A 230,686-nucleotide genomic window follows, 5' to 3' on the forward strand; every position below is an offset into this window, starting at 1 on the left:
CGGGTCATCATCGGCGATAACGGCGGCCTTACCACTGCCAATGCCACCGCCGCAAGCCCGGGGTTCAACCCTCTGACCGGTCTGCTTGCAGATGTCAGCAAGCCCGGCTTCGATATCGAAGGAAATGCCATTCCCCTGCGTGGAACAGGCGGGCAATATGGATACAAAATAGAAGCGGAGAACCGCTATTACGATGGCAATACCGACAGTATCTGGCCTGTTGAACCCGAGCATGCTCCAGGCACGCTGGTGCCTGTACAGGATTTCGTGTGGGATTATCCGTCCTGGAACCAGCCGGCTGCCAATGACGATGGAGGCCCGACCAATCTCCTGAGCGCACCGGGGGATCATCCTGTGGTGATTAAGAACTCGCCGCGTACCCGCAAGGAGCTGTTCGATGTGGATCAGGTCTGGACGATGCGCCAGGCGATGCAATACGGCGTCAAGCAGTTCTACGCTTGTACATGGACGGTGCCTTACTGGATGAGCCAGTCTTCGACAGGCTCCCCTAACAAGATTGTCCGCAGCGATACAGCCACCGTTAATGGTAAAGTGGTGAAAATTTATTATCAGGCCTATGCGGATTATCTCGTGAATTATATCCGCGGAATGTGGGAGCAATATGGAATTCCGATCACCCACATCAATCCCTTCAATGAGGTTGACCTCGCGGGCGGGTCAGCCGCGTACGTTACCGAGCTGATTAACGGTTACATCGGTCCTGCCTTGAAGAAGTCGATGCAGCCGGGCGGTGCCCTCTATGATATCCAGAATCCGGACGGCAAGCTCATTGACTTCATTCCTCAGCTTGCCGCCGTGGACGGCACCAATCTGAACGCTTCCTTAAGCAGAGGCGGCGAAGTGTTCAGTCAGACCGACCCTGACAATGCACTGGACAAAAACCCTTACCTCGATGTATTTACCACCCATCTGTATGGTACGGTCGGGATCGGCACGGATGAGAACAAGCTGTACCATACCGGCGACTTCTCCCAGAATCCGCTGGATTACTCCAAGGATGGAAGCAAGTATCCCGAATACCTGACCAAATATAAGCTCTGGCAGGCCGAATTCATGAATCAGGATACCGGTGACGGATCGGCCGGTGCCTATACTCAGCGGTACGGCAATCAGAACATCAGTGACGCGGTGCGCTGGTCCAATCTGCTGACCAATATGTTCAGCAGCAACCCCGGATTTAACGGCTTTGTCTGGTGGAGTATGTGGGACAGCAACGGCGCGGACGGCTCCGACCTGATCCGCTTCGTTACGACCAACTCCCAGCAGGAGCCGGGACGGATCAGCACGCTGACGGGTGAATACCGGTTGTTCAAGCGTTTTTACGGCTATGGGCATTTCTCCCGGTTTATGAATCCCGGAGATGTCCGGTTTGATGTCACGCGGGTACCTGCGGCCGATATCAACGTGGTCGCCTTCAAGAATCCGAATACAAATGATTACTCGATCACGGCATCGAATGCCAAGAATGATGACAGCGTTCAGCCGCTTGAATTCAATCTGAAGGACTTCCCGGCAGGCACAACAAGTATTACCGTGTTCCGTACTTCAGGCAGCGAGAATCAGAAGAAGCTTGGCACGATTCCTGTAACGAACGGGAAGTTCGTTGTTGACATTCCGTCGGCCAGCATCGTAACGATGGTTCCGTCCCAAGGCAAATTCGCCACATATCAGGGGCTTGATGGAGAACGTGACATTTTCTCAACGCTGGAAGCAGAGGGAAATGACAATAGTATACCTGGCGACAGTGCAGGTAGTGCGGGACGCGCTGAAGAGGCAGTGACACTCGGTGCCGGCAAGTACCTCGCCTACAGAAATTTGAACTTTGCAGATGGCTCCGCGAACGGAGGCGTTGTACGCAGACACTTGCTGTACCTGACCGCTCAGAGTAAATCAGCTCAAGGAGGCAAGCTTGCCGCTTATGTGCTTCCGGTAGGAAGCGCTGTGGGCAGCAACGACGACATTCTGTCCCAAGGCACGCGTGTAGCAGAAATTCCTGTACCAGCCAATGAGGTTTACGGTAAATTCCAGGATATGGTTGATACTGGCGATCTTAGCGCTTACGGCCATAAGGATCTGTATATTGTGGCCGAACCGAACGGAACTGCGGGTACAATCACCGTTGACCGCTTCCTGTTCGGAGCAGGCGATTCCGACTGGGGTGCTGCCGCGAATAACTCTACAGTATCCATTCCGGGGAACCTGCTGCTCAATGGAGACTTTGATACAACTGTTGCCTCCAATACAGACAACTGGTCTACTGGCCGTTACAACAAGGGAACCTTTGAGCCTGTTGCTCCAGGACCCGTGTTAACAGCGGATACCATACAGAGCTATTCGGGTCTGTCACGTTACCTGAAGAACAGCTCCACCTCGAAGGTTGCCGGTTCCGGCAAGCTTGCTGGCCGCATCGACGCTGCGGAACAGTATGACGGAATGTGGCAGGACATTACCGGTAAGCTGAACAAGGGAGAGAGCTATAACTTCAAGGGTTATTTCCTCTCCATGATGAGCCGGCCGGAGAGCTATGATCTCGCTGCGGAGCATCCGGGTGATGTGGAAGTGGCGCTGGTGTACTACGACCAGAACGGGACCCAGCTCGGTATGACTCCGATCAATGGCCGCGATATGCCTGAACCCTATGCAGCCCGGGAGGCGGGTGATCCCGCATACTGGATCGGCGGCAAATTTGTCGGACGTATCCTGGAGGGCGGGCCGCTCAGCTTAAGCTCTTTCCAGCCTGTGGATGTGAAGGTAGCGGACTGGCATGAGACGCCTAATGCCCCGTTTACCTATGATGAGCCGTCAGGTACTGCCAAGGTGGTAATGGCGGTGTATGCGAAGGATGCCAACATCCTCTACGCCGATCAGCTGTCACTGACGCCGGAGGCCGTGGCTTCGCGCAATATTTTCGTGGATGGCGTTCAGCCGACTAACTTCGATGCCTCCAATTACGAATATAAGTATACGGTTTCCGGGAACGCCATACCGAAGGTAACGGCGGTAACGAGTGACCCGGCTGAAATCGTAAGCATCTCACAAGCGGACAGTGCGCAAGGAACGGCAGTGGTCCGGTTTGTCAAAGGAGAACAGATAAAGACTTATAAAATCTTCTTCAGTACGAATGAAGTTATCGACTTTGCGGCTGGCCTTCCGGCGGGCTGGGAGGTTATAAATCCGGCTGATCCGCAGACCGCACTTAGCTATAGTGCTGAGGGTGCGGCCATCCAGACCTTGAAGGGCGGCACGGAATATCCGGGCAGCCATAATATGCTGCAGATGCCGGGTTCGGCCGAAGGCAACTGGACGCTTACAGCGAAGCTGACGGTAGACAAACCGCTTAATGATTCGACTATGGGTGAGAATTCCCAGGTAGGACTTGGCATCAGCCGCACTTCAAGCGGGGAGTTCTACAGAATCAATGCAAGGAAAGTGAACGCTAACATCAAAGTGAATAATTCAGGGTTGATAGGTACTCAGCCCTTCACGAACAATACGAATCAGACTAATTTGAGTGGTACCAACTATTATCTGCGGATTATAAAAGAGGGCAATGTGGTTCAAGGGTATTTCTCCACGAACAGCGGTTCTTCCTGGCTGGCGATGGGGAATCCGTCAACGTATACCCCGGAATTCTTCAAGGATGCCAAGGTACAATTGTACGGAACCAATACCAGCACAGTAACGGATTTCAAAGTAACCTTTTCCAATGTGACTCTAGTCAAGACCCTGGGGGAGACGGGTGAACTGAGCCCTGATCAGCAGGCTGTAGAACAAGCAGCGGCGCTGATCGGCAACCGGATTACCGTTCCGAATGCAGTGGCAGGTGAAGATCACGCTAAGCTGATAGCCAAAGCACAGGCTGTCCTGAATGAGAATGAAGAGCTGAGCCTGCTGGGAGTGACTACAGCCATTACCTTCCAGAATGGCGGATTTACGCTAAGGGTAACTAAGGGAAGCGTCAGCGTATCGGTTAATCCTTTTACCATTGTGGCTGGTATTCAACGGGCAAGAGATTTCGAGGATCAGACGGTTCAGGGCTTCAAGCCGAAGGGCGGTGCAGGTGTAACGGTTGCATCTACCCAGGAGGCCAACCATACCCCGGGCGGAGCTTATGCCCTGAAGGTTACAGGCAGAGCGGCCAATCCGGACGGACCGTCCGTCAATGTGAAGGACCTTGTTACCATTGGCAATGAGTACAAAACAACGGTATGGGTGAAGCTGATCAGCCCGGCCAGCGCGCAGCTGAAGCTGACTGCCCAGGTCAATGATACTACGCCGTATTATGTCAGTCTGTCCACCCAGACGGTCAATACAGGCGGAGACTGGGTAAAGCTGGAGGGGACGTACCGTTATCTGCACGAGGATGTCACTTTGTATGTAGAGAGCCCGAACAGTGCTGTTGCAGCCTACTATATTGACGACTTCAGCTTCGAGGATACAGGGCTGCAGACGATTGCTTCGCTCAAGGATGTCTATAAGAACGACTTCGTGCTTGGAAATGTGCCGGGCAACAATGACATTAACCCGGGCAATGGACAAAATGCGTTCTTCAATTATCATTTCAACAGCGTGACCTTCGGCAATGAGATGAAACCGGATGCACTGCAGAAGACCAAGGGGACCTACACGTTCACGAAGTCTGACGACATGATTACCAAATCTCAGGCTATGGGGATGGAAGTACACGGTCATGTACTGGTATGGCATAGCCAGACTCCGGCGTGGTTTACACAGCAAGTGGACGCTTCGGGCAATGCACTGAAGGATCAGGCGGGTAATCCGCTCTATCTCAGCCGCAGTGAGGCGCTTGCGAATATGCGAACACACATCAAGACCGTTATGGAACACTACCGGAATAAGGTGATCTCATGGGATGTTGTCAATGAGGCCATGCAGGATGGACCTCCGGCAGTATCCGACTGGAAAGATGCACTGCGGAAATCGCCCTGGTATTATTCCGTCGGTCCAGACTTCGTGGAGCAGGCATTTCTGGCCGCACGGGAAGTGGTGGATAGCAACCCGGATTTGAAAGGGATCAAGCTGTATTACAATGATTTCAATGATGAATTCCCGGAGAAACGGGACGCTATCCACGACATGGTTAAAGAGATGAATGACCGGTATGCAGAGGCCCATCCAGGCAAGCTGCTGGTTGACGGCATTGGGCTGCAGTCTCACTACGACATGAGAACCAAGCCCGCCAATGTAGAAGCGGCAATTGTGAAGTATGCTTCCCTGGGCGTTGAAATCTCTATCAGCGAACTGGATGTTCTGGCGGGAATGAATTCCTCCCTCTCCCCGGAATGGGCGGATAAGCAAGCTAGCCTGTATGCCCAATTGTTCCAGATTTATAAGAAGCATGCCGATAAAATCGCGCGTGTCACCCTCTGGGGTTACACGGACAGCTCAAGCTGGAGATCCAGCCAGAATCCGCTGCCATTCCTTAGTTCTCTGGCACCGAAGCCTGCCTATTACGCAATTATCGACCCGGAGAAGTATCTGGCAGAGCATCCGCTCTATATTACGCCTGAAACCAAGAGCTCTACGGCGCTCTACGGTACACCGGATATTGATGGAAGCATGGACGACATCTGGAAGAATGCACCTGAAATTCATATCGACAACCATCTGATGGCAACAGCAGAAACGACCGGCACAGCCCGGACGCTGTGGGACGAGGAGAATCTATACGTGCTGTTCCAGGTGAAGGATAAGCAGCTAAGCAAAAACAATACAGATAAGACGAAGCAGGATTCGGTAGAAGCCTACGTGGATGAAGACCGCGTCAACGCCTGGCCGTACCTTGAGGATGACGGACAATACCGGGTCAACTATGCCGGAGAGCAGTCCTTCAAGTTCCTCAGTAATTCGACTCCGGCGACCTCCCCGGGCTTCGAATCAGCAGCGGTAACGGCCGGAACGGATTATATAGTGGAAATGAAGATTCCGTTCCGCACCATCACACCGGAGAACGGTACACAGATCCGGTTCGATGCACAGGTGAATAACGCAAACGGAGCCAATCTGATCGGCGTAGCGACCTGGAATGATCTGCTCGGCAGAGCGTCGAAATCGACAGAGGTATTCGGCAGCCTGACCCTCAGCGGCAAGGGAGATCAGACTCCGCCAACTTGGGCAGAGGGAAGCAAGCTTGAAGCCACTGATATCACCAGTACCGGAGTTACCTTGTCATGGATTGCGGCATCGGATAATCTTGGAGTCACCAGCTACCGGGTCTACAATGGAGTGGATGCTGAACCGGTGATCATAACCGGCAGTGAACCGGTAGAGACCGTAAGCGGAACGGTATATCGCCACCAGGTGACCGGACTTATGCCGAATACGCAGTATACCTTCAAGGTGGAAGCCGGAGATGCTGCTGGGAACTGGAGCAAGGACGGACCTTCCGTCCCGGTAACTACACTACCGACTTCAGATACTACACCACCGGTATGGGCAGAGGGAAGTTCGCTTGAAGCCTCTGGCATTACAAGCAAGGGATTGACTCTGACATGGTCGGCTACGGCATCGGACGAGAGCGGCATCGCCGGTTACCGGATTACGAATGGAACCGGTGACAAGCCGGTTACGGTTACGGATGCCGTGTATACGGAGACGGTTACCGGGGCTGTATACAGTCATCAGGTAACAGGACTTATGCCGGGTACGCAGTATATGTTCACAGTGGAGGCAGTAGATACCGGCGGCAATTGGAGTGTCGGTGGACCTTCGGTTTCCGCGGCAACACTGGCCGCTTTGGATACAACACCTCCGGCTTGGACAGCGGGAAGCAAGCTTGAAGCCTCACGGATCACGGCAACCGGCCTTACGTTAACCTGGACGGACGCTTCTGACGATACGGGAGTGACGGGCTACACGCTCTATAGAGGATCAGAAAAAATCGCGGAGTTGCCTGGAATAACGCACCGTTATGAGGTAACTGGACTGGCGCCGGGCACAGGATATAACTTCTCGGTGCAGGCCGTGGATGCAGCAGGGAACTGGAGTACAGACGGTCCCGCTATCTCTGTAACTACGCTAAGCAATAACGGCGGTCCATCAGAACCAACACCAGCACCCACACCAGTACCAACATCTGTGCCGGCGCCGACACCAACACCAACACAGACGCCGGGAACAACAGCAACACCGGCTCCGTCACTGGTACCATCGACACCGATACCAGTGCCAACCAGCCCGTTCAAAGATGTAGGTGCCAAATATAGCTGGGCTTCGGAGGGTATTGATACGCTGCACAGGCTGGGCATCATCCAAGGAACCTCCGCGACCACCTTCAGCCCGGAGAAGAACATTACGAGAGCGGACTTTGTGCTGCTGGTAATGAGAGCATTGGGCCTCGAAGCGGAATCCGGTTCCAGCTTTGCAGATGTAAGCCCGGGAGCCTACTATGCTGAAGCCCTCAGCATGGCGAAGAAGCTGGGAATTATCAATGGAACGGATGGCAACCGATTCAATCCGAAGGGCGAAATCTCGCGGCAGGATATGATGGTGATTGCAGCCAGGGCATTGAAGGCAGTGAACAAATTATCTGCCGGCGGCAGTGCCGGAGAACTGAGCGGCTACACAGATAGAATGAAGGTGGCAAAGTATGCCATCGATAGTGTAGCGGCACTGGTCAAAGAGGGAATTGTCCAGGGAGACGGGAAATCCCTCCATCCCACCGGAACCGCAACGCGGGCGGAAGCCGCTGTAATGATCTTCCGGATGCTGGAGAAATAAGCACCCACAAGCGAAGCTATGAAGTAACACCGTAACATTCCTCTTGGCAGTCAACGTCTATAGACATCGGAAGATGGGATAGACGTTGACCGGCCGGAGGTTTTTTTATGATGTGGATAAGGCTGAATGTGAAGCGCAAAGGGATAAATCCAAGGTTAGTATCCTATCAGCTACATTACGGACAGGTCTATTCCCCGATGATCGTAATTTCCGTGTTGATCCATTTGGCTACAGCTATTCCTTTGGCCCTTAGCAGCAGAGTGTTGATGATGTCCTCTCCCCAATTCTGCTCGTTCTGTGAAATCACCCGCGTAATCTGCCCGTTGTCCATCGCCTGCTTCAACGAAGGTGTGAGGCCCAGAGCGATATTATAGCGCGTCAGGCCTTTGGCTTTCCAGACCAGGACAGAGCTTGAGCTGGACACGAAATCCAGACTGACCAAAGCGCTGAAATGGGGATGGGCCGATATCATTTGCTCCAGCTGCAACGCTGCGATGTCCTCACTGCCGTCATTATGACGGATTTCCAGTACATCGATCTCGCTATGCTCCGCCAAATAGTCCTCCAACCCGCGCAGCCGTTCTTGAGTGCCCAGCATGCGGGACATTCCAGACTCCACCAGAATCATCCCTTTTCCGCCAAGCAAGCGTTCCACAGTCTGTCCAATAGTAGCGCCGGTTGCTCTATTATCAGCCCCGATAAAGGCTTCTCTGCTGCTGGCAGGCGAATCCGACTCAAAACAAACAACGGGAATCCCCCGGGATACCGCTTTGTTAATAACGCTGGTAAGCGCCAGGGAATCCGCCGGGGCAATGGCGATTCCGTCTACGCCCCGCTTGATCATCATCTCCATAATCCGGACCTGCTGCTCCAGATTGGCTTCATCAGGCGCTTGAACCAGCAGCTCTACATTATTCTTTTTTGCCACAGCTTCTGCATTCTCGGTTATCATTTCGTAGGTGTCATTCACCATGGGGTAGATAATACCGAAAGTCAGCGGCGGCTCCCCGTTCTGACTTGATGGAGAGTCCAGGGCTTCCTCCGAAGGTGTATTCGTGACTCCGGAGGAACGGGAGCAGCCGCCAAGGATCAAGCCTGCTGCCAGCAGCAGGATAAAGACATGCCGGTTCCGCATTCTGGAAGAAGTCACTAATTCCCCGCCCCTTTACGGATAGGCTGAAGCTGATCCCCGGAATTTCCGTGCTTGCGATATTCCATAGGCGTCATCCCCGTTACTTTCTTGAACAGATTGGAGAAGTAATGCTGATCGTTGTAGCCCACGCTAAACGCAATCTCAAACGTTTTATGTCCCGTTGACTTCAGCAGCTCTTTGGCTTTATCCATGCGTGTGGCCGTCAGGAATTCAGTGATCGTCTGTCCGGTCGCCTGGCTGAAGGTCTTGCTCAGATGGCTGGGACTGACCCTGACCTGACTGGAGATGTCGTTAAGGGAGAGCTGTTCTTTGTCATAATGCTCACTGATATAATGCTTAACTTTGTCAATCAGCTCACGATATTTATCTGCTCCCTCGGATCTCCACTCCCATAGCCGCTCGAATAGCCTGTTCAAATAGTGTAGACCTTCATCTGTATTGGAAATATGCTTCAGCTGCGCCTGGAATTCCTTGATGAGCTCGGCAGGATTTGGGGCCGCACGAAAACATTTTTTAGCCGTCTGTACCAGCTCCAGGGTAATGTCATTCATCAGGTAATAGGCGTACACGGACAGCCAATTCATCTGCTGGAGCTCCGCAGAGAGCTCCAGCAGAAATGCGGGAACCTGCTTGTGGTCTCCCAGCTTCAGAAACTGGATCAGCCGGTTCCGGTCAAGCAGGATGCCGCTAGCGGATGGATCGAAGTAAGCATCAAGCAACGCTGCTGAATTCAGTCTGGACATCTTCTTGAACATCCGGTCATCCTCGGCATCCAGATAGGAGAGATGAATGCCCTGCAGCCGTTCCCGGACATCACCCAGACTGACGGACAGCTCCAGGCCGCAAGCCGCTCTCAGCTTCTGCTTCCAAGTCCCGCAGATCTCTTCCAGGGTACGGCTCATTTGGGCCGGATTACTGCCTTTATAGATCAGTACAGTTTCAGTGCGGCTGCGTTTATAGATGAAGCCTTCTGCCAGCTCCTTCAGCAGGCCTGCGAACAGCGCTTCGGCATCCTGCGGCGCGCATGGGCAGCCCGTTCCTACATCGATATCCGATGGGTTTAACGTAAATATGGCAGTTGCATAGTAAGGGGCCATAAGCAGCAGATCCAGCTGTTCCGCCGATTCGATGGCGGCAGCGGGACTGATCAGTCCTCCGCACAGATCAGCGAACAGATTCTCGGGGGTATAGGCTTGTTTTTGTTTCATCCGAAATTCTTCATCAATCCTGGAGCTGACACTATGGAGCAGCTGCAGAAGATCCGCAGAGCTGAACGGCTTCAGACAATAATCCTCAACCCCAAGCCGTAGCGCCGCCCTGGCATATTGGAAGTCATCATGACCGCTTAGAATAATGATTTTGATCTTCGGGAACTTTTGCCGGACGACAGAGCTCAGCTCCAGCCCGTTCATAAAAGGCATTTTGATGTCGGTAATGAGGATGTCGGGGAGCTGTTCTTCGATGACCGGAAGTGCAAGCTCGCCGTCGGGGGCGTCACCGCAAAAGATAAAGCCTTCCTTCTCCCATTCTACGGATTCCCGTATACTTTCACGGATCAGGATCTCATCATCCACCAGCATAACCTTTTTCATCTTAGGGTCCCCCTGTTCTTGGGTATGCGAACTGTAATTTGTGTACCATAACCTTCTGAACTGTCCAAGCGGATTCCATACTCCTCCCCGAAATACAGCTGTAGCCGCTGATGTACATTCTGCAGACCGAATCCGTTCTGAGTAGTATCCGTATCCTCCGATTGAATGGGATGCTCGATAGATTCTCTGAGCTGCGCCAGCCGTTCTCCGGGAATGCCAATTCCGTTGTCGGCGACTGTGAGAAGGATGGAGTTCGCGTCCGTATGTCCGCCAATGCTGATGAGCCCTTTGCCTCTTTTGTTTTTGATTCCGTGATAGAGGGCATTCTCTATCAAAGGCTGCAGCGTCATATTCAGAATCGGGTATTCCTGCAACTCCTCCGCAACCTCAATCTTGAACTCCAGAATGTCACGGTAACGCATCTGCTGGATGATCAGGTAGCTTTGCGCATGGGCGAGCTCAGAGCGGATCAGTACCCAGTCGCGCCCTTTATTCAGGCTAAGCCGGAAGAACCCGGATAGCGCTTTCACAATCCGGATGACACCATCGTTATTACCCGCTTCAGCCATCCATACAATGGAATCCAGTGTGTTGTATAAAAAATGTGGATTGATCTGTGCCTGCAGCGTCCGCAGCTCCGCCTTTTGCAGCTGCTGCTGCTTGCGGATGCTCTGCTCCAGCAGCGCTTTGATCTGCTCAACCATAATGTTAAAGCTTTGTCCCAGATCGGCAATTTCATCATTGCCGTCCGGTTTGACCTTGGCTTCCAGGTAGCCGCTTGCCGTCAGGCGCATCTTGTGCTGCAGAAGCTGAATGGGCCGGGTCAGCCGCCGCGTAAGCAGATAATTAAGCGTTATGGCGAAAATGATGCTTAAGCCGACGCTGACTATAATCAGCTGCCTGATCCGGTTGGCTTCGGCAACGATCTCCTGCAGCGGGGCCATGCCGATAATCTTCCAGCCTGTCGAAAGGGAGGAGGTATGGACAATGAACCAGGGCGGGCCGGCGATCTGAAGCACAAAGCTTCCGCTCCCGCTTAATTCCCCTGCAGGTAATCCTGTTTCTTGAACCAGGGTCACAGCGGCCTCTTGAACAGGCGGCACATAGATGGGGTTGTTCTGCTGATCCAGCAGGTAGAAGAACCCTGTTGTACCAATCGTCATCTTGTCGCAGAATTCCTTAATGAATGAGTCGTTCAGATCCACAATGATGAATCCGATCACCTCATGCGTAATCCGCTGCTTGACAGCTGTCATGATCGATATGACACCCTGATTCCTATAGGTGAAGCCATCAACCCGGTCATAACCGGAAATCAAGGGTGGAGGAATCCGGAGAATAAGCTCGGGGTTCTGGGACAGTGTCTGGAAATGCGGATTGCGCAGCGGATTAATATTGGATTGAAAGATACCCCTCCGCTCGCTGATCCCCTTGCCGTACAGATTAATCAGGCTGATATTGAGTACATCCTCATATTTGTAGGTGTCCCGGTAGAGTGTAAAGGTCTGCAGAATTTCCTTCGCCTCTTGATAGGTTTCAGATTGTGAGAAAAGAAAATGGATGACCTGGGGGTTATTGCTGAGCTCCAGCAGCCGCTCGGTATCTTTGAACAGATTATCGATATTCGTTCCCAGCATGTCAGCCTGAAGCATACTTGAAGCCTTGCTGTGACTGGAAATGGAAGTATAGGATTTCTGGTAAGAAATGAGACCGACAGCGATCAGCGGTATCGTGGACAGCACAATAAACAAAGCCAGCAGTTTGGCCCTCAGACTGGAGGAGATCCAGTGTGTGATCCGCATCATCGGAATTTCCCTTTCGCAAATAGAGTAGATTTGGCTTCAATATATAGTTTATAACAAATTATGGAATGCCGATACCCAAAGAAGAAAGCGCAATCAAAATTCACACCTTTTAAATATTAAAATACACAAAATCCTCCTGTGGACAAAACAAAGCCAAAAATAGAAAGCAAACGCCAAAGGCTGCCCGTATAACGGACTTTTGTAAGCGATTTATAATGAGCAGAACACCAGAATCTGGTGAATGCCGAGGGGGAGGAATAAATACGTATGAAGAGATTCGGGAAAATGGGAGCAGTGCTTGCACTCACCTTATCTATGGTCATGCTTGGAGCATGCGGCAACAATAATGGGGGGGACAAGGCGGCGAATGCCGGGAATGCAGCAACGGAAGCACCGGCGGCGAATGGCGGAACCAAGACGGAGGCCAAGGACATTACGCTCGGTTTCTCGCAGGTGGGTGCAGAGAGCGGCTGGCGAAGTGCCAATACGAAGTCCATTCAGGATTCAGCCAAGGAAGCGGGCTATACGCTGAAATTCTCGGATGCGCAGCAGAAGCAGGAGAATCAGATTAAGGCCATCCGTTCCTTTATCCAGCAAAAAGTGGATGTGATTGCCTTCTCCCCGGTCGTGGAATCCGGTTGGGATACTGTACTTAAAGAGGCAAAGGCTGCAGGAATTCCGGTGGTTCTGACCGACCGTGCGGTGGATTCCAAAGACACCTCGCTGTATGTTACTTTCCTCGGCTCCGATTTCGTGGAAGAAGGCCGCAAGGCGGGTGAGTGGCTGTCTGATCAGTATAAAGACGCTTCAAAGGACGTTAATATTGTAGAGCTACAGGGAACCACAGGCTCTGCTCCAGCCAATGACCGTATGGCAGGGTTTGCCGAAGTCATCAAGAGCAATCCGCATCTCAAGGTCATTGCCTCTCAGACCGGCGATTTCACCCGGGCCAAAGGTAAGGAAGTTATGCAGGCGTTCCTGAAGGCCAATAAGGATATTGATGTGCTGTACGCCCATAACGATGATATGGCACTCGGGGCAATTCAGGCGATTGAGGCGGCAGGGCTGAAGCCGGGCGAGGACATTAAGATTATCTCTGTCGATGCGGTGAAGGACGGAATGCAGGCAGCCAGCGAAGGTAAAATCAGCTTTATCGTCGAGTGCAATCCGCTGCTTGGACCGCAGCTGATGCAGGTGGTGCAGAATGTAGTTGACGGCCAAGCGGTTGAGGCCCGGATTGTGACCGAGGAATCGACCTTCACTTCCGAGCAGGCCAAGGAAGCGCTGCCTAGCCGTGAATATTAATCAGCAAGCCTAATAGATCGCGTCTAAGGCGGCCGACAACCGCCTTGGCGTTTCTATGGAGAATGAGGAGTGGATACAACCATGAGCACGCAGCTGCCCATACTGCAAATGACCGGGATTCATAAAAGGTTTCCGGGTGTAATAGCGTTAACTAATGTGAACCTCCGCCTGTTCCCTGGTGAGGTTCATGCCTTGATGGGGGAGAATGGTGCAGGCAAGTCAACGCTGATCAAAGTGTTGACCGGTGTCTATTCCATCGATGAGGGCAGGGTAGAAATGGAGGGTGCGCGCATTTCCCTGCACAGCCCGCTGGAGTCGCAGGCTGCGGGAATCAGCACGGTTTATCAGGAGGTCAATCTGTGCCCCAATCTGACAGTAGCCGAGAACATCTTCATTGGCAGAGAGCCGCGAAGATTCGGATGCATTCTATGGAAGGAAATGAATCTGCGCGCTGCGGAGCTGCTTCGGGAACGGATGAATCTGCAGATTGACGTTACCCTTCCCTTGCATATGTATTCTGTAGCGGTTCAGCAGCTCATCGCAATCGCCAGAGCGCTGAATATTTCAGCCAAGGTACTGATTCTGGACGAACCGACCTCAAGTCTGGATCAGAATGAAGTGGAGCAGCTGTTCCGTATTATGAGGAAGCTGCAAAAGGATGGTTTGTCGATATTGTTTGTCACGCATTTTTTGGATCAGATGTACGAAATCTGCGACCGGGTAACCATCCTGCGGGGTGGTGAGCTTGTCGGTGAATATAGGGTTAAGGAGCTATCCCGGCTGGATCTGGTCTTAAAAATGATCGGTAAGGATCTTAATTTGCTGGAAGAGCTGCCGGGTCTGGCAGCAGAATACAAGGATGCCTTGGGGGATGAGCTGATCAAAGCTGAAGGGCTGGGCCGCAAAGGCGGAATTGAGCCGTTCGATCTGTCGATCCGCAAGGGTGAGGTAGTAGGGCTGGCAGGACTTCTCGGATCTGGGCGGACAGAGGCAGCCCGGCTGTTCTTCGGTGCCGACAAAGCGGATTCCGGGCAATTGACGCTAGCGGAATCAGGAGGTGGGGTACATTCGCCACGGGAAGCCATTGGACGGCGGATCGCCTTCTGTTCGGAGAACCGCAAGACAGAGGGGATTATCGGCGATCTGTCGGTAAGAGAGAATATTATCCTTGCACTGCAGGCCAAGTACGGCATGTTCAAGACCATTTCACGCAGGCGGCAGGAGGAGATGGCTGAAGAATATATCCGCATGCTGAATATCAATCCTCCAAATCCCGACCTGCTGATCAAGAATTTAAGCGGCGGAAATCAGCAGAAGGTTCTGCTGGCACGGTGGCTGCTGACGGAGCCTGAGTTGTTTATTCTCGATGAGCCGACACGGGGCATTGACATTGGAGCCAAGGCAGAAATTCAAAAGCTGGTGCTGACGCTCTCACGGCAGGGTATGTCATTCCTGTTCATCTCCTCCGAGCTGGAGGAAGTGCTGCGGGTCAGCGACCGGATCGCCATCTTGCGCGACCGCCGCAAAGTGAAGGAAATTTCGGATAAGGACATGAGCCAGCAGCAAATTATGCAGGCGATTGCGGGAGGCTGACACGATCATGAGCCAACTGGTAAAACATCATTTATTCTGGCCGCTGTGTGTTCTGGCTGTACTGCTGCTGTTCAACCTGTGCTATTCGCCGGACTTCTTCTCAATTACCGTCCATGACGGACATTTATACGGAAGCCTGATTGATATTCTTAACTTCGGAGCACCGCTTATCCTGGTGGCCATCGGGATGACACTGGTAGTGGCAACCAAAGGCATCGACCTGTCTGTCGGCTCCATTGTCGCTATATCCGGCGCCATTGCCTGCCTGAGCATCAGCAAAGCTTCAGACCAGAATGCCCTGGGTCTGATCCTGACCTCGGTGCTGCTGGCAGCAGGTTTGTCGCTCATGCTTGGCGTATGGAACGGTCTGCTCGTCTCCGGGGCCGGAATTCAGCCGATTATAGCCACGCTGATTCTGATGGTAGCGGGGCGGGGGATCGCCCAGCTGGTTACAGGCGGACAGATAATTACGGTAACCAGCTCGAAGTATGCCTATATCGGGTCCGGCTCATTTGCTGCGCTGCCATTTTCAATATTTGTAGTAGCCCTAATCCTGGTCATTGCCGTGCTGCTTACCCGTAAGACCGCTCTGGGCCTGTTTATAGAATCGGTGGGCTGCAATCCGGCCGCCAGCTCCATGTCCGGTATCCGCGCCCGTTGGGTTATTCTGTCGGTGTACGTATTCTGCGGTTTATGCGCCGGCATTGCCGGACTATTGCTCAGCTCGAATGTTTCCAGCGCCGACGGCAATAACGCCGGACTCTGGTATGAGCTCGACGCTATTCTGGCGGTAGTCATCGGGGGGACGTCATTGAACGGCGGACGTTTTTATCTTACGGGTACCGTAATCGGTGCGCTGATTATCCAGACGCTGACCACAACCATCTATATGATCGGCGTCCCGCCGGAAATCACACTGGTCGTCAAAGCTTGTGTCGTGCTGGCGGTCTGCCTGATTCAATCGGATACCTTCCGGGCCGCTATGGCCGCCCGCTGGAAGTCGCGGCATTATCCCGCAGAGAAGGAAGTGACCCGTCATGTCTCTTAACCGCAAGTTTATTCCGATTGTGGTCACCATTGTGCTGTTCCTCGTCATGTTCGCCGCCGGTTCCTTCCGGTATACCGGATTCTTCTCCCTGCAGGTGCTGATGAATCTGCTCATCGACAATGCCTTTCTGCTGATCACGGCCGTTGGCATGTCCTTTGTCATCCTGTCAGGCGGCATAGATCTCTCGGTCGGCTCTATCATTGCCTTATCGACCATGGTATCCGCAAGCCTGGTGCAGCAGCAGGGGTGGCCGCCGGCAGTTGTTATTCCGCTGGTGCTTCTGATGGGTGCGTTGTTTGGCACCATTATGGGAGCGATCATTCATTATTTCACAATCCAGCCGTTCATTGTAACGCTGGCAGGAATGTTCCTGGCCCGGGGCTTATGTTATGTAATCAGCATTGATACCATTACCATTGATAATTCCTTCTACACAGCCATTGCCCAGACGAGAATCCCGCTGCCGGGCGGCAGCTTTCTCTCGATCAGTGCCGTTATTGCTCTTGTTGCCGTTGCTGTGGCGATCTTCACCGCCCATTACACCCGGTTTGGCCGCAACGTGTATGCGCTTGGGGGCAATGAGCAATCGGCTCTGCTGATGGGGCTTCCGGTTGCGAGAACCAAGGTGCTTGTCTATACGCTTAGCGGATTATGCTCGGCGCTTGCAGGGGTGGTCTTCACCTTTTATATGCTGTCGGGTTATGGGCTTCATGCTGTTGGCTTTGAGCTGGATACCATCGCGGCTGTTGTCATTGGCGGAACACTGCTGACTGGCGGTGTAGGCTATGTGCTGGGGACCTTCTTCGGTGTACTCATCCAAGGTGTGATTCAGACCATTATCAGCTTCGAGGGCACACTCAGCTCTTGGTGGACCAAAATTGTCATTGGCCTGCTGCTGTTCATTTTTATCCTCCTGCAACGGGTGTTAAGCTCAAGGCGGTTGACTCTAAAAGAATAAGAAGACTGGTTGGGGAGACAAATAATTCTTGTCTCCCCATGTTTTTGCTATATAATTGTAATCGCTATCATATGAAGGAGGGGTCCTGTTGAGAACGGCTAAGGGGTGCCTGGTTCTCCTACTGTTACTGCTGCTGGGCGGCTGCTCAGGCGGCGGAGGCAACAATACGCAGGTATTGATGATGCCTCATCATTCTCCTGCAGTGAATACCGGCTTGCTGCCGCCGGCAGATAGAGCCATGGTCAAGCCGATTGTGCTGGGCTTCTCCCAGCTTGGATCGGAGAGTACCTGGCGGGAGGCGAATACCGCTTCGATCCGTGAAGCCGCCGGGGAGGCGGGGATCACCCTTGTCCTGAAGAACGCAGAACAAGATCAGCAGCAACAGTTCGATGCCATTCGTGCCTTTATCCGGAGCGATGTTGATGTCATAGCGATTGCTCCTGTGGTTCAGACCGGCTGGGAACCGATTCTTCTGGAAATCAGGCAGGCAGGGATTCCGGTTATTATTGTGGACCGTTCAGTCAACGTGAAGAACAGCTCGCTCTATGTCACTTTTATCGGTTCTGACTTTTATGAAGAAGGGGTAAAGGCAGCCAAATATGTGATAGATAAGATGCGCCATCATAGTGAAGCCATCCATATCGCAGAATTGCAGGGTACCGTAGGTTCAACGCCGTCGATTGACCGTGGGCGCGGGTTCCGGAAGATGCTCGGGGACAAGCAGAACCTCCGGATTACAATGACTGCACCGGCAGATTTCACACAAAGCGGCGGACGTGAGGTAATGAGGACTTTTTTGCAGCAACCGAAGGAGAAGTGGCCCCAGGTGCTCTTTGCCCATAATGATGATATGGCTATTGGTGCTGTGGAGGCTATGAAAGAGGCCGGTATTGTACCGGGCACCGATATAATAATAGTTTCAGTGGACGGCACACGGCGGGCATTTGAACAGATGGCGGCGGGAAGCATTAATGCTGTTGTCGAATGCAATCCGATGCTGGGCCCCCTGCTGATGCAGGCAGTTAATGAGATTATGGCTGGCCGGACGCTGCCCAAGCGAATGATAACGCCGGAGGACATTTACACGCAAGAACTGGCGGGTAGGGAGATAGACAACCGCAAATATTGAAGAATCAGCCAGGCGCTTTTGCTCCGGCTTTTTTTTATGCAGATAAAACGCCAAAAAAATTCAACTTTTCAAACAAAAAACTACATTGTTCCAAACTGGAAATTAGTTTAAGATGATCTCGAATAACAAATATTAGTAGAATCATCTAAAGAATCCTAGAGGGGAGGAGCTGCCGGCGACCGTTATTTGTGCGGCAGCCGATTGAAAGGGATTACAAATTAATCTTAATGGAGGTATGCCGATGTTTAAAAAACTCTTGGTCATTGCAATAACCCTTGTCTTATTCCTAAACGGTCTGCCCATGATGTCTGTGTCTGCTGCAAATAATGCCACGGCCAAGCAGCCGGGGAATTCCAATCCTCTGATGGATCACAAGCTGGGTGCCGATCCTTTCGCCCTGACGTATAACGGAAGAGTCTATGTCTATATGTCCAGCGATGCCTACGTTTATAACAGCAACGGAACCGTGAAGGACAATGATTTCAGCGCCTTGAATAAAATCAATGTCATCTCCTCGGCGGATATGGTGAACTGGACAGATCACGGCGCCATTCCGGTGGCCGGAGCCAATAATGTCAACGGCAGCGCCGGCATTGCCAAATGGGCCTCTCTCTCCTGGGCGCCTTCGGCGGCGGTGAAAAAAATTAACGGACAGGATAAATTTTTCCTGTATTTTGCAAACGGTGCATCAGGCATCGGCGTGTTAACAGCCAATTCTCCGATTGGCCCCTGGTCGGATCCGCTGGGCAAAGCGCTGGTGACAGGGTCTACTCCCGGCATGTCCGGCGTGACCTGGCTGTTTGATCCGGCTGTCCTGGTGGACGATGACGGCAGCGGATATCTGTATGCCGGCGGGGGAATCCCCAACACTTCGGACCCGGCATCTGTAGCCAATCCCCGCACAGCTCGTGTGCTGAGACTGGGTGCGGATATGACGAGCATTGTTGGAAGCGCATCCACAATTGACGCTCCCTATATGTTCGAGGATTCGGGAATTCACAAATACGGCGGCAAATATTATTACTCGTATTGCTTCAATTTCTCCGGCACACACCCGGCTGCCTATCCGGCAGGTGAAATCGGGTACATGGTGAGCAGCAGTCCGATGGGACCATTTACGTATACCGGACATTTTCTGAAGAATCCTTATACCTTCTTCGGTGTAGGCGGCAACAACCACCATGCGGTATTTAACTTCAATAACCAGTGGTATGTAGTGTATCATGCCCAGACCGTGGCGAAGGCTGTACTCGGGGACGGCAAAGGCTACCGCTCTCCGCATATCAACAAGCTTGTCCATAATGCAAACGGGACCATTCAGGAGGTTCAGGGAGATCTGGCGGGTATTGCCCAGATTGCCAATCTGAATCCGTTCACCAGAGTCGAAGCCGAGACCATCGGTTGGAATGCAGGCATTGCTACTGAAGCTACTCAGGCTGCGGGCGGCCCTGTAAGCAATATGAATGTGACCAGCATTCACAATGGAGACTGGGTTGCCGTCGGCAATGCCGATTTCGGTTCCGGTGCTACCAGCTTCAAGGCTAACGTGGCTTCTACCACAGGCGGCAAAATCGAACTCCGGCTGGACAGCGCAACCGGACCGCTAGTGGGCACGCTTAATGTCCCTTCTACAGGAGGAGCGCAAGCCTGGCAGGAGGTAGAAACCTCTGTCACCAATGCGACAGGAGTTCACAGACTCTACCTGGTATTCACCGGATCAGGCTCCGGCAACCTGTTCAATCTGGATTACTGGCAGTTCTCTGAGGGGGGCACCACGACTCCTTCCAGAAGTAAGGTTGAAGCAGAAGACATGAGCTTAAGCGGCACGTATGCAGGTAAGATCACTACCCCGTTCAGCGGAGTGGCGTTATACGGGAATGATGACGCGGCTGCGTTCAATCAGTATTTTGCTTTTGGTACTCATAATGTCTCAGTCCGGGGTGCTTCCAGCAACTCTGCTACGGCCAAAGTTGATCTGCAGATCGGCGGGGTGACTGTCGGCTCCTTCAGCTTCAGCGGGACTACACCTTCCGTACAGACCCTGTCCAATGTGGCACACGGCACCGGCAATCAGGAGGTCAAGCTGGTCGTAACCACGGACGATGGAACCTGGGATGTGCTTGTGGACTATATTGAATGGAGCCAATGATCGTACAAGCAGGCAGGAGGTCAGGCACTATGGTCAAAAAAACGGGGCTGTTTTTGCTGGCAATTTCGCTCTTGCTAGGCATACTGTTCAATCCTTCGACGGTTGCCGCTGCAACATTTACCAATCCGTTCATCTATGCCGATGCCCCGGACAATGATGTAATTAGGGTAGGCGGCGTATATTATATGACCAGCACCACCATGCACATGAACCCCGGCGTTCCCATCATGAAGTCCTATGATCTGGTGAACTGGGAGATCGTGAACTACGTCTACGATACCTATGCTAACGGCGATGCACAGAATCTGAACAACGGACAGAATGAGTACGGCAAGGGTTCCTGGGCAAGCAGCCTCAGATACAATAACGGTATCTACTATGTGAGCTTTGGGTCCAATTCTACCGGCAAAACCTATATCTATCAGACGGCGGATATTGAAAATGGTCCATGGATCTCATCTGTGCTGGGCAGCTATTATCATGACGCGTCGCTGCTGTTCGATAACGGCCGGGTGTTCCTGGTATACGGTGTCGATAATATCAGCCTGATTGAGCTGACGGCGGACGCCAAAGCTATCAAGTCAGGAGGAATCAACCAGGTTATTATCCCCGGCTCCAGCAATATTGCCGGTTCAAGCTTCATTGTGAAGGCGGAAGGTGCGCATATCCAGAAGATCAACGGCTATTATTATGTCTTTCTGATCTGCTGGCCTTCGGGAAGCGGACGCACACAATTGACTTACCGCTCCACCAGCTTAACCGGTGGCTATACGGGTCAGGTATCACTTAACGACTCCGGCATTGCCCAGGGCGGAATCGTGGACACGCCATCCGGCTCCTGGTATGCCATGCTCTTCAGGGACAGCGGAGCGGTTGGACGGATGCCGTATCTGGTTCCGGTATCCTGGTCCGGCAACTGGCCGGTCTTCGGAAGCGGGGGCAAAGCGCCGCGCACGCTGAATATGCCTGCTGAAGGCTATCCTGTGAAGAAGGTGTACGCGTCCGATGAGTTCTCAGCGGCTTCCGCCTCTGCGGAGCTAATTGTGAATGGCGGCTTTGAAGCGGCAGACATCAGCCCTTGGATGAATAACAATACGGCAGCGGTGGCCGTTACTGCTGCGGAACGTTATAGCGGTTCGAGCAGCGTACTGGTCAGCGGGAGACAACAGACGGGTGCAGGACTGAAGCAGGATCTCACCGGGAAGGTGACCGCTGGCACAGTCTATATGTTCTCGGCAAAGGTTAAATACACGACAGGCCCGGCTACCAAGTCCTTTAACCTGGATATCCAGAATGGGCCAAGCTATACCGGTATTACGATTCTGGGCTCTGCCACATTGACCCGGGGAGAGTGGGGCACCATCCAGGGAACCTATACACTTCCCGCCGGTGCCGATCTGTCCCAGACCTTTATTTTTGTTGAAACCCCTTACAATTCTGCTCCGGATGCCGCCAATGACCTGATGAACTTTTATGTGGACGATGTGTCGTTGGCAGGTACAGCTTCGTCAGAAGCGGAGCTTGCCAAGGTATGGCAGTGGAATCATAATCCCGACAACACCAAGTGGTCCCTGACACAGCGTCCCGGCTTCATGCGGTTAACCACCGGCAAGGTAAGCACAAATATTCTGGATGCCCGAAACACGCTGACCCAGCGGACGTTCGGACCGAAAAGCACGGGCGTCACCGCCCTGGAGACCAGCGGTATGAAGGACGGGGATTACGCAGGTCTGGCTGCATTCCAGGCTAAATACGGCTTCGTGGGTGTGAAAAGGTCCGGCAATTCCAAGTCCATTGTAATGGTTAATGCCGGCTCCGGATCGATGACTGAAGTGGCAAACGTGCCGCTCAGCCAGAACAGAGTCTATCTGAAGGTGGTCTGTGATTACACCAACCAGACAGACAAGGCCTATTTCTACTACAGCCTTGACGGCAGCAACTGGACGTCGGCAGGCAATACGCTGCAGATGTCCTATACAATGCCCCACTTCATGGGCTACCGGTTTGCACTGTTCAATTATGCAACGAAGGCTGCGGGCGGTTATGCGGATTTTGATTATTTACGTCTGGAATAGCTGCATTTGAATCTAAATAAGAAGCACTAAAGAAATAAACAAAAAGCAAAAGAAGCGGAGGGGAAATTTGGAACTGTAGGAGCGGTAGCGACCGCCTTTGTCACCGGATTTCACCTACGAACAGCGGTTTAAATCAAGAAATCTGGAGACAACAGCGGCCGGAAGTCCAAATGTTCACCGTAGTGACGATGAAGCTTCAAGTTCAAAACTTAAGTGCGTCTTATATAATCATCCAAAGGAGATGTATTCAATTGAAGAACAGCATCAAAAAGCTAGTAGGCGGGCTGGCTTTAGCCAGTGTCCTGCTCACCTCTGTCATGGCAGGCAACGCCAGCGCAGCACTTACCAATGGACCTAAGTTCCTGGGAAATATCATTGCAGGCAGTGCTCCCGGGAACTTCACCACCTACTGGAATCAGGTCACCCCTGAGAATGGCACCAAATGGGGAGCGGTCGAAGGCAACCGCAATAATATGAACTGGGGCAATGCGGATATGATCTATAACTATGCGATTAGCAAGAACATCCCGTTCAAGTTCCATACCCTAGTGTGGGGAAGCCAGGAGCCTAACTGGGTTGCAGGCTTATCGGCAGCGGAGCAAAAGGCGGAGATCAGCTCATTCATTACTCAGGCAGGCCAGCGTTATTCCGCAAAGTCAGCCTTTGTGGATGTCGTCAATGAACCGCTGCATGCCAAGCCTTCGTACCGCAATGCCATCGGCGGTGACGGAAGCACCGGCTGGGATTGGGTCATCTGGTCCTTCCAGCAAGCACGAGCGGCGTTCCCGAATTCCAAGCTGCTCATCAATGAATATGGCATTATCGGTGACCCCAGCTTGACGGATAAGTATGTGACCATTATCAATCACCTGAAGTCCAGAGGACTGATCGACGGAATCGGCATTCAGTGCCATCATTTCAATATGGATACAGTTAGCGTCTCTACGATGAATACCGTGCTGGGCAAATTGGCCGCGACAGGCCTGCCTATCTACGTCTCTGAGCTGGATATCACCGGCGACGACAACACACAGCTTAACAGATACAAAGAGAAGTTCCCGGTGCTCTGGAATCATCCTTCGGTAAAAGGCGTAACCCTCTGGGGCTACATCCAGAATCAGACCTGGGCAGCCAACACCCATCTGGTGAATTCCAACGGCACAGAGCGCCCTGCATTGAAATGGCTGAAGCAATACCTGGGCGGTTCATCGGCTCTTATGGAATCGACAGACGCTCAGGAAATTACGGAGAGTACGGACAGTGTGGACAGTACGGACAGTGTGGTCGAGCCAGAGCTTCAACTGGATCTCCAACCAGTGCTGGAACCCGTTCCGGCTGAGTAAGCTGAAGCAGGCCTTCAGCATAAGGGCTGTTGTCAAAGTGTGAACAAGGCTGTTTCTGATGCGTGAATATGGCTGCTCCCCATGCGCGGTAAGACGCGCCGGGAGCAGCCTTTTTTTTGTGAGATGGGGAGTGCGGAGGCGTTCGAGCGGAATGTAAGCGAAAAACCGAACACATTGGGGAGTGCGGAGGCGTGCGAGCGGAATGTAAGCGAAAAACCGGCACATTGGGGAGTGCGGAGTCGTTCGAGCGGAATGTAAGCGAAAAACCGAACACATTGGGGAGTGCGGAGTCGTTCGAGCGGAATGTAATCGAAAAACCGAACACATTGGGGAGTGCAGAGGCGTGTGGGCGGAATGTAATCGAAAAACCGAACACATTGGGGAGTGCAGCGGCGTGCGAGCGGAATGTAATCGGAAAGCCGAACACATTGGGCAGTGCAGAGGCGTGTGGGCGGAATGTAAGCGAAAAACCGAACACATTGGGGAGTGCGGAGTCGTTCGAGCGGAATGTAAGCGGAAAACCGAACACATTGGGCAGTGCGGAGGCGTACGAGCGGAATGTAATCGAAAAACCGAACACATTGGGGAGTGCGGAGTCGTTCGAGCGGAATGTAAGCGGAAAACCGAACACATTGTACTTGTGTAGCTGGACCATAAGGTCTTTTGTGATCTTCATCTTGCGTTCGCTGACCAAAAGTGGCACACTAGTAAAAGATACAGTAAACGTGGCAAAGAATGCCCCGCTCCCTTCTCTTTAAGAAGGCGGCGGGGTTTTGTGCGTTTAGAGATTAATTTTATTGCAAAGCGGGGGAATTGGAGTGGGATTTACAGAAGAACATGACCATTGGTTAAGCAATCATTTGAAACGAAGAAAGGGGGAGCGGCTTGATGCGCTAAAGCGGGGGCATAGCTACGGTAACCGCTTATTCGTGGAATATGTGTGGTGGCCGCTTGTTGGATATTTTCAGGGACTCCATCCGGAATATGAAGTTAAGGACTGGCGTGGGAGATCGTATTTTATTGATTTACTGTGGAAGGTCGGTTCCTCGCGTATTGCATTTGAGATTATGGATTATGGATCGCATGGCACGGACCGGAGCAAATACCGGATGGACTTGAATCGCGGTCTCTTCCTGCAATCACAGGACTACATGGTTCTCTATATCTCGCTGGATGAGATGAAAGACAATCCGCCTTTTGTTCTCTCCACAATGCGGAACGTTCTGGCTCCTTATTTGTCGGCCGGAACTGCTAATAAAAGAAAAGACAAATCCTATTCTCGAATTGAACGAGATCTGATGCGGTTAGCCATCCGTAACCACCGTGTCCTCCGTCCGGGTGATGCCGCGAGAGAACTTGAGCTACATAATACGACAGTTATTAAATACAGCCGTATGCTGGTGGATAAGGGGAAATTTCGCCCTGTAGCGAGAGGGGTATCTCCACGAGTTACATACTACGAGTATATAGGTACCATTCAAAGCCCGGATTTGGTCTGAAGAATAGTACAACCCGGAATGTAAGCGAAAAACCGAACACATTGGACGCTGCGTGGGCGCGTAGGCCAAATGTAAGCGAAAAACCGAACACATTGGACGCTAGCGTGGGCGCGTGGGCCAAATATAAGCGAAAAACCGAACACATTGGACGCTGCGTGGGCGCGTGGGCCAAATGTAAGCGAAAAACCGAACACATTGGACGCTGCGTGGGCGCGTGGGCCAAATGCAAGCGAAAAACCGAACACATTGGGCGGTGCTGAGGTGGATGGGCCAAATGTAAGCGAAAAACCGAACACATTGGACGCTGCGTGGGCGTGTGGGCCAAATGTATGCGAAAAACTTAGCACCAGCACCAACATCGCTCACCCGCATAGGTAAGTTTCCCCGCGCCCACCAAGGCATCCGCCAATCTCACCCCCCACCCCCATCCGCCGGAGGAAGGGGTACAATCCCCTCCCTATACACCTTCCTGTACTGTGACGGCGTGTAAGAAGTAACCTTCTTGAAGATCTTAGAGAAATACAGCGGGTCGTGGTAGCCGACCGAATAAGCCAGTGATTTAACAGATAACCGGGACTCGCCCAGCAGCTCGCAGGCCCGCTGAATCCGGAAGGCGGTCAGATAACCTGAGATGGAGGTGCCCGTCTCCTTCTTGAACAGCCGGAACAAGTAGCTGCGCTCGATTGTGACATAATCCACGACATCCAGAACCGACAAGGAAGACTTCCAAAAGTTCCTCTCCATATATGCCTTGGCTGAACCTACATAGTCTTTCTTGAGGGAGGCCTGTTCGCTTGGATAATACTCCATGTAATAGGTTAGCAACAGACGAAGTCCGGCATCCGACCGCTCCCGTTCATACGGCTCCAGTGCATTCGCCTCGACTCTGTCGAACAGGGGCTTGAGGTCCTGCGGAGCAGCCGCTGCAACGGGGTGATCCGGTGACATATGAATCATCTCCAATAACCGCAAGGCCTCCGCACCACCACATTCAATCCAGCAATACGCCCACGGGTCCTGCGGATCAGGATAATAATACACCTCCATCTGCGGGAAAATAATGAAGCTGTCTCCGGCCTCCAGAGGATAAACCGCCTGGCTTGTCTTCAAATACCCCCTGCCGCTTACGATATAATGCAGGGCATAGACATCACGGACACCTGGTCCCCATCTGTGCAGATTTGGAGGCTTATACCCGTTCCCCTTCACCATCGGTCCCTCGCTGAGTCCATATTCCTTAGCATTCATAGTCAGCACCCGTATCCTTTAACAGTATGATACTACTAGGGTATAGCAATCTGACGAATAAAGATAGATCGCTTGAATCGGGACCGCACTTCAAATCGACAACCGCACCTTTCCGTAACCGCATGTAAAAATGACAACGCTTTCTTAAGAATGTTGGCTTACGCCGTCCCTGGGCTTGAAGGTAAACTGAAGGTACAAGGGAGGAGCGAATATGGAATTGCAAACACAGGTTAGGAGTCCCGGGACTGGAGGAAGCCGGCGGTTGTTTTTATGGAAGCGTTTCAAAAAACAGAAGATCCTGCATTTGTTCGTCGGGCTTGGCATGATCTATCTGCTGATCTTCGCGTATACGCCAATGTTTGGTATTCTGATGGCCTTCAAGGATTACAGCATCTCCGGCGGGATCAAAGGGATCTTCACGAGCGACTGGGTCGGCCTGAAGTATTTCGATGAATTCGTACATGACTATCAATTCGGCAAGCTGGTCCGCAACACGCTGGTCCTCAGTCTGCTGAAGGTCATCTTCGCCTTCCCGGCACCGATTCTGCTGGCGATTATGCTGAATGAAGTGAAGCACATGGCCTTCAAGCGGTTGGTGCAGACGATCAGCTATCTGCCGCATTTTATCTCCTGGGTCGTCGTGGTTGGCGTATCCTATGCCTTCCTGTCCGCCGATGTCGGTGTGGTCAATAAGGCGCTGATGGCGATGGGCTTCACGGATGAGCCGCTGGCCTTCCTGACCAGTCCGAATTACTTTTGGGGGCTGGCGGTAGGGAGTGCGGTGTGGAAGGAGATGGGCTGGTGGACGATTATTTTTCTGGCGGCGATATCGGGGATCAGTCCTTCCCTCTATGAAGCTGCGGAGATTGACGGTGCCGGAAGGCTGGCTCGTATCCGTTATATCACCCTGCCGGGGATGAAGGGGACCATCGTTGTTGTACTGGTGCTGACCATCGGAAGTATTCTCGGTGGCGGACTGGTGGGTTCCAACTTCGAGCAGGCCTACCTGTTCGGCAACAGTATCAATAATCCAACCTCTGAGATTGTCCAGACCTACGCATTCAGGGTGGGGTTAAGCGACGGGCGGTTCTCCTACGCAGCGGCGATAGATTTAATCCAATCCGTGATTTCGGTAGCGCTGATATTCTCCAGTAACTATATTGCCAAACGGGTGTCAGGCTCAAGTCTTTTTTAGAGAGAGGAGGAAAGGCTGTGCTGAAGAGTCAGCGGCAGAAGGATTTTGTTTTTGACAGCGTGATCTATGTGGTATTGTTCGTTATTATGCTCACGATGCTGTATCCGTTCTATTATGTGTTAATTGCTTCCTTCAATAAAGGCTCGGACTCGCTGCTGGGCGGTGTGTATCTGTGGCCCCGGAACTTTACCCTGGAGAATTACCGGGTGTTCATGGATGATCCCAAGTGGGTGAAGGCGTTCCTGGTCTCCGTACTGCGGACGGTTTCCGGTACTTTGCTTGGACTGCTGCTCACCAGCATTGTCGCTTACGGCCTGTCCCATCGTGATCTGTTATTCAGCAAGGTCTATTTCACAGTGATCGTATTCGCCATGTACTTCTCCGGCGGACTGATCCCTTATTATGTAGTCCTGCGTTCACTAGGCTTGCTGAATTCCTTTGCGGTATACATTGTCCCGTCCATGCTCAGCACGTTCTTCCTGCTCATTGCGATCTCATTCTTCCGCGAGATTCCTGCTGAGCTAAAAGAGTCTGCGCATATAGACGGTGCCGGTGAGCTTACGATATTCTTCCGCATCATCCTGCCGGTCTCAACGCCGGTGCTGGCGACCATGGCCTTGTTCATGGGGGTTGGGCAATGGAATTCCTGGCTGGATTCAGCTTATTTCGTCCAGTCCGAGGAGCTGCGTACGCTGGCCTTCCGCATGATGGAGGTCATCAACAAGAGCAATTCTCCTATGGATTCGCTGGCGGTAGCCAACAGTGTCTCGGCGGGTGTCACCAGCTTCTCCTTACAGGTCACTTCAATGGTGGTGTCCATTGTTCCCATTATCTGTGTGTACCCGTTCCTGCAGAAGTATTTCGTACATGGCATCATGCTGGGTTCGGTAAAAGGTTAGACAATTCATAATTTCAATCATGGAGGGATTAGCTTGAACAAAAGCAGAAGCTTCAAAATGGTTGTAGCCGCGCTGGCAATTGCCGTATTATCCGCCTGCGGCAGCGGAGGAAATGCCGCTCAGATCGCCCCGTCCGGCAGTCCGGACGCAGCAGCAGGCGGGAATTCTCCGGCCAAACCTGCGGAAGTGAAGGAATTGAGCCTGTTCATTGATGCGTCGTGGTACCCGGTTACGGAATGGAAGGGCCCGGTCGCCGATATGATTACCGAGAAGACGGGAGTGAAGCTCAAGGTTACAGTCGCTACCGATGATAAGCAGCTTCCGCTGATGATTGCCTCCGGTGACCTGCCGGACCTGGTGTTCACCTCTTCCAATATAGACCGGTTATCAGACTCGAAGCTGTCCTATTCCTGGAATGAGCTGATTGAGAAATATGCGCCGGATTTCAAGATTGACAAGACCCGGATTGCCATCCATACCATGGATGACGGCAAGTTCTATACCGTGCGGAATTCCTTTGCGACCCAGGAGGAGATGAAGAATAGTAAATATTCGTTAGGCAGCGACGGCAACCCGGGCATCGCGGTACGGGAGGATATTCTGAAGGAGCTGGGGAATCCGCCGATCAAGACCCTGGATGATTTCGTCAAGGTGCTGGGCATGGTCAAGGAGAAATATCCCGAGATGGTCCCGCTGATCATGGATAAGGACTGGATTGAACAGTATTTCCTGGCCCAGTTCGGTACGGAGACCCTGCTCGACGGCTGGTATGAACAGGACGGCAAGGTGGAATATGCGATCAGGCAGCCCAAGATGCTGGAATTTTTCAAGTTCATGAATAGCCTGTACCGCAATGGCTATATCCTGGCTGAGAATTTCGCACTGGCTAATGACCAGATTGATGATCAATATGCTACGGGCGGCAAAGCCTTCGCCCATAGCCATACCGTATCCACCGCAGATACCGATAACATCAAGATCAAGAGCAATCAGGGGGACTTCTCCTTCAAGATGCTGCCAAGCGTATTGTCGAAGGATGCCAAGGTAGTCAGCTCAGGACTCGGCTTCTCCGGAACCTTCATCACCAAGAAGAATAGGGACCCGGAGGCCTCCATCAAATTCATCCAGTATCTGGCCAGCGACGAGGGTAAGAAGCTGACGATGTTCGGAGTCGAAGGGGTACACTGGACCTGGAATGAAGAGGGCCACCCCGACTTCAAATATAATCCATCCGATGCCGATTTTGTGAACAGCAACGGGATTAAGTGGTGGTATCTCTATAACGATGGGGTTACCGAGGGCATGCTGTCTTATGTTCCTGAGCTGCAGAAGACGCAGGCGCTGATGGATCTGAAGTCCGTCAGAGTCTATAAGCCGGAGATCGGGCTGATTCAGACCCAGCCGGATTCACAGGAGAAGACCATCAAGACGAAGATTGACGAGATGGTCAAGAATGAGAAGGTCAAGATCTATCTGGCAGAATCGGAGGCGGCGGCAGTGGCAGCCTATGAGAATATGCTGAAGAATGCAGAGAACATAGGGCTGCAGAAGCTCACCGACTGGGCGAATACAACCTATCAGAAGAAGAAGGATTTATTTAAGTAAGCGGCTTCCTACCGGTAGAGACTTGTCTCTACCGGGTTTTACATGTTCATGGTAGGATAAGAAAAAAGAAGTCGGGCACCGGGGGGGCAGGCTGCCGTGAGCATTGTGCGCAAAATGATATTAGGATATATCCTGCTGATTTTTATACCGGTCGTTACCTTCGGCTATTATTATTACAGCAAGCTCTATGACAGTGTAAGCAGACAGTTTGTGGAGAGCCGTCAGAAGATACTGGAGCAGGCCTATTCCAATATGAAGGCGGATCTGGCCCGGATCGATTCCACCCAGCGGATGCTCCAGTACAACCCGTATGTCACTGACTATCTGGACGGCAGCTATGAGACGGACTCAGAGAGCATATATGCCTATAACCGTTATATCAATCCGGTGATTCTGCAATCGCTTAATATCAGTCCGGAGATCGACACGTTCAGAATCTATATAACCAAGCAGGGCGTGCTGCCCATTACTGACCGGCTGCTCGAACTATCGGCGCTGGATGAACAGGGTGCCGGGGCTACCCGTATGCTGCGGCCGGGACAGGGCAAATGGATACTCCCCGACTCCAAGGTCGAAGCACCCCCGCTGGTGTTCTATCAGAACATATATAATCATGACTTTACCGAGATTGTCGGACTGCTGGAGCTGCGGGTCGGCAGTGAGCTGATCCGCAAATTCTACCGGGCGACAGGCGGAGGAGATTGGACCGCTATGCTTCTGCCGCCGGAGGGGGAGCTGCCGGAGAGGGAAGGCATCCCCTCGGCGGTTGATCCTGCAACCTGGGCAAGAATGGCATCGGGAGAGTCGCAGACGTATTTCATCAACCGTGAGGTCATCGTCAACCAGCTGTTTATTCAGGAGCTGGGTGTCCGGGTTGCCGTGATCGGCAAGGTATCCGAGGTGTTCCGTTCGATCAGGAGCCAGGAGATCGTGATGATTACAACGCTCGCCGTTCTTCTGACGTTATTGTCTTTTGCTTATTACACCCTGGCTTCGACGATTACCAAGCGCGTCCTCCGGCTCGCCCGGCATATGCGCAACTTAAATGATGATAACCTGAAGCAGTCGATCAGCAAGGAAGATAAGCCGGGCCGCAAGGATGAGATCAGTTTCCTGACGGAGACTTATAATTCCATGCTCCTGCGTATGGATGAGCTGATCAACAATGTCCACCGGGCGGAGCTGCGCAATAAGGAAGCCGCTTACAAAGTCCTTCAGGCCCAGATCAAACCGCATTTCCTCTATAACACGCTGGAGACCATCCGGATGCTGGCGGAATCCAACAATGACCAGGAAGTGGCTGAAATCTCGTACTGGTTCGGCAAACTTATGCGGTACAGCCTGTCCGCCCAAGAGGATCATACGGTCCTCTCCAAAGAGATCGAGACCGTGGTCTTCTACCTCAATATTCATAAAATGCGGCTGCAGAAGAGACTGACCTATGAGGTCGATATCGCTGTGACTGACGAGCAAATGAGCTGTCCAAGGTTCATCCTCCAGCCGCTGGTCGAGAATAGCATCATCCATGGAGCCTCCGTGACGCTCCGGCCTGTCCATATCCGGATTCAGGCCGCCGAGACGGAGGACGTGATCAGGATAAGTGTGTCGGACAGCGGCATAGGTATTCCTGAAGACCGGTTGCTGCAGCTCCATAGCCGGTTATCCAATGGAGAGGATGTGGAGCCCCGGGAGGAGGCGGAAGGAGGCGTGGGGCTGTATAACGTCAGCGAGCGGATTAAATCGTTCTATGGCGGAGCTTCACGGCTGGTTCTGGAGAGTGAGGAGGGCAAGGGTACCTGCTTGACTATTATCATAGCGAAAGGGGCGGCGAGCGAGCATGCGAATCTTAATAGTAGACGATGAGCCGATCATCCTTGGAGGACTGGTCAAGGTGATTGGCGCAGCCGCGCCGGTCGGAACCGAAATCCGGGAGGCCGGCGACGCCTTCGAGGCTCTTGGGATCATGAAGGAATACATGCCGGATGTTACGGTAACCGATCTGCATATGCCGGAGAAAAACGGGTTTGAAATGATGGAGGAGGCCAAGGAAAACGGTTTATGTGAGCGCTTTATTATTCTCACGGGATATGATGATTTTGAATACGCTCGCAGGGCACTCCGATACGGAGTGATTGACTACCTGCTGAAGCCGGTGGACAAGGGGGAGATGGCAAATCTGCTGAAGCAATTAAACAGGGATCTCCCATCCCTAGACAACACGGACTGTCCCCCTCATGCCAAACAGATTCTTGCGTATACCCAATTGAATTATATGAACGACCTCTCTCTTGATCATCTGGCTGACCTGATGAAGCTTCATCCCAATTACATCAGCAACCTCTTCAAAAAGGTGACCGGCGATACATTTGTGAATTATCTGAATGCCACCCGGATCAAAGAAGCGCAAAAGCTGCTTAGTGCCCACCGCAATCTGCCAGTGGGCGAGATCGGCCGCCGGGTCGGGTATGAGAATAAGCATTACTTCAATAAAGTATTCAAGAAATATACCGGCAGCACACCGGGTGCCTACCGGGAGGCACATTGAAGCCTTAGCCCGGAGGGGCGGCGAGCGGAATGCGGGATTGATACTATCATCTCATCCCCCGCTTAGCCTTCATGCACTTCAGATTATAGGTGCGGCCGTAGGCTTTGGCGTATCTGATCATTTGGTCAAGCATACGGGCGTCCTTCAGTTTGGTGAACGGGCAGGGATCGGGGGCGGTATTCACTTCCAGAATCCATGGGCTAAGCCGCCGGTCTAAGGCGAAATCTACGCCGATTTCATTCAGCGCCGGATAGGCAGAACTTAACTGAATGGCAGACTTCACGCCAAGTTCGTTCATTTGCGTGATCAGAGCGCTGTGCTTCTTCAGGCTAGTGTGAACGCCAAGCAGTTCCTCGACCGGATATATGGTCCCGCCCTGACTTCCATTCGTAACCACCTTCTGCGGATGCGCGACGCGTCCTGCCGCTCCTGTAGCTTCCCACTTTCCCTTAGGATTGCGCTGCACCATTACGCGGATATCAAACGGCCGCCCGCCGTATGTCAGAAGATGGATGCCCTTCTGTACTAAATAGGGTTTCCCTCCGGTCTCCTCCATGATTGCTTGATATGCCTTGTCATAATCAGCGAATGTGCTCAGCCGTGTACCTGCCTGATAGCGGTAGGTGCATTTTTGCGTCACGACAGAAGCTCTCCCGCCAGAGCGGCCCCGGCTTGTAGGTGTCCTCTGTTCAACCCGGATAACCCCCTCGCCAAGGGAGCCGCAGCAGGGCTTAATATATACCATCTGGTATTTCTGCAGCATTGCATGCAGAACACTCCGGCTCATTCTTCTTGTGTCCGGGATATACCTCTTTAATTCCGGCTTCTCCGCCAGTACTCTTGTCTTCGTCAGTTTATTGGAAATACGGTTGATCTGCTGCTTCTTCATCGTAGCCCTCCGTCCGGTAGCTTCTTATAGGCCATAGTACGGCAGAGAGCAGGCTTTTGATTGGGCAGACGTGATGGGCAGAACACAACTGGAGATTGCTACATATGTTATTGAAGGTGTGAATCCAAGAGGCTGCGGCATGCAGCCGGAGCAGGAGGCATCCATGATGCTGATGGACAATTGGCGGGATAAAGTACTTGAAGTCATCGGGCAGTTCCCCTGGTACAAGGGAATCATTAGCAGTGAGACTACGAACTACAGTCTGCAGAATCTTCCCCTGATGACCGCGGACATTCTTGAAACCCATTATTATAGCAGCACACCAGATGTTTCGCTCGCCGTATACCGGACATCGGGTACAAGTACAGGCCGGCGCAAGGCTATAGTCTACTCAGAAGAAGATGACGCCCATTATATCAATATCAAAACAAAGCTGTTCGGTGAGTTGATTGCAGGAAGCGGATGTACAAGGGCGCTGGCCGATATGGGAACCGGACATGCTGCGAATACGGCGCTGTCCATTTTCGAACGGCTGGGACTTGTCAACAGCTCAATCCCCTTCGAGCTGCCGATAGAGCAGCATATAGAGCGGATTCAGGCATTTAAGCCCGACCTGCTGTATACGATGCCCTCTATTCTGGACCATATCGTATATGCTGCTGATGATCCGCGTTCGCTCGGAATCCGCAAGATCATTCTAGTTGGTGAGATCGCAACAGTGGAGTGGCAGCGGAATATGGCCCGGCTGTTCGGCCTTGAGCCGCAGGACATTACCGATACGTACGGGTCTATTGAAATCGGCACAATCGCGTACTATTCGCATGATCTGGGCCGGTATATCTTTGCTGACGGAATTGTTGCGGAAGTCATCGGAACTGAGGCATTAGGGGAAGGGCTGGACCCTCTGGGAGTTGGAGAAGGCATCCTGGTGCTTACCTCAACTGTCCGCAGGCTGCTGCCCGCTATCCGTATTGTTACCTATGATGTCGTCAGGGATTTCAGGACAGTGAAGATAGACGGGACGGAGAAGCAGAGCTTCGGGTCCATCGTCAAACGGGTGGGCCGCGAGCTGAAGCACGGGGAGAAGATCAGCATCTACGATATTGAACAGGTGGTCTACCGTCATCTCCAGGATGCAATGATCCGGGTCCAGGTCAGCAATAATGCATTAACTGTGTATATCCAGAGCAGATCTGCGGTTCCATCCGCAGTTCCGGCGATCAGGGAAGAAATCAGGGAATGCATTCCGGAAATCGGACTGATGATCCGCAATCATCTGCTTGACGATATTGAGGTCATTCTGGCAGCAAACGGCGGGAAGCTCCAGACCGGACAGGTGAAGAACAAGAAGCTGTATTATCAGAAGGATGGAGTCAATGACAGGGCAGAGCTGAACCTGGATACCGGTATCTTGTCGGCCATCGGCAAGACGCCTTTGATCAGGCTGGACCATATGTTTCCGCGAGGCGGGTTCAGCGTATACGCGAAGATGGAGCTGATGAACCCGGGAGGAAGCGCGAAAGACCGTCCGGCACTGTGGATGATCCGGGAGGCTTGGAAGGAAGGGCTCATCGGGCCGGGTACAGTCATCATTGAATCAAGTTCGGGAAATATGGCGATCAGCCTGGCTATGATCTGCAAATATCTGGGGATGAGCTTCATCAGTGTTGTGGATTCCAGGACGACAGAGATGAATCTTCAGATTCTGAGGGCTCTGGACGCAACCATCGATTATGTTGCCTGTCCCGATCCCGAAACAGGGGAATTTCTGCCGGCCAGACTGAAGCGAGTGCAGCAGCTGCTCGCGGAGGTACCGGGCAGCTACTGGCCGAACCAGTATGCGAACCCCAATAATTATCTGTCCCATTATCATACAACCATGAAAGAGATCGTGGCTGAGCTTGGACAGGTGGATTATCTGTTCTGCGCTGTCAGTACATGCGGGACGATCCGCGGGCTTGCAGAATACGTGAAGGACAACGGGCTGCAGACCCGGATTGTGGCTGTTGATGCGGCGGGCAGCGCAATTTTTGGCGGCAATCAGGAGAAACGGCGGTTCCCCGGACTTGGTGCTGGCATTGTGCCGCCTTTTTGCAGAACAGATCTGATTGACCATATTGTGCATGTTACCGATTCCGATATGGTTCAGAGCTGCCGGGCGCTTGCGCGGAAGGAATCGGTTCTGGCCGGAGCGTCCTCCGGGGCAGTTCTTGCGGCCATTCGGCAGATGAAGCAGGAGCTCCCTCCCGGAGCTGTCTGCGCCGCTATTCTGCATGATAAGGGTGAACGTTATCTCGATACGGTATTCTCGGATTCCTGGGTTCAGAGCCAGTTTGGACAACAGCTCCCGCCAGCAGATGAAGAGTTCCTAACATGACCGCATAAGGAGGAGACAGGTTGCTGTACTTAAATGACCAGGATCTGCAGGCAGTAGGCCTGAATTGGGCTGCTCTTGCAGAATCAGCAGAAGCTGCGGTGCACCTCATCCATTCCGGTGATTATGTGCAGCCGGTAAAGCCCTACCTGAGGTATAAGGATCACCGTAACCGGATCATTGCCATGCCGGCTTATGCCGGGGGGAATGTCAATACAGCCGGGATCAAATGGATTTCCAGCTTCCCTGACAATATCAGGTCGGGTCTCCCGCGTGCGCATAGTATCATCGTATTAAATGACCAGGGTACGGGCCAGCCCTCAGCTATTCTGAACTCGCCGCTTCCCAGCATCGTCAGAACGGCTTCTGTCAGCGGGCTGATGATCCGTCATGTGCTGCAGAGCCGTTCAATGGAGCGGATTCAGCTTGGCATTATCGGCTGGGGGCCTATCGGGCAATATCATTGTCAGATGGCTATGGCTCTGTTCGGAGACCGGATTGAACGGGTTCGTATCTACGATATACGGGGAGCAGACTTGTCAGGAATTCCATCTCCCTACATGGAGCGGATGGAAGTGGCAGAGACGTGGGCGGATGTCTACTTGCATTCTAATATTCTTATCACCTGTACAGTGTCCGATCACCGGTATATTGATCTTCTCCCCGCCAAAGGCATGCTGCTGCTGAATGTTTCACTGCGTGATTACAAGCCGGAGGCGCTGGCTTCACTGAAAGCGATCATCGTCGACGACTGGGAGGAAGTATGCCGGGAGAATACGGATATCGAGCAGCTTCACCTGGAACAGGGGCTGACCCGTTCCGGAACACAGACGCTTGCCGATGTCGTCTGCCGCCGCAGTCTCAGTACATTCGCCGCCGATGATCCAATCCTCTTCTGTCCGATGGGCATGGCTGTTTTTGATATCGCTGTGGCAGTGCATTATGTTAAAAAGGCGAGAGAAATGGGGATTGGGACTGAGCTGGCTTAAACGGTGAATGTCCTGGATCTATGCATAATTTCGTCCCCTCCAGCAAATACCAACAGGAGGGGGATGGATGCCGCATGGAACAACAACAAACAGCCAAAGAGCATAATGAGCCAGAGAGATTGTATCCGGATCTTGCGTTCAACGTAGAACGGATGGAGCTGGAGTTTCTGGGCTGCTCAGATATTATGTACCGGAATTGCAGCATTGACGGGACCAACCGGGCAACACTGATCTATGTGGACGGGATGTGCGATACGCATGCCGTGGATGAATTTGTGCTGCAGCCGCTGCTGGAGCATTTCCGCAGAAGCACTAAGGTCAATGAAGGCAGAGAGGCAGAGCTGAAAGAGGTCTTTATTCCGACGCTGCAAATCCGCATAGTCTATGATACGAAGGAAGTCATCCAGGCTGTTCTGCGCGGGGAGACGGTTATTTTCACAGAGGGCAATGCTTTTGCGATGGTGGCCAGCCTGATCAAGATGGAGAAACGTTCGATTGAGGAGGCTACCTCGGAGAAGGTCGTCCGCGGGCCGCGGGATGCATTCATGGAAACGCTGCGGACCAATACCTCCCTCCTCCGGCGGCGTATCCGCTCCTCCAAGCTGAAGCTGGAAAGTATGACACTCGGCAGTATCACGGAAACGGATGTTGTAATCGGCTATATGGAAGGGATCGTCAAGGAGAGCCTGATCAAGGAAGTGAGAGCCCGTCTGCAAAAAATCCAAATTGACGGGATCATTCATTCCAGCAATATCGAAGAATACATTGAGGATAACGTGTTCTCGCCTTTTCCCCAGATTCAGAATACCGAGCGGCCCGATGTGGCGGTCTCCAGCCTGCTGGAAGGCAAGGTTATTATTATTACGGACAACACGCCGTTTGTGCTCATCGTTCCAATGACCTATTGGTCCGGGCTTCAGGCTGTAGATGATTATACCGACAGATTTATGTATGCCACCTTTGTGCGCTGGATCAGATATACCTTCGTCCATACTTCACTTTTATTGCCTTCCCTTTACGTGGCATTGACCACTTACCATCTGCAGGTCGTGCCTACACCGCTCGTGGTCAGTATTGCCTTTGCCAGAGAAGGCGTTCCACTTCCGGCAGTGTTTGAGGCTCTGATTATGGAGTTTATCTTCGAGGGTCTGCGTGAAGCGGGAATCAGGCTGCCCCAGCAGGTAGGGCCTGCGGTGAGTATTGCCGGAGCCCTTGTCATTGGACAAGCGGTAGTAGCTGCGGGAATCATATCTACACCCATGGTAATCATTGTGTCTCTGACGGGGATCGCTTCTTTTGCTTTTCCGCTGTATAACCTGGGAGCTGCCTACCGGATGCTCCGGTTTCCTCTGCTCATCGCAGCCGGAATTCTCGGCTTCTATGGAATTGTATTGTTTCTGATTATGCTTTCGGTGCATATGGTGACGCTGAAGCCGTTTGGGATACCTTATATGGCGCCTTATGCGCCGCTGTCTATGGAGAATCTGAATGATGTGCTTGTACGTGCACCCAAATATAAGATGCGCAGGCTGATGCCATGGCTGACCAATGGCAAGACTGAGCGGTTCCCCAAACGCACCAAATAACCGGCAGGGAAGGGACGGGGGCATATGTTCAGGAAAATAAGCTCTGTATTCCTCGCCTTATCCCTGATTCTGACCGGCTGCTGGGACCGTCAGGAATTGAACGACCAGGCGATTGTCCTGGGCTGGGGCATGGACTTGATGGAGAACGGAGAATATCTGGCTACGGCCAATCTTGTGCTGCCGCTGGTATCCAAATCAGGCGGTCAGGAAAGCGGAGGACAGAGCAGCACATCCGGGTTCATGACCGAAAGTGCCTTCGGCAAGAACAACAGGGATGCCGAACAGAATATGCAGAGAAAGCTTTCGCGGGTACTGTTTCCGGGACACCGGCGGAATATCTTCATCGGGGAGAAGCTGGCGGAGAAGGGGGTCTTCTCCATCATGGACGAATATGGCCGAAGCCCTATGGTCCGCCCGCGGTCGAATATTTTTGTTGTCAAGGGCGGGACTGCTCAGGAGGCGATGAGCATTGCTTATCAGCTTGAAGCCAATCCGGCAATTGCCGTGCAGAAGATTCAGGAGAAAAGCGGGGCACCCATCAGCCGCTCACTGCTGGACTTCTTCATCATGGCCAATGGCACCGGTTGCGGCGTCATGCCTGCACTCTCGATTGAAACTCCGGAAGTAAATACGGACAAGAAGACACCGGAGGACAGCCCGCCGCAGACGACCTTGAGCTTATACGGGGCGGCTGTTTTTAATGAGAAGCTGAAGCTGGCGGGATATCTGAATTATGATGAATTCTGGGTCAGACTCTGGATTACGAACCAGCTGGCCTTCCGGAATTTCACTACAATTATCAACTCTATTGATGCAGACAAGCCGGGGGGAGCGGCAGCGGATGCCCTCTCTGGAGCAACCAGGGGCAAGACCGTGAGCATTAATGTGGACACCTTCAAGAGTCAAATTACACCGGTTATGACCGGAGCTCTGCCCAAATTCCGGATTCTGCTTGAGGGAAAGGGGTTCATAGAAGAGAATAATTCACCGCTGAACCTCTCCAAGCCGGACAATGTGCAAAAGGTCGAAGTCCGGATGAATCAATACCTTGAAGCGAGGATTAAGAAAGTCTTAACCAAAGTGCAGAAGGATTTCAAATGCGATATCTTCGGATTCGGAGATACGATTCATCACCGCCATCCCTATCAGTGGAAGAAGCTTGCTGCGGATTGGGATACGATCTTTCCGGATATTGATATGGACATTACGGTTAAGCTGGACCTCACCGGGACAGGCCTGACAGGACAATCGCTGCTGCCAACGAGAGACGGCGGTGAAGGGAAATGAAGATCAACAACCGGCAGCTGTTCTGGATGATCATGATGATGGAAATCGGGATCAACCTGCTGATTTCGATGACAGCAACAATTCTTTATGCCAAGCAGGACGCCTGGATCTCCTATATTCTGGCTGGAGGCGCGGGTCTGGTCATTACCTATGTTGCGTCCAAGCTCAGCTCCCGGTATCCCCGGCAGACCTTGATAGAGTACAGTGTGACTATTCTGGGAAAATGGGGCGGCAAGCTGATTGTCATTCCGTTCATTCTCCAATGGTTCTGGGTGATCGGTCTCATTCTGCGCGATGAATTCTTGTTCATACGCTTGAGTGTTCTCTATAAAACACCGGCCTGGGTAGTCATCGGAACGATGCTGGCCGTAGTTATATACACGGTCTACCATGGAGGCATTGAAGCCATCGGCAGGGTCAGTGAGCTGTGGGGGCCGATTCTGATGATTATTCTTGCGCTCACCTTTGCGCTCACTGTCAATAATCTCAATGCGCCGATGCTGCTGCCTGTATATGCAGATACCGGACCGGGACCAATCCTGCAAGGAGCCCTGGCACCGGTCTCGCTGCTGGGCGAATCCGTTCTGCTCATGATGCTGTTTCCCTTTGTGGAGCATCCCGGCAAAGGAACCCGCAAGGCGGTGCTGCTGGGAGTAGCCTTATCCTCGGTAGTGCTGCTGTTTGGCGTATTGTGGGTCATTATGACCTTTGGTCCGGCTGTAAGCGGTCGGCTGCAATTTCCTTTTTTTGAGATGGTCAAGCTGGTCTATCTGATGGAGTTTATTCAGAATATGGATATATTTGTGATGGCGGTGTGGCTGGTCTGCATATTCGTCAAGCTGTCCATCTATATGTTCATTACCAGCTATGGCGTGGCCCAGTGGACCGGCAAGACCGGCAGCTGGAAAAAAATATCCCTGATCGTAGCCGCAGTCTCGTTCATCCTCACCATGCTGGTGATCATTCTGAATCCTCCGGCCGGGCTGCTGCTGAAGGGAGTATGGATCCGTTATGTGCTGCCTGTGAATATGATCGGAATTCCGCTATTCCTGTGGCTGGTTTCGGCTGTGAAAGCAAACTTTCATACCGATATCCGGCGCTAATCTTACTGCGAATGAGAAAAACGCAGAAAAATCCAACAAGCTTGAACAAAGTCGCGAAATTTGCGACTTTTTTGTTTTATTTACGTATATGTATCTCTATATAGACTTAAATACGTAAAAAGGAGCGATGCATCTTGAATTTCATGAATGGGGATGGGAAAAATCCGGTCCCGGGACGCAAGCTTCCCGAGCTGAAACCGGGAATGTATAAGAAGATTGGATTAGGGGTAGCCGCTGCCGCTGTGTTGATTTATATTGGCGCATCTTCATTCTATACCGTGCAGGAGCAGGAACGTGCAGCTATCCTGACCTTCGGCAAATACACGAACGAGTCCTCGGCAGGACTTCATTTCAAATGGCCTTATCCAATACAGGAAGTGATAACGGTGCCTGCGGAACTGACCCAGCGGATACACATCGGGTACCGTCAGGAGGCTGACGGAGCTGTAGCCGTTGAAGATGAGGCGATGATGATTACAGGCGATGAGAACATCGTTTCTGCCGATGCTGTAGTACAGTGGAAGATCAGCAATGTCCGCAATTATCTGTATAACATTGATGACCCGGACAAATTTCTGCGTAACTCGGCCAGCTCCTCCATCCGTGCGGTAATTGGTTCCGAGAAGCTGGATTATGCCATTACAGACGGAAAGACGGTTATTCAGGATAAGGTCCGGGTGCTGCTCGTTGATCTGCAGAAGAAGTACAACACCGGTATTCAGATCATTGATATCAAATTCCAGGATATTGAACCGCCGAGCGGCCAGGTAGAAGAAGCCTTCCGCGAGGTTACCAATGCCCGTGAAGAGAAGAACACGAAGATTAACAACGCCAAGAAATATGAGAACGATATCATCCCTAAGGCACGCGGTGAAGCGCAGGCGCTGATCGAGAGAGCCGAAGGCGAGAAGAAATCACGTATCCTGAATGCGCAAGGGGATGTAGCCCAGTTTAACGCCATATTTGCCGAATACAGCAACAATAAGAGCGTAACCGAAAGCCGGTTGATTCTGGAGACACTGGAGACTATTTTACCTAGCGCCAAGATCTTCATAACCAACTCGGATAGCGATACTGTGAATTATCTGCCGCTGAATGAGCTGATGCGAAGCACTCCGGTCAGCCCGGCTGCTTCGGCCACGCCGCAAGGAGGAGATGCAGAGTGAAAAGAAACCAGATCATCGGACTGATATCAACTATTGTTCTAGCTATTCTGATTGCCGGCTCTTTGTATGTAGTAAAGGAGGGCGAATACAAGGTGGTCCTGCGCTTCGGTGAAGCGATGCGTACCGTTGAGGAGCCTGGACTGAGGCTGAAAATCCCTTTTATCGAGAATGTCTCAGCTCTCCCCAAGTATCAGATGACATACGAAAGCTCACCTACCAGCATTCTGACGAAGGACCAGAAGCCGATTGTGGTTGATAACTATACCGTGTGGAGAATCACCAATGCCTCACAATTCCTGAGAACAGTACAATCGGTAGGCGGCGGGATTCAGCGTATTGATGAAGCGGTATATAACTCCGTGCGGCGCAAGCTGTCGGAAGTCAATTATGAGAATATTATCAGTGAGGACACCGGACGGGGTAACATTAACGATGAGATCACCAATGATGTCATTGCCGCCTTAACCCGTGATAATTACGGGATTGAAGTGATTGACGTACGGATCAAACGTACGGATCTGCCGGAGGAGAACAAACAAAGTGTATACAACCGGATGATATCGGACCGCCAGTCCATCGCCGCGCGTTATCTGTCCGAGGGTGACGAGGAATCCAAGAAAATCACCTCCAAGGCCGACCGTTCCTCAAGAGAGCTGATGGCCCAGGCTGAAGCCGATTCTAAAAAAATCATCGCTGAAGGAGAAGGGGAAGCCGCCAGGATCTATAACCAGGCCTATGGAAAGTCCCCCGAGTTCTATAGCTTCTATCGTACCCTGGAGAGTTATGTGACCACGCTGAAGAATGAGCCGGTTATCATGATACCGATTGATTCGCCATATGCCAAAATATTGATGGGGCAATAACCTCATCTGATTGGTGGGACGTAAATATGAAAGGCCCATGCGATTTTTGCATGGGCCTCTTTGAAATGTCCATGCTATACTGATGGGGAATCTTCAACTATCCCTCATTATAGAATCAAAGGGGATATCACTTATTTTGTAAGGGGTATGTTATGCTTGTTAATTTGCTCATCAATTTTTCATTGCTTACTACGTTTATCTTTTTCGGGGACATGATATTGACCCTCTTAAAAGGAAAGCGGGCGTTCTCCATGCTTCAATTCCATGCTTTATACGGAATCGGGTTTGGACTGTTTGGCATTGTTCAGCTGTATTTTGCTTTTCCTTTAGGCGATGGCACCATTATAGATTTCCGGCAAGTCTCGATTCTGGCAGCCACATATCTTGGCGGGCCTGTTACCGGGATGATTTCGACAAGTTTAATTGCTTTGTTCCGGCTTTTTTTCCTTGGTGAAATTAATGAAGCGACCCTATTAGGCGTTGTAAATATCGCGATTACTTTTCTGGTGGGCGTTTTTGCTTTTTCGCTTAAAATCCCGGATTTTTACCGGTGGCTGGTTGCAGCTTGCGGTATGGTCATACTCTCCACCTGTATACTACTTCCGCTGGTAGGCTGGACTAACATAGGCACGATTCTTTTATTTGACATGATTTGTTTTATGGCATGCCTGTTTAATTATCTGCTCATTAACCACCTGAAGAGATCCCATGACGCTTTAGAAATGTTTAAAGAGGCTGCAGAGCGGGATTTCCTTACGGGACTCCATAATCCCCGGTCCTTTAATCTGATTTTCAAAAAAACGGCGGAAATAAGCGCGCTCCAGAATGAAGCGTTCTCTCTGCTGTTAATAGATATCGATCATTTCAAGGTTGTTAATGATACATACGGTCATGCGGCCGGAGATGTGGTTCTGTCTAAACTCGCGGATATTCTCCAGTCCGGTATCCGTATACGCGATTATTGTGCACGTAAAGGTGGGGAAGAGTTCGCGGTTCTGCTTCTGCGGTGTACGGCAGATAAAGGCATGATGGTCGCCGAGAAGCTGCGTACCTCGGTTCAAGACAGCATCTTTGTACTTCCTGACCAGTCCCAGCTAAGGATTACGATTTCTGTAGGGGTTTCTTCTTTTCCGGAATCTGCCCCGGCAGAAATGCTGGAGAAAGCCGACGAAGCTTTATATGAGGCTAAAGGAAAAGGCAGAAACCAGGTTTGCTATGCTGAACCCCAGCTTACATAAACTCGGTGGTCAGTCAGGTGGTTAACGGACGGGCGTATAGCGGAGTACAACGACGCCGGAGCCGAAGGTTGTGGTTTCGCTCAGCTTCAGATCCAGCCGGTCACGGACTCCCCCTAACAATTGGGGACCATGACCGGCAACGATTGGCTGTACCAGGATGTGATATTCATCCACCAAGCCTAGCCCTGCCAGAGTAGAGCCGAGGCCGGGACCGCCGTTAACGACCAGGCTCTTTCCTTCTGCAGTAAGCTGCTGCACTTCCTCTGATACTGTCCCCGTTAGCAAAAAAGAGTTCTGCCACGACAACTGATCCAGCGTCCGCGAGAAGACATACTTGGGTTTCCGGTCGAGCTTATGTGCAAAGTCGACCAAAAATTGTGGTCCTGCACCGCTAATAGCAATGGCTGGCCAAGCGCTTTCCATCAACTGGTAGATTTTACGTCCCATAAGCAGGCCATTGGCCTGGTCCATCAAATCCACCGTATACTGGTGGAGCTCCTCATTCGCTATCACCTGCGTGTGGTCACAGCAACCGTCCAGCGTCACATTCATCTGCAGGATTACACGCCCCATATGCAGCCTCCTTATGTTCCTTTTTAGCCTGCCGGATACAACTTTAGTTTAACGGAGGTGGGTGGACCAAACAAACCCGCCCTTTAGCTTAATTATCAGAATAACAGCTATTGACATTCCACTACTACGTGATACTATGTAGTAGTAGTTAGTGATACTGAATACCAGTCATACAGAGTAGTGAGGAGGAATTGTGCTGGATAATCTGACGGAAATGCTGAAGGGCGTGCTTGAAGGATGTGTCCTTGAAATTATAAGCCGCAAAGAAACCTACGGTTACGAAATTACTAGGCAACTGAATACCCTCGGCTTCAGTGATGTGGTAGAGGGAACGGTGTACACCATTCTGATCCGGCTTGAGAAGAGCAAGCTGGTAGATACTTCTAAGAAACCTTCCGATATGGGCCCGCCGCGCAAGTTCTTCGCGCTTAATAATGCGGGGCGTGAAGAGCTGCAGAAATTCTGGGGCAAGTGGGAGTTCGTATCCTCCAAAATGAACGAGTTAAAGGAGAGAAAACAATGAATTTTTGGGAAAAAATCACCGGCAGCGACATGACCAAAGAATTCAAAAATTTCGAGCTGCGGGTCACAAAGCTCCCGGCTGATTATCAGGCGGCCTGGAAACAAATTAAAGACGGGCTTTGGCCGCACTCCGATCTCACCGGCCGCAATCTTATGCCCATTCTTGACGGTGTGCTTGGCCTTCTGGAAGAAACGGCGGCAGACGGACAGAATGCAAGGGAAGTGTTAGGTGATGATATCAAAGGCTTTTGTTCCGCACTGGCCGGCGAAGAAGGGGCAAAGTCTTACCGCGACAAGTGGCGCCAGGAGCTGAACAATACTATTGCCAGAAAATTAGGGAAATAGGAGGAGGAGGAGACAATGAGAATACGGGATATAATTGAGGGCAAAAAAGAGTGGCGGGCGCATGTTGCGCGTGTTAAAGCACTCCCGCAGGATTACCAGATTGTTTACAAAGAGCTGCAAAAGTATCTTTTCAAGGTCGGTCCGGTGGAGCTCACAGAGGGGACGGATCTGCTCTCGGGAATTGTGGATCTGTTTGAAGAGGGCGCCGCCCTGGGAAAAGGAGTGCTTGAGGTCACGGGCAGGGACGTAGCAGCTTTCTGCGACGATCTCATTAAAGATTCCAAAACCTACGCTGATATCTATCAGGAACCTGTAGACAAAGAAGTGGCCAAGGCGATGAAAAAGGCTATGGATAAAACCAAGTGAAAGGGGGAAACAGAGATGGGTAATGCAATAGAAGTAAAAGGTCTGCGAAAGTCCTTCAATAATATAGAAGTTCTGAAAGGTGTCAATTTCGAGGTGCGGCGCGGCGAAATTTACGCGCTGCTCGGTTCCAATGGTGCGGGTAAGACAACGATTGTCAGAACCCTCACTACACTGCTGAAACAGGACGGGGGAAGTGCCACCGTCAACGGCTTTGATGTCGCCTCGAAGCCTGATCATGTACGCGAGTCGATCAGCCTGACCGGACAGTTTGCCGCCGTTGACGAGATATTGACCGGCCGTGAGAACCTGATCATGATCGCCAGGCTCCGTCACCTGAATCATCCGCATCAGATAGCGGACGATCTATTGAAGCGGTTCGGCCTGACCGAAGCCGGGAGCCGCAGGGTGTCTACTTATTCGGGCGGTATGCGCCGGAGACTGGACATCGCCATGAGCCTTGTAGGAGAGCCGCAGCTTATTTTTCTCGACGAGCCGACCACCGGACTTGACCCCGAAGGACGGGGCGAAGTCTGGAAGACAGTCAAAGAGCTTGCCGCTAAGGGCACGACCGTATTTCTGACCACGCAGTATTTGGAGGAAGCCGAACAGCTGGCCGATCAAATTGCCATCCTGCATGAGGGCAGGATCATTGCGAACGGCACACTCGCCGAGCTGAAGAAGCTGTTTCCGCCTGACAAGGTGGAGTATGTGGAGAAACAACCCACATTAGAAGAGATATTCCTCGCCATCACCGCTAAAAAGGAGGGAAAGTAAATGGAAATGACAGTGAGACACTTCTTCAGTGATATGAGCGTAATGCTTGGACGTTCCATGCGCCATATTATCCGCAGCATGGATACCATCATCACAGTCACCATCACTCCGATCGCTATGCTGCTCCTGTTCGTTTATGTGCTCGGCGGGGCCATTCAGACCGGCACGGACAACTATGTGAATTACCTGCTGCCCGGCATCCTGCTGATTGCAATTGCTAGCGGCATCTCCTATACAGCTTACCGGCTGTTCATGGATATGCAGAGCGGCATTTTCGAACGGTTCCACTCGATGCCGATTGCACGTTCCGCAGCGCTCTGGGGGCATGTGCTGACCTCACTTGTGTCCAATGCGATTTCGGTTGCCGTCATCATCCTTGTAGGGCTCCTTATGGGCTTCCGCTCTCCGGCTGGAGTATTGTCATGGCTTGCCGTGGCCGGTATACTGGCGCTGTTCACGCTGGCCCTGACTTGGATCGCGGTGATTGCCGGACTGTCCGCCAAATCGGTAGACGGCGCAGGTGCCTTTTCTTACCCGCTAATCTTCCTTCCCTTTATCAGTTCCGCATTTGTGCCTACTGAAACGATGCCGCGCGCTGTCCGTATTTTTGCTGAGAACCAGCCGGTAACTTCAATAGTGGAAGCGGTCCGCGCCCTGCTGGCAGGGCAGCCTGCCGGACATGACATCTGGACTGCACTTGCCTGGTGCCTGGGGATAATGATTGCCGCATATCTGTTTGCGATGCGCGTATATAAACGAAAGGCGGCGTGAACGGCTGCCCGGTTTCTGATATCAAAAGCATGGCGCCTTCCCGAACCTTCCGGGACAGGCGCCATTTCTGCTTGCAGACGGTTAAGTATTGTCTCAGTGTTCCTCTCATATCACCCCAAATCCGGAATTGTTGTATAAATGCAGGATTTTACCTTTTTCAAGCGGCTTAGCCGAATTATTCTTGTATTTTATACAACAATCCTCCCGGATACCTAACTATCCATGATCCAAAGTTGTAAAACTTACAACATTTATGTCTTCTACAGTGTTTACTGAAAAGTCTCCATTCTGCGGCAGCACCCTCTGCCCATATATATTCTGTGAATCTAGTGAGCTTAATCTATATTTTTCACCCTTTCCTTTGGTAATTCAGGTTATAATGACCATGTATATTGCAGGATATTGGGAAGGCTATAGCCACTAAGCCAGAGATTCTGTGATTTTACATCCCATTAACATGCTTCATATGTTCGCGTGATATAACTGAAACAATCGGTTATTGGAGGAGAAGATTAGATGAAGCTGAGTAAAGAGGAGAAATCATGGATTCTGTATGACTGCGGTAATTCTGCCTACTCGATGGCGGTGACTACGGCGCTTTTGCCCATTATCTTCGGCATGTTCACAACTGTGGGCAGCAGTATGGATTTGGGCTATTTCAATTCCATTGCCAGTATTCTGGTGGCGGTGCTCAGTCCGATCCTGGGGACGATTGCCGATTACAAGGACCGGAAGAAGCGCTTCTTCATTTTCTTCGCTGCGGTAGGCGTGCTTGCTACGGCTTCTCTGGCCTTCGTGTCACCGGATAGCGGACAATGGCAGCTGCTGATTGCTTTTTACATTCTGTCAGCGGTCGGGTTTGCCGGGGCCAATATCTTCTATGATTCCTTCCTGGTCGATATTACAGATGATGAGCGGATGGATAAGGTATCGACGAGAGGGTTTGCCTTCGGTTATATCTTCAGCTGTATTCCGTTCGGAATCAGCCTGCTGCTGATCTTCATGATGGGGATGGACAAGGCCATCGGTTATCAGATCGGATTCATCATTACTGCACTATGGTGGGGGCTGCTCACTGTGCCTATGATCAGAGATGTGAAGCAGCGCTACTATATTGAGCCTGAACCCAATCCGGTTGCAAACAGCTTCAAAAGAATGGCGAACACCTTCATGAATATCCGCCAGCACAAAATTGTATTTGTATTCCTGATCGCGTATTTCTTCTATATCGACGGGGTAGATACCATTATTAAAATGGTGGTGCCGTATGCGACTTCGGTGCTGGGCGGGGATTCCCTGGACACTTTCACCCTGCTGGGCATTCTGCTCATCATCCAGATCATTGCCTTTCCGTGTGCGATTCTCTACGGTAATCTGGCCAAAACCCACTCTGCCCGCAAGCTGATTATCTTCGGGATTTTCACTTATATCATTTCCTGTATTGCGGCTTTCTTCATCACCTCAGTGTGGCATATCTTTATTCTCGGCGCGCTGATCGGTTCGGCCCAGGGTGGCATCCAGGCGCTCAGCCGGTCGTATTTCGCGAAAATCATCCCGAAGGAGAATTCCAATGAATTCTTCGGCTTCTATAATATCTTCGGCAAGTTCGCGGCAATTCTCGGCCCGGCGCTGATGTCACTGACTACGACGTTAACGGGCGAGGCCCGCTTTAGCATTTTATCCATAATTCCGCTGTTTCTGATCGGATTCTTCATCTTCATCACACTACCTAAGGGGAACTAACATGGAACTGACAACGCCTCGCGCGCCATTAGCTAAACATCTGATCGTCATTTCCTACGATGCCTTCTCGGAGGACAACTGGGAGCTGGCCAGCCGGCTGCCCAATTTATCCAAACTGATTAAGCAAGGTGCCCACAGCAACCGCTTGCGGAGTGTATATCCCACACTCACCTATGTAGTTCATACCACCATTGCTACCGGCGTTCATCCGGACAAGCACGGTATTCACCACAACAATCCGCTGCAGCCGTTCGTGAAGGAGGAGGACCAGCGCTGGTTCTGGTTCCGTGAGGCGGTCAAGGTACCGACAATTTATGATGCTGCACGTAAGGCAGGGCTCAGTACCGCCGGACTCCTCTGGCCGGTTTCGGGCAAGTCCTCGATCCGTTATAATATTCCGGAAATCAGGGCGCTGAAAGGTGAGAATCAGGCACTTAAGGTGCTGAGAAGTGGCAGTCCCGCCTACTGCATCCGGATGGAGCTGAAATACGGCCGGATCAGGCAAGGGATTACCCAGCCTTACCTGGATGACTTTACAACGAAGTGTGCGATAGACACGATTAAGCGCAACAAGCCTAATCTGCTCATGATGCATCTGATTGACCTGGATGATGCCAAACATCTGTATGGGACAGACAGTGATGAGGTGAAAGAAGTCATCCTGCGCATGGATAACCGGCTGGGTGAGCTCCTGCAGGCTGTGGATGATGCCGGGATCAGGCAAGATACGGTGATTATGGTCCTCGGAGACCATGGTCAGTTCAATGTGAGGTATAAGGTGCATCTGAACAATCTCTTGCTGGCAAAGGGTCTGATCTATGAAGAGGGCGGCATAATGAAATGGCGGGCGTATTTCCAGTGCGGCGGAGGTTCAGCGTACCTGCATGTCCAGCCGGGAGACGAGGAAGCGCAGCAGCAGGCACTCACGGCTGTTGAAGAATACATGAAGGACGGGGCGTCAGGAATTGAATGTGTGTATAACCGGGAGAACCTGGATGATCTTCATGCGAGTCCCTATACAATGTTTATGCTTGAAGCGCGGCGCGGCTATTGTTTCGATGAGAGTCTAGAGGAGCAGCTGGTTACCGATTTGCAGGCACATGGAGTTCGTTATGCTACGCATGGTTATTCTCCTGACAAAAGCGGCTACCGGTGCAATTTTGTCGTTTCCGGCGGCATGATTAAACAGGACTACTCTATCGGCGATATCGAAATGGTCGATATTGCGCCGACGCTGGGAAGAATTCTGGGGATCAATTTCGGTCACGGGGACGGGAGAGCATTGGAAGAGATTGTTGCAGATTAAGATAGGGAGCAGAGGATAACACGCACTTCTCGGAAGCAGGGGCCATTGAGATTGCCAGACTGGTTCATATATAATGTGCAATATAGTTCATTCAATGTTGTCCAAACCCCAATACGTCTGGAGTGCTGAACAGTGATTAGAAAAGCGAGTGTTATGCATGTTTATCCCGATGCTTATGAGGAGTACAAACGCCGTCATGATGAGCTGTGGCCGGAGATGGCTGAAGAGCTGAAGAACCATGGCGCACATCATTATTCTATTTTTCTGGATGAAGAAACGGGCAGCCTGTTTGCTTACGTAGAGATTGAAGACGAAGAGCGGTGGGATCAGATGTCGCAGACGGAGATTTGCCGGAAGTGGTGGGTGTATATGGAGCCGTTAATGGAGACTAACGCTGATCACAGCCCGGTATCCAAGAGCCTGAAAGAAGTATTCTATTTAAAATAGCCAGTTAGTAGTCTGGAGTGCCCTATGACGAAAGTGTGGGGCTCTTTTTTATTTTCCTGAGGTTGCTCAATGGGCGGCAGAAATATGGCACGAATATTATGTTTCGATTATTACAATCGAGCAGATTAATTACATGATTGATAAGTTCCAATCGCTTCCGGCGATTACGAATCAGATCTATCATCAGGGCTACGAATATTACTTGATCCATAATGACGGCTCCACAGTCGGATATATCTCGGCCAGACAAGAAGAGGGGAAGCTCTTCTTGAGCAAGTTTTATATTGGCAAGGCGTACAGAGACCCGCAAGCAAGGATAGAGCTCTATATCCTGCTCTGCGGTGATTGTCATGCCGTGACAATGCCAAGCACAAATCCGTCGTACCCTTTGCTGCCTGCCGCCCTGCAGTGCAGTAGCCTCGATTCGCGGCTCGGCAGAGATATTAACAATAATAATATATTATATATCAATATAAATATATTGATAAACAATAAATATTGTGATAAATTAAACTCACGAATACGAAGTGAGGTGTTTTTTTGATGAAACGTAAACCAGGATCGACCACTTTTTTGAAGGCAGTAATTATTCTGTTTGGAATGGCTGCACTTGCTCTATGTGTATTTGTAGTGCCGGAGATTGCTGAATTTGCAGCAGAGCTGTATCCGGAGCATGCGTACATACAGGCACTCGTAATGATCGATTTGTATGGGGCGGCGCTACCTTTTTACATTGCCCTCTATCAAGCCTTTAAGCTGTTAGGCTATATCGATCAGAACAAGGCATTCTCGGATGCCTCAGTACAGGTGCTGAAGAATATCAAACGGTGTGCAGTCGCCATCAGCAGTATGTTTGTCTTAGGGATGCCGCTGTTCTATCTCATGGCAGAGAGGGATGACGCTCCGGGGATTATCGTTATTGGAATGATCATTATTTTGGCTTCCATGGTGATCGCTGTATTCGCAGCGGTGCTCCAGAAGCTACTGAATGAAGCTATCGAACTAAAATCTGAAAATGATTTGACAGTCTGAGGTGACGACCATGGCGATTATTATCAATATTGACGTGATGCTGGCGAAACGGAAAATGAGCGTAACAGAGCTTACAGAGAAGGTAGGTATAACGATGGCTAACTTGTCTATCTTGAAGAACGGCAAGGCGAAGGCCATCCGGTTTTCAACACTTGCGGCGATATGCAAGGCATTGGATTGTCAGCCCGGAGATATATTAGTATACACCCCGGAATCTATTGAATGAAGGGGAAGCCCGGCCGGCGAGGAGAGGAACTTTTTGAAATCAATCACACGACTGCTGCATTTTGGTTATCACCAGGCGATGAGCTGCATCTTTCCCGTTGCGATCTTTGGAACCCTCCTGCTTACAAGCAGAATAGAAGTGCCATTTATCCACCGTTATGATGTTATTCTGCTGATACTGCTTACCGTGCAGTACCTTATGTACCGCACTGGACTGGAGACCCTTGATGAGATCAAGGTCATCTGCGTATTTCATGTGATTGGTCTGCTGCTGGAGATCTATAAGATACGAATGGGATCTTGGGCGTATCCTGATCCGGGATTCACGAAGCTGCTCGGTGTACCGCTGTATAGCGGGTTTATGTATGCAAGTGTGGCAAGCTACATGTGTCAGATCTGGCGCAGACTGAAGATGGCTATGACCGGCTGGCCGGGGCTGGCTGCTGCGGGAATGCTTGGCGGAGCGATCTATCTGAACTTTTTCACCCACCACTTTATTCCGGATTTCCGCTGGTGGCTGACGGCGATGGTGCTGGTAGTCTTTTGGAGAACATGGATCATTTACCGGGTGCAGGACAGAACGTACAGGATGCCGCTGACATTGGCTTTCATCATTGTAGGTTTCTTTATCTGGCTGGCGGAGAATATCGCTACCTTCTTTAATGCCTGGAAATATCCGGACCAGCATGAAAGCTGGCATCTGGTGGGCTTTGGCAAGATCAGCTCTTGGTTTCTGCTTGTGATCATCAGCGTCATTATTGTGGCTCAGCTTAAGCATGTTAAGGCGGGACGTTTATAATTCAGGACGTTCATAATTCATAATCAGCACTCTTCACTAATCGGTTAAATGTGTCGATAATAATTCTAAACATTCACATTTAGGAGATGCTTATGGATAACTTAACAGCACTGATCGCAGCAGCACCCTTGTTCAAGCAGATTCACGCACAGGATATTATGATCGGTATTACGGATAGAGAAATTTTCCATTATTATGAGCCAAGCAAAGTGCTGGATTTCGGCTTAACCAAAGGAAGTCCCGTTTCACCGGATGATCCGTCTCTCGGAAATGCCCTGGCTGGACGCGCCACGACAAACCGGTTGTCACCTGAGCTGTACGGAGCAACTGTAGTTTCTTCGGCAGTCCCGATTTATGGGGATGAAGGTGAAGTCATCGGGGCCTTCGCAATTGCCTATACGCTGGAAAATGAAGATAAAATGGAACAGCTGACCGAGAGCATCAATCAGATCAGCGGCCAGCTGGCAGACATGGTGCAGAATGTAGCAGCCCAGTCTGAGGAGCTGTCGGCAACGACGGCGCAGATTCTGGAAAATTCCCGCAAGACGGTGGAAGAGTCCAAGCAGGTGAACAAGGTGGCCGGATTCATCCGGGAGATCTCCGAGCAGACGAATCTGCTGGGCCTGAATGCGGCGATTGAGGCTGCGCGGGTCGGAGAGCAGGGCGCAGGCTTCGGAGTAGTTGCGACAGAGGTGCGCAAGCTGTCTGTGCACACGAAGGAAGCCACGAAGTCGATCGAAGATTCACTAAGTACAGTGCAGCGTTCGATCCGGGAGATGGAGCAGGAGATTGAGGCAATTGCCTTGTCTTCTTCGGCGCAGGCTGAGCTCGTAACCCAGTTCAGCGATGTCATTGAGAAGCTGAATGAGACCAGTGGGGAGATGGCCAGATTCATTTCATCCGTAATCCAATAAAATATCATAAACAAGGCGGCCGTTATGTTAACGGCCGCCTTGTTGTATTCAGGAAGGCGTCAGGAATTAGAACTGCCCGGAGGATAGGCGTGCAGGTAAGTTCAAAAGAGAATCTGTTGTACCGGTCACCGGTTCCAGAAAGTAGCGCCTTCCAGAGAATAAGTCATACCTTGACTGGTTCCGGCTTCCCCGGTGTATGCCAGAGACAGATGGTTCCCTGCCGTCTGCAGTGTGAATAACTGCTCAATATGATAGACACCTGGCGGAGGTGCGGATTCATAGAGGTTAAGGGTTACACCAGCCGCAGTTATTGCAGTAATGTCTGCTTCATGTACACCTGTTATTCCATATTCAATTTGCATGGGCTTGCCGTTCTTCAGCCCATAGGCATCCACTTTAACCGCGAAGCGTGCCGAGCCGAACCGGAATTTGCCGAAAGCCCGGACAGCGAAGTTACGGCAGGTTCTGTTCCGCAGCAGCAGTGCGGGCAGACCTAGTCTGCGCAGTACAGCAACAGCGGAGGTGGAGATGCGGGAATCGAAGCAGAGCCGGGTGGACACCGATGGAACGCCTAAAGTTACAGGCAGCGTCTGCTGATCCGAAAAAGGAAAACGGTAGGCTGTCCGGGTCCGCAGACCCAAGCCGAAATCAGTGGACTTCCTTTCCGTGAAGCTTGAAGCCGTACGCGTTTTGCCATGCTCAGTAATCTCAAAGACTGCCCCCAGGTTGTCCACGGTCCACTCCAGAGCGGCTTGTCCATGACTGTCTCCAAGCCCAAGCAGAATGGAGATGTCAATGGACTCCGTCTGCTCCAGCTCCTGCATGGCCCTTGCCGCGAGCAGATTGGTCAGGCCAGGAGCCAGGCCGACACTCAGCAGTGCTGCAGCCTGGAGGCCATTCTTCACCAGGTCCAGCTTCTGCAGCTTGCTGAGGAATTCGCCGTTCGCCGAGACATCTATATAATGCGTACCGCTCTGCAGGCAGGCTTCTGCCAGCCGCGTATCCTGCTGATCCAGACACATTACAACCAGCTTCACCCGTTCGAGCAGCTTCTGGTCCAGCGGCTCCTCTGCCGCCAGACGCAGCGGCTTCACATACCCGCCGGTACTGCGGGAGAACTCTTCAGCACGTTTCAGATTTCTTCCCGCCGCATAGACCTTCCCGGGATGCTTCTCGCCAAGAAGCCGGCAAATCTGTGACCCGACATGACCATAACCGCCGATGACTATAATATCTGTTTTCATTGTATCTTCTCCGTCCTTGAATATTGAATGTAAGCTTGCCTGCGATATAATAGGAATTATGTTTCATTATCCGGATTTCAAGGACGGGAGACCATCCCACATATGTGGGATTTAGAGAGGACACCAAGATGAACGAGGCGATGAAAAGCATTCTGAAGCTGGACCCGGCCCGGGGCGGGGGAGCTATGAATTCACAGCAATACAGGGAAGCGGTTATCGCTAAACTCCGTTCCGTTATTCCGTTTGCTGCGGCCTGCTGCACGACAGTAGATCCGCATACGCTTCTTACCACCGGAGCGGTAACAGAGCAGGGGCTTTCAGCAGTGCACTCTGTATTGTTCGAATATGAATATCTGCATGAGGATTATATGAAGTATGAGCACTTGGCCAAGGGGGAGCTTCCGGTAGCCTGCTTAAGCGGAGTTACGGGCGGAAGCCTTGAGAAGAGTGAACGTTACCGCAAAGTACTGCAGCCCGCCGGATTCGGAGATGAGCTGCGCGCAGCGCTCATGGCAGGCGGGGTCTGCTGGGGCTTCCTGACTCTGTTCCGTCCGCTGGATAGCCATCCGTTTCAAGCGCAGGAATGTGCCCGGATCGCTTCCGTTGCTCCGCTGGTTGCTGCCGGACTGCGCAGTTACGCCACATCGCAGCCCGGCAAGGATTCGGACAGCGGAGCACCGGAAGATAACGGAATTATGATGCTGAATGAGCGGCTGGTTACGCTGAGTGCGAATACAGCGGCGAATTATTGGCTGGAGCAGATGCGGCAGTTCGAACGTCTGGATGCGGGAGTATTGCCGGGGCCGGTCCGGGCCGTGTGCTTACGGGTTGTAGCGGAGGAGAAAGCTTCCAGTGCTGTCCCTTCAAGCGCTAAAATATGCCTCCAAACCGGGGATGGGGCTTATCTGACCGTTACGGCCAGCAGGCTGGACGGTCCGGAAGGTATGCTGGCCGTTTCTTTTGTAAATGCCAGATCCTCCGATGTATTCCGCCTGCTGGCCTATGCCTTTACCTTAACCGCACGCGAGAAACAGCTTGCAGAGATGCTGCTGCTGGGGTTATCCACCAAGGAACTGGCGGAGTCGCTACATATCTCTGCTTATACCGTTCAGGATCACCTGAAATCAATCTTTGCCAAAGCAGGTGTGTCCAGCCGCCGGGAGCTGATCAGCAGGCTGCTGTCACGATAAGAAGGAGCGGGTGTCCCTGATGAATGATCTTAAAGATAGGATTAGACTTGTGGGTATGAAGGGGGTTTCGGATGAACCATAATTTCGGTCCGAATCCGATAATGTTGTACAAAAAACAGCAATTCTCCTCCAGTATGCGGTTTAGCGGGACAATTGTTGTATTTCATACAACCATCGGCCTGAACACCCGGGTATATACCAATACAAGTTGGAAATCGTGCAACATTTACGTCTAAAATGCTCCGTTCTGCCGGCAACGAATTGAGAGTGAGGATTGGACGTATCCGCCATTCCCACAGTGCTTGGAGCAACAGTCTGTTCGCGCAGCATTCTCACATAGTTTCGCTATCTATCTATCTATACATCTCAATGTAAAAAGGGGTCTCAATAGCCATTTCTGGCGGTTGAGACCCCTTTTTTCCTATATTAATGACGTTGATGCGTTGCCATTACCTTTTATTTACTGACGCAAAGTCTTCAAGGCGCCGCTCCAGGCCAGAACCTGATCGAGCATGGCGTTAACGTTGGCGATATGCAAATCGGCTGGTTTGAAGACGGAGCCGTTCTCGAAGTCAGTGAACAATGAGAGCAGAGGGTGTACGCGAACATCCGCTACGGACAGCTCGCCGAGAATTCCGCGTAAATGCTCAGCGGCGCGGACGCCTCCGGCTGAACCATAGCTTACGATACCGGCTGCCTTGTTGTTCCATTCTTCACGGGCGGAGTCCAGGGCATTCTTGAGTGCTCCGGTAAGACTGTGGTTATATTCCTGTACGATAAACACGAAGCCGTCCAGTGTTGCCAGCTTGGCTGCCCACGCTTGGGCTTCCGCATAGCTGTCGGTTTCACCGAGAAGCGGTAGTTTGAAGTCGGCTATATCCACGATTTCGTAATTGGCATCTCCGCGTGCATCTGCAATACCTTTCACCCATTCGCCTACCTGCGGGCTAACGCGGCCTTGGCGGGTACTTCCCAGAATAATTCCGATGTTTAATGTTGTCATTGTAATTCCTCCTCGAATGTGGTTGTAAGTTTTTTGAAGTAGCTCTTATGTTTTTATTATAGCTTATAACTTAAATAAAGCAAGTTATTTTTAGAAACTATTATTAGGCGAATCTTACTAGACATATATACTTGAAAGCACCCGGTGACCAGTGTGCAAAGCGGTACCATTCACAATGTTGTATGTATTGCAGCTTACGGTAGCGCAACAGTTAACTTTTGCGGAGGATGGCCTGAATATACATCTATTAAGGTTTTGCCCTCGTTATGTCATTATGCATAACATTGACGGGTGTAATTTAGGCGAAATTACAAAAAGAATGGATTTGTAATTGATTTTAGCAGCGAAATCAGTTTAAAATATACACAACAAGTTAGTTATTCTAACATAAAATTAAATCATCTTATGCATTCATAGCGAATTGAGAGGTGGAGCGGTCATGATAGAGGAAAAGAAACGGCAGGAACAACTGGAGCTCCCGCGTGATTGCACCTTCTCGCCAGAAGACTGGCGTATACTGGCCCAGTATTGGTACCCGGTGGCGGCCGCAGATGAGGTTCAGGATACACCTGTTCCGGTGAAGCTGCTGGATATGAAGCTGGTATTGTACCGCAGCGAAGGCAAGGTGGTCATTGCCCGGGACCTCTGCTTCCACCGTGGAGCGCCCTTAAGCAAGGGCTGGGTTGAGAACGGTGAGATTGTCTGCCCTTATCACGGCTTCCGGTATAATTGTGAAGGAAAGTGTACGGCGGTGCCGGCGCATCCAAGCAGCAAGATCTCACCCAAATTGAAATTGATTGTCTATCCCGCCGTTGAACGTTATGGCCTGATCTGGACCTGCCTTGCCGGCGCACCGGAGCAAATCCCGTCTTTTCCGGCCTGGGAGGATCCCGACTACATTAATATTCTAATTCCGAGCTTTGATATTGCCGGTTCCTCCGGGCGGCAGATGGAAGGCTTCCTGGATGTATCGCATTTCGCTTACGTGCATACGGCAACCTTCGGTGACCGCAACAACACAGAGGTCCCCCAGTATAAAGTATGGCGTGAAGGAGATACGGAGCTGGTAGCGGAGTATTGGAGCACGGTCAGCAACTACGGCAAAGGTCAGGAGAACCCTGCACCCGAAGGGTTCATGTGGCTGCGCGAGTTCCGCGTCTTTGCACCGTTTGCCGCTTCGCTGACTGTCTATTTCCCGGATGAGGGCAGGCTGAAGATTCTGAACTGTGCCTCCCCGGTATCCGCCCGCTATACCCGGCTGTTCTGCCCGATCTCCCGTAACTTTGACAAGAGCGCCCCTGTAGAGGATACGATTAAGTTCAATCTGCAGGTGTTCCAGGAGGACGCGGAGATGGTGGAGTCGCAGACTCCGGAGGATCTGCCGCTCGATCTGCAGGCGGAAGCCCATATCCCGGCAGACCGGACATCGATTGCCTACAGACAACTGCTGACCAGCCTGGGACTGGGTAAGAGTTATACGTCTTAACCGCAGGCGTAATTCCTTCGAACGGTTGTTTATAAGAATAGAAAGCAGCTCGATGGTCAGCGAATGACCGGGGCTGTTTTTTGTGTTTGGTTATTTATTATTCAGTCGGATACGTCTGAATATACAAGATCTTTTCTTCTTTGTGCGGATCAGTAAAATGGCATTCTAATCATTGCTAAGGGCGAAGTGAACTCAATCAGTGGCGGATGGTTGTATGGAAACAAAAAGAAATAAATGGCAGTAAAGTTTGAATATATAAAAACTATCCCTGGAGCTTAAGTGGCTTCTTTGGTAAAATATGGTGGTTGGGATTCCGGCACAGGAAATCGCCGCGCAAATTAGATTTGGAGGAGATATTATAAACTATATTGAGGTTGCCCAGAAAAGTACTGCACACTTACTTCCCCTGGTATCCGAATTGTACGGGTTAAACGGCTACGAGTTCGAGCAGATTGAAGCGCATGAGGGAGGGCGTAATATTGTATACACCTGTGAAAAAGCAGGCGCCAGCCCCAAAATACTCAGGTTCGCTTTCCTGCCTGACCGGAGCCGCGACGATTTCCTGGGTGAACTGGAGTATGTCCGCTACCTGTATGAGCATGGAGGCAGCGTCGCGAATGTGATCAGCTCCCGGAACGGGAATCTGCTGGAAGAGATTACTCACGATAATCACAGGTATTTTGTCAGCCTGTTCACTAAGGCTGCAGGAACAATGCTGGTGGAGCATCATTACCGGTACAGGGAAGGAGTGCCCATTACCGAATATTATTATAACTGCGGTAAAGTGCTGGGGAAACTGCATCAGTTATCCAAAGAGTACACGCCGGTCCATCGCCGGTATAGCTTTTTTGACAAATACAATCCCGCATATCTGGATGAGCTGATTCCTGAATCCCTGACCTTGCTTAAGGGGAAGCTGATTGAGCTGCTTAACACCCTGCGAGAAGTGGAAGTGAACGGGGAGACTTACGGAATGCTACATTTCGATTTCAATGACGGGAATTATTCAATAGATTATGATACCGGACAAATTACTGTATACGATTTCGACAATTGCTGTTTCGGCTGGTATATGTTTGAGCTGGCAGCTCTCTGGACACATGGAGTAGGCTGGATACAATTTGAACCCGATCCGGGTAAACGCAAGGAATTCATGGATGCTTACTTTGCAACCGTTCTCGCTGGGTACCGGTCAGAGACCCGGATTAAACCGGCTGTGCTGGATCAGCTGCCTTTATTCATCCAAGCAACCCTGATGGAAAGTGTTGTGGATGCCTTCGAGGTCATGCGGAATAACGGCGGGGAACCGGAATGTGACGGGCGGCTGTCTTTTCTCATTAAATGCCTGGAAGACGATATTCTGTATAACGGATTTTTCGATGAGATTTACTCGTGCGACGATCCCTTCGAGTATGAAGGATGAAACAGATGCCGTCCCCGGAGGACGGCATTGCCGTTTTTATCTGAGTAATTAAAATAGGTTGATAACCTACGTAATTTGTGCTTTAATTCAGTAGTACAATTTACGCCTACAACAAATGTGAGGAAGTGACCCATCGCTAGTCCTTCTATGGCAACAGCTGGAGCAAAGACCGCATGCTGTGCATATTATTGAAACGTGATGTAATTCTTTCTGAAATAGAAGGAGATAGAGACTACTTATGAAAAAATCATTTGATATCCGCAACAAGCCTATATTGCTGTTCACTTTTCTCTTGCTGCTCAAGAGTGGGGTGGCGTGGTATGTTGTTTTTAATGACGGGCCTAACTGGGGCACAATGTTTACGGAAATTCCATTTTTCCTCATTGTGTTCAGTCTCATCGAGTGGCTGGCACGCAAGCGGAAGATTCTCTATTACATGGTGGCCAATCTTTTTATAACGGTCATTTATTTCGCTGTGTTGATGTACTACAAGTATTATGGCGTCATTGCGACGTATCATGCGCTGCAGCAGGCCGACAAAGTTACGAAGGTAGGGGAGAGCACCTATTCCCTCATCACCCCTTATTATCTGTTTATCTTCGTAGACGTCGTGTTCTTCCTGTTCCTGATGTTCCGTCCAAAATATATTTCACGCTGGAAAGAAAGAGGTACCGTGCGGATGAACCGGCCGGTGCTGACAGTGATCACTGCTGTCTCCATCGGACTGTGTATCTTCAATATTTGGCCGAACCATGCGAGTATGAATGAGATCAAGAAAGCCGAGAGTATGGGCATTCTCAACTACGAGGTATATACCCTGTTCGCCGACACTACAGAGAAGGAAGAAATCATCGACAACAAAGAGATTACGCAGACGGCTGTGAATGAATTGAAAGGTATTACCGTGCCTGAGTCCCCGCAGTATTTCGCTGCCGACAAAGGCAAGAATCTGATCGTGGTACAGATGGAATCCCTCCAGAACTTCCTGATCGGCCTGACCATTGACGGGCAGGAAGTTACGCCGAACATTAATAAGCTGGTGAAAGACAATACCTACTTTAATAACTTTTACACGGACGCGGGCCAGGGCACAACCTCGGACGCGGAGTTCGTGGTGAATACTTCTTTTTATGTACCCAAGAATGAGCCGGCGACTTCTTCCAATTATATGAACAAAACGCTGCCGAGCCTGCCGGGTCTGCTGAAATCAGACGGCTATCAGACGTATACCTTCCATACCAACAGTGTGGAATTCTGGAACCGTAAAGAACTCTACAAAGCCATCGGATTCGACAAGTATTATGATCAGAGCTTCTATGGCGACGATGACCCTATTGCTTTTGGATCTTCAGATGAAGTGCTGTTCGCCAAAACCGTTCCCGAGCTGGCCGCTCTGGATGCGAAGGAAGAACCGTTCTATGCCATGGTCATCTCCATGAGTGCTCATCATCCTTTCCGTCTGCCGGAGGATAAGCTTAAGATGACTCTGCCTGAGCAGTATCAGGGGACCTTGCTTGGCGACTATATCCAATCCCAGAATTATGCGGATTATGCGATGGGGCAGTTCCTGGATGAACTTAAGGCCAGCGGAGTGTGGGACGACAGCCTGATTGTATTCTACGGGGATCACCAGGGCGTACCGCTCTATGCGCTTGGCGATAAGGAGAAGGACTGGCTGAAAGAGCTGATCGGGTATGAGTACGGTTATACCGACATGTTCAATATCCCGTTCATTGTACACTCACCGTCCGGAATACTGCCTGCCGAGGTCGGTCATACCGGAGGACAGATTGATATTCTGCCGACTGTAGCCAATCTGCTGGGCGTCTCCGTTCAGAATCAGCTTCACTTCGGGGAGGATCTGCTGAATCAGGAGACTAATTTGTTACCGGTCCGGCATTTCCTGCCGACGGGCTCTTTTATCAATAATTCAAGTATTTATGTAACCGGAGAAGCCTACGCGGACGGAACCAACTTCAGCCAGAAGGATAATTCGGTGATTGCTGGCGGATCGACTGAGGCACAGTTCAATAACGTGCAGCGGCTGCTGAATATGTCTAACAGTTACCTTGAACAGCTGCCGGACCGTCCGGATGTTCAGTTAGAAGAATAGATTTAGGTTTGAAAAAAAGGCAGACTCAAAAGCCGTAATGGCTGGCGGGTCTGCCTTTTTTGTAAGCTACACAGTATAATTCTCAAGGGAAACGATCCATTTGCCGTCCTGATTCTCAATGGTGTGCAATCCGGTATAGGAAGCCGGGAATTTACTGCCGCGGTTGTTCCAGTCTAATTCTTTTATAATATGATAGATGATGTTAATGACTCCGCCGTGAGTAACAATCATGAGGTTACCTTCCGGATGTCGGTTGGCCTGTTCTTCGCATAAGCGGCCGAACGCTTCCTTGATGCGTGTGAAGAACTCCAACGGGCTTTCGCCGCCGGGATAGCGCTCGTCCATCCGTAAACCGGAGAAATACAAACCCGGAAACCGTTCATTTACGATTTCGTTCGGCATGCCGGCGATCACGCCATTATTCATTTCCCTCCAGTCCATACTGCGCTCTATCGGCAATCTGAGTTCTCTTGCCAGCTCACCAGCCGTATCCAGAGCCCGCTGCAGATCACTGCTGACAATGCGCTTTATATTAAATGAAGATTGGTTATCTTGAAGATAGCGGCCGAGCTTCTCAGATTGTCGGTAACCTTGCGTGATTAGTCCCCGCTGGCTCCATCCGCCACGGAATCCTTCATCATCTTTGCCGTGTCTTACTAAATAAATCGCCAATTATTCTTCGGCCTCCTGTTTTGTAGAGAGTAAGCATGCTTCCTTATGCGGGATGCCCTGCTAAGTTTATCACTCACTTTCCAGATTTATCAAGAGGAGAAGTTACAACCGGGATAACAAAGCTTGACAAAAGCCGGACAAGGGCCTGCTTAGATAATCCAGGTCAGGGGATTACTTAATTCTCCGGCGTGAATACTACCCGCTGCTGACTGCCTGTCGGCGTATTCCACACTTCTTCAATCTTGGACAGCGGACAAGCAATTGGGTTCGCAATAAGCTTGCCTCCAGCAATCGCATCGATGAGCGCCGGGAATTCGGCTAAGTATCCGGCCGGAGTCAAAGACCCTTGGCCGCTGCCGATGATCTGGAAGTTGGCCGAGCGGAGTGCGGCAGAAGGGATAGCGGCATCCGCTCCGGCAACAGAACCAATCTGGATCCAGGTCAAGAGCCGGCTGCGGTCAGCCCGGCGTGTCAGCAGCGGAATCATAGCCAGCCCGGCAGGTTCGCCCCAAAGATAGTCAAGAACGATATCCACTTCGGAAGCAGCCTCGCCGAGGCGCAGGGCGGATGCTTGTGGATCACCCGCAAGCGACACTGTTACATCAGCGCCGAGCGGCGTAAGCGAACGGAGACGCTCCGGGTCCCGCCCGGCAGCAATAATCTGACTGGCGCCCATAAGCTTGGCGATCTGGACAGCCATCTGTCCGGAATTGCCGGTAGCGCCCAGAATCAGAACCTTGAACCCGGACTTCGCCTGAACCCGGCGGCGCAGGGTCACCCAGGCTGACATGGCCGGATTCATAGCGGCAGCGATGAGCACAGGATCGGCATGAGCCGGAATTGGCACACTGCGCCGCAGGTCAATTACGGTTTTGTCGGCAAAAGATCCTAGAGCAGTATCTGTTATAACGAAATAGACTAACTGACCGTCCGGCAGCCTTCCTACCCCGTCAACACCAGGGATCAGCGGCAATTCATCCGTACTGGTATAGTGAGAGCCATTAGCCTGTGCCCGTACCCGGAGATGCAATCCGGCTGCAAGCACATCAACCAGAGCTTCATGTTCTCCCAAGGGTACCGGAGTATCGTGGATTTCATATTTCGGACCTGAATCGAAGGATCGTACAACAGCAGCATACATAATATTGGCCTCCATTTGCCCCATGGGCGTTTTTTTGTTTGTGAAACAAACTAATAAGTTTGTAATACAAACAAATATAGTTTGTTTCACGTACAAAGTCAACGGCGATTATGATACAATGTGGACAGCAGGTTAGATAAATGATGAATCCCGGAGGAGCGTATATGAGCAGTTACGATGATTCTTTTGATAAACTGGATGATCTGTCGATTGTGGACAGTCTGGTGCAGCTATCCTTCCTGATCCAGAACATTCTCGCCAGAACAGGGGCGGAGCATGATCTCTCGATCATTCAGATCCGTCTGTTGGGTATCCTGCGGGACCGGGAACCGGGTATGCTGCAGCTGGCCAAGCATCTGGGACTCGATAAATCCAGCATTACCGGACTGGTGGACCGGGCCCAGCGCCGCGGACTGGTTGAGCGAATCGTGTCACCCGCCGACAAACGGGGATTCAATGTGAGGGCAACTGCTGCGGGGTGGCAGATTATTCATGAAGTAGGCGAGCAGATTGAGCGTCAGATTACGGAGGTAACCGCAGGGCTTACTGAAGCGGAACGTACACAGACCATTGCTCTTGCCAGTAAGATTCTGATTACTGCGCCTGGGGCAAGTCGCTGAACTGAAAGAAGGCCATCCGCAAAGGATGGCCTAGAAATTTCAAAGGATGGCTCAGATTATTTATAGACTCCCCGATAGCCTTCGGGTAATAATTCTGCTATTTTTTTCATTATGTAGGTGAGGGTGAACTCTTCATATTCTTTTTTATCCTGATCCTTCGCCCGCTGGAGTAATTCAAATTGTTGTCCGATCTGGATATGCACATCTGCCTTATTGAACGTTTCCGCCTTCATATCGCCATCTTGATGAATGGGTAAAAGCTTCTCTGTCCCATATAACCCGACAGGTACAATGGGAGCTCCGGTTAATCTTGCTATAAGAAGGATACCTTTCTTCGCTTCAATCAAACTGCTGGCTCTGCTTCGGGTTCCTTCCGGAAAGATCAGTAAGCTTTCCCCTTGTTTAACAAGCTTTATTATCTTTTCGAGACCCTCTTTGTCAGCGGTATTGGGCTTAATAGTAGTAGTCTTCAGTACATGGACACCGATGCTGGTCACTGCATTATTTGACAGCTTTTCCCCAGCTACAAAAGTCGGATCAATCGCTTTTAGAGCCTTGTCCAGCACTAATCCATCCGAATTGCTTAGATGATTACTTACAAAAATAGTGGGTGTTTGTATTTCTTTTAAGTTTTCACTGCCGGTTATATGTATATTTGCATATTTGTTCAGGTAATTATTTATTATATTTTTCGATATGGATATGACCCATTTATCCGGCAAAAAATTTATGATTCTTGCCGCTGTAGCGGTAATCATATACGTATCCCCCTAATATTCACCTGTAATCTAGGATACCATATCCTGGCATGAAGATTGATGTCTATTGGAAAAATGAATAAGAACTGTCCTAAAAGCCATGAAATGGCTGCTTGGGACAACTCCTTTTTTATACGTAAGAGATACGTAAGCTTTTTGGGCGGACGCTCCGCGAACGGACCGTTGTTCCAATTGCTGTTGTCCCCAGATTTTATTGATTCTCCTTAGCGGTGAAAATCAGGGGACAAAGGCGACCGCTGCCGCTTTTCCACAATCGTTCCGTCCTCTCCGCTGTTTAAGCGGGGAATGAATCTACAATCCTTAAAAAACGCAAAAAAGTAAAACCATACTTTAGTAAAATGAAGATACCCCACAACCATTTCTTGAAGTTCGGTTTGCCGAAACCGGGATACAATGTACAATTCGGGCCGAAAAGCAATTTGTTTTAGCCTACAGTTCACACTAAAGACAGACCGACACCCGCTGTTTAGAGCCGCATATAGACAAGCGCAGCAGAACTTCGGAAAATGGCCAAAGGCAGTCATTGCGGACAGTCTGGAACAGCTGCGATACCAGAATCAAGCGCGGGAACGGTTGCGGAGTGAAGAATACTGCGCCTTAGCTGAAGGTGGCCTGTCTCCGCTCGTAGAAATTCTACTTTTGAGACAGCCTCTATGTATCCTACTCCATCTCCATATTGCCTTTAACCCTTGCTAAATATTCCGCATAATAGAACAGCAGTATACCCAGGAGAAAAAAGCCGCATCCAAGCAAACCCTCTACGGCCATCTGGGTAAGGAGGGTTGTAAATCCATTATCCCCGGTACGAATGAGCAGTTTCGTCGCTTCTACACCTCTTGTTAGCGGGAAAAATTCAGATAATCTGTACATCCAGTCCGGCATATGAGAACGCGGGAAGCTGGCTCCGCTGAACAGAAGTAACACGCTTGCAAGCAGATTGGACCAGATATGCATCGACGGTGACCAGAGCGCAAAGCTTGAGATCACAAACCCGAGTCCGCAGGCAGCGGAAATGGATACGGTCCACACGAGGCCAAGCCATGCAAGCTGCTCACCCGAGAAGGTAAGCCCAAAGATCAGCATTCCGAAAGCGAGTCCAAGAGCTGCCGTGAATAGGCCGCTGACAATATGAAATATAGCCCGGGCAAAAAAGACGGCAATTTTGCTGGCAGGGCTTGCCACTACCAATTGCAGTGTACCCATCTGTCGGTCAGTATTGATAACGGTCATCATTCCGAAGACCGCGTTCATCACGCACAACAGAAGCGCATTCGAAACCACATAACCGGCAAGATTGCTTCCCTGAAAAGCGTATTTGGCCAGCATTGCGAAGAAGAGCAATTGGCTTAACGGGTTAATGACCATAACCATCAGATAGACACCGGGATTAAGCCAGCCGAACAGTGCTTTGAACGATAGGTGCGCATGACGGTAAAACCGGGCAACAGATTTCATTTTAGAACACCCCTAAATTTCCATTTATTCTGGCTCGTCTCTCTACAAGCCGGTAGTAGGCAAGAGAAATAACGAGATAAAAGACGGTTAACATCAGCAGTGCTCCCCAAGCAACAATAAGCTCATCCTGTTTCATATCCTTCCTGCTAATGATTCTTAGTAATTCTATGGCCCAAGTAGGGGGCAGCACCCAGGATAAAGGCTTGACCCAGTCCGGAAGTACGGAGACGGGAAACATGAACCCGCATATGAGATACACCGGATATTCCAACATGTTCATCAGGGCATAAGCCTGACGGGACAGCGTAAAAGACATAGCAAGAAAGAAGGAGAAGACCGACAGCGCGCATAGGACAAATAGGTAAGCAAGTATGAATTGCAACGGATGCCCAATAATCACTGGAACGCGGTAAATGACGATTAAATAACAATAAGAAATAAGCATGGATAATGTTCCCCATAGGGTGTTGGCTATAATTTTGCCGGCCAGCGTAAGCCCGAATGGGATAGGGGCTGTGAACAACAGTTCTAAAGTTCCATAGTACTTCTCACGGTTAACATCACTGGCTGAAGAGAATACGATGGAGGACCAAAGGGTAATGAACCCGGAGCCCAGCACAACATACTGAAAAATTTGCTCCGCAGAGGAATTTCCGTATACCAATATCGCTATGGTCGAGAACAGGAATGGCATCAGGAAGATAATAAACTGGAACATTGGACGGGCGAGCGAGAGCTTCATATGTACTTTAATCGTATGGAGTAAGGATCTCAGATCCGGGGTAAGGGTGTAACTCATGAGGCATCCCCGCCTAATATTTGAATATAGACATCCTCTAAAGTAGGCGTTGTAATCGACAAATTCGCCATTCTTACCGGGCCTGCAATATGATACAGCTCCATGATGAGCTCTTGGGGAAAGCGGGTTTGAATTCGCAATCGCTGCAGCTGCTCCGGCTGATCAATTTGCAGATGGAGGGTTGCCGGATGCGCCGTGATTATCGCCTGTTCCTCCTCCGTAAATTCAGAGATGCTGCAGGTTACAACGGAAATTTGATCGATTCGCTTCTTAAGCTCCTCTGGAGTGTCCAGTACAGAAATCAGCCCTTTATCAATAAAAGCGATCCGGTCGCAGAGCTCATCTGCTTCAGGCATGTAATGTGTAGTAAGCAGAATCGTCGTGCCCTGGCGCTTTAAATTATGCAGAATATCACGCAGCTGCCTTGCGCTCACCGGGTCAAGCCCGATCGTCGGTTCATCCAGGAACAGAATTCTCGGCTCGTTCACCAAACCGCGGGCAATCTGCAGCTTTTGCTTCATGCCTTTGGAGAAGGTTTCGACTCTGCGGTGGGCAACTTCGCTCAAACCTACCAGCTCCAGCAATTGTGGAATCCGGCTCTTCTGCACCTGGCGGGGGACTTTATATAAATCTGCAAAATAAGCGAGATTATCATAGGCTGATAACCGCCAATACAGATTGCGCTCTCCGCCGAGAATAAAGTTGATCTGTGAGCGCAGCCTCTTGAATTCCTTCACGGGGTCAAGCCCGAGAATACGAACCTCGCCGGATGTCGGCGTTAGCAGTGTGGTCAATATTTTAATCGTTGTTGTTTTACCAGCGCCGTTTGGACCTAATAACCCGAGAATCTCCCCTTCACGCACAGAAAAGCTGATACCCTGAAGAGCCTCGACGACCTTTCGCTTTCTTCTGAAAATCCCTTCCTCGGTTTGATAGGTCCGCTTCAAATTATGCACCTGAATGATTTCTGTGCTCATGTAAGATGATCACCTTTCTTATATAAGATAAACGTCTTATATTAAAATAGCATCTGATTTCTGTTTTAGGCAAGTACATTTTTGTGATGAAATGAAAAACGACCACCCGGTTAACGGATGATCGTCTAATTCACAGCTATTCCATTTGCACAAAAGAACTCAGCTCTTGCAGCAGCTTCCCGAACCTGGAATGATCAAGCTCGAAATATTTAATGTTGCCAACCTTCTCCTCAACGATCAAGCCGGCTTGCTTCAATATTTCCAAATGATGCGAGATCGTCGCAGTCGTTAAATCGAGTGTGTTCGCAAGCCTTGCCCCGTACTCCTTGTGCTGATGGAGAATCCGCAGAATCATAATGCGGTTCCGATCAGATAATGCCTTCAGCTGCTTCTCCAGTTCCAGGCTTCGCTCCAGGGTATTCATTGGAGCGTTATAACAGCCATAAATAACGATGCAGTTATGTTTATCGAATATCCGGATATGATGGGGAGTCAGGAAATAAGAAGGGATGAAGTAAAACGTCTGGTAGTTACTGACTCTGCGAAACGTTTTTTCCATCAGCTTTTGCGCTAAGTGAAGCGGCTCCAGTCCGAAGGCTTGAGCTTCTTGAATGGCAGCCTCATATAAGCCTTGTTTGGCCTGCAGATGCCCGCGAAAGACAGCGGAGTCTGTTATCTCCTGCAGCAGGAGCTGGATCGATGCGCGGATCGGCTTGATTTCAGTGAACATGACCTTCATGAAATCCGGCTTATCGCCAAACATGGAGGCTGCATTGACCCCCAGATCAGCAGTTGTATCCGGATGGAGCAAAGCTTCAGCGATCTGCTGCTGTGGCACTTCCCCGCCAAAAATATAGAATAGATAAGACTCGTCAGACAGCCCGGAAATTTCATCCAGGAATAACGCCATATCATTGAAATGGGGAAACGGAATAAAAAACTCATACAGGTACATAAAATCCCAACGGCTTCTTATTCTCCAGCTAGTAATAAAGGCATTGGCCTCAGCAGATAACGCTTGATGCAACAGCTCATGCTCATGCTGTGCATAGGAATGCTGGTCAGCCTCGGTATAACTTGATAATAATGCAATAGCTTCCGCTACAGAAGAGATTGTATGTATAACTGTCTTAGTAACGTTGTTCTCACTCTGTTCGAGCGCCAATGGACATCCCCCTTTACTCTCATTTCAACATAAGAGATGAAACTTCTTTTGTCAAATTGCCGGTGCGCGCTTATATCTTGACAGCAACAATTCAAACATGATAACTTTACGGTAGATTAATAAAGGCAATGTAACCTTAGGGTTCAACCTCGCTGAGAAGTGGGGTTGGACCCTTTTTGCATTCCCGAACCAGAGGAGGATTCAGATGTTGAGAACAGAGTTGCTGCTGCAGCGGCTGGACGAAATCGGTAAGTCACTGGAGCGTACGGGCGATGCTCTATTATTATTAGGTGTTGGTTCCGTTGGGGTCGAGACGGCACGGATGGATGAGTATTCAGATTTGGATTTCTTCGTTATTGTGAAGCCGGGAGTGACCCGGAGATATATCGACCAGTTGGATTGGCTCGAAGCCATACAGCCTCTTGCCTATGCCTTCAAGAATTCGGACCTTGGATATAAGGTGTTGTTCGAGGATGGTATTTTCGCGGAATATGCTGTATTCGAGGAATCGGAGCTGGCGGATGCCGCTTACACGGAGGGCCGGGTGATATGGAAGAATCCGGACTTTGCCAATTCGGCAATCGCCAGACCTTTAAGACCGCTCCCTTCCCCGAAGGAGGATTCCCTGGACTTTCCTTTGAACGAAGCCTTAACCAATCTATACGTAGGCCTCGGACGTTATGCAAGAGGTGAGCGTCTATCCGCTACGCGGTTTATTCAGGGACATGCGATAGACAGGATTCTGTCTGTACTCCATCTGCTGGAGGACGAGATTGATTATTATCCCGACCCGTTTGGAAATGAAAGACGGCTCGAGAAGAGATACCCCCGTTTTGCAGAGATTATCGGCGGGATGATTCAGGGATACGATCATGTGCCCGAATCGGCACTATGCATTCTGGATTTCTTGGAAGAGGTGTATCCGGTCAATCCAAGGTTAAGCGATGAGATCCGGCGGTTAGCCAAGCTAATGTAAAGTAACGGCCTTGCTTCCTGTTATGGGAAAGAAAGGTTCTTGAATTTCTTTCCCGAAATGCAGGCGGGGTGGAATTTGTGGTATCTTATTTCCGTTCAAAGAAATAAACGATTTAACGAAAAGGGGTGATTTCCGTAGACCAGGAACTTGTAGCTGCTCTTGCCATCGAATTTAGGAACTCGCTCAAGGTGCTGAACGCGGTCGGAGATGAGACCAGCAGGCCATCCTGTTGGCCTTGCTTCAAGGGCCGCAGAATCCCGGCATGCGTGTAGGTGAGATAAGGGTGGAAACCCACTTATCCCGTTCGGCCGTTTCGCATCATCTGAAAATATTGAAAGGTGCACAGATTATAAGCGTCCGGAAAGAAGGAACACGTAACTATTATCGTCTGGACACCGGAAGCAAGCTGATGTTGTTGAAAAGCTTAGTAAGCGAATTGGAAAAGGCCCTTGTACAATGTGACAGTTAAGCATCGGGGCCGTAATCCGGAAGAAAAAGGGAGGAGACCGTCAATGAATCAGACAGTTCAAGCCGTGAACGGGGTAAACATTCCTCAACTCGGGTTCGGCCTCTATAAGATCAAGAATGGGGAAGCCTTTGAGCGGACGGTAGAGAATGCTATCCGGAGCGGGTACCGCCATTTCGATACAGCGAAAATTTACGGCAATGAAGCGGCACTGGGCCGGGTCATCCTGCACAGTGGCATTGACCGTGAGGAGTTCTTCATTACCTCCAAAGCCTGGACGACGGATCTTGGGTATCATGCGACGAGAAAGGCGTTCGAGCAGACTTGCCGGAAGCTGAACGTAACGTATCTCGATATGTATCTGATCCATTTCGCCGGTCCTCATTATGCAGCAGCCTGGAAGGCGATGGAGGAGCTGTACGATGAAGGAAGAATCAAAGTCATAGGTGTTGCCAATTTCGGGATACGGCATCTGGAGCAGCTCAAGAAGAACGCCCGGATCATGCCGATGGTGAATCAGATCGAAACTCATCCTGAATTCCAACAGAACGAATTGTATGACTATATGGTTCAGAACCGGATTCTTCATGAGGCGTGGGGGCCGCTAGGGCAGGGAAGCAAGGTGCTGCTGGAGCATCCTGAGCTGACAGCCATCGCCCGCTCTCACCGCAAGTCGGTTGCGCAGGTCATTTTGCGCTGGCATCTGGAGCGCGGGAGTATTGTGATCCCTAAGTCGTCAAATCCGCAGAGGATCCAAGAGAATAGCGAAATTTACGACTTTGCACTGAACCGGGAGGAAAGGGATCGGATCCGGCGGTTGGACAAGGGGAAGAGATATTCCGTAAACCCGGCAGGTCTTATGGTTAATCCTGTGTATGTGACATTCATGAAGCTATTCATTCCGAGGTGACTCCGCATATAGACAATGAACATAGAGAAGAGGCCAGCCCGCGAGGGGATGGCCCTGGAGGTACCGGGAATTGCCCGTAATGATGTATTGCGGCAGACGTATCTTAAGTAGTCAGGGTGTTTTCGTTCTCTCCGCCAGTGTAGTAATTGACTTAATATCCTCATCGGTTAACTGGTCCAGAAAATGCTTGCGTATTGCCTTCGAGACTATGGGAAGGGCTGCCTCCAGGGCGGATCGGCCGGCAGAAGTAATGATGATTTGTACACCCCGGTCTGTGTCCAGCGGTTTTCTTAGCACGAGACCCCGTTTCTCCATCCGCGTCAGATGATGGGATAACCGGCTTTTATCCCAGTCCATAGAGTCAGCCAGCTCCTGTTGGCGAAGCTTGCCTTCCCCGAATTGTACCAGCCGGTCCAATACTCCGAAATCGCCCTCGGATAGCCCTGTATGCTCAGACATCTCTTTCACAACGCGGCCAAAGATCCGTTTGAACGAGCCCTTCCACATATTCCATATTCGCATTTCATCTTCGTGTAATTCGCTCATATTGTCCATAGGAGGATCATAGCATGGTTGACGTATCAACCACAAGATGCTATTGTATGTTTGTTGGTTGACACGTCAACCTGAGGATTCATAAACATATAGGAGTGTGACTATTCAATGGAATATGTGAAGCTTGGACGAAGCGGCTTGGACGTATCGAAGTTAAGTCTTGGAACCATGAGCTTCGGGGTACCTGAACGCGGCAATACCCCGTGGTCGTTGAATGAAGAGAACAGCAGACCGATTATTAAAAGAGCAATCGAATTAGGCATTAACTTTTTCAGTACTGCTAATATGTATTCCGATGGTACCAGTGAAGAGATTCTCGGAAGGGCCATAAAGGATTTTGCCCACCGGGACGAAGCTGTGATTGCCACGAAGGTCTTCGTTCCAATGCGTAAGGGTCCGAATGCTATGGGGCTTTCCCGTAAAACCATAATGACCGAAATTGATAACAGTCTACGACGGCTTGGAACAGACTACATTGACCTGTATCAGATTCACCGCTATGATCCGAATACGCCGATTGAGGAGACGATGGAGGCTCTCCATGACTTAGTGAAGGCTGGCAAGGTTAGGTACCTTGGAGCATCCTCCATGCTGGCATGGCAGTTTGCGAAGGCGCAGTCCACCGCAGAGCGAAACGGCTGGACACGATTTATGGCTATGGAGAATAGACTTAACTTGCTCTACCGGGAAGAGGAAAGGGAAATGCTCCCGCTTTGTAAAGATCAGGGCGTAGGCATCACTCCTTACCTGCCTCTGGCCGCGGGCCGGTTAACCCGGGATTGGGATCAACGCACCGAACGATCAGATAATGACCAGGTAGCCAAGGCGATGTTTATCAGAACGGAAGAAGCAGACCGCAAGGTTGCACAGAGAGTTGCCGAGGTTGCGGCGAACCGTGGACTTCCGCGCGCACAGATTGCCCTTGCCTGGCTGCTGCACAAGGAGGAGGTTACTGCTCCGGTCATCGGGTCGACCCGCATCAGCCAGCTTGAAGATTCGGTTTCGGCATTGTCTGTTCAATTGACACCTGAAGAAATCACAAGCCTGGAAGAACTTTATATCCCTCATCCAATGATCTAAATAGACTGAAGTTGTAATAAGAATGTGATTCTCCTATATAAAAAAGAAGAAGGGCGCCGGAGCTGCGCCCTTTTTTCCTGAAATATAAGAATTTATATGTTTCACATGATAACTTATCCTTTTATTTCTCGCTGAAACGGTACCGTCCTTACAAAAGGACGGCAAAGCCGTTTCTACTTGTTTGTAACATTTTTAACGCGACAGCTCTGCAAAAGCATGTTATTGTATAATCAATTACCGACAGACAGTCGGTCGTTACAACTTAAGGAGAACTAAACCATGAGAATTGTAAAAGAAGCCGAAATACGCAGAAATGAAATCCTTGACGCAGCAGAGGCTCTTTTCGGACAGAAGGGCTTTGACGGCACCAGCACGGGCGATATTCTGAGCAAGGTCGGCATTGCACGGGGGACGCTATATTATCACTTCAAGTCGAAGGAGGATATTATGGATGCGCTGATTGATCGGACGAATGTCAATATACTGGGGGCTGCGCAGCACATTGCCGCTGACAAGAGCATACCTGTCATTGACCGGATTCTCCGCGTGGTTATGGCACTGAACATTAGCGGCGGAAGCGGAAGCAGCACGGAAATCATGGAGCATATCCACAAGCCGCAGAACGCGCTTATGCATCAGAAAATACAAAAGGCCATCATCAGCGGTGTTCCGCCGATTCTGACGCCGATTATCTGCGAGGGCATTGAGAAGGGAATGTTCAACACGCAGTACCCGTATGAATGTATGGAAATGGTTGTGATCTATGCGAATACGATTTTTGATGATGACATGGTTGAAATGACGGATGAGGTACGCATGTCACGGGTACTTGCGTTTATTTCGAATGTAGAAAGGCTGCTCGGGGCCGAAAGCGGAAGTCTGATGAGCGTAATGCATTTGTTCGGTAACGGAGAGGAAGCCAGAGATGAAAACGGCGAATAGATCAGGCAAAGGGTTCAGTAAATTTCTGCTGCTCTGGTCAGGGCAGCTGATTTCAGCAATAGGAAGCGGGCTTACCTCGTTCGGGCTGGGCATTTATATTTTTCAGCAGACCGGTCAGGCATCCGCGATGGCACTGGTAACTTTGCTGGCGTTTCTGCCTTCCCTGTTATTAAGTCCACTAGCGGGGGTGCTTGCGGACCGCTATGACCGTAGGCTGCTGATGGTACTGGGCGACAGTCTTTCCGCAACCGGACTTATTTTCATACTGATCTGTTTACTGAACGGAGAAGCGCAGCTGTGGCAGATTTGTGCGGGAGTGACTATTAGCTCGGTGTTCTCCTCACTGCTTGATCCGGCTTATAAGGCTACGGTTACGGATCTGCTCAGCGAGGAGCAATACACGAAGGCTAGCGGTTTTGTTCAAGTGGCGGGTTCGGCCAAATATCTCATTTCGCCTGTCATCGCCGGATTTCTGCTCGCGGTTACAGATGTGAAGCTGCTGCTGGTGATCGACATCTGCACATTTTTCGTAACCGTTGCTGTAACGCTAGCTGTACGCAGCGGTCTTTCCCCGAAGAGCTCCGGGCAGGCACAACCCTTTATCCGTGAATTCAAAGACGGCTGGAGAGCTGTTTCCGGTAACCGGGGCGTGCTGGTGCTTGTGGTTATGACCTCTGTAATGACATTTTTTATTGGTTTCATTGAGACCCTGTCCATGCCGATGATCCTGACTTTTAAGGACAGTGCGGTATTAGGTACGCTTGAGACTATTATTGCTTCGGGGATGCTTGTGTCGAGTGTGATTATAGGAATGCTGCCGCTCAAGAAGGGTTTTGTCAAAATCCTGTCAGTGTCACTCTTTTGCTCGGGAATAAGTATGGCGGCTTTCGGACTCCGTGAGAATATTGTGCTGATTGGCATTTCAGGGTTTCTCTTTTTTGCCATGCTGCCATTCACGAACACAGCCCTGGATTATCTGGTCCGCACCAACATCGATAATTCCGTTCAGGGAAGAGCCTGGTCACTGATCGGACTGGTTTCACAACTGGGGTTTGTCGCCGCATATACGCTGGCGGGTGTGCTGGCAGATTATGTGTTCACTCCATTGCTGGTGACAGGCGGAGTGCTTGCAGGCAGCGTGGGGAGGGTCATCGGCACAGGCAGCGGGCGGGGCATGGGACTGCTCATTATTATCGCAGGGCTGCTGTTAAGCGTAGCCTCGCTCATCATTTATCATTTGAAATCGATTCGAAGCCTTGAGAACAGGGGTGACATATGTACTACCGAATAATCCGCAATGATATTCTCAAAAGCAAAGGGACCACTCTGACCACGATGATATTTGTGGCGGCCGCTGCGATGCTTGTTTCTCTGTCAGCAATCCTGATCGTCAATCTGTCCGGAGCCATTGATACGCTCATGAAGCAGGCCGGAACACCACATTTCATGCAGATGCATTCCGGTGAACTGGATAAGTCGCGGTTTACCGCTTTTGCCGAGCAGAACAGCAAGGTTGATAAATTTCAAGTGCTTGATTTCCTCAATGTTGAAGGTGCGAGGATTGTAATCGACGGCCAATCGCTTGCGGACAGCGTTCAGGATAACGGCTTCAGCACGCAAAGCGGGAAATTTGATTATCTGCTGGACCTGGACGGGAACGTGATTACGGCAGCTGACGGTGAGGTCTATGTTCCGGTAAGCTATATGAAGGATGGCTCAGCAAAAGTGGGGAGTACGGCCAACGTCGCCGGCAAGAATTTCACTGTAGCAGGATTTCTGCGTGATTCACAGATGAACTCGCCGCTCGCCTCGTCGAAGAGATTCCTTATAAGCCAGCATGATTATGCGGAAATTCAGGGTTTCGGAAGCACAGAATATCTGATTGAGTTCAGACTCAGAGATCTGTCCATGCTTGGCGCATTTGAAACAGACTACACCACTGCAGGTCTAGAAGCCAACGGACCAACCCTAACCTATCCCCTGTTCAAAATGGTGAATGCTATTTCCGACGGACTTATGATCGCGGTCATCCTCCTGGCAAGTGTGCTAGTTGTTGTTATCGCATTTATGTGTATACGTTTTACACTCCTTGCAACTATAGAGAGCGATTACCGTGAGATCGGTGTGATGAAAGCCATCGGATTACGTGTTTCTGACCTGAAGAAGATCTATCTTGCGAAATACGCAGGTGTGGCGGCGCTGGGCAGTGTTCTCGGATTTGCGCTTTCGTTCCTATTCAGAGGTCTGCTGCTTGAGAATATCAGGTTATACATGGGGGAGAGTGAGAACTCTGCGCTTGCCTTAGGCTGCGGAGTCATTGGCGTACTGCTTGTATTCCTTGCGGTTACCGCTTATGTGAACAGGGTGCTGACACGCTTCCGGAAGATTTCCCCTGCAGAAGCCATCCGCTTCGGTACTTCACAGGAACAACTGGCGGGCTCGAAGCGTTTCAATCTGAGCGGGAACCGGCTGCTGAATACGAATGTTTTTCTAGGTATCAAGGATGTCCTGTCGAGGAAAAGGCTATATGGCACAATGCTCGCTGTACTCATAATTTCTGCATTTATAATGATTGTTCCCCAGAACCTCTACAATACGATTGCCTCCAAAAGCTTCATCACCTACATGGGAATCGGAGACAGTGATCTGCGCCTGGATATTCAGCAGACCGGCAATATTACTGAGAAGGCTGCTGATATTGCTCAGGTCATGGAGAACGACACAGCCATCTCCCGATACGCTGTACTTACAACACAGGCTCTCAAGGTGAAGCTGGAGAATGGATCAGTGGAACGGTTAAAGGTTGAGATCGGTGACCATTCAATTTTCCCTGTAGCCTATTCTGAAGGACGTGGGGCGGCTGCAGAGGACGAAGTTGCCCTCTCGGCTGTGAATGCTGATGAGCTGGGCAAAAAGGCTGGGGATCCCATTACACTGTTGGTTGACGGGGAACCCAGGGAGCTTACAGTATGCGGAATTTATTCGGATGTTACCAATGGCGGAAAAACGGCCAAAGCCGTATTCACCACGAATTCAGCGGAAGCCATGTGGTCCGTTATTTATGCGGAGCTTGCAGATCCATCGCTAACCGGCAGTAAGGTAACCGAATATGCGGACCGCTTCAATTATGCGAAGGTGTCGGGGATTGATGAATATGTTACACAGACCTTCGGCTCTACCATCAGCTCAGTCGGTAAGGCCTCCCGGTTAGCCATTATCGTGATGCTGTTCATCAATGTACTGATTACGCTGTTGTTTATGCGGATGCTTGTGGCCAAGGACCGGCATGCCATTGCCGTCATGAAGTCACTCGGGTTTACGAATTCGGATCTGACTGTACAATATTTCTCACGTTCGGTATTCGTGCTGCTTATCGGGATGGTTCTCGGCACATTGCTGGCAAACACGCTCGGGCAGGTACTTGCGGGTGTACTGATTTCCTCGTTTGGAGCTTCATCGTTCAAGTTCGTGATCAATCCGCTATCGGCGTATGTATTATGTCCGCTGATGATGGCAGGCTCAGTGCTGATCGCCACGATTATCGGTACAGCAGGAACAGGACGAATTCAAATATCCGGGAATATTAAGGAGTAGGTCATGGAGATGAAGAAGATGATTACCGGTATAAATATAACCAAACATTACGGCACCGGTGATGACAAGCGTAATGTTCTGGACGGAGTGTCTATCGAAATTAAAGAAGGGGAGTTCGTGTCAGTTATGGGACCTTCGGGCTCTGGTAAGTCGACGCTGATGTTTGCGCTGAGCGGAATGGAGCGGATGGACGGCGGACGGGTTACTTTTGACGGCAGGGATCTGGGGACACTTGCGGAGAATGAGCTTGCTGACCTGCGCAGAACGGGAATGGGCTTTGTGTTTCAGCAGCCGACACTAATGAAGAACTTGAACATCCTGGATAATATTATCCTTCCATCCATGCGTGACAACAGACGAAACGCCGCAGGGATTACAGAGCAAGCAAGGCAGCTTATGCAGAAGGTGGGAATCGCGGAGCTGGCGAAGCGGGATATTACGCAGGCCTCGGGAGGGCAGCTTCAGCGTGCAGGGATATGCCGCGCATTGATGAGCAGCCCGAGAATTATATTTGGTGACGAGCCGACCGGTGCGCTTAACCTGAAAGCTGCCCAGGAGATCATGGACCTGCTGTCCGAGATCAATGCGGAGGGTACGGCGGTCATGCTGGTCACTCATGATGCAACGATTGCAGCGAAGACGGAGCGGATTATGTTCATGTGTGACGGCAGAATTGTGAGCGAAATGCGGCTGCCAAAATACAGCGGCAAGGATATTGAGGAGCGGGTGAACAAGCTCACGGCGAAAATGCGGGAGATTGGTATTTAGTGAAAATGAACGATTAGCGCAGGCTATACGTATTATAGTTATTTGCTAACACCAATGAAGAGGTGAGAGGAAATGCTGACGATCAAACATTTTACGAAGAGTTATAAGGGCGGAAAAAAGGCAGTGGATGACCTCAGTTTAGTGGTCGAGCGGGGCGATATCTATGGCTTCATCGGTCACAACGGGGCGGGCAAAACAACGACTATCCGCGCTGTAGTGGGCGTGCTTGATTTTGAAGAAGGGGAAATTGAAATTGATGGAATCTCCATTAAAAAAGATCCGTTAGCCTGCAAGGCGAAACTTGCCTATATTCCGGATAATCCCGATCTGTACGATCATCTTACCGGCATTCAGTACTTGAATTTCATCGGCGATCTCTTTGGCGTATCCAAGGCAAACCGTGAGCGGCTCATCCAGAAATACAGTGATGCTTTTCAGCTTACGGCCAATTTGGGCGATATGATCTCCTCGTATTCTCACGGGATGAAGCAGAAGCTCGCCATCATCTCCGCGCTCATTCATGAGCCTAAGCTCTTAGTGCTCGATGAACCTTTTGTAGGCCTTGATCCCAAAGCTGCGCATACGCTGAAGACCATCATGGCTGAGCTGTGCAGCAGCGGCGGGGCGATCTTCTTCTCGACACATGTGCTGGATACGGCCGAGAAGATTTGCAATAAGATCGCGATCATTAAGGGAGGCCAGCTGATTGCCCATGGTAGCACTGAAGAGGTGAAGGGCAAGAATAGCCTTGAGGAAGTATTCATGGAGCTGATCGACAATGATTAATATCTGGAGGTTAACGAAGCTGCAGCTGATGTCCTCCTTCGGCCTTAATAAAGCACTGCATACCAAAGATCCTGCAGAGAGACGCAAGGCGCTGCTGCTCAGCCTAACAATTATCGCTGGTGTACTTATGATAGGAGCGATGTCTTTCAGCTACAGCTTCATGATGGCTAAGGCTTTTGAAGAGCTCGGACGGATGGATTTGCTGCTGGCCATTATGATGGCTGTCACTTCGATGGTCGGGTTCTTCACAACGGTCTATAAGGCCAGTGGTGTATTATTCAGCTATAAGGACTATGATATGGTGATGTCGCTGCCGGTGAAGACGAGTCATGTTGTTGCGAGCCGTGTGCTTCAGCTATATGTGATGAATCTGTTTTTCACCCTGCTGGTTATGCTGCCGGCCGGTACGGTATATGCGATGCAAGTGAATCCGGGTGTGATTTTTTATCTGTTTTTTCTAATGACGCTTCTATTCATCACCTTACTGCCGATTATAGCGGCAACGATTATTGGCTCATTGATCAGCTGGATATCTTCAAGGTTTAGAGCAAGCAAGCTGATTAGTATACTCTTCACTTTTGCCTTCATTATTGTACTCATGCTGGGTTCATTTAATCTTAACGGAGACGAGCAGGAGCTTGCGGATTTAGGGGCTGGGCTGGGTGATGCGATCTTTAAGCTGTATCCTCTGGCTTCCGTGTATGTGGATGCTGTCTGCTCGTACCAGGTACCTTCATTGATCTTCTTTATTGCTCTGTCTGTACTTGCATTTGTACTCTTCTCCACAGTGCTGGCAACACGGTACAAAGCTATCCATACGGGACTAATGACAAGCCACGCAGGCAGCAAATATACTATGAAGCCGTTGCAGGCAAATTCTGCATTCAAGGCGTTGTATCTCAAGGAGCTGCGCCGCTACTTCAGTTCTACTAATTATGTGCTGAACACAGGCATTGGTATGGTTCTGTTACTGGTAATGTCGGTTTCCTTATTGTTCCTCAGTTCAGAGAAGCTCGGAGCCTTGCTTGAAATTCCGCAATTATCACAGTATTTGAGCACGCTGAGTCCGCTTGTGGTTTCCTTATTTGTGATTATTAGCTGCACCACGGCAAGTTCGATTTCGCTTGAAGGGAATCATCTGTGGATTTTACAAAGCTCGCCCGTCTCTAAACCTACCATTATCCTCAGTAAAGTTGCCGTGAATCTCACCCTTACGTTGCCAGTCATTGCCGTAAGCTGGGTACTGCTTATCTATACACTGGGGACTGGATGGGCCGAAAGTATATTAATGCTTGTGATCCCAGTGATCTACGCTTGTTACTCTGCCATGCTGGGCGTTATTGTGAACCTGAAGCTGCCTAAGCTGGAATGGACAAATGAGGTTGCGGTAATCAAGCAGAGTGCAGCAGTGCTGGTGTCGATGATTCTCGGATTCATCAGTCTGGCTGCTCCAGCGGCTCTATTCATGCTTCTTAGTAATGTGAATGGAAATCTCCTTATGCTGATATACGCAGTTATAATGGCAGGGGGCTGCGCCGGAATGTACAGGTATATACGGGTTAGCGGGGAGCGGTTGTTTCAGAGGCTGTAGCACACAAAAGAAACCACTCTTAAAATAGGATTAAACCTTTCTAAGAAGTGGTTTCTTTGTGTTGTCTATGAACAAAGCTCATCATAGCCCCTCATGTTAATCTATTAAGGTTTAGTAACGCAGGCCATAAAAACCAGTATCATCGCATGCGCATCCGGGGAACGGGCTGGAGGATGGCATCCATATCCGTTACTGACATTCTGGAAATTATACGTTGAGTTACGTACGTTCACCGATATTCCTCCCACCAGTCTATTTTATATCATGTATGGACTTGATAATTTTACCATATCACCCGCTTAGGCTAAACTCCGCTCCATGGATCTATTTATATCGTCCGATCCTGGATTTGACCTGGGCAAGCAGAGGTGCAGCTAGGGCTCTTGCCTTCCGGGCACCTTCACTCAGGATCGCGTCGATCTGCTCTGGCGCTGCCATTAACTCATTGTATTTGTTCCGGGGTTCCTCCAGTGCAGCATTAACCACCTGAAACAGCTCCTGCTTAGCCTCACCCCAACTGATGCCGCTTAGATATTGGTTCCTGAAATCCTGTACTTGAGCGGGAGCCGCAAACTCTTTGTACAGCAAGAAAATATTAGACGTATCCGGGTCTTTCGGTTCCTCGGGAGGTGTAGAGTCTGTTTTGATTTTGCTGATCAGCTTCTTCAGGTTCTCTGGTGTTTCGAACAGCGGAATCGTATTATTATAGCTTTTGCTCATCTTCCGCCCGTCCAGCCCTGGAATCACGGATGTGTTCTCATCGACCCTATAATCAGGCAGCTTGAAGGTATCCCCATAAATCCGGTTGAAGCCTTCGGCAATATCCCTGGCGATCTCCACATGCTGAATCTGGTCTTTACCGACAGGGACCTTGTCTGATTGAAACAGCAGAATGTCCGCTGCCATCAGAACCGGATAAGTGAACAGGCCCATATTGACTCCGGTATCCGCATCCACGCCTGATTGAATATTTTGTTCATGAATGGCTTTGTACGCATGGGCACGGTTCATTAGACCTTTGGACGTCAGGCAAGATAGAATCCAGTGAAGCTCGAAGATCTCCGGCACATCAGATTGTCGATAAAAGATTACCCGCTCCGGGTCCAGTCCCAGTGCCAGCCATGTAGCTGCGATACCATAAGACAGATTACGAAACTCGTCTCTGTCCTGTATGAAAGTTAATCCATGATAGTCAGCGATAAAATAAAGCGCAGTACAATCACTGGCCCCGGCGAGTTGCAGTGCAGGCTTGATCGCTCCGATGTAATTCCCCAGATGGACTTTGCCCGTAGGCTTAATTCCGGTTAATACAATTTCCTTACTCATGTTATCCCTCCGTTTATGTATCAAAAAGGGGTCCTCTCATCCTGAAAAGGACGAGAGAACCCCGTGGTACCACCTTAATTAGCCCGGATTGTGATCCGGACCCGCTTAAACGTATCGTGACATCGCTATATGCCCTGAATACGCGTCTCTTGTAACGATGAGACCTTCGCCAAAGCCTACTTCCTGAAGGTTCGGTTTGGATGCTCAGAAGCCCACTTCGGCATAATCCCTACACTGATTCGCACCGGCCATCAGCTCTCTGGAGTATTCGTTATGCGTACTCTCTTCGTCATTGCAAAGTTGTATAATATTGTATTACTGTATTTTTACAACATCTAAGGGTGAATGTCAATTGATAGTTAAAACAGATTAGGGAGTGAGTCCGTGCGGACATTACGTGAAAAGCTTGAGGATTATACGAATGAGTACCTGAAGCTGTATGATTTTTACGGGGTTATTCAAGTTACCCGGAAGGGCGAAGTACTCTTTGAGAAGGCCTGCGGCTATGCGAGTATTGAGTTTGGAATTAAAAATGATATGCATTCATGCTTCTCACTTGCTTCCATGTCTAAACAGTTTACGGCTTTTGCAGTTATGCTTCTATGTGACAGGCAGGTGCTGGATATCGATCAATCCGCACAGCTATATCTACCTGCAGATCTGAAAATTGATGAGTCTATTACCGTACATCATTTATTGTCACACACATCCGGTTTATATAATTTTTTTAATTTTGAGAATGATTTTTTCGGCGGATATAACAGAATGAATTACTCACAGACGGAGTACTTCCAGCAGTATATCAACAAGAAGCCCACAAAGCCGGCGGGTACAGAATATGATTATAATAACTCCAATTTCTGGAAGACAAAATCCAGATAGAAATCATAAACGGAAAATTATATTTCACGAGATTCTCCGGCAATTTTCATATTGAGCTCTATCCAGTAGGTGAGGGAGTATTTGTCCAAAGATATTATGACCAGACCCATCCCTACAGGATCGCAGAGAATGAGATGGGTGAGATGACTTTTTTCGGGCACACCAGGATTACTTCTTGATATTGACGCAGCGTCAAGTGATACGATAGCTATGAGATCTCAGAGAGGAGAGCGAAATGAACAGATCTGTTGCTATACAAGAAATGTCGGAGCAGCTGGGGCTGACGAGCCGTACGCTGCGCCACTGGGAAGCGGAAGGGTTATTCCAAAGCGATAGAGATGTTTCCTCCGGTTGGCGTGTGTACGACGAACATGCACTGGCATGTATTCGGATAACAGCGATGCTGCGGAAGATGGACATTCCGATCAAAGAAATAAAGACTGTCCTTATAGCGAAATCAATAGCCGGACTTAGTAAAGTCATAGAGAAGAAAGTGAACTCTCTTAAGAAGCAAAGAGAACAGGTAGGGCTTGTTGAGAAGCAGTTGACCCGGGTCCTGGAATACCTGGAGAGGCAGAATGAAGGAAATCTGGTCCTGGATGATATCCTTATGGAGACGGAGGCTGTATTTATGAGCAGTTTAACGGAACAGCATGTATTCAAAATCATTGACTTAGCACCCATGAGAGTCGCTTTTCATATTGTCGTGGACGTATCCCCCGAGGACAAAGTGATGGGGCCGCTGATGGATTGGCTGAGGTCAGCGAATCTGCTCGGCACGGCGCGTTTCTTCGGCGGGAACATGAAGCCTATGCCCGGCAGTGCCGGCAAACCTTATGGCTATGGAATGTGTGCGACCATTCCTGAGGGCGTTGTTGTGCCGGAGCCCTTTAAGGAAATGACGCTGCCCGGAGGATTATTTGCTATGCTGGAAAGCAGCGACGACATTGGCGGATCATGGAAGACACTGATGAATCAGTTATCACAAAGTAAGAAATACCGCTCTGACCGCGGACGGCTCTGCCTGGAAGAGCATATCCGTAATGATCATCCGGAAGGCAGCGGTAATCTGTATTATTTGAACCTGCTGGAGCCGGTGTTATTGAAATAAGTGTAAACGGCGGACTTCCTTAGTGAAGTTCCGCCTGTTTGCATTCAAGAATCTACATGCAATATATCATGGTGGAATGATGTATTTCATTGTAATGTTTGGAAGTGTATTTGAAGAGGAAATGGGGAGGGACATGGGAATAGAATTTAGGAAAATAAGTGAGTTCGGGCGGGGAACACTCTTTGAATTATTGAAAGATGCCTATGCCTTTAATTGCCGGTATGAGCAAAGCTGCCTTGCTGAATGGCGGGAATTTGACAACTTTTTCTTTGATAATCTGCAAATTGCCGAAAAATACGGATTCATCACAACGCTAAACGGTGAAGCCATCGGATTTGTTACCTGGGACCCGAGGAACCTGCCAGAGGTTGCGGAAATAGGCCACAACTGCATTGCTTCAGCACACAAAGGTAAAGGTTACAGTAAGATGCAGCTTCAAGAAGCAGTGAATAGAATCCTCCAAAAAGAAGTCCGTAAAATTATTGTAACAACGAATGATGATCTAATCCCTGCCCGGCGGATGTATGAGCGTATCGGATTCACCCTGGCGCGTAGAAGACCGAATAATCATATTGCCGGATTGGATGGCGAACACTTGGATTATGTATATTTTGTATAAAATCTGGAGGTACATAGGATGGAAGTGACATTAAGTAAAGCGGTAGTGGAAGATGCGGCGGCGATTCATGAAATGCAAACCCGGGCGTTCCTGCCCCTGCTCGAGAAATATCAGGATCATGATACGAACCCGGCCAATGAAACCTTAGAAAGAGTAATGGAGCGGTTCAATCAAGCATGTGTAGATTATTACATCATCCGGAATGCCGGTGTTGCGGCTGGTAGTATTAGAGTCGTGAAGAAAGGGGATAATCATTACTGGATCGGCACAACATTCATCTTGCCGGAATATCAGGGTCAAGGACTTGCCCAGCAAGTTTTCACCCAGATTGAGCGCATCTATGCTGACGCTAAGTCTTGGGGGCTGGCTACCATCGTGCAAGATGAAAGAAACTGCTACTTGTATGAGAAGCTGGGTTACAGAAGAACAGGTGAGACCAAAGAGATCAATGACAAGCTGACGTTGTGCTTTTATGAAAAAAAGCTTGTTTAAGGTTCACGTTAACGTTAAGAGATGAAGCTATAAAATGTTGTATTTATTGCAACTTTGATTCATAAGTAACTAAGTTTTCAAGGGATTGTTGTATGAAAATTTTCGATTAGGGACGTTTTAAGGAGGAGAATGTTGCATTTTGTGCAGGATTGTAAATCGTAAGAGACATAGACAAACGCTTGACAAGCGGATTAATAAAAAGTAAAGTGAGAATATAAATTATCTTAACTTAAAGATAATATTCAATCTAATATCTTAAAGTAAAGATATTATAAGCTGTACTAGTTGCTACTTAAAATTTATCAAAACAGGAGTGAATTCAAATGAACAAACAAACTATGGGCATTCATCATATCACCGCAATTGTCGGCCATCCGCAGGAAAATATGGATTTTTATGCAGGCGTATTGGGACTCCGGCTGGTTAAGCAAACCGTCAATTTCGACGATCCCGGAACGTATCACTTTTACTTCGGCAACAATGGTGGCAAGCCGGGGACCATTATCACCTTCTTCCCTTGGGCAGATGCGTATCAGGGTAAAATCGGCGGGGGTCAGGTCGGCGTTACTTCATATGTGATTCCGGTAGGGGCGATGGCTTTCTGGAGAGAAAGACTGACGAAGTTTAAGGTTGCTTTTACCGAAATGGAGCGGTTTGGCGAGCAGTACCTGGAATTCGATGATCCGCATGGTCTTCATCTCGAACTGGTGGAACGGGAGGCAGGAGAACGTAACGAATGGACCTTCGGCGGGGTAACACCAGAGGTTGCGATCAAGGGTTTCGGCGGTGCTACACTACTGTCCACGCATCCGGAACAAACGGCGGAGCTGCTGGAGAAGGTGATGGGACTTACATTCGTAGGACAAGAAGGCGATGTCGCCCGTTACCATTCTACTGCGGACATCGGAAATGTAGTTGAACTCAAGGTAACTGCGGTGCAGCGCGGCGAAATGGGTGTCGGCACCGTGCATCATATTGCCTGGAGAGCGAAGGATGATCAGGATCAGCTTGAATGGCAGGATTATGTGCATGATAATGGATATGGAGTAACGCCAGTTCAGGACCGGAATTACTTCAATGCCATCTATTTCAGAGAGCATGGGGAGATCCTGTTTGAGATTGCTACTGATCCTCCAGGCTTCGCCCATGATGAATCGCCGGAAACAATGGGTAGCCACCTGATGCTGCCGGAACAATATGAGCCGCATAGAGAACAGCTCGAACAGGTATTGCTGCCGTTCACAGTAAGAACACTTGACTAATTCAGCTTCAAATGAAGAGGAGGCACAATCATGATTTCAATTGATCCACTGCAGAATAGCGAGCGGGATAATTATAAGCTTCTCACCGGGAGCATTATCCCGCGGCCGATTGCTTTTGTCACGACGATGTCGGGGGAGGGGATCTTGAATGGTGCGCCGTTCAGCTACTTCAATATTGTTTCCTCCAACCCGCCGATGATCTCCATCTCGATTCAGCATGCTGCGGGCCAGTCCAAGGATACGGCACGGAATATTAAGCAGACGAAGGAGTTTGTCGTTCATATTGTGGATCAGCAGAATGTCGGGCAGGTAAATATCACCGCAGCGCCACTGCCTCCGGACCAGAGTGAAGTAGCTTTAGCGGGACTGACGCCTGTAGATAGCCTGCAGATTGCTGTTCCGGGGGTTAAAGAAGCGAAGGTGCGGATGGAATGTACACTTGAGCATTGCCTGGAGCTGCCTAATAATGACCTGATTATCGGCAGGATTGTACAGTTTCATATTGACGAGCAGATCTACGATATGGGGAGAATTGATGCGGTGAAATTAGGAGCGGTAAGCCGTCTGGCGGGGAATAATTATGCAGGGATTGGTGAGATTTACACCATAGAGCGTCCTGTTTAATAGCTGGGCTGGTAAGCAGGCGTCATAGGGTGTCTGTTATACTCAGTTTCTTATATCTGAACAACAAAAACCCTGGCGCAAGCGCCAGGGTTAATGATGTATCGGGAAGTATTGCATACAAAGAAGTAATATGTTAATGTTAAAGAACTGTTGATTTTTTTAATGAAAATAACGTAGGTTATGCATCTTACTTATATTTTAATTATAGCAAATGGACATCCGGTTTGTCAACCCGCCAGTTTGGGATTATTGCAGCGGGGAAGATAAGGAATATCATTCAAGAAAAGGGAGTGGTCGGGTGATGGAGAAGATAAGCAGCTGGGAGCAGGAACAGGAGTGGCTGGAGCAGGTAAAAGAAAAGCTGAAATTGGGGATTGCTAACCTGGAGCCGGAGGTTGGCCGGTTAAAGGAGCAGGCAACAGATATCCGCAAAAGATTCTGGGAAGAGGTAACGGTGAATACCAGCACCCAGGAAGACTTCGAGGAGAGCTTCTTTACCATAACTCAGCAGGATGCCGTCTTATCCGAGCGGGAACGCAGCCACGCGCGGAAGCTGCAGCAGTGGAAGAATATGAAGCGGCTGCTGCCGTCCCCCTATTTCGGGCGGATTGATTTTCATGAGGATGGCCAGAGTGCTGAAGAACAAGTCTATGTCGGTGTCTCCTCCTTCGTAGATACAGACGGGCTGAGCTTTGTGGTCTATGACTGGCGCACTCCGATTGCGAGCCTGTACTATGACTATCCGCCTGGAAAAGCAGCCTTCGACACACCGGGAGGACGGATCAGCGGAACCATGAGTCTGAAGCGGCAGTACCAGATCCGTAACGGCCAGCTTCAGCATCTGTTCGATGCGAATGTAACGATCGGCGACGAATTGCTGCAGCAGGTGCTCGGCAAGGGTGCGGATGCCCAAATGAAAAGTATCGTGGCAACCATCCAGGCGGAACAGAACGCGATCATTCGCAACGATAACAGCCAGATGCTCATTGTGCAGGGAGCGGCCGGCAGCGGCAAAACATCAGCAGCGCTGCAGCGTGTAGCTTACCTGCTGTATAAACACCGAGAGCGGCTCTCGGCGGATCAGATCGTGCTGTTCTCCCCTAACCCGATGTTCAACAGCTATGTGTCTACTGTTCTCCCCGAACTGGGTGAAGAGAATATGCAGCAGACGACCTTTCAGGAATATCTGGAAACTTGGCTAAGTCCGGAATTCCGGCTTGAAGATCCGTTTGATCAGATTGAATATGTATTGACCGGGGAACAGGACAGGGGTTATGGCTCCCGTCTTCAGGCCATTGAGTATAAGGCATCGGAAGCCTTCCTACGGGCACTTCAGGGCTATTCGCTGTGGCTGAAGCAAGAGGGCATGCGGTTTAACGACATCTGTTTCGGGGACCGCGTGCTGATCTCAGGAGAGCAGATCAAGACCAGGCTGTATAGCTATGATCCTTCGATTCGTCTGCCGAACCGCGTCACCCTGGTGCAGAAATGGCTGCTGGAAGAGCTGTCCAGACTGCAAAAGGAGGAGCAGGGAGCGTCCTGGGTACAGGAGGAGATGAATTACCTCGATAATGAGCAATACGCTAAGGTATACGGCATGCTGCACAGAGAGAAGGGGGTGTTTGGCTTTGCTGAGAAATACCTCCGGCTTCAGGAAATGCTGGTGCACAAACGTGAGCTGGATGAGAGTGATTTTGATTATGCCGAACGGGAGGAAGAGCTGCTGGGCCAGATGATCGTGAAGGAGCAGTTCAGACCTCTGAGACGGGGAATCAAGCGGTTCACATTTATCGACATGAGCGGATTATACTGCCAGCTCTTCACTGATGAACAGGCCTACAGGGAAATGACAGGTGAAGCGGAGATGCCGGAGCTTTGGCCGGAGATCTGTGCGCAGACTAAGGATAAGCTGAGCGGGCAGGAACTCTTTTATGAAGATGCGACACCCTATTTGTATTTAAAAGAGCTGATCGAAGGCGTCCGGACGAATACGCAGGTGCGGCATATTTTCGTTGATGAGGGCCAGGACTATTCCATGTTCCAGTATGAGTTTCTCAAAAAGCTGTTTCCCCGCGCCCGTATGACGGTCCTTGGTGATTTCGGCCAGGCGATCTTCACACAGGCGACGAATCTGTCAGGTGAGAGTTCACCGCTGGTTCAGCTATATGGAGCGGCGGAGACTACGCAGTACCAGCTGGTGCGCAGCTACCGCTCGACGTTTGAGATCGTGGAGTTCACGAAGCCGCTGTTGCCCGGCGGTGAGTCGATTGTCCCTTTTGAGCGGAGAGGCAGACAGCCTGTTCTAACTAAGCTGGAGAGCCATGAGACGAAGGCCGAACACATAGTGAAAGATCTTGCCACGCTTCACGCGGAAGGGTACACTTCAATTGCCGTGATTACGAAGACTGCGGCTGAGAGTATAGAAGCTTATAATTTGTTGACCGCCGGAGGTGCCGCTGAGCTGCGGCTGATCACGAAGAACACGCCTACTTTTGAGAAAGGGGTACAGGTGATTCCTGCTTATCTGGCCAAAGGCGTAGAGTTCGACGCTGTGCTGATCTACGATGCTTCCCCGCAGACGTATCAGAGGGAGAGCGAGCGGAAGCTTTTCTATACCGCATGTACAAGGGCGATGCATGTGCTTCAGCTGTACACGACAGGGGAATGGACGCCTTTCATCCGGGAAGTAGACCCGGCATTGTATGAACTGGCGGAGCACTAAGCACAGGTTATACCCTGAGATTTCTTGAAAGGAGTGGATGCATGCTTATTTCCAGTCATTTGAACAAGTATAGACAGACGATTCTTGAGCTCCCGGAAGATAAAAAGCTGTCTAAAGCGGAACTGCTGGCCAGTGATCTGCTCATGAAGCGCAGCGGCCTGCTTGAAATGTATTACGCTCCACACAACGAGTATGTCAATCCTGCTGCCAAAGTAGTGATTATCGGAATTACGCCCGGATGGACACAATTGAGGATAGCGCTGCAGGCAGCCAAAGCCGGTCTTAAAGCTGGACTCTCCGATGAGGCAGTGTGCAGGCTGGCGAAAGAAGCGGCCGGCTTCGCCGGCACCATGAGAACCCATTTAACTGACATGCTGGACGCGCTTGAACTGCATCGATATCTGGGTGCCGAATCTTGCGGGGATTTGTTTCAGGATCAGCATGAGCTGCTGCATACCACTTCTCTGCTGCGGTTTCCGGTTTTTGTAGCGGGGAATAATTATAACGGAACCCATCCCCATCTGTTGACCAACCCTTTTCTGAACCAGACTGCTTTGCGCTCATTGCAAGATGAACTCAGTCTCATGAATCAGCCGATAATCATACCTCTGGGCAAAAATGTAGAGCAGGTGCTTCAGCAGCTTGCGGCGGACGGGGTGCTGGATGCACGAGATTGTCTGTGGGGATTCCCTCATCCTTCCGGCGCCAATGGACATCGACATAAGCAGTTTGCCAGCCATCAGGAGTCCATGCGAAATAAGATACGTGCGCTTAGCGGTAAATGAATAACGCTCTGAATACCATATGATAAAGAAAATATGAACAGTAACCGACCGGCTGCGCTGCAGCTGGTTTTTTGGTATTTAGTAAATTATGATTTTCGTTTGTTGTGGATGAATCCTGCTGAATCTCCTGGATTTCCCCAGACGGGCCAAAGGAGGAAATGAGGAGCATTAGCAAGTAGCCGAAGTACTGCAAAGCGAAGATCCGCAAATGAATTTGCGGACGGTCAGGTACTACACACAGATTGGTATGCTTCCACCGCTCGAGCTGGTTGGCAACAAGCGGGCGTATACGGATAAGCATCTGCATTATTTACGCGCCATTCTGGTATTGTCCAAGGGCGGCGACACACTCTCCTCGGCTCAAGAGAAATTAGCGGATCTGGCGATGGATGAAGTGATTAAGATTGGTGAGAACCTGCGTTTGTATCAGTCAGACCAGATGATCCGAAACGAAATGTTTGTTGTCAATGAAGATGTGATTCTCTCGGTGAGTCCGCGTATCCCGCCAGCATTGAAAGATAAGATGATCGAAACCGTCACCCGGTTACTTAAGGAGGAGGGACACTCATGATACAAGTCCGCTACGCTAAATCTGCAATTGAAAATGAAGAAGGCATGAATCATCTCTGGCTTCAGATTACTCCGCTGGGTTCAGTCCAGAATGCCCGGGTGCAGATTACTCTGCCGGCAGGACTTCACCGGATGCGTAATCTAAATGGTGCCGACGAGGACAACGCAGGGGTGATATCGGTTCTTGATCCGCTGGCTGTAGCGGATCTGTTCCTCGAAATTTTTACACTGGAGCCAATCCCCTGCGGGATGCACTATATTACTGTTGAACTGTCATACAAAGACTGTGTAGGATCGGTCACCAGTATCAGGCAGGAGATTCCGCTTATTGTCGTACCCGAAGAAGAGTCCGGGGATATTGATACCGATGAGGAAGTGGTGCGAAGAATTAAAGAACTGCAGCTTCTGCCTGGCAGTGGTGGGATGAAGGAGGATAACGAATACCTCCCGGTTAAGCTGATCAGGATGGACTCCAGTACTGTATCCGAATGGGAGAAGAAGTACCGCGTTGAAGGGGCAATTGAATAGTATATTAGTTTTTTAGAGAATCCTGCTCATCATGGGTTAGAAAAGAAGAGCCAGCGGACAAATGACCGCTGGCTAGAAAACCAATTCACCCGTTAGGGTGATTAGAACGAACTGGATAAGCTCAGAGGGGAGGGGAAGCGGAATTAGTTGGATTTCCTCCACTTGCTGATGAACGAATGGTAGCATCTATACCAACAGTTGGAAAAACAACACTTAAATTTGCCCAATTCATCGACAGTAGCAAAAACGAACTAGATTAGATGCTGTTTTTCCACTTGCTTCCGTATATCCCGCGGAACTGGGCTAATTAAGATACCTTTATCCACTTGTTTGCCGCTAAAGAGGTAATTCGGGGGTAAAAGTGCACCTGATTCTGGTGGAAGTGGGCTGTTGCAGCCGTTGGGAGCTCTTCAGCTTCCTACCGCCCGTTGGCTGTATCTCCTCATTGACCCACCTTGGTGTTAGGAGATGAGAGGTTATGTTTCGGCTGTTAAACCAGCTTGCTGCTATTAAGCAGCAACTCAAGGATTCATGCTGTTCCACAGCGCCTGGAAAGCACCGGATTCGACTTCGAAGAATACCGGAGCATTGCCGTAGCGTACCAGTCCCTGGCCGAATAGGGTCAGCTCCACCCGGGCCTTGTCATCCAGCTGCAGGTAGATGATCTTGCGGTCTTCACTGTCATAGATGCCTTGCTCCGTCAGCGGCTCTGCTGCCAGTGGTTTGGCGGCATTAAGCGCGCTCAGGAAGCCATCCAGCGCGGCACCCTCCGGCAGCGGCAGGTACTGCTGCTGGCCGTTGTTCCAGCTGCTGAAGCTCTCCCACTGGGCGGAGGCAATGCGGCCTTCCAGATTCAGCTTGCCGAACAGATCAGCGCCGCTGCTTATTGTAATGCCATTCGTGTGTTCATACAGCTCCGCATATACCTGGCCATCAATCTCCGTATAGGACATCACCAGGAACCCGGAATCGTAACCCTTCACAGTGTAGATATCCGCTTCGCCAATATTGGAGGCCAGCTCGATATAGTCATCCTTGCCGCTCCATTCATCGATGCCGCCTGTCGTCCGGCCCAGCTTCTCGCCGAGCAGTGCGGGGGCATCGGCCGCATCGATACGGGTCGCCGCTTGCGTATAGATATTGCCCTTATATACGACAAGGGCGATCATATCTGCTGAAACACCGGAGCTTTTATCCGGCAGCTCTATCTTGGGAATGACGATACCTGCCGAGGTACCCGCAGCGGGCGTGCCCGGATCTACCTGAGCCACTTGACCCGGGGAGGCTGTTCCATTCAGCTGCTGCATAATGCTTGGTCCGGCCAAGCCGATTCCGGCGGCGAGCAGCACACTTGCTGCCACATAGACTATTTTACGCGGACGGCGTTTCTGCTCCATTTTATCGACTAATCCTTGTTTCATTGTTTGACTGGATTTCATTGAATTCACCGCTTTCTTATAGTTTGTACGAAATTCTTCTTCCTTCACTCCGGTTCCGCTCCTTCCAGCTCCAGTTTTAACAGCTGACGTCCCCGCTGAAGTCTCATCTTCACGGCAGACTCGCTGATTTGCAGAATCCTGCTGATTTCCTGGATGGGGTAATCCTCGTAATAATACAGGTGAATCACCGTTTTATACTTTACCGGCATCGCCAGCACAAGCTGCAGGATCGCCATATCCTCGGGAGTGTTGGCCGCGACCGGCTCAGTGCCCTCCAGCTTGACTTCGCGCTTGCGCCAGCCCCTGCCCAGCAGATTTTTACAATGATTGGTGATTACCCGGATCAGCCATGCCTTCTGATGTTCGTCATCCTTAAATGCGGGAGCTTTCTCCATCAGCTTAATGAAGGTATCCTGAGTGGCTTCTTCGGCATCCTGGCGGCTGCCCAGATGGATCAGGGCAATCCGGAACAGCATATCTGAGTAGACCTCGTAACTTTGTATCACATGATTGCCCGGCCGGGTCATGGGTTGCTGCATGAGGTTATGCCCTCCTTTACCTATAACACCCTTAAGGACGGTATTTGGTCACATTTTGTTTCCGGTTATTTTATTTGTGCTGCATTCCTGTTGCCTGGCATACGAAAAAACAGGGGAGGAGGAAGTCCTGAGACTTCCTCCTCCCCTGTGACAGAGGTCATATGAAGCGACTACATATTTCGGTCACTTATCTGCTCCAACCATGCTACGGTTATTCGGGGGTTCCTTGGGTCACCCCGTGCACATAAGTCTGCCATGGGGAATCCAGTGCCCCCTGACCCGGGTTGTACGTGAAGAAGTATTCCACGGTATCACCCTGCTGAAGGTTATTTACCGCGTAGGTGTAGTTGCCGTTGCCCGCGGAGGTCATTGCGACGTTCTGCTGTCCGCCGTTGTTAATTTTGTAATGCAGGTCGGCGAAGGTTGCGCCGTTCACATAGAACAGCAGGTTATTGCCTGTTTTTTTCAGGCCGCGCACCTGATCGCCGATCACAATGACCGCCGGAGGAGGGGACACAACCGTAATCGTGCTGGAGGCGGTTTTGTTGCCGTCTGCCGTTGTTGCCGTAACAGTTGCGGTACCCGGTGCAAGACCGGTTACGAGACCATTCTGGTTCACGGAGGCGGTACTGCTGTTGGATACGGTCCAGGCAACCTGTTGGTTAGTTGCACCAGACGGTGCCACATTGGCGGTCAGCTGGACGCTCTGTCCGGCCTGCACCTGGGCGGTGGAAGGGGTTACGGTGACACCACTAACCGGAACGTTGCCGGGATTGCCCGGATTCCCGCCGCCGCTGCCTTCCTTGTAGACCCGTACATAATCTACCTGCATCGTTGCCGGGATATCAGACGGAGCGGGGGAGAGCCCGCCGTCAAAATGTCCGCCGACCGCCAGATTCATAATCAGATAGAAGGGCTGGTCGAAGGGGGCATTTGGATTGTTCGGTGCCGCTACGGAATACCATTGCTCTCTGTTGACCTTGAAGAAGAATTTACCGTCCACATACCATTTCACATTGTCTTCTTCCCAGACGATGGAATAGACGTGATAATCGTTCGCGAAGGTCTGCCCCTCAGAGAAGTGATATTCACCGGAAATATACCGGTTCACAGGCCATTGTCCACCGAAATGTACGGCGCCGCTGGTCGTGCCGGGAAGCCGTCCCTTGGCTTCCATAATATCGATTTCACCGGATGCGGCCCATGCCCCGTAAGCAGCATCTTCCGGAAGCATCCACAGTGCAGGCCAGATCCCATTGCCTGTAGGCAGCTTAGCCCGAATGTCCACCCGGCCGTACTGGAAGGACAGATGATCCTTGGTGTTGATTTTGCCGGAGGAATACTGCGCATACCGGCTCGGGTCCTGCGGGAAGGACTTTGGCTCATTAATGGCCTTGATATTCAGCTGTCCGTTCTGGAGAAATACATTCTGGGTACTGTTCGTATAATGCTGCAGCTCGGCATTGCCCCAGCCCCAGCTATTGGGATCACTCGTGATATAGTACCCCTGCTCATAATTCCATTTGCCGGTGTCGAGCGCTGTCCCGCTGAACTCATCCTGCCAGAGGAGGTTCATACCTGCTACGGCAGGGTCCGAAGGTGTTCCGAGCGTAATATCTTCCTGGTCGCTTTCATCGGGACGCGGGGCATTGGGATTACCGGTGAAGGTGTAATAGACATAATTGCTGCCGACATTTCCGCCTTGCTGCCCGTTCAGCGGATACCCGATGCGGATTTCCATATTCACCTGGATCGGCTGGAACCACAGGCCATAGATGTAATCGGCCCAGTAGCCCCACTGGTTGGCAGCGGACATATTATTATAGCCGTTGCCGGCATAGACGAATCCGCTCTGTCCGGAATTGCTCAGATCCACCCACTGGCCGCCCGCTTTGATCTGATAGACGAATTTGCCAAGCTCGCTGCCAACCGGTGCGCCTCCGTCTATTTTAGGAAGGGGGAAGCCGATGGAGCCGTTGTTATCCGCTGTGTAAGCTGTGCCGTCGTAAGCAGTCAGTACGTACGAATTTCTAACAGGTGTATTAAAGGTGATGGTATAGATGAGATTCGCGGAAGAGGTCTTGGAGGCCAGTTTGACATTCATGGATTCAGTAACGGTAAACCAATAGCCTCCGCCACCATCGGTGAACTGGCCGAAGTTGCTGTCATAAATCCAGCCGCTGGCTGCGTTATTATCAATATCAATCCAGGTGCTACTGTTAACAGGTTTCACGTACACCTTCAGATCATCCGCCACGGCTTCATAAGTTAAGGCCGGATCATTGTTGAAGGTAGGGTAGGTAAAGCCTGCGCTGCCTGTAAAGCCTGCTGTAATCTGCGGCCCTTGTGTAGGCGCCATAGCCGAGATGGTTGTTGTGTTCAGGTTCTGAAAGGCCAGTGTGTAATTAAGTGTGACCGCGCTATTAGCCTTGGAGTAGAGCTGGATCTCGGTTGTTGCGGAGAGCGTGAACCAGTAGCCGTTCATCCCGCCGTCACTCCAGTGCCCCCAGTTCTGGTTGTAGACATAGCCGCCTGCGCTGTCGATGTCTATCCAGTTGCCGCTTACTTTCACTTTGACGCCCACATCGTCCGATACATCACTCCAGGTGGCGGAGCCGCCGTTGAACACTGGCATTACGAAACCGTAGCTCGCTTGTCCAACCCCTGATTTGGAGATAACTGGACCGTCTGCCGCTGAAAAATAGGTCATGGAGCTAACAGTGACACCTGCTGCTGCTGCAGTCTGAATTCTCGAAGCAGGCCACAGGCCGATGCCGGCCAGCATCACTAAGCTCAGGAACAAACATAATACCTTCTGTTTAAATCCGATATCCGTTAGGTGAAGTCGCTTCATACTTGCCCTCCTTTAATTAAATGGTAGTGAAGGTAACCGCTTACATGTGAGAGAACATCTTTATTCTATCGAAACTAATATCGCGCTAAAAGGGACAATACTTTTTGTTATGACCCAATTTTTTGGCTTTTGCTCACAAGGACTTCATCTGGCAGCGTTTCCCTTGGTCTATAGCACGTTATCCTGGTAATCGCCCTCTCTGCCATGCCTGCGGCGGATCAGCTGCCGGTATTCCGTGGGTTGCATATGCATCACATCCCGGAAGGCCCGTGTGAAGCTTTTGTAGCTTTCATATCCGACCATGGAGGCAATCTCGACGATCTTATGGTCCGTTTCTGCAAGCAGACGCCGGGCTTTATCCAGACGCACATCACGCAGGTATTCGGCGAAGCCTTTGCCGATATTCTTCTTGAACTGGTTGGAGAAATAAGCGTAATTCAGCGACACATGGTTGGACACCATCGCGAGATCCAGCGGCTTGTGGTAATTCTCGTGGATGAAACGGATAGCTTCGTTCAAGTCCTGAGAGTTGCGGTAGCTGCATTTGTATTCATAATAAAATTGGTTCAGCCGGAGCAGCTGCTGCTGCAGCGCCTGAATATAATCGCGGATGCCCGGATAGTCGAACAGGTTGCGCAGAGAGTCTAAGTCCAGCGCTTCTTCTCCCATGTACGGGCGGATTACACGCTCATATTCCTCCATCATCTGGACTACGGCCCGGCATAGCTGCTGTGTATATCGAATGTGATACCGCTGCAGTACATCCTTATGGAATAGGCCGGAGATTCCTTGCGTAATTCTGCCACCATTCTTAGTGCCGGTTAACTGGAACAGGGCATACAGCTCCTCATAGGGGAGCTCCCACTGCTGCTCCAGCCGCTCAATATGCGCGGGCAGGAGGCAACGTTTATCTGGAAACAGGAAGCTATGGCGGTACAGCTCCAATGCCAGCGTATAGCTGCCCGGAAGCTCCCTTAATCCCTGTTGCGGGCGGGTCATTGCGGTAATGGCCTCAATCTGCTCGGTTTGGAGCGCAGCAGGGAAGACCCCCGGATCTATGGCTGCATCAACCGCCAGGATCAGGTGGGGGCGGTGCTGAAGACAGATACAACCCTGTCTGCCATATACGCGGTAAGCAATAGATTCTATGCTATGGCTGCTGCTGGCACCCGGCTGGTTAATCCACAGCTCCTCGCGCAGAATGCAGAGCCGGTAGCTGCGCCATAGCTCTGCATTCTGCTGCTCAGTCGTGTTAATCCACGTTTCATCACCCGCCGCGCCTAGCATATACATGCGCAGCTCCTTACGGTCAGACTCCATGGCGCGGCGGGACAACTGCTCGAGATTACGCGAGAGCGACATTCGTGTCTGAATTTCCTGCCAGACATGCTCCACCGAGGACTGCAAATCCTCCCGCTTCACAGGCTTGAGCAGATAACCCTTAGCCCCAAGCTCAATGGCCTTCTGGGCATAGGCGAAATCGCTGTAGCCGCTAATAATCAGATAATCAACCTTAATACATTCCTCTTTGGTCTGAGCCATGAGCTCCAGGCCATCCATATCAGGCATCCGGATATCGGTAATCACGAGCTGGATGCTGTGCTGACGCAATAGCTCCAGTGCCTCAATTCCGCTCACAGCGCTGTATATATGGTCAAGCTGCAGAGGGAATTGGCGCAGCATAGCCTGCAGGCCGTCACGGATCTGCTTTTGATCATCCACAACCAGAATATTGATCATGCCTACCATCCTCCAAGATTCACATTTTCCCAAGGGAGCCGTATGGTTACGCAGGTATAGGCGCTCTGCACGCTGTCAATCCAAAGTCCGCAGCCCTTGCCGTAATGCAGCTGCAGGCGCTTATGCACGTTCTCCAGACCCAGCCCGTTCTTGCTGGTAATAATCGGCGTATCCGAGTCACCCCGCAGCACAGACTGCAGCCTCTCCAGCATCTGCGGATCAATACCTGCGCCGTCATCGCGGACCTCTATCAGCAGCAGGCTATCATTCTCTACCCTTACAGTAATTTGGATATGTACACTGCCGCCTGCAGGGGCTGCGTGATGCACGGCATTCTCTACGATAGGCTGCATGCACATTTTGGGAATCGTATAGCGCTGCACCTCCGGGGGAAGAGCGGCTGATAATTCAATGCTTCCGCCTTCCATGAAGTTGATGAACCGGATATAGCTGTGGATGTTGGCAAGCTCTTCACTGAGGGCAACCGTATCGCTGCGCCACTGCATGCTATAACGCAGCAGAGAGCCTAAAGAGACCAGTGCACCCGCAATAGCCGGCTGCTGCTGGACTTCCGCATGCATCCGGATCGACTCCAGGGCGTTGTACAGGAAATGGGAATTGATCTGTGAGTGCAGGGAGTGGAGCTGCGCGTTCTTGGCGATAAGCTGTTTATCCACCACCTGTGTCATCAGGTGCTGGATTTCGTCCAGCATATTATTGTAGCTGACGGCCACGTAGTCGATTTCGTCACCGGTTTCGTTATGCCGGAGTCCTGTATCAATCTTCGCATCCAATTGCCCCCTGCGTACCTTGCGCATAGAGACGAGCACCTTCTCCAGCCGCCGGAATATACGCCGGGTCATCTGTGAAACGAGCAGCAGCATAAGCAGCAGCACACAGGAGGTGACGGTGATCACAATCAGGTACCAGTTCCGCGGGCCCTGCATCAGCGCCTGATGGGAGGCGATATCGACCACATAGGCGTTCAGAGGAGCGATGTAGCGATACAGCGCGTAGTAGGTTTGATCCCCGGAGTGAATCTTAATCGGGTTATTCTGCTGCAGCACATCCAGCTGTTCGTGAATCCGGCTAAGAATTCCGTCCAGCTTCTCCCCGGCATTCTGCGGGAACTCATGCCCCGGATTGTATACATTCCGGAAAGCACTCGTTCCGTCCATTACTACGGTGAAGAAATCTCCGTGGGTGTCTTCAAGCAGATCGCTGAAAAAAACACTGTGCCTGGCGCGGATTTCCATAATCGTAGGGAGCTTCTGCTGTTGGCCCTGAAGCCTCACCAGCCTGTAGTAGGATAACGTATCCTCGCCATCCTTAAAGGCGGATAAGCGGAAGGCGGCCCCACCTTCATCCCGGAGCGTCATCCAGTAATCCTGCGGCCAAAACTTGCTGTAATGGTAGATTTCAGGCCAGATTTCGTATACATCCGGGTTATCGACATAGAAGCTTAGCTCACTTATCAGCTCATGGCTTTGAATGATATTATGCATCTGCTCATACTGGTCTTGCTTGAATTTCACGAGCCGCAGGCCGTCCCCGCGCATATTGGTGTGGATGAAATCCACAAATCCCTTCTGGGTCAGAGCGGTGGAGGAAGCGTTCTCAAGAATATCCATCCGGCTGCGCAGCCGCTCATTCAGGCGCGCTACATGATTGCTGCCCTCCGCCATAGCTTCCTTGTAGAGCTGGCTTTCCTGCGTGCGGATGAATAAAAAGGAGACCACAAACGCAGGTATGGCAATCATGAGGCTGAAGGCCAAAAACAGCTTGGTTGAGATGTGGGAATTCCGGTAAAGCTTCCTCATCGTAGTCAGCAAATACTTCATCTGGTTACCCTCCCATCCCTGTAATATACCATATATTACAAACCGGCTGGTAGGTAATAAGGCGTTGCGGCGTAAGGGGAGAAACCCCTCTAAGCAGGGAAGACCGGCCGCCATTCCGGCCGCCGGCATAGTTTAAGACATTATTCCGCCATTTTGGCTTTGCGTGCATCCAGCTCCGTCTGGCGGTACTCCTGAACCTGCTCGAAGCCATAGCTGTCGCGGCGGGACAGGAAGCTGTCGAAGATTTTGTCAAAAGCAGCTTCGTCCTTGGCCGTAATCAGCTCAGGGAGTACTTCTTCCCAGTTCTGGGAGATACGCGCCCAAGCCACCGCTACATCCGAATCGCCAAGCGGGTCCAGCCCTTTGTAGATACCGCTGTCGATATCGGCCTGTGCGTTCGCGAAGTCTTCCATCTGCTTGATCACAGGCGCTTTCTCCGGTCTCCACTGGTTGACGATAACAGGATTGCGCATCATCCAGTAGGTATCCAGTATGCCGTATTCCTTCTCCAGCTTCTCGATATTGCTGCCCAGCATGTCTGTGAATTCAGCCTTCAGCTGCGGTTTGCCGTCCACCGTATCCCAGGTTTCGCCTTCCTTGCCGAGAAACAGGTCACGCTGGCCCTCTTCACTGGCGAGGTAGGTCAGGAAGCGGATCGCACGCTCCGGATGCTCGGTGGATTTGCTGATCATGGTTACCATCCAGCCGTCCATGTTGCCGGGGAACAGCTTGGCACTGTCACCTTTGCTGTTCTGCGGCCCGTTAACTGCGATGTAGTTGGAGTCCGGATTAGCACCCGCAGCCAGCATCGGATTGACAGCCGTCATGCCGGTCCATTCGCGGATCATCATGAAGTAGCGGGCGTTGTTCGTTTTCTCTTCCACCTGGGTATCGGAATCCACCAGGAAATCTACGTTAAGCAGTCCGCGCTCGTAAGCGGTACGGAAGGTTTTGAGCCAGGCGATATAATCCGGGTCGGTCACCCGGTCATATACGCTGCCGTCTTTCTCATGCGGAACGGCCAGCAGATTCTGCAGATATTCCGTCATCCCGTAAGGGACATTTCCCTGGGCGAAAAAGGGGCTCATAGGCTGACCCTTATACTCGGAATACTTATCCTTCAGCAGCTGCAGCGCACCCAGGAAGCCCTCCGGGGTACTGAGGTCCGGACTGCCCATTTCCTCGTACAGATCTTTGCGGACCAGGAAGGTCTGATTGGCGGCCGTCATGCCGGTCTCATGCATCAGGTTGGGGCTGTAGGAGTCATTCGGAACCCCATAAGTGTTGCCGTTCTCCTGGCGGTACCACTTCAGCGTACCGTCACCTGCGACCTTGTAGAAGTAAGGGTCGTACTGATCGGCCAATTCATTGAGGGCATAGACATGATCGCCTTCCCACAGCTTTTTGACAGCGGTTTCCCAGGAACCCATAGAAATAAGGTCCGGAAGCTTGCCCGATGTCATCATTAGAGTAATTTGCTCGTTAGCTTCACCGGAAGGGACCTCCAGCTTGACATTGACACCTGTTTTCTCCGTTACATATTTGGAAGCCAGGCTCTCGCCCCAGGTGTGTGCATACCAGTTCGCTCCAACAAACCAGGTTAAATCGATAGGGCTGGTATCAAGCTTCCAGGCGGGTTCATCAGGATTCTGAGTGGCTTCTGCCTGAGGCGCCGGTGTAGTATCAGCCTGCGGCGCTGTTGTGGGTGCGCTTTCCTTATTGGCGGAATTGCTGCTGCAAGCGACCATAGTTAACGTCAGGATTACAGCCAGAATAATGGCTAAGAATGGTTTGACAGATTTGCTTTTCAAGGCATAATCATCCTTTCTGTATGTGTGTAGAATGCTTCATTACGGCTAGCCTTTAATAGCACCTATCATTACACCTTTGACCAGATAGCGCTGGATGAAAGGGTAGAAGATGAGGATAGGCAGCGTAGCCACCATCATGGAGGCGAATTTGATCGAGTTGCCGGGAAGCCTTGCGCCGAATTGCGCCATCGCCTGCTGCTGCATGAAGGACATGGAGTTCTCGGCAATGATTTTGTACAGCATGGTCTGCAGCGGCAGCAGCTCCTGGGAATGGATATAGATGACTCCCTGATAATAGTCGTTCCAGTGATAGACTGCAGAGAAGAGGGAGATGGTGGCAATGACAGCCATGCTGTTGGGCAGGACAATCCGGAACAGAACGCCATAATCCGAAGCCCCGTCCACCTTGGCAGACTCCTCCAGGCTGTCTGGAATGGTGCGGAAGAAGCTCATAAATATAACCATATTAAAAAAAGTATACATGGAAGGGATGATGAATACCCAGAAACTATCATACAGGCCCAGCTTCGTCATGAGAATAAAGGAGGGGATCAGCCCGCCTGAGAACAGCATCGTAATCAAAGAGATTTTGAGATACAGCTTGCGGCCCATCAGATTGGACTTGCTCATTCCGTAGGCTACGATAGCGGTGAACAGCACATGCACCACAGTCCCGATTACCGTACGCATAGTTGTGATGTAGAAGCCGTTCATCAGCGTTCTATCATTAAAGGCTACACTGTAGCTGGCCAGCGAGAGCTCTTTGGGAAACCAGTTGACGGTACCCAGCGAGGCCTGCGCCGGTGAATTCAGCGAGTTGACGAGTACAAACCACATCGGGTACAGCGTCAGAAAGCAGACCGCCAGCATCAGCAGGGTATTGCCGACCTCAAAAGCGCCAATCCGCCGGAATCTTCCGCGTCTTGCCATGAATCTGTTGTCTCCTTTCCAGGTGGAGTCGGCTTCGCCGCTCATCATTCGTTTCTTCTAAAAAATACTGTCGCCGGTCAGCTTCTTGGAGGTCTGATTGGCCAACAGCAGCAGCCCCAGCGCTACGATTGAGCGGGCAAACAGGACGGCGGTGGAGAAGGAGTGACGCCCGGAGACCAGCCCCATGTTGTAAATGTAGAGGTCGAGACTCTCCGCCATCTTCATATTCATGTTGTTCTTAAGCATGAAGATCTGCTCGAAATTACTGCCGAGGATCCCGCTGACCGCAAGGATGAACAGAATCGCGATCGTGGGGCGGATGCTCTGCACGGTAATATGCCACATCCGCTGCCAGCGGTTCGCGCCGTCCAGCTCGGCTGCTTCATACAGCCCCGGATCAATACCGGCTATGGCTGCTATGTAGATAATGGCGCTCCAGCCGGTTTCCTTGAGCGTATCGGTGAAAAAGGTAATCCACCAGAAGTACTTAGGGTCGCTGTTGAACAGGATTTCCCGGTCCTGGAACCCGATCGCCATCATCAGCTGGTTAATGACACCGCCCTCCCCCAGCCAGTTGAGTGCGATTCCGCCAAAGATCGTCCAGGCGATGAAATGGGGCAGGTACGAGATTGTCTGCACCGTGCGCTTAAACCGCAGACCCCGGATTTCATTAAGCAGCAGGGCGAATAGAATGGGGATTGGAAAACCAAGTACGAGCTTAATCGTACTCATCCCGAGGGTATTGCGGATCGAGCGCCAAAACCGGTCATCCGTCATAAAATCCTGAAAATGCTTCAGCCCGACAAATGGCGACTCCAGCATAGGCTTAGCAATGCTGAAGTCCATAAAGGCGATGATCAGCCAAAACATAGGGATATAACAAAAGATGAACATCCAGAGAATGCCCGGTATTACCATGCTTTGCAGCTGCCACTGTCTGACAAGCGCTTTCATTTGTTCCGTTCTGTATTGGAACATGTGCTGTGCCCCCTTCCTCTTTCATCGTATGAGAAAAGGGCAGAGGAAAAAAGGCCATGATTATTGACCCTATCCCAATTTTTTGGATTCCACCCACCGGGTCTGGAAATTAAGTATGCTGTGATTAACTGAAGGGAGTGTGCGAAGGATGAACAAGCTTGTATGGGAGCAGGATTTCGTAAGCGGAAATGCGGATTTGCAGAGCTGGAATATCCGCCTGGGCAATGACTTATTAGACAATGACGGGAAGCCGGTGTATCCGGGCTGGGGCAACGGGGAGCAGCAGTTTTATACGGGGAATCCGGGGAATCTGTCTATTGGAGAAGAAGGCCTGCAGCTGTGTGCGCGCCGCGAAACTGTGGAGCAGGATGGACGCAGCTTCGCGTATACCTCGGCTCGCCTGGATACACGGGACCAGTTCTCTTTCTGCTACGGCAGACTGGTCGTGCGGGCCAAGCTGCCGGTAGGGCAGGGAATATGGCCCGCCATCTGGCTGCTTCCGCAGGATCAGGCTTACGGGCCCTGGCCCGCCTCCGGGGAGATCGATATGCTGGAGGCGAAGGGACGCCTGCCCCGGCAGATTGCGGGAACGCTGCATTATGGACCGGATCTTGCGCAGAAAGTCGTCGAAGAGTTCACCTATGAGCTGGAGAACGGAACGATTAACGAGTTCCGGGAGTATGCGCTGGAATGGGAAGCCGGTTCCATGCGCTGGCTGGTCGACGGGCATTGCTTCGCGGAGCGGGGTCTGGAGCCGGGGGTGATGCCCTTTGATCAGCCTTTTTATCTGCTGCTTAATCTTGCCGTGGGCGGCTGGTATGACAATGTGGCGGTGGACGAAGCTGCGCTGCCGGCGGTGATGACGGTGTCAAGCATCCGGCTGTATCAGCATTGAGGCAGCTTAAATTCCGGTGAAAATATCCTCCAGGCGGTCCCAGTTGGCGGCGACCCAATTATTTTCGTGGCGGAACCGGATGAGCGGTGTGAATTCATCCTTTTGGGGAACCGCAATCCATTCGGCTTCCCTCCACCACGTTAATTTAATGGAACGGATCAATTTGTTAACGGGTAATGGGATATGCTCGCGGTAGCCGGTCACAAAGGCTTGGACCCGGTCCAGCCGGAGCTGGTTGCCTGACAAGGCGCAGGACAGGATGGGGCGTGATATATCGAACTCCGGGTACACGAAATGCAGTCTGTCGAAGTCAAGGATAGCGGCTACTTCATCGGCGCTGAACAGAATATTATCGACGAACAAATCCCAGTGCCCCCAGCCCCGTTCGCAGTCTGCAAAGATACCGGTGTCCATTCCATCAATAATTCTCCGCTGAATCTCAAGCGCTGCAACCGTTTCGCCATTATGAAGGGTGGTGGCCTGAAGGTATCTTTTGTCCCAGTGCTTCACCATAGCTTCCTGGGTCCGTATATTCCAGTGCAGGGGCAATGGAGTCAGGTCCGTGTTCAGCAGCTTATGCATCCGGCCGACTACGCTCCCCAGTGCATACATTTGGGGCTCACTTGCTGAGCCCGGCTCAATACTGCTTCCGTCACACAGGTTCATCAGCACATACCGTTCCTGCGAAGGCGTTCGTAAGACATATTTCCCCTGATGTGAAAATAACTTCGGAACCGGGATGCCCTGCAGCTGCAGCTGATCCTGATGAGTCAATGAAATTTCAAGTCCGTGGGTGAGGTGTTCCGGATAACGTATCTTGCTGTATTGCTTCACGAATAAACGTCCGTGATCACTTTCAAGCTTCCATTTCAGATTCAGGAAACCCTGATCAATCTGCGTAGCTTCAGTAACGTGCACCCCGAAAATCTCTGAAATGGAGTCTAAGATTTCATCCCGGATGGTTGCGGCTGTGTCGGACATATAATATCTCCTCACCTGGAAATATAAATGATGAATGTATTCAGGGTTAACACTAGTTTAATCTCTGTAATGCTCCTATATGACTTTATTTTCACCGGAGTGAGGGGATTATTCAAGATAAATATTTGCTGAGAAACCGAAGGGCGATGCAGCCATTTACTGCCCGGTTAGTTTAAGTTCATAGACCAGTGAATGCTGAATACAGGTGCTTGAATTTACACTGTAAACCTTAAATGATGTACGTATTGCAACTTGGTTTCGCAGAAACAAGGGTGTGGGGATAGATTGTTGTATGAAATACAAGAATTGTCCCTCCAAGCCGCTTGGAGAAGGGGAAATGTTGCATTATGGTCATGAATTGTTTGCACGCTAGTGTGCACTAGGAGAATGGGTTCTTAACCGTGCGGTGAGGTTGGCATGAGCAGGAAAAAAGCTGGTAATGAACAAGCGAAAAGAGGTGTCCCAAGCCGCAGTACCGGCTGCCGGGACACCTCTTTATTGAAAATATAACATGCTTCACACGATAACTTATCCTTCTATGTCTCGCTGAAACGGTACCGTCCATATAAAAGGACGGTACCGTTTCTACTTGGGAGGCAACTTACACGAGTGAAAGCGTGAAGCGGAACGAATACGGACGGTTAGCAGGCAGGGTGAACTGCTCATGGGTCGGTGCACCCCAGCTGTCGTCACCGCCGACACCCATCTGCTTATAGTTCACGCGCAGCACCGTTTTGTTGGATACAGGAAGCTTGTAGCCATGATCGCTGGCTTCAAGCTCAGCGGCACTCCAAGGAAGAGCGTTGATCTCAATTGGCAATGCACCTTCTACATGCAAGCCGTGTCCATCACTGCCTGCAGTGACAGAAGCATATCTTACATCCGTCTTGTTGCCGCATTCCTGCGGACGGAGATATGGTGTGTATTGCCCGCTGACAGTGCCGCTGTAACGTCCCAGCGGAGCTCCGGACTGCCGGTCCCAGTAGTTCTCATGCGGGCCGCGGCCGTACCAGGAGATAGTGTCTAGGCTGCTGTCCAGCTCGAAGGCCATGCCGAATTCCGGAATCTCCGGCAGCTTGCTGCTGCCCGGCTGAAGCTCCTGAACAATCTCTACCGAGCCGTCCGTGCGGATCTCGTATTGAACACGCAGCAAGGACTTCGGCTGGGTATCCAGCAGATACTCAGTGGTCACGAAACCGAGACTGCCCTCAACCCGGCAGCTGAACCGGGTGAGCTGACGGCTGTAAGAGACTTCCTTCCAGACTGCGCAGCGCTCGGGATGCTTGTTGCCGAGGTCATTGTCAGTTACCGCTCTCCAGAAGTTAGGTCTTGCCGGTGCAAGCAGATGCTCTTTGCCGGAAGACTGGTAAGAAACCAGGGCGCCGGTTGCCGTGTCGAACGATATTCCGAAGCTGCTGCCTGCAAAAGTCACCAGCCCGTCTTGCTCATTGACCTGCAGCGTGCTTCCTGGAGTAACAGGTGCGCTGGCCGGAAGGTATGGTATTAGAACGAACTGTTCCCAGGCGATTTCGTGGTCTGCACCTGCCCAGGCCGTTTCGGACTGCTGGACGAATGAGACTGTGAGTACTGCTTCTTTACCGGTTTCAAGCAGGTCCTGATCGTATGAAATAGCAATTTCAGCGGTTTCACCAGGTGCTGCGGACAGCGGCAGCAGTCCTTCCTGCGCGGTTTCTCCGTCCAGAGCAAGCTTCCATTGCAGCTGATAGTCTGCCAGATCCGTAAACAGGAAGTTATTGCGAACCTGTAGACGTCCGTTCGGCAGATCCAGTGCGGTGATGACAATGCTCTGATAGCATTTTTTGACCTCCAGCAGCTTGGGAGTAACCGTACGGTCAGCAAACAGCAGGCCGTTGCCGCTGAAGTTGCCGTCATGCGGATTTTCCCCGAAATCGCCGCCGTAGGCCAGATAGCTTGTGCCGTCAACGGTAGTCGTGCGGATGGCCTGATCCACCCAGTCCCAGATAAAAGCGCCCTGAATGATGTCATACTTGTCAAACAGCTCGGTGTAGAGATGCAGACCGCCGCAGGAGTTGCCCATGGCATGGCTGTATTCGCAGAGAATATATGGCTTCTTGGGATGGTTCAGCGCATATCTCTCGACATCATCCGGTTTGATGTACATGGTAGATTCGATATCACTTGCGGCTTCTGACGCTCTGTAATGGAAAATCCCTTCGTAATGCACCGGACGGGTCGGATCGGCTTCCCACAGATAGTCATGCATCGCCAGGAAGTTATCGCCGCCGAAGGACTCGTTACCGAGCGACCAGATGATAACCGACGGATGATTCTTGTCTCTTTGCATCATGGAGTTACAGCGGTCAATGACATTGGCGCGCCATTCCGGCCGGCTGGCAGGGACATTGTGCTCATGCAGCTCCTGCTGCTCGTATTGCCAGGAGCCATGGGTCTCCAGATTCGTCTCGTCGATGACATAGAGCCCGTATTCGTCACACAGCTCATACCATACGGACTGATTCGGATAATGGGAAGTCCGCACAGCGTTGATATTATGCGATTTCATGAGCTTGATGTCGGTGATCATATCTTCTCTGGAGAGTGCACGGCCGGTGTCGCAGGAGAATTCATGACGGTTGGTACCCTTGAGCACAATCCGTTTGCCGTTGATCTTCATGAGACCCTCATGGATCTCGAAGGTACGGAAGCCTACTTTGCAGCTGACTGCTTCCAGCACTTGTCCCTGATCATCTGATACAGCAATAACCAGTGTGTACAGATAAGGCTTCTCGGCGCTCCACTTCTTCGGGTTCGTCACTGCTGCGGAGAGCTGTAGCTGCTGAATTCCATCCTGGCCGAAAGCGACAGAGGCGGAGACAGGTTCAGCCCATAAGGGCTGTTCTTTACCGTCATAGAGCTGCACCTGTACCGAATGGGACTCAATTACCTTGTCAAAATAATTCTCTATCGTCAGATTTACATTCAGCTGCGCATCGGTAAACTTCTCATCCAGATCGGTGCGGACGAAGAAATCAGCAACCCTTACAGTCGGTGCAGTATACAGATAAACATCGCGGAATATTCCGCTCAGCCGCCAGAAATCCTGATCCTCCAGCCAGCTGGCATCGCACCAGCGGTAGACTTCTACAGCCAGCTTGTTGACACCGGGTACCAGATAAGCAGTAATATCGAATTCGGATGGCGTGAAGGTATCCTCACAGTACCCTGCCAGCTCACCGTTCACCCAGACATAGAAAGCGGATTCCACCCCCTGGAAGCTGAGGTACACTGGCTGCCCATTCCAAGTCTCGGGTACGGTGAAGGTGCGGATATAAGAGCCCACCGGATTGTACACGGTCGGTGCAAAAGGCGGCTTCAGCTCAGGCTCCGATAACGCCCATGGATAACGGACATTGGTATATTGCGGGTAATCATATCCCTGGAACTGCCAGTGGGAGGGAACGGTAATATCCGCCCAGTCTCCGGAGTCATAACCGGCGGTATAGAAATCCTTAATCCGTGCTTCCGCAGTTTCGGCGAATGCGAATTTCCAGGTTCCGTTCAAGGATTGATAACGGGATGAGGCTTCTTTAGTTCCTTGCAGGGCTTCAGCCACTGCCGGGAAAGACATCATGGAGGCATGCGCGTCTATCCGGTTCAATTGAAATAGCTCAGGATTATTATTCCACTCCGGATATCCGTTTGCAGGCTGCTGGTATGAGAGCTTCTGGCGCAAGTTAACATCTCCTTATATTGTTATATTCATATTATAGAATGGAGAATGACTGGGGTATATATAATGATATTCATCGAATATAACAAAATATGAAACAAGAATAGACTGGAATTTGAAACTGCGTGCCGTTATGATGAGGAGGTGGAACAGGAATACCGGCGGTTAGAACCCGCTGGGCTTTTAAAGGGGGGACGCCTGTGAGAAGTACAATGATCTTTTGCGAAATGGAAGAAACGCTTCCGCTTCCGCTCTATGCTACGACCATCGGGTACTGGGAGCATCAGGAAGAGACGGAACGTCCGGCGGGGTTTCCGGATTACCAGCTGCACCAGGTGCTTGGAGGCAAGGGAGAGCTGCATATCCGGGATAAATCCTATATTGCCGGTCCCGGGGATATCTTCTTTCTCTATCCGGATGTTCCCCATTCGTATGCACCGCTGAGCCGGGAATGGGAGCTGGCCTGGATTTCCTTTAACGGGCGGGAAGCGGCCCAGATGCTGCTCTATGCCGGAATACGCGAGTCAGGAATGGGGAGCTTAAGAGCGGAGCCCATCCTGAAACCGCTGGAGGAGATGCTTACCCTTTCATACGGCAATGAGCTTCAGGATAATCTGGAACGTTCGAAGTTATTGTACTCGCTGCTTCTGGATCTGAAACGCAGCCTGCTCCCCGCCTCGAATGAGGATAATGAGCTGGAGCGGATGAAGCCGGTGCTGCAATATATAGAGCTCCACCTGCACCGTCCGCTGCTGCTGAAGGAGCTGGCCGAGGTGGCTGAAGTGTCGCCGCAGTATCTGTGCCGGCTGTTTCAGCGCACCGTCCGCGAGCGGCCGGTCGCCTACATTAACAAACAGCGGGTGAACCGGAGCAAGCAGCTTATGTTCAGCAGCAGAGGGCAGAGAGTCTATGAAATCGCCCAGCGGGCAGGGTTCGAGAATGTCAGCTACTTCTGTGCTGTGTTCAAACGGATTACCGGTATGCAGCCCGAAGAGTGGAGGCGCCTGCATGGTCTGGATTAGGGACCGCCTGACTACGGATTCGTATCCGTATCCGTATCACAGACTCTCCCTCAGCCGGGCGTACATCCAGTAGCCATGCACTTTCCTCAAAGCATCGACGATCCGCTTCCGTTTATGAAGAGTAGTAGGCCAAGATCAGGCAAGTTCAAGCTTGAACACAACCGGCAGGGCGCTGGCCACCGCTGTGGTGCGGATCGTTAATGCTTCTGCATCCCGCTCCCAGGCAGGCTGCTCATCGAAACCGAGCACGGACATCTTTTGGATAATACCTTCGAAATAGGGGGATTTCTCCCTGAGCGATGTAATGCGCACAACGCCATCCGCAGGGAACACCAGGACAGTTGCATACAGGCAGCTTCCCTTCACGGTGAAGCGGATGTCCTCAGGGGTGAACACCTTGGCGCTGCCGTCGGTGAACTGTCCCTCTTCAATGCGTGTCGGCCCTTCACCGAACGTGCGCCAGAAGGAGCTATCATAAATGGCCTCACCATTTGTACCCAGCCAGCCGCCGATAGCAGCCAGAATCGCTTTATCTTCATCGGCAAAGCTGCCGTCTGCCCGCGGACCCACATTCAGCAGAAGATTGCCGTTTTTACTGACGATATCCACCAGATCGCGGATGATTTCTCCGGCCGATTTGAAGTCATTATTCTCCGTATAGCACCAGGAGTTTCGTGCTGCTGCAGTATCCGTCTGCCAGAAGAATGGCTTCAGCTCAGCGAATTGCCCCCGCTCTACATCGGGAATAGCTGTGCCGAACATGAAGGCATCATGTTTATAATTAATGGCAGCCGTAGTTCCCCATTCTGCAGCTCTGTTATAATAATAGGCAGCGAATTTTTTCAGATATGGCTTGAATACAGCATTCTCAATCCACCAGTCGAAATAGAAGATCTTGGGCTGATACTGGTCGACCAGCTCGCAGCAGCGGATCAGCCAGTCCTCCAGATATTCTGCGGACGGGGGGGAGCCGTAGAGATCGTGATGATCGGGTTCCGGCATGGACGGCCAGTAGAAATCGCCGCGTTCCAGCGGCTCGTGGATATCGGAGTCGAACTCTTTGCCGTGGGACATGAAGAACCAATGCTCTGCGCGGTGGGAGGAGACGCCCAGCTCCAGATCCTGCTTCCCGAAGGCGGCCTTCAGCTCGCCGAGAATATCCCGCATGGGCCCCATCTCGTACGTGTTATAATGGGAGACAGCGCTTTTATACATCTGGAAGCCGTCATGATGCTCTGCAACGGGAATGACATACTTGGCGCCGGAGGCTTTGAATAAGGCAGCCCACTCGCCGGGGTTGAACTGCTGCGCCGTGAACAGGGGAATGAAATCCTTATAACCGAAATCCTTGTGGTTCCCGTAGACAGCCAGATGATGCTCATATTCCTTCGTACCTTGGATGTACATATTGCGCGAATACCACTCATTACTGAAGGCCGGAACAGAATACAGCCCCCAGTGAATGAAAATGCCGAATTTGGCCTGGCGGTACCACTGCGGCACCTCATACATCCTTAGTGAATCCCAATCATCCTTGTAGGGGCCGTTCTTAATGGTCTCGTCGATAAGGTGCAAATAATCTGTCATGCTCATAGTCAATCTCTCATCCTCCCGCGATTAATATAACGCCTTCATTGTACCCGGCCGCAGGGGGATTTAAGAATGTACGCGATTAACTTTCTGATGTACAAAATTAACCTTTAAGGCGGTCTGAACGATGGATCATCAAGCATTGCTTACCAGCTACTTATCCAATCTGAAGGTCGACCTGCTCATGGCGGACTATAACCAGTGCACCACACAGTGGAGGGATCTGGACTATACTCCGGACTACAGCAAGTTCTATTACATCTGCGGCGGTGAAGGTTGGCTGAAGATCGGGGATAAGGAATATTATCCGCAGCCGGGGGAGCTGATCCTGATGCCTGAGGGTGTGAAGCAATCCTACTCATGCATCAGCGAACGCCCTTTTCTCAAGTACTGGTGTCATTTCAGCGCCAAGGTCGGAGAGATCAACCTGTTCCGTATCCTGGAGATGAGCCATGTATGTATTCCGGAGAATCCTGCTGCTGTGGAGGCGGCGTTCAAAGGGGTTACAGGGAGTGCCCAATCGGACGCTGTGTACGCCCCGCTGCTGGCCAAGAGCAAGCTTCTGGAGCTGATCTCCTATTACATCATGAACCTCAGGCTGGATGAAATCTCTTATAAGAACCTGGGCTCCGCCCGGAAGCTGACAGCCGTTCTGGATTACATCGCTGCGAATATCGAACACAATATTACCATTCATGACCTAGCCGAAATTGCGCTTATGCACCCTAACTACTTGATACGCCTGTTCAAACAGCAGATTGGCGTCCCCCCCATCCAGTACATCACCCGGCAAAAGATTGAAAAAGCCAAAGACCTCCTGGCAACCACCTCCGGTTCAGTCAGCGACATTGCCGACCAGCTCGGCTTCGGCGATTTGTTCTATTTCTCGAGGCAATTCAAGAAACATGCCGGGCTTGCGCCCACAGAATTCCGAAAACAGGAAACAGGAGGAGTTAAACTATGAGCAGCGAAGCATATAGCGGGTATCAGATCCGGTTAATGGATGAGCTGTCAGCCAGAGCGATTCTTAACTGGAAATACGAACCGCCGTATTCTCTGTACAATATGATGGATGATTCTGCTGAAACGGAGGATATCGAAGAGCTAATGGACGGATCCTACTTCAGCGTACGTACTGCGGAGGGGGAACTGGCCGGATTCTTCTGTTACGGAAGGAATGCCCAGGTGGGAGGAGGGGTAGAGCTGGGATATTATCTGGATGGTGCAGCGCTTGATATCGGACTGGGATTAAGGCCGGACCTGACCGGCGCTGGAAAAGGGCTTGCTTTTCTGCAGGCGGGTATGAAGTTTGCACAGCGGACCTATGACGCGAAGCGGTTCCGGTTGTCGGTTGCGGCCTTTAATCTCCGGGCTATTGCCGTGTATAAGAAGGCGGGTTTCCTGCCCGGGCAACGCTTCATCAACCGGTATGGAGACAACGAAACGGAGTTCCTGCTGATGGAGACGGCGGGCCTGTTCTGACCATCAATAGCCAGAGTGGAGAATACAGGGCGAAGTCTGTTAAAATAGAATTATGCATCATACATATCAAAGGAGAACTGAATGTGAACGATAACTTGAAGCAAGCGTACATGCGGCTAGGATTAACTGAAACCGTAACCAGAGAAGAATTGAACAAACGGTTCGATTTGCTCCTGAAGCGCAGACGGACCCTTACTACGGATGAAGAAATAGCAGACTATGAAGCGGATTTCCAGGCGTACAAGCTTATTCTGGATACTTGGGACGAGCAGGAGATTCAGGAAGCTGAAGACCAGCGGCTCGCCAAATACGGGCGGTTCTCCGGGACTGCAAGCCAATGGGAACGCTTTATGCGGCTCTACAAAACGCATGTTATCCTATCCATCGTCGCAGTGCTTGTGTTGATTTTTGGCGGGAAGGCACTGTACGATAACTATCAGCATAAACAGTATCTTGCTTCGCTGCCGCCGGTGGATGCGACCATTATGTTCGTGGGTAATTTCGGGGCCAAGGACAGCAGCGGGGATACAGCGGCATTGGAGCAAGCGGTCATTGACGCTTATCCGCAGTGGAAGCGGGTAGAGGCGACCATTGTGTATCTGCCCAAGACCGGGGAAGGCGCTGATACGCTGGATATGAACCATATGCAGAAAGCTGTGGTCGAGCTGGCGGCCAACCGGCCGGATATCGTCATTATGGATGATGCAACCATCGAGTGGATCGGCGGACAGGCTGGATTCCAGAATCTCGAACCCATTACGGCAGACGGCAAGCTGGCTGCTGACGATACACGTATGAGATGGGGAACGAATGAAGATACCGGCAAGCGCGAGCTGTATGGCGTGGATATTATGGACTCTCCGTTCATCTCTGCACTGCCCATTGACTATAATGTGAAATCGATCATTATCGGTGTGCTTGGCGAAGACAATAAGGATAAGACGATTGAGTTTGTGAAGCATATTGCGGAGGAACAAGCTACGAAGTAAGCAGGGTGCAAGATCAGCATCTCTGAAAATAACAAAAAACCTCTCTTCGAAGGGTTGTTCACACCCATTTCCGAAGAGAGGTTTTTTGCTGCGCCGTTATCCGGCAGACTGGCTGTTCCTAGTTCTCCAGACGGTATCCGCCGTGGAACACAGGGCCGACATACTGGTTGAAGGCATAACCGTTGCGGATCGCTGCGGACACGAAGTCCTTCGCTTTCACCACGGCTTCCTTCACCGACAAACCGTTAGCCAGGCCGCCGGTAATAGCAGCGGCGAAGGTGCAGCCGGCTCCGTGATTGTGGGCTGGTTCGATCTTGGCCGTCTCCAGCACCAGATATTCGCTGCCGTCGAAGAAGATATCGATCGCCATGTCGCCGCCCAGTGCCTTGCCGCCTTTGACGACAACATTCTTGGTGCCGAGCTGATGGATCAGGCGGGCCGCTTCTTTCATCTCTTCAAGAGTAGTCAGTTTCCCCATTCCGGAGAGGACACCGGCTTCGAACAGGTTCGGTGTCGCTACAGTAGCCAGAGGCAGCAGCAGTTCGCGGATCGCATTGGCGCTCTCCGGATTCAGCACCTCATCTTCGCCTTTGCAGACCATCACCGGGTCAATAACTACATTGGTCTGCAGATTGTTCTTGATCGCCTGCTCGGCAACCTGCACAATCTCAACACTGCCTAGCATACCGGTCTTCATGGCATCTACGGGACCGCCGGCGAAGATGGTTTTGAGCTGCTCGGCGACGATTGCGGCATCGATCGGATATACATTATGATGCCAGCCCCGGTCGGGGTCCATGGTAACGATTGTAGTCAGTGCGCTGAAGCCATAGGTGCCGTATTCCTCAAAGGTTTTGAGGTCAGCCTGAATGCCTGCGCCTCCGCTGGAGTCACTGCCGGCAATGGTTAAGGTTTTGATGATTTTTGACAAAGGTAACGTCCCCTTTTTGTATATGGATGGTATGGAGCCTGGTTTAGGTGCAACTTTTTAACTCTACGACATTATAACAAAAAACACTCTGGCTGTCCGCATGACAGTGCTATTTTCAAAGATAAGAATTGAGGATAACCTAGGTGTGCAGCCGGGATAAGTGGTGCGGGAGCACAGGCTGGCAATAGGTTGGCAGTATAGTGAAGCGGACTGAGAGGACCTTATTTCCCGCAATAATCACATTTTGAGACTGAAGCGGATTCTCAGTCCGTTTCAGAGGCGGAGCCGCCTTCGAGGCTGTGCAGCGCCAGCTTGATGGTCTTGTCATAAACGTAGGGCTCAGCACTGTCCCCGCCCATCCAGTACACCACAAGGAATTTCCCTTCCCTGAAGACATGAGGGTATATCCGCATTCCTCCGTCGTTTGTCGTACGGTTAATCTCCAGCTTCAACGCAGCCAGACCTTCGGCACATTCCTGGCTGTCAGCGTAGGTATAGACGGACAACCGGTCCGGCCGGGCCGGTGTATCGGTCTTATCAATCAGCAGCTCTTCAGGCCAGACACCGGCCAGCTGCTTGTTGAACATGAGCTCAGTGGTATCCGGGACGAGGCTGAGCTGCATGCCCCGCTGTTCCAGAGCCAGGTAGAGAGACTGAGTAGTATATTCTGCACTGCCTGCGGCAGATTCCGGATTCTGCGCTGCAGGAAGGAGGAGCGGACCATGATGGGCTGCGAAAAATCCCTGGATGCTGTCAATCACATCCTGCCCGTCAAAGGCTGAAGAGGTGGTTATCTCAAGCTTGCGGAACAGATATCCCCATTCGCCTTCATCGTAGTAGGCCGTTCCGGCTGTTTCATACCCGCTGGCTTCCGCAGGCAGAGAATACCGCACAGTGCGTGCATCGGCTCCTCCGGTTCCCGCCATATACTGTTCGGTGAACGCAGGAGGAATAATGGTCAATCCGTATTCATCCGCCCATTCTGCCTTGCCGGGGAAATAGGTCCCGATGCTGCCGACTGCACAGCCCTGACAGCCCCAGGCATTATCGGAATATTGCAATGTTTGCCCCGGATTATCCGGGTCCTCAAAAGTCGCCCCTAAGGAGCCGTTGGCTCCAGTAATAGCCGAAGCTTTCCAGCCGGCAGGGGCCAGCAGGATATAAGCACTGCCGGTATCGCCCTGGAAGACGAGGGCCGCCTGCAGCTTATCTTCCATGCCGGCCGGCAGCGGGAAGGTCATCTTGGGCAACGGGGGCGGAGTGACATGTGCAGGACTGTTTCCGTCGTCCAGAACGGGAACGGAAAGGACGGCAGCCAGCGGGATCGATACTTCAGCACTTTTGTCTTCAACAGAAGGGAAAGGGACTTCAGCATTATAAATGCTGCGGATGCCGACGGCATAATCATTGCTTGGAACGCTTTGGTTATTGCTGGTGGGGGCGGGGGAGAAATCCGCAGCTCCGGTTTCCAGAGGCTGGGGAGCTTCCGATACCAGGGGAGTTAGACGTCCAGCAAGCTTGCCGGGTTCCAGGCCGCTGTAACCGAACCATAGCATCATGGCCATGACCGGCAGCAGTACCGCTGCGTAAGCAAGAACCTTATAGCGCTTGGGCTTGGGCTGATACCCTCCCAGACGCTGCTCTACCTTCTTCTGCATTTGCGGAGTGAAATTCATGCCCTCAAAAGGCTTCTCCTTCAACTGTTGTTCCCATTCCTCCGGTAATTTGCTCATGAATTGTTCAGCTCCTTTTCCTTTTCCCAATATTCATTGGCTTGCTGCCTTGCGCGGCAGCTGCAGAACTACCTTCCACACCTCACTGCTTAAGGATTGCTGCAAAAAGGTCTCTTCAGCGGAGGGGCTTGAGCCGGGTCTGCCAGCGTGATCTTGTAAGGTTACCCGCCGGATGAAGCTGCAGCTGCGGTAGGACAGCCAGCGGTTGCGGGTAATCTGAAGCAGCCAGGTTCTGACGGAAGCTTCGCCACGAAAAGTACCCCTGTATTTATAAGCCCGGATGAAGGTCTCCTGGGAGATATCATCAGCAGCACTTCTGCAGCGGGCCAGGTAGTAGGCATAGTTCCATACATCCTCGCCATAGTCTTCCATAAGTGTCTTTAACGCGGCGGCGTTCATAGTATTGGAATCCTTCGTTGCACCGTACATACGGTCCCTCCCTTTTCTCTCTACTGTATTGACCTCTGTATCCTCCGGAAAGTTTCTTTTGTCCTGAATAAAATTATATAGCGGTGATTGTGGCACTAAGTGCAGCAGATTGGCTAGGAACGGGAGTTCCAATTGGAGGGGGCTGCATATTTATATAGGAGGATACCGATTAGGAGGCTGCCATGATAGAAATTAGCTTATGCATGATTGTCCGCAATGAAGAGAAGAGCCTGCCCCGCTGCCTTACTTCTGCTCGCGCGATTGCGGATGAGATCATCATTGTGGATACAGGCTCGGCGGACAGAACGAAGGAGATTGCGGAAACCTTCGGAGCGGTGATATATGATTTTACCTGGATCGAAGATTTCTCTGCTGCCCGCAATTTCGCCTTCAGCAAGGCGACCAAGGAATACATCTTCTGGCTGGATGCAGATGACTATCTGATGGAAAGTGATCAAGTGCTGTTCAGAGAGCTGAAGCAGTCGCTCCCGGAGAATGTGGACAGTGTGAACATGCAGTATAATCTCGCTTTTGACGCGGAGGGGAAGGTGGTCACGTCCTTGCGGCGCAACCGGCTGGTCCGCCGGTCCTGCGGATTCAAATGGATCGGCCCGGTGCATGAATACCTGGAGGTATACGGCCCTTCTTACAGCAGTGATGTCTGCATTACCCATGAGAAAGACAAAGAGTACACGGACCGCAACTTGCGGATCTACCGCAAGCGGGTGGCTGAGGGGGAAGTCTTCTCTCCGCGGGATCAATATTATTATGCCAATGAGCTGCGCGATCATGGAATCCATGGGGAAGCCTGCCAATATTACGAGCTGTTCCTGAACGGCGGTCAAGGCTGGGTTGAAGATAACATTCAGGCCTGCCTGCGGCTTGCCGAATGCCGGGAGCGGCTGGGTGACAAGGAAGCGGCGTTCACTGCGATCACCCGGACGCTGCAGTACGATTCCCCGCGTGCCGAGTTCTGCTGCCGGCTCGGTGCCTGGCATGTGGAGAAAGGCCAGCTTCATCCGGCGATCTACTGGTATGAGCTTGCTGTTATGCTGCCCCGGCAGACAGCTTCCCTGGGTGTGAAGAATGAGGCCTTCGCCACCTGGATTCCGAATCTGCAGCTCGCGCTCTGTTATGACCGGCTGGGCCAGCATGAACGGGCTAATCATTTCAATGAGACGGCCCTGCTGCAGCTTCCCAGCCATCCTAGTATGCTGTATAACCGGACCTACTTTCAGAAGCTCCTGGGTGATAAGTATGTTTCGCTGCAGCCGCAGGAGACCGCCGGGGAGAAGAAGAAATAGCAGGGTTGCGTAACAGCGGTACCGAAGCGGCGGATAAATGCAGACCGGCCATATGAATAAAGGCGCTCCTCAAGCCGTAGCTTGGGAGCGCCTTTGTGTGTTTTTATTGGAACAGCAGGGTTTGAATCGCATGGGCCGGAATTGAACCCTCCGCCAGCTGATCCCGGAAGTGCAGGGTGTATGGAAGCCTGCTGTCCGTGCGGTTGAGCACGACCACGGCATAGGTGCCGTCTGTATTACGGAACGCCGTAGTTTCGAATTTGTCAGTATATCTGGAGCTGCCCACACGGACGGCGCCTGGACGGATATACTTGCTGAAATGCCCGATGTAATAGAACGAGCTCTCATAGATTACTTCATCCTTCAGGGTGTCACCGATAATCGGCGCATCGCAGAAGTTACCCACATGGTTCGGGCCGCCCTGCTCATCAAGGACGATATTCCAGTCCGTCCAGGTGGACATCCAGTTGTTCAGGTTGCCGATAATATCATGGCCGTAACGTTCGCCGGTGTTCCAGGAACCGAGGTGTACGCCGCCCTCCTGGCAGCCTTCGCTGAAGAACAGCTTTTTGTCAGGAAAACGCTCATGTACAGCGCTCAAGGCTTCGAAATGATCACCGGAATACCAGTGGAAGCAGATGCCCCAGATATACTTTGCTGCTTCCTGATCTGTAAAAGCGGTCTTCGCCCGGTCATAGACCCGTTCTTTATTATGATCCCAGATCATGATTTTGACATGGCCTAAGCCGGCTGCTTCCAGGGCAGGACCGAGATAATCGCGTACGAAGTCCTTCTCTTCTTCAGCAGTATAAATGCAGGAATCCCAGATCTGCTTGGCTTTGGCTTCATTCTGCACACTGACCGCCCAGATATCGATGCCGGCTTCAGCGTAAGCCTGAATGTATTTCACGAACAGATTAGCCCAGGCTTCCCGGTATTCCGGCTTCAGCTTGCCGCCGTTATTCATCTCGCCGTTCGTCTTCATGAAGGCAGGAGGGCTCCATGGGGAGGAGAACAGCCGGAAGCTCCCGCCCACAGCGTCAGCCGCGCGTTTGATTAACGGAAGTATCGACTCCTGATCTCTGGAGATATTGAAAGTAGCCAGCTCCGGGTCAACGCCATCTACATAAGCATAGTTGCCTGTTGAGAAGTCACAGCTCTGGATATGTGATCTGCACAGGGTGTAGCCGATTCCGTGCTCCGGATGGAAGTAGGCATCGATTATTTCCTGCTGCTTCTCCGGACTAAGCTTGGCCAGCGTGACTGCAGAGGCTTCCGTCAGCGCACCGCCGAAGCCTTCAATTTCCTGATATTCCAAATCCTCATAAATGTTAATCAATTCCATTTCCTTCTCTTCGGAATCGGGCCGGAAGGACAGAGGCTGTAATTCTGTTAACCGGTCACCGGTTTCTTTGGCTGTCTGGATTACGCGGACTGTAGGGCTGCTCATAGGACTTATGTTACCTCCTGAAAGTTTGTAGGAATAGTCTCATTATAGAAGGTATTCCGCTGCACTTTGAAGAAACAATATGGTTAAGAACCTCAACGATCTGGTCATGAGGCAAGAGCAAGGAAGGGTGATCCAGGATGGGTACAACCGGGGTAGACATTCATCTCAGCTCATTTTCCCGGCATATCCAGCCGTTCTGGCATTTGTTCCGGGAAGGGCTGGATACCTATATCATCAGGCTCCAGGCAGAAGGGGAATGTGAAGCGCTGATTGACGGGGTGATGGTCACGGTGATGCCGGGTGATCTGCTGCTGTTCCGTCCCGGCGAGCTCTACGATCTGCGGATTGGCGAGAAAGAAAGTCCGCTGGGCTTCAGCGCAGACTATTATGTCATGTGTACAGGTGAATGGGTGGATGAGTGGTGGAACAAGCAGGTGAGGGCTAAGAAGTCCAGGATTGCCGAAGACAGCAAGCTGCATAGCATCTGGCAGCAATTAATTCTGGAAAAGCGGCGGATCGACGGAGGCAGCCCGGAAATTCTTGAGGCGCTGTTTAAGGCCCTGTGCCTGCTGCTGGACCGGGCTATCGCCGAAGCGCCGGCCTCATCCTCCTCTTCACTCCTGCAGGGACTGAAGATCAAGAATTATGTGGAAGAGCATGCGACATCCTCCATCCGGCTGGAGGATGTGGCCCGCCATGCGGGAATCAGCGTCACCCGGGCGGTTCATCTGTTCAAGGAACAATTCGGGTATTCGGTGATGCAATATGCGGTGCAGGTCCGTCTGGCGATGGCGCTGCGGCTGATGGACAACAGCAACTATACACTGGAGCGTATTGCTGAGGAGACCGGCTTCGGCAGCTATACCTACTTCCACCGGGTATTCCGGGAGCGGTACGGCGTTGCACCGGGAGTGTACCGGAAGCGTTCATAGCCTGTGAAGATGAAAAGGGGGTGTCCCAATCCGCCATTACGTGGCTATGGCGGATTGGGACACCCCTATGTATGGAGCCCGCAGGGGCTGCCCTGAAATTTCAGTTGTTTGCTTAACCTATATTCCGCTTGTCCGGTAATCAGTGTCCCGGTAACGCCGAATTGTCCAGCAGAAGATGGGGTTCGCTTGTACGGATGAAATCCATGACTTTGTCATAGATAATCCGGTGGCCCTCCCGGTTAGGGTGAATCCCGTCCCGGCAGATAAACTTGGTGTAATCCGGTTGCTGCAGGAATGCGCCCCGGACATCAATGATCTTGGTCTTGGTGCTCTCGGCGACCTTGATAATTGCGGAGTTGTACCGCTCCTGCCACCAGTAAATCTTGGTGACGCTGCCGAGGAATTTCAGAATGTTCAGCTCGGTGTCCGGATTATTGCCGCTGACCCATTTGAAATAGTAGTCCGCATTCAGCGGGGGCAGACTCATCAGAATCGGCGTAATCCCCTGATTCTTCAGGTAATCAATCATATCCAGCAGCATCCGCTCGAACGCCGGAAAATCAGTTTTGGGATTATGCTCTGCTTCGGGATTGCTTGCAATTTCTTCCCAGTGATAGTCGCAGTCATTGCCTCCGTATTCAATCAGTACCACATCCGGCTTGTCTTTCAGCACATCGCGTTTCAGATTGCCGAAGCCCTTCATCAGCGTATTGCCGAATCTGGCGGTATTACGCATAGCTCCCTTAAGCTTGCCCTGCAGCAGGGACACGTAGTTATCCTCCAGAATGACATACTTGCTTCTTGCTTCATCATAGACAACACCCTTGGAGATCGAATCTCCGCTGACCATGTATTTAAACTCAAGCCCCGTGGCTTCCTTCTGCTCTTCGTACGAATTCATTGTCCCACCTCCGATAACCCTAGTGTATATAGCTTTAGTGTAAACCATACATAGAGCAGTGACTATGCATATATGTCATGGTTTCATGCGGGGCGATCCCGATATGACAAGCTGCAAGCCGAAGTGGTCCGACTCTGAATACTCGAAGTTGGACCTGGAGCTTCCTTGAATCTTGTTCCGGAAGAACATTTATTGACCGCTTAATTCCTGCGCATTCTGAAGCCGCCGAGTCTTTGCAGGAGAGCTGATCTGGGCGGAGTGTTTACTGAATTTCCAGTCAGGAAGCCAAGCGTGGTCTGCTCCATGATCCTGACACTGTTCTCCCAGGTCCAGGCCCGGGAATCGGCTTCCCCCTTGGAGGCAAGGCGGACGCGGAGAGCCGGGTCCTGAATCAGCCGGACGACATCCTCGGCAATCCGGTTCTCGTACCGGTAGGACAGCAGGCAGTTCTCTTCGTGGCGGGCATATTCCAGATTCCCTCCCGAGTATACGGACACAAGCGCAGCACCACAGCGCATGGCCTCCAGTCCCGGCAAAGATCCGGTGTCGAATATACTGGAGCTGACAAAAATATCAGCCCCGTTATAGTGATAGCAGAGTTCGTCGTCATTCAGGGGAGTGAAAAAGCGGTATTTGCCGCTGGCCTTCATTTTTTGCAGCGAATCCGAACTGTAGAACTCATCCGGAGGACTGATGAAATTGATATTTACCTCCGGGACATTATGCTTCACGATATCTAGCTGCTTCACCAGAAAATCCTGTTCACGGTGCCAGGAGAAGCCGTTCTCCACTTTGCGCAGGATAGCGGTAATGTTCAGCGGCTCCTGAAGGCTGTGGCGGATATGCATATTGCTAAAAGTGGAACTGATTCCTACAGGCACAATGCTTCCGCTAATTCCGTGACCAAGCTCAATTAATTCCTGCTGCCACTGGGACAGAACAATCAGCTTATCGGTGGTATGATAGGAAGGAAAGGATACCTCATTCCGCGGCAGAAACAGCGGTTCGTAACACAGAGAGAGGCGGATATGGATGCCCTTGCCATTCTGGCTTGCAGCCTGTGATACCGAAACCGTTGTATAAAAATTCGAAACGATGATATCGCTGGCCGGGAAATCGGATTCACGGAGCAGCGTATAATCGGTAATCAGCAGAGTGGAATGGACCTCATAAGAAACATCGCCTCCAAGCGGCATGAGGATCACCACCTGATGCCCTCTGGCAGTAAGACCATCCGTGAGCTCCACGAGCATGCGTTGTGCCCCGCCATGGCATAAGGTAAGAATGGGGAAAGTGAATCTCATGTATGATCCCTTCCTTTCTGGCTTAAGAATCGCTTGCAAACATGCGATATGTATACTATTTTATTCATTGAATGGCCAAAAGTACCGGTTATACGGTGTTTTTGTAGCAATTGGGGGTTTGGGAGGAGCTGATCAGGAATGGAGGGCTACAGCTGAAGTATTCATAAAATACTGGCCGGTACAGCAGAGGAATCACCCCTGACATACCGGCCGGGTTGTAGCGCATCTCCTGAACTGGCAGCTTATGATTAGAGGCGCCGATTGCGCAGCAGGGTAACAGTGTCCCTGATATCCATGACTGTTACTTCTTCCAGCGAAACGTCGATCATCGGTTTGTGTGACTCCAGCTTGTTCAGGAACTCTGTGGTGTGGAACAGCCCTTGCCCTGAAGCGCCATGGCGTATCCGGGTTCCGTCCTTATAGAGATCCTTGAGATGGGCCAGAATGATCCGGTCGCCGAACAGGCTGAATGCACTGTCTACGATCTCATCCTGCAGATGAACCTCTTCGCCAATCAGGTTGCAAGGGTCCAGTACCACACCGATGGAGCTGGAAGGAACCTCGTCGAGGATACGGCGCATTTTGGCCGGAGAGGACAGCGTATGGGTGCAGACTCCTTCAAGTGCCAGGAACACCCCCCATTTCTCCGCTTCCTCAGCAAGCTCCTCGACCGTTGCCTTGAGGGTATCCCAGCCGATTTCTTCATACCGGTAAGGATCGGATTCCTGAAAGGTCGTCAATAAGCCGGTCTCGGTAGCGACCATAGGTGCACCGAACTGGCGGGCATAGCGCAAATGTTCCTTGAAACGGTCAATTTCTGCCCGCCGGATGGCAGGATCGGGATGAATGGGGTTGATATAGCAGCCAAGTACGCCAATGCGGATGCCGGCTTTGTCGAACTGCTCACCGATATAGGAGGCCAGGCCGGGGCTGAGCTTGCCGGGAGACAGATCGATATCCTGAATGGCTTTGGCCAGGGCGAGCTGTACGAAGTCAATATTGTAAGTCTGCAGCGTAGCGGTCAATTCTCTAAGCGGCAGGCAGCCCGCTGTATGTGCCAAGGTTCCGTAACGAATAAATAACATCTCCTTTGGAATTCTATGGATTTATATTTATAATATTAAATGCGCTTACAGTGACTTGCAATGATAAAGAAGTTTATGAGAAACAGGAGGAACCGATGAAATGAATGCTATTGAACAACGCAAACAGGAGCTTGAGAATTGCCGTCCAGAGCCTACGCTGGACCCGGAAACGATTGACGAATTCTGGAATGATCTGCTCGCCGAGGATGAGGAGCAGCCGCTGGATGTTACAATAATCCCTGAAGAAACTCCATATCCGGGCATGGAGGTGAGCAAAGTAAGCTATACAGGTTATGGGGAAACGACCATCCATGCCTGGTACATCCGGCCTGCTGCTGACACAAGTGTACATAGAGAGCTGCCGTGTATTGTAACGTTTCCCGGTTACACCGGCGACCGGGGGTATCCGGAACGGTATGCTCACTTTCTAATGCTTGGCTATGCAGTACTTGCCGTGGATGTGCGTGGACAACTGGGAGAGACCGGCAATCTGCTGCCGCAGGAAGAAGGTATAGTCAGAGGCTGGATCACCCAGGGGCTGCTGGAGAAGGAACGGTCCTATTATGTGGCTGTAGCGATAGATACGGTTCGTGCCATAGAGACTGCAGCGCAGCTGCCGGGTGTTGATCCCGAGCGTATTGCCATTACCGGGGGAAGCCAGGGAGGCGGAATATCGCTGTTGGCCGGGGCACTGAGCCGGCGGGTTGCTGCAGTGGCTGCAGACATACCGAATCTCTGCCGCCTCGACTTCGGGGTGCTGAATTCAACCAGCTCGCTCACAGAGATTGCCGATTTCCTGAAGCGCTATCCGGAGCATCTGGAGCGGGTGCTGCAGAATCTGGCATATTTCGACATTGTTAATCTGGCGCACCGGTTCACCGTACCTGTTCTGATGTCCGCAGGCTGGAAGGATACTGTTTGTATGCCGGAGACCATCTATGCGGCCTATAACCGTATCCAGTCACCGAAGCAGATGATGGATTATCCGTTCTCCGGGCATGAGGTCAGCGAATATCAGCGGAGGCAAACGGCTCTCTTTTTCCGGGAGTATCTGGGCTAAAAAGATTAATTACCGGAAGGCTGATTAGCGGCGGGTGTTTGGTGTAAAGGTTATAATGAAGGTGCTAAGCTGTCAGAATGCGAAGCAGCCTAAGGAATGGGAGGGAATGGCAGATGAATAAGGATGGAGACAAGCTTCCCGCGGAACTGGTCGTGGAGAATTTCGAATACAGCCAAATGAATGAGCAGCTGGTGAAGAAGAGCTTCTGGAGCAAAACGAGGAAAGCGGCAGGCAAAATCCCGTTCACCAAAGATGCGGTTGCCATGTATTACTGCGCCATTGATGCCAAAACCCCGTTATGGGCCAAAGGCATAGCCTTCGGCGCGCTGGCTTATTTCATTTCACCCATTGACGCGATTCCTGATGGCCTGATCGGACTCGGTTTCACGGATGATGCAGCGGTCATTGCCGCAGGCATCCGGGCGATTGCCGGTCAGGTGAAGGAGGAGCATAAGCAGAAGGCCGAGAATTTTTTTGAACAATCGTGAGGTACCGGTAACCCCAAAAGTGCAGCGGGTTGCTGCACCGGATTCATTATGCTTCTTCCTCTAAATGTCCATTTCCAGGAGGGCAGCGGTCTGCGGATTGCTGCTTCGCCTGGTATTCTGTGCCCCAATCCCTCATCAGTTTAATAATCGGAATCAGCGTCCGGCCAAATTCGGTCAGCGAGTATTCAACCTTCGGCGGCACCTGATGATACACCTCGCGGTGAACCACGCCATCCTCCTCCAGCTCACGAAGCTGAAGTGTCAGCATACGCTGGGTGATGCCGGGACAGATCCGGCGGAACTCGTTGAAGCGTTTTGTTGAATCCATCAAATGGTATAAAAGCACACCCTTCCACTTGCCGCCAATAACATCGAGGGTAAATTCAACAGGACAAGCTGCACCCTGGCCGTCCGGACAAGCACCGAAACCGCCTTTACGGTTACGCATAACCGAACACGCTCCTTAAGTATCATTTTGTATACTACCTATCAAAAATGTGCGTACTTCACGAATGGTTATCTATCCACTACTATAAGCATGTGAGCAGGATAACGTCAATTCCAGACCTGAAGGATACACAGAAAGGGAGTATGTGAAATGGATCATACAGTAAAAGAAACCGCAACAACCAAGCAGGAAATTCTGGCCGCCTATGCATACAGACACGCTACCAAGGTATTTGACAGCAGCAGAAAGATCAGCGAAGAGGATTTCGGGTTCATCCTGGAAACAGGCCGCCTGTCACCGAGCTCCTTCGGCTTCGAGCCCTGGAAATTCGTTATTGTTCAGAGTATGGACATCCGTGAGAAGCTGCTTCCTTATGCCTGGGGGGCACAGAAGCAGCTGCCGACAGCAAGCCATTTCATGCTGATTCTCGCAAGACTGCCGCGTGATATGGCTGCGGGCTCGGAGTATATTCAGGGTATAATGCAGGATGTGCAGAGCCTGCCGCCGGAGGTTGCCGAGGGTAAGCGGAAGGTCTATGATATGTTCCTGAAATCCGATTTCGGACTGGAAGGGAATGAGCGGGCGATATTTGAATGGGGTGCACGGCAGACCTATCTGGCTCTGGGTAATATGATGACTGCTGCCGCGCAGATTGGCATCGACTCCTGTCCGATTGAAGGCTTCGACAAGGCTAAGATCGAGCAGGTGCTGACAGAGGAAGGGATAATGGACCCGTCACATTTCGGAATTGCCTGCATGGCGGCTTTTGGTTACCGGGTTAATGAGCCGCGCGGCAAAACCCGTCAAACGGCCGGGCAGGTGGTCCAGTGGGTCTAACCGCAGCCGCTTCAGCAATTTAGGCGAAGTGTGAGCCATTTAAAAATAGATGCCATCCTTATTAAGGGCGGCATCTGTTTTTTTGCGAGTTATGAAAATACATAGAAGCTTCGAAAAAAGTTTGAAAACTTGCTGAAAATTCTGCTACTCTTAATAAGTCAGCTTGTTACTTGTAACAGGCTGCCAGTGATCGTCAATTCAAGATTGAAGGGATTCCTGCAATATGAAAATCATCCGCGTTATCGCTGAAGTCTGCTTGCTGTATGTGTTCTTCCTGGCCGGAGATTACTTGCAAAAACTGCTGCATCTGCCGGTTCCGGGCAGTATCGTAGGGCTGTTGCTGCTATTCGTCCTGCTGCTGCTTAAGATTGTTCCGGTGAAGCTGATCGAGAACGGCTCATCCTTTATTCTGGCGTATCTTCCCATGTTCTTCATCCCGGCAACCGCTGGTATTATGAACCATCTGGATATCTTCAGCGGAAGAGGGCTTCTCCTGATTGGCGTTCTGGTGATTAGCAGTGTACTGACCATGGTCGTCACGGCACATTCCAGCCAGTGGATTGCCAGCCGCAGCGCCAAAAGGCTGACAAGACGGACGTATCCTGCGCGCAGCCTGCAAGGGAAGGGGAAGGAAGCATGAGAATTCTGCTGGCCGTTGGTTTTGTACTGATGAATGTTCTGATCTATCTCTTCATGTCCATGTTATACAAACGCTACCGTCTTCCTGTCCTGCTGCCGGCATTGACCGCAACGTTCACTGTAGTCGTGCTGCTCCTGGGCTTCCATATCTCTTATGAGACTTATATGATCGGCGGCGACTGGATTAACCGCCTGCTTGGACCGGCGGTTGTATCCCTGGCCTATCCGCTGTACAAACAGCGGCACGTGCTGTGGAAGAATCTCCCGGCCGTACTTGGCGGAACGGTGACCGGACTGCTCGTAGGAATGTTCAGCGGGCTGCTGATGGCAGCCGGACTCGGCTTCTCCAAGCTGTATGTCCTCTCCATCCTGCCCAAGTCGATTACAACTGCAGTAGCGATCCAGATCTCCAGCAATCTGGGCGGAGATTCCTCGCTTACCTCCGTATTCGTGATGATCGCCGGATTCACGGGGGCCATCGGCGGGCCGTATATCATTAAGCTGTTCAGAATCCGCGGCGAGTCCGGCATCGGCATCGGCTTGGGAACGGCGTCCCACGCCCTTGGCACAGCCAAAGCCCTGGAGTACGGTGAGCAGTCGGTGTCCATGAGCTCTGTGGCCATGACGGTATGCGCCATTGTCGGTTCCATTGCCGGACCGTTCGTAGCCTGGATCATGTATCATTAATGCAGCTTCTTACCCGTTAACACGCAACCGGATGACATTCCACGAAGCTGCCGGAAGCATGGCGCTTATACATCCGCCGTCTGCCGCCGCCGTTCCGCGGTTATGCGGGAGCACATTCGCCGGGTTCGAGCGGGTGTTCGCCGCTTGGAGATCCTCATGCTCAAGGATGGTATGCTGAATTACCTCTACTGCACCGAAGCTGCGCAAATCGACGGTCAGCTCCATGCCTTCGCCCAGATGACGGTTGACAGCAAATACGGTAACCTCGTTCATTTCTTCGTTATACACACTGACCGCTTCCAGATAAGGAACGTCGGTGAAATCCTGTGAATCATATTTCGGACTAGTAATCAACGGGTGCAGCACCGTTCCCCGGCCATAGATTGAAGCATGCATGTAAGGATAATAAGTGGTCTGCAGCCAAAGGGGTCCCCCGTTCTCAGTCATAATAGGGGCAATGACATTGATCAGCTGGGCAATGCAGGCCATCTTCACCCGGTCCGCATGCTTCAGCAGGCTGATCAGGCAGCAGCCGACCACAAGTGCATCCTCCAGATTATAGACATCCTCGAACTCCGGCGGGGCAATCTCCCAATGCTGCTGTGCGCGGCTGGTTCCTTGAGTCTTCCACACATTCCATTCGTCCAGAGACAGATAAATCTTTTTCTTGCTTTTCTTCTTAGCCTTGATATAATCACATACTGCTGCTACGCTGTCGATGAACTGGTCCATATCGAGTGAGCTGGCCAGGAAATTCGCTGTATCGCCATTATTATTATTGTAGTAGGTATGCAGGGAGAGGAAATCTACGTTATCGTAAGTGAGATCCAGCACGGTTGCTTCCCATTCGGCAAAAGTATTCATGGAGCTGCCCGAGCTGCCGCAGGCCACAAGCTCAAGGGAAGGGTCTACCCAGCGCATGGCTTTGGCGGTTTCATTCGCGAGCCTGCCGTATTCGACGGCCGTTTTTGCTCCAATCTGCCACGGGCCGTCCATCTCATTGCCCAGGCACCAGGTGCGGAAATTGTGGGGAGCCTGATACCCGTGGGAGATGCGCAGATCGCTCCAGTAGGAACCGGAAGGGTGGTTGCAATATTCCACGAGATTCCTGGCGGCGTCAATTCCGCGGGTACCCAGATTGACCGCCATCATGACCTCAGAACCGGCCTGCTTGGCCCAATCCGCAAATTCATTGGTACCCATCTGATTCGTCTCTGTAGTCCACCAGGCTAATTCAAGAGAGCGCTTACGGCTCTCCTTGGGTCCTACGCCGTCTTCCCAGTTATAGCCGGAGACAAAGTTACCTCCGGGATAGCGGATGATCGGCACGCGGAGAGCCCGGATGGCCTGCAAGGCATCACCCCGAAAACCGTTAGCGTCTGCGGTAGGGTGTCCCGGCTCATAAATTCCGCCATAAACGGCCCGGCCCAGATGCTCGATGAACGATCCGTACAGCCTCGGGTCTACTTCGGCCAGCTTGAAGTCCTTGTCGACAATCATCTTGGATTGAATGCTCATTGTGTTAAGCTCCTTTTGTTTTGAATTCATATTACAATTAATGAAATTATTAATCTAATATCCTGATTTATGATTACATCATACGGATTACAGCGTATACTAAGCAATAAAAATATTTAGGATTAATAAAAATGCTAATTCAAAGAGTGCGGAGGTTAGAGGATGTATTTAACAACGGATTCCGAATCACTGAAGGTATATGAAGCATTAGCCAGTGAAGTGCGGCTGCGGATCATTGATCTGCTCAGCGTGGGGGAGATGCATATCAAGGAAATCGCAGCCCGGCTGTATCTAAGCAGCGCCATAGTCAGCTCCCATGTGGCCAAGCTCCAAAAGGCAGGCATCGTCAGCTCCCAAATGAAGCGGATTGACGGCGGCACGTATAAATACTGCTCGCTCTCCGCTAATTTTCTGCAGATTAAATTGTCAGGAGCCAAAGGCATTGCCCGGAAGGTGGTTGAGGTCTCCGTGCCGGTGGGACATTATACCGATCTTCAGGCTTCACCAACCTGTGGCATTGCCACCACCGAGAAGCTGATCGGATATTATGATGATCCGCGTTATTTCCTGGACCCGGAGCGGGTCGATGCCGGAATTCTCTGGTTCGCCAAAGGCTATGCCGAATATAAGGTGCCGAACTATCTGTTCATGGACCAGAGGGTGCAGGAGATTGAAATTTCGATGGAGGTCGGCTCGGAAGCGCCGCATGTCAATGAGAAGTGGCCTTCAGACATTGCGTTTACGATGAATGGAATTCCGCTTGGCAAATGGACCAGTCCCGGTGATTTCGGTGTGCAGCGGGGAAGGCTGACTCCGGCCTGGTGGAATTCCGATGTGAACCAGTATGGCTTGCTGAAGGTGCTGAGGATTAACGCAGGGGGAACTTACATAGACGGCCAGCAGATTTCTGCAGTCACCATTGATGAAATAGGCTGGCAGAAGGACCAGTGGAGCTTCAGGTTAACTGCAGAAGACACCACCCGAAGGCGGGGCGGTTTAACCTTGTTCGGACGCGGGTTCGGGAATTACGAGCAGGATATTGTTTTCCGCGTGTATTACGAATAGTGAAACTGTACAGATGAAGAGTAGGGGATGTGTGACGGGTTGAGACAATGGCTCTACGGCTGTATTGCCGTACTTGTTCTGACGGGAATTATTGCTTACGGTTTCCTGAGTGCACCCAAGGTAATCCGGCTGGAGCAGGAAATGCAGGTTACCGCCTATAAGCTGCAGGAGGCAGGTTATGCGAAGACAGTGACTGTAACACTGAAAGGTGCGTATGCCGAAAAAACCCATTCTTACACCGGTAAGCTCGCTGTTAACGGGGTTCAGTATAAATACTGTGATTTGAATCCGGAGCGGGGGTTCATGATCTGTGCTCGGGAGGACGCGGGAGGTGAATATAAACTTTTGGGTCAGGTATTTGCAGATTCCGGATTTCAGACATGGAGTCTTGCTCTGCAGAAGGGGGAGAAGTCTCCCGGTTATGAAAGTAACAGCTTCTATTATGCAATTTACGGGGAAGATGATCCTGGTGATGACAGCATCATTCTCAGCTATCCGTCAGCAGACAGGGACACAGCGATTCAGCAGTATGAGTCCCTGCAATCAGTCTGGCAGGATCAGTGGGAGCGCCGGGTGAAATAACCTCCAGCCAAAATGTTTGCAAAATAGGTCAACGGGTAACTATAACTAAGTAATCCAAAACCTGCACAGCTTGCATAAGGAGGAGTTCAGATGCCAGATCATATCGAGAATGAAGCAGACATCCGCAACAAAGAGAATAAAGACGGTGATTCACTCGCGGAACGCAAAAAGATGGAAAATGGTGTAGACATTGAACCGGAAGCCGATGACTGGGTCGCCAAACCGGCTGAATCTGCTCATCCCGACCCCCTTCCGAAGAATTAGAGCGGCAACTGCATTTCGTATGTATGAGACTGTTCCTTGGGGACAGAGTTTTTTTCACAGAGGCCGGATGCTTTCCTTGCGAGGGGCATCCGGTTTTTGTTTGGTTTGCGCCTTGCGCGAAAGGGCTTATTGAGCTTGGTTTAGTAAATAATGTATACTATAGGAAAGTACAGCCTCATCACGTCTTGATTCTCCAGATCATCGCAGGTTCACAGGTCTCAGGCAATTCAAATTGCGGGGAGGAAACCTAGTATGCGTAGTCGGAACGAGAACGGCCGGTATCGGCAAAAGCGCGGTGATGCCCTGACAGGCAACCTCGAGAAAAAGTACGGATCGAGCTTCGGTGTGCGAAGCGACATGAAGCTGGAAACGCTGAGAAGCCAGCGTGAGGAAGGTCCGCCCTTAATGCAGATGCAGAGAGAACAGCAGCATAAAGAATGAATTCTGAAGGCTAGTGTGGTCGTTATTCGGCTCTAAATCATTAACTCCTATAAAAATGGCTGCAGTTCCTAACCGGAACCCTGCAGCTTTTTCTTTGTATACGAAATAGGGATAAATCCCTCTGAATCCGCCAAAAGTGGGCAGCAAGCGGGAACGAGGAGCAAAAGTGCCCCTGAATCCGCCAAAAGTGGGCAGCAGGCGGGAACGAGGAGCAAAAGTGCCCCTGAATCCGCCAAAAGTGGGCAGCAGGCGGGAATGAGGAGCAAAAGTGCCCCTGAATCCGCCAAAAGTGGGCGGCAGGAGGGAATGAGGAGCAAAAGTGCCCCTGAATCCGCCAAAAGTGGGCAGCAGGCGGGAACGAGGGGCAAAAGTGCTCCTGAATCCGCCAAAACTGGGCAGCAGGAGGGAATGAGGAGCAAAAGTGCCCCTGATTTTACCGGAGGCTGCCCCAAACAAAGCATTCAGAATAGAGCAATGTGAGATGGCTTAAAATCTACATCAGCTGCTCAGGCTGCATAGCTCGGGCTGATTCACCCGTTAGGGTGATTTTGTTCGTGTGAGGACCGCCAGAAATTACCGTCATAACCTCCCTTTCTCGGAGGCATACTAGCTCCCATTAGTGAAATACTGGGGCTGGAGGCGGGACCGACTACAATGACAATGATACTTTTGCAAGATAGTTATAGCGCACTGGCAGCTGTAAGCCCGTATTTATTCTATTTTACTGTATACTCTTTTCTGGGCTGGGTGCTTGAAGGCAGCTATAACCTCTATAGTGCAGGTGCTTTTCGCAAAGAAGGATTCTTGAAGGGGCCGTTTAAACCCATGTACGGCTGTGCGCCGCTGCTGCTGCTGACGGGACAGAGTATTGGGCTTCCGCTTCCTGTATTCCTGATGCTTACCCTGATTATTCCGTCGGCTGTTGAGTTTGTCAGCGGCTGGCTGCTCAAGGGTATTTTTCGTAAGCAGTGGTGGGATTATTCGGGAATGCCCTATCAGCTGCAGGGACATATCTGCCTGAAATTCTCGTTGTATTGGTGGGGGTTGTCTATTGCCTGTATCTATGGTTTGCAGCCGCTGGTGCATTTCCTGTATCTGCATGTTGAGCAGGTATGGACACCGTTGATTCCGCTGGCCCTGCTGCTATTCTCGGCAGATCTGCTTTGGACTTTCCGTACCCGTCGGCGCGGGCTGAGGGAGCTGGATCCTACGGAGCAGCTGGAGCTTGGTGAGGGATGATTAGACTAGGAGACATTTCCGGATGATTCTCCGGATGATTCTCCGGATGATTCTCCGGGGATGTATGTGTTAATAGGTCAGCCAGAGTAATTTGGTTGGCCTATTTCTGTTGAGGATGAAAAAGAACTCACTCTTATCTGTTCTTAAGTCCCTTTAAGGTTTGATCATATTCATTCATAACCTGAAACAGATAATCCATGAATTCTATACTAATGCCGGAGGGTAATGAGGACTTCGTGTTTGTTTTGATTACAATCTTACGTTTCATTTCAGTCACCTTTTTCCTCGTCAGATTGATTTGATTTTTTAGCTGCAATCATACGATAACCTTAAGACTTAAGAAATATTTTTATCCGTAAATATAAGAAGTGGACTGCGTTATGGAGCTGTTCGGATGACGCTCAGACAAGGAATATCTTACAACCGTGTCAAATATAGAGGTATACGGGTTGCCTAATATACCCCGGAGCGGGAGGGAATATGAAGAGATTCAAGAAATACTATCCGGCTGTGATCATTCTGGAAGCGCTGATTATAGTTTTACTCGCAGGGTTATGGATACGCGAAATCAATAAGCCGGTCCCTCTGGCCAGAGATCAGCTTAACTTGATTACGCATTTTGATCAGCTGGATTTGGACAGAATTAGAGAAATGATACATAGATTTAAGGAAGGCAAGGGAGATAATCTTACCATGCTCCGGTGGGGCGTCGATAGCGGACCGTTTATTCATGATGTATATGATGACGGTAAGGTGCTGCACTGGACGGTGGATAGCAGCCGGGACGGAGCCGGGTACAATGGGGAAATAGAATATGTCTGCCAGGAGATCCAGCTTACGGAGGTCGAAGAATTCTACAGGGTAGAATTGTCTGATTGTGAGAATCAGCCGGAAGACTTCAAGGTTAATCCGGTTTCTTTTCGCAAGGATGAGCTTTAGGCCGGAATGAAGGGTTATAATAAAATGCTAAATCAATCTTAGGAGGAATCTTCATGCCAATGTCTGAATATTACCGGGAGCTGCGCGGCAAGACCGGCAACGGGTTATTAATGAAGCCTTCAGTAGCGGCGGTAGTGCGGGATGAACAAGGCAGAATTCTGCTGATCCGCAAGAAAGATGAAACGCTGTGGGGGCTGCCCGCAGGGGCGGTCGAGCCTGGAGAAACACCATCCAGAGCGCTCCGCAGAGAGGTGTTCGAAGAGACGGGTCTGATGGTTACACCTGAACAGATCCTCGGCGTATTTGGCGGCGGGAAATACAGATATGAATATATAAATGGTGATCAGGTGGAGTACACGGTGATTGTGTTTGAATGCGTCATCGTCAAAGGACATCTGAGAAGTATGGACGGGGAGGCGGAAGAGCTGGAGTTCTTCAAGGAAGATGAACTGCCTGAGTTAGCCATCCCGTATCCCCCGAAGCTGTTTGTGAGCGATGCCTCTGATACACGGAAAGTTATTTTTGAGTAAAGCACTGCCATTTAAGCAAAATGAAGATATTGTTCCCATAGGATTCAGCAGTTTCAATACAAAGGAGTAATTTCATTGCATAATCCGGTAATAAGATCCAAACTGATCTACTGCGGCGCAGTACTGCTCGCTGTTATGCTGGGCCTTGGGACCAGGGTATATGGTGACCAGCTGCCGCGCTTTGTCAGCGGACACTTTGGGGATGCGATCTGGGCAGGGATGATCTACCTTGCCTTCCGCGTGTTGTTGACCCGGTATCCGCTAAGATTGTCGCTTATGCTCAGCCTGTGCTTCAGCTTCGGGGTTGAGTTCAGCCAGCTCTATCAGGCGGAATGGATTATACATGTACGCTCGACAACAGCAGGCGGACTGATTCTGGGCCAGGGTTTCCTCTGGATTGATCTGGTCCGGTATACGGCTGGAATTCTGTTCTGCTATGTAATTGACCAAATCTTACAAAATTGATTCTGGAATATACAGGAGGAAGAATATATATTAAGTGAGGCGATGCAGGTATGTAATAATTTGGAATGAGAATGCCTGTAATCAGCCGAACGCTGCCTGATTTGGAGATGAGTAACTGCAAATGACGAACAGTTTAATCGTGGTATGCCTGCTGACCCTGATCATTCACACAGCAGAGACGTTATCGTATTCGGTGCGTTTTGCCGGAGTGAAGCTGAACAAGATCGCCATCGCCTTATCCCTGACCGGTATTATCGTGCTGGTCTCCAGAACGGCTAATATGGTACAGGCTCCCTTAACGGCCAAATTCGTAGACTATGGCAAAATAGACGGTAGCTTTCCGCTGCTCAATTATCTGCGGATTATTATGCTGGCTTCTTCACTGGGCACCTTGATAGCCATTGCCTTGTTTCCTACCTTCGTAGGGCTGTTCGGAAGAATCATCTCCAAGCTTGAGATTGAAGGCTCTATTCCGAAGCTCCTGACCAGTGTAACCGTCGGCCAGCTCAAGAATACGCGGAAATATATCCGCAGGCCGAAGGTGAGGCTGCGCAGCTTCCGCTACCTGGGTATTCCGAAACGATTCATCGTAATGAATATATTCGTAACGGCGTTCTACACCGTTGGGGTGTTATCCTCCATGTATGCAGCCAAGCTAATGCCTGATTTAAGCACAACTGCCTCCCAGGCTTCGGGTCTGATTAACGGGTTAGCGACGATCCTGCTGACGGTGTTCATCGACCCGCAGCTCGGGATCATTACCCATAAGGCGACGGAGAATGTGGAATACCGTGATCAGCTGGGCAAAATCTATGTTCTGCTGATGGGCTCACGCTTTCTGGGATCACTGCTCGGTCAAGCACTGCTTGTTCCGGGAGCCCACATCATTTGCTGGCTGGTGAAGCTGATCTGATTCTGAGGGACAAATTACTTAGGCAGCTTCAATTCTGCGGAATGGATGGCTGTGCTGATCTGCTGTTCCCAGCTGTACATACGTCCGGCCATTGTACGTATCTCACCCATTTTGCTGTAAGAGAGCTTCATCACAGCCGCGGCCTTGGTGGCATCTCCCGCCTTGACGGCGGCTTTGTAGCGTTTGTCGGCTTCGCTTCTCTCGGCTTGCATTGCCGAGAACAATTTGTTCTGGGCGGTGATCTGTTTCTTGAGGTTTGCAACGGGTGCAAGGGCATCCTTAGCCGGCTTATTTCTTGCAACAGTAAGCGCCTTGGCTTCTGCTAGTGCAGAGGTTGTGACCTTCACCTCAGCCCGTGCTGCAACTGCGGCCGCCTTAAGCTTATTGCGCTTGATCTCAAGGAGCGTGGCATTCTTCAGGTTATTGGCCTTGCGCGCAGCTGCCGCCTGTTTACCCAGTGAAGTGTATTGCTCCAGCACGGGTGCATGCTTCTTCTGCATGGCTTCGGCTGCAACACGCAGCTTGGCAAGCTGGGCGGCATCTGTGGATTTCAGCTTGGCATTAACCGCCGTGAGCGCCGTATTATTCTGCTTGCGCAGCTCCTGGTTCCGCTGAATTTCCGACTTTAACACTACCTGCAGTTCCGTATAATCCGTATAAAGATTGTGAATCTCATCCAGCGCTGAATCCCAGTCTGAGGCAGCAGAAACCTGGGGGGCAACACCAGGCCAAAGTGTCAGCAGGATCAGCATAACCGTGATTCTCTTTACAAACTCTCTGGTAAAACTTGTGAATTTAAACATATCATTCCGCTCCTGTCATCATTAATTTGATAATACAACACCATAGGACACAAAGAAGCACCCCCAAGAAAGGCATGAACTGCCGATCCTGCGAGGTGCTTCTCCCGCTTAGCGTGTGTTATTGTTCATTTAGTATAACTCTGAAGGAATGGATAGTCAAGGAAAATAAAGAACGTTAGTTCTTATTCGTGGAATGCTTCTTTTTATATGACTTGGCCAGGAAATCTAGTAGAATATATCTATAGTTTACAATAATATATAAAGTTCGACATCTAGGTACTCATAGGAATAGGGGATGCAGGATGCAACTTAGACATGTGAAAATAAAAGGTACAGGGAAATATCTGCCGGAACGCGAGATTAGTGATGCGGAGCTTGATGTTGTACTTGGCACGCCTCCGGGCTGGGTCAATAAAATAACCGGAGTTGGCATCCGCCATTATGCCGGTGAAGGTGAAATTGCTTCTATGATGGGTGCAAAAGCTGCGGAAGCGGCATTGGCCGATGCAGGCTTAAGCTTTGAGGATATCGATTGTCTGGTCTGTACCAGCGGGACCAAGGAGCAGCCGCTTCCGAGTACGGCAGTATTCATTCAGCAGGCGATGGGACAGGCAGATTCCGGCGTTCCGGCTTTTGATATCGATGCGACCTGCCTCAGTTTTCTGGTAGGTCTTGATGTTATGTCATATATGGTTGAAGCGGGAAGATACAAGAATGTACTGCTGGTTGCTACAGAAATCGCATCGGCAGGGCTCAATTGGGAGGATAAGGAGAGCTCGGCACTGTTTGGTGACGGGGCGGCGGCAGTTGTTATTGGTCCGGCGGAGGCCGGTGATGTCTCGGGAATTCTTCATGCTTCACTCAAAACCTACAGCAGCGGCGCGCGTTATTCGGAAATCGCCGGGGGCGGCACAAGGCTGCATGCCCAGAAATTCACTGCCGAGAATGCAGTGCCGTATTTATTCCATATGGACGGGCAGGCCATCTTCCGCAAGGCTTCGAAGCTGCTTCCGGACTTCATCAGTGAAATGCTGACAGCTACGGGTAATCAGATGAATGACTTCCGTCTGGTCATTCCTCATCAGGGCAGTGCCATGGCTATGCGGCTGCTGCGCAAGAAGCTGGGAATTGCCGAGGAACGGTTCCTCGACAATACAGCAGGGCATGGCAATACCATTGCGGCTTCTATACCTATGGGACTGCATGAAGCGATTAAGCAGGGCCGGATTACCCGCGGAGACCGGATTATGCTGATTGGTACAGCGGCAGGGTTGTCTTTGGGAGGCATGATTATTGACTATTGATCAGAATATTCTGATTACCGGCGGACGCGCCCCGGTAGCCCTGGAGCTGGCAAGGCTGTTAAAGGCAGCAGGCCACCGGGTCTTCGTTGCGGAAAGCGCTGAATATCATCTGTGCCGGGTGTCCTCCGCTGTCGAGGCCAGCTTCCTTGTGCCTTCTCCGAGGCATCAGCCACAGGCTTATATCCAGCGGCTCGCCGGATTAACGGAGGAATTAAATATTAGCTGTCTAATTCCCACCTGCGAAGAGATATTCTATATCGCTGCTGGACTTGAGCATATAACCGGCTGCCGTGTGCTTGCTCCCTGCCGTGAGATCCTGGCGCAGCTGCATCACAAGGGGGAGTTCATTGCCTGGGTCCGCTCTCTTGGATTTGCCGTCCCGGAGACTACCCTAATCAGCAGCGCTGCCGAGTGGCACCGGACCCAAGAGATTGCTGCGGCGGACGGTAAACAGCAGGTCTATAAACCGGCCTTTTCCCGGTTTGCCTCTAAAGTGATCCTGCCTGATAGCGGAGATGCCGCAGGGTGCCGGAGCCAGAAGCAGCGACAAATCTCTCCTCCGACTGGTATTTCCGCTGCTGCACCCTGGGTAGCTCAGCAGTATATCAAGGGCAAGGCAGTCTGCACTTACAGCATCGTGCATGAAGGCTCGGTAGTCGCGCATGCAGCGTATGACAGCAGGTACCGGACGGGCCGGAGCGGTGCGAGTGTATATTTCGAGCACCTTGAACATCCTGCGGCACAGGAGTGGGTGCAGCGGTTTGCCGGAGCTATCAGCTTCAGCGGCCAGATCGGGTTTGATTTCATAGAGGCGGAGGATGGAATTCTGTATCCGATTGAATGCAATCCGCGTGCGACCAGCGGGATTCATCTGTTCACTCCGGAGGATGGGCTAACGGAGGCTCTGCTGAACCCCGGTATGCTTGTGCAGACTGGCGAAGTATTGATTCCGCGCTCAGACCGAAGAGCTATGCTGACTCTGCCCATGCTCGGCTGCGGACTGAAGCCGGGGCGCGGAGGCTGGAGCAATTGGCGGCGGGCATTGCGCGGGGCAGAGGATGTAATCTGCCGGAAGGGTGATCAGCGTCCTTTCCGCGAGCAGTTCCGTGTGGTCTATGCCGCGCAGAAGACGGCTTGGCGGCACCGGATTTCAATTACAGAGGCGCTGACAGAAGACATAGAATGGAATGGTGAAGGATGACAAAAGCACTGGTGACAGGGGCGACCGGCTTTCTCGGGCAGCATACAGTAAGCAGACTGGTTAAGCTGGGCTGGGAGGTCTACGGGCAGGGACGGAATCCGGAGCTTGGGAGGCGGCTTGAGAAGAAAGGAGCGGTATTCCTCCCCGGGGACCTGCGCGATGCTGACACAGCAGACCGCGCCTGTCAGGGGATGGATTTCGTATTCCACTGTGCTGCGTTGTCTTCGCCTTGGGGGAAATACCGGGAGTTCTATACATGCAACGTGGAAGCGACTAGCCATATTGCCGAGGGATGCAAGCGGCAGGGTGTAGGGCGGCTGATTCATATCTCTACACCAAGCGTGTATTCCAGCCAGCTTCACCGCGTTGGAATCCGGGAGAGTGACCCGCTGCCCGGGAAGCCGGCCAATGCTTATGCCGCGACGAAGCTTATGGCTGAGCAGGTAGTGGAGCAGGTAGCGAAAAGCGGGCTTACGGCATTTATGCTCCGGCCAAGAGCCATCTTCGGCCCGATGGACAATGCCCTCTTCCCGCGGCTGCTGGCAGCGAATAAGACCAAGGGAGTTCCGCTGATGAATGACGGAACAGCAAGGATCGATCTCACCTGTGTGGAGAACGTAATTGATGCCATGCTGCTCTGCTGCGAAGCCCCGCTCTCTGCGTCCGGGCGGGCCTATAACATAACCAATGGTGAGCCGGTCATGTTCAGGGATCTGGTGACCAGATTGTTCTCCCTGCTTGATATTCCTCTGCACACCAGGCGGCTGCCGTATGCCGCCGCTTATGCCGCTGCGGGGATGATGGAAGGCATACACAGGCTGCTGCCGTTCCTGGGAGAACCGCTGCTCACCCGCTATTCGGCAGCCGCGCTGGGAATCTCCCAGACGCTGGATATTTCGGAGGCCAAGGAGCAGCTTGGCTATCACCCGCGCGTGACATTAGATGAAGGTCTTCGTGCCTTCGCGGAATGGTGGAGGGAACAGCAATGATTACTGAGATACCAGTTAAATTATCCATATTGTCTGCAGGATATTGCCTGCATCCCGAGCTGCTGACGCTGCGGGGGGGTTCCCTTAAGCCCGCTCTTTTCCCGGCAGGCTATACCTTGATCTGGCATCCGCAGCATGGGCCCATCCTGTTCGATACGGGGTATAGTGCCCGGTTCTTTCAGGAAACGGCGCGTCTGCCGGCCTCACTCTACCGCCGGATTACGCCAGTAGTGTATACAGATGAAGAGAGCGCTGCGCGGCGGCTCCAGGAAGGCGGGATTGCTCCGGAGGATGTGCGTTATGTTGTGCTGTCGCATTTCCATGCGGATCATATCGGCGGGGTGCAGGATTTCCCGCAGGCGAAGTTTATCTATTTGCGTAAATCATACGATGCCGTAAGCAGACTGGGTCCGGTCCGGGCAACAAAGGCAGGATTTCTGCCGGGACTGCTGCCAGAGGACTTCAACGTCCGTTCGTTGCCCGTAGATGAGTATTCGGCTACGCGCCAGCTGCCGGCCGGACTTCCGTTCACGGAGGCGTATGATCTGCTTGGAGACGGAAGTCTGCTGGCGGTGGAGATGTCAGGCCATGCCGCCGGTATGATTGGCATGTTCGTCTCCACCGGGGAACATGATTATCTGCTCTGCGCGGATACGGTCTGGTCCAGCCGGGCGTTCCGCGAGAACCGCAAGCCGCATCCGGCAGCCGGCCTGATTATGTCCAGCCGCGCGGAATACAAGCAGAATTTCCACCGGCTGCGCCAGATCCATGAGCGGTTTCCGGACATCCGGATCGTACCGAGCCATTGCCGCGAGGCGCTTGCGCTCTGGGGAACGGGAAGTGTGAAATGAAGCGGATGAGGCTAGTCATAACACATTATATTCTCACCAAATGGGGCCGGCGCTGGAAGAACCGCGCAGAGCTGGAGCAGTGGCAGGAGCTGCGCATCCGGCGCCATGTGGACAAGGTAAGGGAGAACTCCCGGTTCTATAAGGAGCTGTGGGGAGGCATTCCGGCGGCTGAATGGCGGAAGTTTCCTGTGATAGAGAAGTCACTGATGATGGAAAAATTCGATGATCTGAATACGGTGGGCATTACGAAGGAACAGGCTTTTGCCGAAGCCTATGATGCGGAGAACAGCAGGGATTTCAAGCCTACCCTTCAAGGCGTCACGGTTGGTTTGTCCTCGGGAACCTCGGGCAGCCGGGGGATCTTTCTGGTCGGAGAAGAGGAACAGGCAGCCTGGACAGGCACCGTGTTGGCCAAGCTTTTGCCTGGAGGACTGTGGAGACGTGCGCGGATTGCCTTTTTCCTGCGGGCGAACAGCAATCTGTACGAATCTGTGAAGCAGGGCCGTCTGCAGTTCCAGTACTTCGACCTGCTGGAGCCGCTTCCGCAGCTCCTGGCCCGGATGGAGCAGTATCAGCCGGATATCTGGATCGCGCCGCCTTCCATGCTGAGACTGCTGGCTGAAGCGCAGCATTCAGGCGTTCTGAATCTGCAGCCGCGTAGAATTATCGCTGTAGCTGAAGTGCTGGACCCGCTGGACCAGCAGCATATTGAACGTACTTTCGGGCAGAGGGTGCATCAGGCATATCAATGCACTGAGGGCTTTCTTGGCTCCACCTGCAGTCATGGGACACTGCATCTCAATGAGGACATCGTACATATTGAAAAAGAAATCCTTGATAAGGAATCCCGTCGGTTCGTACCGGTTGTGACCGATTTCTCCAGATCCGTGCAGCCGATTATCCGCTACCGGCTGAATGATATTCTGACCGAAGCGGCTGAGCCTTGTCCCTGCGGTTCGCTGTTTACAGCGATCGAGCGGATTGAAGGCCGCTGTGACGATATCCTGTATCTGCCGCATGCTTCAGACGGCCAAATGGTCACGGTATTTCCGGATTTCATCACCCGGGCAGTGCTGGCAGCCTCTGCTGAAATTGAGCATTACCGGGTTATCCAGCATAGCCTGCTTGAGCTGGAGATCTCGTACCGCACACGGCCGGGCAGCGCGGAAGATATGGAGCCGCTGATTGCCGGCGAGCTGTCACGTCTGTTCACGCGGCTGTCCTGCATTCCTCCGCAGCTGGAATTCACAGCGTACAGCTTCACCCCCGGCAGGCAGAAGCTGCGCCGGGTGGAGAGGGGCTGGAAGCTGTGAACAGCAGAGTCATTCAATATGACCGCCATTCGGTGGATCAGCTGGAGTGGCCGGATACAGAATATGGGCGGTATGCCCGCGATTATATTATTCCGCTGCTGGAACGGGAAACGGAATATTATATCTCCAACGTCCATACCATCGTTAAGGTGCTGACTGTGGACGGGATCCCGGTTCCGGTTACAGTCAATGATGGCAATTATGATAATTCATATGTGTGTTCCCCTTATACGCATTACGTCAGTTATGCGCGTGAGGAGCTTGCTCTGCTGAACAACCGGATGCTTGAAGGCGCATTGTCAATCATGCTAAGGGGAATGGGCTGGCTGCTGAGGCAAGGCAGGTTCAACCGGGTGATTCAAGTTAATAACTGGCTGCTGTCCACCAATCTCTATCCTGCGCTCAGCGCCGGGCAGCTGACGGAATTACTGGAGTATCTCCGTCAAGCCTATCCCGGCTATACGATTATCTACCGCTCGCTCAGTATGGAGACTTCAGGAGACCTCATCGGCAGTCTGCGCGGGTACGGCTGCAAGCTGGTGCCAAGCCGGCAGATTTATCTGCTGCAGCAGAACAGCGCCGGCTCCAAAGCCAGATGGCTCGTTAAACGCGACCGGAGTCTGCTGGCCAAACACGGGTACACCGAAGTATCCCCGGCTGAAATTACACCGGAGGATATTCCCCGGATTGTGGAGCTGTACAGGCTGCTGTACATTGACAAGTATTCGGCGTATAACCCGCAGTTTACAGAAGCTTTCATTGCCTTGGCACTGGAGCGGGGGACGCTGCAGGTCTATGGGCTGCGGCAAGGACAGGAAGGAAGGCTGGATGCGGTACTTGGCTTCTATGAGCGGGATGGCGCAATGACAGCGCCGCTCTTCGGCTATGACACGGCTCTGCCCCAGTCTGTGGGACTCTACCGTATGCTGTCTGCTGTTCTGATCGGGCTTGCCGGAAGCCGCAGTCTACTGCTGCATGAGAGCTCCGGTGTAGGCCAGTTCAAGCGCAACCGGGGAGCGGTGGCCGCTATAGAATTTTCTGCTGTATATGACCGGGGTACTACCTGGCTGAACCGCTGCGGCTGGTCATTTCTGGAGCTGCTGCTCCGGCGGATCGGCATGCCGCTGATTCAGAAGCTGAAGCTGTAGTCTGGATCAATGAATCGTCAGGAGGCAAAAAATGAATCTCGCTAACCGTATCACCTTATTCCGGATACTACTGATTCCTTTGTTCATTGCACTCTTTCCTATCTATCCGCAAGCGTTAATCAGCAAATCGGTGATCCTGCAGCATCTTGAAATACATGGTGTTTTTTATGCGGCCTTGGTCTTTATAGTGGCTTCCTTAACGGACAAGCTGGACGGGTATATCGCAAGAAAATATAATCAGATCACAAATCTCGGAAAATTGCTTGATCCTCTGGCAGATAAGCTGCTCATTGCTGCTGCGTTGATCCTGATGGTAAGCCTGCATTTGATCGCCTCTTGGATTGCTTTTGTAATCCTGGCGAGGGAAATAATAATGATGGGCATCCGGATCGCCGCTTCAGCGCAACGGATAGCTCTCTCAGCTGACAGATACGGCAAGTGGAAAATGGTGCTGCAGGTTGCGGCCATCTCGGCAATCCTGTTGAATAATGCTCCGTTCAGCCTGTTCACTTCTTTTCCGGTCGGCCAGACACTGCTGTATGGAGCTTTGGCCATGACGGTATACTCCGGTTATAACTATATTAAGAACAACTATCTATTACTGCAGCTTGGACATTGAACATCACTTATCTATAAAAGGAGCTGCAATATGAGCATTATTCCAAACTTGCCCCACGGTCATGATCCAATTGCACTGATCACCGGTACTTCCAGCGGTTTCGGGCTGCTGACTGCAATTACGCTGGCGCGCAGAGGCTATAAGGTAATCGCCACCATGCGGGATCTGAACCGCAAAGACGAGCTTGTAGAGCAGGCTGAACAGGCCGGTGTTCTGGAGCACATTCATCAGATGACGCTGGATGTGACGGATGAATCTTCAGTTGCTTCAGCGATCCACGCGGTTACTGAGCTGTTCGGAAGAATTGATGTGCTGGTGAACAATGCCGGATTTGCTGTAGGCGGGTATGTGGAAGAAGTAAGCATGGAAGCGTGGCGGCGGCAGATGGAGACGAACTTCTTCGGCCTGATAGCAGTAACCAAGGGGGTACTTCCCATCATGCGCATGCAGCGTGCGGGTCTGATTATCAACGTAAGCAGTGTCAGCGGGCTGACCGGTTTTCCCGGATATGCGCCGTATGCCGCCTCCAAGTTTGCTGTGGAGGGCTTCAGCGAGAGCCTGCGGCAGGAGATGCTTTCTTTTGGCGTCCGCGTTGTATTGGTTGAACCCGGCTCATTCCGCACGCCTATCTGGGGAAAAGGTATTGCCGGCATCCATAGCAGCGAAGGCTCTCCTTACCAGGCCAGGCTGGAGGAGGTGCTGCGCTACTCCCGGCGGACCGCTGAGACAGCGCCGGATCCGCAGGAGGTTGCTGAGCTGATCGGGCGGATTACAGAGAAGCGCGCACCCAAACTGCGCTATCCGGTCGGCAAAGGCTCGCGGGTCCTCATGCTAGGGAAAATGCTGCTTCCCTGGAAGGTGCTGGAAGGCATAATTGCAAGGTCACTGCGCGCGATGAAATGAATGACAGCCTGAAATGGCAGGGAGATGCAAACCAAGGAGGAGGATTGCGTTCTGCCGGAATTTCCCTTACAGTTTAGCTATGGCGCTTATGCCGGAATTGTCCGGAAGATCAGAGGTTGAACTTGAACGGAGGAGAATGGTCATGCATGAGCTGAATGGAGCTAATCAATGGCATATCAGCATTGGCGGAGATTACGGGTTGAACTTCGCATCGTATGTAGGCTGTTCAGTCGGGGCATTGCGCGGACCTGGAGGGCAGCATGTGTGGCCTGCTTCCGGCTTTGACCCGGGTCTTCCGGACTCCGATTCGCTGAAGTTGGCTTATGAACAGTGGTGGCTGGAGCTGGTACGTTATAAAACGGATTGCATCCTGGCGGGGAAACATCCGCTTCTGCATCAGCCTCCGGGGTTTGAGACTGTGGCCGATTTGGCACTGCGGCAGACTTGTGCCGGACTTTGGCCTGCTTTTATAGAATGGTGGGAGATGGAGGTGGGGGGCCAGACCGCTATGCGCTTCTGGGAGGCTGCGCCGGACATCTATAATTATATTAACGAGTTTGAGGTGCAGACAGGCAGAAGCATTAGCACCTTCACACTCCGGATTGATCTGGTCTATGGTATTAAGGAACCCGTGAAGCCGGTCCATGGTTATCTTCTGCTGCCGCCCGGTTATAAGTATCTGGTGAACAAGCAATGGTGGATAACGCTTTTAGAGGAGTATTGTTAACTGTAATTCTTATCTTTGCAGAAGCAGAACTGGGGTGTATGCATTGCCTGGAACAGTAGGATTACATATTTGCTTTGATGAGCGTGGCCGTGAGATTGAGGTTCTGGATGTGACTCCGGTTGCCAGGGACAAATACCGGATTGAAGAAACGCCTATTTTTAACCCGGGGATTGCTCTTGGTGACATCATCCGGGTGAGAGAACAAGAGGGCATTGCCTATTATGTAGAAACGGTGCAGAAATCCGGGTTCGTCAGGTATGCCTGGCTGCTTAGCAAAGAAGCGGCTGCTTCGCAGGAGATCCGCAGTTTCACAGAACGGGTTACGGAGCACGAGGGGAGATGGGAGCAGATTTTCGGCGGTTTGCTTGTAATTCATCTGCCTAAACATTCTGCTGTGGATGCAGAGCTGGAAATGTCACGGATTATCGGACGTTTTGAAGCCTAATTATACTAATTCGAGGTGGCAATATTATGAAGAAATTCTTGAGACAATGGGTGCCCAGTATTGCAATTGGCATTATTCTATCCCTATTTATCCGGACTTACGTGGCTGAAGCGATGAGAGTACCCACCGGCTCCATGATTCCGACCATTGAGATTAACGACCGCCTGGTTGTGGACAAAATGCTCTGGAACTCTTCGCTGAAGCATGGGGACATTGTTGTGTTCTATCCCCCGGTAGCCGGAGATGAGCATAAAAGATATGTGAAACGGCTGATTGGGCTGCCGGGAGATGAGATTGAGATTAAGGACGGTACCCTGTACCGTAATAATGAGGCGGTTGACGAGCCGTATCTCCAGGAAGCGATGACCTACACCTTCGGACCGGTCACCGTTCCCGCAGACCACTATTTCTTCCTTGGCGATAACCGGAATGTCAGCTATGACGCTCATTTATGGAGTACTCCGTTTGTAGACAAAGACAAACTGATTGGTAAAGTGCTGTTTGATGTGAATAACCTTTTCTGAGAAAGGCTACGGGCGAACCGGGTAATCTACCACGACGACATTCTCCAGAATCCCCTCCAGCCTTGCAACAAACGCACGGTGCGCCGGATGCGGCCCGTATTGACGCAGGGCTTCCTGATCTGTAAAGGTTACGCGAAGCCCCAGCGTATAGCCGTGGATATTCTCCGTTTCCTCTGTCATGTTAACTCCTGCCGTAATCTCCACAATTCCCGGAATTTGATCCTTCAGCCCCAGCAGTACTGCGATCAGGCCTTCTTCACTGCCCGGCTTGAAATGCTCATTGAATTGGAACGCTACCAGATGCTCGTACATCATTGATCCTCCTAAAAGTTTTGTAAGCATAAGCTCCCTGAGATCACTTCGTCAAAACTGACTTCGGAAGCATAAGCATCGTTTTGTAAGCATAACGAGATTATACTATAAATTTTTTCAATAGAAAGGGGAAAACAATGCCTGAATACTCCACCGACAGCAAAATCAAGGCCCCAATGTCCCTTCGGACATTGATAGGCATCCTTCTCCCGGGGCTGCTCGTGGCTCTAACTCCCATTACCAACGTAGAGAGGCATCCGTATATCTACTATTTCCGGGTGTTCTGGTTGAGTGCCAGCCTCCTGGCCTTTCTGTTCATTCTATTCAACGCTTTGCGGAAGGCCGGCAGGCTGAAGTGGGGGACAGATGCACTTACAGTTCGCAACCGAAGTTATTCCGGCAAGGAGATTAAGGCAATATACATAGATGGTCCGTTAGTAGGAATATTGCCCGAAGGCAAAAGGATTGTCCCGGCTAATCTGTGCTTCAGGTTCATCGAAGACCGGGAACAGGACATGAAAAGACTGATGAACTGGACGGAAGCCAACGGAATCAAGCTGAAATATAAGAGATTTGTGAAGTGGATGTGAATATTTAATGGAAAGGCGGCTAAAGACAGGGATTCATTTGAACTAGATTAAGGGCAGATTGTGACTTTCACCGGATTGTTACTTTGGGATCTATTGACTATGATCAAGTGGAGCATAACGGAATATTCCTATAAACTAAAGGGGTGCTGAAACTTGAAAGTACATGTCACGGATCTCAAACACGGCGATTGTCTTATGACAGACACTTTCAACGGTGTAGGTCTGCATGTTCTCCCCAAGGGGACGCATGTTGAACGGGAGGAGATCAGTATCCTCATCCGGCACAAAATTCATTATGTGGATATTGAGCCGCGCAGTATACTGCATACGGGCAGTGAAGAAGAGCAAAGTCATGGTTTGCATGATGATTTCGATCACGCCATTCTGAATTATGAAACGATTTTTCTGGAAGCATTGAGGGACGGGAAGTTCTCGCACTCCATGGTCGATAATACACTGAAGCCGCTTCTGGAAACACTGTCCGGACAAAAGGATGTAGTCTCCCTGTTGCTCCTGCTGGACCGCGATGACATCGATACATATCACCATTCTTTGCAGGTTGGACTGCTGTCCTATTACATTGCTTCCTGGATGGGCTACTCCAAGGAGGAGCGTTACCAGATCAGCCGTGCAGGTTATTTACATGATATCGGCAAGAGCCAGGTGCCGTTGTCTATTCTGAACAAACACGGATTGCTGACGGATTCCGAACGGGATGAACTCGCGCGTCATACTTCCTATGGCTATGATCTGATCCGCGGCTCCAATATGGACGAGGTAACAGCGCTTGTGGCACTGCAGCATCATGAATATGAGGATGGTTCAGGATATCCGAAGAGGCTGCGCAAGAATGAGATTCACCCGTTCACTCAAATCGTATCTGTGGCTAACATCTATATGTCTCTGACCACTTCCACTATGAACCGTCCCAAGCAGGGGCTGGTTACCGTGCTGCGCAAGGTGCATGAAATGGGCTTTGGTAAGTTGAACGAGACGGTTGTGCAGGCACTTACCGGACATTTGCTGCCAAGCTTTGTAGGCAAGAATGTCCAGCTCAGCAACGGTGAAATGGGCATGATCGTAATGAATAATCCGCTGGATCTCTTCAAGCCGCTGGTTAAAGTAGATGAGGGCTTCAGAGATTTGTCGCGTGAGCGCAGCCTGTCTGTGGATGAAGTTTTTAACTGATATGCCGGATAAGCGGCTCTCTCTGGAGAGCACACGGTTCTTATGAACGGATATACCGTCCCCCGGGATAGTATATCCGTTTTTTGCGCAACTAGAAGAAGGTATAAGCTTGCCGGTTTGTATTCCGGGAATAGATTGGCTATGATTAATGAGAGATTACTATAGCTATTCTGTGCAGCAGCATAAAGGAGAAATTACAATGAATGCCGACAATCAGTTAGAGAAATTCAAGCAGATTAAATATGAGCTTACCCGGTTTATGATGATATACAAATTCGCCCTCGCTGAAATGGAGACCAAGATTGAGATTCTCAAAGAGGAATTTCAGCTGCTTCACGACTACAGTCCGATCGAGCACACCAAGTCGCGGATTAAATCCCCAGAGAGTATTATGAATAAAATGCTGCGCAAGAACAGCGAGCTGTCACTCCAGCAAATTAGAGCCAGCATTAAGGATATTGCCGGGCTGCGCATCACCTGCTCGTTCATTTCAGATATCTATCATGTCAGTGCCATGCTGCAGAAGCAGGACGATCTCAAGGTGCTGGCGGTCAAGGATTATATCAAGAACCCGAAGCCGAACGGTTACCAGAGTCTGCATCTGCTCATAGAGGTTCCGGTATTTATGTCTGACTGTCAGGAGCATGTCTGTGTAGAGGTACAGATCCGTACGATTGCGATGGACTTCTGGGCCAGTCTGGAACATAAAATTTTCTATAAATACAGTCAGGCGGTCCCTGAGCATCTGACCCTTGAACTCAAGAATGCGGCAGACAAAGCGAATGCACTCGATCTGCAGATGGAGCGGCTGCACCGTGAGATTCAGGAGATCAAGGATGCCCAGGAGGACGAGGATTCCTTCTCTGGACTGCGGGAGATTATCCTCAATAATCAGCAGTTTAACCTGCCTGCCAACTTCATTAAGCTATTAGGGGAATAGCCGGACGACAAGCGGAAGATGGAGGGTGATAGACTCATGCACAGAAAGGCCTATGTTACGGATCTGGATGGAACCCTGCTGAACTCGGAACAAAAACTCTCTGCTTACACAGTGCGGGTACTAACGGAAGCGATGGAACAGGGGATGATAATCAGCTTCGCTACTGCGAGAGGGTTCATCAGTGCAGACAGCGTAGTAGCGGATATTTCCTGGAAATATCCGCTTATTCTTTATAATGGGGCACTTATCTATGACAGCATGACGCACAAAGTGATTACCGGTTACTGGCTGGATTCCATTATTTCCGGGGAAATCATTGACATTGGACGGGAATTTGAACTTACACCGTTTCATTTCCTGCTGGATGCAGCGGACGGCGAGCGGGTGCTGTATGAAGCGCCTATCCGGACCGGAGATGTGGAATTCTACAAGTCCCGTATGAATGATGTACGTTTCCGTGAGGTGAAGCGGCTTGAATGTCCGGCAGATCACCGGACGTTGGTGATAACTTACATTGGACGGTTGGAGGAGTTGGCCCCGCTGCATCAGAAAGTGCTTGACCGCTTCGGTTCAGAGGTACATATTCATTTCATGAAGGATATATACATAAAAGATCATTATTTCCTGGAATTCAGCCATCCGGATGCGAATAAAAGCCAGGGGCTGAAGCTATGGGCACAGCATATGGGGCTGGCTACAGAGGATATCGTTGTCTTCGGTGACCATTTGAATGATCTGGGCCTGTTTGCCGCAGCGGGAACAAGTGTCGCGGTAGAGAATGCCCATGAGGAACTCAAAGCTGTCGCACATCGGATTACTGCATCCAATAATGAGAATGGTGTTGCAGTGTTTCTGGCAGAAACTATGAACAAGGGAGAGATGACGGGTGAGTGAACAGTGTCTTCGTACCATTACAGTGAACCAGGCAGGTTATTCGAGTGCAGGAGAGAAGCTTGCCCTATTTACCGGAGAGGGGTCCCGTTTCCGGGTAATTGATCTTCAGACTGGAAGCGTTGTATTTACCGGACAGACAGGGGAAGGATTGGAGGATAGGCCAAGCGGGAGTCGTGTGCATACCGGTGAGTTCTCCGCAGTAACGGCACCGGGCCAGTACCGGATTGAAGGTGAGGATGGACAGGCTTCGGCTGCGTTTGTGATTGCAGACAAGCCTTACGGGGATCTACAGCAGGGATTAATGAAAGCCTTCTATTATTACCGCTGCGGAGTGGAGCTGAGCGGAGAATATGCCGGCCCCTGGGGACATGAAGCCTGTCATCTGGCAGCAGGGACCGTAATCGGCCAGCCGGAGCTGAAGCTGGATAGCTGCGGAGGCTGGCATGATGCGGGGGATTACGGGAAATATTCAGGGCCCGGAGCCAAGGCGGTTGCCGATCTGCTGCTGGCCTGGGAGCTGTATCCTGCGGCATTTGCCGGTGCACGTACGCTGCCGGAGAGTGACGGCGTGATGCCGGATGTACTGCTGGAATGTAAAGTGGAGCTGGACTGGTTGTTCAAAATGCAGGAGAGCGGCAGCGGTGCTGTGTATCACAAGCTGACCACACAGAACTTTCCGGGGCTTGATGTGATGCCGGAAGCGGATACGGCGGAGCTGTACTTCTCCCCGGTGTCCGCTGCGGCTACAGGTGACTTCGCCGGTGTGATGGCGATGGCGGCACGGATCTATAAGCCATTCGATGAAGCGTATGCCGCCCGGTGTCTGGAAGCTGCAGCGGCGGCCTGGAACTGGCTGGAGGCACATCCGGCGGAGCCGGGCTTCACTAATCCGCCGGGCATTACGACCGGGGAATACGGTGATGAGGAAGATCGCGACGAGCGCTTCTGGGCAGCGGCGGAGCTGTTCCGGACTACAGGCGGTGAGCAATACCATAGCGCAGCGAGAGAATTGGTGAAGCTTCCATTCCCGAAATACGGCCTCGGCTGGGCGGATATGGGCGGCTATGGCACACTGGCTTACCTGTTGAACGGGGAAGAGCAAGCTGTGGCCACTCTGTATGCGGAGCTGAAGGAAGGGCTGGTGGCTGAAGCCGCTCGCCTCCTCCGGCAGAGCCGGGAGGATGGTTACAGAATCTCGCTGCGGGAAGAGGATTATATCTGGGGCAGCAACATGCTGGTCCTGAATAATGCCATGCTGCTGCTGGTGGCGGAGCATTTCAGCGGGGAGACTGAATATGCGGCTTGTGCACTGGATCATTTGCATTATCTGCTCGGACGCAATGTCCTGGGCATCAGCTACGTGACCGGTTTCGGTGAACACGCGGTCATGCATCCGCATCACCGCCCATCTGTGGGAGACAACATAGCAGAACCCGTTCCGGGTCTGGTCTCAGGGGGACCTGACCGCGGACTGCATGATGAATATGTGCAGGAGCACTTACAAGGCAAACCGGCAGCCCAATGTTTCGTTGATCATGAAGACAGCTACTCAACGAATGAGGTCACCATTTACTGGAATTCACCGGCGGTGTTCGTGACGGCAAGGTTCAATTCCTGATTAGAAGAGGAGACGGTCCATGCAGACATTTAAGGTTATTAGTCTGGATATGTTCCAGACTCTGGTGAATATTCAGGGGAGGCGGGCAGAAGTCTGGAAGCCGATCCTTAAGCAGAATTTCAGCGAAGACAAGTCCCGGGAGCTGGGCAGCCAGCTGCTTAGCCACTATTTCGCCGCAGCAACCAAAGCCCGGGAGGCGGGCAGCTTCATCAGCAGCAAAGAAATATACAGCAGAGGGTTTCAGCAAGTGTTCCTGCAGCATGGCATGGACTATGACTGTTTGCAGGCTGTAGATAACCTGTTTGCCCAGCACCGGCTGTCCGAAATGTATGCGGACACCGAAGCCTTTTTACAGCGGATTTGCGGGGAATATCAGGTCTGCATTGTCAGTGATACCGATGAGCTTATGCTTCCTGACTTCTACCGGAGTTATCCTATCTCTTTATTCACTTCCGAAAGGTATCAGTCTTATAAGAATGACAGTCATAACCGGATGTTCACTGAGGTTATAGCCCATTATGGTGTGGAGCCGGAGCAGATTCTCCATATCGGAGACTCGGCATCAGATGTGCTGGGAGCAGCCCGGGCAGGAATCAGGTCCTGCTGGATCAACCGGGAGCAACTCACCTGGAAGCATGGGGTGAAGCCGGATTATACAGTGGGTACCCTGGAGGAAGTCTATGAATTTATATCAAAAGAGAGTAGTCCGATATCCATTGATTAATAGTGAAGGGGCCGTGAGGGAAATGAACCACAAACTGACAGAGCAGGACCTGGAGTTACTGAAGTATCCGATCGGGAAATTCACAGCTGTGGAGAACCGCACGGAAGAAGCACGGCAAGAATCCATACGGATCATGAAGCAGCTGGCGGCTGAACTTAGGGAGGCTGTAGGGCCGCTAACGGCGGAGCAGCTAGACACGCCTTACCGTCCGGGCGGCTGGACAGTGAGTCAGGTCGTGCATCATCTGGCGGATACTGGCATGTATGCCTATCTGCGGTTCAAGCGGGGTCTGACAGAAGAAGCCCCGCAGGTTCCGAGCTACAGACAGGATCTGTGGGCGGAGCAGAGCGATTATACGGATGAACCGGCGGAGTCCTCTCTTCAGCTGGTGGAGCTGCTTAACCGGAGATTCGCAACTCTGCTTACCTCACTGAAACCGGGTGATTATGATCGAAGCTTCGTAAGTGCCGGACTGGGCACGTTGACGCTGGATGCCGCAATTCAAAGATATATCTGGCATAGCCGCCATCACCTGGCCCAGATTACTTCATTAATCCAGCGTAACAGCTGGTAAATCATATTCTTTCAATCAAGAGCAGACGAAATTGGGACATACCCTTCCGTCTGCTCTTTTTCAGTTGTTCATTATCTCTGCATCATACGGTATTCTAATGAAATCTACTCTCTGCTGACCTGGACGTTTTTTCAGCAATGGAATCAGGTACCTTTTGGACAAAAAATGGAATGTAAAATGGGCGTGTGCTCCATTTCTTAATCGTATATAATTAAACAATACGGGCTCAGGCAGACATGGAGGTTAGGAAATGCCTATATCAAAGGGAGCGGAACATAAACCAAAGAGGAAAATCAGTCTTACTCTGCTCTTAATGGCCCTGGTGACTATGGTGTTTCTGCTCACTACAACGATCCTGCTTGCCGGGTCTTACCAATCTAAGAAGAAATCCCTGATGGCAACCACACTTAATTTGAATTATTCCAATGCGGACAGAATGAGTAAGACATTGGATTCACTCTTTCGATCGATGCGCAGCAGCCTGATTTACGATGCGTACACAATCTCCGGCATGGAGGCTGCGCAGCCTGAAGTTATAGATGAATATCTTGAGTTGATGCGTAACAGCAGCAATTATTTCAATTCAATTATCCGGGTGGATGCTGAGGGCAAGGTGTTGAATAACTCACCAGCCTCGTTGGGAATGGCAGGGAGCCAGCTCATTTCTCCACCAGCCCAGGAAGCGCTTGCCCTGCAGACCCCCTACCTGTCTGCACCGTATAAAGGATCTACGACCGGCAGGATGCTTATATTTATGAGCGAGCCGCTCTATAACAAACACAAGCAGTATCTTGGACTGCTCGGAGGCACGATCTATCTTCATGATGTCAATATCTTGAACATGATATTCGGGAGCAATGTTATCGATCAGACCGGATCGTATTATTATATTGTCAGCTCGGAGGGTCATGTACTGTTTCATCCCGATAAGGAGCGGATAAATCTGGATATCAGCGAGAATGTGGTTGTGCAGCAGCTGATGGAAGGGAAGAGCGGCGAAGTTCAAGCGCTCAATATGAGAGGAGTGCCGATGCTTGCCGGCTATTCGGCGGTTCCAGCCAATGGCTGGGGGGTTGTTGTCGTGTCCCCGGTGAGTGCAATTCAGAAAGAGCTTTTGGTACATCTGCGAAAAACACTTTCGTATACGATTATTCCATTTATATTATTGCTGCTGTGCGTATTTGTGCTGGCGCACCGGCTGGCGAAGCCGTTTGTGGTGCTTGCTGATCTGGTAAACCGTATCGGCAAAGAGAATGTTGAGCTTCCTGATCTGAAGCCTCACTGGAACCGGGAGGTGGATCTGCTGACCAAAGCGGTGGTCATCGCCTGGACGGATATCCAGAAGCAGACCAACCAGTTAACCCAGGAGGCCATGACGGATCTGCTGACAGGTCTTACTAACCGGAGAGCCCTGGATCTTAGCATAAGCCAATGGATTGCCGCCCGGGTGCCTTTTTCCGTGATCGTACTGGATGTGGATAAATTTAAGTTTGTTAACGATACCTACGGGCATCTGGCCGGGGATGAGGTGCTGAGGCAGGTCGCCGATGTTCTAACCGCAAATATCCGCCCGGGTGATGTGTGTGCCCGTTATGGGGGAGAGGAATTTGTGCTGCTGCTCCCGCGGACCAGACCCGAGGATGCCTACAATGTGGCCGAACGAATCCGCCAGACGCTTGAGAAAAGCAAGGTCCCCTTGCCGATGCAAGTGACCTCTTCCCAAGGGATTGCCCATTATCCTACGAATGGCCGCACGCGCGAAGAGCTACTGGGGAAAGCGGATGAAGCTTTATATACTGCAAAGCATACCGGCCGGAACCGGACTGTGATTGCCCGTGAATAGGGAAAAGGAGCATCTCCATCAGGGGATGCTTTTTAGGTTCCTCTCTGCAGCTGAAATTAATCGTCACCTGGGCCTGGGCGGATACATATCCTACCTCAGAACGATAAAAAACGGCCCCGATGAAAGGAAGGATTCGCGTGACCTCTTATATGGACTACACGTCACCTAATACACAGTTTACCTTTGATATGAATGGCAACACGTTGTTTAAAAAGGATGATTGCAATTATATCAACGTGCTCGGTATCAAAAACTTGAACACCCTGGAGAACACCTCGCTGCTGGATATATTTCTCAGCAAATCCAATGTGGTAGAACCGCATTATCATCAAAATGCTGCAGAGCTGGTGTATTGTATATCCGGCTGTGCAGTGGTATCTCTGATCAACCCGTTCACAAATGAGCTGCTGCATTTCCCCATATCACCGGGCCAGGTAGCCAATGTGCCGCAAGGCTGGTGGCATTATGAAGTGGCAACGACGGATTGTACCCATCTGTTGGCTATCTTCAATGCACCGACGCCGGAAGTCGTTCTGGGTTCGGATATTCTGAGCAAGACACCGGCCAATGTCCTGGCGCATACGTACTGTTTAAATGAAGCACTGGTTAAGGAAGCGCTGGCTCCCGTTAAGCCCCAGACCTTCATTGGCCCGCCAGCAGATTGCTGCGATCCCTCGCAAGCGGCTGCCGGGAATATGAAAGGAACCCATATGGCTCATGCCAATATGGCTCCGATGATGGCAATTGCAAATATGGCGCCTTATAGTTATCAGCTGGCTCCGCAAGCTTTTGGATACCAGCCTATGCCGGTCCATGGCTACTATACCCAGCCGTATGCCCAGCCTTACCGCCAGCATCCGTATGTCCAGTTCGATCCGAATGCGGGAAATGCCGTAAATGAAGCGGGAATCGAATAATAGAACAGGGAATGAAATAAGACGGCAGTGAATTCTGAGAAATCAGAATTCACTGCCGTCTTGGTATATTTATTGAACTGAAAAATTAACCAGGGGCATCGCCGGGGAATTTTGGGGTTTTGGGACTTAGGACAGGCGGACAAGCACGCGGCCCCGTGTATTCGATTTCAAAATATCTTCGAGTGCAGCAGGCAGCTCCTTCAGGCTAATCTCGCGGTCCACCAGCTCCTCCAGCACGGCAGGCTTCATGTCAAGGCCCATACGCTGCCACAGCTTCGCCCGTTTCTCGGAAGGGCAGGAGACGGAATCGATGCCCAGCAGGCTGACTCCGCGCAGGATGAACGGCAATACCGTTGTGGGAACGGCGGTGCCTGCTGTTAATCCGCTTGCGGCAACTGCGCCGCCGTATGTGATTTTGCTTAGTACAGCCGCTAGAGGGGTGCCTCCGACGGAATCTACAGCAGCCTGCCAGAGCTGCTTATCGAGCGGCTTAACTGCACTGCCGGCCACATCCTCACGGGAGATCACTTCGGCTGCGCCCAAGGCCTGCAGATATCCGGCTTCATCAATTCTGCCGGTACTGGCCGTTACCTGGTAGCCTTGCTTAGCCAGAATGGCCACAGCAGCACCTCCGACACCTCCGGTTGCACCGGTGACGAGCACTTTTCCATTATCCGGAGTTAGTCCGTGAGCTTCCAGTGCTTCAATAGACATTGCAGCTGTGAATCCGGCCGTTCCGTAGATCATCGCTTCCCGCAAATTTAAGCTCTCCGGCAAGGGAATAACCCAATCCGCCGGAATACGTGCATATTCACTGAAGCCGCCGAAGTGCGATACGCCGATGCCATAGCTGGTGGCAATAACGGACTGGCCTTCCTGGAAACGGCTGTCTGTAGAAGAGACCACAGTCCCAGACAGATCAATCCCGGGGACAAACGGATAATTTCGCACAATGTTGCCATTCGGGATGCCCGCTAATCCATCTTTATAGTTTACACTGGAGTAGGCTACCTTAATTAGGACTTCACCGGACGGCAGGTCTTCGAGTGACAGCGGCTTGACCTCTACAGAGAAAGTGTCAGTCTTATCTACCACCAAAGCTTGAAAAAGGTTAGTCATATCTTATATTCTCCTTAACCGAACTCTATTTGTACATCTGTTATATAATATTTATTCTGACCGGTCAACTTTTTATTGACTGTGATATAATACACATTACTCTTTATTCGCGGAGGTCTTATGGTACGTTACAAGAAATCTGAAGAGAAGCGCAAGCAGATCCTGCACGCTGCATTTCGGGCATTGTCCGAGCAGGGCTACGATGCTGTAACCCTGCAGATGATCGCTGATCATGCGGAGGTCAGCAAGGGTGTCGTCCATTATTATTTCGAGAGCAAGGAAGCGGTGCTGGTTGAACTGCTGGAATGGCTGACCGGCAGAATATCTGCCAAGGAGCAGTCCGCTGTGGGGGAACAGCATACCGCAACGGGGAAGCTGACGGCATACATCGGGACTGCGTTTCCCGGTCCGGCGCAGAACCGTGCCTTTTACCGAGTCTATCTGGATTTCCTGGCGCGGGCCAGCCGTATTCCGGTGTACCGGGAGATTAATCAGCGTTTCTATGACAGCTGTGCGGGAATCAGTACGGAGGTGCTGACGCTGGGCCAGCAGGAAGGGATTTTCTCCAAAGAGCTGTCGCCAGAGAAGACTGCCCCGGTGATCCGGGCGATTATTGACGGCTGCCTGATCCAGTGGCTGATGGCCGATAAGGACGAGCTGCATGAGGTGTTCAAGGATTCCTGTTACACGGCAATTCTGAAGGTGCTCAGTGTGTAGAGGGGAGTATACAGAAACCGGAAAGGGGGATAGCATTTGGGGAGAAAATGGCGGAAAATCGTACTTATAGCTGTGGTCTGTCTTGTTCTTGGCGGGGGAGTGTTGTATTGGCTATACGGCACCGGATTCTCTCATGGTCACAGCAGACTGCGGATTAGCGAAGGGACACCCGTACAATATCTGCAGGGTGACGGGGTAGTGATTGTGGATGAAATGGAGCTTAGTTTAGGCAAGCAGAGCCAACCAGACGGCTACATCAGTATCTATAATCATTCGGAGATCTTGTGGAAGAAACCGGTCACGATTCCGGTGGGAGAAGGGCAGCTGATCAAATTCACACAGGGAGGGAGTGCTGTATTTCCTGCTCCTGAGGTTATTTATTATTGGCTGTGTATTCAGCGTCCCGGCAAGCATGCAGAGGATGATCTTGTAACTTACTATATTGAAGCCAAAGTACTGGGAGAAGATGAAGATGCTGCGGCAGACAAGCTGCTAAAGCTTGCGGAGAACTGGGAAGTTCCGGATTGAGCAGGAATTATTATGTACAATTTGTGAACTGTAGTATATTGGACTTAGATTCGTCTGATGAGGGAGGCATATTCTATGTCAATTGCTACAACGATGATTATCCGGCTGGAAATCCGCAAGACTGAAGCGTCTTTCGGGGATGTGGCAGCAAGGCTTGCGTCTGCGGGCGGCGATATCGTGGCGATAGACGTCATCCGTGGCGGCAAGGACGTAACAACCCGGGATCTTACAGTAAATGTGCAGGATGCGGCCAATGAAGAGATTATAAGTGTGCTTAGGAATATGCCGGGTATAAAAGTAATAAACGTTTCAGACCGGACCTTCCTGGCCCATCTCGGCGGCAAAATTGAGATTACTCCGAAGATGCCGATCAAGAACCGGGAGGATCTGTCCCTGGTCTACACACCTGGTGTGGCCCGTGTCTGTATGGCGATTGCCGAAGATCCCGCAAAGGCCTATTCGCTGACGATGAAAAGAAATACGGTAGCTGTCGTCACCGACGGCACCGCAGTGCTCGGTCTTGGCGATATCGGACCGGAGGCCGCGATGCCAGTGATGGAAGGGAAGGCCATGCTGTTCAAGCAGCTGGCGGATATTGATGCTTTTCCGCTGTGTCTGGACACGAAGGACCCGGATGAAATCATCCGGATTGTGAAAGCGGTTGCTCCGGGCTTCGGCGGAATTAATCTGGAGGATATCAGCTCTCCGCGCTGCTTCGAGATTGAGCGGCGGCTGTCAGCCGAGCTGGATATTCCGGTCTTCCATGATGATCAGCACGGAACAGCGGTGGTTGCGCTGGCGGGTCTGCTGAATGCGCTCCACGTGGTGGACAAGGTTATAGCCGATTGCAGAATTGTTGTCGTCGGCATCGGTGCGGCAGGCGTGTCAATCTGCCGTCTGCTGCTGGCGGCAGGGGCGAAGCAGATCTATGCTGTGGACCGGGCAGGGATTCTGAACCGGGACGAAACCTACACCAATTCCGAATGGAGCTGGCTGGCCAAGGCAACGAATCCGGAGAATGTGAGCGGAGGTCTTGACGAAGCGATGCGCGGGGCGGATGTATTCATTGGCGTCTCCGGCGGAGGGATTCTTCAAGTGAAGCATCTGCAGACCATGGCCCCGGACAGCATTGTGTTTGCTATGGCTAACCCTATTCCGGAGATTGAACCGGAGCTGGCTGAGCCTTTTGTCCGCGTGCTGGCCACCGGAAGAAGCGATTATCCGAACCAGATTAATAACGTGCTCTGTTTCCCGGGGATTTTCCGCGGAGCGCTGGACTGCCGGGCGAAGACCGTGAACCTGGAGATGAAGCTGGCCGCAGCACAGGCTATCGCTGCAGTTGTCCATCCGGATGAGCGGAATGAGCAGTACATTATTCCGAGTATTTTTAACGAAAAGGTAGTGGAGCAGGTACGTCTTGCTGTTATCCAGGCTGCGATTGCTACCGGGATAGCGCGGCGTATTCCGCCGGACATCAGCTGAACGGATAGTGCTAACCCGGACAGCGACTTGAATACTAGCAAGGCATATGAAGCTGCGGCCACTATGGCTTGCGGCTTTTTGCAATTTGGGTAATTATGCATTATTAATAAAATGTATCACTCCGCTGAGAGACTAAGATAACGGAATAGAATTGCCAAGGGTTTGGCGGAGGAGGCGAGAGGCAGGGAATAGTTATGATGAACGAAAGGCAGCCCCTGTTCGCACACCTTAGGTTAAAATGGGAGTAAGGACAACCATTTCAGAGCTAAATGCGAAAGGAGCTGTTACTATGAAGAATACCATAAAATACGTAGGTTTGGACGTGTCAAAAGAAAAAATTGCAGTGGCGATTGCAGACGAGGGACGGGACCCCGCACGGTATCACTGAGCGATTGCCCATACGCCAGATGCTGTAGGACGACTCATTCGGAAACTGAAAAGCCCGGAGGTTACTCTTGAAGTCTGCTATGAGGCGGGACCCACCGGGTATGATTTGTATCGCTGGCTGACCAAGATGGGAATTTCCTGCACGGTCATCGCCCCCTCACGTATTCCTCAGCGTTCAGGCGATGCCATTAAAACCGACCGACGGGATGCAGAGCGGCTCGCTCAGCTCCACCGTGCGGGAGAATTGACGGGCATTCATGTACCCACTCCGGAACTCGAGGCTCTTCGGGATCTCATCCGAGCCCGGGAGAATGCTCGGGAAGAACTGCACCGGGCCCGGCAGCACCTCGTTCATTTTCTGTTACGGCACCAGATCCATACCCCGGAAGGGATGAAAAAACGCTGGACGAAACGATACCGGCTGTGGCTCTCTACCTTGACGTTTGAGCATACCGCGCAAGAACGGGTATTCACCAAGATGCAACAACAGTTGCGGGAGGTGGAGGAGCGCATTAAACGGCTAGAGGAGGCCATGCGGAAAGAAGCCGAAATCTGCCCGTACGCCTCTGTGATTCAAGCGCTCCAGGGTCTTCGGGGGATTGCCCTGCTCACGGCCATGACGCTCGTCGTTGAAATCGGGAATTTTGAGCGGTTCCGTTCGCCTGCGCAGCTGATGAGTTACCTGGGACTGGTTCCGCGGGAATCTTCTACAGGACCCAAGACAAGACGGGGCCGCCTGACTAAAACAGGAAATGCCTCCGTAAGGCGTGCTTTGGTGGAATCGGCCTGGAGTTACCGTTACCTTCCGGCGGTCAAAGGCGATTTAGAAAAGCGGTTAGAAGGGCAAAGTGCTCATGTCCAGGAAACGTCATGGAAGGCGCAGGAGAGATTGCACAAAAAATATGTGCAGATGGTCAAACGGGGAAAACACCGAAACTTGGTGATTGCAGCGGTGGGACGGGAATTGGTCGGATTCATTTGGTGTGTTGCGGTAAAGGCAGAAGCAGGAATCGCATAATATAGAACAAGAAAAAGCCTGTCCCCAAAGGATGAATCCTTGGGGCATGGAGACAACGAGAAAGGTTCGAGGAGAATCCACGAAATCCAACTGCACAAAACCCGGATGGGTTTGACGTGCGACAATAGTTTAGGGAAGCTCCTTCGACGTAGGCCTAACATGTGGAACCAACCCACGGATAGCAGTGTGCCAGCCGACGACTCGCATGTTGTCTCCATGCCCAAGGGATTGAAAAAACCTTTGTTAAAAAGGGAAGAAACAGGGGGATTGACAAATTCGTTCATAGCAGTTGGATTTTCTCCACTTGCTCATGAACGGAGAAGCCCTTGCCAAGCAACAGTTGGATAATCAGCACTTACTAGGCTGCAAATAGATCAAAGTGGAGGAAAGAGGTGGAATTAAATAACGTATATCCAACTAATTCGTTAAGTTGCAATGAAAGTTCCAAATTAAGATACAATTATCCAACTATATAGATTGAACTTGAAAATATACTAAAAAGGGAAAAGTGGCGGAGGAAAATTTTGGAACTGTAGGAGCGCCAGCGTCCGCCTTTGTCTGCGGATTTCCACCGCGAACAGCGGGTTAAATTCAAGAAATCTGCAGACGGGCAGCGGCCGGAGGGCCAAACATTCTCTGGAGTCACGGCAATCCCATAATAGAAATAATACAAGTTCAATCTATATAGTATGCAAGTGCCAGTTGTAATTACGATCTGATTTTAGAAAGGAATCAGGTGTTATCAGACTATCCACATCCAATTAAAGCATGGTAGAATATACAATTGAAAACATCTATTCAATTATTCGGGAGGCGCTATGAACCGCAAAATTCATATTATGGGAGCTTCCGGATCGGGGACTACCACACTTGGCAAGGCGCTCGCGGCAAGGCTTCCGCATGTTCATCTGGACAGTGACGATTATTTTTGGGAGCAGAAATATAGTAAGCAAACTCCGGTTGCAGCGCGTCTAAGCAGATTGCGGGCCGATTTGGAGCAACAGGAGCCGTGGATTCTGTCGGGTGCAGTCTGCGGATGGGGAGACGGGCTGCGCGATACGTTTGATCTGGTGATTTTCCTGTGGATACCTGAACAGCTCCGGCTGGAACGCTTACGGGCGAGGGAATATCAGCGCTATGGCGATGCGGGTCTGCCTGGGGGAAGCAAATATGAGGATGTCGAGACCTTCATGGAGTGGGCGGCGCTCTATGATACGGCTGGACCGGAGGTCCGGAGCCGGGCGCTGCATGAGGAATGGATGGCCGGGCTGAATTGTGATGTTATGCGTTTGGAAGGAGATATGTCCGTGGAAGAACGGGTGGCGGCTGTACTGCACCATATGTCCCGGTAATTCCCGGCATGACCGGATCAGGCTTTTTTTCACAATATAAGCTATGGAAAAGAGGGCTAAACATGAAGAAGATCATGCGTGCGCTGCTGCTTCCCGGAGTCATGCTTATGCTGCTTACGTCCTGCAATACGGAAACTACTCATTTCAATTATACTTTTAAAGGCGAGGGTGAAACCTGGTCGGCTGTATATGAGCAGACAGCAAGCCAGAAGCTGATCATCAAAAATGACCGCGTGAAGGATTCCGTATCCAGCAAACGGTATACATTCGATCTTCATTACAAAGGTGAACAGTCAGACCTCGGAGAGATCAAACAGTTCAAATACAGCTATAAAGGGATAAGCGGCGGTGGCAGTCGGACTCAGGAAGGACCCGTTAGGCTCGACATGTTGCACTCAGGAGGGAATGGAACCGGTGCATTTGAGTGGGAGGATTCCGTCATTAAAGTAAATGTGGAATGGGACGGTCACAGTGAGGAATTTGAACTCATAAATGCTAAGTAGGGCAATGTTGTCACTGATTAGGAGAGGCTGCCCAAGATGATTAAAGAGAGGGTTACGGAGGAATGAGCTTAGGGCTGGTTAGGCATTTCAGAGTGCAGCACAAGCCGGAGCGGACCTGGCTGACCGGGGAACAGTTCAATCAATGGATTAAGGAATATGAGACTGCGCCTATTCAGCAGCCTGTACCTATGAGCAGCTTACAAAAATGGGATATTTGTCTGTGCAGTGATCAGGCGAGAGCGTTACATACGGCAAGTTATTTTGATGCTCAAGAGTTCGTATATACAGAGCAGCTAAGAGAAATTGATATAGCAGCCCTGCAGTTAGGTAAATTCAAGCTAAGCGGATTGCGCCTGCCTGTATCCTGCTGGCTTGCGCTTGGACGTTTGTCCTGGACTGCCGGTCATCCCTCTCAACCGGAGAGCAAAGCGGCTGTTCTGCAGCGTGCCCAGATGGTAATAGATTCTCTAGCGGCAGAAGCTGAAGCAGCTGCACCGGAAGGACGTGTGTTGATCGTCAGCCATGGAGCGTTCATGAAGGTGCTTGACCGGGAACTCCGGCGTAGGGGCTATAAGGCAGAACGGATGTTTTTTCCGCGCAATGGGCAATTATATCTGTATGAGAAGAACTAAAGGATTCACAAATATATGAAAGCGGGTCATACATACTATGGTAACGATCGAAGAAATCGGCATTGAATCGCTGGAAGCACTAAACACGCTGTACGAAGAACTGATTGGCGGACCGACAGATCCGGTGAAGCTGGAGACGGCATTCCGGTCCATCCGGGAGGATAGCCGGTATGTATTATTGGGTGCTTTTGTAGACGGGGAATTGCTGGGCTCTATGATGGGGATCGTCTGCCAGGACCTCGTTGGGGATTGCCGCCCGTTCATGGTGATTGAGAATGTAGTGGTCTCTTCGCGAGCTCGCCGGCAGGGCATTGGCAAAAAACTGATGACTGCCCTCGAAGACATCGCCCACGAGCGGGACTGCTACTATATTATCTTCGTGTCGGGAGAGAAGCGGAAGGAAGCGCATGTCTTCTATGAGAAGATGGGCTACAAAGAAGAGCCGGTGGAGGGCTACCGTAAGCATTTGAGCTCGCATTAGGCTAATCAGCCAACCGCCCAAAAGCTCTTAGCTGCAAAAGCTTTTCAATGGTTTTACATGATTTCCACCAGTTCTCGCTGATGGCAAATGCTTCAGGGTACCTGCTGTTGTTGTACCATTCCCAAGGAATAGACCAAACGCCGCTTTCGGGTTTTTGGTCTATTAATGTATCAAGTGCCGCATGGACCTCTTGCTTGTTCGCTTCATAAAATCTGCTTGCCCGCGACTGAACAAACTCAAGAGGGTTCGCCATAAAATTACCGGTTTCGTTACGTATTTTCTCACCAACCAAGCAGGGGATTTGCTTACACAGGAATTCATAGTCAAATTGCTCTGTTAATCCTGCACCTTCAATATCCTCAAGCAAATCACAATAACCACTAACCCCCATATCTCCGTACTCCGTTGTTGATTTCAGTTTTTCAATAAGAATTCCGCTGTAGGATAAAGCCATTGTATACAAGTGTGACTTGCTGTCTCCATAACGAAGAATGAAGCCGGATAGGCTTGCAGTAGTTCCAATACTCTGATAAGTATTTGTCCCAGCATTATAATCCCACCAGACACCATGAGGATAGTCATTATTCGATGGAATTGTAAACATCCAGCCCTCTTCCGTAATATGCTCTGTGTTCTCAAGATACCGGAATATACCCTTGTATATGGGGTGAGATACATCCGTGAAATCTATCTGTCTCAGCATTTTGATCACAATCTGGGCATTATACGGGGTGGAATGAGGGTTCCAGTTATCAGGATCAATGCCATTTCCATAACCGCCGTCGTTATTCTGATAATGCGATAGGGCCGCAAGAACAGGTTCTTTAGTTCCATTTTCAAAATGATACTGAAACAGAGTCAGATCAAGTGCTCTTGCATTACGATAAATCCAGGCCTTAATGTCATTGAAATCATGTATCCATAGTTTTTTCACAACAATCACCTCGTAAATATCTTATAGTCTAACATAGTATTTGTATTGCAAAAATCCGACTTCCCTTCATAAATAACTCCTTCTTCGCCTCCCCCTTCCAAATATTCCGTTTGACCATCCCGATGACAGCGCTTTATAATCCCTTCATGAGTGGCGGACCAGTGGTCATGACTACAGAAGGCGGGGGACAACTGTGAATCAAATATGCAAAGTGCTGATTGTGGACGATGAAATTCTGGTCCGGCAGGGGATTAAATATGTGCTGGACTGGGAACACGAAGGATTTCAGATTGTAGGTGAAGCGGCCAACGGGCAGGAAGCGCTGAATTCGCTGCAGACCCTGCAGCCGCATATCATCATTACCGATATTGTGATGCCGGTGATGGACGGCGAGGAATTAACACGCCTAGTGAAGCGGGATTATCCGGCTACAGAGGTAATCGTGCTGAGCAGCTTCAGTGAATTTCATTATGTGCGCTCCACGTTCCAGAATGGGGTGGCCGATTATATTCTGAAGCCGAAGCTGGAAGCCGGTTCGCTGCTGCAGGTGCTGCAGAAGACCCGGGAACGTATCCCGGGGCTGGGTGCCACCGCGGTTGGAGTTCAGCCGGAAGCGGCACCCCAGCGGCTGGATGCCCTGCTTAGCCGGTTGATCTCAGGCTACCGGCTGCAGCCTGAGGGGGAGGAGTTCGTGAAGCAGCAGCTTCCGCAGGACTGCTTCAGCTTCTTCGGCTGGGAGACCGGGCGAACCGGACCAGCCGGTGTTACCGGTGCCGATAACGCAGACAATGACGCAGACGCATTGACAGCCATCACCGCAGCTGTAACCGGGGAACTGGAACGGAATGTTCCAGGACTGATGCAGTGCATCATCCCTGTTGGCGAGCCGAATGCGGCACTGCTGCTGGTCAACCTGCAAGAAGAGCAGTGGCCGGCGCTCTTGCAGGCTGTGAATAAGCTGGCCCACGCCTTGGCCGGACAAGAGCCTGAGCTGCGCCTGACCCTGAGCCGGGCCTTCGGTTCGCTCAGCGAGGTGGCAGCGGTCTATCAGCAGAGTGTTCTGAAGCTGCGGCAGTACCGCTTCTTTTTGCCGGATCAGGTACTGCTGGTACACGATGAGCTGCCGCAGCGGGAAGCCCAGCTGCCGAAATTCAACCTGACCCAGTTCACGGAGCAGCTGAAGCGCCAGCAGCTGGAGGAGGCGTTCGGCGATCTGCATCAGCATGTCGATGCGCTAAGCCGGCAATATGACGGGGATGTGTTTCAGTTCAAGTCCTTCCTCGGCAATATGATCTTCAATGTGACGAATCAGTTCAGCCATCTGGGAGAGCTGGAGGAAGGGAAATACGGGCTGTTCCGGGCCATAGATGAAGCGGGCTCAGCGGATGGGGCCGTGCGGATTCTCGAACATTTTCTTGCCCGGGTCATGGAGCTGACCTCATCGGCAGCGCTGACACCAGGGAGCAATGCCAATATGGCCAAGCTGCTCCAGTATATGGAGGAGCACTACACCGAGCCGCTGAGTCTTACGGAGCTGGCCCGTCATTTTCATTTCAACCCTTCTTACCTGTCCAGTCTGTTCACGACCTATAACCAGGAGGGATTCAAGGAGCATCTCAATACGATCCGTACAGGCAAGGCGGCGGAATTGCTGCGGGCAGGCGAGGCACCGATTTCCGAGATTAGCAGCATGGTCGGATATGGGGATCACAGCTATTTTTGCAAAGTGTTCAAGAAATATACCGGCTTGTCCCCGAGCGCTTACAGACGTCAGCATTACGGACAGGAGTAGAGCCTATGCGCAGATATTGGGATCGTTTCAAATTCCACAGCCTGTTCATCAAAATATTCATCGTGATGCTAATCAGCATTATTGCTGTAGCCATCGCTTCTTCATGGACCACGGTCCGCATGTCGGAGAAGCTGTTCATGAACACCTTCAGCATTACGAATACCAAGGTGATCAGCCAGATTAAGGCGAGCTTCGAATCGTTTCATTATTCCATCGTTACAGCCACCAACAACACACAGCTGAGCGGCACCATTAAGAGCTTCCTGACGGAAGAGGACTCGAATTCCCTGCGGGTGCTGCGGACTTATTACAATATGACGACCCAGATGAAGAAAATCCAGTCTACTCTGGACTCCTACCAGGTCGGGATCAAAATCATGGGCAAAAACGGACGCAGCTATTCCACCAATACGAACAATCTGCTGATGAGTGACCAGGAGCTGCAGCAGCATGAGCTGACCAGGAATACACTGGCTGAGCCGAAACGGCTGATGTACCAGTTCTATGAGGAGAGCAGTAAGGATTCCCCGCAGAAAGAGGCTGTGATCGTAGCCAGCAAAGCACTCATGGAACGCACAACGGGCGATATTTACGGAACCTTGTATTTTACCATTCATGAGAAGGATTTCCGCCCCTTCTATGCAAGCTTTGTCAGCACCGGGAATGATGTCGCGATTCTGAACAGGGATGGCGTCATTGTCTCGAGCAACCGCAGTGATCTGATGGGCCAGCAGGCGGAGGATTTACTGCAGGTTGCCAAGGAGATTGAAGAGAAGCAGCTGGATTACAAAAATGTTGATTTCCGCGGCACAGATTCCATTCTGATTGCGGATTATCTGTCTTCCTATGATTTCTATATTGTGAATCTGATTGATAAAAAGACAGCTCTCGGCCAGATGGTCAACGGTAAGATGGTGGTGCTGATCTGCTCAGCCATCGTCATCGTGGCCCTGATCGTGGTGTTCCTGATCTTCAGAAGGCTAACCCGGTCGCTAACCTTGCTAACCCGGCAGATGTCCAAGATTACCCAGCGGAACTTCCATAATTACATCACGGTAACCGGCAGCTTTGAATTTCAGGAGCTGGGACATGCCTATAACTATATGCTTGATGAGCTGAATGATTATGTAGAGAAGCTGGTCGAGACACAGAAAGAACAGAGGAATGCCGAACTGGCCGCCCTGCAGCATCAGATTAACCCGCATTTTCTGTATAATACGCTGGCCTCGGTCAACTTCCTGGTGCAGCAGGGCAGCCAAGAGAAGGCGGTTCACACGATTCATGCCCTGATCTCGATGCTGCAGAATGCGCTGAGTAACGTCAGTGAGAGCATCACGGTAGCGCAGGAGCTGGAGAATCTGAAGTCCTATGTGTTTATCAACCATGTGCGCTACGGGGAACGGATCAGAGTGAATTTCTTCATCACACCGGACTGTATGGACTTCCATCTGCCGAAGCTGATCATTCAGCCGTTTATTGAGAATGCTTTTTTTCATGCGTTTACGAAGAAAAGCGGGGGATATATTCATATCCTCATCTCCCAGGATGCCGGTTCCCTGGTCTGTGAGGTTGTCGACAATGGAGACGGTATGGATACCGGAGAGGCCGATCTCTCCATGTCCGGGCCTGCGAGTAAGCGCCAGCTGTTCACCGGGATTGGGATCAAGAATGTGCATGACCGGCTGGTGCTGATGTACGGCGAAGAGTACGGAATTACTATTAAAAGCGTCCCTGGTGAGGGGACAGCTATTAAAATACGCTTGCCGCTCCTGAGGGGACAAAAATAATACAAATATCTAAAAAAAGAACAAATTGCAGATAGGTAGCGCTTACAATAAGGCGATAAAATGACAAATCCCTATAAAGTAAGTTCTAACGGCTCCTCTTACGCGGATGATAAGATTACTTATGTAATAAATAAGCGCTTACATTAAAGCGGACTCATAAAAGCGCATTAAAGGGGAGGATTACAAATGAAAAAAGGCATTGCGTTATTGCTGATTTGCCTGCTTTTGCTTACTGCCTGCAGCTCCAATTCGAACTCGGGCTCCGGCTCCAAGAACACAGGGAATGCAGCTGCGGACAACGGAACATCTGGAAACACAGCAACCACAGAACCTGCCCATGCAAAAGAAATTACAATTTGGGCCTGGGACCCTGCATTCAATATTGCCGCACTGGAAGTGGCCAAAGCGGAATATGCCAAAACCAACCCTGATGTAAAAATCAACATTGTAGAATATGCACAGGCTGATATTATCCAAAAGCTGAACACAGGGCTGAACTCTGGAACAACCAAAGGCCTGCCGAATATCGTGCTGATTGAGGACTACCGTTCCCAGAGCTTCCTGCAATCGTATAAGGATTCCTTCTACGACCTGAGCGGCTCGATCAAAGGCTCTGACTTCGCGGATTACAAAAGCGGTCCGACCAGCCTGGACGGCAAGCAGTACGGAATTCCTTTTGACTCCGGCGTAACCGGACTCTATGCCAGAACCGATTATCTGGAGCAGGCAGGCTATAAGCTGTCTGATCTGCAGGATATTGACTGGAACAAATATATTGAAATCGGCAAAGCCGTGAAAGAGAAGACCGGCAAGGCGCTGATTACTCTGGACCCGAACGACCTTGGACTGATCCGTGTGATGATTCAATCCGCCGGTGAATGGTATCTGAAGGAAGACGGTAAGACGCCGAATATTGCCGGCAATGCGCCGCTGAAGGAAGCATTTGAAATCTATAAACAAATTATGGAATCCAATGTGGCTAAGGTGCATGCAGACTGGAGCCAGTTCGTAGCTGCGCTGAACAGCGGGGACGTCGCTTCGGTACCGACAGGCAACTGGATCACTCCATCGATCACAGCTGAAGCCACACAATCCGGCAAATGGGGGATCGCACCGCTTCCCAAGCTGACTGCGAATGAATCGGTTCATGCCTCGAATCTTGGCGGAAGCTCATGGTATGTGATGAATGTGGACGGCAAGGAAACAGCAGCTGACTTCATGGCCAAGACCTTCGGCTCTAATGTGGAAATGTATCAGAAGCTGCTCACGGACATCGGTGTAATCGGTACCTTCAAAGCGGCTGCAGGCGGAGAAGCTTACACCCAGGCCAATGAATTCTTCAGCGGCCAGAAGATTGTATCGGATTTCGCCGCCTGGACAGAGCAGATTCCAAGTGTCAATTACGGCATCAACACCTACGCCATTGAAGACATCCTCATTGTAGAGATGCAGAATTATCTGAACGGCAAGGACATTGACAGTGTGCTGAGCGATGCCCAGGCCCAGGCTGAATCACAGATTAAATAGCTGAGTCTTGCACACAGGTAAACCTTGGGCGTGGCCTGCGGCTTCCGGGCTTTCAGGAGGGCGGGGCAGCGTCCGGGGTTTATTATTTCTTACCATGAAGGGGCTGGGCCGATGTGAAAAAAACAAATTCTAACGTTAGTATCCGCACCAAAAGCGTATTGACCGGATGGTCCTTCGTCCTGCTTGCGGTCATTTTGATCTTCGTCTTCTATTTCTACCCGATGCTACAGGCGCTGATTCTGTCGTTCCAGACAGGAACCGGCAGCAATCTTACCTTCACCGGATTCGACAACTATACACGGCTGCTGTCTGACAAGACTTTTATCGTTTCTGTAAAAAACACCTTCATTTATCTGCTGGTTCAAGTGCCGCTGATGATTGTGCTGGCACTGTTTATTTCAGTGCTGCTGAACGACAGCAAGCTGAAGTTCAAAGGGTTTTTCCGGACGGCGATCTTCCTGCCCTGTGTAACCTCGCTGGTTGCCTATTCTGTAGTGTTCAAGTATTTGTTCGCTGGTAACGGTCTGGTGAATACCATGCTGCTGAAGCTCCATCTGGTCAGTGCCCCGATTGAATGGATCACCGATCCGTTCTGGGCCAAAATTACGATTATTATCGCGATCACCTGGCGCTGGACGGGGTACAATATGATCTTTTACCTGTCCGCTCTGCAAAATATTGATCATTCCATTTACGAGGCCGCCAGAATTGATGGGGCTTCTGCATCGCGGCAATTCTTCGGAATTACTGTCCCGCTGCTGAAGCCGATCATCCTGTTTACCTCGATCACATCCACCATCGGTACCCTGCAGCTGTTCGATGAGGTCATGAATATTACGAAGGGCGGTCCGGGGAATGCAACACAGACGATCTCCCAGTACATTTATAATTTGTCGTTCAAATATTCAGCGGACTTCGGCTATGCAGCCACCGTATCGTATTCCATCGTGATTATGATTGCGCTGCTGTCGGTCATCCAGTTCAAAGTGGCAGGTGATAAAAATGGCTAAGAGTAAACGTTTCTTCTTGTATCTGTTCCTCAGCATCGCGGCCATTGTCTCGATCTTCCCGTTCTTATGGATGGTGGTCAGCTCCACGAACCAGTCGGTCGACGTCACCCGCGGGCGGCTGCTGCCCGGAACACATCTGCTGGATAATTTCCAGAAGCTGCTGGATACCACAGACCTGCAGTTATCCTTGATCAATTCCGCTAAAATCTCGATAACCACAACGCTGCTGGCGCTGCTGATTGCCTCGCTGGCCGGTTATGGCTTCGAAGTCTTCCGCAGCCGCTCGAAGGATGTTGTGTTCAACATCCTGCTGTTGTCGATGATGATTCCGTTCGCCGCGCTGATGATTCCGCTGTACCGGATGTTCGGCAAGATTTCGAATGTGTTCCCGTGGATGGGCATTGATACGATGACTTCGGTCATTCTGCCTACGGTGACCACGGCCTTCCTGATCTTCTTCTTCCGGCAGAGCACGAAGATGTTTCCGAAGGAGCTGCTGGAGGCCGGCCGGATGGATGGGCTCAGCGAGCTGGGCATCTTCCTGCGCATCTATCTGCCGACCATGAAAACGACCTACGCCGCGGGGGCAATCATCACGTTCATGTCAAGCTGGAACAATTATCTCTGGCCGCTGATCGTGCTGCAGACCCCGCAGACGAAGACGATGCCGCTCCTGATCTCGACACTCGGTTCGGGCTACGCCCCGGACTACGGCATGATTATGATCGCGATTGTAATCGGCACGATCCCGACTGCGCTGGTATTCTTTTTGATGCAGAAGCAGTTTGTGGCTGGGATGATCGGGTCGGTGAAATGAACAGAAGAGTTCACTTGGGGCGGGGCGTAGCTAGGGTGGATATTTTGGACTTCCGGCCGCTGTTGTCTCCAGATTTCTTGATTCTAGCCGCTTATAGCGGATGAAATCCGGAGACAAAGGCGGACGCTACCGCTCCTACAGTTCCAAAAATCCCCCTCCGTACGCAAGCCCTGTTGTAAAATTCTTAAGTTCATTTATGTGGGGTGTGGCAGGGGAGAATCGCGAAAGAGGCAAGCAGCAGAAAGGATGCTGCTTGCCTCTTTTTCTTGCTTATTTTACTAAACGAGGGTTAAATTAGGGGGGGAGAGGGATAAGATGAGATGCTTAACTGCGGACATTCATCCATAATGTGGCGGCTGGAGCGGTGTTCGTTCAACAATGCAGCAATTGATGTATTCATCCCCAAGCGGAATTCAGCAATAGTTGTATTCTGTACACTTAAAAACAGCGAAAAGGTAGACTCGCCTCTTTTAAGTGTAGTTTGTACAACTAAATTTGCTTGAATGGGTGAGAACCCATCTACATGGGCTTTTTAATTGTACGAAATACAACTAAACGGAGAATCGTTTGTAAATCAGACGTTTTAGTTGTACAAAGTGCAGTTAAGCGTAACAGAGGATGGACCGTAATCGGGTGATGTCAAACCTAAGCAGGCGATTTACCAAGGTTTTGTCATTAGGTTTAACCTGATACGGGTACTATTTTAATCGTTGCATGCGTTAACTTAACAAGAGCCGCAGTAGCGGGAGCGCTGCATTATTCCAAACGGAGCAGAATGAGAGGATGATTGTTACTATGAAGCAGAGAAAGAAGTTACTCGTGTTGCTGCTGACAACGGGAATGAGCTTGGCGTTATTAATAGGGGGTAGTACGGGGAAGGTGCAGGCAGCGCCTAAGGAATATCCGGTACTGCTCAAGATCAACGAGTATTATGTGCTCTATACGGCACCGAAGGCGCCTTATGTGGATTCACAGGGACGAATGATGATTCCATTGCGCTCGATCAGCGAGCTGCTCGGGGCGAAGGTCAGCTTCGATGCCAACAGTAAAACGGCTACAATCGGGATGGATGATGTAACGGTTAAGTTCACGATAAGGTCGAAGTCTGTTTCGGTTAACGGGGTTGCCGGCTCCATGGATACGATTCCGGTATTGGAGCAAAATTCGATGTTCATCCCGGTCAGTGTTCTGGCGGGCAGTTTGGGCATCGTGAGTAAATGGGATCAGAATAATCATCTCTATACATTGACAGGGGACACTCTGATGCAGACGGATATTATTAAATTAGCGATAGAGGATTTGGAGAGAAGCGCCTTTGGAGCACCGCCGGGGGCGATTATCAGCAACAATGCTTTCCGTCCTGTCTCGTATACGTATGACGCGGCAAAGGGCAGCTTTACTGTTAAATCGCAGAATATAACCGGAAATGATATTCCGGCAGGAGCAGCGGATGTAGCCGCATATGTGGTGTTTAAAGATTCGGTTCAGTTCCCGGTGCCGAGACGGGAAAGACCGGCTGTCAGGAAGGACGGGTTCACCTTGGTTACCGCTCAGAAGCAATCGCCCTATCCCCCGCTTTATTTGCTTGTCAAAGGGAGGCTGCTGGACCGCTCCCCCATATAAATACCTGAACAAAGGTGGAATCAGATGATGATAGATATGCAGGAAATCGTAAACGCTGTTAGCGGCTTGAAGCACCGCTTGATGAACGTATCGCGGCACCGGTTGCCAGCCTGCTGGGATACTACGCAAGTCTGATGGATTCTCCCAAAAAGCGGGCATTCTGGGACTCCTCACCGGATTGTACGCATGTGCATATCGTATGCGGTGATTCCTTCCCTGAAGGCATGAAGCAAGCGTTGACAGGGCTGGGCTGGACAGACTCGCACAAGCTTGTTACACTCCGGGAGAATTATGCCATAGGTCCGCTGGGCCAGCTGGACTCGCCGGAGGGAAGGAAGGCCCGGAGTGAGTGGTTCCTCCAGAATATCCTGGGATACTCTACCGCCACTGATGAGTGCGAAGAAATGTATACGGAGCTTATGGACAAGCTTGTGCAGGTAGGTTTCCGACAGCAATGAGATTCTACAGTGTCAGACGCAAAGCAAACTGAGCAGGGAAACAGAACGTTGAATGCCGGAAGTTGAAAATTACATTACAATTCAGGAGGCAGCCTATGCAAACATTATTCCGTTATAACTGGATGGTCCGCGAGGAATGGTACAAATGGTGTGAGGAGCTGCCGGAAGAGGAGCTGCTGAAGGAACGAACAGGCGGAATGGGCGGAATTCTGAAGACACTTGTGCATATTATCGATGTGGAATTGAGCTGGATCCGGGATATGGAGGGTAAGCCTGATGTTCGGGCAGATTTCCCGGAATATAACACTCTGCAGAAGATCAGGGAGCTGGATGCAAGGTTCCGGCCGGAGGTGGAGCAGTTCGTGCTGGCCTGGCATGAGGGGCTGGAGCAGAACATACTGAAGGATGAGCGGGCGGATGGACGGGTAATTGAGGATACCTGGGGTGAGATTATGCGCCATATTATCGCTCATGAGATTCATCATTCCGGCCAGCTCTCTGTATGGTCCAGGGAGCTGGGCAGGAAGCCGGTATCCGCCAATCTGGTAGGCAGAGGGCTTGCGGGCATTTTGCCGGGCAGAGAATAAAGGGTGCGTTTAGTCACCTTTCAGACTTGATTTTACACTGCCAGCAGGCATGAACAAGATACAAATCTGAGTGTTGAAAAGGCTGCCGCCAAGGCGGGCGAAGCTTAGATTAGCTTTACAGCTCCGGCGGAAACCAAAGGTGACGCAGATCCACCCAGCCCTGGCTGTTGAACGTAACGCCGCGCACGGAGGGCAGATAAGCAGTTTCGGCAGGCTTTTCATACAGGATATGTAGCTGATGATCCTGGGTCAAGGTGTCCTCTATGATCTTGAAGCCCTCTGTCCGGGCAGCCGTATCAGGCTCGCGGGTGATCATCTGCAGTCTGCCTTCGATGTCGGCGCGGGTTCGCGGCTCGATATGCTGCGAGAGGGTCAGATACAGATCGTACAGCCGCAGCTGTTCATCCTGATCGCGGAGTAGCGAGAAGACAATCAAATCCGATTGCAGGCGGATCGGTCCTTTGAATTCCTCCGGGGATACGGAGACCACCTTACAGGAATATCCGTGCTGCTTCAGCCTTGAGGCAATGTATTCAGCGTCCCCGGCATACTGCGGAATGGTGGCAATTTGCAGTGCCGCCGCCGGAAGACCGGCTGAATGCCTGAAAGGTTCACGGGGAGCTTCATGCAGACAGGACAGAATATCGGCACGGAGAAGGGGATCGCTTAGCGGTCCCTTTTTTTTGGTGTTGCAGGTGACGAATTTGCGTACCGAGGATTCGGAATGAATCTTGCTCAGGGAGCCGGTACCCGCTGCCTGCGGATTCGGAATGACATGGAAGCCCGAACCCGTCTCGGAGGGTCCCGGCGCAAGCCCCCAGGGTACATAGATGATTTCCACACGATCCAGATGGGCCCGCCCCTGAAAATAATAAGGAAACACCTCCAGCACGCAAGTATCCTCGCTCATCTCTACTACCTTGAAAGGTCCCGTTCCCGCAGGTCTTCGTCCAAATACATTCTCACCGATGGACTGTAGGTCACGGGGGACGATCGCCGCCCGGCTGGTGCAGAGGAACGGGAGGAAGAGCTCGTTCGGCTTCTTCAGCAGAATGCGGACGGTGGAGGCATTCAGGGCTCTAACTTCCTGAATTTCCTTGAAAATATAGCTGTACAGCGTCCGCTGTGAGGTAGACATCATCCGTTCAAACGAGTAGACCACATCCTCGGCGGTCAGTACCTTGCCGTGATGGAACAGGACTTCTTTGCGCAGATGGAAGGTCCACGCGGTACGGGCTTCGTCGGTCTCCCAGGCATGGGCCAGACCGGGAATCACTTTGCCGCGTTCGCCGCTACGGCCGACAAGACCGTCAAAGACATGGCTGGAAACAAAAGACTCTGCCAGCAGATTCATATACAGCGGATCGAAGGTGTGCAACTGCTGCGTGACCGGCAGCCGCAGCGTATCAATCCGTTTGTCACTCTGCATCTCGGCATGATGCCCGAAGTAAGCCAGCAGCCAGCCCTGTAGTGTATCCTGCAGGGCGGAGGTGCGGGCATGTCCGCGGATTCCCTCCAGAGCGCTGCTGATATCCTTGCTGCTGATGGCCTGCATCATGGATTCCAGGGCAATATCCTCGGAGGCTGCGAGGAACACCAGCTTGGAGCGCCGCCCCCGTCCACGGCTGGGCGTCCAGGTGATCCAGTTCATTTCTACCATTTTGCGGATCACATGCAGCGCGTTGCGGTGGGTACAGCCGAGGGTCAAGGCCAGCTCATCCAGGGTAACAAGGACCTCTGCCGGGCCTCCATGATGCGAATGCAGCTTCAGAAATTGGCTGTGCAGCTTCATCTATAAGCTCTCCTTTTACAAAATAGGAAATTAATAATAATATATTTCTCTTTTTCTTCTTATTTTATCAGCTAGAATCAGGGTAGGAAAGTAAAAAGATGGAGGAATTTACCATGGACAATCAAACCGTATCCAAACCGGGGTTTGCGCGCGTTGTTATGTTGGCCGCGTTTCTGCTTGCGCTTGTGCATCAGTACCTGTTCTACGGCAAGATGCCCGGAATCTCTTACCCGATTTTTGTAGTGCTGTTCTACGCGTTTATGTTCTATTTCGGCAAGGAGAAGCTGCGTAAGCACAACTGGTTCAGCTATATGTGGATGGGTTCAGTCTTCCTTTTGTCGCTGACGTACGCACTGTTTGGCAACTGGTTTTTCTTCGGACTTAATTTTCTTGTCATTCCGGCGGTGATTCTATTACATATGACTTATATGCTCAGTTACCGCCTGCCCTCCTGGGGCGGCTTCGGGCTGATCGGAGCGGCTTTGGAGCATTTCTTCCCCCAGAGCCTGCGCCACTGGAACACAGCGGTGAAGCTGTTACGCCGTAGCCAGGGCGGGGTGTCTAATGCACGCAAGCAGGTTCTTATCCGTATTGTGATCGGGCTGCTGATTTCCGTTCCGCTGCTGCTGATCGTCACCTCGCTTCTCTCCACGGCGGATGGGGTATTCAACCGGCTGCTGTCAGAGCTCCCGGGTTACTTTGACAATATCTCCTTTGGCGAATGGATCAGCAGGGCGTTGTGGATTATCCTGCTTGGCCTCGGGATGTTCGGCTTTGTGTGGGGGTTCATTGACAGTAAGTCCTATATCCGGACCTATCCGCCTAGCGGGCTGGATACTCTAACAGAGCAGGATGTGAACGAACCGGAAGAGGAAAGCATCGGCGTTGATGATCCGATCATCATTACTACGGTTCTGGCGGTGATCAATGCCGTATACATGCTGTTTGTGAGCGTGCAATTCTCGTATTTGTTCGGAGCCTGGGAAGGCATTCTGCCGGATGGCAAGACGTATGCGGATTATGCGCGGAGCGGATTCTTTGAGCTGATTCTGGTGACAGCGATCAATTTCGCTATTCTGCTGCTCTCCTTGCTGGCGGTGCGCAAAGCAGGCGGCGGGCTAAAGCGGGTAATTCAGATTCTGCTCTATATTCTGGTTCTGTGCTCCATGGTCATGCTCTACTCTGCATACGCCCGCCTGACATTGTATGAAGAGGCGTATGGCTATACCTATATCCGCTTCCTGGTGCATGCTTTCATGATCTTCCTCGGACTGCTGCTTGTTCTGGCTGCGGTGCGGATCAGCCGGGCAGAATTCCCGTTGCTTAAGTGTTACATCGTGCTTGGTTTGCTTTCTTATGTGCTGATGAACTATATCGGGATGGATCATATTATCGCCAGGCAGAATATTCAGCGGTACGCCGCAAGCGGCACCCTGGATGCCAATTATCTGGCCGGACTGTCCGCGGATGTGGTTCCGGAGCTAATTGAGTTCAGCAAGCAGGAGAAAGGTATTCTTGACGAAGCGCTGCGCAGCCGTTTGTCTGACCGGTCAGAGCCGCTGAAGAGCTGGCCATCCTTCAATCTAGCCAAATTCCAGGAGCGTAGGGAACTGGAACAATATTTTGAGAAGGGCGTTGCACACTAATATGGGGATAAAACGGATAGTATTTATTCTGATTGCGGTGATCATTGCGGGTTTCGGTGTCTATCAATTCTCGGCATATTCCGAAAAGCTGACGCCTTCCACAGACCTTGCCCGCGAAGCGATCGGCGGTGTGAACCTGCATGACCATATTAATGACAGTCACCTGCTTAAGCAGTTAGGCAGCCCGTTAAGTCAAGAGGATAATGAGCTGTATGATTACTATCATTGGAAGGACGGTCTTGTCACAGCCTCGGTTCATTCCGGCCCGGATGAAGGAATGATCAAGCGGATCAAGATCACAGCCATAGATAATAACCGCTCAGATGACCCGCTCCATACGGCCTTGGGCATCGGACTCGGAGACAGCAAGCAAAGTGTTATTGATCTGTATGGGAGCAAATATTACAAAAGCAATGAGCAGACGGCAGATATAATCGGATATATTGATCATAAGCAAGGTGTTACGTTAGAATTCTGGTGTACTCCAGATGCTACAGTAGGTGAAATCCGCCTGGACGACGCCGATATGAAGTAAGGCCGGTTAGCCCTTTGCCCTGGAGCTGTGGTACAGTTTGAACATAAGGTTGACTTTACACGGCGGGAGAGGAAGAACTGCATGTATTCAATAGTAAATCCGGAGGCGGTACGCAGTCTTGCGGAGCAGAATAATCTTACGGCAATGTTCAGCAGCGGCGCAATTGCCCAAATGGAGCTTCGGCGCTACAACGACGGGGACGCAGTGTGTTCGGTGGGCGACCGGCTGGAGAGCATGTTCATTCTGGTGCAGGGCAAGCTGAAGATTCATACCCTGCTGCCTAACGGCAAATCAATGCTGGTCCGGTTCGCCAGGCCGATGTCGGTGATCGGGGATGTGGAACTGCTGCGCCAGTATCCGGTCAAGAACGAAGTGGTGTCGGTGGGGGACAGCCTGCTGCTGGTGGCCGGAAGAAAGCTGCTGCTAAAAGAGCTCGAAGACAATACGGCGCTGCTGCGCTTCCTCGTCGGGGAGCTGAGCCACAAGCTGTATACGCTGGGCCAGACCTCGGCCATGAATGTGCTGTACCCGGTGGAGAACCGCTTCGCCAGCTACCTGATGTCACTCTTCTCGGACAACACCGGCGCTCAGCGGATAGAAGAGATCCGGACCTCCAGCCTGACAGAGACTGCTGATCTGCTGGGGACAAGCTACCGGCATCTGAACCGGGTGGTGCGCCGTCTGATCGAGGAAGGGATCATTGAACGCAGACGAGGCCGGCTAATTGTGCTGGATGAAGAGAGGCTGGCCATGCTTGCGAACGGGAATTTGTATGAATGAACCTGAGTGAACTCTAGTGAGACTGAGCAAACCTGGGTGAATGACAGCAGCCTACTTACATAGCTATAGAAGTTAAACGGATAGAGTACTCTTCCAGAACCGTCATCTCCTGCCTTTGGCCGGGGTGGCGGTTTTTTGTGTTTTTTATGTAAATATGGAGATTATGTTCTTGCATACAGGAATCCCGCTGAATCCCCCGGAAGCCGGGCCAAAGGAGAGTCAAATGTATGCGAAAAACCGAACACGATGTGCGGCCATGAAGGTACCCGGGTCAAATGTATGCGGAAAACCGAATACAATGGGCTGCTATGGAGGTAACCGGGGCAAATGTATGCGGAAAACCGAATACAATGGGCTGCTATGGAGGTAACCGGGGCAAATGTAAGCGAAAAACCGAACACAATGGGCTGCCATGGAGGTAACTGGGCCAAATGTAAGCGAAAAACCGAATACAATCGGAGCGGTGCTGCCATGGAGGTATGTTTCTGTAATTCATCATTCTTACAGCCTTGCCTGCATGTTTCAGCGAATGCTCAGCTTCATTTCAGATTGGTTTAAGGATTGGAACGTAAGATACAGACAAGAGGAAAAGATTAGTAACACGCTTAAGGAGGGACGGGCCAGCAGCAGACGTATGGAGCGCACATGCAGGTGGATACACGTAGGATACATAGTCTACAAGCCCCTAGGGGCAGGGGTTATGCAATATAGCTTACATATGGAGTGGAGGAAATTACTATGTTCAGCAGAATTAGAGGAATACGCGCCAAAATCATGTCCGGCTTCGCCGCTGTGATTATCGTGTTCATTATCGCAATTGCGGGCAGCACCTTATTTCAGGGTAAGGTGACCATGCTTACAGAACAGATCAACCGTAACTATAGCAAGCTGTCGCTGGTGCAGGGATTAACCGATGATATCCGTACGGCAGATGGGCTGGCGGCGAGGTATGTCATGAGCTATACGGATGAGGAAAGAACGGCCAATCTGACTGCTTATGAAGCGATGATCCCGCAGATTACGGCGGCGGCTGAACAACTGAAGGATGCGGGCCTGAACGAAGCTGAGCTTGCGGGAATTACGAATCTGGAGAGTGAATGGGGCAATTATCTGGCCGTGCTGGAGGAAGCTTTTGCCTTAGCCAAAGACGGCAATTTCCCGGAAGCACAAAAGTCGTTTACAACGCTCTCTCTGGATACCATTATCGATTCACAGCTTGTATTTGAGAATATGCTGCATGAAGAAATTGCGAAGGAGCAGAGTCAGGCGGCTACCCACCGCAGCTCGTCTATGGTTACGAGTATGGGAGTCACGGGACTATCTGTCCTGCTGGCTGCACTGATCGCGTTCGTGATGTCGGCACGGATTCTGAAGCCACTTAGTGATGTGAACAAGCAGCTCAAAGAGATTGCAGACGGCGATGCCGATCTGACCCGCAAGCTTAGTGTGCGGACGAAGGATGAGATCGGTGATCTGGCCCTGAATTTCAATAAAATGACCGATAATCTGGCGGCGATGATCGGCCAGGTGAATGCTTCTGCCAGCGGCCTCGCCGCTTCTTCGGTCAAGCTGACCGCTGATAGCGGAATGACTGCTGAAGCGACTGAGAAGATTGCCGGGATTATGGGCGAAGTTGCCACCGGCACGAGCCGGCAGATGAATGATCTGCAGACCAACATGAATACGATTATTGAAATGTCAGCCGGGATTCAGCAGATTGCTGCCAGTGTGCAGGATATTTCGGAAGCCTCGCTGCGCTCTGCCGAATATGCGGTTGCCGGAGATCAATCGCTGCAATCCGCCGGCCGTCAGATGGATTCCATCAACGAATCCATTCAGTCCCTCTCTCAGCAGGTCATAGGCTTCGTGAAGCGGTCACAGGAAATTGGCAGCATTGTCGGAGTGATCAAGGGGATTGCTTCGGAGACGAATATGCTGGCGCTGAATGCGACAATCGAAGCGGCGCGGGCTGGAGAGCAGGGCAGAGGGTTTGCGGTAGTGGCCGAACAGGTGCGCAGACTGGCCGAACAGTCAGCTGAATCCGCCAATCGGATTGCCGAGATGGCGGCCGGAATCCAGTCAGATGCCGACCATGCAGTGAAGATGATGAAGAACAGCATGAACGAAGTGCAAAGCGGAACTAATATCATTGAAGAGGCCGGACATTCCTTCCATGAAATCCGCAGCTCGGTTGATTCGCTGGCCGGACAGGTTCAGGAGGTATCCGGAGCCGTGGAAGAAATCACGGCGGCAACGGAGGAAATCGTAGACTCCATCCGCATGGTTACGCAGATCTCGGAGACCACTGCGGCGAATACGCAGCAGGTATCCGCTGCATCGCAGGAGCAGATGGCTTCGGTGGAGCAAATTGCCTCCTCAGCCAGCGCACTGAACAGGCTGGCGCAAGGTCTGCAGGGCCTGGTGGCACGGTTCAACGTGTAGATTAACTGGCCGTCAGCTTATTTTCAGCTTGATTATGCATAATAATTAAGAATTCTCTCCCAGAGAATAGATCTTAACCCCCTGCCAGAGACGGCGGGGGGCTTTGCACTCAGCGGGTAGAAGCGATCATAATCATACCTGCCCGATGGACGAATATACTATTTTGCCATCTTTCTCCGGTAGGCTTCCTCAAGAATTTGATGTAACCCTTCACTCCGTCTATGAATGAATGTTTCCCAGAACAGCCTGCCTTTCTCACTTAATTCTTGATCGGTGTAGCTGCCTTCTTCAAATTTCCCCCAGCAGCCATCTGCGGTAAGCTTGTCCCATCCCATATAGTCTGCGTACAACCGGTTATCAGCAGGGATGTTGGAGCCCATAGATTTCGTCTGGACAAGTTCAGGGCAGAGCCACATGGCGGTGCACACCGACAATAACCCGGCATGCATTTCATCTACCTCGTCCAAACCAGCTTGCGTCGCTGCTTCTGTCCAGGCATTAGGAGTGTTGTGATTCGGGGCGATCAAGAGAAGCTCAGGGTATTTGTAATTGATATGCTTAACAAAGGCGGCTTCCCAGTACGCTCCACCATGTCCATTGCAAACTACAAACTTGGTAAATCCCTGTCTTGCTAAATTAGTAATCATATCTTCTATCATTGCGGTCAAAATATTCGGGCTGACCGTTACCGTTCCCTTACAGTTGGCATGTTCTTCTGAAGTGTTAAATGGAAGGGTAGGCAGAACGTAGGCATTTAATGCCTTTCCATAGGATTCAGCATACAATTCTGCAATTAATGTATCCAAATGCATGGGAAGGAACGGACCGAATTGTTCGGTTGCACCAACGGATATAATAACAGTATCAATTCCGCTGGCTGCAACTTCGGTCGTTGTATTTTTATAACTAAGCATAATAACCTCCTGATCATTTGGCCATTTAATTATCCCGTAGAAATTACTTATACCTTCATATATTGTCTATACAGCTCCTCAAAAGTATCATAGCGTTCGACTGACCGGCCTGTCAGGTTATATTCTTCCAGATATTCATCCATCGCCTGCAGAAATTGCTCCTTAAATCCATCAAGCTGATCGGCATCGAAGTGTTGCATTAAATCAAACCTCCGGGTTCCCCGCGACTCCGTCATTTCATCCAGGAACTGCTGTGCTCCCATTGCGGTATAGAAGGCATAGGATTGGTCCTTCATTTCGGCGCTTGCAATAACCTTATGGCGGTAATTACACCATAGCTCCTCATAGGTGCCCGCCAGATTATCGTAGGCCGGTACAGGCGGGACTACATATTTTTGATATAGAGTTTTGTACAGATTGTGGATGCTTCTTAGAAGGGTATAGGTTGTGCTTCGTATGTCATCCATCGTCTTGGCATGAATCACATCCATATATATCCTTTCAAAATCCTCAGGAATATACCGGTAGGCGGCAATTTCCTCCAGATATCGCTTAAGCCCTCTTTTAAAATACGTATTATTCAAATTAGTCAGTGCACAGACCAGATTGTAGACCACCTCGCATGAAGCCAGCCTGACGGTCCCGAGATCCTCAGCAAGCATGGCATTCGCGTACTCCTGCTTGGCACTGTCGATCCACTTCTTCGCTCTGCCGATGCATTCGCTCCCGATAGGCTTAGCTAAAGTGTCCAGCGCCCGCTGTCTGTACGCATTGAATTTCTCCATATATTCCGGTTTGGCACAATAGAGCACCTGTAAATCTATCAGACTGGAGGTCATCGGACTCTCAAGCGCAGCCTGCTCTTCAATCCGGGTCTCCCATGGAGTGCAATAGATATCGTATCCGACATCCCCCAGTATGAAGCAGGAAGAGATGCCCCAGCCCTGATGGTTGTTATTGATAATAATTAGATCCAGATCGCTTTTGTCATGGAAATCTCCGGTACGAAAAGAGCCCGTAAGCCCGATCAATGCAATCTCCTCCGGATAATCCCGCTTGGCCCGCTCAATAACCATGTTAATGAGCTTCTCGTTTTTGTGGAATAGTTCCTGCTGGTCAGCTTTATTCATGTGTAGTTCCCCCTTGGCCCGCGCCTTGTCTATTCATTGTATAGGCATCTTGCCTGCAGGGGTATGCCGACTTTAATTAAGATTAATCTCTCCCGGTGTTGGTCAGAGGAAGGGCTCAAGTCAACTTCACTTAATTCGCTGCATAAAAATATGAAATCCGTATTTATGCACATACTAATCATAGAATACGCCATCGACCTAAATCTAGTGATATCTTATATTATTACCATAATTAGTTAGTTCATAGCCGTTCTCTGGGTTCGGTCCGTTTCACTTGCGCTTGCGGAGAGGGCTGATCTGGCTGATTGCAACCTAATCTTCACAGCAGGGAAGGCGGGGGGAATCAAGGAGGCGAGAAGTATAAGGAGAGGGGATATTTTTGAAAGCGCATACTTTAAGGCCGCATCATAAAATTATAGGAGGTGGTTGGCAGATGATTACCAGACACAAGGCTTCTGTGAAAAGGACATTCCTGCTGTACAGTCTGATTCTTGCGCTATGTGTGGGCCAGCTGGCGTTATTCCCGGCAGTGGGGGCAGCGGCAGGCAATCTGGCTCAAGGCAAGACGATTACCGCTAGCTCGGTCGGTGATGTGTATGTGGCAGCGAACGCCAATGACAGCAACCAGGGGACGTATTGGGAGAGTGCCAGCAATGCTTTTCCGCAATGGATCAAGGTCGATCTAGGCTCCAGCAGCAGCGTCAATCAGGTTGTACTCAAGCTGCCGTCAGCCTGGGAAGCAAGAATACAGACATTGTCCGTTCAAGGCAGTACGGAGGATGCTTCTTACAGCAACCTGGCTGCATCAGCGGCCTACAGCTTCAATCCTTCCAGCGGCTCTAACACAGTCACAGTTAATTTCACTGCTGCAACAGCCCGTTATATTAAAATAACCTTCACGGCCAACACCGGCTGGCCTGCTGCGCAGCTATCCGAACTCGAGGTGTACGGAACTGCGGTTTCTACACCGGGAACTTATGAAGCGGAAGCTGCCGCCTTGTCTGGCGGGGCCAAAACCAACACAGATCACACCGGCTATACCGGGTCGGCATTTGTTGATGGTTATCTTGCCCAAGGAGCAGCGACAACGTTCACCGTTTCGGCTGCATCTGCTGGCAACTACAGCGCAGCGCTGCGGTATGCCAATGCCTCCGGCAGCACCAGGACGCTGAGTGTCTATGTGAACGGTATCAAGATCAAGCAGACCTCGCTTGCTAATCTGGCCAACTGGGATACCTGGTCTACACAGGCAGAAATCCTGGCGTTAAATGCCGGAATTAACACGATTGCCTACAAATACGATGCGTCCGACTCCGGCAACGTGAATCTGGATCAGCTGGTCCTGACCGTCTCAGCGGCACCGACCGCTACAGCTACACCCGTTCCGACGGTGGCACCAACGATAGCCCCGACAGCCACACCGGTGCCAACGGCAACAGTAGCACCAACGGCTTCTCCTACAGTAGCACCAACGGCCACGCCGGCTCCAACCCCAACTGTCACACCAACGCCTTCGCCAACTGCCTCGCCGACGGCCTCCCCAAGCGTGGGTCCTGGCTCGAACCTGGCAATCGGCAAAGCGGTTAATGCCTCATCTTCAGTCTTTACATTTGTACCCGCTAACGCCAATGACGGAGATGTGACTACGTACTGGGAAGGAGCGGGCGGAAGCTATCCGAATACACTGACTGTGAACCTTGGCGCGAACGCCAATGTAACCTCGGTAATTGTGAAGCTCAATCCGGCTGCGGCCTGGGCTACCCGTACCCAAACCATTCAGGTACTGGGTCATAACCAGTCTACAGGAACCTTCACGAGTCTGGTGCCGGCCACGGTGTATACCTTTAACCCGGCCAGCGGCAACTCCGTGACCATTCCAGTAACAGCAACGGCCAGCGAGCTGCAGCTGAAATTCACCGCGAACTCCGGTTCAAGCGCCGGACAAGTAGCTGAATTTCAGATCATCGGCACACCGGCTGCGAATCCGGATCTGATGGTAACGGCAATGTCCTGGAGCCCTTCCGCTCCGGTAGAGACCGATGTCATCACGCTGAATGCTACCGTCAAGAATACCGGGTCTGCTTCAGCGGCAACAACAAACGTCAGCTTCTATCTAGGTACCACGCTTGCCGGGACAGCACCAGTCGGTGCACTGGCTGCAGGTGCTTCGGCCACAGTATCGCTGAACATCGGTGCCAAAGATGCCGCAACCTATGCATTAACTGCAAAGGTAGACGAGAACAACACCGTCATTGAGCTGAATGAAGGGAATAACAGCTACTCGAATCCCGCATCGCTTACCGTAAATCCCGTATCCAGCTCGGATCTGATCGCTTCTCCGGTCAGCTGGTCGCCGGGGAATCCGGCTGGCGGGAATACGGTGAGCTTCTCCGTTGCTATTAAGAATCAGGGAACGGCAGCCTCGGCCAGTGGTGCACATAACATCACATTGACTTTGACTGATGCGACCACCGGTGCGGTAATCAAAACGCTGACCGGTGCTTATAACGGTGTCATTGCCAGCGGAAGCACTACAGCCCCGGTTACTCTTGGAACCTGGACCGCAGCGAACGGGAAGTATAATGTAAAAACTGAAATTGCCGCAGACGCGAATGAACTGGCAGTGAAACGGGCCAACAATATCCAGAATCATTCGCTGTACATCGGACGCGGGGCCAATATGCCTTATGACATGTATGAAGCGGAGGACGGGGTTGTCGGGGGCGGAGCGGTCAAGCTGAATCCGAACCGCAATATCGGCGATCTTGCCGGTGAAGCCTCGGGCAGAAGAGCAGTCACATTGAACACAACGGGCAGCTATGTTGAATTCACCACCAAAGCCAGCACCAACACGCTTGTTACCCGTTTCTCGATTCCGGACTCGGCAAGCGGTGACGGAACAACCGCTACACTTAATATCTATGTGAACGGCGTATTCAACAAAGCCATCACGCTGAACTCCAAATACGCCTGGCTGTATGGCTCAGAGATCAGCCCGGGCAATTCGCCAAGCGCCGGCTCTCCGCGCCACATTTATGATGAAGCGAATATTATGTTCGACAGCACTATTCCGGCGGGCAGCACAATCAGACTTCAGAAGGACGCAGCCAACACTTCACAGTATGCAATTGACTTCGTCAGCCTGGAGCAGGTAGCGCCGATCGCCAATCCGGACCCGGCCAAATATACGGTTCCGCTTGGTTTCACGCACCAGGACGTGCAGAATGCGATTGATAAGGTCCGTATGGATACGACTGGTAACCTCACAGGTGTATATCTTCCGGCCGGATCGTATGAAACCTCGAACAAGTTCCAGGTCTACGGCAAAGCGATTAAAATTGTCGGAGCCGGACCCTGGTATACGCGGTTCTATGCGCCGGTCAACCAGTCCAATACGGATGTTGGCTTCAGGGCTGCCGATTCAGCGAATGGATCAACCTTCTCAGGTTTTGCCTATTTCGGCAACTATACCTCACGCATTGACGGTCCCGGCAAAGTGTTCGACTTCTCCAATGTAGCGAACATTACGATCGACAACATCTGGACCGAACATCAGGTATGTATGTACTGGGGGGCGAATACCGACTACATGGTGATCCGAAACTCCCGTATCCGTAACACCTTCGCCGATGGCATTAATATGACCAACGGCAGCACGAACAACCTCGTGTCCAACAACGAAGCCCGGGCTACCGGAGATGACAGCTTCGCGCTGTTCTCGGCAATCGATTCTGGCGGCTCGGACATGAAGGACAATGTATACGAGAATCTGACCTCAATCCTGACCTGGCGTGCAGCCGGTGTAGCCGTCTATGGAGGTTACGCCAACACCTTCCGCAACATCTATATTGCGGATACACTCTGCTATTCGGGGATTACGATCAGCTCACTGGACTTCGGGTATGCCATGAACGGCTTCGGCGCATCGCCGACTACGAATTTCCAGAACATCTCAGTCGTCCGGGCGGGCGGACATTTCTGGGGCTCACAGACCTTCCCGGCTATCTGGGTATTCTCCGCCTCTAAGGTGTTCCAGGGCATCCGCGTCAGTGATGTGGATATCATTGATCCGACCTATCACGGGATTATGTTCCAGACCAACTATGTCGGCAATTCGCCGCAATTCCCTGTAGCGGACACGATTTTTACGAATGTCACGATATCCGGCGCGCAAAAGAGCGGCGATGCCTTCGACTCCAAGTCCGGAGTCGGTATCTGGGCCAACGAATCGGCTGAACCCGGCCAAGGCCCGGCGGTAGGTAACGTTGTCTTCAACAACTTGAAGATCCTGAACACTGTAACGCCTATTAAAAATACCACGTCAACGTTTACGATTACGGTGAATCCGTAGGCTGAATAGTATAGCTGATTATTGTATGGCTGATTATTGTATGGCTGAATACTACCCAGCTGCAATATGCTAAGCTGCATAATATTCAGCATGCTGCAAGAACCGCCTCCCGTGTGTCCGGGGGGCGGTTATTTGATGTAAGGAGAGTATGGGTCTACTGTTGCATCATCTTGATAGTATGATTCAGTTATGAGCCCATTTACTTTGGATGCGAAATTATTCCAGTGAGTATCATATCCAACATTATAGTTCCAGCCGCTTGACCGGAGCTTCTCAGCTAAATAAATATAATCAGCTCGTTGCTTATCGGTTAGGCTAACTGCCAAGGTTTCGTCACCAACCTTGAACTGTTTCAAGTAATCATGCAGCTTCCAAAGAACAGCATCCTTATCGTCACCCTCCATTCCTATGTGTAAGATAACTGAATCTATTGCATCATCTAATTTCTGCGTAACTAAGGGTTCGTTAATCCAGTCTTCTCTTCTCATACATTCCCTCCTCTGATTTTCACCATAATACCACATATTGGAATTCGCCTGGTTGCCGGAAATCCTGCATAATCTACAACAATTGTCATGTTCATGTCCCCGCCAAGTCTTGGCATCAGCTTTTACCGGAAGTCTGCTGGGTAATATGGATAGAATGTCAGTCCAGCAGCAGCGGCACCATCCGCCAAATCGACAGATAGCCTACTGTAGCGATACAATGGATGTTACATCGTGCATGAAGATTAAGACAGGAATAGGGGAGGTATATATATGACGAAGCTGGTAGTCAATAATATTACAGAGCTGATCGGCGGAACGCCGGTGGTACGCTTGAACCGAATTACCGGACCGGAGGATGCGGAGCTGTATGTGAAGCTGGAGATGTTCAATCCCAGCGGCAGTGTTAAGGACCGGGCCGCGTACAATCTAATCCTGCAGGCGGAGCTGGACGGGCGGCTGCAGCCCGGCGGGACGATCATCGAGCCGACGAGCGGCAATACCGGCATCGGTCTGGCGATGAACGCGGCGGCGAAAGGATATAAGGCAATCCTGATCATGCCTGATAATATGACGAAGGAACGGATCAATATCCTGAAGGCCTACGGCGCGGAGGTGGTGCTGACGCCGGCGGCGGAGCGGATGCCGGGCGCAATTGCCAAGGCAGTAGAGCTGGGCAAGGAAATTGCCGGGAGCTTCATCCCTCAGCAGTTCGAGAACAAGGCGAATCCGGACATCCACCGCATCACCACCGCTCCGGAAATTTTGGAGCAGATGGAAGGCCGGCTGGACGTATTCGTTGCTACATCTGGAACAGGCGGCACGATTACCGGCACAGGAGAGGCGCTGCGTGAGCAGCTGCCGGAGCTCCGCGTGGTTGTCGTGGAGCCTCAAGGCTCACCAGTGCTCTCCGGCGGCAAGCCCGGACCGCATAAGCTGGTGGGCACCAGCCCCGGATTCGTGCCGGCGATTCTGAATACCGGCATCTATAATGAGATTGTGCAGGTATCCGATGAAGATGCACTGGATATGGTAAGGAGGTTGGCCAGTACCGAAGGGATCCTGATTGGTCCTTCCGGCGGAGCAGCAGTATGGACAGCCTTGCAGGAAGCCCGGCGCCACGGCCGCGGCAAGCGGGTGTTGTGCATTGCTCCCGATACTGGTGAACGATATCTTAGTATGGGGATATTCGAATAACCCACTGGAGGGGACCCTATGAATCGCGTGAAGAGAAGTTCCCGGCACCGGCTGAAAGCTGCCGGATTGATGATTCTTACGGCGGCGCTAATCTCAAGCTTGTCCGGCTGTTCGCGGCCGGGCGGTACCGACAATTCAGGCGGTGCAGAATCTTCGGCCATGCCATCACCTCCGGTGGCGCAGAGTCCGTCGCCTGTCCAGCAGCAGACCGCCGTCCCGCAAACGGCGGACCCTACTGCAGCCGCCGCGGGTACCGAGTCGCCTGCCCTGGCGGCATTCCTCGATCCCGCCAAGCTGCAGCCTGTATTCGGCTTCGCCGACGAGACCGGGAGTCATATTCTTGTGACCACGCAGGAAGAGGGAAGCGGGGAGCAGATGGAATCCCTGAATACCGCTATCGGCAACGGAGGCCAGGTGCTGGCTGTGAAGTTCGAGAAGCGGCAAGCGGGGAGTGAGAACAGCAATGGCCGGGAGCTGGCGAATAATTTCGCTAATCTGGCCGGATTTGTCTACACGATAGAGAGCGGCGCTGCGAAGCCGGATGAAACCTATTATCTGGCTGATTCCGCCCTCTTCCCTCCGGCTGCCTTGCTGGAGCTTCAACCGGCTGACCCGGCTGCTCCGCAGCTTGCCGCCGGAGATCCCGTGCGCAAGAGCATAGCTGCCGTTAAGCACCGGGAGATTCAGTCCGCCTGGAAGCTGGCTGATCTGGCCCAGATTAGGGAGCTGTATCTGATTCAATTCACAAGGCAGGATAAGGATATGCTGTTCAGTCTTGTCCTGAATGAAGACGGTAAGCTCAGCTTCATGGATTATCCTGCGCTTATTGAGAACGATGAATATTCGGTCTGGCGTGTCGATGACGGCGGGGAGATGCGGCGGGAGATGTTCTCGTTATTGTTTGCTGCACAGTCGGCAGACGGATTGCTGCTTGGCCTGAACTGGTGGGGAGCGGAGGGTGTGAACTCCTTTTTCCTGCTGCAGCAAGGCAATGCCTTCAAAGAACTGGAGATCCAGTACGGCCGGTACACCTCTCCTATATAAGGCGGGATATAGATTCTTAACGATGACAAAGGCTCCCGGTCACCTTTTGGTGACAGAGGAGCCTTTGCCGGTTATAACAGGAGGATTAGACTTCGTATCATAGATGATCCTTCTATTGTCCGCTGGTGCGGGGTCGTCCTTATTGGCAGCACTGCCTTTTCCGCTTGGCTTAAATGCCTTCATCACAGGCCGGAACAGGATATACCCCAGCAGCCCGCCGAAGGTATTCAGAATGAGATCGTCCACATCAAAGGTTCCGATGTAGAATACCGCCTGCGCACATTCAAGCACCGCACTTAATGCCAAAGAGCGCAGCAGGACACCGGTGAAGGAGCCGCCGCCTTTTCCATTCGGGGACAGTAGCACAAGGAATATGCCATAAGGGATAAACAAGGCAATATTTCCCGCGAAATTAAGCATGGTAGTAGGTGTGAGATGATGATACGTATTGGACAGGGTAGCGAGCGGAACAAAGTTTCCTGTGCGCAGACTGCCGGCAATGTTATCCGGGCTGCGCTGCAGCTGCTGCCAGAGAAAGCTGAAGTTAATCGAACCAAACTTGAATAAGATGATTTTGAATAGTACATAGATGTATACGGCGAAAAGTGCCTGCAACCCGTATATTCTCAGTTTGTGTGCCGGATTCATTCCGCATCACCGCCTTCTCTAGGTTATATTGTTATATGGCCTGGCTGTTATGGATATACCGTCATAATAACGCCATCGATATTATTGCCTGAGAACTCCACATGCCGGCCTTCAGGGGTAGGAACCGGAGTATTTCCAGAGACCGCTATATAGGAAATCTGATATTCTGTATCGTTAACGGTAGCGGTAATCGTCTCCTGCTGCTTCAGATAATCCAGGTATTCTTCCAGGGTGAAATGCTTATCCCGCATAATGATGCTGTGCGGCAGGCCGACATAACGGAAATGCCAAGGCTCATACTGGATGCCGGTAATATCCGTCTTATCTTCAGGATAGCGCAGGATAAATCCGTAATCCCAGGCGTTGTCACGAAGCCATTGCCCTTCCGGAGCCTGGCTCATCGCCATCTGCGAGGAGCCGATATCAAGTGACAAGCCCAGGTTATGCTCGCTATGGCCCGGTGGAAGGGCATATTCGGCTCCCTTCTCCTCATAGAGCTGCTTCTGCTCCGAGTTGTTCCGGTATCCGCTGCTGATCAGGAAATTCTGGACGCCCTGCCCGGCTGCAGCTCCTATCATAATCGAGAACTGCTCCGCTACCTGCTCGGAGAGCATCGTCTTGTTGTCCAGCAGACCATAGCCTTCGGTCAGCTCCTGATGCTCAGACAGATTCACAATATCTTTACTGACTCCCGGTTTATGTACAGGGTATTCTTTGTTGACGAGCAGCAGATTGCCCTGATGAACCCTGCTTTTAGGGATAACCGTCAGATTCTTGGAGCCGTGGTCCGTAACGACTTGAACGATTGGGGTGTCCTGTCCGGGGACAACAGCTTCTCTGCCTTGGTGCACCCACTCCAATCCAAGCAAACCGGCAAGAACAACCCAAAAAAACCACTTCTTCATTTCATCTTCCTCCTTGGACTCTATGTCTATAAGAATAGGGAAGTGAATTTAAAAAGAAGTGGGGTAAAGATAAAGTTTTTCTTAAAATATTAAAATGCAAAGGCATTTCCGCGTAAAATAATTGAATTTAAATCTCTACTTGAGCAGACCCGGCAGCCGCACCTCAAAGAGAGTGCGGATCGTGTCACTCTGGACAGAGATCGTGCCGTGGTGCTGCTCGACGATATTTTTGGCAATGAACAGGCCCAGTCCGGTACTGCCCTCCTGATGGGTCCGCGCCCGGTCGCCGGTGTAGAACATATCGAAGAGAAAGGGAAGCTCCTCCTCGGGGATGCTATCCCCATAGTTGATCACCTGGACGAGCGCATTCTCTCCCTCCGGGTTGCAGCGGATATCGACATACTGGCCGTCTTTGCCATAACGTACGGCATTGGTCAACAGGTTCTCGAACACCCGGGCCAGCAGCTCGCCGTCCCCGGATATTCTCATCTGCGGAGCCAGCGCAAGGCGGGCAGTCAGCCCGTTGTTCTCCAGCACAGGATACAGCTCATCGTTCAGCTGGACGAGCAGCTCGCTTAGATCAAGCGGAAGCTTCTGGACGGTCAGCATGCCGTAATTCATCCGGGTAATCTCAAACAGCTCATCAATCAGCTTCTCAAGCCGCTGCGATTTGGTGTAGGCAATCGTTGTGTAATGCTTAACCTGATCGGCGCTTAACTGCCCGTCCTTCAGCACCAGATCCAGATAACCCAGCACGGAGGTCAGCGGTGTCCGCAGATCATGAGCCAGATTGAGCACGAGCTTGTCCTTGCTGTTCTCGGCGAAATCCCCGCGTTCTACAGCCTGCTGCAGCTTATCTTTGGCCAGATTCAAATCGGCGGCAATATCCTCGAACTCATCGCTGGATGTTATGCTGATGCGGCTCTTGAAATCGCCGTTCGCCAGAAGGCGGATATGCTGGGAGATCTCTTTGAAATAACGGGCATAAGGCTTGGTGAACAGGAAGAAGAACAGCAGCGCCAGCGGGATGAAGAAGATCAGGAAGAAATTGAGGTCGCCAAATTCAGCGATCATCCAGCGGTAACGGGCCAGCGTGTCCTCATACTTAACCTGTGAGGTATAGTACATTTGCAGGCTTTTATATAGCACAAAAGTAACAGCGCCCGAGCAGGCCATACTCAGCATCAACAGAAAGATCATTTTGAAGCGGAAGCTGCGGAACAGATTAGCCATTGAATGTGTACCCTACCCCCCAGATCGTTTTGATCCACATATTTTTGGTCTGTTCTTCGCCAAGTTTCTTCCGCAGGGTGCGGATATGAACCATGACCGTGTTCCCACCCTCATAATAGGCTTCACCCCAGACCTGCCGGAAGAGATGCTCTGCACTAAACACCTTCTTGGGATAGCTGGCCAGCAGATAGAGGATATCGAATTCCTTCGGCGTCAGCTCAACCGATTGTCCGTACAGCGTCACCGACCGGCGGTCCGGATCAATGATCAGACCTCCTGTTTCCAGCACTGCCTTTTGCTCCGTAACCGGCTGATTCAGCTGAGTGGACCGGCGAAGCTGCGCATTCACTCTGGCGACCAGCTCCATAGGGTTGAACGGCTTGGTCATATAATCGTCGGCGCCGATGACAAGTCCGGTGATTTTATCCAGGTCCGAAGTCTTGGCGCTCAAAAAAATAATCGGCAGCCCGTGCTTCTCCCGGATTTGCCGGGTCACCTCATACCCGTCCATGCCGGGCATCATAATATCCAATACCGCCAGATCAATATGCTGGGATTGGACCGCCTGCACAGCCGCTGATCCGCTTGTAACCTTGATGGGGTGATAGCCCTCTTTTTCCAGATGCAGTCCGATCAGCTCAGCAATTTCCGCATCGTCATCGGCGATAAGAATCGTAATACGTTTCATTTCGTTGTCTCTCCTGTATAGTCAGCATGAAATCATACTTGATTGTGCTTTGATCCTAGTGTACCCTATCGGATATGGTTTCGCGACCTGCTATGATAAGAAGATTGAGTTCCATCTTTGATGATTTTATATTTTAAATACTTAATTTTGTAACATTTACTTGCGGGCATAGCCCGAAAGAGTCATGCCGGGGAAGTCCCGGTAATGATAAAGTTATCTTCAGTATTAGGGAGGCGACTGCGACGTATACCCGAATTAAAGTGCTCATTCTGCTGATTCCAACACTTATGGTCGGCATCTGGGAGTTTGTGCGGCATCAGTTCCTGATGCAGTACATCTCCATGGACATGGGAAACTACTTAACTCCGGTGCTTGTCTTTCTGTTCAGTATCGTTCTGCTCCTGCCGCTCTTCCGGATGCTTGAACGGAGCCAGCGGGAGCTGGAACGGGAGCGGGCGGCAACTACGGCGATGGAAGCGCGTGAGCTGCTGGCCAAGGAGCTGCATGACGGGATGGCACAGTCGCTGTTTCTGCTCTCCGTGCGGATTGACCGCCTGGAACAGAACCGCAAAGACGGAGAGATCAGCGCAGAGAGCGTGAATCAGATCAAGAAAACAGTGCACGAAGTCAACCGCTATGTGCGCCAGGCCATTGCCAATCTGAAGGTGCCGGTCAGCGGCAAAGAGAGCTTCTCCCTGGAGCGGTCCATTCAAGAGCAGCTTGCCGGAATAGCCGGGGAAGTGATGATTGAGGTATCACTGGACTGGCATCTGGACGAGCAGGCGCTAACGGCAGCGGAACAGGCTGAGCTGTTGTCCTGCATCCGCGAGGCCATTATTAACGTGCGCAAGCATACGCGTGCAGGTAAAGTATCTGTCTCCGGCCAAGGCGATAGGCTGAATTGGAACGTGGATGTTGCCGATAACGGCGCCGGATTCGTGCATGCCGATCCTTTTGCGGTGAGTGGAAGTTATGGTCTTCAGATTATGAGAGAACGGGCACGCAGCATGGGCTGGAAGCTTAACTTACAATCCGGTTCTGCCGGAACAGTGGTAGAGATTTCGAAAGGGGGGACGACGGATGGAACGCTGCCGGGTGCTGATCGTAGATGACCATGCGCATGCTCGTGAAGCGATGAGTGAGATTGTGGCGCTGGATGAACGTTTCGATGTGATCGGCGCTGTTGCGAGCGGGGCGGAGGCGATTGTCTGGACGGGGCAATGGATGCCGGACCTGATTCTGATTGACATCGAGATGCCGGGAATGGACGGTCTGGAGACTACGCGGCGCATTAAGCTGGAATATCCGTATGTGAAGATCGTCATCGTCACGGTATCGGATGAGATCTCCTATCTGTTCGAAGCGCTCAAACAGGGAGCGCAGGGGTATCTCCTGAAGAACCTGGCTCCGTCGACCTGGATAGAGTATTTGCTGGCAATTGTAAGTGAGGAGGTTCCGCTGAGCCGGGAGCTGGCTTTTCAGATTCTGAAAGAGTTCGCCGTGACCTCCGTCAAGGAGGAGCGGGAGGCATTAACGGCGCGGGAGAAGGAAATACTGGGCTGTGTATCTTCCGGGTCAACGAATAAGGAGATTGCGGCCACCCTCGGGATCTCTGAGCACACCGTCAAGAATCACCTCAAGAACATTCTCCAGAAGCTCCAGCTCCAGAACCGCACGCAGCTAACCCGGTATGCCATGGAGCAGGGACTGGCTTCGCGGGAGCGGGATTTTCCGGGGAAAAGATAGAGCTTTGCAGAAGGATGATTAGACTACATAAGAGAGAAGGGGAGATCCCATTGAACAGACTTTTCCGTAAAATAGCAGCCCTGGCCGTACCTGTGGCCGCAGCACTAATGGTATTCGCAGCCGTGGCAAGTGCGCATGTAACGGTCAGCCCGGCATCGTCAAGCACTGGTGCCTGGGAGACTTATACGCTCAAAGTACCGTCCGAGAAAGACATTGCTACTGTGCAGGTTGATCTGCGCATCCCGGCCGGAGCTGCGTTCAAGCAATACGAGGCTTCTCCCGGCTGGGACGTAACAGTGGATGGCGACAAGGTCAGCTGGATCGCGAACGGGGACGGCATTCAGGCCGGACAGTTCCAGCGCTTCTACTTCACCGTCCAGAACCCGGCCGCCGCAGGCGATATCGCCTGGAATGCCTATCAGCATTATGCCGACGGCAGCGTGGTCCAGTGGTCCGGCGAAGAAGGCTCGGAATCCCCGCATTCCATCACAGCGATTGCCGAAGCTTCCGGCGGAGGCACCCACTCCCACGGCTCCATGGACATGGCGGATAACGGCACCATGACCATGGACGAGCATGAGGCGATTATGGAGGAAGAGGGGAACAGCTCCAGCGTGTCACCGATGCTGTACATTGCGCTCGGCATCTCGCTGCTGTCCTTCCTGCTGGCGGCAATTGCTTTGCTGCGGGGGAAGAAGGAGTAGGGCTGGAACCGGAGATTACCTGGAGCCCAGGTAAGAGGATTGAAGCAGGTAATTTGTACGAGTGATGTAGTAAGCATATCTGTTAGACTGGCCCAACTGGCTGTTCTGGCAAACAGGAACCCCCGCGCTTGAGGTGTGTATCATCCTCAGGCGCGGGGTTCTTTGTGGTTTGAGGAATGCTGGGATGTGGGGGATGTGGGATGTGGGGATGTGAGAATGGGAGAATGCTAGGATGCTGGAATGCTGGAATGCTGGAATGCTGGAATGCTGGAATGCTGGAATGCTGGAATGCTGGAATGCTGGAATGCTGGAATGCTGGAATGCTAGGGATGAGGGTGCAGGATGTGCTGATGTGCTTATGCGATGATCGGTTGCATTCCCGCTGACTGGTGCCCAGCGATTTTGTAAACAAACTTTATCTATGGATGCTCACGCACGCCGGTTGGGAACAACAGTTGGAAAAACAACACTTAATTCCGGGAAATTCCCTAACATACCGGGCGTAGTTGGAAAAACAACACTTAATTTTGCGGGATCAGGCAATTACCCGGTGTAGGGGCAGAATTAAGTGACATAAATCCAACTGTTCTTGCTGAAGCTCCAGAGCCGGGAGCAATAAGTGTTATAAATCCATCTGTTATCCGGGTGCGGCGGTTCTACGAGCGAAGCGGCTGCTAAATGACAGGTCACATGAGAACAATCTTTACGGATGAGTTACTGACACCTATTCCGGGTGTGTTCCACGAATTTCCACATGTAGCCTTACAACTTATCCACTAACGTATTCCAGGTCAGCTCAATAATCGCGGTCATTTTATTCGGTTCGTTGGATACATAGGTAACCACTGCGTTCTTATCCGGAAGCATAATTACATACTGGCCATACATTCCGTCGAGCCGGTAGGAGTTAGGATAGGAGTTCATCCACAGCTGATATCCGTAACCCTGGTGATAATCTGGGGTTGCAAAGTCAGGAGTGAAATCATCAGTCTTTATCTGGACGGAAGTTGCTTGCTCCACATAACCGGATGGAATGAGCTGTTGCCCGTTCCACGCGCCTTTATTCAGGAGCAGCTGTCCGAATCTGGATAAATACTCTGCGGTTAAGTGTAACCCCGAGAACCCTTGCGGGAATCCCAGCGGACATCTGTCCCACTCCGGCTTGGGAATATCAAGCGGGTGGAATATTTTCTCATACAGATAGTCGTCCAGGTTTGCTCCAGTAGTGCTGCTAATGATTCTGGAGAGCATATAGGTGGCTGAATTATCATAGGTGAAATGAGTCCCAGGCTCAAAGACAACCGGCTCCTCAAAAAACAGCTCAGCAATATCCCATTTCTGCCCGCTTCTCCAATCCGCCTTATTCACCGGACATTCCGCATGCCCGGACCCCATACACAGCAAATGATGGATCGTGATCCTTTTCAGAAATTCCGTGTTATTACTGCAGGTATGGAAATAATCAGGAAAGAAATCTACTACAAGATCATCAAGTTTGAAATTTCCCTCATGAACGGCAATCCCCACAGCCATGGAAGTAAAGGTTTTGCTTGCAGAGTATAGTAGGTGCGGCTGTTCCTCCTCAAAATCATGCCTGGCCATCAGCTCACCGTTCTGTCTGACCACCACATTCAAAACGCGCAGATTCTGCTTGTTCACCAATGCTACCAATTCGTCTAATAGTACAGTGTTCATTGTTTCGCCTCCGTAAGCAACAAAGTTAAGACTATTTGGAATTTGCCTAGTCTTACTATAGCTGGATATGTATTATACTGTAAGTGATATTGGTATGAGTGTTATAACTAACAAGACCCGATGTATTGTGGACGCTTGCGGAGGTGGATATATGGCTGCGAACTTCAATGTAATTACTTTTACCAAAAGGATAATTGATTTAAGCTGGCTACTCAAAGTCCTTCAAGGAAGAGGTTACGATGCTAATATTAATCAGATTGAATCTATCGGAAATTGGGAGTTCAACGATTTAATAAACCACCCGCAGGATGTTGAGATTGCAGAAGTCCTAGAGCTTCTTGAGAAAGGCCGAATTTTACTGATATTTGGTGAAATCCAGTCTTTTAAATTTGTAGTGATGTTAAGTAAAACTGATACCATCTATGAAACAAGAGTGTCTTTGGATACAAAATACATAGAATACTTAGATAGCGATACGCTTAATGATGTTACCCGGCCTATTTATGATGAAATTTCGAATGTACTGTTATCTTCCGAAATGGTGAATAAGTTACTTGTTTCTGCATTAGGTGTCGAGGTAGTTGTGGACTACGATGAGGATTTTAATAAGATGAATTTTGATAGCCATAATGTGGTGAGATGGGTTTTTGGAACGCAGGAGGGTGCAGGTAAACGTGATCTTATGGGTTACACGCGGGTAGCTGCTGGTGTTTGGGATAGAAATATTCAAGTATGACGACATAATGATGTAGAAGTTATATGGCGGGGAGATATCAAATGTCAGTATACTTTATGGACAATATTTTTCAGGAAAATGATATTGAACCTATGAAATGATCTTAAAGAGATTAGAGAAAATTATCGGATTTTAAAAGGAGTTCCTTATTTTGAAGATGAACGGTAGTTGTTCTTTCACAATACGTAATGAAGCTTTAGATTTTGATTACATTACTAAAAGATTAGCATTTAAACCAAATTCAATCCTGAAAAAGGGGCAGGCCATCAGAAAAGAAGCAGTGACTCAGGCTCCCTTTGATATTTGGCGATATGAAGTAATAATATCTGAAGAAGTTGAACCGGAAGAAGCACTACAGCTTTTACCGAATGATCTAACTCCCAACTTTAAAGAAATTAATGAGTTAACAAGTCTTTATAAAGATGTTGGAATTGATTGTTACTTGAGATCGGGTTATGGCCAAATGGGCTTGTAGCTTACGACTGAAATGATGAAGAAAATATCGATTTTAGGATTAGGGCTTAATATACATATTCTTTCCTTTGGTGGGGTTGAAGAGGATGACTAGTACGAAACGGGAAAGGATAGGGGATTCATGTCAATCTCAGCCTCTATAAATATAAGTTTAAGCAATCATAGTCGTGAAAGCTTATCGTTACCGGATTTGTTTCAAAACTTTGAAAATGAAGGTTGGACATACGTAAAAAGTAATGGTGAGATTACTATACTGCCTTTGGGTGATGATGATTATAATTGGACATCTAGTGTACTTAATAGAGACAGCTTCTTCGATATCTTGAAAAAAAAGCAGGATCAAAAAGAGATTATTGGAATTGAGTTAATGCGGGTAGATTCTGAAGTTGGATGTGAGTTACTAATCTTTAATACAAATCAAATGATGTTTAGTTTATCAATAGCAAGAAAGAAAATTAATGCAAAAGATGATATAGATATTACTGATTTTAGTTGGTATTTGGAACGTGTTTTGCCTGTTTTAAAGAATTTACAAGTGGAACAAATAAGCTGTGAACAATTTTAGTAAGGAGTTTTTATTCTGGTTCTGATTGAGAGTGCTTAGAGAGGCGATAATTATACGATTCCATATAAATTAACTCAATATGAAGGGCTGATATAATATCTTTAAGATGGAGTTAACATTTGAGAAGCCGTTGGAAAGTATACCTGAAACAGAATACTTAATACCTGATTTAGAACTTGATGATGAAGTGGCTATTCTAATGTGTATATGCACAGCATTTGAAATTTCACAATCTGTATCTTTCGTTGTTGGTGGTTTTGGGCAAGATAATTGGCCTGTTGATTGTAGAACGGATCTATGTACTGTAATTGAACAAGTCCCTGATATATTAGGGAAAACAAGAGCGGGTATATACTCCTTTGAATTAGATTTCTACGAACAGGGAATTGAGAGACGGCTCCTATTCAAGGAGGATACAAATCTTGTTAAGGTCACTTGCATTAGTCGTACTAAATGGGAACCTCATCCAAGTTCAGTGTTTATGGAAAAGACCGTAGTTTCCAAAATATTTGAAGAGATTTATAGCGATTTTTGGGATTTAAGCGCTGTGTTGTGTAAGGGCATTACATGAAAACTTCATCCTAATTGAAAAATACCAAGCAATAGAAGATTCAATGTAGCTTATGATTTTTAATATATGATAAGGTGCTTATTTGAGAAACAGAACAGATCGACCGGCGGGTTCAGAGAGATTGCAAGCTTGAAGCTGCAGGCGGAGGGAGTACATGAACGACTTGAAAACATTTATTATCATCGGAATTATAGTCGTTGTATTGATCATACTGGCACTTGGCCTGGAGCGGCTCAAATCGGAGCGGGCCGCAGGGGGAAGAGCTGAATTCTCAGGTTCACTCTACGATCTGGTCAGTACGTTTAAGGGGGATGCGGCCACCAGCCGCGCCTTTACCTGGTACACCGGGGACCCCGGAGCAGACGGCTGGCTTGAGGTAATAAAGGGCAAGACGTCTGATTTTACCGGAGATGGGGTCATTAAGGTTCAGGCAGCCAATACCACGGTCAAGACGGATCAGGGTACAGCAGGCGTGCACAAAGCCGAGATTACCGGACTGGAGCCGGGAACACGCTACACTTACCGGGTAGGCAGCGGAGAGGAAGAGGAGTGGAGCCCCGCATACGGGTTCAGCACTGCGGAAGCGGACAGCGGTCAGGTGACCTTTATCAACGTTACGGATTCCCAGGGAGTAACAGATGCGGATTTCGCAATCTGGGGCAACACTTTGGAACAGGCATTCAAGACCTTCCCGGCAGCAGAGTTTATTGTGCATAATGGTGATTTTACTGAAGATTCGGAGGATAGTGCGGCGTGGAATAGCTTCTTTGGCTATGTTCAGAACAGGGTGGCCAGTGTGCCCCTCATGCCGGTGACCGGTAACCATGACGAGATTGATGAAGAGGCGGAGCTGTTTACCTCACATTTCAATCTGCCGGATAACTGGGCCAAGGGTTCGATCGCCGGCACTTCCTATTCCTTCGATTACGGCCCGGTCCATGTGACTGTGCTGAACACAGAGAGTAATCTGAAGAAGCAGGCTGACTGGCTGAAGAAGGATCTGGCAGGTACGGATAAGCCGTGGACAATCGTAGCGATGCACCGTCCGGCGTATGGAGGGAACATGTACAGTAAGGTCGAGGACTGGACGGCGATTTTTGACAAATACAAGGTGGATCTTGTGCTGCAGGGACATAATCATGAGTATTCCCGTTCTTATCCGCTGCGCGCCGGTCAAATTGTACCCGAGAGTGATGGTGGCAATGTTACAACAGGCGGAACGGTCTATGTGGTGACCAACGCCTCCGGGGCCAAATTCAACGGGAAGAAGGAAGACTTGTTCTACCATAAGGTTCATTTCCAGAATAACAAACCGATGTTCGCGGGAATCACGGTTAGCGGGGATACCCTGACTTATCAGGCGTATGATACAGACGGCAACAAGCTGGATGAGTTTGTTTTGAAGCATTAGTAAGCGAGGTTCTTTTGGATGACATTCCAACAGAACCTTTTATTGTTAAAATAGTAATAAAAAGTGTGAAAATGGTACGATGATTGCTGACAGTTTTCATATGAATTCGACCGTTTTCCCTCACGGTGCAGGTTGTCAACGCTCTATAATGAAAGCGTTATTAAAGAAAGAACCTGGGAGGTTAGAACCGTGATTCGAAAACGTATCCGAAGAATGGGAATGGTTGTCCTGCTGGCGGCAATGCCCGGCTCCTTGTTTACCGTTTCTCCCGCAGTAACTCATGCCGCAGCAAGTGAAGCCTACAACTGGAACAGCGTGGTTACCGGTGCAGGCGGAGGGTTTGTTCCGGGCATTATTTTTAACCAGACTGAGCCGAACCTGATCTATGCACGGACGGATATCGGCGGTGCCTACCGCTGGAATCAGGCATCCGGCAGCTGGACATCGATCAGTGATTCTGTCGGCTGGGTGGACTGGAACAAGAATGGCGTAGACGCGCTGGCTACCGATCCGGTGAATCCGGACAAGGTGTATATGGCTACCGGTACTTATACGAACTCATGGGACGGAAATGGACAAATCATGCGCTCCAGCGACCGGGGGAATACGTGGCAGACAACGCCGCTGCCGTTCAAGGTTGGCGGTAATATGCCTGGACGTTCGGCCGGGGAACGGCTTGTGATTGACCCCAATAAGAACAGCATCCTGTTCTTCGGGGCGCGGAGCGGGAACGGCCTGTGGAAGAGCGCCGACTCCGGGGTCACCTGGTCCAAGGTCAGCGCCTTCCCTAATGTGGGGACGTATATTCAGAATCCGACGCTTGATTACGGCAATGACCTGGTGGGGTTATCCTGGATTACTTTTGATAAAAGCACAGGCACCTCCGGGAATGCCACCCAGACGATTTATGTGGGAGTAGCGGATACGGCAAGCAGTGTCTACCGCAGCACGGACGGGGGAGCAACCTGGTCTGCTCTGCCTGGTCAGCCGGTAGGTTATCTGCCGCATCATGGTGTGCTGTCATCTACTGGCGATCTGTACATTACGTACAGTAACGGTGTGGGGCCGTATGACGGAAGCAAAGGTGAGGTCTGGAAATGGAACACAACAAGCGGGGTCTGGACCAATATCAGCCCCTCCACAGGAACGGATAACTGGTACGGGTTCGGCGGTCTCGCTGTGGATGCTCAAGACCCTGACACGGTTATGGTCTCCAGTCTGAATGCGTGGTGGCCGGATGAAGTGATCTTCCGCAGCAAGGACGGCGGTGCATCCTGGAGCCGGATTTGGGATTGGGGATTTTACCCGGAGCGGAGCTATAAATTTGCCATGGATATTACCGCTGCGCCATGGCTGAATCATGGCATTACCGACTCTACCTCACTCGACCCCTCGCCGAAGCTGGGCTGGATGATGGGGGATCTGGAGATTGATCCGTTCAACTCCAACCGGATGATGTACGGTACGGGTGCGACCATCTATGGTTCAAATAATGTAGGCGCTTGGGATACCGGCGGGAAAGTCAATATTTCCGTGATGGCGAAGGGAGTAGAAGAGACTGCAGTGCTGGGGCTGATCAGCCCTCCAGCAGGAGCGCACCTGATCACCGCACTCGGGGATGTGTCCGGCTTCCGGTATGATGATGTCACTGCAGCACCGGTGAAGTTCCAGACAAGTCCCTCCTGGGCAACCACAACCGGCATCGATTATGCTGAGTTAAGTCCAGCCTATGTAGTACGTGTTGGCGGTGCGGATAAGGAGAAGACACCAAGCATGAAGTCGATTGGAATCTCCAATGATGGGGGTATCAATTGGTATATGCCAAATGGCGAGCCTTCGAACGGAACCAAGACTACCGCAGGACAGGGACAGGTGGCAGTATCGGCGAGCGGAAACTCCATCCTTTGGAGCACCTCGGATATTGGAGTATATTATTCGAAGACTACCGGCAACACTTGGACCGCAAGCGCAGGGGTTCCGGCGGGAGCCAAAATCGCTTCGGACAGAGTGAATGCGAATAAATTCTATGCCTTCTATGCGGGAACCTTCTATGTAAGTACAGATGGCGGAGCATCCTTCACGGCTACGGGGGCAACAGGCTTCCCTACCAATAATGTCGGCGATCTGCAGCCTAATCAGGCCCAGATCAGTCTGAAAGCCATGCCGGGCATTGAAGGCGATATCTGGTTCGCCGGCGGCAATACGGTTGAGAACAAATATGGCATATGGCACTCTGTCAATTCAGGTGCAAGCTTCACCAAGCTGGCCAATGTTGATGAGGCTGACCTCATCGGGTTCGGCAAGGCAGCGCCGGGCCAGAGCTACATGGCACTCTATACAGTAGCTCAGATCGACGGTGTGAGAGGGGTCTTCCGCTCCGATAATGCCGGGGCGAGCTGGGTACGGATCAATGACAATGCCCATCAGTATGCCAAAATCAACATGGCCATCACCGGAGATCCGCGCATCTACGGACGCGTATATCTGGGCACCAATGGCCGGGGCACCTTATACGCCGATCCGGTGAATCCTCCGGCGGCAGGCTCAACGATCACGCCGGTCAGCGCCAGCTTCGACAAGAAGACGGCGAATCAGGCGGATATCGCCGTGACGATGACGCTAAACGGGAACACGTTAAGCAGCATTAAGAACGGTGCGTCAACGTTGACCGCCGGAACGGATTACACTGTGAGCGGCTCGGCAGTCACGATCAGCAAGGCATATCTGGCAGCGCAGGCGGTGGGTACGACAACGCTTAGCTTCAATTTCAGCGCCGGAGCGGCGCAGACCTTGGCTGTTGCAGTTGTGGACACAACGGCACCGGCCAGTAATTCTGCGATCACGCCGGTCAGCGCCAGCTTCGACAAGAAGACGGCGAATCAGGCGGATATCGCCGTGACGATGACGCTGAACGGGAACACGTTAAGCAGCATTAAGAACGGTGCGTCAATGTTGACCGCCGGAACGGATTACACTGTGAGCGGCTCGGCAGTTACGATCAGCAAGGCGTATCTGGCAGCGCAGGCGGTGGGTACGACAACGCTGAGCTTCAATTTCAGCGCCGGAGCGGCGCAGAACTTGGCTGTTGCAGTTGTGGATACAACAACGCCGGCCAGCAATTCTGCGATCACGCCGGTCAGCGCCAGCTTCGACAAGAAGACGGCGAATCAGGCGGATATCGCCGTGACGATGACGCTGAACGGGAACACGTTAAGCAGCATTAAGAACGGTGCGTCAATGTTGACCGCCGGAACGGATTACACTGTGAGCGGCTCGGCAGTTACGATCAGCAAGGCGTATCTGGCAGCGCAGGCGGTGGGTACGACAACGCTGAGCTTCAATTTCAGCGCCGGAGCGGCGCAGACCTTGGCTGTTGCAGTAGTGGACACAACAGCACCGGCCGCTGGCGGCCTTAAAGTTCAGATGTACAACAGCGGCACAGCGGCTGCGGCCAATACGCTGAGCCCGAAGATTAAGCTGATGAATACCGGCACGGCTGCAGTTTCACTGGCCGATGTAAAGCTCAGATACTTCTACACTATTGACGGTGAGCAGACCCAGAGCTTCTTCTGCGACTGGTCGCAGGTGGGAAGCGCAAATGTGACCGGGACGTTTGTGAAGCTTCCGGTTGCCAAGACCGGGGCCGATTATTACCTGGAGCTTGGATTTACAAGTGCTGCAGGCTCACTTGCGGCCGGGGAGAGCATAGACATTCAACTGCGGGCGTCCAAGTCGGATTGGAGCAATTACACCCAGACCGGAGATTATTCCTTTAATGCAGCGGGCACAGCTTATACCGATTGGGCCAATATTCCAGCCTATATCTCCGGCAGCCTGGTATGGGGAAATGAACCTTCTTGATTAGGAGTTCAAGTGAGTAGAGTAGCAGAGTCTTGAACAGTTTCGAACAGACAGCCCCTCTCCATATTATTGCGGAGGAGGGGCTGCTTGGTGTTTGTAGAATGAATCTGCCAGCGCTGTAGAGGCTATAAAGTCTGTCCGCTGTCGACTGTTATGATCTGCCCGGTCATGGCTTCCTGAGCGAGCGCGGAGCAGATGAAACGTGCGATATCTTCCGGCGCGGCAATGCTCTGCAGCAGCAGGTTCGGTGCGAGCTTATGCATCTGCGCTTCCCGGCCTGCCCACCACCGCGTCGCTACGGCTCCTGGGGCAACGCAGTTGACCCTTATGTCAGGGGCGAGAGCCTTGGCCAGTGACCGGGTCAGTCCGTGAACAGCCGCTTTGGACACGGCATAAGGAAGTGATGAACCGGCACCCGTATTTCCGGCAATACTTCCGAGGTTGACGATGGCCCCATGCCCGCTGCTTTTCATATACGGGGCGGCTGCCCGGGCACAGAAGAACATACCTTTGACATTCACGCCGTATAATTCATCCCACACTTCGGAGGTGACTGCCTCCAGATCATCCATAGGAATATGCTGAGTGATGCTGGCATTATTCACCAGCAGATTTACAGTGTCGTAGGTCTGTACTACTTGTTCTACCATTGCCCGTACCTCGGCATCTGCGGACACATCAGCTTGTACAGCAATGGCCTGCCCACCCTGCGCTATGATCATGTCAACCGTTTCCCGGGCTTCCGCTTCCGAACGGGAATAATTTACGGCAACCTTTACGCCTTGCCCGGCAAGCTCAAGGCAGGTAGCCCGACCGATACCTGTTCCTCCGCCTGTCACTATTGCGGTTTTACCCCTCAGATCCATCCTTATCCGCTCCCGACTACTTATTGTTATTGGATATCCTGAGTACAATTGTAATCAGTTTGCCTGGTTTTGTATAATTGAATGAAATGAATGCTTGGTTCAATAATATTGAACTAATCGAGCGAACTAGAGGGACTTCAACAGCAGATGGTCAATGGACTCTGAAATGAAACACCCTCAAGCTCAGGGCAGGCTGAATGACATTCGCCATTCCCTATTGCACTCTGTACAGTAGAATTCTGTTAATTCAGTGACTTTGAGCAGAAATCAGAAAATCAATTGTATGGAGTGCAACAGAACTGATTTTAGCGCATGAAAACGCAAATTCTATTGTAGAAAATGCAATGAAGAACGATAGGACGGCGGAAAACGGGAGTCTTACTGGAAAGAGGTTAGCGCAAATGGATTTCAAAACTTTAAAAACCTTTCAGGCCATTGTAAGAACAGGAAGCTTTAACCGTGCAGCCGAAGAGCTTAGCTACGCCCAGTCTACGGTAACAATGCAGATCCAGAAGCTTGAGGCTCAGCTGGGCGTTCAGCTGCTGGAGCGCGGCAAACAGCAGGTGATCCTGACGGAGGCCGGGAGGCTGTTCCATGAGCAGAGCCTGCAGATTGTGAAAGACATGGAGCGGCTGCAGAGCAGTCTGGCTGATCTGCAGTCGGGCGGAGCTGGGAGCGTCCGGATCGGTGCAACCGATCCGACTGCGAGTTACCGGCTGCCGCAGCTTTTGCGCATATTCATGGAACAGTTTCCCCGGATCGTACTTTCAGTAGAGATTGCTGGAACAGCGGCTCTCAGCGGGCGGCTGCTTCGGGGAGAACTCGACATGATCCTGTGTTCAGCCCCGCAGCTTGGGACGGAGCTGTATTTCGAGCCGCTTTTCACCGAGGAGTTCGTGCTGCTGCTGCCTGAAGGTCATCCTCTGGAGACGGAGAAGGAGATTACTGCGGACCTGCTTCGCGGACACCGTCTGCTCATTACGGCTGCGGATTGTCCTTACCGTAAGAAGCTGGAGAGTATTTTGCAGGAAGCAGCCGGTCCCCCGCTGAACACCATGGAAATCGGCAGTATGTCCTCCTTGAAATTCTATGTGGAGAACGGTATTGGGATGGCTTTTGTGCCTGAGATTACAATACAGACTCTTCCGTCTGGTACAGTGGTCAGGAGACTGTCAGGGCCGGCAGTTGATATGAGCTGCGGAATCGCCTGCAGAATAGCTGATTACCCGCTGAGAGGGGCGAGCTTACAAGTCTATCAGTTTTTGAAGCGGGAACTGTGGATACCTGTGCATATGTAGAATAGAGCTGATAAGAACCGTTTTTGACAACTATACATTACTTCCACATCCGGCAATTCATGACGAAACTCATGGGCGGCCGGTTTTTTTTGTGTAAGGATTGAATTTATTGTACTCAAAGGGAACCTTTGTCCCGCAGTGGACCAATATAGAGTGAAAACCAATACAGAAAGGAGAGAGACAGATGACTGAGGGAGAGCTGCATGGCTGTCTGCAAAGGCTGAAAGAAGGAGACAAGGATGCTTTCACTGCGCTGCATGACAGCATCAGGCACCAGGTGTACGGGACAGTCTGTCTGCTTGTTGACCGGCAGGGCGATGTGGCAGATGTAGTGAATGAAATCTACATTGAATTGTTCCGTAGTCTGCCGCAGTATGACAGGAATCGGCCCTTTGGGGCATGGCTGAACGGAATGATTGTACGGCAATGCAGCAACTGGAGCCGGAGAAGCTGGCGCAGGCTGCGCATCCAGATCCGCAGCAGGGAGAATGCATCAGAGTTGTTGCTGCCGGGGGCGGATACACCGCTCCTTGAGCAGGAACAGCGGGGAGAGCTGCTTCAGCTGGTGGCAGGGCTTCCCCCTAAACTGCGCAGTGTTGTTGTCCTTCGCTACTATGGGGAATGCAGTTTTGACGAGATTGCCTCTGCCCTGGAGATACCGTTGGGTACCGCTAAATCCAGGCATCACAAGGCAATGCGCAAGCTGCGGCAGCAAGCCGTATTCACAGAGGAAGATGAGATGAAGGGGGACTATACATGCCTGTCGAAAGTCAATTGAAACGGGAGTTTGCCAGCTTTAAGCAGAATACAGTAATGCCGGAACAGCTGGAGACACAGATTTCCGCAAGCTTTGATCAGTACTTTAAATCCCAAAACGAATGGAAAACCAAAAAACACATTCGCGGCACTGCAAGGATAGCGGTTGTTCTCTGCGGAATAATGCTGTTCGGAGGCGTGGTTTATGGTGCGGATAGGTTATGGGCCGTTACATATGGTTCTACTGGAATAGAGGCGATTGTTCATTCGGACTATACTGAATCCGTTGAACACGGTGAGCACGTGAAGCTGCTTGTTGAAGACATTCAGACTAAACTGGCTGTGAATGAATCCGCCTTCCTGTATGTGTCACTGCCCGAAGGGGGATATGACCTGCTTAAGGTAAACCGTCCGCAGCTGTTCTCCGATCTAGAGAGCTGGAAGGAGGTCATCGAGCCAATTACAGGAAAGCTGGCTGTACCTAGCAGTCTGCCGGAAGGATATTATTTTGCCGAAGCGAGGTCTGACAGTCAGCTTGGGATTATAGACGAATCCTGGGTAAAGAAATACACCAATGTCCTCTCGAAAAGGGTCAAGCCCGGTGAGGATTATGCCTGGATCAAGAGCTTCAATACTCCTAATAGAATAGCTAAGACTGTAAGCCCGCAGCTCATATATGAGGGTCCAAGAGGAAAAAGTGATGCAATTGTAGTTAAGTATACGCCTAGCGGACTGGAAGCGCAGCTCACAGCAAATTTTGCGGGGGCTACTACGGTTGAGGAGATAAAGGTTGGATCTTTAGATGCTTTATATATTGTGAATAAAGAAGCTTATGGGAACCAAAACAACTATTATGCTTATATCCAGTGGATCGAGCTAGGGGAGAATAGCGAATGGAACATTCTGCATGAAGTAAGCACAGAATCACCGGACGTATCCAAAGAGACTTTGCTTAAAGTTGCCGAAGGGCTGCGCTAAAGCAGCCTATGCCAAGGTCAGCTTTATGCTTGTCCGGCTATAACTAAAAAAATCCCCTATAACACATATAAACCTCTATTATTGATAGCTTCATCAACAATAGAGGTTTATATTATAACCACTATACCCATGTTCTTCTCAGACTCCTTATCCTATCCTTTGTACTCAGCCGGGTAGAAATCGTCCGAGGCGGCAGTCAATTTGCCTATCCTGCCCGTTAAATCTTCTCTAATTCATCCGCTGACCACGATAGGATTGATTGTGGGCTTTTGAGCTTAAAGAAGCTCATACCATTTCGTGTAGGGATGGATTGAAGGCTATAACGCCAGGATCAAAGATATAGTCTCAAGCTCAGGGAGTACAGCTGCTTAAGAGGACTGCCGGAGATTCTGCCCCCGCATGCGTTCTTACCGCAGTGTATGGTTCCTTGAGTTGATACCTGTATTATACCGGGATTCACCGCAGCCGTAAAAAGGCGAATACTTTAAATTTGCGGTTATTTTTCGCCGTAAGATCATGTAAGCGCTATTATGCTTCCTTATCCTTAGTTTTTAGGAGGATTCAGAACAATAGTTATTCACTCTAAACTTGATCCAACGTAACCCAGTCGCTGTAAGGAGGGATAAATACTCTGGACCGCAATCGGCGGTGTCAATCCGCGGACTGATTGCCGGTATATCGAAGCGGATTTCTTGCTGAAGTGGACTGAGAGGCCGTTATTTCGCCAAAAAGCCTCATGATCCGGAGGATTCGGACTGAGAATCCTTTATCCTGTTCTTTTAAGCGCTAAAACAAGGCGTTTCAGGATATTAACGGAATCTCAGTCCGAATGTCCTGCGAATTCGCCATTTCTTCGCAAATAACGGAATCTCAGTCCTCCTCACAAGCTGATGAGTTCATGAGCCCGTGATGCTCCAGCCAATCTCCAGACAAGCTCAGGTGAGGAAAAGTGCAATTGCTAAGCTTCTTAGCACCAGCATGATTTGTCCGCAGGTAAGCTTCACAATCTCTAGCTTGATTCACCTGCAGGGCAAAATTGGTGCCCTGGAACAGTGCCGTCTTATAAAATGGACGGCAAAAGCCTTGCCGTTTGCTGTATAATTTACTGATTGTTATGTTGCGGTTCAGCTATCCGGGTACTTGAAGGAGGAAGAAAAGGATGCGTTTGTTTGGAGTGAGGCTTGACGGAACCCGCAGCGGGTTAATCAAGTCTTTTCTGGAGGATAATTATGTATGTGCGGGAGATCCCTTTGCTGGAGATCTGGAGACTAGCGGAAGAGAGGATATCCGCAGCAGACTTGCTGCATCCGGAGCTTATCAGGGGCAAGAGCTGGAAGAGGCACTTGGCAGTTTAGACATCTTCATCAACGTGATGCAGGATGGGGATTATGTGCTGATTGCGGATGAGGAATGGGTATACCTTGGCGATCTGGGGGATTATTTCTATGATGCCCGGCAGGAGAGTGTGGAGGGCGGAACTGCGCACCGGCGCGGAGTAACCTGGCTGAAGAGTCTGCCCCGTACAGCTGTGAATTCTGCAGTACAAGCACTGCTTGCTTCGGATCAGGAAGTTACCCGTTATTCAGGAGTGCTGCCTGCAGCAAGAATGGATTTGTGGCTTGCAGACTCTTCGGCTGGCGATGTAGAAGCTGCTCATTCCCCGGCCCGTGTGGATGAAGCCACAATAGCTGAGGCGCTGGCTGTTCTGAAGGCTGCCCTGCACAGTCCCGATGCGGAGCGGCGGGAACGCGCGGCAGCGGCTATACTGCATTATGCCAAATGAACATCAGACTGAAGCTTTATCTTATAAAATCACAGCAAAAAGGTCTTCCGGTTAAGCTGCCGGAAGACCTTTTTGCTGTCAACTATGAAACAGGGACTTCTCTGAACCAGGTGTAGGCTCAGATAAATTCTACAAACTCATTAACCGGCTTGCGGTAGCCGCGCGGTCTAATTTTGTGCTTGTTGTCTTTGCCGATCGTAATCAGCATTACCGGAACGAAGTTATCGCTGAGTCCGAGAGTAGCTTTCACCGCCTCCGGATCAAAACCGATCATCGGGCAGGTATCCCATCCCTTGTCCTTGGCAATCAGCATGAACTGCATAGCCGACAAGGAAGCATTGCGGATCGCTTCATCCCGCTGGAAAGCGTCTTTTCCGGTGTAAGAATCATTAATAGACTGAATAGTACGGTCGTAATCGTCTTCACTCATGGCTCCCAGCATTTTAAGTCCGCTATAGATTTCTGGAGCCTGCTGGTAGGCATTTTTATCACCCAGCACGACGATGACAGCCGATGCAGTGTGGATTTTGTATTGGCCGTACGCACCTTTACGGATTTCTTCCTTCACAGTATCATCGCTAATGACTTTGTAGTGGGCGTGCTGCAGGTTGAAGGCCGATGGAGCCAGCCGGGCCAGTGAGAACATCTCCTCCAGCTCATTCTGTGGGATTTTCACCCCTTCAACGAAATTCATAGCCGATCTGCGGGACTGAACTAATTCTGAAAAAGTACTCATAAATAATGACCTCCATTGGGATATGTATGTTGGTTAGTATTAATCAATAGCTGATATTAATAAATAAACTTACAATAAGTTACTTGCTTAAAATATCACGACCACAAGCATACGTCAATGATTAAACAACATTAAATTGTGAATTTTAGTTCAAATAGTCGATAAGTTTTGAAAAAGTGAGAAAAGAAGTGATTTTAATCACAAAATAGGCTATAAAGCCAAAAACATTGTGACATTTATTACAACCGGAATGTTATAATAGTCACATAGTTTCAGTGGATGAATACTTTTAAGCAGCAATGCCATTGTAAAGGAGACTTTGATATGTCAGAAACCATTACCCAAACCCCTTTGGAACAAGAAATACCCGCAGCAGGCCTTCCCCAAGAGGATTTGCTGAATCAGCTTCTGAAACCGGAAGTTCAGGAATCCCTGATCCTTCTGGTGGAGCAGCTGCCGCAGATTACCCAACTGGTGAATGTATTAACCAAATCGGTCGATTTCGTACAATCGGTTGCAACGGATGAAGTATTGAAAAATGATACGGTAGGCGCAATCAAGGAGATGGCGGGTCCTGTGGTAGGCTCTGTCAAGAATCTGGCGGCTACGGTTATTGAAGCGAAAGACCGCGCGGATGCAAGCAGTGAAACCATCAGCTTGTTTGGCATGATGAAAATGATCAAGGACCCGCAGGTACAGAACGTGCTCCGTTTCATGAATGCATACCTGCAGGTCAGCGGCGAACGCCAATCCGGTAAGTAATTATTGTTCAAATCTTAATCGTAAGGACGGGGGAAATATGATGTCAAAACACATAGTTATTCTAGGTGCAGGTTATGGCGGCTTATTGAGTGCGCTAACCGTGCGCAAATACATGAGCAAAGCTGAAGCCAGAGTTACAGTGGTTAATCAGTATCCAACACACCAGATCATTACCGAGCTACACCGCCTTGCGGCAGGTAGTGCTTCGGAACAGGCGGTTGCCATGCCGCTCGCGAAGCTGTTCGCCGGTAAGGATATCGATCTGAAGATTGCCAAGGTTAATTCGTTCTCGGTAGAGAACAAGCAGATCGTCCTCTCAGATGGTGTAATGCTGACTTATGATGCTCTCGTTGTCGGTCTGGGCAGCACGACGGCTTATTTCGGCATTCCGGGACTTGAACAGTACAGCATGGTGCTGAAATCGGCGGCGGATGCACTGAGGATTCACGGACATATTGAAGACCGGATTCGTGAATATGCCAAAAGCGGCAACGCGGCCGATGCAACCATCCTGATCGGCGGGGGCGGCTTGACAGGTGTTGAGCTTGTAGGTGAAATTGCCGATGTATTGCCCAAGCTGACTAAGAAATATGGAGTGAACCCGGCTGAAATCCAGATGCTGCTCGTAGAAGCCGGACCGAAGATTCTTCCGGTCCTGCCGGATCATCTGATTGAGCGCGCTACAACCAGCCTCGAGAAACGCGGAGTTCAGTTCCTGACTGGTCTTCCCGTTACGAATGTAGCAGGCAATACCATTGATCTGAAGGACGGCCGCCAGATTGTGGCGAATACCTTCGTCTGGACCGGTGGCGTGCAGGGCAACCCGCTGATCGGTGAGTCCGGGCTTGAAGTGAACCGCGGCCGCGCAACCGTGAATGAGTTCCTGCAATCCACTTCACACCAGAATGTATTTGTAGCCGGTGACAGTGCGGTTGTGTTCGCACCGGACGGCCGTCCGTATCCGCCAACGGCACAAATTGCCTGGCAGATGGGTGAACTGATCGGCTATAACCTTTACGCTTACCTGAATGATAAAGCCTCCGAGACCTTCAGTCCGGTGAATTCCGGGACACTTGCCAGTCTGGGACGCAGAGACGGAGTAGCGATTGTCGGCGGCAATTCCACACCGCTGAAGGGTCTGCCGGCAACGCTGATGAAGGAAGCAAGCAATATCCGGTATTTAACCCATATTCACGGGTTATTCAGTCTGGCCTATTAATTCTCTCCTAACCATCTATACCTATTGCAGGCCGCTTCCATGCGGTAGATCATCCCCTTCAACCGCCAGTAGGCAGTTGAAGGGGATTTTTCATGCATTCAGACGGTGCAAGGAGAGCTGTGTGAAATTACATAGTAAATTACTGGAAGTTTCTTTATCCTGAATGAGGTATACATCCTATATATGAACTTTTTGCGCAGCACTAGGAGGAGAAGATGATTCAGAACGGATTTATCTGCAATTGGATGGAGGTTCAAACGGACGGGCAGGGTCGCGGATTGTATTATAAATATTCTGCACACCGTGCACCTGCTGTCATCTTTATTTCCGGATTAGGGGATGGTTGCGATTCCTGGAGCGGTGTCCAGGAGAATATTGCACAGCATGCCTCAACGCTCGCTTATGACAGAGCGGGTACCGGGACCAGCCCGGGAGTGCCAGGACCGCGCACCTGCCAGGATCTGGTGGAGGAGCTGTACCGGCTGCTGGCACTGCTGGATATTAAAGCCCCTTACATTCTGGTCGGTCATTCCTTTGGCGGTCTGGTAGCCAGACTGTTCGCCTGCTGCTATCCGGAGCGGATTGCGGGAATTGTACTGATAGATGCTGCAGGCGAATATAAGGAGCTTACTTATGAGCGGGTGCTGCCCCCGCAGCATATCGCTGCGAACCGGGCGTACCTGCTGAACCCTTCGCTCAATAAGGAGCAGATCGATAAGATGCAGAGCTATAAGCAGATCTCTGCTGCCCGGGGTTCCATGCCAAGCCAGGTTCCGCTATCGGTGATAACCAGGGGGCTTGCGGATGAGGAGGGATCAGACTGGCCGGCACATGCGATACTGGAGATCGAGCAGAAGAACCAGGCGGAGTTCCTGGAATTATCTTCAGCCAGCAGACAGCTGATTGCGCCGGGTAGCGGTCATTATATCCATCATGACCAGCCCGGGCTGGTCATTGAAGTAATCATAGGGATGATACAGGCTCATTCCAACGGGCTTAAATACTGATATCAGCGTCTTCACAAGAACTTTCACAATACTGGTGATTAGCTTGATCGCACAGCGCCACAAGGAGCATCCTTTCCTTACATCTGAGGGTTTCCGGCTTCTGAAGTTGAGCGGATCGCCGCCAGGTTCGGGGGCCTGGCAATCAACCGAGAAGCCGCAGAAGGCAACCTGAATACTGTCCTGCATGAAGCGCTTAGAGCCGTGAACAGATTTACTCCGTAAATATGTAATGAAAACGTATTCGCAGGAAAATCTATTTGTTATAATGTTGATGTTTATACCATTTCAGATGTTTTCATAGGAGGATTTCAGGCATGCCATTTCAAAAGAACGATATCATCCTGTTCCAGGGTGATAGTATCACGGATTGCGGCCGCAATTACGCAGACGCTTCATCACTTGGTGTAGGTTACGCGCTGATGGCGGGCGCTCGTCTTGGGCTGCAGTATCCGGAGAAGAACCTTACCTTCATCAACCGCGGCATCAGCGGCAACCGCGCCGTGGATCTGCAGGAGCGCTGGGACCGGGATTGTCTGGAGCTTAAGCCGACCTGGGTGTCGATTTATATCGGTGTTAATGATACCTGGCGCTGGTTCGATTCCGGGCAGGAGACTACAGCAGCTGAGTTTGAGGCTTCCTACCGTGATCTGATTGAACGCACCAAGCAGAGCCTGGATGCCAAGCTGGTGCTGGTTGAGCCGTTCGTACTGCCGGTGCCGGAAGACCGTAAAGGCTGGCGTAAGGACCTGGACCCGAAAATTCATGTGGTCCGTGAGCTGGCCCGTGAATATGGCGCTGTATTGGTCCCGCTGGACGGACTGTTCGCCGCCGCGTCGGTTAAGGCCGAGCCTGCCTTCTGGGCCGGGGATGGCGTACATCCTTCACCTGCCGGCCATGCGCTGATTGCAGAAGCCTGGATGAAGGCTGTAGGGGCTATAAGCTAAAGCGGAATATAGCAGACTACTTCCTACATATTGAATTTGCTGCTCAGACCGGTTCCTGCGTATCAAGCGGACCGGTTTTTGCCATACACCGGGGCGGATAGGTTTCCTTCTGAACGGAAGCGGGAGATCCGTGAATTTCACTCTGCTTAAGAAGGCTGTTATACTTGTATCATACATAAGGATGTGGAGGTGGAACCCATAAGGCGGCTACAGCTGATTCTGCCTGTTTTTCTGGTTGTGCTATTAAGCGGCTGCCAGAATGCTTTCGGCTACATTAATTCAAGATGGATTTCTGAAATTGATTTGACCTATAACTCTATAGAGAGCCAAGCGGAGACGGCTCCCTCTGAGTCCAGGATTTTCAAAGACGGCGAGTTCATTAAGACGATGGCTTCTGCCATGAATACAAGCAAGCGTATTGCGGGAGAGCTGGATTACGATGCGGATTTCCGCATGAAGCTGGTGTACGGGGACGGCTACACAGAAGAATTTATTCTGGGTCTGGGCGAGCAGGAGGGGAACACCGGTCTGCTGCTGTCCGCTGAGCGCAGCGGGACAGGCTATACAGTCTCCGCCAAGAATGCCGATAAGCTGCGCAGGCTGATCTTCAGCGGCGGAAGTCCAGCAGCGGCGAAGTCCGAAGCGGATGAGGCATCGGTGGTAACTCAAGGTCCGATAACGGTCTCACGCAATGATTTAATCCCGGTCACAGGAAACAAGGAATTTCTGAACCTGCAGCTGCTGAAAGGCAGCTACAGCGAGGATTGGTCCATCCCTTCCCCGCTGGCTGGACGGAACTGGAGCGGGCAATTCCGGCTGGCCATTACGGATGAACAGGGCGCAGCACTGGGCACGTTCGCGCTGAGCCGGCATTTCACCGAAGAATTGAGCTTCGGCGATTTGTTCCAGATTCAGTTCGCTGATTACAACGGAGACGGTAATCCCGATTTTACGGTTGGCCAATATGGTTCTTCGAATGGATCATTGTTCAAGCTGTTTACATTGAGACCGGATCATACGATCCAGGAGCTGCAGATTAAGGGGGCGGCATCCGGGCTGTTTATCAGTAGTCCTGAACGGTATTCGGTCAAGCTGGAGGCAGTCGAAGGCGGTTTCCGGGCGGATCATTATGACAACGCTCTTGGCAGGCAGGTTGAGTCTTCATACCGCTGGGACGGAGCTGCTTTTCAGGAAGTAGCCCCCTGAACCGCGGCTGAGAAGATAAGGAAGTGGAGGACCTGCAATTGTACAATATAATCGCTGTAATCTCCGATATACATAGCAACAGGTTTGCACTTGAAGCCGTGCTTAGAGACCTGGACAATCTGAAGGCTGATCTTATCGTCAACCTGGGCGACAGCCTATTCGGGCCGCTAGACCCTCTGGCTACTGCAGAGCTGCTGATACAGCGCCCAGATATAATCAACATCATGGGGAATTGTGATGAGCTGCTGCTGGAGGAGACGGGTACATCGCTCACCTACCGTTATGTTAAACCGCTGCTCCGGGAACAGGAAGAGAGCTGGATCCGAAGCCACCGCGGAACGTGGAGCTACGATGGATTATTGTTCTGTCACGGAACACCGTGGAGCAATACCGAGTACCTGCTGGAGGAACTTACGCCAGCTGCCGGTCCGGTCTATAAGCCGGCGGAACAATTGGCGGCGGAGCTGCACAGGATAGAGGAGCGGATTGTTTTTTGCGGGCATAGCCATGTGTTCCACTTGCTGGAGCTGCCGGAAGGAAAGCAGGCGGTGAACCCCGGAAGTGTAGGCCTGCCCGCGTATGAGGAGGAACTTCCATATGCCTATGTTATGGAGTCGGGCACGCCTTTAGCCAGCTATTGCTTGTGCATCAGGGACAATGGTTCACCGGGCGGCTGGTGTATTGACCACAGGCTGGTTGAATACGACTGGGACAAGGCGGCGGACCTTGCGGAAGAGGCCGGGCGGCCTGATTATGCGGTGGCGATCCGCTATGGACGGATGACCGGAGAATCAACAGATACGAGAGGAATGTGAACAGGATGACGAGCGAGACACTGCAGGATTTGCAAGGACTGAAGGCAGCCGGTAAAGTGGTAGGCCACACCATCGCCGAGATGAAGAAAAGTGTAGTTCCCGGAATGACGACTGCGGAGCTGGACGAAGTGGGTGCGAGGATTCTGAACCATTTTGGCGCGAAATCTGCCCCTAAGGTAACCTATAACTTTCCCGGAACCACGTGCATCAGTGTCAATGAAGAGGTGGCACACGGAATCCCGGGTCAACGGGTGATCCAGGCCGGCGATTTAATCAATATTGATGTCTCGGCCGAGCTGAACGGGTACTACGGGGATGCCGGTGTCTCTTTTCAACTGCCTCCTTATAATGAGAAGCTGGTCCATCTCTGCCGGAGTACGGAGGAAACTATGATGAGTGTGATTAATCACCTCAGAGCGGGAATGAAGGTGAACGAGATCGGCCGGGTCATGGAGTCGGAGGCACACAAGCGCGGCTACAAGGTTGTGCGCAATCTGTGCAGCCACGGCATCGGCAAATCGTTGCATGAGAAGCCTTACGAGATCCTGCCGTTCTATAATCCGCGGGTAACGACTGTGCTGAAGGAAGGTCAGGTCATTACGATAGAGCCATTCCTGTCTACGGGTGCGGATTTTGTAGAGCAGCAGTCGGATGGATGGACGCTCAGTGTGGCGGACAACAGCCGTGTTGCCCAGTATGAACATACAATTGTGGTCACCAAAGGCAAACCGATTATTCTGACAAGCGCCTAAGAGCTTAGCACCTAAGAACGAACAGATACGGTCTGCCCTGAAGAGGGTGGACTTCTTTATTATTGTATTCTAGCAATGGAGGGACAAAGAATGGACAATCTACCGCAAGTCAGCAATGCATTCATGACGTTTATGAAGGAAGCACCGGAGCAGCAGAAGGCCTGGGGGCAAGTCGTGCAGAAGCTGGATGCAGCAAGTGCGCTTGATGCCAAAACAGAAGAAATTGCCTATATCTCCGTACTCGCGGCAGTCAGGCTGGAGAGCGGGCTGGCCTTTCATGTCAAGCATGCCAAATCACTCGGCGCTACCCGTGAGGAAATTATCAGCGCAGTCCTGCTGCCTCTTCCGGCTGTAGGCAATGTGGTCATTCAGGCCTTGCCCGTTGCTTTACAGGCTTACGACAGCGAGTAATATTGCAGAACGACGGATATAGAAGGAGCGGGTAGCGTGAAAATTGCTTTTATTCTGTTTGACGGCATTACGTTTTTGGATTTTGCGGGTTTTTATGATGTAATCTACAGGCTGCGCCAGTTCCCTGCAGGGGAAGGGCTGGAGTGGGATATCTGCGGTCCGGCCGGAGAAATCACAGATGAAATGGGGCTTACGGTCAAAACAGGTACAGTGCTGCCGGATTTGTCAGTGTATGATCTGGTATTTGTACCCGGCGGGTTCGGGACGAGGGCATTGCGTCATGACGAGAGCTTTATCTCCTGGCTTCAGGGAGCAAGCGGGGTTCCCTATCTGGTATCCGTATGCACCGGTGCCCTGCTGCTGGGTGCTGCCGGATTGCTCGAGGGACGCAGGGCCACAACACATGCATCGGCATATGAGCTGCTTGAGCCGTATTGCCGGGAAGTCGTTCAGACCCGGATTGTGCAGGACGGGAATGTTATTACCGGGGGCGGGGTCTCAACCTCAATTGATCTGGGATTATACCTGGTATCCTTATTTGCCGGCCCGGAGGCTATGGCTGCCGTGAAGCAGCAGATCGACTATCCGTATGACGCGCAAGGTATTGTAATGTACTCCAATGAAGGAAACCATTGAAACCGGAGGGATGAAGGTGAATAGTGGCAAGCTTACCGCATTGCCGTTTCAGCAGCAGATAGAGAACAGTGAGCAATGGCCGCTGCTCGCAGAGGATTTCATGAACCGGAGCGGGCTGCCGGGTCCGCGGGCGAACCTGAGCCTTGCCGGGGAGTTCGCCGGGTATTACGCCCGTTCTGGACTTTCTGCACAGTCTTTGTCGCTGCTCGCTTCCTGGACTGATATTTCTGCAGCGGAGGCGGAGGCTAATGACCCGAAGGAATATCTTCCGTTCTGTGCTTTACTGGCTTGCGGTGCCTATTACGGATATGCGGAGCAGGGAGAAAGATCCGGGATAGAAGGCAGGCTGCGCAGGGCGATGAATGATTCAAGATGGCGCGTCCGTGAGGCGGCGGCAATGGCGTTGCAGCAGATCGGAGAGTTCGGCTTCGGGCTGCTGGCTGGGGTGCTTGAAAGCTGGAGAATGGAAGCGACCATACTGGAACTGCGAACTTTTGTCGCCGCGCTGGCGCATCCTCCCTTGCTTAAGGATTATTCTTGTGCAGCGTATAGTCTGGAGCTGTCAGAGCAAATCCTGGATGAGCTGCTGTCGGGCAAATACAGTGAAGACGATCCTGAGCATCTCCGCGTATTATCCAAAGGAATGGAATATGCGCTTAGCCTGTTTGTCGCCAGCCAGCCGGATGCGGGCTTTGCCTTGCTGCGCAGACTGGCCGGGAGCGGCGATAAGCGGATGATCCGGATCGTAAAGAGCAATCTGGGGAAGAAACGGCTGAGTCAGAAGTACCCCGAAGAGGTCACGGAACTCCTTGCAGGATTGACAATTGTCTAGAATGTAACTATTATTGTTACATCTACCGGGAAGCATTCTGGTCAGTATGAAGGTCAGTATGAAGGAGAGATTCCCATGAACATCAGCACCCGGTTTGCGGTCGCTATTCATATTCTAACTTTAATAGACAGCAACAAAGACGGTAAAAGCACCTCGGAGTGGATTGCCGGCAGCGTTAATACGAATCCGGTTGTCATCCGCCGCCTTACAGGCATGCTGAACAAGGCCGGTCTGGTGGAGGTCCGCCCCGGTGTAGCCGGTGCGAAGCTTACCCGAAGTAGCGCGGATATCACGCTTCTGCAGATTTACAAGGCGGTCAATGCAGTGGAGGAGGATTCATTGTTCTCTGTCCACGAGCATCCGAATCCGGAGTGTCCGGTCGGCAAGAACATTGCCGGGGCGATTATTCCCGTGTTCTCGCTTGCGCAGAAAGCGATGGAGAATGTGCTGCAAGAGGTTACACTGGATCAGATCGTACATCAAATTCCTGTTTCGTGAGGCAGAGGAGGAATGTGCTATGCGAAACTCTATGCGCAAGCGAAAAGGCGCTGCTTTCTGGATAACGGTATTGCTCGGGCTCGGGCTATTGTATCTGCTCATTTTTCCTTCTCCTACACCTGAGCTCGCTGTACGCAAGAGCCTGCTGATCCGTGATCCTGCAGCTGCCTTTGCGGGCAGGGTTACAGAAGGACAGATTAAGGATGATCCAAGGTACGGTAATCTGTACTATGCTGAAGAAACAGAGCGAAGCTACATCTATGTGAAGAAAAGCAGGCTGGGCTGGCATGTAACCTCAAGCGGCACCGGCCCGTGATGTAAGATTTTGTAGACTGCCACAGAAACTTAAGGAAACTTTCAGCATAGCTTTATGTACGCTTAAGGTTCGGGGATTATATTAAAGATCTCCACCCCCCAGTGGATACATTTATGATAGACTCCGCCGTGCCTCGGCAGGGTCTATCTCTTTGTTTAGGACTTATAAATTCATCAAACCTTTATGTGTTTTTCATCAGGCGTTAAGGTTGGGCCTGTATATTAATCACATGACCCCCTTATAATAGACTTTGGCCCTGCCGGTTCCCGGCAGGGTCCCTTTTTTGCGGCTGTAGAAATCGCTGGTACTGTCTTTACACATTATTCCAGATGGTTTAGACTGACACCAGGTGTGGTTTGCTGCAATAAATGGAGAAGAGGCGCGAAATATGATGATGTTCTTAGTACTGATTATATGGTTCCTGTCGTTGCTGGTCTTTATGCTGATTATCCGAAAGGCCATTGATGGATCTAGGGCTACCTACAAATTGGACGAATTGATTCAGGAAATCCGGCTGCTCCGCAAGGAGATCAAGGAGAACAAGCATATTATTGACAAACGGCTGTAGCGGACGGTAGGGGACTGTCTGTACCTTGATTTTACATAGGAGTAAGGGGGATATTGTACATGAAGAATCAAATTACAATCCTGGGAGCCGCACTGATTCTGGGTCTTTCTTTAATCGCAAGCAGTCTGATTATCAGCAACGAACGTGCATCCAGCAATGAAAAGGCGATGGAAACACAGATTGCCCAGTTGCAGACGGAAGCCAAAGAGCAAGCGGAACTGTTAGAGCAGACTGTATCTACTGCCGCTGACAGCCCATTAATGACAATGGCGGAGGCAGCGGAATTTCTGCATTTAACTGAGAATGAGGTGCTGAATATTATCAAGGCAGAGCACGAGGTTCTAAAGTATAACGGGTCACTTACGGGAATTCCCTATATGAAAGTCGATGAGCAGTTCATGATTAACCGGGCGGAGCTACAGAACTGGGTTCAGCAGGCGACACTTGAACAACGGGTCTATATGGGTACGAAGATTACCAATAGATGAGACTAGGGGAGTATGGGAGCGCCAAATGAAATTTTATACAAAATCATGGTATGAAGAAATGCAGGTGCGCGGCTTTATGGTGTTCCCTGAGACGGAGCAGGATTGGCTGGAGGATGTTGCGTGGCATGCTGCGGAGGGGGTCAGCTATAGGGACAGGACGAGGGATTTCCTGGAATACCTCAAAGCGGATTTGCTGAAGTACCTTCCGGAATACTTCCATCCCTCCATTCATGACGGAACAATCAATTCTACTTATCCTGAACCTGAGTTCAAAGAAAAGGCGCAGCAGTGGCGTAGTGAATACGAAGCCAGGATGAAGGTGTTGGATGATAAATACTATAGAGGGTATCTCTCTATTAAGGACAGCTTGCCTGTACATGCTATTCAGCTAGTTGAGAAGTCCCTCCATGATTCAAGGGTGATTTCATATGCAGTGCCGGCGGCGGAGGTTGTGGAGATCATTCTGGACTGCAGTGGAGCCATGCATTATCAGTGTGATATCAGACTAACCTTTACCGGGGTGACCGGGCTGGTTCTGCCTGAACGCCTGAACAGAATGGTCTGGTTGTATACCGAGATCTATGCGGTGGAACAAGGGTTTGAATTACGTGTTCTGCTGGATTCGCCGCTGAGTGAGCTTAGAATTACTGCGCAGGATGTATCATTTGAAATGCTAAGTGAACCCAAATACAACGGATGACTGCTATCGGAGCCTGGCCAATTGGCCGGGTTTTTGTATTTCCTTGATTTTTAAAAGTAATTGACAAACATATAGAACGCAACTAAAATAAAGTTAGTTAATATGTAACGGAAACAGTTACAAGCTTGAATGATGATTCTATAAAAAGTCAAGACTAAGCAGAACTGAGCACGAACGGCACCGGAGGGTTTGGCTTTTTTATATAATCCATATGCTTTTATTCAGGAGGGGTTTATATGACGACAACAGCAGCATTGCCGCAAGAACTGGAAATTGGACTAGTACAGATTAGAGTAAGCAATTTGGAGCGTTCACTCACCTTTTATCAGAATGTAATCGGACTGAAGATCCTGCACCGGCAGGGGCGTGAAGTGGAAATGACCGCGGATGGTGTGCATGTGCTTCTGGTGCTGCGGGAGATTGAACAGGCCCTGATTCTGCGCCGTAATTCGGCAGCCGGACTGTATCATTTCGCGATTCTGGTGCCCGACCGTCCAAGTCTCGGGTTGGTGCTGCGTAATCTGATTGATGCGGGCATCGAGATCGGTCAGGGCGATCATCTGGTCAGCGAAGCGCTGTACATTCAGGACCCTGACAATAACGGCATTGAAATATACCGCGACCGGCCGCGCGACACCTGGAAGTACGAGCCTACTGGCAATGTGGTGATGACTACAGACCCGGTTGATGTGGACGGCTTACTGGCGGCTTCCGAAGGGCTGAGCTGGACCGGACTGCCTGCGGGCACGGTGATCGGGCATGTGCACTTTCATGTAGGCGATCTGGCGGAGGCCAAGAAATTCTATGTGGATGCGCTTGGTTTTGCAATAACCGCTCATTACGGGGACGCTGCACTATTCATCTCGGCGGGAGGATATCATCACCATATGGGGCTTAATGTCTGGGCGGGACAAGGTGCTAAGGCGGCTCCGGCCCATGCGGCGGGCATCGATTATTTCACTCTGCTGCTTCCGGGCAGCGGGGATGTATCGGAAGTGGCGGAACGTGTGAAGCAAGCGGGGTACCCTGTAGAAGTAGAAGGCGGCATTACAACCTTGAGAGACCCGTGGAATATTGGAATCCGGTTGCTTGTCAAAGGCTGATAGGAATGAAAGCTTGTCCATTTTGGCTCATTCCCCTATAATATGTGGAAATAAATGAGCGAAAGGATGAATCTTTTGCACAATTTCAAAATGGCTTATGTTGTCCTCTGTCACAAGAGCCCTCAGCAGATTAATTTGCTAATCGATCGTTTAACGGATGAGCATGTGGAGTTTTTCATGCATGTGGATAAGAAAAGCGGCATCGAAGAGCAAATTATCCATCGCGAAGATATTCATTTCGTAGAGCAGCCGGTAGACGTACAGTGGGGCCATTACGGCCAGATTGAATGTATCTTGAAGTGCTTTGAACTGATCCGGGCAAGCGGGAATTATAACTATGTTCATATCATCAGCGGGCAGGATTTGCCTCTTGCCTCGAACGATACGATTGCTGATTTCTTCAAGGAGCATGAAGGACAGGAGTTCGTCAAGCATCTGCAGCTTCCAAATGAGGCGGAAATGTGGGGCTGCCTGTACCGGGTGTCTGTATATTATCCGAGGTTCCTGGTCTCCCGGGCCAAAGCTGTCTCAGAGATCCGCAACCGATACATCAATCTGGTGATGTCGGTACCCTGGCTTAAGCGCAGCCTGAAGGAACTGCCGGAGGTGCTGTATAAGGGCTCGAATTGGATGTCGCTTACCGGGGAATGCATGCAGTATATCCTCGAATTCATCGCGGAGCATCCCGGATACGTCCGGTTGTTCAGGAATTCGTTCTGCGGCGATGAGATCTTCTTCCATTCTATTATTTTGAACAGTAAATATAAGGATAAAGTAATCAATGAGATCAAACGCTATACGGATTGGGACACTGGACCGGAATTCCCCAGAACGCTGCGGGCCGAGGATTATGAACGGATTCGCGAGCAAGGTGCAGGCTGCTTCTGGGGCCGGAAGTTCGATCTGGATGTTGACAAGGAGATCATCAGCGATATTCTGCGGCTGGCTTGAGGCTCTAACTACCTCATCAGCCGGATGGATTCTGAAAAGAGAATATAGCGGGAGGCACAAGCGGAAATTCCGGTGTGTCTTCCGTTTATTGGCGTTTATGCAGTCAATGCAAATAGAGGATATAATATATTGAAAAAAGATATTCGGGAGATGATGGGGCTTGGAGACTTTTCTCGCTGTACTGCTGATGCTCGGGCTTATCGCGGTATCGAATATCGTGAACCGTTTCATTCCGTTTGTGCCGGTTCCTCTAATTCAGATCGGACTAGGGATCATTACTGCACTTGTACCGACCGGAATACATATGTCTTTTGAGCCTGAGCTGTTTTTTGTGTTGTTCATTGCCCCTCTACTGTTCAATGACGGGAGACGGACACCGCGTGATGAGCTGTGGAACCTTAGGGCACCCATATTGCTGCTAGCGCTGGGGCTTGTATTTGTAACGGTTTTTGTCGCAGGTTATGCCATTAACTGGATGATTCCTTCAATTCCGCTGGCGGCATCTTTTGCACTGGCGGCGATTCTGTCACCTACGGATGCTGTAGCGGTCAGTGCGCTGGCCGGACGGGTGCATTTGCCGAAGAGTATACACCGTATCCTTGAAGGTGAATCGCTGATGAATGACGCCTCCGGCCTAGTTGCCTTCAAATTTGCGATCGCGGCCATGGTTACGGGAGTTTTCTCGTTTCCTAAGGCATCGCTCAGCTTTGTAATGATTGCCGCAGGGGGTCTGCTTTTGGGTGCGGTGCTCTCTTTTCTGCTGATCCGCCTCAGTGTATTCATCCGCAGATTCGGCATGGAGGATGTGACGATCCATGTGCTTCTGCAGATTCTAACACCGTTTATTATTTATCTGATCAGTGAAGAGATTGGCGTATCCGGCATCCTGGCCGTAGTGGCCGGCGGTGTAATGTTTGCTATTGAGAAGGACAGGGCCGTATCGCCGCAGTATAAGCTGCAGCTTGTATCAGCCAGCACCTGGTCGGTGCTGCTGCTGGTGTTGAACGGTCTGGTATTCCTGATCCTTGGAGTATCCGTACCGGATGTGGTAGAGGTCATCTACCGCGATCAGAGGCTGAACAACTTTATGGTTGCGGGGTATGCGATGGCGATTACCGCGCTGCTCATTGCGCTGCGTTTTCTATGGGTCTATGCCTATTCCTTATGGGAGAGCCGATTCCGCCGGGTAGAGAAGGCGCCGCTTAAGTCACAGGTCATTACTTCAATCTCCGGGGTGCGCGGAGCGGTAACATTAGCAGGTGCCTTCTCCATTCCCCTTGTGCTCGGGGACGGTATCACGCCATTCCCTGAACGGGATTTGATTATTGCGCTGGCCGCAGGTGTCATTCTGATGTCGCTAATCATTGCCAGCATCTTCCTGCCACTGCTGGCCGACAAAGAGGAGACCGTGGTGAAGACCATTGGCTACGGAAATACGGAACTGGCTGCCAGGAATGTTGTGATCGACGCCGGGATGTCGATGCTGCGTAGCCTGGTTACGGAGAGCCCGGAGCGGGCGACACAGCCTGTCTTACTGGAGTTCACAGACAAGATCGACCGGCTGTGCACGGCCAAGCCGGACAGTGATCCGGCCACGGAGCAGTTCCGGCGTCTGGGCGTTGAAGCCCGGCTGAGCGGCCTGGAGGCAGAGCGCACAGAACTGCGGCGGATGCTGGAGAACGGTGCGGTACCCTCCCCAGTCGCCGTGAAGATGGAGGAGCTGCTTGATCATACGGAATCGCTGCTCTGCAGACGTCTGGATACACAAATTAAGTTCACAGTAACTGAAATTCAGCGTCTGTTCTCCGGCCTGTTCTCGGGCCGCTTCAATGGGGAAGAGGGCCGGCGTGCAGTGCAGAATGCCGAAAGTGCCCGGGCAGCGAAGATTGCGATGTGCCAGGCGGCCGTGTCAGCCGTCAGCGCCGGAATAAGCGACGAGAACCGGCTTGCCTCGCAGAAGGTCATCGACAAGTATGAGCGGCTGGAATCCCGGCTGGTGCAGGGCGAAGGCTGGAGTAAAGATGGTGTCGTCGATGACGAGAAGCTGGAACTGAAGCTGCAGGCCATTCAGGAGCAGCGGAATACCGTACAGGAAATGTATCAGAACGGGGCTATTAATCTCAAGATCGCGGGTAAGCTGCGGCGGTTCGTAGATCAGCTGGAAACATCCATATGGGAGGATTAATGAATGATGGGAGAATTGCTTGCTAGCGGGCTGCACTTTGCAGAAATTACTGAGGAACATCTGGCCGGTGTGCTAGATATCTATAACTATTATGTACTTAACACCACCGTATCGTTTCATACCGAGCCGCAGACCTTGACGCAAATGCGCCAGTCTGTGCTGAACGGGGATCCGCGATTTAAGTCATATGTCCTTCTTCGGGAAGGGGAGCTGCAGGGATACGTGCTGATTACTCGGCACAAGAACAAAGAAGCTTATGATACCTCCGGTGAAGTCAGTATTTAC

General features: G+C 51.1%; 208 protein-coding genes, 1 pseudogene and 1 other annotated feature (2 of these 210 running past the window's edge). Of the genes and pseudogenes, 157 read left to right on the top strand and 52 right to left on the bottom strand.

The window, feature by feature from the left end; genetic code table 11:
* A protein-coding gene (locus tag R50912_RS33270; RefSeq protein ID WP_052416267.1) for an endo-1,4-beta-xylanase crosses the window boundary here: on the top strand, nt 1-7,761 show its 3' portion. Its footprint begins 303 nt before the window's first position; only the last 7,761 of its 8,064 coding nucleotides appear in the window; its start codon lies beyond the left edge, outside the window; its stop codon occupies nt 7,759-7,761.
* Nucleotides 7,762-7,948: 187 nt separating this feature from the next.
* Here the strand turns inward: R50912_RS33270 and R50912_RS12665 are convergent, their stop codons facing one another.
* The 3 genes from R50912_RS12665 to R50912_RS12675 are packed head-to-tail and all read right to left on the bottom strand — an operon-like array spanning nt 7,949 to nt 12,311.
* Complete coding sequence (locus tag R50912_RS12665) at nt 7,949-8,911, bottom strand: sugar ABC transporter substrate-binding protein (protein ID WP_052416270.1); 963 nt, start codon at nt 8,909-8,911, stop codon at nt 7,949-7,951.
* Nucleotides 8,911-10,506, bottom strand: coding sequence for a response regulator transcription factor (locus tag R50912_RS12670; RefSeq protein ID WP_042235241.1), 1,596 nt, complete (start codon nt 10,504-10,506; stop codon nt 8,911-8,913). Before R50912_RS12670 ends, R50912_RS12665 begins: the two co-directional genes overlap by 1 nt.
* Entirely contained in the window at nt 10,503-12,311 is a 1,809-nt protein-coding gene (locus tag R50912_RS12675) for a cache domain-containing sensor histidine kinase (protein ID WP_231637842.1), read from the bottom strand. The genes R50912_RS12670 and R50912_RS12675 overlap by 4 nt, the downstream gene beginning before the upstream one ends.
* Before the next feature lie 267 nt (nt 12,312-12,578).
* Here R50912_RS12675 and R50912_RS12680 point away from each other — a divergent pair, with 267 nt between their 5' ends.
* From R50912_RS12680 to R50912_RS12725, 9 genes are all read left to right on the top strand, one after another.
* Nucleotides 12,579-13,616, top strand: a complete 1,038-nt coding sequence (locus tag R50912_RS12680; RefSeq protein ID WP_042235243.1) for an ABC transporter substrate-binding protein — start codon at nt 12,579-12,581, stop codon at nt 13,614-13,616.
* A gap of 69 nt (nt 13,617-13,685) precedes the next feature.
* Nucleotides 13,686-15,209, top strand: a complete 1,524-nt coding sequence (locus tag R50912_RS12685) for a sugar ABC transporter ATP-binding protein (RefSeq protein WP_231637843.1) — start codon at nt 13,686-13,688, stop codon at nt 15,207-15,209.
* A gap of 7 nt (nt 15,210-15,216) precedes the next feature.
* Nucleotides 15,217-16,257, top strand: coding sequence for an ABC transporter permease (locus R50912_RS12690; protein ID WP_042235247.1), 1,041 nt, complete (start codon nt 15,217-15,219; stop codon nt 16,255-16,257).
* Entirely contained in the window at nt 16,247-17,215 is a 969-nt protein-coding gene (gene yjfF, locus R50912_RS12695) for a galactofuranose ABC transporter, permease protein YjfF (RefSeq protein WP_042235249.1), read from the top strand. Before R50912_RS12690 ends, yjfF begins: the two co-directional genes overlap by 11 nt.
* A gap of 88 nt (nt 17,216-17,303) precedes the next feature.
* Entirely contained in the window at nt 17,304-18,344 is a 1,041-nt protein-coding gene (locus tag R50912_RS12700; protein ID WP_231637844.1) for an ABC transporter substrate-binding protein, read from the top strand.
* A 241-nt stretch (nt 18,345-18,585) separates the two neighbouring features.
* Entirely contained in the window at nt 18,586-20,493 is a 1,908-nt protein-coding gene (locus R50912_RS12705) for a carbohydrate-binding protein (RefSeq protein WP_042235251.1), read from the top strand.
* Nucleotides 20,494-20,522: 29 nt separating this feature from the next.
* Nucleotides 20,523-22,568, top strand: coding sequence for a beta-xylosidase family glycoside hydrolase (locus R50912_RS12710; protein WP_042235253.1), 2,046 nt, complete (start codon nt 20,523-20,525; stop codon nt 22,566-22,568).
* A 251-nt stretch (nt 22,569-22,819) separates the two neighbouring features.
* Nucleotides 22,820-23,911 carry an endo-1,4-beta-xylanase gene (locus tag R50912_RS12715; RefSeq protein WP_231637845.1) on the top strand — a complete coding sequence of 364 codons (1,092 nt, stop codon included), beginning with the start codon at nt 22,820-22,822 and terminating at the stop codon, nt 23,909-23,911.
* Between the two features lie 818 nt (nt 23,912-24,729).
* Complete coding sequence (locus R50912_RS12725) at nt 24,730-25,410, top strand: hypothetical protein (RefSeq protein WP_042235257.1); 681 nt, start codon at nt 24,730-24,732, stop codon at nt 25,408-25,410.
* Nucleotides 25,411-25,821: 411 nt separating this feature from the next.
* On the opposite strand, the gene R50912_RS12730 is transcribed toward R50912_RS12725, so the two are convergent.
* Nucleotides 25,822-26,658, bottom strand: a complete 837-nt coding sequence (locus R50912_RS12730) for a helix-turn-helix domain-containing protein (RefSeq protein ID WP_042235259.1) — start codon at nt 26,656-26,658, stop codon at nt 25,822-25,824.
* Nucleotides 26,659-26,869: 211 nt separating this feature from the next.
* On the opposite strand from R50912_RS12730, the gene R50912_RS12735 reads away from it, so the two are divergent.
* The 5 genes from R50912_RS12735 (at nt 26,870) to R50912_RS12755 (ending at nt 32,902) form a co-directional block, all read left to right on the top strand.
* Entirely contained in the window at nt 26,870-27,853 is a 984-nt protein-coding gene (locus R50912_RS12735; protein WP_042235261.1) for an ABC transporter permease, read from the top strand.
* Nucleotides 27,854-27,870: 17 nt separating this feature from the next.
* Complete coding sequence (locus R50912_RS12740; RefSeq protein WP_042235263.1) at nt 27,871-28,752, top strand: carbohydrate ABC transporter permease; 882 nt, start codon at nt 27,871-27,873, stop codon at nt 28,750-28,752.
* A 33-nt stretch (nt 28,753-28,785) separates the two neighbouring features.
* Nucleotides 28,786-30,357: an extracellular solute-binding protein gene (locus R50912_RS12745; RefSeq protein WP_052416272.1), complete on the top strand. Its 1,572-nt coding sequence runs from the start codon at nt 28,786-28,788 to the stop codon at nt 30,355-30,357.
* A gap of 96 nt (nt 30,358-30,453) precedes the next feature.
* Nucleotides 30,454-32,220, top strand: coding sequence for a sensor histidine kinase (locus tag R50912_RS12750; protein ID WP_042235265.1), 1,767 nt, complete (start codon nt 30,454-30,456; stop codon nt 32,218-32,220).
* Nucleotides 32,195-32,902, top strand: coding sequence for a response regulator transcription factor (locus tag R50912_RS12755; RefSeq protein WP_042235267.1), 708 nt, complete (start codon nt 32,195-32,197; stop codon nt 32,900-32,902). Before R50912_RS12750 ends, R50912_RS12755 begins: the two co-directional genes overlap by 26 nt.
* A gap of 46 nt (nt 32,903-32,948) precedes the next feature.
* Here the strand turns inward: R50912_RS12755 and R50912_RS12760 are convergent, their stop codons facing one another.
* Nucleotides 32,949-33,791: a YheC/YheD family protein gene (locus R50912_RS12760; RefSeq protein ID WP_042235269.1), complete on the bottom strand. Its 843-nt coding sequence runs from the start codon at nt 33,789-33,791 to the stop codon at nt 32,949-32,951.
* Nucleotides 33,792-33,864: 73 nt separating this feature from the next.
* Here R50912_RS12760 and sbnA point away from each other — a divergent pair, with 73 nt between their 5' ends.
* The 8 genes from sbnA (at nt 33,865) to R50912_RS12805 (ending at nt 44,397) form a co-directional block, all read left to right on the top strand.
* A complete protein-coding gene (gene sbnA / locus R50912_RS36350) occupies nt 33,865-36,168 on the top strand; it encodes a 2,3-diaminopropionate biosynthesis protein SbnA (protein ID WP_331281914.1) in 2,304 nt (767 codons plus the stop codon).
* 20 nt (nt 36,169-36,188) lie between these two features.
* On the top strand, nt 36,189-37,154 hold the full coding sequence (locus R50912_RS12775) for an ornithine cyclodeaminase (RefSeq protein ID WP_042235270.1): 966 nt from the start codon (nt 36,189-36,191) through the stop codon (nt 37,152-37,154).
* 74 nt (nt 37,155-37,228) lie between these two features.
* Nucleotides 37,229-38,740, top strand: coding sequence for a spore germination protein (locus tag R50912_RS12780; protein WP_042235272.1), 1,512 nt, complete (start codon nt 37,229-37,231; stop codon nt 38,738-38,740).
* A gap of 24 nt (nt 38,741-38,764) precedes the next feature.
* Nucleotides 38,765-40,027, top strand: coding sequence for a Ger(x)C family spore germination protein (locus R50912_RS12785; RefSeq protein ID WP_042235274.1), 1,263 nt, complete (start codon nt 38,765-38,767; stop codon nt 40,025-40,027).
* The gene (locus R50912_RS12790; RefSeq protein ID WP_042235276.1) at nt 40,024-41,130 is read left to right on the top strand and encodes a GerAB/ArcD/ProY family transporter; all 1,107 of its coding nucleotides are present in this window, start codon (nt 40,024-40,026) and stop codon (nt 41,128-41,130) included. The genes R50912_RS12785 and R50912_RS12790 overlap by 4 nt, the downstream gene beginning before the upstream one ends.
* A gap of 143 nt (nt 41,131-41,273) precedes the next feature.
* The gene (hflK, locus tag R50912_RS12795; protein WP_081956793.1) at nt 41,274-42,296 is read left to right on the top strand and encodes an FtsH protease activity modulator HflK; all 1,023 of its coding nucleotides are present in this window, start codon (nt 41,274-41,276) and stop codon (nt 42,294-42,296) included.
* Complete coding sequence (hflC, locus tag R50912_RS12800) at nt 42,293-43,159, top strand: protease modulator HflC (protein WP_042235277.1); 867 nt, start codon at nt 42,293-42,295, stop codon at nt 43,157-43,159. Before hflK ends, hflC begins: the two co-directional genes overlap by 4 nt.
* Before the next feature lie 251 nt (nt 43,160-43,410).
* Nucleotides 43,411-44,397, top strand: a complete 987-nt coding sequence (locus R50912_RS12805) for a GGDEF domain-containing protein (protein ID WP_197073079.1) — start codon at nt 43,411-43,413, stop codon at nt 44,395-44,397.
* 21 nt (nt 44,398-44,418) lie between these two features.
* Here the strand turns inward: R50912_RS12805 and R50912_RS12810 are convergent, their stop codons facing one another.
* The gene (locus R50912_RS12810; protein WP_042235280.1) at nt 44,419-44,970 is read right to left on the bottom strand and encodes a dihydrofolate reductase family protein; all 552 of its coding nucleotides are present in this window, start codon (nt 44,968-44,970) and stop codon (nt 44,419-44,421) included.
* A 214-nt stretch (nt 44,971-45,184) separates the two neighbouring features.
* Between R50912_RS12810 and R50912_RS12815 the strand changes: the two genes are divergently transcribed.
* The 12 genes from R50912_RS12815 (at nt 45,185) to R50912_RS12875 (ending at nt 54,214) form a co-directional block, all read left to right on the top strand.
* Complete coding sequence (locus R50912_RS12815) at nt 45,185-45,493, top strand: PadR family transcriptional regulator (RefSeq protein WP_269322111.1); 309 nt, start codon at nt 45,185-45,187, stop codon at nt 45,491-45,493.
* The gene (locus tag R50912_RS12820; RefSeq protein WP_042235283.1) at nt 45,490-45,837 is read left to right on the top strand and encodes a DUF1048 domain-containing protein; all 348 of its coding nucleotides are present in this window, start codon (nt 45,490-45,492) and stop codon (nt 45,835-45,837) included. Before R50912_RS12815 ends, R50912_RS12820 begins: the two co-directional genes overlap by 4 nt.
* 15 nt (nt 45,838-45,852) lie before the next feature.
* On the top strand, nt 45,853-46,203 hold the full coding sequence (locus tag R50912_RS12825) for a DUF1048 domain-containing protein (RefSeq protein WP_042235285.1): 351 nt from the start codon (nt 45,853-45,855) through the stop codon (nt 46,201-46,203).
* Nucleotides 46,204-46,218: 15 nt separating this feature from the next.
* Nucleotides 46,219-46,977, top strand: coding sequence for an ABC transporter ATP-binding protein (locus R50912_RS12830; protein WP_042235287.1), 759 nt, complete (start codon nt 46,219-46,221; stop codon nt 46,975-46,977).
* Nucleotides 46,978-47,748, top strand: coding sequence for an ABC transporter permease (locus R50912_RS12835; protein ID WP_042235288.1), 771 nt, complete (start codon nt 46,978-46,980; stop codon nt 47,746-47,748).
* A gap of 516 nt (nt 47,749-48,264) precedes the next feature.
* Nucleotides 48,265-49,491, top strand: a complete 1,227-nt coding sequence (locus tag R50912_RS12840) for an MFS transporter (protein WP_039308881.1) — start codon at nt 48,265-48,267, stop codon at nt 49,489-49,491.
* A 1-nt stretch (nt 49,492) separates the two neighbouring features.
* Nucleotides 49,493-50,797 carry an alkaline phosphatase family protein gene (locus tag R50912_RS12845; RefSeq protein ID WP_042235290.1) on the top strand — a complete coding sequence of 435 codons (1,305 nt, stop codon included), beginning with the start codon at nt 49,493-49,495 and terminating at the stop codon, nt 50,795-50,797.
* Between the two features lie 132 nt (nt 50,798-50,929).
* Complete coding sequence (gene rhaM / locus R50912_RS12850; RefSeq protein ID WP_042235292.1) at nt 50,930-51,244, top strand: L-rhamnose mutarotase; 315 nt, start codon at nt 50,930-50,932, stop codon at nt 51,242-51,244.
* A gap of 543 nt (nt 51,245-51,787) precedes the next feature.
* On the top strand, nt 51,788-52,276 hold the full coding sequence (locus R50912_RS12860; protein WP_042235294.1) for a DUF2975 domain-containing protein: 489 nt from the start codon (nt 51,788-51,790) through the stop codon (nt 52,274-52,276).
* Nucleotides 52,277-52,286: 10 nt separating this feature from the next.
* On the top strand, nt 52,287-52,502 hold the full coding sequence (locus tag R50912_RS12865) for a helix-turn-helix domain-containing protein (protein ID WP_042235296.1): 216 nt from the start codon (nt 52,287-52,289) through the stop codon (nt 52,500-52,502).
* A 33-nt stretch (nt 52,503-52,535) separates the two neighbouring features.
* Nucleotides 52,536-53,300 (top strand): DUF817 domain-containing protein, encoded by a 765-nt coding sequence (locus R50912_RS12870; protein ID WP_042235298.1) that lies wholly within the window; start codon nt 52,536-52,538, stop codon nt 53,298-53,300.
* Between the two features lie 92 nt (nt 53,301-53,392).
* Complete coding sequence (locus tag R50912_RS12875) at nt 53,393-54,214, top strand: methyl-accepting chemotaxis protein (RefSeq protein ID WP_042235300.1); 822 nt, start codon at nt 53,393-53,395, stop codon at nt 54,212-54,214.
* A 125-nt stretch (nt 54,215-54,339) separates the two neighbouring features.
* Here R50912_RS12875 and R50912_RS12880 read toward each other — a convergent pair whose 3' ends face one another.
* Nucleotides 54,340-55,458, bottom strand: coding sequence for a saccharopine dehydrogenase family protein (locus tag R50912_RS12880; RefSeq protein WP_042235301.1), 1,119 nt, complete (start codon nt 55,456-55,458; stop codon nt 54,340-54,342).
* Nucleotides 55,459-55,586: 128 nt separating this feature from the next.
* Here R50912_RS12880 and R50912_RS12885 point away from each other — a divergent pair, with 128 nt between their 5' ends.
* Nucleotides 55,587-56,648, top strand: a complete 1,062-nt coding sequence (locus R50912_RS12885) for a helix-turn-helix transcriptional regulator (protein WP_042235303.1) — start codon at nt 55,587-55,589, stop codon at nt 56,646-56,648.
* 460 nt (nt 56,649-57,108) lie between these two features.
* On the opposite strand, the gene R50912_RS12890 is transcribed toward R50912_RS12885, so the two are convergent.
* Nucleotides 57,109-57,651, bottom strand: a complete 543-nt coding sequence (locus R50912_RS12890; RefSeq protein WP_039308902.1) for an NADPH-dependent FMN reductase — start codon at nt 57,649-57,651, stop codon at nt 57,109-57,111.
* A 439-nt stretch (nt 57,652-58,090) separates the two neighbouring features.
* On the opposite strand from R50912_RS12890, the gene R50912_RS12895 reads away from it, so the two are divergent.
* The 3 genes from R50912_RS12895 to R50912_RS12905 all read left to right on the top strand — a co-directional run bounded on the left by R50912_RS12895 (nt 58,091) and on the right by R50912_RS12905 (nt 62,673).
* Nucleotides 58,091-59,137: an aromatic ring-hydroxylating oxygenase subunit alpha gene (locus R50912_RS12895; protein WP_042235305.1), complete on the top strand. Its 1,047-nt coding sequence runs from the start codon at nt 58,091-58,093 to the stop codon at nt 59,135-59,137.
* A 418-nt stretch (nt 59,138-59,555) separates the two neighbouring features.
* Nucleotides 59,556-60,560 (top strand): phosphotransferase enzyme family protein, encoded by a 1,005-nt coding sequence (locus tag R50912_RS12900; protein ID WP_042242274.1) that lies wholly within the window; start codon nt 59,556-59,558, stop codon nt 60,558-60,560.
* Nucleotides 60,561-60,798: 238 nt separating this feature from the next.
* On the top strand, nt 60,799-62,673 hold the full coding sequence (locus R50912_RS12905) for an LTA synthase family protein (protein ID WP_042235307.1): 1,875 nt from the start codon (nt 60,799-60,801) through the stop codon (nt 62,671-62,673).
* Between the two features lie 66 nt (nt 62,674-62,739).
* On the opposite strand, the gene R50912_RS12910 is transcribed toward R50912_RS12905, so the two are convergent.
* A complete protein-coding gene (locus R50912_RS12910; RefSeq protein WP_042235308.1) occupies nt 62,740-63,345 on the bottom strand; it encodes a histidine phosphatase family protein in 606 nt (201 codons plus the stop codon).
* Nucleotides 63,346-63,520: 175 nt separating this feature from the next.
* Complete coding sequence (locus tag R50912_RS12915; RefSeq protein ID WP_042235310.1) at nt 63,521-64,486, bottom strand: quinone oxidoreductase family protein; 966 nt, start codon at nt 64,484-64,486, stop codon at nt 63,521-63,523.
* Nucleotides 64,487-64,650: 164 nt separating this feature from the next.
* On the opposite strand from R50912_RS12915, the gene R50912_RS12920 reads away from it, so the two are divergent.
* Complete coding sequence (locus R50912_RS12920; protein WP_042242277.1) at nt 64,651-65,106, top strand: MarR family winged helix-turn-helix transcriptional regulator; 456 nt, start codon at nt 64,651-64,653, stop codon at nt 65,104-65,106.
* A 56-nt stretch (nt 65,107-65,162) separates the two neighbouring features.
* Here the strand turns inward: R50912_RS12920 and R50912_RS12925 are convergent, their stop codons facing one another.
* From R50912_RS12925 to R50912_RS34160, 5 genes are all read right to left on the bottom strand, one after another.
* Complete coding sequence (locus tag R50912_RS12925) at nt 65,163-65,864, bottom strand: lysophospholipid acyltransferase family protein (RefSeq protein WP_042235312.1); 702 nt, start codon at nt 65,862-65,864, stop codon at nt 65,163-65,165.
* 681 nt (nt 65,865-66,545) lie between these two features.
* Nucleotides 66,546-67,340, bottom strand: coding sequence for an ABC transporter permease (locus R50912_RS12930; protein WP_042235314.1), 795 nt, complete (start codon nt 67,338-67,340; stop codon nt 66,546-66,548).
* Between the two features lies 1 nt (nt 67,341).
* The gene (locus R50912_RS12935) at nt 67,342-68,139 is read right to left on the bottom strand and encodes an ABC transporter permease (RefSeq protein WP_042235315.1); all 798 of its coding nucleotides are present in this window, start codon (nt 68,137-68,139) and stop codon (nt 67,342-67,344) included.
* Nucleotides 68,136-69,116, bottom strand: a complete 981-nt coding sequence (locus R50912_RS12940; protein WP_042235317.1) for an ABC transporter ATP-binding protein — start codon at nt 69,114-69,116, stop codon at nt 68,136-68,138. Before R50912_RS12940 ends, R50912_RS12935 begins: the two co-directional genes overlap by 4 nt.
* Before the next feature lie 136 nt (nt 69,117-69,252).
* A complete protein-coding gene (locus R50912_RS34160) occupies nt 69,253-70,281 on the bottom strand; it encodes an ArsR/SmtB family transcription factor (protein ID WP_052416276.1) in 1,029 nt (342 codons plus the stop codon).
* A 205-nt stretch (nt 70,282-70,486) separates the two neighbouring features.
* On the opposite strand from R50912_RS34160, the gene R50912_RS12950 reads away from it, so the two are divergent.
* From R50912_RS12950 to R50912_RS12960, 3 genes and pseudogenes are all read left to right on the top strand, one after another.
* Nucleotides 70,487-71,257: a hypothetical protein gene (locus tag R50912_RS12950; RefSeq protein ID WP_042235319.1), complete on the top strand. Its 771-nt coding sequence runs from the start codon at nt 70,487-70,489 to the stop codon at nt 71,255-71,257.
* Between the two features lie 125 nt (nt 71,258-71,382).
* A pseudogene (locus tag R50912_RS12955) lies at nt 71,383-71,726 on the top strand (ArsR/SmtB family transcription factor).
* A gap of 43 nt (nt 71,727-71,769) precedes the next feature.
* Nucleotides 71,770-72,633, top strand: a complete 864-nt coding sequence (locus R50912_RS12960) for an aldo/keto reductase (RefSeq protein WP_042235321.1) — start codon at nt 71,770-71,772, stop codon at nt 72,631-72,633.
* A gap of 111 nt (nt 72,634-72,744) precedes the next feature.
* Here R50912_RS12960 and R50912_RS12965 read toward each other — a convergent pair whose 3' ends face one another.
* Complete coding sequence (locus R50912_RS12965; protein ID WP_231637846.1) at nt 72,745-73,155, bottom strand: MarR family winged helix-turn-helix transcriptional regulator; 411 nt, start codon at nt 73,153-73,155, stop codon at nt 72,745-72,747.
* Between the two features lie 141 nt (nt 73,156-73,296).
* Here R50912_RS12965 and R50912_RS12970 point away from each other — a divergent pair, with 141 nt between their 5' ends.
* The 7 genes from R50912_RS12970 to R50912_RS13000 all read left to right on the top strand — a co-directional run bounded on the left by R50912_RS12970 (nt 73,297) and on the right by R50912_RS13000 (nt 81,949).
* Nucleotides 73,297-74,268, top strand: a complete 972-nt coding sequence (locus R50912_RS12970; protein ID WP_042235325.1) for an aldo/keto reductase — start codon at nt 73,297-73,299, stop codon at nt 74,266-74,268.
* Between the two features lie 279 nt (nt 74,269-74,547).
* Nucleotides 74,548-75,210, top strand: coding sequence for a TetR/AcrR family transcriptional regulator (locus tag R50912_RS12975; RefSeq protein WP_042235327.1), 663 nt, complete (start codon nt 74,548-74,550; stop codon nt 75,208-75,210).
* Nucleotides 75,194-76,501 (top strand): MFS transporter, encoded by a 1,308-nt coding sequence (locus R50912_RS12980; RefSeq protein ID WP_042235329.1) that lies wholly within the window; start codon nt 75,194-75,196, stop codon nt 76,499-76,501. Before R50912_RS12975 ends, R50912_RS12980 begins: the two co-directional genes overlap by 17 nt.
* A complete protein-coding gene (locus tag R50912_RS12985) occupies nt 76,486-78,804 on the top strand; it encodes an ABC transporter permease (protein ID WP_042235331.1) in 2,319 nt (772 codons plus the stop codon). Before R50912_RS12980 ends, R50912_RS12985 begins: the two co-directional genes overlap by 16 nt.
* A gap of 9 nt (nt 78,805-78,813) precedes the next feature.
* Nucleotides 78,814-79,572 carry an ABC transporter ATP-binding protein gene (locus tag R50912_RS12990; protein ID WP_197073116.1) on the top strand — a complete coding sequence of 253 codons (759 nt, stop codon included), beginning with the start codon at nt 78,814-78,816 and terminating at the stop codon, nt 79,570-79,572.
* A gap of 72 nt (nt 79,573-79,644) precedes the next feature.
* Nucleotides 79,645-80,358: an ABC transporter ATP-binding protein gene (locus R50912_RS12995; RefSeq protein ID WP_042235334.1), complete on the top strand. Its 714-nt coding sequence runs from the start codon at nt 79,645-79,647 to the stop codon at nt 80,356-80,358.
* Nucleotides 80,351-81,949 carry a hypothetical protein gene (locus tag R50912_RS13000; protein WP_042235336.1) on the top strand — a complete coding sequence of 533 codons (1,599 nt, stop codon included), beginning with the start codon at nt 80,351-80,353 and terminating at the stop codon, nt 81,947-81,949. The genes R50912_RS12995 and R50912_RS13000 overlap by 8 nt, the downstream gene beginning before the upstream one ends.
* A 324-nt stretch (nt 81,950-82,273) precedes the next feature.
* On the opposite strand, the gene R50912_RS13005 is transcribed toward R50912_RS13000, so the two are convergent.
* On the bottom strand, nt 82,274-83,275 hold the full coding sequence (locus tag R50912_RS13005; RefSeq protein ID WP_042235338.1) for a tryptophan--tRNA ligase: 1,002 nt from the start codon (nt 83,273-83,275) through the stop codon (nt 82,274-82,276).
* Nucleotides 83,276-83,318: 43 nt separating this feature from the next.
* Nucleotides 83,319-83,577 (bottom strand) — a binding site (T-box leader).
* A gap of 82 nt (nt 83,578-83,659) precedes the next feature.
* Between R50912_RS13005 and R50912_RS13010 the strand changes: the two genes are divergently transcribed.
* The 10 genes from R50912_RS13010 to R50912_RS13055 all read left to right on the top strand — a co-directional run bounded on the left by R50912_RS13010 (nt 83,660) and on the right by R50912_RS13055 (nt 92,870).
* Nucleotides 83,660-84,157 (top strand): serine hydrolase domain-containing protein, encoded by a 498-nt coding sequence (locus R50912_RS13010; RefSeq protein WP_042235340.1) that lies wholly within the window; start codon nt 83,660-83,662, stop codon nt 84,155-84,157.
* Nucleotides 84,158-84,392: 235 nt separating this feature from the next.
* Nucleotides 84,393-85,268 carry a MerR family transcriptional regulator gene (locus R50912_RS13015; RefSeq protein WP_042235342.1) on the top strand — a complete coding sequence of 292 codons (876 nt, stop codon included), beginning with the start codon at nt 84,393-84,395 and terminating at the stop codon, nt 85,266-85,268.
* Nucleotides 85,269-85,290: 22 nt separating this feature from the next.
* Nucleotides 85,291-85,887 (top strand): GNAT family N-acetyltransferase, encoded by a 597-nt coding sequence (locus tag R50912_RS13020; RefSeq protein WP_197073080.1) that lies wholly within the window; start codon nt 85,291-85,293, stop codon nt 85,885-85,887.
* A gap of 18 nt (nt 85,888-85,905) precedes the next feature.
* The gene (locus R50912_RS13025) at nt 85,906-86,379 is read left to right on the top strand and encodes a GNAT family N-acetyltransferase (RefSeq protein ID WP_042235343.1); all 474 of its coding nucleotides are present in this window, start codon (nt 85,906-85,908) and stop codon (nt 86,377-86,379) included.
* A gap of 323 nt (nt 86,380-86,702) precedes the next feature.
* Entirely contained in the window at nt 86,703-87,641 is a 939-nt protein-coding gene (locus R50912_RS13030; protein WP_042235345.1) for a ring-cleaving dioxygenase, read from the top strand.
* A gap of 30 nt (nt 87,642-87,671) precedes the next feature.
* Nucleotides 87,672-88,265 carry a flavin reductase family protein gene (locus tag R50912_RS13035; protein WP_042235346.1) on the top strand — a complete coding sequence of 198 codons (594 nt, stop codon included), beginning with the start codon at nt 87,672-87,674 and terminating at the stop codon, nt 88,263-88,265.
* A 301-nt stretch (nt 88,266-88,566) separates the two neighbouring features.
* Nucleotides 88,567-90,987 (top strand): RNA polymerase recycling motor HelD, encoded by a 2,421-nt coding sequence (gene helD / locus R50912_RS13040; RefSeq protein WP_042235349.1) that lies wholly within the window; start codon nt 88,567-88,569, stop codon nt 90,985-90,987.
* 41 nt (nt 90,988-91,028) lie between these two features.
* Nucleotides 91,029-91,772 (top strand): uracil-DNA glycosylase family protein, encoded by a 744-nt coding sequence (locus R50912_RS13045; RefSeq protein ID WP_042235350.1) that lies wholly within the window; start codon nt 91,029-91,031, stop codon nt 91,770-91,772.
* Nucleotides 91,773-91,980: 208 nt separating this feature from the next.
* Nucleotides 91,981-92,343 carry a MerR family transcriptional regulator gene (locus R50912_RS13050; protein ID WP_042235351.1) on the top strand — a complete coding sequence of 121 codons (363 nt, stop codon included), beginning with the start codon at nt 91,981-91,983 and terminating at the stop codon, nt 92,341-92,343.
* Nucleotides 92,340-92,870, top strand: a complete 531-nt coding sequence (locus tag R50912_RS13055) for a hypothetical protein (RefSeq protein ID WP_042235352.1) — start codon at nt 92,340-92,342, stop codon at nt 92,868-92,870. The genes R50912_RS13050 and R50912_RS13055 overlap by 4 nt, the downstream gene beginning before the upstream one ends.
* A gap of 521 nt (nt 92,871-93,391) precedes the next feature.
* On the opposite strand, the gene R50912_RS13060 is transcribed toward R50912_RS13055, so the two are convergent.
* The 8 genes from R50912_RS13060 to R50912_RS13095 all read right to left on the bottom strand — a co-directional run bounded on the left by R50912_RS13060 (nt 93,392) and on the right by R50912_RS13095 (nt 105,002).
* Nucleotides 93,392-94,357, bottom strand: a complete 966-nt coding sequence (locus R50912_RS13060) for a hypothetical protein (RefSeq protein ID WP_052416278.1) — start codon at nt 94,355-94,357, stop codon at nt 93,392-93,394.
* Nucleotides 94,354-94,848 carry an RNA polymerase sigma factor gene (locus R50912_RS13065; protein ID WP_042235353.1) on the bottom strand — a complete coding sequence of 165 codons (495 nt, stop codon included), beginning with the start codon at nt 94,846-94,848 and terminating at the stop codon, nt 94,354-94,356. Before R50912_RS13065 ends, R50912_RS13060 begins: the two co-directional genes overlap by 4 nt.
* A gap of 211 nt (nt 94,849-95,059) precedes the next feature.
* Entirely contained in the window at nt 95,060-97,702 is a 2,643-nt protein-coding gene (locus tag R50912_RS13070; protein ID WP_042235354.1) for a family 16 glycosylhydrolase, read from the bottom strand.
* A 168-nt stretch (nt 97,703-97,870) separates the two neighbouring features.
* Complete coding sequence (locus R50912_RS13075) at nt 97,871-99,442, bottom strand: response regulator (RefSeq protein ID WP_042235356.1); 1,572 nt, start codon at nt 99,440-99,442, stop codon at nt 97,871-97,873.
* 2 nt (nt 99,443-99,444) lie between these two features.
* Nucleotides 99,445-101,283 (bottom strand): sensor histidine kinase, encoded by a 1,839-nt coding sequence (locus R50912_RS13080; protein ID WP_042235358.1) that lies wholly within the window; start codon nt 101,281-101,283, stop codon nt 99,445-99,447.
* 140 nt (nt 101,284-101,423) lie between these two features.
* Nucleotides 101,424-103,094: an extracellular solute-binding protein gene (locus tag R50912_RS13085; protein WP_081956482.1), complete on the bottom strand. Its 1,671-nt coding sequence runs from the start codon at nt 103,092-103,094 to the stop codon at nt 101,424-101,426.
* A 45-nt stretch (nt 103,095-103,139) separates the two neighbouring features.
* Nucleotides 103,140-104,024: a carbohydrate ABC transporter permease gene (locus tag R50912_RS13090; RefSeq protein WP_042242292.1), complete on the bottom strand. Its 885-nt coding sequence runs from the start codon at nt 104,022-104,024 to the stop codon at nt 103,140-103,142.
* 57 nt (nt 104,025-104,081) lie between these two features.
* The gene (locus R50912_RS13095; RefSeq protein WP_042235359.1) at nt 104,082-105,002 is read right to left on the bottom strand and encodes an ABC transporter permease; all 921 of its coding nucleotides are present in this window, start codon (nt 105,000-105,002) and stop codon (nt 104,082-104,084) included.
* Between the two features lie 148 nt (nt 105,003-105,150).
* Between R50912_RS13095 and R50912_RS13100 the strand changes: the two genes are divergently transcribed.
* On the top strand, nt 105,151-105,897 hold the full coding sequence (locus R50912_RS13100; protein ID WP_052416280.1) for a glycoside hydrolase family 16 protein: 747 nt from the start codon (nt 105,151-105,153) through the stop codon (nt 105,895-105,897).
* Between the two features lie 6 nt (nt 105,898-105,903).
* Here the strand turns inward: R50912_RS13100 and R50912_RS13105 are convergent, their stop codons facing one another.
* Entirely contained in the window at nt 105,904-106,878 is a 975-nt protein-coding gene (locus R50912_RS13105; RefSeq protein WP_042235361.1) for a phosphotransferase, read from the bottom strand.
* A 601-nt stretch (nt 106,879-107,479) separates the two neighbouring features.
* Nucleotides 107,480-110,593 carry a beta-galactosidase, LacZ type gene (locus R50912_RS13110; protein ID WP_042235362.1) on the bottom strand — a complete coding sequence of 1,038 codons (3,114 nt, stop codon included), beginning with the start codon at nt 110,591-110,593 and terminating at the stop codon, nt 107,480-107,482.
* Nucleotides 110,594-110,790: 197 nt separating this feature from the next.
* Here R50912_RS13110 and R50912_RS13115 point away from each other — a divergent pair, with 197 nt between their 5' ends.
* Complete coding sequence (locus R50912_RS13115; RefSeq protein WP_042235364.1) at nt 110,791-111,612, top strand: AraC family transcriptional regulator; 822 nt, start codon at nt 110,791-110,793, stop codon at nt 111,610-111,612.
* 135 nt (nt 111,613-111,747) lie between these two features.
* Here R50912_RS13115 and R50912_RS13120 read toward each other — a convergent pair whose 3' ends face one another.
* Nucleotides 111,748-113,205 carry an alpha-L-fucosidase gene (locus R50912_RS13120; RefSeq protein ID WP_042235366.1) on the bottom strand — a complete coding sequence of 486 codons (1,458 nt, stop codon included), beginning with the start codon at nt 113,203-113,205 and terminating at the stop codon, nt 111,748-111,750.
* Between the two features lie 124 nt (nt 113,206-113,329).
* Between R50912_RS13120 and R50912_RS13125 the strand changes: the two genes are divergently transcribed.
* The 3 genes from R50912_RS13125 (at nt 113,330) to R50912_RS13135 (ending at nt 115,673) form a co-directional block, all read left to right on the top strand.
* On the top strand, nt 113,330-114,166 hold the full coding sequence (locus R50912_RS13125) for a helix-turn-helix domain-containing protein (RefSeq protein WP_042235368.1): 837 nt from the start codon (nt 113,330-113,332) through the stop codon (nt 114,164-114,166).
* Nucleotides 114,163-114,684: a GNAT family N-acetyltransferase gene (locus R50912_RS13130; RefSeq protein WP_042235370.1), complete on the top strand. Its 522-nt coding sequence runs from the start codon at nt 114,163-114,165 to the stop codon at nt 114,682-114,684. Before R50912_RS13125 ends, R50912_RS13130 begins: the two co-directional genes overlap by 4 nt.
* A gap of 83 nt (nt 114,685-114,767) precedes the next feature.
* The gene (locus R50912_RS13135; protein WP_042235371.1) at nt 114,768-115,673 is read left to right on the top strand and encodes a hypothetical protein; all 906 of its coding nucleotides are present in this window, start codon (nt 114,768-114,770) and stop codon (nt 115,671-115,673) included.
* 118 nt (nt 115,674-115,791) lie between these two features.
* Here R50912_RS13135 and thiD read toward each other — a convergent pair whose 3' ends face one another.
* The 3 genes from thiD to R50912_RS13150 all read right to left on the bottom strand — a co-directional run bounded on the left by thiD (nt 115,792) and on the right by R50912_RS13150 (nt 118,766).
* Nucleotides 115,792-116,604, bottom strand: coding sequence for a bifunctional hydroxymethylpyrimidine kinase/phosphomethylpyrimidine kinase (gene thiD, locus R50912_RS13140; RefSeq protein ID WP_042235373.1), 813 nt, complete (start codon nt 116,602-116,604; stop codon nt 115,792-115,794).
* Nucleotides 116,605-116,867: 263 nt separating this feature from the next.
* Nucleotides 116,868-118,337 (bottom strand): DUF4850 domain-containing protein, encoded by a 1,470-nt coding sequence (locus R50912_RS13145; RefSeq protein WP_042235375.1) that lies wholly within the window; start codon nt 118,335-118,337, stop codon nt 116,868-116,870.
* Nucleotides 118,338-118,370: 33 nt separating this feature from the next.
* Nucleotides 118,371-118,766: an RNA polymerase sigma factor gene (locus R50912_RS13150; protein WP_052416285.1), complete on the bottom strand. Its 396-nt coding sequence runs from the start codon at nt 118,764-118,766 to the stop codon at nt 118,371-118,373.
* A 182-nt stretch (nt 118,767-118,948) separates the two neighbouring features.
* Between R50912_RS13150 and R50912_RS13155 the strand changes: the two genes are divergently transcribed.
* Nucleotides 118,949-120,070, top strand: coding sequence for a glycosyltransferase (locus R50912_RS13155; RefSeq protein WP_042235377.1), 1,122 nt, complete (start codon nt 118,949-118,951; stop codon nt 120,068-120,070).
* 103 nt (nt 120,071-120,173) lie between these two features.
* On the opposite strand, the gene R50912_RS13160 is transcribed toward R50912_RS13155, so the two are convergent.
* On the bottom strand, nt 120,174-121,520 hold the full coding sequence (locus tag R50912_RS13160; RefSeq protein ID WP_042235379.1) for a glycoside hydrolase family 30 protein: 1,347 nt from the start codon (nt 121,518-121,520) through the stop codon (nt 120,174-120,176).
* A 137-nt stretch (nt 121,521-121,657) separates the two neighbouring features.
* Here R50912_RS13160 and R50912_RS13165 point away from each other — a divergent pair, with 137 nt between their 5' ends.
* A complete protein-coding gene (locus R50912_RS13165; protein ID WP_042235381.1) occupies nt 121,658-122,452 on the top strand; it encodes an AraC family transcriptional regulator in 795 nt (264 codons plus the stop codon).
* A gap of 139 nt (nt 122,453-122,591) precedes the next feature.
* Here the strand turns inward: R50912_RS13165 and R50912_RS13170 are convergent, their stop codons facing one another.
* The 3 genes from R50912_RS13170 to R50912_RS13180 form a co-directional block, all read right to left on the bottom strand.
* Nucleotides 122,592-123,353: an SGNH/GDSL hydrolase family protein gene (locus tag R50912_RS13170; RefSeq protein ID WP_042235383.1), complete on the bottom strand. Its 762-nt coding sequence runs from the start codon at nt 123,351-123,353 to the stop codon at nt 122,592-122,594.
* 200 nt (nt 123,354-123,553) lie between these two features.
* Nucleotides 123,554-124,657 carry a glycosyltransferase family 4 protein gene (locus tag R50912_RS13175; RefSeq protein ID WP_063840072.1) on the bottom strand — a complete coding sequence of 368 codons (1,104 nt, stop codon included), beginning with the start codon at nt 124,655-124,657 and terminating at the stop codon, nt 123,554-123,556.
* A gap of 248 nt (nt 124,658-124,905) precedes the next feature.
* Nucleotides 124,906-125,742 carry a sugar phosphate isomerase/epimerase family protein gene (locus R50912_RS13180; protein ID WP_042235385.1) on the bottom strand — a complete coding sequence of 279 codons (837 nt, stop codon included), beginning with the start codon at nt 125,740-125,742 and terminating at the stop codon, nt 124,906-124,908.
* 100 nt (nt 125,743-125,842) lie between these two features.
* Here R50912_RS13180 and R50912_RS13185 point away from each other — a divergent pair, with 100 nt between their 5' ends.
* Nucleotides 125,843-126,802, top strand: coding sequence for an acetylxylan esterase (locus tag R50912_RS13185; protein WP_042235387.1), 960 nt, complete (start codon nt 125,843-125,845; stop codon nt 126,800-126,802).
* A gap of 113 nt (nt 126,803-126,915) precedes the next feature.
* A complete protein-coding gene (locus R50912_RS13190; protein WP_081956483.1) occupies nt 126,916-127,290 on the top strand; it encodes a YkvA family protein in 375 nt (124 codons plus the stop codon).
* A gap of 46 nt (nt 127,291-127,336) precedes the next feature.
* On the opposite strand, the gene R50912_RS13195 is transcribed toward R50912_RS13190, so the two are convergent.
* Complete coding sequence (locus tag R50912_RS13195; RefSeq protein ID WP_042235389.1) at nt 127,337-127,738, bottom strand: winged helix-turn-helix transcriptional regulator; 402 nt, start codon at nt 127,736-127,738, stop codon at nt 127,337-127,339.
* 150 nt (nt 127,739-127,888) lie between these two features.
* Between R50912_RS13195 and R50912_RS13200 the strand changes: the two genes are divergently transcribed.
* The 3 genes from R50912_RS13200 to R50912_RS13210 all read left to right on the top strand — a co-directional run bounded on the left by R50912_RS13200 (nt 127,889) and on the right by R50912_RS13210 (nt 129,901).
* Nucleotides 127,889-128,575: an NAD(P)H-dependent oxidoreductase gene (locus tag R50912_RS13200; RefSeq protein ID WP_042235391.1), complete on the top strand. Its 687-nt coding sequence runs from the start codon at nt 127,889-127,891 to the stop codon at nt 128,573-128,575.
* 223 nt (nt 128,576-128,798) lie between these two features.
* The gene (locus tag R50912_RS13205; RefSeq protein WP_042235393.1) at nt 128,799-129,215 is read left to right on the top strand and encodes a CidA/LrgA family protein; all 417 of its coding nucleotides are present in this window, start codon (nt 128,799-128,801) and stop codon (nt 129,213-129,215) included.
* Nucleotides 129,212-129,901, top strand: a complete 690-nt coding sequence (locus R50912_RS13210) for an LrgB family protein (RefSeq protein ID WP_042235394.1) — start codon at nt 129,212-129,214, stop codon at nt 129,899-129,901. The genes R50912_RS13205 and R50912_RS13210 overlap by 4 nt, the downstream gene beginning before the upstream one ends.
* Nucleotides 129,902-129,910: 9 nt before the next feature.
* Here the strand turns inward: R50912_RS13210 and arfA are convergent, their stop codons facing one another.
* Entirely contained in the window at nt 129,911-131,419 is a 1,509-nt protein-coding gene (arfA, locus tag R50912_RS13215; protein WP_042235396.1) for an arabinosylfuranosidase ArfA, read from the bottom strand.
* 162 nt (nt 131,420-131,581) lie between these two features.
* On the opposite strand from arfA, the gene R50912_RS13220 reads away from it, so the two are divergent.
* The 9 genes from R50912_RS13220 to R50912_RS13260 all read left to right on the top strand — a co-directional run bounded on the left by R50912_RS13220 (nt 131,582) and on the right by R50912_RS13260 (nt 137,857).
* Entirely contained in the window at nt 131,582-132,484 is a 903-nt protein-coding gene (locus R50912_RS13220) for an ArsR/SmtB family transcription factor (protein WP_042235397.1), read from the top strand.
* Nucleotides 132,485-132,523: 39 nt separating this feature from the next.
* Nucleotides 132,524-133,066, top strand: coding sequence for a hypothetical protein (locus R50912_RS13225; protein WP_042235399.1), 543 nt, complete (start codon nt 132,524-132,526; stop codon nt 133,064-133,066).
* Nucleotides 133,067-133,156: 90 nt separating this feature from the next.
* Nucleotides 133,157-133,330: a hypothetical protein gene (locus R50912_RS35580; RefSeq protein ID WP_179093583.1), complete on the top strand. Its 174-nt coding sequence runs from the start codon at nt 133,157-133,159 to the stop codon at nt 133,328-133,330.
* 252 nt (nt 133,331-133,582) lie between these two features.
* Entirely contained in the window at nt 133,583-133,771 is a 189-nt protein-coding gene (locus R50912_RS13230; RefSeq protein WP_039297241.1) for a hypothetical protein, read from the top strand.
* Between the two features lie 654 nt (nt 133,772-134,425).
* On the top strand, nt 134,426-135,010 hold the full coding sequence (locus R50912_RS13235) for a putative ABC transporter permease (protein ID WP_231637847.1): 585 nt from the start codon (nt 134,426-134,428) through the stop codon (nt 135,008-135,010).
* A gap of 480 nt (nt 135,011-135,490) precedes the next feature.
* Nucleotides 135,491-135,949: a DUF4362 domain-containing protein gene (locus R50912_RS13245; protein WP_042235402.1), complete on the top strand. Its 459-nt coding sequence runs from the start codon at nt 135,491-135,493 to the stop codon at nt 135,947-135,949.
* 53 nt (nt 135,950-136,002) lie between these two features.
* Complete coding sequence (locus tag R50912_RS13250; RefSeq protein ID WP_042235404.1) at nt 136,003-136,479, top strand: NUDIX domain-containing protein; 477 nt, start codon at nt 136,003-136,005, stop codon at nt 136,477-136,479.
* Nucleotides 136,480-136,554: 75 nt separating this feature from the next.
* Entirely contained in the window at nt 136,555-136,944 is a 390-nt protein-coding gene (locus R50912_RS13255) for a ribosomal maturation YjgA family protein (protein ID WP_231637848.1), read from the top strand.
* 121 nt (nt 136,945-137,065) lie between these two features.
* Nucleotides 137,066-137,857 carry a lipid II flippase Amj family protein gene (locus R50912_RS13260; RefSeq protein WP_042235407.1) on the top strand — a complete coding sequence of 264 codons (792 nt, stop codon included), beginning with the start codon at nt 137,066-137,068 and terminating at the stop codon, nt 137,855-137,857.
* A gap of 14 nt (nt 137,858-137,871) precedes the next feature.
* Here R50912_RS13260 and R50912_RS13265 read toward each other — a convergent pair whose 3' ends face one another.
* Nucleotides 137,872-138,660, bottom strand: a complete 789-nt coding sequence (locus R50912_RS13265; RefSeq protein ID WP_042235409.1) for a hypothetical protein — start codon at nt 138,658-138,660, stop codon at nt 137,872-137,874.
* A gap of 302 nt (nt 138,661-138,962) precedes the next feature.
* Between R50912_RS13265 and R50912_RS13270 the strand changes: the two genes are divergently transcribed.
* From R50912_RS13270 to lepB, 11 genes are all read left to right on the top strand, one after another.
* Nucleotides 138,963-139,964, top strand: coding sequence for a beta-ketoacyl-ACP synthase III (locus tag R50912_RS13270; protein WP_042235411.1), 1,002 nt, complete (start codon nt 138,963-138,965; stop codon nt 139,962-139,964).
* A complete protein-coding gene (locus tag R50912_RS13275; protein WP_042235413.1) occupies nt 139,954-141,165 on the top strand; it encodes an ATP-grasp domain-containing protein in 1,212 nt (403 codons plus the stop codon). The genes R50912_RS13270 and R50912_RS13275 overlap by 11 nt, the downstream gene beginning before the upstream one ends.
* Entirely contained in the window at nt 141,162-142,154 is a 993-nt protein-coding gene (locus R50912_RS13280; protein ID WP_042235415.1) for an NAD-dependent epimerase/dehydratase family protein, read from the top strand. The genes R50912_RS13275 and R50912_RS13280 overlap by 4 nt, the downstream gene beginning before the upstream one ends.
* Entirely contained in the window at nt 142,151-143,005 is an 855-nt protein-coding gene (locus R50912_RS13285; protein WP_042235417.1) for an MBL fold metallo-hydrolase, read from the top strand. The genes R50912_RS13280 and R50912_RS13285 overlap by 4 nt, the downstream gene beginning before the upstream one ends.
* Nucleotides 143,006-143,010: 5 nt before the next feature.
* Entirely contained in the window at nt 143,011-144,318 is a 1,308-nt protein-coding gene (locus R50912_RS13290; protein WP_231637891.1) for a F390 synthetase-related protein, read from the top strand.
* Nucleotides 144,315-145,466, top strand: a complete 1,152-nt coding sequence (locus tag R50912_RS13295; protein WP_052416288.1) for a GNAT family N-acetyltransferase — start codon at nt 144,315-144,317, stop codon at nt 145,464-145,466. Before R50912_RS13290 ends, R50912_RS13295 begins: the two co-directional genes overlap by 4 nt.
* 31 nt (nt 145,467-145,497) lie before the next feature.
* A complete protein-coding gene (gene pgsA, locus R50912_RS13300; protein ID WP_042235422.1) occupies nt 145,498-146,085 on the top strand; it encodes a CDP-diacylglycerol--glycerol-3-phosphate 3-phosphatidyltransferase in 588 nt (195 codons plus the stop codon).
* Between the two features lie 30 nt (nt 146,086-146,115).
* A complete protein-coding gene (locus R50912_RS13305; RefSeq protein ID WP_042235424.1) occupies nt 146,116-146,988 on the top strand; it encodes an SDR family oxidoreductase in 873 nt (290 codons plus the stop codon).
* Nucleotides 146,989-147,130: 142 nt separating this feature from the next.
* Nucleotides 147,131-147,715, top strand: a complete 585-nt coding sequence (locus tag R50912_RS13310; RefSeq protein ID WP_042235426.1) for a hypothetical protein — start codon at nt 147,131-147,133, stop codon at nt 147,713-147,715.
* A gap of 43 nt (nt 147,716-147,758) precedes the next feature.
* Entirely contained in the window at nt 147,759-148,160 is a 402-nt protein-coding gene (locus R50912_RS13315; RefSeq protein ID WP_160311794.1) for a DUF4265 domain-containing protein, read from the top strand.
* A 26-nt stretch (nt 148,161-148,186) separates the two neighbouring features.
* Entirely contained in the window at nt 148,187-148,684 is a 498-nt protein-coding gene (gene lepB / locus R50912_RS13320) for a signal peptidase I (RefSeq protein WP_039297176.1), read from the top strand.
* A 6-nt stretch (nt 148,685-148,690) separates the two neighbouring features.
* On the opposite strand, the gene R50912_RS13325 is transcribed toward lepB, so the two are convergent.
* Nucleotides 148,691-148,999, bottom strand: a complete 309-nt coding sequence (locus tag R50912_RS13325) for a Dabb family protein (RefSeq protein ID WP_231637849.1) — start codon at nt 148,997-148,999, stop codon at nt 148,691-148,693.
* 134 nt (nt 149,000-149,133) lie between these two features.
* On the opposite strand from R50912_RS13325, the gene R50912_RS13330 reads away from it, so the two are divergent.
* The 9 genes from R50912_RS13330 to R50912_RS13370 all read left to right on the top strand — a co-directional run bounded on the left by R50912_RS13330 (nt 149,134) and on the right by R50912_RS13370 (nt 158,284).
* Nucleotides 149,134-149,586 (top strand): hypothetical protein, encoded by a 453-nt coding sequence (locus tag R50912_RS13330; RefSeq protein ID WP_042235430.1) that lies wholly within the window; start codon nt 149,134-149,136, stop codon nt 149,584-149,586.
* Nucleotides 149,587-149,739: 153 nt separating this feature from the next.
* Nucleotides 149,740-150,774 (top strand): HD-GYP domain-containing protein, encoded by a 1,035-nt coding sequence (locus tag R50912_RS13335; RefSeq protein WP_042235432.1) that lies wholly within the window; start codon nt 149,740-149,742, stop codon nt 150,772-150,774.
* Between the two features lie 199 nt (nt 150,775-150,973).
* Nucleotides 150,974-151,714, top strand: coding sequence for a GTP pyrophosphokinase (locus R50912_RS13340; RefSeq protein ID WP_042235434.1), 741 nt, complete (start codon nt 150,974-150,976; stop codon nt 151,712-151,714).
* A 36-nt stretch (nt 151,715-151,750) separates the two neighbouring features.
* On the top strand, nt 151,751-152,608 hold the full coding sequence (locus R50912_RS13345) for a Cof-type HAD-IIB family hydrolase (protein WP_042235436.1): 858 nt from the start codon (nt 151,751-151,753) through the stop codon (nt 152,606-152,608).
* Nucleotides 152,601-154,226 carry a glycoside hydrolase family 9 protein gene (locus R50912_RS13350; protein WP_042235438.1) on the top strand — a complete coding sequence of 542 codons (1,626 nt, stop codon included), beginning with the start codon at nt 152,601-152,603 and terminating at the stop codon, nt 154,224-154,226. Before R50912_RS13345 ends, R50912_RS13350 begins: the two co-directional genes overlap by 8 nt.
* A gap of 19 nt (nt 154,227-154,245) precedes the next feature.
* Nucleotides 154,246-154,950 (top strand): HAD family hydrolase, encoded by a 705-nt coding sequence (locus R50912_RS33280; RefSeq protein WP_052416290.1) that lies wholly within the window; start codon nt 154,246-154,248, stop codon nt 154,948-154,950.
* Nucleotides 154,951-154,972: 22 nt separating this feature from the next.
* Nucleotides 154,973-155,524, top strand: a complete 552-nt coding sequence (locus R50912_RS13360; RefSeq protein WP_042235440.1) for a YfiT family bacillithiol transferase — start codon at nt 154,973-154,975, stop codon at nt 155,522-155,524.
* A 250-nt stretch (nt 155,525-155,774) separates the two neighbouring features.
* Nucleotides 155,775-157,367 carry a sensor domain-containing diguanylate cyclase gene (locus R50912_RS13365; protein ID WP_042235441.1) on the top strand — a complete coding sequence of 531 codons (1,593 nt, stop codon included), beginning with the start codon at nt 155,775-155,777 and terminating at the stop codon, nt 157,365-157,367.
* 119 nt (nt 157,368-157,486) lie between these two features.
* Nucleotides 157,487-158,284 carry a cupin domain-containing protein gene (locus R50912_RS13370; RefSeq protein WP_081956485.1) on the top strand — a complete coding sequence of 266 codons (798 nt, stop codon included), beginning with the start codon at nt 157,487-157,489 and terminating at the stop codon, nt 158,282-158,284.
* A 126-nt stretch (nt 158,285-158,410) separates the two neighbouring features.
* Here R50912_RS13370 and R50912_RS13375 read toward each other — a convergent pair whose 3' ends face one another.
* The gene (locus tag R50912_RS13375) at nt 158,411-159,403 is read right to left on the bottom strand and encodes an acrylyl-CoA reductase family protein (RefSeq protein ID WP_042235443.1); all 993 of its coding nucleotides are present in this window, start codon (nt 159,401-159,403) and stop codon (nt 158,411-158,413) included.
* 120 nt (nt 159,404-159,523) lie between these two features.
* Here R50912_RS13375 and R50912_RS13380 point away from each other — a divergent pair, with 120 nt between their 5' ends.
* The 8 genes from R50912_RS13380 to R50912_RS13415 all read left to right on the top strand — a co-directional run bounded on the left by R50912_RS13380 (nt 159,524) and on the right by R50912_RS13415 (nt 166,503).
* Nucleotides 159,524-160,120 (top strand): TetR/AcrR family transcriptional regulator, encoded by a 597-nt coding sequence (locus tag R50912_RS13380; protein ID WP_042235446.1) that lies wholly within the window; start codon nt 159,524-159,526, stop codon nt 160,118-160,120.
* Nucleotides 160,121-160,156: 36 nt separating this feature from the next.
* Nucleotides 160,157-160,648: a hypothetical protein gene (locus R50912_RS13385; RefSeq protein WP_042235448.1), complete on the top strand. Its 492-nt coding sequence runs from the start codon at nt 160,157-160,159 to the stop codon at nt 160,646-160,648.
* Nucleotides 160,649-160,723: 75 nt separating this feature from the next.
* The gene (locus R50912_RS13390; RefSeq protein WP_042235450.1) at nt 160,724-162,130 is read left to right on the top strand and encodes an NAD-dependent malic enzyme; all 1,407 of its coding nucleotides are present in this window, start codon (nt 160,724-160,726) and stop codon (nt 162,128-162,130) included.
* A gap of 433 nt (nt 162,131-162,563) precedes the next feature.
* The gene (locus R50912_RS13395) at nt 162,564-163,535 is read left to right on the top strand and encodes an IS110 family RNA-guided transposase (RefSeq protein ID WP_231637892.1); all 972 of its coding nucleotides are present in this window, start codon (nt 162,564-162,566) and stop codon (nt 163,533-163,535) included.
* Nucleotides 163,536-164,353: 818 nt separating this feature from the next.
* On the top strand, nt 164,354-164,887 hold the full coding sequence (locus tag R50912_RS13400) for an AAA family ATPase (RefSeq protein WP_042235452.1): 534 nt from the start codon (nt 164,354-164,356) through the stop codon (nt 164,885-164,887).
* A gap of 62 nt (nt 164,888-164,949) precedes the next feature.
* A complete protein-coding gene (locus tag R50912_RS13405; protein WP_042235454.1) occupies nt 164,950-165,390 on the top strand; it encodes a hypothetical protein in 441 nt (146 codons plus the stop codon).
* A 62-nt stretch (nt 165,391-165,452) separates the two neighbouring features.
* Complete coding sequence (locus R50912_RS13410; protein ID WP_042235455.1) at nt 165,453-166,022, top strand: histidine phosphatase family protein; 570 nt, start codon at nt 165,453-165,455, stop codon at nt 166,020-166,022.
* Between the two features lie 37 nt (nt 166,023-166,059).
* Complete coding sequence (locus tag R50912_RS13415; RefSeq protein ID WP_042235456.1) at nt 166,060-166,503, top strand: GNAT family N-acetyltransferase; 444 nt, start codon at nt 166,060-166,062, stop codon at nt 166,501-166,503.
* A gap of 1 nt (nt 166,504) precedes the next feature.
* On the opposite strand, the gene R50912_RS13420 is transcribed toward R50912_RS13415, so the two are convergent.
* Complete coding sequence (locus R50912_RS13420) at nt 166,505-167,437, bottom strand: hypothetical protein (RefSeq protein WP_042235457.1); 933 nt, start codon at nt 167,435-167,437, stop codon at nt 166,505-166,507.
* 193 nt (nt 167,438-167,630) lie between these two features.
* Between R50912_RS13420 and R50912_RS13425 the strand changes: the two genes are divergently transcribed.
* The 8 genes from R50912_RS13425 (at nt 167,631) to R50912_RS13460 (ending at nt 177,038) form a co-directional block, all read left to right on the top strand.
* Nucleotides 167,631-169,229 carry a response regulator transcription factor gene (locus R50912_RS13425; RefSeq protein ID WP_042235458.1) on the top strand — a complete coding sequence of 533 codons (1,599 nt, stop codon included), beginning with the start codon at nt 167,631-167,633 and terminating at the stop codon, nt 169,227-169,229.
* 5 nt (nt 169,230-169,234) lie between these two features.
* Nucleotides 169,235-171,016, top strand: a complete 1,782-nt coding sequence (locus R50912_RS13430; protein ID WP_042235460.1) for a sensor histidine kinase — start codon at nt 169,235-169,237, stop codon at nt 171,014-171,016.
* 186 nt (nt 171,017-171,202) lie between these two features.
* Nucleotides 171,203-172,543 (top strand): ABC transporter substrate-binding protein, encoded by a 1,341-nt coding sequence (locus R50912_RS13435; protein WP_042235461.1) that lies wholly within the window; start codon nt 171,203-171,205, stop codon nt 172,541-172,543.
* Nucleotides 172,544-172,656: 113 nt separating this feature from the next.
* Complete coding sequence (locus R50912_RS13440) at nt 172,657-173,553, top strand: carbohydrate ABC transporter permease (RefSeq protein ID WP_042235463.1); 897 nt, start codon at nt 172,657-172,659, stop codon at nt 173,551-173,553.
* Nucleotides 173,546-174,370, top strand: a complete 825-nt coding sequence (locus R50912_RS13445) for a carbohydrate ABC transporter permease (RefSeq protein WP_042235465.1) — start codon at nt 173,546-173,548, stop codon at nt 174,368-174,370. The genes R50912_RS13440 and R50912_RS13445 overlap by 8 nt, the downstream gene beginning before the upstream one ends.
* Before the next feature lie 795 nt (nt 174,371-175,165).
* Nucleotides 175,166-175,993, top strand: coding sequence for a stalk domain-containing protein (locus R50912_RS33285; protein WP_052416293.1), 828 nt, complete (start codon nt 175,166-175,168; stop codon nt 175,991-175,993).
* 134 nt (nt 175,994-176,127) lie between these two features.
* Nucleotides 176,128-176,451, top strand: a complete 324-nt coding sequence (locus R50912_RS13455; protein WP_052416294.1) for a DUF1835 domain-containing protein — start codon at nt 176,128-176,130, stop codon at nt 176,449-176,451.
* Nucleotides 176,452-176,546: 95 nt separating this feature from the next.
* A complete protein-coding gene (locus R50912_RS13460; RefSeq protein WP_042235466.1) occupies nt 176,547-177,038 on the top strand; it encodes a DinB family protein in 492 nt (163 codons plus the stop codon).
* A gap of 115 nt (nt 177,039-177,153) precedes the next feature.
* On the opposite strand, the gene R50912_RS13465 is transcribed toward R50912_RS13460, so the two are convergent.
* Nucleotides 177,154-178,830 carry an ABC transporter substrate-binding protein gene (locus R50912_RS13465; RefSeq protein ID WP_042235468.1) on the bottom strand — a complete coding sequence of 559 codons (1,677 nt, stop codon included), beginning with the start codon at nt 178,828-178,830 and terminating at the stop codon, nt 177,154-177,156.
* A gap of 113 nt (nt 178,831-178,943) precedes the next feature.
* On the opposite strand from R50912_RS13465, the gene R50912_RS13470 reads away from it, so the two are divergent.
* The 4 genes from R50912_RS13470 to R50912_RS13485 all read left to right on the top strand — a co-directional run bounded on the left by R50912_RS13470 (nt 178,944) and on the right by R50912_RS13485 (nt 184,233).
* Nucleotides 178,944-180,476, top strand: a complete 1,533-nt coding sequence (locus R50912_RS13470) for a DUF4153 domain-containing protein (protein WP_052416840.1) — start codon at nt 178,944-178,946, stop codon at nt 180,474-180,476.
* A 1-nt stretch (nt 180,477) separates the two neighbouring features.
* Complete coding sequence (locus R50912_RS13475) at nt 180,478-181,011, top strand: hypothetical protein (RefSeq protein WP_042235472.1); 534 nt, start codon at nt 180,478-180,480, stop codon at nt 181,009-181,011.
* 81 nt (nt 181,012-181,092) lie between these two features.
* The gene (locus R50912_RS13480) at nt 181,093-181,791 is read left to right on the top strand and encodes a Crp/Fnr family transcriptional regulator (RefSeq protein WP_042235475.1); all 699 of its coding nucleotides are present in this window, start codon (nt 181,093-181,095) and stop codon (nt 181,789-181,791) included.
* A 738-nt stretch (nt 181,792-182,529) separates the two neighbouring features.
* On the top strand, nt 182,530-184,233 hold the full coding sequence (locus tag R50912_RS13485; protein ID WP_052416296.1) for a methyl-accepting chemotaxis protein: 1,704 nt from the start codon (nt 182,530-182,532) through the stop codon (nt 184,231-184,233).
* A 158-nt stretch (nt 184,234-184,391) separates the two neighbouring features.
* Here the strand turns inward: R50912_RS13485 and R50912_RS13490 are convergent, their stop codons facing one another.
* Together R50912_RS13490 and R50912_RS13495 are read right to left on the bottom strand one after the other, a co-directional pair.
* Nucleotides 184,392-185,147, bottom strand: a complete 756-nt coding sequence (locus R50912_RS13490) for a creatininase family protein (RefSeq protein WP_042235477.1) — start codon at nt 185,145-185,147, stop codon at nt 184,392-184,394.
* A 47-nt stretch (nt 185,148-185,194) separates the two neighbouring features.
* Nucleotides 185,195-186,277: a nucleotidyltransferase domain-containing protein gene (locus tag R50912_RS13495; protein WP_042235479.1), complete on the bottom strand. Its 1,083-nt coding sequence runs from the start codon at nt 186,275-186,277 to the stop codon at nt 185,195-185,197.
* Nucleotides 186,278-186,710: 433 nt separating this feature from the next.
* Here R50912_RS13495 and R50912_RS13500 point away from each other — a divergent pair, with 433 nt between their 5' ends.
* Nucleotides 186,711-190,628 carry a galactose-binding domain-containing protein gene (locus tag R50912_RS13500; RefSeq protein ID WP_063840073.1) on the top strand — a complete coding sequence of 1,306 codons (3,918 nt, stop codon included), beginning with the start codon at nt 186,711-186,713 and terminating at the stop codon, nt 190,626-190,628.
* Between the two features lie 128 nt (nt 190,629-190,756).
* Here the strand turns inward: R50912_RS13500 and R50912_RS13505 are convergent, their stop codons facing one another.
* A complete protein-coding gene (locus R50912_RS13505) occupies nt 190,757-191,116 on the bottom strand; it encodes a hypothetical protein (RefSeq protein WP_042235481.1) in 360 nt (119 codons plus the stop codon).
* Between the two features lie 270 nt (nt 191,117-191,386).
* Here R50912_RS13505 and cysK point away from each other — a divergent pair, with 270 nt between their 5' ends.
* Nucleotides 191,387-192,310 carry a cysteine synthase A gene (gene cysK, locus R50912_RS13510; protein ID WP_042235483.1) on the top strand — a complete coding sequence of 308 codons (924 nt, stop codon included), beginning with the start codon at nt 191,387-191,389 and terminating at the stop codon, nt 192,308-192,310.
* 18 nt (nt 192,311-192,328) lie between these two features.
* A complete protein-coding gene (locus tag R50912_RS13515) occupies nt 192,329-193,354 on the top strand; it encodes a hypothetical protein (protein ID WP_052416297.1) in 1,026 nt (341 codons plus the stop codon).
* Between the two features lie 39 nt (nt 193,355-193,393).
* Here R50912_RS13515 and R50912_RS13520 read toward each other — a convergent pair whose 3' ends face one another.
* From R50912_RS13520 to R50912_RS13535, 4 genes are all read right to left on the bottom strand, one after another.
* The gene (locus tag R50912_RS13520; RefSeq protein ID WP_052416300.1) at nt 193,394-194,002 is read right to left on the bottom strand and encodes a VanZ family protein; all 609 of its coding nucleotides are present in this window, start codon (nt 194,000-194,002) and stop codon (nt 193,394-193,396) included.
* A 47-nt stretch (nt 194,003-194,049) separates the two neighbouring features.
* A complete protein-coding gene (locus R50912_RS13525; RefSeq protein ID WP_042235485.1) occupies nt 194,050-194,907 on the bottom strand; it encodes a D-Ala-D-Ala carboxypeptidase VanY in 858 nt (285 codons plus the stop codon).
* 135 nt (nt 194,908-195,042) lie between these two features.
* A complete protein-coding gene (locus tag R50912_RS13530; protein ID WP_042235488.1) occupies nt 195,043-196,140 on the bottom strand; it encodes a HAMP domain-containing sensor histidine kinase in 1,098 nt (365 codons plus the stop codon).
* Nucleotides 196,133-196,828 (bottom strand): response regulator transcription factor, encoded by a 696-nt coding sequence (locus R50912_RS13535; protein ID WP_042235491.1) that lies wholly within the window; start codon nt 196,826-196,828, stop codon nt 196,133-196,135. The genes R50912_RS13530 and R50912_RS13535 overlap by 8 nt, the downstream gene beginning before the upstream one ends.
* Before the next feature lie 287 nt (nt 196,829-197,115).
* Here R50912_RS13535 and R50912_RS13540 point away from each other — a divergent pair, with 287 nt between their 5' ends.
* Genes R50912_RS13540 through R50912_RS13550 form a run of 3 tightly spaced genes read left to right on the top strand, consistent with a single transcriptional unit; the run spans nt 197,116 to nt 199,278 of the window.
* Complete coding sequence (locus tag R50912_RS13540; protein WP_042242331.1) at nt 197,116-197,940, top strand: sensor histidine kinase; 825 nt, start codon at nt 197,116-197,118, stop codon at nt 197,938-197,940.
* Entirely contained in the window at nt 197,909-198,574 is a 666-nt protein-coding gene (locus tag R50912_RS13545) for a response regulator (RefSeq protein WP_042235493.1), read from the top strand. Before R50912_RS13540 ends, R50912_RS13545 begins: the two co-directional genes overlap by 32 nt.
* A gap of 50 nt (nt 198,575-198,624) precedes the next feature.
* Nucleotides 198,625-199,278, top strand: a complete 654-nt coding sequence (locus R50912_RS13550) for a YcnI family copper-binding membrane protein (protein WP_052416302.1) — start codon at nt 198,625-198,627, stop codon at nt 199,276-199,278.
* Nucleotides 199,279-200,040: 762 nt separating this feature from the next.
* On the opposite strand, the gene R50912_RS13555 is transcribed toward R50912_RS13550, so the two are convergent.
* A complete protein-coding gene (locus R50912_RS13555) occupies nt 200,041-200,973 on the bottom strand; it encodes a serine hydrolase domain-containing protein (RefSeq protein ID WP_042235495.1) in 933 nt (310 codons plus the stop codon).
* A gap of 151 nt (nt 200,974-201,124) precedes the next feature.
* On the opposite strand from R50912_RS13555, the gene R50912_RS13560 reads away from it, so the two are divergent.
* From R50912_RS13560 to R50912_RS13585, 6 genes are all read left to right on the top strand, one after another.
* Nucleotides 201,125-201,709, top strand: coding sequence for a hypothetical protein (locus R50912_RS13560; protein ID WP_042235496.1), 585 nt, complete (start codon nt 201,125-201,127; stop codon nt 201,707-201,709).
* A gap of 157 nt (nt 201,710-201,866) precedes the next feature.
* Nucleotides 201,867-202,184 (top strand): DUF4279 domain-containing protein, encoded by a 318-nt coding sequence (locus R50912_RS13565; RefSeq protein WP_231637893.1) that lies wholly within the window; start codon nt 201,867-201,869, stop codon nt 202,182-202,184.
* A gap of 120 nt (nt 202,185-202,304) precedes the next feature.
* Nucleotides 202,305-202,748: a hypothetical protein gene (locus tag R50912_RS13570; protein WP_042235500.1), complete on the top strand. Its 444-nt coding sequence runs from the start codon at nt 202,305-202,307 to the stop codon at nt 202,746-202,748.
* 106 nt (nt 202,749-202,854) lie between these two features.
* On the top strand, nt 202,855-203,319 hold the full coding sequence (locus R50912_RS13575; RefSeq protein WP_052416304.1) for a hypothetical protein: 465 nt from the start codon (nt 202,855-202,857) through the stop codon (nt 203,317-203,319).
* 154 nt (nt 203,320-203,473) lie between these two features.
* Nucleotides 203,474-204,730, top strand: a complete 1,257-nt coding sequence (locus R50912_RS13580; protein ID WP_042235502.1) for a purple acid phosphatase family protein — start codon at nt 203,474-203,476, stop codon at nt 204,728-204,730.
* Between the two features lie 192 nt (nt 204,731-204,922).
* Nucleotides 204,923-208,591, top strand: a complete 3,669-nt coding sequence (locus R50912_RS13585) for a X2-like carbohydrate binding domain-containing protein (RefSeq protein ID WP_442950517.1) — start codon at nt 204,923-204,925, stop codon at nt 208,589-208,591.
* Between the two features lie 125 nt (nt 208,592-208,716).
* On the opposite strand, the gene R50912_RS13590 is transcribed toward R50912_RS13585, so the two are convergent.
* Nucleotides 208,717-209,457, bottom strand: a complete 741-nt coding sequence (locus R50912_RS13590; RefSeq protein ID WP_042235504.1) for an SDR family NAD(P)-dependent oxidoreductase — start codon at nt 209,455-209,457, stop codon at nt 208,717-208,719.
* Between the two features lie 401 nt (nt 209,458-209,858).
* Here R50912_RS13590 and R50912_RS13595 point away from each other — a divergent pair, with 401 nt between their 5' ends.
* The 4 genes from R50912_RS13595 (at nt 209,859) to R50912_RS13610 (ending at nt 214,272) form a co-directional block, all read left to right on the top strand.
* The gene (locus R50912_RS13595) at nt 209,859-210,755 is read left to right on the top strand and encodes a LysR family transcriptional regulator (RefSeq protein WP_042235508.1); all 897 of its coding nucleotides are present in this window, start codon (nt 209,859-209,861) and stop codon (nt 210,753-210,755) included.
* Nucleotides 210,756-210,939: 184 nt separating this feature from the next.
* Nucleotides 210,940-211,533, top strand: coding sequence for a sigma-70 family RNA polymerase sigma factor (locus R50912_RS13600; protein ID WP_042235510.1), 594 nt, complete (start codon nt 210,940-210,942; stop codon nt 211,531-211,533).
* A 35-nt stretch (nt 211,534-211,568) separates the two neighbouring features.
* Nucleotides 211,569-212,489, top strand: a complete 921-nt coding sequence (locus R50912_RS13605) for a hypothetical protein (RefSeq protein WP_156123109.1) — start codon at nt 211,569-211,571, stop codon at nt 212,487-212,489.
* Between the two features lie 1,159 nt (nt 212,490-213,648).
* Entirely contained in the window at nt 213,649-214,272 is a 624-nt protein-coding gene (locus R50912_RS13610) for a hypothetical protein (protein WP_042235515.1), read from the top strand.
* 118 nt (nt 214,273-214,390) lie between these two features.
* Here the strand turns inward: R50912_RS13610 and R50912_RS13615 are convergent, their stop codons facing one another.
* Complete coding sequence (locus R50912_RS13615) at nt 214,391-215,008, bottom strand: nitroreductase family protein (RefSeq protein ID WP_042235519.1); 618 nt, start codon at nt 215,006-215,008, stop codon at nt 214,391-214,393.
* A gap of 324 nt (nt 215,009-215,332) precedes the next feature.
* Here R50912_RS13615 and R50912_RS13620 point away from each other — a divergent pair, with 324 nt between their 5' ends.
* The 20 genes from R50912_RS13620 to R50912_RS13710 all read left to right on the top strand — a co-directional run.
* Nucleotides 215,333-215,770 (top strand): DUF1641 domain-containing protein, encoded by a 438-nt coding sequence (locus tag R50912_RS13620; protein ID WP_042136226.1) that lies wholly within the window; start codon nt 215,333-215,335, stop codon nt 215,768-215,770.
* A gap of 40 nt (nt 215,771-215,810) precedes the next feature.
* A complete protein-coding gene (locus R50912_RS13625) occupies nt 215,811-216,989 on the top strand; it encodes an NAD(P)/FAD-dependent oxidoreductase (protein ID WP_042235522.1) in 1,179 nt (392 codons plus the stop codon).
* A gap of 215 nt (nt 216,990-217,204) precedes the next feature.
* The gene (locus R50912_RS13630; RefSeq protein WP_231637850.1) at nt 217,205-217,996 is read left to right on the top strand and encodes an alpha/beta fold hydrolase; all 792 of its coding nucleotides are present in this window, start codon (nt 217,205-217,207) and stop codon (nt 217,994-217,996) included.
* 34 nt (nt 217,997-218,030) lie between these two features.
* Nucleotides 218,031-218,168 (top strand): hypothetical protein, encoded by a 138-nt coding sequence (locus R50912_RS34935; RefSeq protein ID WP_231637851.1) that lies wholly within the window; start codon nt 218,031-218,033, stop codon nt 218,166-218,168.
* A gap of 142 nt (nt 218,169-218,310) precedes the next feature.
* Complete coding sequence (locus R50912_RS13635) at nt 218,311-218,940, top strand: SGNH/GDSL hydrolase family protein (RefSeq protein ID WP_042136230.1); 630 nt, start codon at nt 218,311-218,313, stop codon at nt 218,938-218,940.
* 189 nt (nt 218,941-219,129) lie between these two features.
* Nucleotides 219,130-220,146 carry a YhfM domain-containing protein gene (locus R50912_RS13640; RefSeq protein WP_156123111.1) on the top strand — a complete coding sequence of 339 codons (1,017 nt, stop codon included), beginning with the start codon at nt 219,130-219,132 and terminating at the stop codon, nt 220,144-220,146.
* A 38-nt stretch (nt 220,147-220,184) separates the two neighbouring features.
* Nucleotides 220,185-220,961 carry a metallophosphoesterase family protein gene (locus R50912_RS13645; RefSeq protein WP_081956488.1) on the top strand — a complete coding sequence of 259 codons (777 nt, stop codon included), beginning with the start codon at nt 220,185-220,187 and terminating at the stop codon, nt 220,959-220,961.
* 5 nt (nt 220,962-220,966) lie between these two features.
* Nucleotides 220,967-221,713, top strand: a complete 747-nt coding sequence (gene map, locus R50912_RS13650) for a type I methionyl aminopeptidase (RefSeq protein ID WP_039297084.1) — start codon at nt 220,967-220,969, stop codon at nt 221,711-221,713.
* A 90-nt stretch (nt 221,714-221,803) separates the two neighbouring features.
* Nucleotides 221,804-222,124, top strand: a complete 321-nt coding sequence (locus R50912_RS13655) for a carboxymuconolactone decarboxylase family protein (protein WP_042235531.1) — start codon at nt 221,804-221,806, stop codon at nt 222,122-222,124.
* Between the two features lie 36 nt (nt 222,125-222,160).
* Nucleotides 222,161-222,760, top strand: coding sequence for a DJ-1/PfpI family protein (locus R50912_RS13660; RefSeq protein WP_042235532.1), 600 nt, complete (start codon nt 222,161-222,163; stop codon nt 222,758-222,760).
* 16 nt (nt 222,761-222,776) lie between these two features.
* The gene (locus R50912_RS13665; RefSeq protein WP_197073081.1) at nt 222,777-223,592 is read left to right on the top strand and encodes a HEAT repeat domain-containing protein; all 816 of its coding nucleotides are present in this window, start codon (nt 222,777-222,779) and stop codon (nt 223,590-223,592) included.
* Between the two features lie 75 nt (nt 223,593-223,667).
* A complete protein-coding gene (locus tag R50912_RS13670; protein ID WP_039297077.1) occupies nt 223,668-224,090 on the top strand; it encodes an Rrf2 family transcriptional regulator in 423 nt (140 codons plus the stop codon).
* 19 nt (nt 224,091-224,109) lie between these two features.
* Nucleotides 224,110-224,406, top strand: coding sequence for a hypothetical protein (locus tag R50912_RS13675; RefSeq protein WP_042235535.1), 297 nt, complete (start codon nt 224,110-224,112; stop codon nt 224,404-224,406).
* Between the two features lie 388 nt (nt 224,407-224,794).
* Nucleotides 224,795-224,974 (top strand): hypothetical protein, encoded by a 180-nt coding sequence (locus R50912_RS13680; RefSeq protein ID WP_039297066.1) that lies wholly within the window; start codon nt 224,795-224,797, stop codon nt 224,972-224,974.
* Nucleotides 224,975-225,033: 59 nt separating this feature from the next.
* Nucleotides 225,034-225,462, top strand: coding sequence for a helix-turn-helix domain-containing protein (locus R50912_RS13685; protein ID WP_042235538.1), 429 nt, complete (start codon nt 225,034-225,036; stop codon nt 225,460-225,462).
* Between the two features lie 25 nt (nt 225,463-225,487).
* Nucleotides 225,488-226,162 (top strand): DUF4085 family protein, encoded by a 675-nt coding sequence (locus R50912_RS13690; RefSeq protein ID WP_042235540.1) that lies wholly within the window; start codon nt 225,488-225,490, stop codon nt 226,160-226,162.
* Between the two features lie 236 nt (nt 226,163-226,398).
* Nucleotides 226,399-227,265, top strand: a complete 867-nt coding sequence (locus tag R50912_RS13695; protein WP_042235543.1) for a VOC family protein — start codon at nt 226,399-226,401, stop codon at nt 227,263-227,265.
* A 75-nt stretch (nt 227,266-227,340) separates the two neighbouring features.
* The gene (locus R50912_RS13700; RefSeq protein WP_052416308.1) at nt 227,341-228,216 is read left to right on the top strand and encodes a beta-1,6-N-acetylglucosaminyltransferase; all 876 of its coding nucleotides are present in this window, start codon (nt 227,341-227,343) and stop codon (nt 228,214-228,216) included.
* A 160-nt stretch (nt 228,217-228,376) separates the two neighbouring features.
* On the top strand, nt 228,377-230,401 hold the full coding sequence (locus tag R50912_RS13705) for a Na+/H+ antiporter (RefSeq protein ID WP_042235548.1): 2,025 nt from the start codon (nt 228,377-228,379) through the stop codon (nt 230,399-230,401).
* A gap of 3 nt (nt 230,402-230,404) precedes the next feature.
* Nucleotides 230,405-230,686: the 5' portion of a GNAT family N-acetyltransferase gene (locus R50912_RS13710; protein WP_231637852.1), read on the top strand. It continues 234 nt past the right edge of the window; 282 of the gene's 516 nt are visible here — the first part of the coding sequence; it begins with the start codon at nt 230,405-230,407; its stop codon lies beyond the right edge, outside the window.

The sequence above is a fragment of the Paenibacillus sp. FSL R5-0912 genome, from assembly GCF_000758605.1.
Taxonomy (GTDB): Bacteria; Bacillota; Bacilli; order Paenibacillales; family Paenibacillaceae; genus Paenibacillus_AQ.

Bases quoted from the DNA above. Each gene is read 5' to 3' on its own strand.
- R50912_RS12670 (WP_042235241.1), bottom strand. From the start codon at position 10,506: ATGAAAAAGGTTATGCTGGTGGATGATGAGATCCTGATCCGTGAAAGT.
- R50912_RS12675 (WP_231637842.1), bottom strand. From the start codon at position 12,311: ATGATGCGGATCACACACTGGATCTCCTCCAGTCTGAGGGCCAAACTG.
- R50912_RS12680 (WP_042235243.1), top strand. From the start codon at position 12,579: ATGAAGAGATTCGGGAAAATGGGAGCAGTGCTTGCACTCACCTTATCT.
- R50912_RS12690 (WP_042235247.1), top strand. From the start codon at position 15,217: ATGAGCCAACTGGTAAAACATCATTTATTCTGGCCGCTGTGTGTTCTG.
- yjfF (WP_042235249.1), top strand. From the start codon at position 16,247: ATGTCTCTTAACCGCAAGTTTATTCCGATTGTGGTCACCATTGTGCTG.
- R50912_RS12705 (WP_042235251.1), top strand. From the start codon at position 18,586: ATGTTTAAAAAACTCTTGGTCATTGCAATAACCCTTGTCTTATTCCTA.
- R50912_RS12710 (WP_042235253.1), top strand. From the start codon at position 20,523: ATGGTCAAAAAAACGGGGCTGTTTTTGCTGGCAATTTCGCTCTTGCTA.
- R50912_RS12730 (WP_042235259.1), bottom strand. From the start codon at position 26,658: ATGAATGCTAAGGAATATGGACTCAGCGAGGGACCGATGGTGAAGGGG.
- R50912_RS12735 (WP_042235261.1), top strand. From the start codon at position 26,870: ATGGAATTGCAAACACAGGTTAGGAGTCCCGGGACTGGAGGAAGCCGG.
- R50912_RS12755 (WP_042235267.1), top strand. From the start codon at position 32,195: ATGCGAATCTTAATAGTAGACGATGAGCCGATCATCCTTGGAGGACTG.
- R50912_RS12760 (WP_042235269.1), bottom strand. From the start codon at position 33,791: ATGAAGAAGCAGCAGATCAACCGTATTTCCAATAAACTGACGAAGACA.
- sbnA (WP_331281914.1), top strand. From the start codon at position 33,865: ATGGGCAGAACACAACTGGAGATTGCTACATATGTTATTGAAGGTGTG.
- R50912_RS12780 (WP_042235272.1), top strand. From the start codon at position 37,229: ATGGAACAACAACAAACAGCCAAAGAGCATAATGAGCCAGAGAGATTG.
- R50912_RS12785 (WP_042235274.1), top strand. From the start codon at position 38,765: ATGTTCAGGAAAATAAGCTCTGTATTCCTCGCCTTATCCCTGATTCTG.
- R50912_RS12790 (WP_042235276.1), top strand. From the start codon at position 40,024: ATGAAGATCAACAACCGGCAGCTGTTCTGGATGATCATGATGATGGAA.
- hflK (WP_081956793.1), top strand. From the start codon at position 41,274: ATGAATGGGGATGGGAAAAATCCGGTCCCGGGACGCAAGCTTCCCGAG.
- R50912_RS12805 (WP_197073079.1), top strand. From the start codon at position 43,411: ATGCTTCAATTCCATGCTTTATACGGAATCGGGTTTGGACTGTTTGGC.
- R50912_RS12810 (WP_042235280.1), bottom strand. From the start codon at position 44,970: ATGGGGCGTGTAATCCTGCAGATGAATGTGACGCTGGACGGTTGCTGT.
- R50912_RS12815 (WP_269322111.1), top strand. From the start codon at position 45,185: ATGCTGAAGGGCGTGCTTGAAGGATGTGTCCTTGAAATTATAAGCCGC.
- R50912_RS12820 (WP_042235283.1), top strand. From the start codon at position 45,490: ATGAATTTTTGGGAAAAAATCACCGGCAGCGACATGACCAAAGAATTC.
- R50912_RS12825 (WP_042235285.1), top strand. From the start codon at position 45,853: ATGAGAATACGGGATATAATTGAGGGCAAAAAAGAGTGGCGGGCGCAT.
- R50912_RS12830 (WP_042235287.1), top strand. From the start codon at position 46,219: ATGGGTAATGCAATAGAAGTAAAAGGTCTGCGAAAGTCCTTCAATAAT.
- R50912_RS12835 (WP_042235288.1), top strand. From the start codon at position 46,978: ATGGAAATGACAGTGAGACACTTCTTCAGTGATATGAGCGTAATGCTT.
- R50912_RS12840 (WP_039308881.1), top strand. From the start codon at position 48,265: ATGAAGCTGAGTAAAGAGGAGAAATCATGGATTCTGTATGACTGCGGT.
- R50912_RS12845 (WP_042235290.1), top strand. From the start codon at position 49,493: ATGGAACTGACAACGCCTCGCGCGCCATTAGCTAAACATCTGATCGTC.
- R50912_RS12860 (WP_042235294.1), top strand. From the start codon at position 51,788: ATGAAACGTAAACCAGGATCGACCACTTTTTTGAAGGCAGTAATTATT.
- R50912_RS12865 (WP_042235296.1), top strand. From the start codon at position 52,287: ATGGCGATTATTATCAATATTGACGTGATGCTGGCGAAACGGAAAATG.
- R50912_RS12875 (WP_042235300.1), top strand. From the start codon at position 53,393: ATGGATAACTTAACAGCACTGATCGCAGCAGCACCCTTGTTCAAGCAG.
- R50912_RS12880 (WP_042235301.1), bottom strand. From the start codon at position 55,458: ATGAAAACAGATATTATAGTCATCGGCGGTTATGGTCATGTCGGGTCA.
- R50912_RS12885 (WP_042235303.1), top strand. From the start codon at position 55,587: ATGAACGAGGCGATGAAAAGCATTCTGAAGCTGGACCCGGCCCGGGGC.
- R50912_RS12890 (WP_039308902.1), bottom strand. From the start codon at position 57,651: ATGACAACATTAAACATCGGAATTATTCTGGGAAGTACCCGCCAAGGC.
- R50912_RS12895 (WP_042235305.1), top strand. From the start codon at position 58,091: ATGATAGAGGAAAAGAAACGGCAGGAACAACTGGAGCTCCCGCGTGAT.
- R50912_RS12905 (WP_042235307.1), top strand. From the start codon at position 60,799: ATGAAAAAATCATTTGATATCCGCAACAAGCCTATATTGCTGTTCACT.
- R50912_RS12915 (WP_042235310.1), bottom strand. From the start codon at position 64,486: ATGTATGCTGCTGTTGTACGATCCTTCGATTCAGGTCCGAAATATGAA.
- R50912_RS12920 (WP_042242277.1), top strand. From the start codon at position 64,651: ATGAGCAGTTACGATGATTCTTTTGATAAACTGGATGATCTGTCGATT.
- R50912_RS12925 (WP_042235312.1), bottom strand. From the start codon at position 65,864: ATGATTACCGCTACAGCGGCAAGAATCATAAATTTTTTGCCGGATAAA.
- R50912_RS12930 (WP_042235314.1), bottom strand. From the start codon at position 67,340: ATGAAATCTGTTGCCCGGTTTTACCGTCATGCGCACCTATCGTTCAAA.
- R50912_RS12935 (WP_042235315.1), bottom strand. From the start codon at position 68,139: ATGAGTTACACCCTTACCCCGGATCTGAGATCCTTACTCCATACGATT.
- R50912_RS12940 (WP_042235317.1), bottom strand. From the start codon at position 69,116: ATGAGCACAGAAATCATTCAGGTGCATAATTTGAAGCGGACCTATCAA.
- R50912_RS12950 (WP_042235319.1), top strand. From the start codon at position 70,487: ATGTTGAGAACAGAGTTGCTGCTGCAGCGGCTGGACGAAATCGGTAAG.
- R50912_RS12960 (WP_042235321.1), top strand. From the start codon at position 71,770: ATGAATCAGACAGTTCAAGCCGTGAACGGGGTAAACATTCCTCAACTC.
- R50912_RS12965 (WP_231637846.1), bottom strand. From the start codon at position 73,155: ATGCGAATATGGAATATGTGGAAGGGCTCGTTCAAACGGATCTTTGGC.
- R50912_RS12970 (WP_042235325.1), top strand. From the start codon at position 73,297: ATGGAATATGTGAAGCTTGGACGAAGCGGCTTGGACGTATCGAAGTTA.
- R50912_RS12975 (WP_042235327.1), top strand. From the start codon at position 74,548: ATGAGAATTGTAAAAGAAGCCGAAATACGCAGAAATGAAATCCTTGAC.
- R50912_RS12980 (WP_042235329.1), top strand. From the start codon at position 75,194: ATGAAAACGGCGAATAGATCAGGCAAAGGGTTCAGTAAATTTCTGCTG.
- R50912_RS12985 (WP_042235331.1), top strand. From the start codon at position 76,486: ATGTACTACCGAATAATCCGCAATGATATTCTCAAAAGCAAAGGGACC.
- R50912_RS12990 (WP_197073116.1), top strand. From the start codon at position 78,814: ATGAAGAAGATGATTACCGGTATAAATATAACCAAACATTACGGCACC.
- R50912_RS12995 (WP_042235334.1), top strand. From the start codon at position 79,645: ATGCTGACGATCAAACATTTTACGAAGAGTTATAAGGGCGGAAAAAAG.
- R50912_RS13000 (WP_042235336.1), top strand. From the start codon at position 80,351: ATGATTAATATCTGGAGGTTAACGAAGCTGCAGCTGATGTCCTCCTTC.
- R50912_RS13005 (WP_042235338.1), bottom strand. From the start codon at position 83,275: ATGAGTAAGGAAATTGTATTAACCGGAATTAAGCCTACGGGCAAAGTC.
- R50912_RS13015 (WP_042235342.1), top strand. From the start codon at position 84,393: ATGAACAGATCTGTTGCTATACAAGAAATGTCGGAGCAGCTGGGGCTG.
- R50912_RS13025 (WP_042235343.1), top strand. From the start codon at position 85,906: ATGGAAGTGACATTAAGTAAAGCGGTAGTGGAAGATGCGGCGGCGATT.
- R50912_RS13030 (WP_042235345.1), top strand. From the start codon at position 86,703: ATGAACAAACAAACTATGGGCATTCATCATATCACCGCAATTGTCGGC.
- R50912_RS13035 (WP_042235346.1), top strand. From the start codon at position 87,672: ATGATTTCAATTGATCCACTGCAGAATAGCGAGCGGGATAATTATAAG.
- helD (WP_042235349.1), top strand. From the start codon at position 88,567: ATGGAGAAGATAAGCAGCTGGGAGCAGGAACAGGAGTGGCTGGAGCAG.
- R50912_RS13045 (WP_042235350.1), top strand. From the start codon at position 91,029: ATGCTTATTTCCAGTCATTTGAACAAGTATAGACAGACGATTCTTGAG.
- R50912_RS13050 (WP_042235351.1), top strand. From the start codon at position 91,981: ATGAATTTGCGGACGGTCAGGTACTACACACAGATTGGTATGCTTCCA.
- R50912_RS13055 (WP_042235352.1), top strand. From the start codon at position 92,340: ATGATACAAGTCCGCTACGCTAAATCTGCAATTGAAAATGAAGAAGGC.
- R50912_RS13065 (WP_042235353.1), bottom strand. From the start codon at position 94,848: ATGCAGCAACCCATGACCCGGCCGGGCAATCATGTGATACAAAGTTAC.
- R50912_RS13070 (WP_042235354.1), bottom strand. From the start codon at position 97,702: ATGAAGCGACTTCACCTAACGGATATCGGATTTAAACAGAAGGTATTA.
- R50912_RS13075 (WP_042235356.1), bottom strand. From the start codon at position 99,442: ATGATCAATATTCTGGTTGTGGATGATCAAAAGCAGATCCGTGACGGC.
- R50912_RS13080 (WP_042235358.1), bottom strand. From the start codon at position 101,283: ATGAAGTATTTGCTGACTACGATGAGGAAGCTTTACCGGAATTCCCAC.
- R50912_RS13090 (WP_042242292.1), bottom strand. From the start codon at position 104,024: ATGGCAAGACGCGGAAGATTCCGGCGGATTGGCGCTTTTGAGGTCGGC.
- R50912_RS13095 (WP_042235359.1), bottom strand. From the start codon at position 105,002: ATGTTCCAATACAGAACGGAACAAATGAAAGCGCTTGTCAGACAGTGG.
- R50912_RS13100 (WP_052416280.1), top strand. From the start codon at position 105,151: ATGAACAAGCTTGTATGGGAGCAGGATTTCGTAAGCGGAAATGCGGAT.
- R50912_RS13105 (WP_042235361.1), bottom strand. From the start codon at position 106,878: ATGTCCGACACAGCCGCAACCATCCGGGATGAAATCTTAGACTCCATT.
- R50912_RS13120 (WP_042235366.1), bottom strand. From the start codon at position 113,205: ATGAGCATGACAGATTATTTGCACCTTATCGACGAGACCATTAAGAAC.
- R50912_RS13125 (WP_042235368.1), top strand. From the start codon at position 113,330: ATGGATCATCAAGCATTGCTTACCAGCTACTTATCCAATCTGAAGGTC.
- R50912_RS13130 (WP_042235370.1), top strand. From the start codon at position 114,163: ATGAGCAGCGAAGCATATAGCGGGTATCAGATCCGGTTAATGGATGAG.
- R50912_RS13145 (WP_042235375.1), bottom strand. From the start codon at position 118,337: ATGAGCAAATTACCGGAGGAATGGGAACAACAGTTGAAGGAGAAGCCT.
- R50912_RS13150 (WP_052416285.1), bottom strand. From the start codon at position 118,766: ATGTACGGTGCAACGAAGGATTCCAATACTATGAACGCCGCCGCGTTA.
- R50912_RS13155 (WP_042235377.1), top strand. From the start codon at position 118,949: ATGATAGAAATTAGCTTATGCATGATTGTCCGCAATGAAGAGAAGAGC.
- R50912_RS13160 (WP_042235379.1), bottom strand. From the start codon at position 121,520: ATGAGCAGCCCTACAGTCCGCGTAATCCAGACAGCCAAAGAAACCGGT.
- R50912_RS13165 (WP_042235381.1), top strand. From the start codon at position 121,658: ATGGGTACAACCGGGGTAGACATTCATCTCAGCTCATTTTCCCGGCAT.
- R50912_RS13170 (WP_042235383.1), bottom strand. From the start codon at position 123,353: ATGAATTCGTACGAAGAGCAGAAGGAAGCCACGGGGCTTGAGTTTAAA.
- R50912_RS13175 (WP_063840072.1), bottom strand. From the start codon at position 124,657: ATGAGATTCACTTTCCCCATTCTTACCTTATGCCATGGCGGGGCACAA.
- R50912_RS13180 (WP_042235385.1), bottom strand. From the start codon at position 125,742: ATGTTATTTATTCGTTACGGAACCTTGGCACATACAGCGGGCTGCCTG.
- R50912_RS13185 (WP_042235387.1), top strand. From the start codon at position 125,843: ATGAATGCTATTGAACAACGCAAACAGGAGCTTGAGAATTGCCGTCCA.
- R50912_RS13190 (WP_081956483.1), top strand. From the start codon at position 126,916: ATGAATAAGGATGGAGACAAGCTTCCCGCGGAACTGGTCGTGGAGAAT.
- R50912_RS13195 (WP_042235389.1), bottom strand. From the start codon at position 127,738: ATGCGTAACCGTAAAGGCGGTTTCGGTGCTTGTCCGGACGGCCAGGGT.
- R50912_RS13200 (WP_042235391.1), top strand. From the start codon at position 127,889: ATGGATCATACAGTAAAAGAAACCGCAACAACCAAGCAGGAAATTCTG.
- R50912_RS13205 (WP_042235393.1), top strand. From the start codon at position 128,799: ATGAAAATCATCCGCGTTATCGCTGAAGTCTGCTTGCTGTATGTGTTC.
- R50912_RS13210 (WP_042235394.1), top strand. From the start codon at position 129,212: ATGAGAATTCTGCTGGCCGTTGGTTTTGTACTGATGAATGTTCTGATC.
- arfA (WP_042235396.1), bottom strand. From the start codon at position 131,419: ATGAGCATTCAATCCAAGATGATTGTCGACAAGGACTTCAAGCTGGCC.
- R50912_RS13220 (WP_042235397.1), top strand. From the start codon at position 131,582: ATGTATTTAACAACGGATTCCGAATCACTGAAGGTATATGAAGCATTA.
- R50912_RS35580 (WP_179093583.1), top strand. From the start codon at position 133,157: ATGCCAGATCATATCGAGAATGAAGCAGACATCCGCAACAAAGAGAAT.
- R50912_RS13230 (WP_039297241.1), top strand. From the start codon at position 133,583: ATGCGTAGTCGGAACGAGAACGGCCGGTATCGGCAAAAGCGCGGTGAT.
- R50912_RS13235 (WP_231637847.1), top strand. From the start codon at position 134,426: ATGACAATGATACTTTTGCAAGATAGTTATAGCGCACTGGCAGCTGTA.
- R50912_RS13245 (WP_042235402.1), top strand. From the start codon at position 135,491: ATGAAGAGATTCAAGAAATACTATCCGGCTGTGATCATTCTGGAAGCG.
- R50912_RS13250 (WP_042235404.1), top strand. From the start codon at position 136,003: ATGCCAATGTCTGAATATTACCGGGAGCTGCGCGGCAAGACCGGCAAC.
- R50912_RS13260 (WP_042235407.1), top strand. From the start codon at position 137,066: ATGACGAACAGTTTAATCGTGGTATGCCTGCTGACCCTGATCATTCAC.
- R50912_RS13265 (WP_042235409.1), bottom strand. From the start codon at position 138,660: ATGTTTAAATTCACAAGTTTTACCAGAGAGTTTGTAAAGAGAATCACG.
- R50912_RS13270 (WP_042235411.1), top strand. From the start codon at position 138,963: ATGCAACTTAGACATGTGAAAATAAAAGGTACAGGGAAATATCTGCCG.
- R50912_RS13280 (WP_042235415.1), top strand. From the start codon at position 141,162: ATGACAAAAGCACTGGTGACAGGGGCGACCGGCTTTCTCGGGCAGCAT.
- R50912_RS13285 (WP_042235417.1), top strand. From the start codon at position 142,151: ATGATTACTGAGATACCAGTTAAATTATCCATATTGTCTGCAGGATAT.
- R50912_RS13290 (WP_231637891.1), top strand. From the start codon at position 143,011: ATGAGGCTAGTCATAACACATTATATTCTCACCAAATGGGGCCGGCGC.
- pgsA (WP_042235422.1), top strand. From the start codon at position 145,498: ATGAATCTCGCTAACCGTATCACCTTATTCCGGATACTACTGATTCCT.
- R50912_RS13305 (WP_042235424.1), top strand. From the start codon at position 146,116: ATGAGCATTATTCCAAACTTGCCCCACGGTCATGATCCAATTGCACTG.
- R50912_RS13310 (WP_042235426.1), top strand. From the start codon at position 147,131: ATGCATGAGCTGAATGGAGCTAATCAATGGCATATCAGCATTGGCGGA.
- lepB (WP_039297176.1), top strand. From the start codon at position 148,187: ATGAAGAAATTCTTGAGACAATGGGTGCCCAGTATTGCAATTGGCATT.
- R50912_RS13325 (WP_231637849.1), bottom strand. From the start codon at position 148,999: ATGATGTACGAGCATCTGGTAGCGTTCCAATTCAATGAGCATTTCAAG.
- R50912_RS13330 (WP_042235430.1), top strand. From the start codon at position 149,134: ATGCCTGAATACTCCACCGACAGCAAAATCAAGGCCCCAATGTCCCTT.
- R50912_RS13340 (WP_042235434.1), top strand. From the start codon at position 150,974: ATGAATGCCGACAATCAGTTAGAGAAATTCAAGCAGATTAAATATGAG.
- R50912_RS13345 (WP_042235436.1), top strand. From the start codon at position 151,751: ATGCACAGAAAGGCCTATGTTACGGATCTGGATGGAACCCTGCTGAAC.
- R50912_RS33280 (WP_052416290.1), top strand. From the start codon at position 154,246: ATGCAGACATTTAAGGTTATTAGTCTGGATATGTTCCAGACTCTGGTG.
- R50912_RS13360 (WP_042235440.1), top strand. From the start codon at position 154,973: ATGAACCACAAACTGACAGAGCAGGACCTGGAGTTACTGAAGTATCCG.
- R50912_RS13365 (WP_042235441.1), top strand. From the start codon at position 155,775: ATGCCTATATCAAAGGGAGCGGAACATAAACCAAAGAGGAAAATCAGT.
- R50912_RS13370 (WP_081956485.1), top strand. From the start codon at position 157,487: ATGAAAGGAAGGATTCGCGTGACCTCTTATATGGACTACACGTCACCT.
- R50912_RS13375 (WP_042235443.1), bottom strand. From the start codon at position 159,403: ATGACTAACCTTTTTCAAGCTTTGGTGGTAGATAAGACTGACACTTTC.
- R50912_RS13380 (WP_042235446.1), top strand. From the start codon at position 159,524: ATGGTACGTTACAAGAAATCTGAAGAGAAGCGCAAGCAGATCCTGCAC.
- R50912_RS13390 (WP_042235450.1), top strand. From the start codon at position 160,724: ATGTCAATTGCTACAACGATGATTATCCGGCTGGAAATCCGCAAGACT.
- R50912_RS13400 (WP_042235452.1), top strand. From the start codon at position 164,354: ATGAACCGCAAAATTCATATTATGGGAGCTTCCGGATCGGGGACTACC.
- R50912_RS13405 (WP_042235454.1), top strand. From the start codon at position 164,950: ATGAAGAAGATCATGCGTGCGCTGCTGCTTCCCGGAGTCATGCTTATG.
- R50912_RS13410 (WP_042235455.1), top strand. From the start codon at position 165,453: ATGAGCTTAGGGCTGGTTAGGCATTTCAGAGTGCAGCACAAGCCGGAG.
- R50912_RS13415 (WP_042235456.1), top strand. From the start codon at position 166,060: ATGGTAACGATCGAAGAAATCGGCATTGAATCGCTGGAAGCACTAAAC.
- R50912_RS13430 (WP_042235460.1), top strand. From the start codon at position 169,235: ATGCGCAGATATTGGGATCGTTTCAAATTCCACAGCCTGTTCATCAAA.
- R50912_RS13435 (WP_042235461.1), top strand. From the start codon at position 171,203: ATGAAAAAAGGCATTGCGTTATTGCTGATTTGCCTGCTTTTGCTTACT.
- R50912_RS13445 (WP_042235465.1), top strand. From the start codon at position 173,546: ATGGCTAAGAGTAAACGTTTCTTCTTGTATCTGTTCCTCAGCATCGCG.
- R50912_RS33285 (WP_052416293.1), top strand. From the start codon at position 175,166: ATGAAGCAGAGAAAGAAGTTACTCGTGTTGCTGCTGACAACGGGAATG.
- R50912_RS13455 (WP_052416294.1), top strand. From the start codon at position 176,128: ATGGATTCTCCCAAAAAGCGGGCATTCTGGGACTCCTCACCGGATTGT.
- R50912_RS13460 (WP_042235466.1), top strand. From the start codon at position 176,547: ATGCAAACATTATTCCGTTATAACTGGATGGTCCGCGAGGAATGGTAC.
- R50912_RS13465 (WP_042235468.1), bottom strand. From the start codon at position 178,830: ATGAAGCTGCACAGCCAATTTCTGAAGCTGCATTCGCATCATGGAGGC.
- R50912_RS13470 (WP_052416840.1), top strand. From the start codon at position 178,944: ATGGACAATCAAACCGTATCCAAACCGGGGTTTGCGCGCGTTGTTATG.
- R50912_RS13475 (WP_042235472.1), top strand. From the start codon at position 180,478: ATGGGGATAAAACGGATAGTATTTATTCTGATTGCGGTGATCATTGCG.
- R50912_RS13480 (WP_042235475.1), top strand. From the start codon at position 181,093: ATGTATTCAATAGTAAATCCGGAGGCGGTACGCAGTCTTGCGGAGCAG.
- R50912_RS13485 (WP_052416296.1), top strand. From the start codon at position 182,530: ATGTTCAGCAGAATTAGAGGAATACGCGCCAAAATCATGTCCGGCTTC.
- R50912_RS13490 (WP_042235477.1), bottom strand. From the start codon at position 185,147: ATGCTTAGTTATAAAAATACAACGACCGAAGTTGCAGCCAGCGGAATT.
- R50912_RS13495 (WP_042235479.1), bottom strand. From the start codon at position 186,277: ATGAATAAAGCTGACCAGCAGGAACTATTCCACAAAAACGAGAAGCTC.
- R50912_RS13500 (WP_063840073.1), top strand. From the start codon at position 186,711: ATGATTACCAGACACAAGGCTTCTGTGAAAAGGACATTCCTGCTGTAC.
- R50912_RS13505 (WP_042235481.1), bottom strand. From the start codon at position 191,116: ATGAGAAGAGAAGACTGGATTAACGAACCCTTAGTTACGCAGAAATTA.
- cysK (WP_042235483.1), top strand. From the start codon at position 191,387: ATGACGAAGCTGGTAGTCAATAATATTACAGAGCTGATCGGCGGAACG.
- R50912_RS13515 (WP_052416297.1), top strand. From the start codon at position 192,329: ATGAATCGCGTGAAGAGAAGTTCCCGGCACCGGCTGAAAGCTGCCGGA.
- R50912_RS13520 (WP_052416300.1), bottom strand. From the start codon at position 194,002: ATGAATCCGGCACACAAACTGAGAATATACGGGTTGCAGGCACTTTTC.
- R50912_RS13525 (WP_042235485.1), bottom strand. From the start codon at position 194,907: ATGAAGAAGTGGTTTTTTTGGGTTGTTCTTGCCGGTTTGCTTGGATTG.
- R50912_RS13530 (WP_042235488.1), bottom strand. From the start codon at position 196,140: ATGGCTAATCTGTTCCGCAGCTTCCGCTTCAAAATGATCTTTCTGTTG.
- R50912_RS13535 (WP_042235491.1), bottom strand. From the start codon at position 196,828: ATGAAACGTATTACGATTCTTATCGCCGATGACGATGCGGAAATTGCT.
- R50912_RS13540 (WP_042242331.1), top strand. From the start codon at position 197,116: ATGGTCGGCATCTGGGAGTTTGTGCGGCATCAGTTCCTGATGCAGTAC.
- R50912_RS13545 (WP_042235493.1), top strand. From the start codon at position 197,909: ATGGAACGCTGCCGGGTGCTGATCGTAGATGACCATGCGCATGCTCGT.
- R50912_RS13555 (WP_042235495.1), bottom strand. From the start codon at position 200,973: ATGAACACTGTACTATTAGACGAATTGGTAGCATTGGTGAACAAGCAG.
- R50912_RS13560 (WP_042235496.1), top strand. From the start codon at position 201,125: ATGGCTGCGAACTTCAATGTAATTACTTTTACCAAAAGGATAATTGAT.
- R50912_RS13565 (WP_231637893.1), top strand. From the start codon at position 201,867: ATGAACGGTAGTTGTTCTTTCACAATACGTAATGAAGCTTTAGATTTT.
- R50912_RS13570 (WP_042235500.1), top strand. From the start codon at position 202,305: ATGTCAATCTCAGCCTCTATAAATATAAGTTTAAGCAATCATAGTCGT.
- R50912_RS13575 (WP_052416304.1), top strand. From the start codon at position 202,855: ATGGAGTTAACATTTGAGAAGCCGTTGGAAAGTATACCTGAAACAGAA.
- R50912_RS13580 (WP_042235502.1), top strand. From the start codon at position 203,474: ATGAACGACTTGAAAACATTTATTATCATCGGAATTATAGTCGTTGTA.
- R50912_RS13590 (WP_042235504.1), bottom strand. From the start codon at position 209,457: ATGGATCTGAGGGGTAAAACCGCAATAGTGACAGGCGGAGGAACAGGT.
- R50912_RS13595 (WP_042235508.1), top strand. From the start codon at position 209,859: ATGGATTTCAAAACTTTAAAAACCTTTCAGGCCATTGTAAGAACAGGA.
- R50912_RS13600 (WP_042235510.1), top strand. From the start codon at position 210,940: ATGACTGAGGGAGAGCTGCATGGCTGTCTGCAAAGGCTGAAAGAAGGA.
- R50912_RS13605 (WP_156123109.1), top strand. From the start codon at position 211,569: ATGCCGGAACAGCTGGAGACACAGATTTCCGCAAGCTTTGATCAGTAC.
- R50912_RS13610 (WP_042235515.1), top strand. From the start codon at position 213,649: ATGCGTTTGTTTGGAGTGAGGCTTGACGGAACCCGCAGCGGGTTAATC.
- R50912_RS13615 (WP_042235519.1), bottom strand. From the start codon at position 215,008: ATGAGTACTTTTTCAGAATTAGTTCAGTCCCGCAGATCGGCTATGAAT.
- R50912_RS13620 (WP_042136226.1), top strand. From the start codon at position 215,333: ATGTCAGAAACCATTACCCAAACCCCTTTGGAACAAGAAATACCCGCA.
- R50912_RS13625 (WP_042235522.1), top strand. From the start codon at position 215,811: ATGTCAAAACACATAGTTATTCTAGGTGCAGGTTATGGCGGCTTATTG.
- R50912_RS13630 (WP_231637850.1), top strand. From the start codon at position 217,205: ATGATTCAGAACGGATTTATCTGCAATTGGATGGAGGTTCAAACGGAC.
- R50912_RS13635 (WP_042136230.1), top strand. From the start codon at position 218,311: ATGCCATTTCAAAAGAACGATATCATCCTGTTCCAGGGTGATAGTATC.
- map (WP_039297084.1), top strand. From the start codon at position 220,967: ATGACGAGCGAGACACTGCAGGATTTGCAAGGACTGAAGGCAGCCGGT.
- R50912_RS13655 (WP_042235531.1), top strand. From the start codon at position 221,804: ATGGACAATCTACCGCAAGTCAGCAATGCATTCATGACGTTTATGAAG.
- R50912_RS13670 (WP_039297077.1), top strand. From the start codon at position 223,668: ATGAACATCAGCACCCGGTTTGCGGTCGCTATTCATATTCTAACTTTA.
- R50912_RS13675 (WP_042235535.1), top strand. From the start codon at position 224,110: ATGCGAAACTCTATGCGCAAGCGAAAAGGCGCTGCTTTCTGGATAACG.
- R50912_RS13680 (WP_039297066.1), top strand. From the start codon at position 224,795: ATGATGATGTTCTTAGTACTGATTATATGGTTCCTGTCGTTGCTGGTC.
- R50912_RS13685 (WP_042235538.1), top strand. From the start codon at position 225,034: ATGAAGAATCAAATTACAATCCTGGGAGCCGCACTGATTCTGGGTCTT.
- R50912_RS13690 (WP_042235540.1), top strand. From the start codon at position 225,488: ATGAAATTTTATACAAAATCATGGTATGAAGAAATGCAGGTGCGCGGC.
- R50912_RS13695 (WP_042235543.1), top strand. From the start codon at position 226,399: ATGACGACAACAGCAGCATTGCCGCAAGAACTGGAAATTGGACTAGTA.